Raw genomic sequence first — 230686 nt, forward strand, 5'->3', positions numbered from 1 at the left:
AATGTTGAAACATTTCCAATAGCGTCCGGGACAAAGTGGCAAATCAGAGAGAGTTTCATGCGCGCGATCCCTCACGTCTCGAGAACACTCGCGGCGATGCTTTTCCTGGCGACGGCTTCGATCGCTGACGCCGCCGATGGCGGCGAGTGGACGGTCAGCAGATACTCCGGCGAGGTCTGGCTCACCGGCAGCAGCGTGCAGCAAGCATCGATCAAGCAGGAAGACGTGTTGAAGCCGGGCGATACGGTTCGCACCGGCCGCACCGGTCGCGTCCTGTTGAAGCGCGGCGAGGAAATGATCATGCTTGCACCGAATTCCGTGGTCAGCGTCCCCGCCCGGAAGAAGGAAGGGCTGTCGACCACGATCGTGCAACAGGCGGGTTCGATCCTGCTCGACGTCGAAAAACGTAACGTCAAGCATTTCGAGGTCGAAACGCCCTACCTCGCCGCCGTGGTGAAGGGCACGCAATTCCGTGTCACCGTGAACGCCGGCAAGACCACCGTCGACGTGATCCGCGGTCAGGTCGAAGTCGCCGATTTCAAGTCGGGTCAGATCGCGCAAGTGATGGCCGGGCAGCACGCGACCGCGTTCGCGAACGGCAAGACCGGGCTGTCGCTGGGCGGGGCCGGCGTCCTTGCTCCGATCGAGCAAGGCAAGCCGCGCGCACCTTCGATCGAGCGCGTGCCGGTGCCGCGCAACGGTCTCTCCGCGCCACGCCATGCGGCCAACGGACAAGACAAGCATGCGAGCGCCCATCCCGCCAAACATGGCGTCACTCGCATCTCCTCGTCGATCGGCGAAGTCCGGGTGAACTTCCATCGCGTCACCAACGGTCTCGCCCATGGCGGTTCGGCTTCGGTCGGCGCGGCGCGGGGCGCCTCCGAACCCAATACGGTCTGGAGTTCATCAACTCCCGGCACGGACACGGCCGCCGCCAACAATGGTCAGGGAGATAATGGCAACGGATCCGCCGCCAGTGCCGCCGGTCGAGCAAATGCAAGCGCGGTAGCGGCTGTCGCCGGGGGCAACAGCAATAGCGGCAATGGCAACAGCGGCAATGGTAACGGCAACGGCAATAGCAATGGCAATGGCGGCAGCGAAAATGCCGGCAACGGAGCCAACGGCAGTGGCCGTGGCAACAGTGGACACGGAAGAGGCCGCTAACCGCACGATCAACTGCAAGAGAACTGAACGACCAGTCAAACCCGAAAACACCAGAATGGTGACCAAGTGAAACGATATCGGCCGCATATTTTCGTGACGATTGCGCTGGCAATCGTCCTGGCGGGCGGCTGGCACAGCTCGCTTCGCAACACCCTGGCCGACCTGCGGTTCGCCTGGCAGTCGCGACAGGTCAGCGGCGACATCGTGGTGATCGCGATCGACGCATCGTCGATCGACAGGATCGGCGTCTGGCCGTGGCCGCGCCTGCTCCACGCCGAATTGATCCGGCAGCTTCAGAAGGCGGACGTCCAGGACATCGCACTCGATGTCGACTTCTCGACACCTTCGGATGCGTCCTCGGACCGAAGCTTTGCCGAAGCCCTCGAGGGCGCCGGCGGATCGGTGGTGCTGCCCGCCTTCCAGCAGCCCCGCACCGACAGGACGACGCTTCACATCAATCGCCCGCTGCAGCAATTCGCCGAACATTCGTGGTCGGCGATCGTCAATGTCGAGGTCGGGCCCGATGGCCTCGTCCGGCGTTATCCGTTCGGTGAGAAGCTGGACGGCAAGTTCGTGCCGTCGATGGCTGCCGTGCTCGCCGGCCAGTACGCCGAAAAGCGCACACCCTTTTTGATCGACTTCAGCATCCGAACGGCCGGAATCACCAAAGTGTCCTTTGCCGATGTTCTGAGCGGTGACCCGGCAACACTGCAAAAACTCAGGGGCAAGAAGGTCGTCATCGGCGGCACGGCGCTCGAACTTGGTGACCGCTTCAGCGTGCCGAACGGTGTGATCCTGTCCGGCCCGGTGCTGCAGACGCTAGCTGCGGAGTCGCTGCTGCAGAACCGCGCGCTGCAATGGACCTCGGGCGTCTTCACCGCGGCCGGCCTGGCGTTGCTCGCCTTGCTGACGCTGTTCTCGTGGCGCCGCCTCTCCGCCGGCAAGCGGGTCGCGCTGCTCGGCGCGACGGCGTTCACGCTCGAGGCAGGCGCGTTTGCCCTGCAGGCGGCGTTCCCGCTCATTCTGGATACCTCGCTGTTTCACATCGCCATCATCGTCTACGTCGCGGCCATCGCCCTCGACGAAATCGACATCCGGGATCTGCTCGGCCGGGTCGCCGAGAGCCGCTTTCAGCGCGTGGCGATGTCGCTCGGCGACGGCCTGATCTGTACGGACTCCAACTATTCGATCACGGTGTGGAACCCGGGCGCGACCGCGATCTTCGGCTATCTGCCCGAAGAGATGATCGGTCGGCCGTTCGACGAGATTTGCGCACGTGACGAAGCCCTCGCCACATCCGCCTTCTCCATCAAGAACGCGGCACATCTGGCTGCCGGATCAGTGGTCGAGTTTGACGGACGCCGCAGCAATGGCGAGGTGTTTCCGGTCGAGGCTTCCTTCTCCGGCTGGCAAGGCACCGACGGGCTTCAGTTTGGCGCGATCCTGCGCGACATCTCGGTACGCAAGCGCGAAGCCGAGAGAGTCAGATACCTGGCGGAACACGACACGCTGACGGGGCTCATCAACCGCAACACGCTTCACACCCAGCTCGAGGCCAAAATTTCCGCGGCCGAGACGGACGGCCGCAAGGTGGCACTGCTGGTGATCGGCATCGACGGCTTCCAGCAGATCAACGACATGCTCGGCCACACCTGTGGCGATCTCGTGCTTCGCGCCATTTCGCAGCGACTGACGGCGGCTATTCCGCCGGCGGGTCTGGTCGCCCGCTTGAGCGGAGACGAATTCGCCATCGCCGTTCCGACCAGCGACATCGGAGAAAACCTCAGCCGCTTCGCCGAACAGATCGGCGACGGCTTCGACGCGCCGCTGCTGGCCGGAAACCGCCACCTCCGCGTCAAGGTCAGCATTGGAGCTGCCGTTTGTCCGGGCGATGGGCGAACGGCGGGCGAACTCCTCAGCAACGCCCATCTGGCGTTGAGCCGCGCCAAGGCGACGAACCGCGGCGGCCACGTGGTGTTCGAAGACTCGATCCGCCGCGAACTGGAGACGCGCCTGACGCTGGAAGCGGAGCTGGCGCTGGCTGCGGAGCGCAATCAGTTCGAATTGTTCTACCAACCACAATTTCATCTGGCCGACGGCCGATTGATCGGCGCCGAAGCCCTGATCCGCTGGCGTCATCCCGTGCGGGGCCTGGTTTCGCCGGGCGAGTTCATGCCGGTCGTCAATACCTCTCCGATTTCCGAGCCGATCGCCGAATGGGTTCTCCGAACCGCCTGCACCCAGGGAGCCGCCTGGGAACGCGCGGGACACAAACTCCGCATCGGCGTCAACCTTTCGCCGTCGCAGTTGGAGTCCGGTGACCTCGCGGTCTCGGTCGCGCAGGTGCTCGCCAGCACCGGCTTGGGTCCAACCAGCCTCGAGCTCGAAGTCACCGAAGACATTCTGCTCCACGATGAGCAGGGCGCGCTGAATACGTTCCTCGAGATTCAGGAGCTTGGCGTTCGCCTCGTATTCGACGATTTCGGCACCGGCTTTGCCAGTTTGAGCTATCTGAAGAAGTTCCCGCTCGACGGGCTGAAGATCGACCGCTCTTTCGTATTGGGCTTGCTGACCAATCCCGACGACGCGGCGATCGTTAGCTCGACCATTGGACTGAGCAAGCAACTCGGCCTGTCTGTCATCGCCGAAGGCGTCGAGGACCGCGCCACGGCCGACTTCCTGGTCAGGATGGGCTGCGAAGAGGGACAGGGTTACTTCTTCGGCAAGCCCATGCCAGCTCGGGATTTTGAAGCCAAATTCCTGACCGCTCCCGCAGCCGCCGAGGTGGCCTGACGGCCCGCCGGTCAGATCAGGCTGAACGATCGGTTAACGCGACACCTCAAATGCGAGCGTCGCAGCAACGCTATTTTCCACCTCTTTCCACTAGCGTCGCCCCATGAACGCGATGAGCCGCCGGCGCCCTCAAGGTGTCGCCGGCATAAACATCGCGAACGGGGATTCGGGGAAGTGGCCGATATTACCGATACATCGACGGTGCGCCGTGCACCGAGCAAGGACGCGAATGCGCCAGCCATCGGCGAGGCGCTAACGCCGCTTACCGGCATCTCCGCGCCCCAATGGCGGGCGCTCACCGAGGGCGCCGCCGAGCCGAACGGTTATTACTTGCCCGAATGGGAACTGGCGGTGAATGCTTCGGCGCGGGGTCGCTCGAATGCCGCCGCGCTCGGCGCGTGGCACGATGCATCCACCTTGATCGGCCTTGTGCCCGTGATCTCGATGTGGCGCGCCTACAAGATCCCGCTGCCCGCTCTGGTCAGCGCCGATCCCTACGGCACGCTTCGCACGCCGCTGCTCGACGCTGATATGGCGGAGGAAGCCGTTACAAGCATCCTGCGCCGGGCCAGGCGTGCCGGCGCGCATGCGCTGATTTTCCGCGCCACCTCGCTCGATGGCGCAGCCATGAAGGCCTTCACCAAGGTGCTGCATCGCGGCGGCATCCAGCCGCTGGTGCTGCAATCGCATGTCCGCGCCTGCCTCGATGCCACGGCCGACGCCGATACCGTGCTGCGCGACGCGCTCGGCGCAAAGAAACTGAAAGAACTGCGCCGCCAGCGCAATCGCCTCGCCGAACACGGCGCCGTCCATTTCGACGTCGCGCGGACGCCCGGCGAGATCGCTGCCGCCGTCGAAACCTTCCTGGTACTGGAAGCCAGCGGCTGGAAGGGCCAGCGTGGCACGGCTCTCGGCCAGCACGAGGGCGATGCGGCGTTCGTCCGCCGCGCCACTTCGGCGCTGGCAGAGACCGGCCAATGCGAGATCGTGACCTTGCGCGCCGGCGAAACACCGGTGGCGACAGCGATCGTGCTACGCCATCAGGATCGCGCCTTCTACTTCAAGCTCGGCGTCGACGAGCGCTTTGCGAAGTTTTCGCCGGGCGTGCAACTGACGCTGGAGCTGACGCAGCATCTTTGCGCCGATCCAGCCATTGCCATGGTGGATTCCACCGCAAATCCCGACCATCCCATGATCAACCCGATCTGGCGCGGCCGCCTTGCGATCGGCGACGTGTTGATTCCGCTGCGGCGGAACGATCCTGTGGTGGCGTTGATTCGCGCCGCGCTCCCCTTGCGGTCGGCAATCCGCGAGCCGGCGCGGCGTCTCGTCCATTTCGTCAGAAAAGTCGGGAGAAATCCTAAATGAATACGCTCACCGCCATAGCGCCCGTCATTACGGCCGACCATGACGCGCTCCGCCGCGACTTTCCGCTAAAGCCGTTCGCGATCCGCCACAAGCTCGCCGGCCATCCGCTGCTGACGCTGCCACGCATCGCGCAATTGGCTTCCGAATTGCCACGCGACCTGATCGAATATAATTCCGGCAAGGTCGCGATCAGCCAGGATCCAGACGCGATTCCCTCAGTCGACCTCGACCCCGTCGAAGTCGTGAAGAGCATTGAGACCGCCGGCGCCTGGATGGTGCTCAAGCGCATCGAGAATTCGCCGGAATATCGGGCGTTGCTGGAGGATACGCTGTTGTCGGTTGCCCGTGCCCGCGGCTTCAACAGTTTGGCTGACGCCGGCTTCGAGCAGGTCGAAGGTTTCCTGTTCGTGTCCTCGCCGAACTCGACGACGCCATTTCATCTCGACAGCGAAGACAATTTCTTCGTGCACATCCACGGCGAAAAATTCTTCACGATCTTCGACAATGCCGACCGTTCGATCGTCTCCGACGACGAGATCGAGCGCTCGATGACCAAGCATCGCAACCTGAAATATGACGAGAGCATTGCGCCGTTGGGCAAGGAATTCCACCTGTTCGCGGGCGACGGCTGCTATGTGCCGTATCAATGGCCGCACTGGGTGCGCACCGCAGGCTCGTTCTCGATCTCGATGGCGATCACCTGGAAGACGCGCGAAGTGCGGCGGATGAACGATCTGCACTTTTTCAATTCGATGCTGCGCAGCATCGGCCTGCCGCAGCAGCCGCCGGGCAAACAGCCGCTGCTCGACGCGCTCAAGCTGGCGTTCTATCGCACCGTGACGACCGCGATAAAGCCGCTGCGTGCCTCGATGGCGATGCGCCGCGTGCTGCGGCGGATCGCGCTGGGGAAACGCGCGAACTATTATTTGAAGGGGGCGTAACCAGCCTCACTGCAGCGGCGAATGCGGCGCCGGCAGCATGATGGTCGAGTGCATCTCGTCGAGATATCCGGGACCCTTCCCGAGAAATTCCTGCCAGGCCGGATCCTTCATCGCGTTCCCGCGCACTTCGGCGCGGGCGTTCAGGCTGGGATAGGCCCAGATGTGGCAGGCTTCGTTCGGCTGGCCCGCTTCGGTAGTCCAGAGGCCGACGATCTTTGAATATTTTTCGCGCTCTGGCAGCACGGCGGTGAACGCATCGAGCCATTGCTTGAGGCCGCCCGCCGGCTTGGCGCGGTAGTTGCGGAGTTCGTAGACATTGCCCGTCGATGCCGGGGCAACCGGAGGCCTCACCGCGTTCATCAGGCGAACGTCCTGGCGGACCAGCAACGGGCGGATCAGCGGCACATATTCGCCGGTCCAGCGCGGGTTTTTCGTAAGCTCGGCGCGCAACCGGGCGCGCTCGTCAAGACTGTTGTAGCTCCACATGTGCAGAACCTGATTAAGCGGGCCGATCTCGGTCGACCAGTAGCCTTCGAGCTTGCCGTAATCGTCTTTGCGGATCTCGCGCGATATCGTACTCGCGGCCTTGATCATGTCGCCGAGCGTGCCGGGTCTTAAAGTGTAGGTGCGCAGTTCGTAGATCATGACGTCTCCCCAGGTTTGTTGTTGGTTTTGTAGGGACAGCGCCCATCAAACGCTACTGCGCTCGCGGAGAGAGGCCCCTCACTCCGACCCTCTCCCCGCAAGAGCGGGGCGAAGAGAAGAAAGCCGGTATCTACTCCGCCGCCTGCGCGTTGATTTCGCCGGACACCTGACGGATGGCGCGGGCGAGCTGCTCGGCGGGCTGCGCGCCTGATACTGCGTATTTCTGCGCGAACACGAACGTCGGCACGCCGGAGATACCCTTGTCGGAGGCCTCCTGCGCTTGCCCCGAGATCAGCGCGACGTCCTCATCGGTGGCAAGCCGCTTGCGCGCGTCGTCGGCGTCGAGCCCGACATCGGCCGCGGCCTGCACCAGCACGTTGATATCGGTCAGATCGCCGCCATCGCGAAAGTACAATTCCATCAGGCGCTGCTTCATCTCGGCAGCCTTGTCCTGCACTCCCGCCCAGTGGATCAGGCGATGGCAGTCGATGGTATTGGGCTGGCGCTTTACCAGTTCGGGCCGGTACGTCAGCCCCTCCTCGCCCGCAGCCGCCACGACGCGACCAGCGATACCCTTGTAGGCCTCGACCGAACCGAATTTTGCGGTCAGATATTCGTCGCGGCTGATGCCCTCGCGCGGCACCCAGGAATTGAGGAAGAACGGCCGCCAGCGCACTTCGACGGGAACATCCGGCACCAGCGCCAAGGCGTTCTCGATCCGGCGTTTGCCGATGTAGCACCAGGGGCAGACCACGTCGGAGACGATGTCGATCTTGAGAGGCTTGAGGGTGCTCATCGGGACGTCCTCGCTGATTGATGTCCCGGAAGGTAGTCCGATCGGACGACGAGACAAGGGCGATCCCCGCATGTCTCGTATCACTTCACCTCCGCTGTTATTGTGCCGAACGGCCGGCTCCGTACACCGACCTTGACCCGCAGAGCCCTGCAATGACCGCCATTTTCAGGCCGGAAGGCCCCTGTTTCGCGCCGCCGAACATGCCGGCGGGCGGTAGGTCACCGATATGCTGCAGGGCAGCGCGACCACGGCGCTGCTGACAGTGCAAGACGGCGACTCTCAGGTCAAACCGGCCGCTATCTGCCGCATCCGATCGGCGGTCAGATCGTCGGCGGGGAAGAAAGTTTCCAGCGCCAGTTCCTGCAACGTGATGTCGACCGGCGTGCCGAACACCATGGTGGTGGAGATGAAACTCAGCACGTCGCCATTGTGGCGCAGCTTGAAGGGGATCGCGACATTGTCGGCCGAGATCGGCCCCGAGCGCGCCGGCATCCGATAGGCTTTCAGCTCCTGATACAGTTTGAGCAGTTCGGGATCAGCCGTTGCTTCGCACTGGCGATGCAGCCGCTCCAGAAGATGCGCGCTCCATTCGGCAAGATTGACCGTGCGCGGCGCGAGCCCCTCGGGATGAAAGGCGAGCCGCAGAATGTTGAAGGGGTGCCCGAGCAGATGCGGCGGCAAACCTTCGAGCAACGGCGCCACCATGCGGTTGGCCGTCACCAGATTCCAGTGTCGGTCATAGGCCAGCGCCGGATTGGGCTCATGCGCCTTCAGCACCAGATCGATCGCCTGCCGGGCTGACTTCAGCGCCGGATCATCCAGCGAGCGTTGCGGAAAGGCCGGGGCAAAACCCGCCGCGACCAGGAGCACGTTGCGTTCACGCAAGGGGACCTCAATCGCTCGGCAAGCTTGAGCACCATTTCCCGCGACGGCGCGGCGCGGCCGGTTTCGACAAAACTGAGGTGACGCGCGGATATTTCGGCATCGCTCGCCAGATCGAGCTGGCTCAGATGGCGCCGTTGGCGCCATTCGCGCAGGTGATCGTCGATATGAGGGGCTTTCGTTGGTTCGGCTCGCGCCGTGGCAGCATGTGCGTTCATGGTGGAAAACCTACCATGCGAATTTCGTCCATTCCATTACGTCCGAGGTAATGGATCTTGGCGCCTAACCACTTGAACTAGCGGGAATTTCTTTTCCAGATTCCGTTCGATACCAACAAAAATACCAACATCTCGAACTCAACCACCGACATAAAGAATGTTGGCAAGCCTTGCTCCCCAAGCTTTATCCAGTCCTGAGTTCGGAAGTGATCCAGCAGGTGCGCGAGAAGTTCGTCTGCCGGGCCTGCTAAGCTATCACCGACCGCCGGGCCCTCGCATCCGATTGCACGAGGACGTGCGGGGCCGAAGCTGTTCGCCCATATGAGTGCTGAGGCCGGCGTGAAGGCGGTGCGGAGTAAGTCGCCGCCTACCAGGTAAAATGCTTTGCCGAAGCGTATCCTCCGCTTCGGACTTTCCCAGACGACGATGGAATGTGGCTCCTTGCGAGAAGTTCGATCATTCCGGGCTTGGCGCGCGAAGCCACGTTTCTCGTCGCGCTTCCGTACAGGTCAAAAGTGGGCTCGCGCGCATGGGCCTCTGGGCTGCAGCTGGTCCACTCGGACCGCGGCACACCAATTTCGAAGACGGTTCGATCTGCGCCTCTCACCGGCCGACGGGGTATGGTTTGACGGCGGCGATCTCAGGACGCTGCTGGATCTCTACAGCATCTGGACGCTGCGCGACCTGTACCTTGAAGTTTTTGGCCAATGGCCGGGAAAGCAATATGCTCCTGTCGGCGCCGATCCTCGGATACAAGCCTACTACAGGTGGATCGAGTGCAATGACGATGAGCTGTGCGGTTGGGGCTCGGAAACTCGGAAGACGCGGACTGTTGCAAGTCGTCGGACTTGCAATGGAATTTCAGCCAACTCGGGTCGATCTTCCTGGACCAAGTGCCAGGCGGATTTTCGAGATCGCAAGCCGCCTCTCTCCGTCGTGGAGTTCGTCGAAAGCCGATCTCGGCTTCCCCGAATTAAGAGACGACGTCCGTCATAACGCATCCCTAAGTCCCGCTTGGGAACGAAACACCGTTGAAACCCAGACTTATGGCAGTTCGGAATACTTGCCTCGTTTAGGAGCGCGGAACTCGGGACACGCATAGGATTCGTCCTGAGCAGGAGTCATATGGATGCTGCTGTTTAAGCAGCGGCCGCCCGGCGATCCGAACGCTGCAGGGTTGGGAGATCTCGGTGCTGCAGGAAGCCGGCGTAATCCGCCGCAGCGGCGATCCGCACGCCCGGAAACGCGCTTAGAGGATGGCGTTCAAGAGGTGCGGCATCTCGATGTGAAGAGCGCGGTGCGTAACGCCCGCAGGGACGACTTCGAGAGTGCCAACACCTTCGTCCCGGCAGGGACGCTTGTTCCGCCGAAGGCGGATCTGTGTTGGTTTAAGACTGGTTCATGCAGTGCGCATCTCTGCCTGGAACTCGGTGCCATCGGTCCAGATGGCATGAAGGATGACAGCCATTTTGCAAGCGACCGCAACCTTCGCCTTTTTGGCGCCGATGCGTTTGGCCAGCTTGCTGCCCCAGCGCTTGAGCGCAGAGCCTCGCCTGACAACGGTCAGGACGACGTTCGCGGCCTCGAACAAATAAGTTCGAACCTGGTGGTTGCCGCGCTTGGAGATGCGCCCAGTGCGATCGATCTCACCGAAGGCGCCAACGCCGGCGGAATGTCTGAAGCGAGTGGGGTCATCGATGGTCACGACGAACGACAGGGCAGTCCGGGCACCGATACCGGGAACGGTCATCATCCGCCGAACAGTTTGGTTGCCTTTGCTACCGTCAGGCGCTATCGATCGAGTTTTTCAATTTGCGCGGTCAAGCAGGACCGGGCAAGGAGCAGCGGCGCGAAAATATCTTGTAAATCCGGTGCTTCAACGAGTACGGCGTTGACTTTGCGAGCCAGGTTGGTCGAACCGGCCTTGCCGAGCACTATTCCGAGCCCTTACACAGGCCGCGCATTTGGTTATCGGGATCTCGCCGCAGATTCACCGGCTTGGTTCGAGCCGCCAGCATCGAACGGGTTTTCCAGTTCTCCGCCCCCTTCACGGCAGCTTCCCGGTACCATCCCATGCGGGCCATTTCGGCTAGCCCTTTGGCATCATTTGGATCCGACTTGTTGATGCGCATCGATAACGCTGCTGCGTTGGCATGACGCGCATCAAGGCAAATAACCGGAAAACCCAGCGCCCTGAGTTAATGGCATGGACCACGCCCGCTCTCAGAGGCAACGTGCTACCCCGCGGGCAGCAGCAGGAGCGCAAGCCATGTCGAATACGAACATTATCACAATCGGTATCGATCTCGGGAAGAACACATTCCATGTCGTTGGTCTCGATGCCACCGGCGCAATCACGTTACGCAAGAAGCGATCTAGAAATCAGCTTGACCAGTCGCTGAGCAATGTTCCGCGTTGCCTAATCGGAATGGAGGCGTGTGCAGGAGCACATCATCTGGGGCGCAAGCTCGAGAAATTAGGCCATCAAGTACGGCTCTTGCCGGCACAGTACGTCAAACCATACCTCAAGGGTCACAAGAATGACTTTCGGGATGCTGAAGCGATCGCCGAGGCTGCTCAGCGGCCGACAATGCGGTTCGTCCCAGTGAAGTCGGCCGAACAACTTGATTTACAGGCACTCCACAGAGTTCGCAGTCGATTGGTGACACAGAGAACAGCGGTCATCAATCAAATTCGGGGCTTTTTGCTTGAGCGAGGCCTACCAGTGCGGCAGGGAGCGGCAGCACTCCGATTGGCACTCCCCCAAATCCTCTCGATGCCTTCGGAAAGCCTGTCACCTCAGGTGGTTCGGCTCATCCAGGACTTGGCCGAGGACTGGCGCTATCTCGACCGTCGCGTCGCGTTAGTCACCAAGGAGATCAATGAGATCGCGGAGCAAGATGCGCATTGTCGCCGCCTGATGAGTGCGCCGGGCGTCGGGCCAATCATCTCAAGCGCGATGATCGCCGCGATCGGAACTGGTGATGCGTTCCAGAAGGGCCGCGACTTTGCGGCATGGCTTGGCCTCGTACCAAAGCAAATCTCGACCGGTGATCGAACCATTTTCGGTCGCATATCAAGACGCGGCAACCGTTATCTACGAACACTGTTCATTCAGGGAGCCAGAGCCGTATTACTGAGGCGCCAAACCTGGGCCAGGCACGGCTTCGGAGCCTGGCTGGAGGCAGCATCGAAGCGGCTCCACTCGAATGTACTGGTTGTTGCCTTGGCCGCAAAACTCGCGCGGATGGCCTGGAGCATGCTCGCAAAAGGCCGTGACTACGAAGCGAGTTTCCTGGGCCACGCTGCATAGCACGCCCGACCCGGGAAGGAAGGAAGATCCAAGATCCGATCGGAATAGCACACTATCCCGCCGAGGTTTGCGAGACGGAAAGAACGAATGGAGAAACGGTTCCACCGACACTTCTGAAGCCTGGTTCGACTCCATGGCCCTCCTTGAGGCCGGCGAGTTATTGAGGACAGAAGTGGCGCGGATATCCATAATGGCTCGGGGCGACAGCCTCAAATCGAAGCCGGATAGATTGGCGCAAACCACTTCATCCCTTTGTCGATCCCTCTTGCAACGCGGGCGTGGTCCATAGATGGTGCCAAAGCCAATTGGATAGCGAGCCCGTTTCAAAAACGATCCGCTCAGCATTGCCAGCATGCCGCCGCAAGAGTTTAGCGATAGCCTCCGGATTGGTGGGCGCGCAACCTTCGAATGTCACGCCGCCGGTCTGGTCCAAAACGCAAATGCTGGTTTCTTGAGATGTCCAAACCAACGTATTGCTTCATAGAGCCGCTCCCTTTCGATAATCTGCTGAGTAGATCCTACCGAACCTCGTGCCTTCGACAAGCCGTCAGCCGCGATTACGCGATGTGAAGAACTGTCCAGCCATTGAGCGGTAGTCGATTTTTTGGGAGCGGAGCGAGGTTTGAGATTGCAAGCTTTTTGGGTTTGAAGGCCGGAAAGCTTGCAATTTCATTTCAGTCCCAGTCGATCTTGCCACCGAGCCGTACCAGCTCGTGCTTCAGGTTGATGATCTGGTCGTGCCTGGCGCGAAACAGATCGCCTTCCCGTCGTCTCCGGCTTCTTCGGTCGCATCGTCCCCTCCGGTGCGACCACAGAAGCACGACCGGCGATTCGAGCCGCTATGGTACCAGAAGCGCCTTGAAGTGGACCTGCTAAAGCATCCCGTCCTTCTGCGGGCTGATCCGACGGCGGTTTGGCGCTTTGTTCAGTAGGCCGGCAAGCCGCAGACCTTCCAGGATGCCTTCCAGCCGCTGTACACGGATCATCGAAGCAACCATGGAAACGGCGTCCTGCTGTTGGATCGTGAAGTGCACATCCGGAAATTCCTCAGACATCGCCTCCAAGAATGTCTGCGGGTTGGTAACGTGATCTCGGAGCGCATGCGCCGCTTCCTCCGCGAGGTAGGTCGCAAGATCGCCGTCGACGGACCCGACGAAATTGAAGTCATAGCGGGTACGGTCCTTGATAGATTGCCGAATCAGCTCGCTTTGGTGTTTTGCTTCAACGAAGAGCATGAAGACCGCATCAGGCAGGTTGTCGCGCGGCACGTTCTTCAAATCAGCGATTCGGGCGTAAATGTCCTTCCCTGCTGGCTCGTTCCGCTCAGATCGGTTTTGAACCTCCTGGGTCTCACGCTTGCGCAGCATTTTCTTCTTTCCGAACATCGCACATCCTCCGAGCCGCGATATAATTCGGTTCTCGCAAAAGATCAAAACGGCGTCTGGCGATCGGTAGGCGCATTTAAAGCGAATGTGACGGCTGGAAGAAAGACAACGCGCTGTTAGCTCCGCATGAAGATCTTGTGCGACAACGCCCGAGTCAAAGCAAACTCGCAGCGCATCCGCTCTCCTCCGCGATCGGGGCGCGCGGACTACGAATCCAAACCATGCACCGACCTGAATCACAAGATCAACTGCAAAGGCCGTCTGGTAAGCGACTTTCGGGTAGCGGCCCTGGTGAGGGATCCAGGGCTGAACCGCAAGCCCGTCACATACTTGCATCACAAACGCCCAACCGAGATGAAAGACAATGAGCGCCGCATTGGGCGCGTTCGCAGGATTAGCACCAGCTGAGAGAGAAAGAAACGCGATAGCGAGAAGCCAAAAGAGCGCTCCCGGAAGTTCTCCGATTTCAGATCGATCACCGCAGCAGGTCGGTCGCCATCATCGACACGGGCGGAACTGGGTCAATCGACTCTCTCATCTGTGCAGATAGCGACACTCGCTTCAATCGTCCAGAAGATTGAGGAACTCTTCGACCTTCCAAAGCGGTCCTCCCTCGCGTCGGTTGCTGATGTAGCCGACAGCCGATCACCAGCGAACTCGCCGGCTAAGGGGCGACGCCGAATGTCTTCCATTACATTCGTTTCTCCCGCCCCGCCCCAAGAAACTGAGCGGCCTTGGACCTCGTTGGGAGCTGTCGCACTCCGAGCAATCACCAGCCCCCGTGCTCGGTTTGCGGGGGGGGGGCCGCCGGTCTCCGCCCATTTCGGCGGTCTCACGAGCCTGTCCCGTACTGGCGTGCTGCAGCCGCGGCACAGACGTCCTGTGATCCCGTTGCCACACTCTCTCTGTTCCGTCGTCGGAACAGCATTTTTGATTCACTTCCTCGTCCCGACGATGCAAGTCTCTGAAGCCCGGGGTGGGAGTACTTCATAAGCATTTCATTTTAAGCCCGGACATGGGCCGCTCGATTACTTCGGGCGGCCCTTTTTATGGCCGCGAGCTCGCCGTCAACGCCCCCGGGCATGGCAACGCTAACACTTGCCAATCTCAAATAATTTCCCTGGTGCACCGCTCACTCCGCAACTCCGCTCGTCGTGCTCGTTGGCCTTAGGTCGCGTCAGGTGGGCCGCCTGAAATCACCATGGGCGGTTCCCATCTTGCACAACGGGGGCTGCTGTGCTGTCTCGGCCGGCGGCCCCACCCCCGAAGGCGTGTAGCCGGTTACTGTGCCGGTCTTGTTCTGTGCCGAGGGCTTTCTCGGCCCGCTACTTGCACGGGTATATGACGTTGCCATCGTTAAGAGATGAACTGCAGCGGTTCCTAATTCCTTCATTTGTTCATCCGCGACGTAGACGCCAGCGGCACGATGGTAAGGGACCGCAACCGTTGCGCAGGCATCAGCAACGAAATCGGCAATTTTGTCATCGCCACCCAAGCGGGGAGCTTTACTTCGATGACGCTCAGTTACACCGGCGACCCGACGGTTTTTCGCATCAATCAACACGAGAGTGGATACATACTCTGTCAGCAGTTCTCGGCGGACTGATCGATGTCGGACTTACAATTATGATGTTTATGAACACGACGTCCTGCCGTGGCGCGGTCTGGAAAACTTGGTGCCTACGCCTGACGGGACTTCCGGATGGGATGCCTCCCATACCTTTGTCTTGTTCGGTGAGAGCAAAGAAGCGCAATTGGGTGCATCGCTGAAAAGCCGAGCCCGACGTGGATCAAACTCGGAAATCCGGAGGTATACAACTGGGAGATCTGCTTTGCCCGCGATTGTGGTGCAATGCTCGTTTCTATCTTTGGGACAAGCTTGGCTTTTGAGATTCTCCTGCCCACCACCGCTTGCAGTCGATCGAGAGGCTGGCACTTCCGATCGGAACTTCCATCACAAAATTTCGCGAATATCGAGCATTTTGGCGCGCCCCCTGGGGAAGCGAGACAAGACCGTGAATTCAATGCTTTACAGAAATGTTTGCGTGAGAAGTGCATTGCTTTTCAAGGCGTTTCAGAATGTCGGCATCCCGACCCAGTACAAGGGGCGATCGCGGCATCAAGCTCACCGCCATTGCGGCTCCTTGAGCGTTTGCTGCCACGTAATCAGAACGTCCATCCCCGAACCTGAATGGTTTTGGCGAAGTTGGCGAAGAACTCGTCGGCTAATTTCTTGGCCGCGCCGTTTACCAGCCCCTGGCCAAGCTGTGCCAATTTGCCGCCGATCTGGGCCGCCACATGGTAGCTCAACAGCGTGCCTCCGTCCGTTTCGGCCAGGTTGACCTTTGCCCCACCCTTTGCGAAGCCAGCGACGCCGCCCTCTCCTTCCCCCGAGATCTTGTAGCCGATCGAGGGATTGAGGTCCGCTCAGCGTGACCTTGCCTTTGAACCGTGCCGATACCGGTCCAACCTTCATCCCTGGTGACCGCACGAAATCCGTGGTCATCGGTCTTCTCGAGCTCTTCGCAGCCCGGAATGCACGCCTTGAGCACGGCCTGGTCGTTAATTTTGGTCCACACGGCTTCGCGGGGCGCAGCGAGTTGAATTTTGCCGTCATCCTCATCGCCATAGGATTCTAACCTCGTGTCGGGTCTTGGCCGGTTCCTTCTTGAACTCGATCTGCATCGAGCGGGCGATCTGAATCCGCTGCGCCTGCGGCTGTCCGGCGCCGTCGATGGATTCGGTCAGATATCCCCCGGCGTTGCGAGCGTCATGTTCTCGACGAGCCGGAGGATCCGGATCCTGTGCTCGGTGGGGATCGGCCCTCCGAAGGACGGCCTGCCGCAGGTCGTCGTTGGTCGTGATCAGCTCCGCGATTGCGATGCGCCCCTTGTAGCCTGACCCGTGATACTGGACGTCGCCGACGGGCTCCTGACCTGGTCAACTGCAAAACTGAGAGGGGTCAGCGCGGCAAACCGAGTTAATTGCTGGCGGGCTGCGTTGTTATTGGGATGCAGCGGGCGGGAGCAAGTTGGACAGAGCAGGCGGCTCAGGCGCTGCGAGAGCACGCCTCGAATAGCGGAGGACAGCAGAAAAGGTTCAAGATTTTGTATTACTCATGCATGAGACTTTCCCGCCGGGAACAGGATGGGGCTGCGCCCCTTCTGCGCAAGATTATCTACATTGACATTGGATGCGTTCTACGCGTCGGTGAAGCAGCGGACCAATCCTGACCTGCCCGGCAAGCCGGTAGCCGTGGGAGGATCAAAGGAGCGAGGCGTGGTAGCCTCCGCCAGCTACGAGGCACGCAAGTTCGGGATCAGGTCGGCGATGCCATCGGACAGCCAAGCGCAATGCCCTGACCTGATGTTCGTTAAGCCTCGCTTCGACGTTTACAACGATATCTCTCGTCAGATCCGACGATCTTCGCCGACCACACGGAAATCATCGAGCCGCGCTCGACGAGGTCTATGTTGGCGTCACCGAGAACATCCAGAGTAATCTCCGTTTCGGATTCAACGACCCCGAAGCTGAAGACGAGGATCAGTTGTCTCTCATTTTGAGATGAATAGCAGTGACCGCGATTACTCGTTCAGAAGGTCGAGGAACTCTTCGACCTTCCTAAGCGGTCCCTCGCGTCCGTTGCTGATGTAGACGACCCGATCGCCATCGCGTTGCAGGGATCGCCCCTTGGATTTCCGAAGTCGTCCCGGCAGGAATGTCGCGGCTACGGCATCCCGGCCGACATCAAGTCTTATGATTCCTCTTCGCCTGCAGTCGATCCTGAGCCTTGCTGCGGCAAAGAAATCGCGGGCCGCCGGAGGCAATCTGCCGAAGCGACGAGAGGTCTCCCCCTCGAGATCGTCCAGCTCATCTTCGCTTCGGCATCTGGCGACGCGGCCGTAGATTTCCAGCCGAACCGCCTCCGATTGCACGTAGCCTGCGGGCAACATGTCCCCTACTGGCAGATTCAGGTCAGGCACCCACAGGTCGGCTGTTCTGTCGTCGGCTTTCTCCGAGGCCAACTTCAGAAGGTGGCTGTAGAGCACCGGCCCGAACACCTGCACATGGCCCGACTGCCGCTCTGAAAGCACATCCCCCGCTCCCCTGAGGTCCAGATCCCGCGCACTGATCGCGAAACCCGCGCCGGGTCTGCTGAACGCCTCCAGAACAGCCAACCGCTTCTCGGATCGCTCCGAGCCCGAATCGGTCAGCAAATGCGCAAATGCCCGTATCCCGCTGCGGCCCACCCTTCCTCTGAGCTGATGAAGTTGCGCAAGACCGAACTTTTCGGGCCAACAGACCACGATCGTGTTTGCACGTGGGATATCGAGACCGCTCTCCACGATGTTGGTCGCCAGCAGCACGTCCGCCGCGCCTTCGACGAAGCTCATCATTCGGTCATCTATGTCGTCGGCGGGCAATTTGCCATGCAGACAGACGATGCGGAGATCCGGGGCCACCGATTGAACGCGCGCCAGCATCGGATCAAGATCCTGAATTCGCGGACAGATCAAAAAGCTTTGCCCGTGCCGCCTTTGCTCGCGCAGCAATGCGGAGGCAATAGCGGCATCCGAAAGAGGAGCGACCTTTGTGACGACCGGGAGTCGATGAATGGGCGGAGAGGCAATGACGCTAAGATCCCTGAAGCCGGCAAGACCGCCTGCGAGAGTCCGCGGAATCGGCGTGGCGCTCATCCAAAGGGCATGAATACTCTTGGCCAGCCCGGAAAGTCTCGCCTTCTCCGCCGCCCCAAAATGCTGTTCCTCATCGATAACGACAAGGCCGAGGCGGGCGAACTTCACGTCCTTCGAGGCGAGGGCCTGCGTTCCGATCACGACCTTCAATTTGCCGCTCTTCAGCCCCTCCTTCACCTCTCTTGTCTCGGCGCCCGAACCGGTTCGCGACAAACTCCCCACTTCGATGCCAAACGGAGCGAAGCGTTTGCGGAAAGTCGCGACATGCTGTCTCGCCAGGACGGTCGTCGGCACCGCTATCGCCACCTGCTTCCCTGACAATACGACGGCGGCCGTAGCTCGCAACGCCACCTCGGTTTTGCCGAATCCGACGTCGCCGCAAATGATCCTGTCCATTGGGTGGCCGGACGCAAGATCGTCCAAAACGTCCCGAATGGCTTTCGCTTGGTCGACTGTCGTGAAATACGGAAAACGCGCGACGAACCTCTCATAGATGGGACCAGGAGGTACGAGTTTCGGAGCCCGCCGGCGGCGCCGCTGGCTGATGTGTTTGGCGAGCTGCTTGCCGGCGATTTGAATTTCGTGCTCCGCCTCAGTACGCCGGCTCCACCATGTACTTCCATCCGCTTTGTCGAGGGTGAGTTCGCCGCGCTCCGACGCATATGGCCAGATCAAGGCCAGGTCAGAGGGCGGAACGAGCACTGCATCGTCTCCCGCAAATACGAGCCTGATCATTTCGCGCGACGACCCGCCCCCCGTTGCCACGGTCTGCAAGCCGTCGAGCAAGGCCAGCCCTCGCTGCAAATGAACAACCGCTGTCCCTTGCTCCGGCACATCTGCGTGGTCGAAAACCGCACTCCAACTTCTAGCCATCGGCTGCGGATGATGAGCCCTGCTGCCGAGCACATCGGAAGCCGTCACAACGACAAGAGGTTTCCGGCCAGGCACGACAAAACCCCTATCGAAGTCGGCCAGAAGCGCCGCCTCACGGTTGCGTCCGGCCGTCGCCTCGTTCCAATCCGCAAAGCGCTCCATCTTGAGCCCGCTCATCCGCTCGATCACGCGCAGGTCGTCCTCCTGTGCTGCGATGAAAACCAGTCGCGAACCAGCCCGTCGCGTCTCGTCCACGAATGCGCGGAGCGCCTTTCTGGGTGATGCGACCTGCGAAAAGTCCGGTGTGGGAACGAAAGATGCCTTTTGCGACAGCACGTTCATACGCCTGGTCGCCTGCTTCCATTCGCGTCTCCCGAGGTATTCTCGGTCTCTGTCCGTGCGACCCGCCGCCTCCTCGATCGTGCTGAGCCAGTTGTCAGCGTGCGCTGAAACGCCGGCATCCGCGATCCACTTGGATCGACCACAATAGTCGAATAGGGTCGAGCGCCTTCCGCGTATGTTCCCGAACGCCAGCCGCTCCGACATCGGGTCGATGAGAAGCTCTTTCGTCTCAAAAACGATGTCATGTTCTATCGGGTCGAACGCCACGATCCGACGTATCACCCCGCCGGAATGCTCTACTCTGAACGGACCGAGCGCGCCGGCGGGAAAAATCTCGAATGTCTTCCCGTGAAACAGCACGCCGCCGGGATAGTCCGCCTCGTCATCGAGGTCGTATCCGAGGGCCTCAAGCCGCGCCCGGAGATCTTGTTCAGAGAACGCGGCGCTCACTTTCAAACGGAGGATTACGCGGGACCAACTCGCCGGCATGGGCAGGCGCTCCATCACGGCCTCTGCCGTGGACACGAGCAGAATCGGCTTCTCAGGCTTGGCAAGGCGCCGCAAGACCGAAGTTCGTCTGCCTGCGATTTCGTGCGACGGCTCGAGCTGATCCAACGGCAGCGTATTGAGTCTTGGAAAAACAAGCACATCGCACGAAGCATCAAGGGCATGAATGATGGCACCCAGCCGCTCGGCTCTATTCTCGTGTTCAGCAAGAAAGACGACGCCATTGCGGCCAGACTTCCTCCACTGTAGGAGCAGGTGGAGGGCCACCATGCCTAGGGGCGATGAAGAAGAGATTGCGGTCCGCGATGAAGAATTCTTTCGCTTCGTTGCCCTGCTGGCAACCTGCGCCTTTTAGAACGGCCCACGTTAAACCCGTCGTTGATTCGCGACCAGCTCACGCTGATAGCGAGTGTTGCTTCGAACAGGCCCGCTCTGATGTGGGAGCTACGACCCGAGGCTGAGTACATAAGCGAATTTCGGCGCGGAGGCACGTTCCAATCTAATCATCCCGTGAAACATCGCTTGGGAGCGGAGGGCGTCTCGATCGTCCCCTCCTCTCCGCCCGACAGATCGTGGTCTTCAACATCGGGGTGTTTCGGTTCGCCTTTCCGGCCCATCATCGACATGGCAGGTTCACCAGTAGTACTTTGCCCTCATCCATGATCTGGCGCACGTGGAGATCACGTTCTGGAGCGGTCAGAAGCTATTGAGTACGGGATCTGAAAGGAAAGAGAAGCGTTCGAACTTTTAGAAAGAAGGTCCGGACAGTTTCATTCTTCAGTTGTCAGCGGCGCACGCTGCTAGCGTACACCGGTACAAATATCCGTCCGCGGAGCTACGCAGCGATCCGTTGGGAAATGTCGTAAACGGCGAGGCCGCCAGCTTTATATCCCTAACGGCGTTCGCTTTGTACGCATCCGGCGCAGGCCGCGGGCCCGATTGGATTATTCTGATGGCGAGCGCTTAAGCAACTCCGGATTTTCTTTCATAAATTTGGATGAGCTCGATGAGGCGTTCGATGCTGAAGTCGGTGAACGCCTGGACACCTTCTTCGCCAAGGCCATAGACGCATATGGCTCCGCCTTGAACTCCACTTCGTTGGCGACGTCTCGCAGCCAATCTTGGTCTTCAGATGTCCCTCGCGACGTTTGTGACGGTGGTGACGTGACCCGAGACCCTTTTCGGCGGCCAAGGCAGCCAATGAGAAACCGTTCGAGCATCACTCATTTCGAATGCGCAAGCGCTTCGGGGGCGTGAAGTATCGATATTTGCCGGTAAGCGTCCCATTGACGAACTGGAGGCCGTGATCGCCATATATCATATCCTCACGTACGTAGCCGTCCGCTATGGCCTCTTGATTGTTGCCGCCAACTGTCTTCCGGGTCGTCGTCACGCCATGGCTGGCTGGCGGCGAGCCGAGCATTTCAATTATGGCATCGCGTGGTGTGCCCAGTTTCAAAGTATCAAACTGTTTGGCAGGAATCATCCCGGCGGCCTGGATGGGCTCAGCTCTCATTCGCGGGAGATCTTCAGATCCAATTGGCTTACGAACCACAACTTTCTCGATGCAGTGTGAATGGATTGGAATGCCAGGGTGCGAGTCCCATTTAATGTAATGATCGGAGCGCAAGATGTCCCAGCCGGCTTCTGTATAGATGGCCTCCAGCTCTCCGCGCGAGAACGACTTCTTGTGACCAGATGCCAACCCCTCCTTAGGAATAGGATGGTCTGGTCGATCGATCGTGTTGGTGAAGCAATGAAATCCTCCAGGCCGCGTCCGATCGATTAAGGTCGTGACGAGCGGTTTCCAGACGGTCCGTTCCGTGAAATGCAATACGGAATGCGCTATAAAGACGTCGAGGTAAGCAGGCGGCTGGAAGTCTTCAACACGAGCCAAACCGCTCGTTATATTCACGCCAAGATCGCCTGCCAGCCGGTTCAGCTTGGAGATGGCGGCTTCGGACATGTCAGTTGCGATCACCTGATGATCAAAATGGGCCAAATAGAGGGCATTGCGCCCCTCGCCGCAACCCAGCTCGACAACCACGCTCTTCGCGCGGAGAGCTGGTGCTATCTCGAGGATTTCGGGGCTGGGACCACCCATACACGATACGTTGGGGTCGGCGTAGCCCGAGATCCCACCATAAGGGTGAATGCTTCACCACCTCTTGCATACTGCACCTCACGCTGCCTGATATTGCTCTTCGAGGGCCACCATCGTGCCCGTGTAAAATATTCGCGCTATAATGCTCGAATATTTGAATCCCGCGTGAGTCAGTTGATAAGTATCACCGTCTGCCAAGTCGACGAGTTGCAGACATTCGAGCGCCTTGAGCTCTTCGCTGAAATCGGCCGCCAGTTCGCGTCCGAATACTGAAGCGTAATCCTTTCTGCTCAGTGCGGACAACGTGAGGCCAAGCAGGACGTAGCGACGCGCGAGATCTTCCGGCGTCAGTTCGATTCCGTGCGATGCTATTGCATCAGGATCGAAGGGGCGAGCCGAGAAAGCGTTGATGATGGGCGAAGCCGCACTCCAGTCGATGTTGTCCGTGCCATAGTGATATCGCCCGAAATAACTTCTGGCGCCAACTCCCAACCCTAGCAGGGGCGTTCCCTTGAAATCCGAGGCCTCCTGCCGGTAGGCTCGGCCGCCAGCGATCTTGGTAAAACGCGTGAAGGATTCTGACGGTAGCCTTTGGACGCCATCAGAGCAACGTTCTGGTCGTAGACCTCATACTTTTCCGCTTCAGAGAAGAATAATTCAGGATTGTGCGCTTTCGAGGTCATGATGTTTGTCATCCGACGAACAACAACGGGGTAAAGGGAGAGTGTCTGCGGCTCATAGTCGAGCGCGCGGCCAAGCGAGAAGATCCAGGAGTCACGGGTTTGACCACGCAGGCCGTAGATCAGATCAAGATTGACGTGGGAAAAACGTTCCATCAGCGCTTTGATTCCGCTTCTGCAGTCTCGACCGAATATGGTCTACCAGAGTGCGCAAGCTCGCCGGGTACCATGCTTTGGATGCCCATGCTCATTCGGTTGACGCCAAGAGCCTTCAAGCAATCCAGAAGGTTGTTTTCGAAAGTGTCTGGCGCGCTCTCGACCGTAATCTCACATTTCCGGCTTCGTTTTGGAAATGCAGCGTCGAGGGCGGCGAAAAGCTCGCCGAATTGATGCTGAGTCAGCAGGGTCGGCGTGCCGCCGCCGAAATAGATACTTACAACCTCTCGATCTCCGAAGTATTCTCCATATCGCGCGATGTGCTCTGCCAGTCGAACAACATAAGACTCCCCTCCGCCGGTTTTTGGCGCATTGTAAGAAAGAGCGTGCAGTAAGTGCAGCGATAGCGGCAGAACGGGATATGGACATAGATGTTGATTTGCTTAGCACGGCTAGCCTGCTCAACGACATCAGTTACGCGGAGTGGCTGCGGAAAAGCCCGATACGCTCGCTTGGAAGGATAACCATAGACGTAGGTTGGCAGCTCCTTTTTCGCCATAGTTGTTCGAAGAAATTCCAGACAATCCATGACCTAACCCGTTGATTGCCAAAGCCGGTGAATGCCTGAACGCCGTCGTTCGCCGAGCCACAAGTTCATGCCTTGTGGTGATCAGCAGTTTCGATAGAAGCTAGTCCGCAGAAAGCACGGCGTTTTCGTCACTTATGTTCTTCAGGTCTAGCCGTGCGGCTTATGTGTAAGAAACCAACCGCCCTCAAATATAGCTACAGCGGCTACCACCCCCGAGAATTCCGCTAAGTGCTCCTATGAACAGCCAAGCCAGCCTCCCAAACTTGCAGATGTTTCTTCAGCAGTTAATTCGGTCACACCGTAATCGGTCTTCATTTTTGCTCCTTCTCAATGAGAGGATTAACCAGTGATGCCGGTCGGCAGCTCCTGCCGCCGGGCAACGAGAGACACTCAAGATTCGTGCCAACTGCGGGGGAAGAGCCTCCGAAAGGCGTCCTACATTTTAATCAACAACTTAACTGCCAGCACGGCAGCCCGGCGGTCGAATATCATGTGTCGCAGACGCGACAAACCGGGCAACTGAGAGCAACGCAAGTCACGTCGCAAGAGCTGCAACCGGAAGTCGGGCTCGCGTTATCAGTTGATTGTAGGCGAAGTCTTCCCGTGAGAACGTCCCATCGGCGCGGGCCGACTTGTCGAACACCGGAATGTGCGGCTCAATCGCCCGCTCGTTGACTAGCCATCCCAGCATCTCCGCCGAGCCATAGGCACTATCGGCGGCTAGGCGCTCAGGACAGAGCTCAAGGCGCTCTTCGGTGCGCTCAATCATTGGTGAGCGTCATCCAGGGACCACGCGCTGAGGGCTGATTTGGTGGGTTAGGAAGATCTCGTGGACTGAATCATCACGAGGTCTCGCCATGTTTAAGGATAGTCGTAAGGATAGCGATACGGATAGGCATACGCCTATCCTCAAGGATCTTCTGACACGCTGCAGCGTGTCGAGATCATCACTGGGGCCGGCCGGCGACGGCGCTGGTCGGCCGATGCGAAGGCGGCGATTGTCGCGGAGAGTTTTGCGCTGGGTGCAAGCGTGTCCGCGGTGGCACGGCGACACGACATCAGGCCAAGTCTGTTGTTTCTCTGGCGTCGCCAGGCCACGCGGGCGCAGGTCGCGGAGCGCGGGGACAGAGGCATGCCACCTGGCTTTGTGCCGGTCGCGATCACCGGCTGCGGGGGCCAATTGCCGAGTGAAGAGCAGGCGGCGATCGAGATCGAGGTCGGCGCGGTTCGCATCCATGTCAGGGGAACAGTCGACCGGCGGGCGCTGTGCGAGGTGCTGGCGGCAGTCGGGACGGTTGGCCGATGATCGGGCTCCGACCTGGGTTGTCGATCTGGATCGCGACGCAGCCGATCGATTTCCGTCGGGGGATGGACTCGCTGGCGATGCTGGTGAGCGAGGCGTTTGGGGCCAATCCGTACGACGGCGGACTTTATGTCTTCCGGTCCAAGCGCCGAGATCGCGTGAAGATCCTGACCTGGGACGGAAGCGGCCTTGTCCTTTACTACAAAAGAATCGAGGGGCAGTTCACCTGGCCGCCGATCAAGGAAGGCGTCATGCCGCTATCTCATGCTCAACTCTCGGTGCTGCTCGATGGCTCAGACTGGAAGCGTGTGCCGATGCGGGTTGTGGATCAGCCAGCGCGAGCTGGTTGATCCGTATCAAGAGTAGCTCGTCACTCATGCGGAGTTGTTGTAAAATCACTCTGCATGAGTGATTTGCCTTCCGATCCAGCATTGCTCCGACAAACCGTGATGGCGCTGTCGTCAAGGCTTGCGGCGTTGTCGGCGGAATGCAGCACGCTTTCGGCCGAGCGTGATGCGGCGATCGCCCAACGCGACGCTGCGGTTCAGGAGAACGACAAGCTCCTGATGATCCTGTCCCAGTTCAAGCGCACGATCTTCGGTCCCCGCTCCGAGACACTGGATCCCGGACAGCTGCCTCTCTTCACCATCACGGCACAGGCGGCTCGTGCCGCGGCCAACGACGACGTAACCGGAGGCAGGCTGCCTGATGGAGCGGAGGGCCGTGGAAAGCGACCGGCGCGACGCAACCGGGGGAAGCTTCCGGAGCATTTGCCGCGCATCGATGTCGTAATCGATATCGAGAGCCACATCTGCCCTTGCTGCGGCGAGCGGCTGCACAAGATCGGGGAGACCGTCAAGGAAGCCTTCGACGTCATTCCGATGCAGTACCGGGTCAAGCGCATTGTGCGTCCGCGGTATGGCTGCCGGGGATGCCGCCAGGGTGTGATGCAGGCACCTGCGCCGGCCCAGGCGATCGATGGCGGGATGGTGACGGAAGCCTTGCTGGCCCACATCGCGGTGATGAAATACGGCTACCAGTTGCCGCTGTATCGGCAGGAACAGATGTTCGCCGCGCAAGGCATCACGCTCGATCGGCAGACGCTGGCCTCGTGGATGGGCCGCGCCGCCTGGTGGCTGAAGCCGCTTCACACGCTGTTGCGCCGCGCAGTGATGTCCTACCCGCGGCTGTTTGCCGACGAGACGCCGCTGCCAGTTCTCGATCCCGGCCGTGGCAGAACCAAAGTCTGCCAGTTCTGGGCGATCGCCACCGACGACCGCCCGTGGGGCGGCCCGGCGCCGCCGGCGGTGGTCTACATGTTTGCCGAGGATCGCAAGGCGATCCGCGCCAAGCAGCTGTTCGGGGACTACCACGGCATCCTGCAGGTCGACGGCTATGCCGCCTACAAGGGCCTGATCAAGAACGGCGGCCATCTGGTGCAGTTGGCGTTCTGCTTCGCGCATGCGCGGCGGAAGTTCTGGGACGTTCACGTCGCGACCAAGTCGCCGATTGCCGCGGAAGCGCTGCAACGGATCGCGATGTTCTACGCCATCGAGGATCGCATCCGCGGTCTGCCGGCGGCGCATCGGGCTGCAGTGCGGCAGACCGACACCAGGCCGTTGATCGAGGACTTCAAGCCCTGGCTCGAGGCGCGACTGCTAGAAGTCTCGAAGAAGTCCGGTCTAGGCAAAGCCATCCGCTACACCCTCAACCATTGGGACGGCCTGACGCGCTTCGTCGATGATGGGCGCATCGAGATCGACAGCAATACGGTCGAACGCAGCATCAAGCCGATCGGGGTAGGAAAGAAAAACTATCTGTTCGCAGGCAGTGAGGGCGGCGCCGAAACCTGGGCCACTCTAGCATCGCTCATCAACTCGGCAAAGCTTCACGACATCGACCCGCGGCACTATCTGACCGATGTTCTCGAGCGCATCGTCTCCGGACGTACCAAGATCAATCAGCTGAACACGCTGCTGCCGTGGAATTGGAAAGCCGAGCGCGACGGTTCGGAGGCAATGCTCGCCGCTTGATCAGTTCGACGGCAAGGCGTCGGGAACTTCCTGCGCATCGCTGGCGTCGTCGTAGATCTCTTCGCGGATCACGCGCAGCGTCACCTCGTGCAGATACACTTGCAGCGCACCCTCCAGCTCGGTGAACTCCGGCAGCAGCACTTTGTCGACGAAGCCCCGTGACGCACGGACCATCACCGTGTTGCGTCGCTGCCGGCGATAACGAAACGGCCGCAGCCCATATCGGCGGCAAAGCGCCAGAAAAAGGTGCCGAGACCACTGGTCGGGAAGTGAGAATTGCTGTTCGATCGGTGGATCGTGGCGAGCGAGTTCCTCGACCCGGGCCCGCACCCGCTGCAGCGCGGCTTCCGCCGCAAGGCGCTCACCAGCAGTTCCGGCCCCCACGAACAACGCCTCGATCTTCCGAAGCTTCTCGCGCAGCTGCGACTCGCTGTTCATTCTGATCCCATTGCCCGCTCCGAACCGGGATCACCCCATCACCGCGCCCCGGCGGCGTCAATCATCCCGACCGCGCTATCCAGAGCATTCCGCGCAAGTCAAGCCCGGGCACCGGTGATCCTATCGTGACGCTCACGGAAAAGCGCAGGGTAGTCAGCCCGCGACCACCCCAGGCTGGCTCGCTGCTCATCCCACCATCGCGATCGTCGCCCGTGATCGCGGAGGATATGGCGAAGCCGCGGCGAAGGCCGTGCCGCACGCGGTACGGGTCGCAGATCGTTGGCATCTGATGGAGAATGCCAGTCTGGCCTTCCTCGATGCCGTCCGCAAATAGATGCGCCAGATCCGCAGCGCAATCGGGGCGACGACAACCGATCCCAAGCTGCTAACAGCCGTCGGGCCCTCTTCCAAGTATGAGGGCAATTTGCGCCGCGAGCCGACCAACGCCATCCTGGCTCTGAATGACACCGACCAGCTCCGACGGAGCAATCGCTGCCGGCGTGTCACTGGAGAGAAAGAATGGTAGCTTGACAACAACCCGCAATTAAAGGGCCGATTGACAGTGCACTGACCGAATCGCCGGCCCCAGGCGCGAGATCTCCACGCGCCTGGCGCGCAGCCGCGTCTTCAGGCCTAACTGCGGCCATTTGGGGAACGATGATACCGGACAGCTTGATGACGGCTGTGAGAACATCGGAAGACGTTGGCTCCGAAATCGCCCGTCGGGCTCCTTCGCGGTCTACGAAAACAGCCTTAGTCCGGCATCCGCTCCACATTGTGAGCCACCATGATGCTCTGCGAGGCGCTGATTTCGCATTCTGGTCGGGTCGGCGAGAAGCCGCTCCAACCAGCTGGGCGCGCACGGTCAGTCGAAGCCGGCATCAGCCCCTCAGTCGGTTTTGCAGTGCCCGCCGATCGACGACGAGATTGTCAAGGTTCAGGTCTACCTGCCGTCTTACCGCCAATCGCCCAACCAGCGCCCGGGTGCCATCCACTACGAAGACGCCGCAATCATAACCGTTATTCTGCTGGCGCATGCTAGCGGCGTGCAGGTTGGCGCCCAGCCGTTCTGCGAGCCGTTGTGCAGGCCGATCATTGAATCCCCGGGCGGAGTCGTAGTGATAGGCAACCGGCCTCTCCCGATCGCGGCGATCGATCAGCAGCAGCGACCAATGGTCGCCGCGGCGAGCGCGGTCCGTAGGGCTGGCATCGCTAACTGGCAAGAACAGGAAATCGGCTATATCGTTACCATTCCGATCATCGACAAGGCGATGGAACGCGCGTAGCGCGTCGCTATCGGCGCCATGGCTCAGCTGAAAGGCGATCAGGGGATCCACGAACCGCGTCCGGGTGGCGAGATTCGGATCACTCCGCCCCAGCTCCTGCGCCAGGAGCTCGTAATCCCGCTGGATATGCTCGTCACCCAGCCATTGCTCGGCGTCGAGCACCCGTCCGCTGCGGTCGCGGGAAGAAGAGGCCCCCGTAGCCAACGCGCCGATCTGAGCATCCGGAGCCGAGGATGGACGAGGATGATGGATAAATTGAGAATCGAGGCGCCCTCGCGGTCCCAACATGATCGAGTAGGTCTCACCGTTGATAGAGACCGGCTGTGGAACGATGCGCAAATTCGGCAACAGCATTCTGTTGTCCAGCACATCAACCAGGAAATCCGGGACGGGCTGGGTACCATGCTGCCAATCCCTACCGACGAGATGTCCGATATCCTCTAGTTCCTGAGGTGCGCCTGATGGCCCGATGAAGAACGGCGATCTGACGCCGGAGCTAGGCGCCAGCGCAGACTGAGCATCGTCACGCATCTCCTGCGGCGTGGACGGCAGATCAACCAGAGAATCAAGACCGCGGTAGATCTCTGACGACCGAGCTGGCGCGGCATCCGGAATTGGCCGGATGCTCGCCCCATAGTCGGACGGCAACGACAGCCACTCACTTGGACCAAAGTCAGGCGGCGTCGGCAAATCACCGAGGCTGAATTCGGACGGGGACAGCCCTCGCGGCGACCAAGCTGGCGCGAGCGGCAGCCACTCGCTCGGGTCGAAGTCGGACGGCACTCGCGGCCACGATAAGCTCGACCCCGCAAGCGGCGATTCCTGCCTCGGCCGCTCAGGGAAGGCCACTCCCAGCGCTCTGTTTGCTTCGACGAGCCGTAGGTACGGCCCAAGCTGGCTGAGTAGCCTGTTCAAACTCAGGCGGATGTTCCGTTTGGCTTGAGTGAATTCCCGGTAATCTACGTTCAACGACCGTTGCTGCTGATCATTGCCGTTGATTCGACTCACTATGCTCTCTTTACCCGTAGTTCGGAGCCAATCACTGAAGCTACGTTGCGCCGAAGCAGTATTCCGCACATATTTCTTTTTCGATTGGGAAGCCGGGTCGGATCCGAGCTTGCTTAGCTGTTCCTTGGCCAAGCCATCGATGATGCTGGCGTCGTCGGCATAAGGATGAAGCCGGCGAGGATGAAGCCCGTGCTGGAGCTCGCCGCGTAGGTACTCCCGAAGGTCGTTGATCCCCAAGCTGATTTTCGGATAGCCAATGTCTCGCTTGAACTCCGAGATATCTTTCTCCAATTGTTTCTCCTGCTCCTCACCGCCGTTGAGTCGACTCTCTATGCTCTCCCTGCCCTCTCTTTTCAGCCAGTCACTAAGCCTGCGCTGACTGCTGGCGACGTTGAGGATAGTCGCCCTCTCTTTGGCAGTCGATTCAGGTCCAAGCCTGCCCAAGGCTACGTCAGTGGCGCCGTCGATGATGCCGGCGTCGCTCTCATAAGCACTCAAAATACGGCGCCCCATGACGCGTGGCCCCGGTCCGAGTGTTTCGAACCCTCCCCCGTCAGGCTGAAGCCTTCGGAGATGATTCAGGGCAACGAAGAGGCGGCCCCTGTGATCATTCTCCTCGCCGTAGGCCATGATGTCCTCGGCTAATTCGTCAGTTCGAAACCGAGAAGTCAGGGATGGCTTCTGTTTGGCTGTGAGCCACTCAGCAAAGTGCGTAAGAACATCCGTATGCCTTCCGAAGGTTCTGTCGGGAACATTATGTGCCCGGGCTGCTGCCGCGTACTGGCGAATGAGTAGCGCGTCTCCGGTAAGGGGCGGCGGAGAAGGAGGAGAACCGCCGGCGCGGGACTTCCGAAGCGCTTCCAATGCGGCATGCACTCGCTTTATGCCCCCCGCATTCACAAATTCATTCGCATGGGCCTTCAACTGAATAGGGTTTTCAAGCAGGCTAGCCAGTGTCAAGTTGTTGGACTTTAAAAACTCGCAGAACCGGCCCAGATGTTGCACCATCTTCTGAATGCTACTGGGAGCATAACTGCCTGCAGCCCGTCGCGCGAACTCGGAAATGAGGGGCGCGTCCTCTTCGGATGCGCGGCTGCGCTTGTAGCAATCGATACGAAGCTCTGAATAGACCACATCCGACGCCGGGCCGCCGAACGACTTTTCACCGCGACTTCCTCCGAAGACTTTGCCGAGCCCTGATTTAACCCGAGAAAACAGTCCTCCGCTCTTATCCCTTGTCCGCGCGACGGGCTCCGGTTCCGATGGTGCTGTATAGGGCGCGCTGCTGAATAGCCTGTCACGCACGTCAGACTGCGATGTGCCAGCAGCTGAGCCACCAAGGTGAGCGCGAGGCATATCTACGCTGTAGCGCGTGTTGTTGAACGAGTTACCCCGAAGGTTGGACTGCGGCGGCACCCGCATCGAACCGCTAACGTCAGTGCGCTGGATACTGTCATGCGCCTTTGCGGGTCGGGTGTCGGGCGAACTCAGCTCAGCTGAGCTCTCATCAGGGGAGCCGAGTTGCAGCTCGCCCAACTGCTGCTCAAAGCCAGCTTGGCCCGAAGGCTCATTATCCGGCTCTTGCCGCGCACGCTGCAGCTCCTGCTGGTCAGCGTACCAATGCGTCCAATAGTTCGGACCGTTATAGCTCGGTTCCATACTACTCTCCCTAGATGAGATGACTCTTCATAGCTGCCCCAGAGCCAAACTCGGGTGCACTGACCACAAAGACTCCAGCTTCAGAAAGCCGATTGCCGAGACCGGCAACCAGAACAACAAGAGGACTGTCGTCGCGCGCCGCTCCGAGTTCGCGCATTACTCACACCAGCGCCAGCCTTAGCTGCCGCAGACGAACCCGCTGGCCTCCTCGGCAGCAGATGGCCGCGCGCGCCAACGACGATCCCTTCATAAAAAGGCCTGGATTCACGTCGCGGCTTGCACTCAGCCTCAACTGATATTGGTTGCACTCAGAGGCTGGCCAGTACAGCCGCCAAGAATGCGCTAAGCCCTGCGCTCCATATCGCCCGAAAGCATGACGTCAGGAAACGGGGATCCTGGATCGGAAATATGTTTCCCCATTTCAAAGTTCTTCTCGTCCTGCCCTTCTCCAGCAGATCGGAATCCGTTCTTATAGAAAAAGACGGAGGCCCCGTCGTCTATAGAAATGAGGGATAGACTGGAAAGGCCCACTGACTCTCTAATCCAATCGGCGATGTCGACCAGAGCCGTCCGTATCCCTTTGTACCTGGATCGGCCGCAACTCTTTATGTCGGTAATTCGCAAAGTGTCGCGCCTCGGCAACACAGTCATCATTCCGATCTCATCGCGTTGACCAGCATCAGAAAACAAAGAGACACGTTGACCACCGCCGCTATTGCTGATTGCGCTGTACAAGTTGATTATCCCTCCCCGCCTCCTGTCAACAGCGACAGAGGCTGGTGAGTAGGCTGCTAAAGCTCCCGAAAAGCGGTCGTATCCGCGCCAGCAGCGCCGGCCAGCGCATCGCGCTGCTGGGCCAGACTCTGCTCGTCGGAGGGAACGTGGTTATAACTGATTCTCATGGTAACAGGTTTTTATTCGGACAACCTTTCGAAAACCTGACGGAGCTATCGCCAATTTTTGGTGACGGCCGGGCCGGTCAGGCGGCGGCGGTTATGGGCTGACGGTCGGTCGGCTTGGCGATGACCTCAATCCCGTTGTTGAATGTCACACCAAGAACGAGTTTTGGCAACTGGTTGTGGCCGTCGAGGCGACGCCAGCTTTTTCTGCGCGCCCTCGAGCAATTTGAAGACCATCGCGAGCGCGGTCCTGTTCGACAGACAGCCCTTCGATCGGATGGTGCGGTGACGCACGGTAGCGAAGGTGCTTTCAATGGGATTGGTCGTCCGCAGGTGTTTCCAGTGCTCGGCCGGGAAGTCGTAGAACGCCAGTAGGGTGTCCCGATCCTTGCTCAGGCAGTCGGCCGCCTTGTCGTATTTGGGCGTGTAGCTCTCGATGAAGGCGTCGAACGCCAGTTCGGCGGCGGCCTTGGTTTCGGCCATCCAGATCTCCTGCAACGCGCGTTTGGCTTTCGGCTGCAGGCTCTTCGGCAACTTGGCGAGCACGTTCGCAGTCTTGTGCACCCAGCAACGCTGCTCGCGCGTTTTCGGCCAGACCTCGCCGGCGGCCTTCCAGAACCCGAGCGCACCATCGGCGATGCTAAGCTGCGGTGGCACGTCGAGCCCGCGCCGCTTCAGGTCGAGCAGCAGGTCGCGCCAGTCGTGCGCGCTCTCGCGGGCGCCATCGGTGAAGCCGACCAGTTCCTTGCGGCCCTCCGGCGTCGCGCCGATCAGCACCAGGATGCACTGCTTTTCGTCTTCGAGGCGTGCCTGGAGATGGATGCCATCGGCCCAGATGTAGACGTAGCGCTTCGCCGACAGATCGCGCTTCTGCCACGCGGTGTGCTCGTCGAGCCAGCCGTCCTTCAGGCGGCCGATGGCGGATGCCGACAACCCGGCAGCATCCTTGCCGAGCAGCGCTGCCAGCGCCTCGGAGAAGTCGCCGGACGAGATCCCCTTCAGGTAAAGGATCGGCAGCAGCGTCTCGATCGATTTCGACCGGCGCATGTAGGGCGGCAGGATCGACGGAGAGAACCGGATGCGGTCGGGGTCGGCGGCGTCCGCCTCGCGATCGCGTATACGCGGCTGGCGGACGGCGACCGGACCGATCCCGGTCATCACCTCGCGTTCCGGCAGGTGACCATGGCGTACGACGCGCTGGTGGCCGTCCGCGGTCTTCAAATCGGCATGCTTGCCGAGAAAGTCTGCGACCTCGGCCTCTACCGCCTGGGCCAACAGGGCGCGCGATCCATTACGCAAGATTTCGGTGAGTTGGTCGTCGACGTTTCCTGGCTGAATCAGCTTGATGATGTTATCTTTGGACACGGCATATCGCTCCTTCGGTGGAGAAGTGGAGGCGTCAAGCACCCCCACGATATGCCGCCTTTCCGATTCCCGGCCGTCACCAACTTTGGGCCATAGCTCAACCTGACGGGACCGACGGGTGTTTCCGGAGCGCCCAGGGCGTCATGCGACGTCCGTCCCTTTGTCGAAGCAAACCAGTATTCAGCCTCTAAATGATTGCGGATGCCCTTACCGACAATCACCATCCGTTCGATCTGCTCTGGTAGTGCGGCAAGCACGTAAACACATTTGTGATCGTGTGGGGGTTACGATTTCACGAGCGCACCTGGCTGGACGCTTGGGTCTTCGTTCAGATAAAAGCGGCCTTCTGGTGCCTTAACCATTGCGGTCCCGATTTCACATTCGGCACCCGTGGTCGAGTTGGCGCGTCCAAGATCAATTCTCTAACGAGAACGAAACAAGGCGCCGCCGAAGCGGGCCTTAGGCTCGGGAGGAATTCAGCGCGCAAGTCATTTCATGCAGTGGCTCGCGATCTTGGACAGCAGTGCATCCTAGTTTGACGGCTTGCGCGATCTCGCGGATCATGATGGGAGAGTCGACCGTGAAGATTCCTTTTTCAGGTCGGATTGAGCAGCGGGCGGGCGAAGATTGCGGCCAGGATTTTGTGCAACAAACGCCTGAGCCAGCGGAGGAGACGGCGGAAGTTGTAGCCGACGGCGGCAAGCACGGCGTTGTTGGCATCGCCGTGCTTGAACCAGAGATAGTTGCGTTCCATGCGGTGCTCGGCCTTGAGATGGCCGATGACAGGCTCGATGGCGGATCTGCGGCGCATGGTGCGCTTGATCGACGGCGTGACACCTCGCTTCTGCCCCGAGATGAAGACCCTGAACTTGTAATCCGGCGGCGCGTTGTGGCCGCGGTATCCCTTGTCGAGGAGGAGCCGCTCGATGATGTTGCCGACGAGCTTTTCCATGTCTGGGATGACGGTTTGCAGCGTGTGGCCGTCATAGGGATTGCCGGGCAGCGCCTTCACATGGGTGACGAACTGGCCGCCCCGGGCGTGGCTGAGCGTGGTTGCGACGGAGACCTTGACGCCGAACTCGTAAGGGCGATGGGCCTTGCCCTTGCCGATGCATTCGACTTCCGGCGCATGCAGCGAATAGACCTTCGGCCCGCGCTGGCGCTGCTGCTGCTCGTGGACGCGGCGCGCCAGCAATAACAGCTTCGAAAATCTCCCCTCGAGCGCGGCGTCGCCCGCGATCTTGCGGCTGACGTCGCGCATGACCCGGCCGAGATAGGTGCGCAACGTCTTCAGCGCCCGCCTGGCGCGCTTGAACTGCTTGGCATGGGCGTAGCGCTGATGTTTTATCAGGGCGAACTTGCCCACCCTCGCATAGGACTGGCGTAAACCCACCCCGGTGAGCTGCGCCAGCCGCACCAGCTTCTCGCGCGCCCGGTTCAGAAGCTTGGCATCGGTCGGAAACATCACGTTCTTGGGCTGCACCGTCGTGTCGACGATCACCCGGGAGAACTCGGACGGTTTGATCGCCTTGGTCCTGACGGCAACCGACAGGCTCTCCTGCAGCAGGGCCTGAAGCCGCTCCTCCCCCATCCGGTTGCGCCAGCGCGTCAACGACGAGCGATCGAACACCAGCCGGTGCTGGAAGAACTCCTCGCCGCAGAAGAACTGGTAATAGGGGTTCTCCACCCAGCGCTCGCACAGCACCTCGTCGGACAGGTCATAGGTGTGCTTGAGGATCGCGAGCCCCGCCATCAAGCGCGTCGGCAGCGGCGGCTGGCCAGGGCCGTCCGTGTAGACCGCTCCGAACGCCTGCTCCAGGAAGCCCCAATCCACCATGCGCGCCAGCGTCACCAGCGAATGCTTCATGTCGATGATCTGATCGAGCCGGGAGCGAAACAGATCCTGCTCGCCGGTCTCGCGCCGCTCTCGTGGCCGCATCCAAACCTCCGCTCACCCACTCTGACGAGCAGAGAATCACGACCGCCGATTCGACGGAATCCCTCATTCGATTTTGCAAGGAAATCGGCCCCGCCATCGCGATTGCCGGCAAAATCAATCGCCGGCATTCCTCGAATTAGCCCGTAACTTCAGGCTGTTCGCGTTACTTCACGGACGACTAAACAGGACAATTTGCGGGGATCCTCGGAATACGGGAACCGATCTAACCCATCTATTCGGTTGTCCGCTTCAGATAGTGCAATTCGAAAAAAACTCGCCGGAGAGGCCCCCCGGCGAGTCGTCCCTGTCGGGTGCTTGTGACTGGGGCTTACGCCTTCATCGCGCTCTTCACGGCTTCCGGCGTGATCGGCAATGCGCGGACGCGGGCGCCGGAGGCATTGAAGATGGCGTTGCCGAGCGCGGGCGCCACAACCGTCACCGCCGGCTCGCCGACGCCGGTCGGCTTGTCGCCATTGGCGATGACGTTGACGGCGACTTCCGGCGTCTGGCTCATCCGCAGCGGCGTGTAAGTATCGAAATTGGTCTGTTCGATAGCGCCGTCCTTCAGCGTCGCCTTTTCATACATGGCGAGCGAAAGGCCCCACAGCGCCGCGCCCTCGACCTGGGCGCGGATGTTGTCGGGATGCACCTGCATGCCCACGTCGGTGGCCACCGTCAGTTTCTTGACCTTGACCTCGCCGGATGGAGCGACCGCGACATGGGCGACGCAGGCGGTCCAGCTTGCGGTGGCGCGCTCCTGCGAGGAGACGCAGGCGATACCCATGCCCTCGCCCTTCGGCAGCTTGGTGGTGCCGTAGCCGGCCATGCCCATGGCCGCCAACAGGGTGTTGCGCAGCCGCTGCGCGCCGCCGTCATTCTTGCCTTTGCCGTCCAGCAGCGCAATGCGATACTGGGCGGGATCCTGGCCGGCCGCGTGCGCGAGCTCGTCGATCATGCTTTCGACCGCCCAGAAGGTCCAGCCCGGCGCCACCGAGCGCAGCGGACCGGACGGCGTGGCGGTATGCGCCAGCTCGTTCTTGATCGCGCGGACATTGTGATTGGGCACGGAATAGAAGAAGTCCGCGCCATTCACGGTGAACGAGTCGAGCGGTCCCTTCTTGTCGACCGAAGGCGTCAGGAAATCCGGGATTCCCCAGCGCGCAGTCGGCCAGGCCGAGACCACATCGTGATTGAGCGCGATCAGCTTGCCGTCAGCGTCCAACCCGGCTTTCACCTTCTGGTAGGTCAGCGGGCGCGAATAGTCCATGGTCATGTCGTTTTCGCGCGAGTAGATGACCTTGACCGGCTTGCCGACAGCCTTCGCCGCCTGCACCGCCGGCACCATCATGTCGGCATCGAGCCGCCGGCCGAAGCCGCCGCCGAGCCACATCTGGTGCATCACGACGAACTTCGGATCGATCCCGGCCGCCGCGGCCGCGATCGCCCCGGTGCGCGTCGCAAACTGGTTGCCGGAATAGATGTGCAGGATGTCGCCCTTGAACTCGGCGGTCGCGTTCATTGGCTCGAGCGGCGCGTGGATGTTGATGCTGGTGGTGTATTCGGCCTCCAGCACCTTGGCCGCGGTCCCGAACGCCGCCGCCGTATCGCCGTCCTTGACGAAGAACTGCCCGGAATCGTCGAGCGCCTGCAGCCGCTTGGCCTCGTCGAGCAACGACTGGCTTGTCAGCTTGGCGTTCGGCCCATTGTCATAAGTGATCTTCAGCGCGTCCGCCGCCTTGCGGGCGTTGGCATAGGTATTGGCCACCGCCACCACCCAGCCGGTCGTGCTGCCGGTCTTGTCGTCGAGCGTCACCGCCTTGATGAAGCCCGGCACCTTCCTTGCAGCGGAATCGTCGACCGACTTCACGGTCGCGCCATAGCGTATCGGCGGAGTAACGATCTTGCCATAGACCATGCCCGGCAGCATGACGTCGATGCCATATTTGGCCGTGCCGTTGACCTTCGGAGGAATGTCGAGCTGCGGCACCGACACGCCGATCATGGTGTACTGATCGGGCGTCTTCAGCTTGATCGCCTTGAGCTCATCCGGCGTGAAGGTCTTGGTGATCTTGCCGCTCTTGACGATCTCGGCAAAGCTCATCGACTTCTTCGACTTCGGATGCAAGACAGTGGAGCTACGCACGACCAGTTCACCGGCCGGCACGCCCATGATGCCGCTTGCTGCTTCCGTCAGTGCGATCCGCCCCGCGGCGCCCGCGCGGCTCATCGCATCGAAATTCATCATCGTGCTCCAGCTTCCGCCCGTGATCTGCGCCCCCAGCACCGGGTCGTTGAACTTCGGATCGTTGGACGCAAGTTGCACCCGCATGTCCTTCCAGTTCGAGCCGAGCTCTTCGGCAACGATCTGTGCCATGGTGGATGCGATGTGCTGGCCCATGTCGGCCTTGCCGCAGGTGACGGTCACGATGCCGTCGGGCGCGATCGAATACCAGACCGACGGTTCGAAATTGGAGGGCGCGGCAAGCGCCCCATCAATGCCGGGAACCGCGGCATAGCCGAGCACGAGGCCGGTGGCGGCCGAGCCGACCAGGAACGAGCGGCGGCTGAGATCGGTGGGTGCGCGCTCGATGACGTTCACGTGCTTATTCATGTGGCCCTCCGTTCGGTACGGGAGTTGGAGGCGGTACGCATTTCGGATGCGGCGCGCATGATCGCCTTCTGAATGCGCGAATAGGTCATGCAACGGCACAGATTGCCGTCCATATGCGCGATCACTTCATCCTTGGTGGGATTGGAATTCTTGGAAAGCAGCGCGGCTGCCTGCATGATCTGGCCGGACTGGCAGTAGCCGCACTGCGGCACCTGTTCGGCGATCCACGCCTTCTGCAAGGGATGATCGCCCTTGGCGGAAAGCCCTTCGATGGTGGTGATCTTCTTGCCGACAGCGTCGCTGACCACGGTCTGGCAGAAGCGAACGGCTTCGCCGTTGAGGTGAACCGTGCAGGCGCCGCAGAGACCTGCGCCGCAGCCGAACTTCGTACCGGTCATCTGCAATTGCTCGCGGATCACCCAGAGCAGCGGCGTATCGTGTGCCGCATCCACGGAGAGATCTCTGCCGTTGATGTTTAACTTTGCCATTTGCCAAAAACCTTCTTACGGGACGAATTCGAGGCGATTGAACTGATTGCATTCCGGTGAAAACGAGTGGCAGCATCGCAAAGCTGCGCTAACTCCCACAGTTACGGCACCCGCCCGCCGCTGACCTGCACCGGGCCGATCGGGCAACAAGCGAAATACCTCAAACGAAGCCTACCGTCCGGGATACCGACCGCGCTGGCACAGGCGTACATGTTGATTTCCATGCCGACCGGCAGTTCTACGATCTTCGGCGCGTTCCACTTCATCTCTTGTTTCCTGGAGAGGCTGAGCTTGGCCTGCGCATCGAGCACACGCCCTCTTGCATCCTCGGCAACTCTCCAAGCCCGATGACGCAAGTTGAAGAAGTGGAAACCACAAGGTACCGGCTCGGCAGAGAAGCCCTATTGCATCTCCCGGGTAATCCGAACATACGTCCAATCAACGAAGTCCCTCAGGTCTCGGCCGGCTCGTCTGAACAAGTTGCGCTCGACGGTGAGCAACCGGTCCGGCAGTGACTTTCTGCATGTGTCGCGGATGAAAACACCGCCGACCGGTTGCTTGTCGGCTTGCGCCTTCCCTTCGGTACATGTCCACCCTTCGCCGCCGTAACGAGACCTGACCTGCGCAGCGAGTAGAAAGGCCTTCTTCCGAGCATACAGTCTTGCATTCGGATCGGTTTCGATATCGAGGCCCGATACGATGCCCTTGCCGTCAATGAAGACGGTCAAAAGCACCGGATGACCCGCAATTAGCGTGCCTTCTCGGCTTGTCTCAGGATCGAACTCGAAGTGAATTGCACGCAACCCATCGCGCTCGGCCGGGCACTCATCCCACGCGGACCAAGCTGGCAGCTTGGCCTTTGGATCCCTGGCGCAGTACAGATTCGCGTAGCCGGCGTCCGATACTATATGGACGGGCCTGCCAACGGTGATATCGCGAACATCATATTCGGGCTCGACCTGCGCGACAGCGGCTTGCATCCCAACGGCAAGAAAGACCCCAACCGACATCACGGCGCGACGTGCCGATTTCATTTCGAGCCCTCAGTCCCCGTCTTGCTGGATGATTCCGCACCCGCCTTGTAGATGTCACATACGCGCGACGTGTTGCCAAAGAAGGTCGTACATTGAGCGTAGGTCGGCTCGCCCGCGCCCTTGACGTGGGCGATCACATAGTCAGCAACCGCTGCGATATCGTTCGGTCGCAGAAACGTGCCGCCCTCGGGCGGCATGCGTTCACCGACATCCTGCCGGGTCATATCGTAGCAGCTGGTTGTGTCATAGGCGCCTCGCACGAAGAACGGCATGCCCGTCCCGGGCCGGCCGCAAGCCACGGTCTCGATGATCTGCTCCTTGGTCAGCTCGGTCTTGCGCAGCGACAGCGCATCACCGCCGTAGCCGCCGCCGCCATCGCCGTGCCATTTGTGGCAGCCCACGCAATTGGCCCTGCTGAATACGGCCTTGCCGGCATTGGTCGGGTCCGACACTGCTGCTTGCGCCGCCTGACCATAGGCCAGGCCTGACATCGAAAGATTCAGCGCGACGACGCTCACGAGCAGGATACTCGTCGCCGCCGGGGATGCGTTGAAAGCCATCATGTTGAAAGCCATCATAGCGTCTCTTTTCGAAAAGGTTGGAGGGTCCGGATTAACGGACCCTCCTTTGCGAGCAGGTCAGAGCGCGAACACGTAGAGCATCGACCCCGGCTGAATCTTCTTCAGCTCGCGCGTCGAATCGATGAACCATTTGTCCCAGGCGCCGCCCAGGCCGACCAGGATCGCGACATACTGCTTGCCTTCCACGGTGAAGGTCATGGGCGGCGCGTTAACGCCGCCGCCGGTACTAAACTCCCAAAGCTTCTGCAGCGACTTGGCGTCAAGGGCCATCACTTCGCCGGACGGCTGACCGGTGAAGACGAGGTCGGAGTGGCCAACATGCCACCCAGATTGGGGAACGGCGTTTCCATTTTTTGGGCGATCTTGCCGGTCGTCACATCGATCGCGGTCACGCTGCCGGTGATCTTGAACGGTTGGCTCGTGCCGCCGCCGGTCCAGAACTCACGCGGCTTCAGTTTCTCCGGCGTCATCACCTCGACCTTGACGCGATTGCAGCTCTCGATCACTGGGATGTACCAAAGCTTCAGGTCGGGATTATAGGCCGTCGGCGGCCAGTTCTTGCCGCCCATGTTGCCGGGGCAGATGTCGGTTTCCATGTTGGTGCGGCTCGGCGTCACCGATGCGATGTAGGTCTGCACGGGCTTGTTCGGATCGTACTCGATCGGCTTGCCGGTCTCCGGGTCGAGCCCCTTGGTCCATGTGACTTTCTTCACGAACGGCAGGCCCCAGACGAACTTGCCTGTGGTGCGATCGATCGCATAGGCGAAGCCGTTGCGGTCCGCTTCGAGCGCGAGCTTCTGCGGACCACTGGGCCCGGGGACATCCACCAGCACGTTTTCCGCCACGCTGTCGTAATCGTAGGGATCGTTTGGCGTGTGCTGATAGTGCCACTTGATCTTGCCGGTTGTGGCGTCAAGGGCCAGCGAACTGTCGGTGTAAAGGTTGTCGCCCGGCCGATAGGCGTTATCCCAGTCCGGTCCGGGATTGCCGATGCCCCAGATGATGGTGTCGGTTGCGGGATCGTAGGTGCCGGTTACCCAGGTCGAACCGCCGCCGGCGGCAGCCGCGTTGTTGCTGTCTTTCCAGGTTTCGCTGCCGGGCTCGCCCTTGCCCGGGATTGTGTGGGTGCGCCAGACCTCCTTCTGGGTCGAGAGGTCGGTGGCGGCAAGCCAGCCACGGATGCCGTACTCCGCGCCGGCAACTCCGGTGATCGCCATGTTCTTGACGATCAACGGCGCGCCGGTGATCGTCTCGCCCTTGTCCGGATCGGCGACAGTACGCTGCCATGCGACCTGGCCGGTTTCCTTGTTGATGGCGATCAGCCGGCCATCGAGCGTATGGGAAATGACTTGATCACCCCACAATGCGACGCCGCGGTTGTCGACGCCGCAGCATGCTACGGCACCAGCCCAGTCACGGTCCGTCTTGGGATCCATCTTCCAGACCAGCACGCCGCGGCCGCCATGCGTATCGATCTTGTAGACCGAACCCCATCCATCGGTAACGTAGAGAAAGCCGTTCTCGGCAATCGGCGTGCCTTCCAGCCCGCCATGGCTCCAGATGCCGCCGCCTTCGATGCCGCCGAGGTGCATGGTCCAGGCGACCTTCAGGTTCTTCACGTTATCGCGGTTGATCTCCTTTAGAGTAGAGAACCGGTGAGCCGAATAATTCTGATGATGATGAAGCCAATTGCCCGGCTCCTTGCCGACATTGAGCAGCCGTTCCTGAGTGACCTCATCCGCGGCACAGACCTGCGCTGCAGCCAGCATGCTACCCGCGGCGATTGCAACCGCAACCAGCCGCGCTCGCGTCGATATTCTTGCGTGATCTGACAATCGCTCCATGAGTAGTGCCCTCCGTTGATATACTATGGTTGATCGAACGTCCGGCACGCGTCCGGGCATTCGGCTGAGAAGCCTTATCCAGCGGGCTCAACGGTCCACTGAGATCAGGGCGTTCGTGAAACCTGCACCTCCGTTTCTTTTGTTCCGGCTTTCTGGAAAACGACGGCGCATGTGAACGTCTCGCCGTCGACAAGTTTGTGGCGAGTCTGTAGCAGCATGACGTGGTATCCATCCTGCCTGAGCTCGAGCGTCCCGTTCTCCGGAATCGGAATTGACTTAATCGCACGCATGGCGGGCGCCCCTTCGCCGCGATCAACAGTGTGCTTTTCCGAAAAATTCGCGAATGGACAGCGGACGCGCAAGATAGCGTCAGCTTCGGCTGCATCGTTCTTGATTGTCAGCAAAAGCGGCAGATCGATACCGATCTGATCGGATGCGGAAACCCGGGCATTCGTCACCTTCAGCGCGTCGGTTGCGGCGGCGAATCCGGGCATCAGCGTCAGCCCAAGTCCGACAATCAAAAGTCGGATCGCAAAGAGCCGCAATCCGCCACCACCGCGCCCAATCCGCCTGCCGCGATCGATGTCGGTGCGGCCGCGAAGTTCGTAGCGATCGTCGTCCATGAGAAACGGAACCGCCAGCGGGCCGACATTATGCAGGTTGGCAAAGAGCTGCAGTGGAATGACCAGCAGTAGCGCGCCAGTCGACCCGACGGCACGCGCGCTCGCAATTGCAATGGAGATCGCAACCGGCGCACCGAGCCCAAGAAGGACGTTGCCAACATGAAGACCCCACACGATCGTGCCTCCCCAACTGTTAGATGCGGCTCGATATTCCGACGCACCGACGGGTGTCTCTACTTACCGGGCGACAGGCGCGACACAACCATCTGCACCAGCGCATGCAAAATGAGCAGTGCACCGCCGACCGGAACGGCAAGATTAGGGTAGACCATCGAGGTCGGCACTGACCACGCGTTCTCCGTCCTAATTAGCGAGAGCACTTCGCCGCCATAGAAGGCGAAGACAATGCCAGCCCGATCATCGCGAGGTCGGTAATGTCCTGCACCGCGCCATGTGTAATCACGGGCAGACGGTCCGCTGGAGCCTTGACCTCAGGATGGACCCAAAGCTTCACGCCAAATGTTTCACGCTGCCGCTCCCCTTCGCGCTTTTTTTGATATACGACGATAGACTTCAATTGAGCGAAAGTATTGGCGAACAGAGCGCAACGCGTTAGGACGCATTTCCGAATTCCTTGTACTTTTTAACGTGACATCGGCATCTGGATAGCGCGCCGATCATCGCCGCGACGCACAATCACTTCTGCGGTGACAAGTGCGCACCCCTTCGAGCCTCCCCTCTGCACGCGATTGCCGAAAAATCCAAGCATTCGCACAAACTGTCCTAACGCCGGCACAGGGTCGCTTCTAACATTTGGAAGAGTAAGCCCACACGTCCACGGCAGCCGAAGCTTACTTCCAGGCTCGCAGATGTCGGGACGATCAGGAAGCGGCAGCTCTAAAGATCAGATCCAACATCATGGCCAAGCGACCTATCATGAACTGTTATGTGATCGGCGATAGCGCCGACGTCGCGAAGACCGTGACCGAATATGACGTATATGCATTCGCAGACATTGTTGGCGACTTCTGCGGCGTACACCTCACTGAGGAGTACGCCAAGAATACGCGCTTCAAGAAGCGGATCGCGCAGGGAACGGTCTCGGTCGGCCTTCCCTCCATATATGATAGCAAAGGCTCCGGAAGCGCAGTGCCTACCGATATGGCGTCACCTTCGATGCCCCGGGCTATTTCGGGGACACCGTCACCGCAAAGCTGGTGGTGCGTGAGAATGATGAGGAGCGCGACACCTGCATATTTACTACGAGGTCACGAATCAGAGAGCGGCACTACCGCGGCCTCGGGCAACAACTACCTGAAGGTCCTTTGATGCAAACAGCTGACCGCGACAGCCTGGTGCTGATGGAGCAGCTCGGCGCCGTTCGCGTGCTCACCATCAATCGCGCCGACAAGATGAACGCGTTCACGCCGGCGCTGATGCACGAGCTGGACCACATGCTTGACGATGCTGCGCGGGATAGCGCGACCCGTGTCGTCATGATCACGGGGGCAGGTCAAAAGGCCTTTGTGGCTGGCAATGACATCGATGGCCTTATCGAGATGAATGGTGTCGAGGCCTATCGCGACATGCAAAGTGGTCAGCGCGTCCTGTTCAGGCTATATGAATTCGCAAAGCCGACTATCGCCACGGTGAATGGCTATGCATTGGGCGGCGGCTTCGAGCTCGCGCTGGCGTGCGACTTCATCGTCGCGTCCGATACGGCGCGGTTTGGCTTTCCGGAGATTACACTCAATACCATCCCTGGTTGGGGCGGAACGCAGCTCGCGGTCAGAAAGATGGGGTTGGCGCGCGCCAAGGAAATGGTGTTGACCGGGCGCCACTATACGACCGCGGAATGCCGGGAGTTTGGGTTCATTCATGTTTTCGCTTCCGCGCCAGAGCTGAAGTCGGCGGCGCTGGCCTTTGCCGAACAGTTGGCGACGCACGATTCGTTCGCCATGGAAATGGCCAAGCGCAGCGTCAACCGCGCCGCCGAGATCCCGCTGAATGCGGGACTGGATCTGGAGGCCGCGAACTACGCCGTCAACTTCGGCACCACTGCCGCCCGCACGGGTTTGCGCGCCTTTGCCGCGCGCCGCAAGCCCAAAAAAGCGCTCACCGACAATTCGACTTCCGAGAAATCCAAGTGATCCCATGAGCATGCCCCATTCGCTGAACGATCAGCACGCGATGATCCGCAATTCCGTTCGGCGTTTCGCGGAAAGCCAGATCGCGCCCTGGTCCCAGCAGTTGTGGAAAGAAGAAGTATTTTTGTACGAAATAAGGCTTGCAGGCTCGGCCTTGCCGGCCTGCCCTACCCTGCGTGTATGGCGGTGGCGGCGGCGAATGGCTGTCCTTCATTATCGTGCTCGAGGAGCTATCGCGTGTCGATTGCGGTCGCCAATTCGCCGCTGATGGCAAATTTCGATGCCAAGGTGCTGAAAATCGTGGAAGGCACATCCGAAATGCAGCGCACGATCATCTCGCGCGAACTACTCGCGCGAATGAAAGCAAAGCGTGAGCGCTGACGTTTGAGAACAACTGCTGGGTCCAGCCATGAGGTTTCCATGCTCGAGGGCATTAAGGTTTTGAGTTTCACGCACTTTCTGCAGGGGCCTGCGGCCGTGCAGATGCTGGCTGACGCCGGGGCGGACGTAATCAAGATCGAGCCTCCTGGAGGCGCATTTGAGCGCGGCTGGTCCGGATTCGATGGCTTCAAGGAAGGCGTGAGCATTTTCTTTCTGCTCGGCAACCGCAATCAGCGGAGCCTCTCGCTAGATCTTCGCAATGAAAAGGCGAAAGAGATCGTGTTGCACATGGTGCGCGAAGCCGACGTGCTGGTTGAAAACTACCGCCCGGGCGTCCTGGAGCGGCTTGGCTTCGGCTATGAAGACATGAAGGCCGTCAACCCCCGCCTCGTATACTGCTCCTGCTCGGGTTATGGATCGTCCGGCCCCTACTTGAAACGGCCTGGCCAGGACATGTTGCTGCAGGCGATGAGCGGCATGACCATGCTCTCGGGCGGGGCCGACGCGCCGCCGACCCCGGTTGGCTCCGCAATTGTCGATCAGCACGCCGCCGTGCTTGCAGCGTTCGGCGTCGTTTCGGCGCTGCTTTCGCGTCAGCGCACCGGACGCGGCGCGCTGGTGGAGAGCAACCTTCTCAATGCAGCCCTCGATCTGCAGATTGAGCCGTTTACCTATTACCTCAACAAGGGCCGGCTCTGGGCGCGCACGGACCCGCCGCTGGGCAGCCGCTTCCACCCCGCTCCGTACGGGATCTATCGCACCGCGGACGGCTGGATCGCGATCTCGCTAACCCCTATATCGCAGATGGCAGCGGCGCTCGACTATCCGAAGCTAGCAGCTTTCAACGACCCTAAGGATCCGATGCGTCGGCGCGACGAGATCCATCACATCGTCTATGAGCGCGTGCAGAGCCGTAAGACGGCGGAGTGGATGGAGATCTTCGATGCGCACAACATCTGGTACGCGCCGGTGAATGACTATGAGGAGGTCGAAACCGATCCGCAGGTCGCACATAACAACATGATCATGACGATCGAGCACCCTCAAGCGGGCGAGGTGCGGCTCTTGGCGCATCCGGTCCGCTACGATGGCGAAGCGCCACCGCTACGTCGATTGCCACCGCGGCAAGGCGAACATACCAGGGAAATCTTGGCCGAGCTTGGCTATGCAGCGGACGAAATCGACGCATTGTCTGACGACGGGATAGCCATTACCAACAAGGCCGCCTCGTGATCATCGCAACCAAGCCGGAAAGCTGGCGGCTACGAGCTTCAGCAAGTTCGAGATTGGCCGAACGCATGCGGTGACCCGCACTTTCACCAAAACGGAAGTGGACGCTTTCGGCTATCTCTCAGCGGATCCTGATCCTGGATACGATGGTCCGCAAACAGACGGGAGAGGCAGTCCTCAGCGGACTTTCGGCTTACAAGTATCTGCGTTTCAGACAGGGCCTTCGTTCCACTGCAGCAGAAATTCGCCAGACGGCGAATCCTCAAGAAAACGGGGCTGGCATATTAACGCGACTGATGCTATAAAAATGACTGAAATCGTTTTCAGAACTCAACGATTACCAACCATGGCGTCCTCAGAGCCGATGGATGACGTAGAAGGATCACCGGCGAGACTGGGCCGACGACCGGCGGCAGTCCGCTCCTTCTTTTCACGAGGCGAGCCAGCGCACCGGAAACCGTGTTGTTCACTGCCGGTCGTGAAGATAGAGCACTACGATTACGGCTCCCAGATCAAGTCGCTCAACATCCATTTTGCACCGCTGGAGAAGATGAAATCGACGCTGCCCTACCCGCATCGGCACGACTTCTATCATATCGTCTGGGTGACCCGCGGCACCGGCTGCCACATCATCGACTCCGTCAAATATGAAGTCCGGCCGAACAGCCTGTTCTTCATGGCCCCAGGGCAGATCCATGATTTCACGCTCTCGGAAGACGCGATCGGGCACACCATCAGCTTCAGCCCGGAATTCTTCGCTTTCAGAGTCCACAACCGGCATTCGCTCACCGACATTCCGATCTACAGTTTCGAAAATCTCAACAATGCGCTTTATTTGGACGATATGCAGGCCGAGAGCCTCCGCCAAATCACGGACGCCATGATCGAAGAATACACGGCGGAGAAGACCGGGCATGAGGATGTGATCTGGTCCTATTTGCGGATCTTCCTCATGAAGACGTCGCGTATAGCCGTACCTTCCGCCATCGCCGACCTGTCGTCCCGAAACCTGCTCCTGTCACGCCGCTTTAAGAGCGCGCTGGAGAAGAATTTCGGCACCATCAACGAGACGGCGGAATATGCCAGGCTTCTGAAGGTAACCGAGCGCGCGCTCAACGAAGCCACTCGCCAAGCGCTTGGTTCAACTGCGGCCCAGCTCATTCGCGAGCGGATCATGTTAGAGGCCAAGCGGCTGCTGCTGCACTCCGATATCAGCGTGGCCGAGATCGCCGATCGTCTCGGCTTTGAGGACCCCGCCTATTTCAGCCGCTGTTTCAAGAAGCACACCACCCGATCGCCGATCGAATTCCGCCAAAGCCTCGCCAAGCTAAACCTCTGATCCGATCGCCGAGCAACCAAAATGGCTGCCCTCCAACCCCATTTGGCGGTCCGCCACGAAGATCTCACCTAACCTATGTTTTCTCGGAAAGAAGCATGCCCGACACCACCAACAATTCGATCGAGCTCACTGCCGCACAGCGGCGACTGTTCACCGAGGTCCTGGACGTCATGGCTCGCAAAGTGGCCGAAGACGAGCCGACATTGGGCGTCGAATTTCCGCATGTCACGGCACCGGACGGCTCCTGGATTAAGCTGCCGGCTTCGCTGTCTGCTGGCTATAAGGGCGAAGCCTGGAGCCACGGCAACTGGCTGTGCGGCTTCTGGGTGGGCCTGTTGTTGACCTGCTATGTGCATACCAAGGAGACGAAATACCTGATCTGGGCGCGCGAACGCATGCGGCTAGTGGCTCAGCGCGCGGACGACCCCAACACCCACGATATCGGCTTCATATTTGACAGCAGCGCTATCCCCGCGCACGTGATCACTGGCGATCGCTGGTATGCGGATCTCGCGATGAGGGCGGCTGACAAGCTTCGGGCACGGATTATCACCACGCGAAGCGGCGCGTATCTCGCCTCCTGGGGTCCGCTGGACGACCCCCGCGGGCAATGCAGTTCAGCGATCGACACCATGGCTAATCTCTCGCTGCTGTATTGGGCAACCAATTATAGTGGCGATCGCAGCTATCGCCTGGCCGCCGAAGCGCATGCCGACATGACTGCAAAGGCTTTCATTCGCCCCGATCATTCCACCTATCATGCGGTGGAGTATGACGTGGTGAGCGGCGCGCGGAAGCGCGGCTATACGTTCCAGGGAGCGGGCAACGAATCCGCCTGGACCCGCGGTCAGGGCTGGGCCATCTACGGCTATGTCAACTCCGCGCGAGAGACCGGGCATCGCCGATATCTGGACCTCGCGGAACAACTTGCAAATTACCATATGAAGCGGCTCGCTGGACGTCAGGTCCCGCCGTGGGACTTCGATGCGGCGGAGGCCGACGCCGACATTAAGGACACGGCAGCAGCGGCCGTGATCTCATCCGCGTTGCTCGAACTGGGGCGGCTGCATCCCGATAGCACCGCAGCTTCAGCGTGGACTGACCAGGGATTGGCGATGCTGGAAGCGCTGTGCCGCGATGAGTTCGCGCGAGAGGGGTCGCATCGCGGCTTATTAAAGAATTCCTGCTACTCGAAGCCGCACAATGAGGGGGTGCGCAGCGCGACCATGTTCGGCGACTTCTTCTTCACCGAGGCGCTGTGCCGCGTCATGCTGCCCGGTCAGTTCCGACCTCTGATGGCGGTGCCGACACTCGCGTGAGGTGAACTGGCGTTGCAGACCTGATCTGCACGGCACGCGCGACTTCCGGGATCTCAAACCCGCGCGCAATCCATCGACGACACTTTCTGGATGATTCGCAAAATTCAGCCGTCGTTCCACAATTCACGCTTCTCATAACAGCCTACACGACCTGAGCTCGGCCGCCGAGTGGATTCTCCAGCGGGACCTTGAACCGCTGGCCGCCCTACGCCTCGCTGGTCACCAGCATGCAATAGAAGCCATTGGTAAAGTGAAGCCAGCTTTGACTCTGTCCAAAACGACCATACTTTCAACGCGCTTTATGTCTGGGTTTTCGTGTACGAGACACCGAGTGAAGTGCTCGTACTCTTCCATGTTATTTGCTGTTACGAGGAGAACGAAGTCGGTCTGTCCGGTAACGTAGAATCCGCTCATCACCTCAGGCATCTTGCGGATTGCCCGCTTGAAGCGATCGATTATGTCGCTCCGATCACGCTCAAACGAAATGAGAACCAGCAGGGTCACGTTTCGTCCGACTGCCTTTGGGGAGACGATTGAAACGTCTCCTTCTATGATGCGCTCCGATCGTAGGCGTTTCAGTCGACGCTGAACTCCGGATGCAGACAAACCGACCTTCGCACCAAGTTCTTCACTGCTCAAACGATTGTTGCGCTGCACGAGGTCAAGAAGACGAGCATCGATTTTGTCGAGTTGCATGGCTGCGACCATGTTTAAGAGATCGAAATTCGGGAAACCTGATGAGCAGTTCGCGATCGGACGAGGTAGCAGAGTAAACGTCGAAAGCGCCTATGCGCTCTCGGTGCGGCATCAGATTACAGATGTCTCCGAGCAGCCAAATTTTTCATCAATGCGGTTAAGCCGAAATTCCAGTGCTCGCATTCGTCGCTCGGACGCATCCGGTTGACGAGCGTTCCGAGCTTTGCCGATTTGATGGTGACGATATCGTCGCGCTTGTGGGTAAAGCCTTGGCCAGGAATATCGCGGTCCTTTACCGGCGCGAACATCGTGCCAAGGAACAACACGAAACCGTCAGGGTACTGATGCGCGGGCCCGAGGGTCTGGGCAACCAGATCCTCAGGGTCTCTGCTGATCTTGCCTATCGATGAATGCGCATCGAGAATGAACCCATCGTTGCCAGTGACGTTCATTGCAATGTCCATCTTGCGGATATCGTCGAGCGAAAAGGTCCGGTCGAACAGCCGCAGCAGCGGTCCAATTGCGCAGGATGCATTGTTGTCCTTGGCCTTGGACAGCAACAGCGCCGAACGCCCCTCGAAATCGCGCAAGTTGACGTCATTGCCAAGTGCAGCGCCGACAATCTTGCCTCGGCTGGAGACCGCGAGAACGACCTCCGGTTCCGGGTTATTCCAGGCCGATTTGGGATGAAGCCCAGCGTCCATTCCCGTTCCGACTGAGGACAGCACCGGCGCCTTGGTGAAAACCTCAGCATCAGGCCCGATTCCGACCTCAAGATACTGGCTCCAGGCCTGCTGTTCGATCAGTACCTCCTTCAAGCGCATCGCCTGTGGTGAGCTTGGCTTGAGTTTGGAAAGATCATCGCCGACCAGGCGGACCATCTCAGCGCGAATTTCCGCGGCCGCCGAGAGATTGCCGACCGCCCGCTCCTCGATCACCCGCTCCAGCATTGAGACTGCGAAAGTCACGCCGGCGGCCTTCAACACCTGAAGATCGATCGGCGGCAGAAGCCAAGGCTTGCCTAGGTCGCGGCTATCCGGAGGCGTGTTGCTTAGGATGCTATCGAGATCAGAGATCCGAGTGACGGGGACCTCGCGAATCGCGCCAACCGGATCAACCTCCTCGGCCAGCATGCTCACGGTCGGAAACCGCGCGGTTAAGTCGTAGACGCCGTCCTCCCAGACAGCCGCCACCGCAGGCCCGCCCGCAGAAGGCAGCCAGACCCGGCCGACCAGTGTCCCGGCGGTGCCGTCATCTGGCAGAACTGATGCAGCGTTCAGCGGTATCATGTGCAATCCTCAGGATTTCGCTCGACCTGCGTTGGCACGTGTCAGCGTCCCCACAGCCCGGCCCATGCCATGGTAGGGTAGCATCAGCATCAACAGGCCCGCGCCGCGCTCGGTCGCATAGCGCGCCCGCTCCTTCGCGATCCCGGTCCTGAAATGGCTGCGTGTCACCATCACCGGCTTGCGGCCGGCGACGTGCGGCAGGCAGAGATCGACCACCGTGTCGCGCTCCTTGTTCGACAACAGGTACTGCTCGGAATAATTGGCCAGAATGCAGATGCCGTCGATATCCCGGTCGATCATGCATTCACGCACACGCTTCTGGGCTTCGAGGTCGAGGTCACGGTTTTCCGTGAACGGGGTGGGAGCGACCGGGAACAGGCCGCTGTAGACCCGAGACTCTGCTCTTGTCATGACATACTTCCCACTTATCGGGAGAGGTGAGTTCGATCGAAATGTCTAGATCTTTTCAGCGTCGATCAAACCATCGAGGACGTTCAGCGACTCCAGCAGATAATAGGAGCCGAAGATCGTCTCAGCATTGGTCGCGGAGTCCCGCGCGCGGGCATCGCGTCGTTTGTTGAAGCAGGCGCCGACCAGCATGCCCTGGGGACGGTCCTCCCCTGCCCCGACTGGCGTAAGATAGCCGTCGATCAGAGCCCTAGCTGTGCGCTCGCCTGCGTCTTGATATTTCGCGCGGAGATCGGCGGACGGCGCAAGTCGCCCCAGCTTGAGCAGTGCCGAGCAAACGATTGCAGTGGCCGCCGTATCGGTCTCCGAATTGGGGATCGCAGGATCATCGAAATCCCAGAACGCCACGAGGTTGGGAGGCACATGCGACAACCACCAGTCGGCGCCCGCGATCAACTGGTCCATCCAACGCTTTTCCTGCGGAAGATGGGCAAGCGCGACTGCGGCATAGACGAGGCCCCAGGCCTGTGCCCTCCCCCAAACGCTGCTGTCGCTAAACCCCTTGTGAGTAAATCGTCGGACGACCTCGCCGTTCGCCGGATTGAGCTCGCTCGACTGTACGATCGAGCCATCGCGCCGCATGTGAATATCGAGCACCCGCGTCGTATGTCGCGCAGCAACGTCGGCAAATGAAGCTTCCCCTGTCTTGTCCGCTGCCCAGAACAGGAGCGGAACCGCCTGCAGGGAATCGATACTGCTGAAGGAATTGCCTACGTCGTCCGACTCCTCGGCGTCACCACCGAGCGGAATGAGGTCCAGCCTCGGGTCATATTGGCCCTTCAGCGATTGGGCAGCATCCAGCGCCAATGTCGCGGCATCCTTGTCCGCGCACAGGAGGTCGCCAAGTGCAACGCCGTAGTAGAACCCAAAGCCCTTGAACGCAGTTTGCAGATTCGCCCGCGGCTTGAGCCGGCTGCTCCACAGCCCGGCAGCATCCAGATATTTCGAGCTCCCCGTTCGTCGCGCAAACCACCACAACATGCCCGGCCACGCGCCGCCGGTCCAGTCGCCGTCGACAGTCGTCGTCCACTTTCCCGTCGCGGCCTCGGCCCAGTGCGGGAACTCCGATTGCAGGCTCTCGAGCGTCTGATCGACTCGGCAGCGCATCCGTTCGATTGCCTCTTCCCATCGCGGCGTGGCTGTGCTCACCATTTCCTCCAGTTGCCTTTTCCGGCCGCCTCTTCTCTCTACATAAATGCGCGATCGCCTTCGTTATCGCCTAGAACGTAGGCCGCTTCGTCGCGTTGCGCGTCCATTTGAGGTGATGCTTGCCTACGGCGACGAGTTCGCCATGCTGGTTGGTGACGTCCACATTGGCAAGCGTGCGGCGGCGCTCCTGGTCGATTTTGCTGATGGTATAGGTCACTGTCACCGTATCGTTGATGTAGACGGGCTTCAGAAACCGCACGCCATCGTAGCCGAGCGATACGGGCGTCGTATCGATGCCCTTTCGCAGGCTTTCTTCAATCATTCGGGTCGAGGCCGTTGAAATGAATCCGACCATCAGCGCGCCATGGGCAATGCGCTTGCCGTAAATCGAATGGCTCATGAATTCGTCGTCGACGTGATTTTGCGAAAGATCACCGGTCAGACCCGCAAAGAGATAGATATCGGACTCTCCGACAGTCTTCGAAAATCGAACGCTATCGCCGACGTTCGCCTGCATCACAGTCATTGTTCTTGCCTTTCCGCTGTTCGTTATTCAAAGTGCATGACGCGTACAGACGACTATCTAATCGCCATTTCCGTTTTGTCATCGAAGAATTGCAGCGCCTTGGCATCCACCCACATCTGCACGCTGGCATGAGGGCTGACCTCCGTCTCTGGCGAAATACGCGATACCATTATCGTGCTGTCCGCAACGTTGAGCGCGATCACCTGTTCCGAACCAAGTTGCTCGGTGACGGTGACGACGCCGCTGAAGGATGAGCCCGCATTGTCTGAAGGAATGCCAAGACGTATATGCTCGGGCCGGATACCTAGAGTCGCCGTCTTGGCGCCATGCTTGCGCAGGACCGCCGCCTGTTCGAGCGGCAACTCGACCTTGAAATCCTTCGCCTGCGCCGACATGACGCCGAGTTCTTCGACAAGGTCGACTTTCATAAAGTTCATTGCAGGCGCCCCGATGAAGCTCGCGACGAACCGGTTGGCCGGTCGATTGTAGATCTGCAGCGAGTGCCGATCTGCTGAATCCAGCCGTCCTTCATGACCACAACCCGGTCACCAAGCGTCATCGCCTCAACCTGATCATGGGTGACATAGACCGATGTGGTAGGCACGCGCTCGCGCAGCGCCTTAATCTCGATCCGCATCTGCGCACGCAGCTTAGCATCGAGGTTCGAGAGGGGTTCGTCGAACAGGAAGACTTGTGGCCGCCGTACGATACACCGTCCAAGAGCCACACGCTGCTGCTGGCCGCCGGAGAGTTGAAACGGCTTGCGTGCCAGGAGCGGCTCCAGACCGAGCATTTGCGTCGCGCGGGTGACTTCGCTCGTAATTTCCGTTTCCGGGACTTTCCGGTTTCGCAACCCGAATGCCAGATTGTCGAACACCGTCATGTGCTGATAGAGCGCATAGTTCTGAAATACCATCGCGATGTCACGATCCTTTGGCGGCACATCATTGACTACTTTGTCTCCGATCCGGATAGTCCCGGCGCTGATGTTCTCGAGACCGGCGATCATGCGAAGCGTCGTCGACTTGCCACATCCAGATGGACCGACTAGCACCACGAATTCACCGGCAGCGATATTGAGGTTGACCTCGTGCACAACCTTAATCGTGCCGTACATCTTTACGACGTCCTGTAGAGTGACCTCTGCCATAAACCTTCCTCTTGAGTCGCTCCGGTTACATGCGCAGCCCGCGAATGACGTATTTCTGACCAAAGATGGTCACCAGCAGCGCCGGCATCATCGCAAGCACGGCTGTTGCGCTCATCAAATTCCATTCCGTTCCGGTCTCGGTGACGAATTGCGCCATAGTCGACGTGATCAGGGGCGTGCGCTTGCCTGATAGGATCAGGGCGAACAAAAACTCATTCCACGTCGAGAGCCAGCAAAGGATCGCAAGCGCAGCTATCCCCGGCATCGCGGCGGGGAGCGCGACTCGATAGAACGCACCCCATCGGGTGCAGCCGTCGATCAGGGCCGCATATTCCATCGACGGGTTGATGCCATCGAAAAAACCCTTCATCAGCCATGAGAAGAAGCAGACGTGCACCGCGATGTGCGGCAGTAACAGACCGATATACGTGTCGTAGATCCCAAGGCGGGTATTGACCAGATAAAGCGGCAGCACCCAAGAGATGTAGGGAACGGTACGGAAGATGTAGATGGTGGCGAACCAGCTGCGCTGGATCCAGCCGCCGAAGCGCGACAGCATGTAACCGCTGCCGACCGTGATGCCCAGCGACAGGATGGTGGCCAACGTCGAAAGCACGAAGCTGTTCCACATCGCTTCCACCACCTGCGACTGATGCAGCACCTCGACGAAGTTGTTGAACGTGAAATTTGTGCCGCGCCAGATGTAGAATACGCCAGACGCGGGACGGATCGACGTCACGCCGAGTATCGCAATCGGCCCGACGAACACAACGAATATCGCGGCGATGCTGATCGCGAAGATAGCACGCCGCAGCGCGTGAAGGGCGAGCGCAATCATCGCGACACCTCCATGCTCCGGTTGACGAGCCTGTAGAGGCCAACCCCAACAAACAGCATGATGAGCGCGCCGATCCCGGCAGCGGCCGCGGCGCGACCGATGTCCAAATCCACGAAAGCGAGGACATAGGCGTAGACGCTGAACACTTCCGTTGATCGGGCAGGCCCGCCGCCCGTCAGGATCCAGACCTGGTCGAAGGTGCGGAACGCGTCAATTGCGCGGATCAGGACACAGACGATGATCACTGGACGCAACATTGGGAGCGTAACGCGCCTGAAGATGCACCACGGCGTTGCGGCATCGATCCGCGCGGCCTCGAAGGGTTCGGGCGCCAGTCCCTGCATGGCGGCCAGCAGGATGATGGTGAACCACGGTGTCCAGATCCATATGTCTGTGATGATGACCAGCGCAAAGCTCGGCCAGCGATCGGAGAGCCAGGCGACATCGGGAAGGCCCAGGTATGAGAGGAAAATAGTAATTACACCAAACTGATCGTTGAAAGACCACCTCATCATGGTCGCAGTGATAACAGGCGCAATCGTCAGCGGCAGTAGGATGATGGTCCGCATAATTGCCCGACCAAAGAACGGACGGTTGAGCAATGATGCCAGTGCTAAGCCGAGTGCAAGGGATACGCCGACCGAGAGGATCATCAGGACAAACGTATTGGGTAGAACCATCTTCAAGAATACAGGGTCGGTGAAGACGGCGATGTACTGCTTCGGTCCGACCCAGGTCCTTTGCGGGTTAACAAGCGACCATTCGCGGAAGCTTGCATTCATTCCGATCAAGATCGGAATGATCTCGAAACAAACGAGAACGATCCCAGCCGGCGCGATGAGAAAAAGCATGAAGCGCTCTTTCTCATCGAATCCAAATTTCTTGGGACGAGCGGTCATCAATCGTTGGCCGTAGCGCCGGCATGGATGGCATCGGAGCCGGCCTTAAGGGTAGCAGCAATGTCCTCGCGCTTGCCCTTCATCGCGCGGATCAGCGTGTCCGAATAGACCTTATGCACAGTCGCCCAGTTGCGGAAATAGTAGGCAGCATGGACATGGTCAGGCTTGAACAGGATTGTGTGGAGCCTGCGCCAGGTCGCGTCGTTCTTTTCGAGCGTTGGCCAGACGTCGGTGTTTGGCGGCGGGGCTCCGGTCTGCTTCCACTGCTCGATCTGACCGTCGGAATCCCCGAGCATCGCGCCAAGCAGCTTTTTGGCCGCCGTCTTGCGATCATTCGGAAGAGTCTTTGGGATTGACCAGCCCCACACGTCTATCCAGGTGTGGACGCCATTGCTCATAGGGCCGACTGGAAATGGCGCAATGCTGACCTTTCCTGCGACCGATGACCTCTCGGAGTTATTGAAGGTGCCGAGGAAAGTAGTATCGGCCACAGTAAAGGCGGCGTCACCGGCCTGGAAAATCGCATTTGCCTCATCGCGCGAATAGGTCGTCATGCCGGGCGGGCTTATCTTCTTGCTATTGAGAGCATCCCACCAAAACTCCGCGGTCTGCACCTGGCAAGGAGAGTAGATCATTGGCTTCCAACCGTTTGCCGCAAGCTTCTTGTTGTCGCGCTCATGGGCGGGTGCATAGACGTCGCAACCATTGTTCCAAAGCGTCCACCAGAAGCTGAAGAAAGTGTTGGTGTAACTCATGCCGCCGACATAACCCCACTTCACCTTCTTTTCGGACTGCAGGGTCTGACTGATCTTGACGAGATCCTCCCATGTCTTGGGCAGCTCCGCCTCGGGAACGAGGTCGGTGCGATAGAACAGAATTCCGGCCGTGGTCGTCATCGACACCGCCGTCGTCTTTCCGTCGGCAGTATGGAACGGCTCAAGCTGCCCCACCTCGACCTTGCGGGCATTGAGAACGTCGTCGAGCGGTTCAAGATATTGGGCGAGATCCTGTCCCCAGTCGTCATTATTCCAGATGATGTCGCATTGGTCGCTCGCCCCGGAGGTCAGCATCTGGGTGATCTTCGGCAAATAGACGGCATAGGAAGTTACCGTCTTATTCAGCTTGACACCTTGCTTGACTGCCCATTTCTCCAGGATCGCGACGTTTGCGACTTGCACCGGATGATTGATGTAACAGATGCTCAGCGCTGTTTCCGCTTGCGCCGCTGTCGAAGCGCAAAATGCACTAAAGGCGCCGACAAGAAGCGCGCGCGCGAGCTTATTTTCCATTCGCATGGTTTTCCTCCTCCAGGCAAAGCGTGCTTCTGCAGAAGCTTGTTCTTGTTCACTTGAGGGATGTCACAGAGCCGACGGCGCCCTGTTGTAGAGAACTAACGTCGGTTGAACGAAAGTATTGGCGAACAGAGCGCAACGAGTTAGGACGGCTTTCCGAATTTCTTGTACTTTCTTGCGCTACATCGGCGTCTGGATAGCGCGATCCGTTCGCTGCGACGCACAATCGCCTCTCGCGGTGACAAGTGAACGCATTTCTGCGAGCCCCTGCGCGCGGTTGCCGAAGGTACAAGTGTTCGCAGAGCAGTACTAAAGTTGGCGCGGCGTCGCTCTATCTTTGGAAGAATAGTGCGGACATCCCTGACCGAAGTCTGCAGATGACAAGGCCACCAGGAAACCCGCAGCTCGAAAATCGAATCCAACATCATTGCTAAACGAGCTAAACCACATCGGCGATGCCGCCAATGTCGCAAACGCCGTGACTAATATGATGTATATGCATTCGCCGGCATCGTTGGTGACATCCATCTCAACCGGGAAAAGGCGAAGACCACGCGCCCTCAAAAGCTATCGTGTAGGAAAGCGCCGTCGGTCGCCTTTCTGCCCACCGTGAAACGATCCATCGCAGCAAAGGCACGCGTTGCTCATCATCAATCGTCTTGACAAGCTGACGCGTTCACACCGGCGCTGATGCGCTAGCTGGACGATGCCTCGAACGGCATTGAGGGTAATCTCCGGAAAAGCCGGACCGCGCCATCTGGGAGACCACCATGACGTCCCAACTTGAGCAAGGCCTGCAGACGATTGCAGTGGCTGCCATACCTGTTTCCCTACCGGGGATCGCCGGATCTTGGAAATCCAGATCGCCACCACGCGAGCGCCGGCCATGCGACAGCCAAAGTCGGCCCCCGCGATCAACTGCTGCTCCAGCGCGTTTTTTTCTGATGATGGGTGCGCGCAACGGCGGCATAGAGCAGACCGAAAAGCCTGCGCGCGCTCGCAGGCCGCCGCTGTCGCTAAAGCCCTTGTGAGGCTGTCACTGAGCCAACGGCGCCTTTATCGTAGAGATCCTTCAATTGCCGGGCGCCGTAGCCGAGCTCTTTAAGGATTTCTTCCGTCTGCGCCCCGAGCTTCTGCGGCGGCAAACGTACTTCCGGCACCTTGCCGTCATAAACCACGGGATGGCTGACGAGGGTAATCGGCGTCCCCGTCGCCCCTTTCACGACCTGGAAGCTCTTGTTGTGAATTACTTGCGGGTCGACGACGACGTCGGAATAGTCGTTGATGCGGGCGTGCCAGATTCCGCCGGCCTCAAGCAGCGCAAGGCATTCCGATGTCGTGCGCTTGGCGATGTTGGCCGCAATTGCTGCCGATGCGTGATCGCGCCGCCGATAAGCTTCGGTGTCGGGAACGCGCTGATCGGGGGGAATAGAAAGCACATCTGCCAGCGCTTCCAGCGATCCGAGCGAGATCGCGATGTGCCCGTCACCGGTAGCATAGATGCCGTAAGGTGCGCCATAATACCATCCTGCGATTGGACCCGGCTGGCGCACGTCGTTGGGTCTTTGCCCATTGAGATAGCAGGTGAAGGACTCCATTTGGAGGTCGAGCGCTGCAGAGAGCAGGCTGACATCGACCCGACACCCCTGTCCCGTGCGCGCTTTTCTCACCAATGCGGCCAGGATGCCAGCCGCAAAGAGAACAGCGCCGTGATGATCAACTGCCGAAACACCCACGGCGCGAGGGCCGTGCTCGCGGCTTCCCGTGATGGTCGCAAGGCCCGCCAAAGCTTGAACCAAGAGGTCCTGGCCGGGTCGGTTGACGTACGGCCCGTCCCGGCCATATCCGGATGCTGCGGCATAGATGATGTCGGACTTGATGTTCCTGGCGTCCTCATATCCAAGCCCAAGCTTGTCGAGCACGCCAGGTCGGAAGTTCTCAGTGACGACGTCCGAAGTTGCGATCAGTTTTTTCGCAACGACAACCGCATCCGGCTTTTTGAGATCGAGCGTCAGGCTCCGCTTGTTGCGATTGCCGGTCAGAAGCAGCATGGATTGACCGTCCACCTGCTTGTCCGCCCCACCCCATTTCCGCTGGAAGGCGCCGTCCGGCGGCTCCACAGCGATCACGTCCGCGCCAAGGTCCGCGAGAAATTGCACACCCATAGGGCCCATCAGGAAGTGGTTGAAGCTGAGGACCCGAACGCCCTTGAGAAGATCGACCATAACTGTTCTTGCTTGACTCTCTTTAATTACATCGCGCCAATGCCGGGGACATTCTGCCCTCTCCGATTTTATGAAATCGTTTTCAGATTTAGCACCCCGATCGGCGGCGTCAAGCCGGTTAAGCGCCGCACATTCCGCGCATGGCCGCCGGCGCGCTCTGCTTGATGTGGCTTGGACGCGCACATATTGTTCAATGAGAACCACGGATCTGCTGCGCACTCGCTTGAGATAGCAATTCCTCCAGGTGGTTCACCTCGAACGGATGTTAACAGCCCGTTATGGGCCAATCCGAGCAAATCAGATGGACAAGAGATCGATCGCCGATCCCAGAGGCCGGTCGCAGCCCAGGGTGAAGATCGAGGACGTCGCGAGAGAGGCGAACGTATCTCCGGCGACCGTGTCGCGGGTTCTAAATCATCCAGAAATTGTCAGGCCGGAACTGCGCGACAAAGTGATGCGCCACATCGCCAATCTCTCCTATACGCCGGACAGCGCGGCCCGGGCACTGAAATCGGGACGCATGCGGACGATCGGCGCGATTGTTCCGACACTAGCCCTTGGCATCTTTGCCGAAGGCGTGGAGGCCCTGCAGAACCGCCTAAGCGAAAGCGGCTATACATTATTCATTGCCAATTCGCAGTATAATCAACGCCGCGAGTTGCAGGAGATGCAGAACCTCATCGAGCGTGGCATCGACGGCATTGTGCTGGTGGGCGGCTCGCATGGTCGAGAATTGAGAGCTCTGGTAGAGCAAACTGGTGTCCCCGTCATAACAACTTACGTTTCTAAGGCAGGCGGCGGCATCCCCGCCATTGGCATCGACAACGAACGTGCCACGCGCGAAATAACTGAATTTCTTCTCAGCCTCGGACACGTTCGCTTCGGTGCAATTGCCAACATTTCGCCGTCGAATGACCGCTCGCGCGCGCGACTCGATGGCATTCAGCGCGCTCTCGCCGAAGCCGGTATCCGGCTCCAGCCAACTCAAGTCATCAGGGCCGACTACTCGCTCGCGCAAGGACGAAGCGCGCTTCGCCAACTGCTGACCGACCATCCGGACACGACCGCCGTGATCTGCACGACCGACACGCTGGCCATCGGAGCGATGTCCGAAGCCCGCAAGATGGGTTTGAGCGTGCCGCAGGCGCTTTCAATTACCGGCTTTGACGACGTGGAACTGTCGTCACAGGTGGATCCGCCGCTTACGACAATCAGTATTCCCGCTGCTGAAATCGGCCGCGGCGCAGCCGACTATCTCATCAATGCGATCGCGGGAAGGCCCGTCCCCAAGAGCGTCCTGTTGCCCTACCGGCTGGTAATGCGCTCGTCCACGGCCTCACCACGAACAGCCAAACGCCTGCCGAGGCGGCCACGGTGACGCCTCGCAAACTGGCACGCAGGACGGCTGTTCGCGAAAACGGTTTCAGTGTATATGACGCCGATCCGAAACTTGCAAAGGGTGCTACGTTGAACGCCGAGCCTGACCTCATTCTTTGCTCATCTCCTTTGCCCCATGTGGTTCTCTTGGCGTTGAATAGGGCCTCCAAACGAAACGCGCTGAGCAATGATTTGATCGCGGAGCTCGGGGCCTGCTTTCGCAAGGCCGCACTCGATGACGACGTCCGTTGCGTCGTCCTTACTGGCAGCGATGCATCCTTTTCCGCCGGCGCCGATATCAAGGAAATGCGGCAACGAGGGTTCGAAGCCATCGACAATTACGCGCGACGTTCTGCATGGCGGGACGTTGCCAATTTCCCTAAGCCACTTGTTGCCGCGGTTGAGGGGATTTGTTTTGGCGGCGGTCACGAGCTCGCGCTGCTGGCCGACATCGTGATCGCCGGTGAAGGCGCCAGATTCGGGCAACCGGAGATCAATATTGGGATATTGCCAGGCGATGGAGCAACCCAGCGATTGACTCGCGTGGCCGGCAAATCGCTTGCGATGCTCATGATCCTGACCGGAGACCCTATCCCTGCGCGCGCAGCCCTTCAGGCTGGGATTGTTGCCGAGGTCACGGCAGACGGCAAGGCGCAGAGCCGCGCCCTCGAAATTGCCGAAATTATTGCGCACAAGCCGCCGCGTTCCGCGGAACTGGCTAAAGCGGCTGTACTCGCCGCCTACCAAACGCCGCTTGATGTCGGTCTAGAGTTTGAACGACAATCCGTCAGAAACGCATTCACGACGTCTGATCAGCAAGAGGGAATGAACGCCTTTTTTGAGAAGCGGTCGCCGAGCTATCGGGGGACTTAGAAGACACTAGATCATCCAAGCTCTACGCCGGCGGAAGCAACAATTGGACTCTCGTATTTCGAAATCGTGCTCCGGAGAACTTCCATCAACTCGCCGAACCACCGCGGAATGTCGTTGCACACCTCAAAGCCGGCGAATGACCGCGGAGGACATCCCACTTCGCTCGGCCAGCTGACCGACCAGTTCAGAATGCCCCCGGACGGCCCGCAGTTGCGTGCTGATGATCCCTGATGGACCATTGTGCCGGCCAGGAAGTTTGCCTTTGTGAACATCCCTCCGAATTCCCAGCATTCCCGAACGCTACCGCTCAGATTCCTGAGCGGCGCCGCCCTGCACCGGTACCGGCGGTAAGGGCCGTCTGGCTGTCGCAACCGATGTTCAAGGACGGTAAGCCCGCTCCGCCCCGACCGCATATTCTACGAGAGCTGTATCACGGTCTTCTTAGTGGAGTGATCCATGCATTCTTCTACAAAAGACTATTGTTCTTCGGGTAGAGACGCGGGTTTTGTACCAAGACACTCGGTTAATACCGACTCCTCAGTGTGGCGGTTGTGACATCGCGGTCGATGCCGAGCACCTCAACGGCACCATTTATCTGCAGCTCCGGTGCTCCTCCCCTACGATCGCATTGCTTCGAAACCGGAGCGGATGTTGCGCCCACCGGAAAGCGTTAGGTCGACCCAGCACCCCATCGTGGGATAAGCCGCGGAGCTTTCATGGTCAGGTGCATGTCCTTCTGATCGCGTGATCCGCACTCACGCGGACCGCATACGGTGCACCGGGCCGATGATCTTGTAACCAATCACCGCGACATCGCGGCGATCGTGGACGATTTTCGCCTTGCTGCCGCTGCCGCTTCCGGACGTTCAATTCGTGACACCTATTTGGCAAAGCGTGTCGCGCCTCAGCTAACGTGTCGTAGATCCAACAGTTCGGACCGCGGCCGAATGATCAAAACGCTCGCATTCCAACACTCGCAGCGAATATGCCCGCACGAGCACGCCGCCTAAGACACTGGCACGAGCCTTGCTAAAACGCGAGCAGAACGACGTGCTTCGCGCCGCGCCGGCGGAATACATCTGCCTTAGGGGTCGGACTCGGGACGCGGAGTCTTGGTTGAACACGACACACGCAGTGTCGAATGAACTGTCGTCTTTTGAGGGATAAATAGCATGTCCGGTGTGGCTGGCGCCTTTCTGTTGCCTTCAAGTCACTCCCAGCACACGCTTTATGATCGGCTCAAGCATATGGTTCCGAAACTTGGACTTCGTGGGCAGGCGGGTTTCGGTCTTGCCGCTTACATGCATGGAAAGCGAGTTCAATATATAAGATCGTCTCAGTCGCCAAGCGAATTAGTAAACTTTGAACATAATGAACAGTATGCGAATTTCAGGCCTCACGCAGCGATTGCACACATTAGTAGGAGGGAACAGCACGAGAGCGACGTGCAGCCCGTTAACAACGATAAAGCCGGTTTCCGCCATTTGGCTATTTCGCTAGACGGGGCCTTGGTCAACGCTGATGAACTTAGAGAAGAGTTGCTCGCCCAAGGGCATCGCTTTGACAGCGAAACGGATGCCGAGCTCTTGCTCAAACTGATTGAGCGCACTTGTGAAAGTGATTATTGGCGACATGGTCTGCCGGTGAATTACGAAAGACTGTTTCGGGAGATCGATAACCGTATCGATGGCGCCGTCAGCGCACTCTTGTTGGATGGTGAAGGGAATCTCATTGCTTTTCGCAACCGATATGGTCTGCGCCCCCTAGAATTCATGCAAACAGATGACGGCATTTTGCTTTTTGCTTCGGAAAACTGTGCTTTTGTCGGACTCCAAGGCAAGGCAGAAGAGATTTTACCAGGCCATATCAAGTACGTGAACGGAAAAACGGGAGTATGTCTTGATCGCTCTCTGTGCGATGCTGGACATAACACCAGGCTGTGCGCCTATGAAACGCTTTACCTGGGAAGCCCCAACACGTCGAAACGCCAATCTCATCTCGAAACCCGTTACAATATCGGGGTTGCTCTTGGTAAAATTATTGCGCCAAGACTGGCAGCAGAAGTGGGGTCCGCCCCTGTTATAGTTTCTTCTATGCCGCAAACCGGAGGGCCGTATGCTGATGGTCTGTTTGCATCACTGGCCGAAGGCGGCGCCATCGTCCAACGTCACGAACTCATCGCAACACAATTTTCTCAGCGGACGCTTATAGGTATCGTTAGCGAGCGCAAATCTCTTATTGCCCAAAAATATCGTGTCGCAGAGAAAGACGTTACCGACAGCACCATAATCATGGCCGATGAAGCCCTCATTCGCGGCGATACAAGTCGGGCTGTCACGAATATGCTCCTTGCCGCCGGAGCCAAGGCTGTGCATTGGGCAATCGGTTCACCGCCTATAGTGGCCCCAAATTACTACGGCATGGGTATCGACACCATGGATGAGTTGGCGTTCTGGCAAACGTGGAAGACCCTCCCACCCCAACAGCGCAAGCAAAGCCTGCGTTTTCATAACATCGAACCGCAAATGCTCAGGGTCATCGAAAGCACAATTGCCGTATCCATCAATGCTGCGGCTATCACTTATCTACCCTTCCAAGTTCTCGTATCCTTGCTTCCGCAGGGGCATGATGGAATAGATTTGTCGCCGTTTACGTTTGAGATGCCAACCCCAGCGGGGCAAAAGCGCGCGAATAAGAATTTGAACAAGTTAATCGCCGATCTTCCCTTCCCGGAGTCAGCCGTTGCCTGAGGTTATCATGAAACCCACTCTAGTATTTGATTGGAACGGCACGCTGCTCGACGACGCCGATGCGTTGCTGAAAACGATCAATGCCATTCTAGGGCGCTTCGGTCGCCCTGATATCGATATGCCAACTTTTCGGGAACAGTGCGAGCTCCCGCTTTCTGTCCTTTACCGCAGTGTCGGAATGTCGGAAGGTGAAGCCGCAATCGTGGATAGCGATGGCAGCGCCATTTTTCACGACACCTACGAACCGCTGGCGAGCAAGGCCGATCTGCGCAAAGGCGCGCGCTGCATTCTAGAAGCGGCACGTCAACAGGCGGTCTCAACGATCGTTCTCAGCAGCTATATAGTCGACCCTCTTCGTTCCCAAATCCGCAGGCTTGGACTCGACGATTGCATCAACGAGGTTCTAGCCTTCGAAAGCCGCGCCACTCAATTCAAAAGCATGAGCAAAGGCGAACGGCTTCGCCTGTATATGCAAGCAAATAATCTGAAGCCCGAGTCAACCTTTATCATCGGCGACATGCCGGTTGAAACGGACATTGCACGCGACCTCGGGCTTATCAGCATATCCATTACCGGCGGATTTGTTTCCGAGTCGCGTTTGCAGGCTGCACAGCCGGATTACATCATTCATGACCATCATGAGCTGCTGCCAATTTTGCAAAGGCACGGCTTTTTTTCGAAACGCATAGGACCATGACTGAAACTCCGCTAACAACCGCCCTCCTACGGCGGCGGGACAAAGGATCGGCCTTCGGCGCAGGACGCATGGGAACTGACATGGATTCGACGTGGCAGCCTACCGCTTCCGAATGGCCGGTGGCTCCTCACCCTTGAGAGAGTCGATCATCGCGCTCTTCCGCGTCATGAACCGCTGCGTCGGCAACCCACCTCCGATGCCCTGTTTGCGGACTACCCCGCACCGGTGATCCGCAACGCCAGCGACGGTCGCGAGATGACGCTGATGCGCTGGGGCATGCCGCCTCCGCCGCGGACCGGCGGGCCGCCCGTGACCAACATCCGCAACGCTTCCTCGCAGCACTGGCGCGGCAGGCTGAAGTCTGAAAACCGCTGCCTGGTGCCGTTCAATAGCTTTGCTGAACCGGAGCCGAACCCGGAGACCAAAAAGAAGGACGTCGTCTGATTCGCGATCAATGACGACCGGCCGCTTGACCCGCTTTGCCGGGATATGGACCGAGTTCAAAAGCGATCTCGGCACGACCGAAGCCGATTTCCGGGCCTCATCTGGTCTCCGGATTTCTTACGAGTGACCGAACGCAATCGTCGATCCTATCCACCCAAAGGCAATGCCGGTCATCTTGACGACTGACGAAGAGCGCGACATTGGATGCACGCCACGTGGGATGAAGCCAGGGCGCTCCAGCGGCCCCCCTGCCTGACGACGCTCTGAAGATCGTCATGCGCGGCGTAGGCAAGGAAGACAAGGTCGTTGCATGATTAAGAAGGGTCTCTTCCATCTTTGGGGTCAGTTATCAGATGAACCAGAAATCGCTCGCGTGGAGCTGATCCACGGTCGTATTCTTGATCTCAATCGTGTTGTTGGCGTCGACCGTAATCACGACGCTCGTGCCAACCTCGGCCATATGCGATTGCAGCACGGTGAAGTCGGCAAACACCGTCTTGTCGATTTGAATGAGGTCCTGGACAGCATCGGTATTCTCAAAGTCGGCGACCGTGTCCTTGCCGAAGCCGGCAGCAAAAACGAATGTGTCATTGCCGGACCCGCCGGCCAGATAATCGCTTCCGCCGCCGCCGATCAGCCGGTCGTTGCCGCTGCCGCCATACAGGAACTCGTTGCCCGTACCGCCCTGCAAGCTGTCGTTGCCATCGTCTCCGAACATCTGGGTTGCCGCGGGGCCGCCTTTCAGCTGATCGTCGCCGCCGTTGCCGTGCATCGTATCCGGTCCGCCGCCGCCGGAGAGATAATCGTTTCCTTCACCGCCATTCATGACATTGGCTGCCCAGCTGCCGTAGAGCTGGTCTTTGCCGGCGCCGCCGTCGAGCAGGGCGCCGGTGTCGCCGGTGCCGGCCTTGATGATGTCGTTGCCGTCATCGCCGTAAAGTTGATCCGTCGCGGTGGTGATGCCGGAGCCGCTGTTGATCGTGTCGGCGTCCGCTCCGCCGTGAATCACATCCGCGCCCGGACCACCGTTGATGGTGTCATTGCCCGCACCGCCCTGGATCATGTCCGTCCCGGCGCCGCCGTTGATCACATCCTTGCCGGCTCCCCCGTCAAGGTTGTCATTGTCCGTCGATGAGCCGAAGAACAGGTCCTGGTGCGCGGTCATGTCATAGTGGATGGACTTGTTCTGATAGAGATTCCAAGTTCCCGGCGAGCTCGGATTGACGGCGTCGGCGGCGGAAAGATGCTCGCCGTTGACCGTAATGTCCTTGATGTAAAGATTGCGGTCCCCATTGGCGTTGGCGACATCGTTGACGAAAGCAAGATCGAGACTGGAGACTGTCACCGGATTGGCGAATGTGAATGTGAAGGTCCGGAAATCAGATGCGTCGGTCGCGCCGTGGAATTCGACCGTGTTGCCGACCTGCTGCCCATTGATCAGAAGCTGCATCTTGGCGCCGACGCCGTCGACGACGGAGCCATAACCCGTCACGGTGATAGTGGTCTCCGCGAGTTTCGGAATCGTATCGGGGCCGCCGATAATGCTGTCGTCGCCGCCGCCCGACTTGATCGTGTCGTTGCCGACCCCACCCGACAGCACGTCATTGCCGCCGCCTACATCCATCAGATCGGCAGAGGGAGAACCCGTCAGATTCTGGCCGGGCGGCTGGTGCTGTCCTCCGTACCATTCAGTGATCAGCTCCTGCGCCGGCTTGCCTTGCGGCGAGTAGCCGATCGGCGAGTATTTGTTGTTCGTGTCCCAGTTCCAGATCGACGCACCCCTGAACCAGCTTCCGCCTTCCGAGCCCCACACCTGAAAGAAGGCGTTGAAAGCGTCATACTGCTCCTGGACGTCCTGCGTCGTGCCTTCGGCCCAGCCGCCTGGGCGGATGTTGGTTCCGTCGACGCTGCGATAGCCGGTTTCGGTGAAGAACACCTGCTTGTCGTACTGCAGGGCAAGCGAGTGGAAGAAATCGACCGGCGACATGTGGTTCATCACCTTCGCCCAGTAGTCGTCCGTGGACATGCTGTTCCACGCATTGACCATCTCCTCGACGGTCGGCTCAGTCGTCGTCGTGAGCGGCGGATAGGCGTTGATGCCGATGACGTCGATCTTGTCCCAAAAGCTCACATTGATGGCTTCGTCGGTTGCGGCTGCATAGGTGATCTCGCCGTGGAACACAGCGCGGACGGAATCAATGAGATCGACCCAGTAGCTCCGATATTGCGGGCCGGAGAGCTTGCCCAGCTCATTGCCGATCACAAGCATGCTGACGTCTGCTTGTTCGGCGAGCTCCGCCATGTGAACTATTTGCTTTTTATAGGAAAGGAAAAAGGAGGCGGGATCGCTCGGATTAAGTACGTACGCAAGACCGCCATCTAGGGCGGAGACCATGGGCTTCAGCGTGACCGAGAGACCAAGCGCCTTCGCATTTGCCGCCGCCTGAAGAATGTTGGCATCGCTCTCCGTCTTATTCGGATCCGCAACGACATCATTCGATGTCCTCGTCTGCATAAAGAGCCGAGGCGCGAGCTCGATCGAGTTTGCGTTGGTGCCCGCGATCGCCTGCATGGCGGCGAGCGCGGAACTGGTGACGAATGCACCATTGTAGTTGGAGAGGAATCCAGAATCCCTGAACAGGAAACACGCCCGCCATCGTACAGCTCCTCTTTCTTTCTTCCAGTTTCTCTTGCTGCCTGGTGGCTCGGTTGCTTGCGCAGAGGGACCGGTCTGCGTGTTCAGCGTATTCAACGCAGCAGAGCATTCCACTCGCGCGCAGCGATGCAGCACGCCGCAGATACGCGTTCAACGTGGGCGTGTTGTGACAGAATTAAGTTGATCTTACGATTGCTGCTGTTCGTCGTTTCAATGTGAAGTGGATTCCACTAAAACTCGAAATGGGCTTACTCAAAAATTCGACCCCTTCACGCCACACCAATGTTTATGCCCCCGGCGCAGTGGTTAGCGCGTCCGACGGGGGTTATCCAGTCGTCCGTGAAGTAACGCGAACAGCCTGAAGTTACGGGCTAATTCGAGGAATGCCGGCGATTGATTTTGCCGGCAATCGCGATGGCGGGGCCGATTTCCTTGCAAAATCGAATGAGGGATTGAACGAAGCCGCTACCGCGGCGTGAACGGCGAGGTGGCGTAGAGCGCCTCCTGCCTGAGAGGATGTGGGTGTTGCAGCCCACCCTCTCAGACAGGAGTATTGAGATGGCCGATTTGAGCCCTCTTCGCCGCCGCATGATCGAGGACATGACCGTCCGCAATCTGTCGCCGGCGACGCAGCGATCCTACATCAGCGCGGTTTCGAAGTTCAGCCGTTATTTCGGCAAATCGCCGGATCGGTTGGAACTGGAAGACGTTCGCGCCTTTCAAGTGCATCTGGTCTCGACCGGCATATCATGGCCGGCGCTGAACCAAATCGTCTGTGCGCTGCGGTTTTTCTACGGCGTTACTCTTGGCGAGGCGCTGATCCCGGAACGCATTCCCTATGCGCGAGAACCGCGCAAGCTGCCGGTCGTGCTCAGCGCCGACGAAGTGGTTCAGTTTCTTGAAGCGGTATCGAGCCTGAAGAGCCGCGCCGCACTGACCACCGCCTATGCGGCCGGGCTGAGGGCCTCGGAGGTCGCGGGACTGCGGATCGAAGACATCGACAGTGCTCGCGGTGTCATCCAGGTGCGCCACGGCAAGGGGGCGAAGGATCGCAACGTGATGCTGTCGCCCCAACTACTCGGCATCCTGCGCACCTACTGGCGGCTCGCCCGGCCGCGGGTTTATCTGTTCCCGGGACGCGACGAAGACCATCCGATCGATCAGACCGTGTTGCATGCCGCCTGCCGGTCGGCGGTGAAGGCTGCGGGCCTGACCAAGCGCGTCACGCTGCACACGCTGCGCCACAGCTTCGCGACACATCTTCTGGAGAACGGAACCGACATCCGGATCATCCAGGTTCTGCTCGGGCACAATAACCTGTCGTCGACGGCGCGCTACACGCAGGTCGCCACCGATACGATCCGGGCGACGCAGAGCCCGCTCGACCGCCTGTCGCTGGAGGTGACGCCACCGGTATGACGACGCGTCCGGGGATGCGGGTTATGGCCCGCCCCGACGTCCGTCCGCACAGACCCGCCATCGAGATTGCCGATATCTTGCGCCGGCATGGCGACGCCTATCGCCGTTTGCATGCCGGTCATCTCGGTCGGGTCGAGCGGCGCGTGATGAGTGCGATCGTTGCGTGCCGAACCGAGGCGCTCGGCGGTCACATGGAGGCTTGCGACGACTGCGGCATGACACGCATCGCTTATAATTCCTGCCGGAATCGGCATTGTCCGAAGTGTCAGGGGCGAGCCCGAGCCGCGTGGCTTGCCGCGCGAGAAGCCGACCTGCTGCCGGTTCCCTATTTCCACGTCGTCTTTACGCTTCCTGCACCGATCGCAGCGATCGCTTTCCAGAACAAGGCCGTCGTCTATGCCATCCTGTTTAAGGCCGCCGCTGAGGCGATGACGACGCTTGCTGCCAATCCGCGAAGGCTCGGTGCAGAGATCGGCGGCGTCGCGGTCCTGCATACCTGGGGACAGGCGCTGACGCATCATCCTCACATTCACTGTGTCGTGCCGGGCGGCGGCCTCTCGCCCGATGGCGCGCGCTGGATCGCCAGCCGACCAAACTTCTTCCTGGCCGTCAAACCGCTCGCCCGGCTGTTCAGACGCCTGTTCCTCGAACGTCTGACCGCCGCCTTCGACGCCGGCACCCTGAACTTCTTCGGCGATCTCGCATCCCTGGCCGAGCCTGCTGCCTTCGCAGCTCACCTCCTCGCTATGCGGCGCATCAGCTGGGTCGTCTATGCCAAGCGGCCGTTCGGCGGCCCCGCGCAGGTGCTGGCCTATCTCGGCCGCTATACCCATCGCGTTGCAATCGCCAACAGCCGGCTCGTAGCCCTCGACGAGGATCACGTCGCCTTTACCTGGAAGGACTACCGCCAGAACGGCGCGACAAGGATCATGAAGCTCAAGGCCGACGAGTTCATCCGCCGCTTCCTTCTTCACACGCTGCCCGATGGCTTCCATCGCATCCGCCACTTCGGCTTCATGGCCAACCGCCATCGCGCTGCCAAGCTCGCCCTTTGCCGCGAACTTCTCGATCGCGAGCGAACAGCCCCAAACGATGGCCAGCCGCCGCCTGTGGATTCGGAAGCTCAAACCTGGGCCGAGGTTCCTGCCTGTGCCGATTGTGGTGGCGTCATGCGCATCATTGAGCGCTTTCGACACAGCTTCAGCCGCTCCAGCCCTCGAACACCACCGTTCCGATGCGACACATCGTGAGCCAAGTCATGCCGTGCACGACGATCATCATTCGTCATTCCGCTCCCAGCGTCTCGATCATCGCGGACGATGTCGAATCCGTGCTGTCACACTGCGCGACAACAACCGTCCGATGCAACAAAAAGTCTATCGTGATCTCCGGCGAAGCGCGTTTGGTCTCAACTCTTCCCCGATGCGCACATCTCGTGTCTCTGCCTCACGCGCCGAGCCAGCAGATCGGGCCTTGCGATCTCAAACAATCCCCATAGCGTAAAATCGCGCATAGCCTCCCGCGCCTTCGTTCAATCCGGCTTCAATGAGGTCGCGTCATAAGCGCCTGCCGCGCCCTCGCGTGAGCGCGACCTCACAGAACCCTCCAGATTCCGTCGAATCGGCGGTCGTGATTCTCTGCTCGTCAGAGTGGGTGAGCGGAGGTTTGGATGCGGCCACGAGAGCGGCGCGAGACCGGCGAGCAGGATCTGTTTCGCTCCCGGCTCGATCAGATCATCGACATGAAGCATTCGCTGGTGACGCTGGCGCGCATGGTGGATTGGGGCTTCCTGGAGCAGGCGTTCGGAGCGGTCTACACGGACGGCCCTGGCCAGCCGCCGCTGCCGACGCGCTTGATGGCGGGGCTCGCGATCCTCAAGCACACCTATGACCTGTCCGACGAGGTGCTGTGCGAGCGCTGGGTGGAGAACCCCTATTACCAGTTCTTCTGCGGCGAGGAGTTCTTCCAGCACCGGCTGGTGTTCGATCGCTCGTCGTTGACGCGCTGGCGCAACCGGATGGGGGAGGAGCGGCTTCAGGCCCTGCTGCAGGAGAGCCTGTCGGTTGCCGTCAGGACCAAGGCGATCAAACCGTCCGAGTTCTCCCGGGTGATCGTCGACACGACGGTGCAGCCCAAGAACGTGATGTTTCCGACCGATGCCAAGCTTCTGAACCGGGCGCGCGAGAAGCTGGTGCGGCTGGCGCAGCTCACCGGGGTGGGTTTACGCCAGTCCTATGCGAGGGTGGGCAAGTTCGCCCTGATAAAACATCAGCGCTACGCCCATGCCAAGCAGTTCAAGCGCGCCAGGCGGGCGCTGAAGACGTTGCGCACCTATCTCGGCCGGGTCATGCGCGACGTCAGCCGCAAGATCGCGGGCGACGCCGCGCTCGAGGGGAGATTTTCGAAGCTGTTATTGCTGGCGCGCCGCGTCCACGAGCAGCAGCAGCGCCAGCGCGGGCCGAAGGTCTATTCGCTGCATGCGCCGGAAGTCGAATGCATCGGCAAGGGCAAGGCCCATCGCCCTTACGAGTTCGGCGTCAAGGTCTCCGTCGCAACCACGCTCAGCCACGCCCGGGGCGGCCAGTTCGTCACCCATGTGAAGGCGCTGCCCGGCAATCCCTATGACGGCCACACGCTGCAAACCGTCATCCCAGACATGGAAAAGCTCGTCGGCAACATCATCGAGCGGCTCCTCCTCGACAAGGGATACCGCGGCCACAACGCGCCGCCGGATTACAAGTTCAGGGTCTTCATCTCGGGGCAGAAGCGAGGTGTCACGCCGTCGATCAAGCGCACCATGCGCCGCAGATCCGCCATCGAGCCTGTCATCGGCCATCTCAAGGCCGAGCACCGCATGGAACGCAACTATCTCTGGTTCAAGCACGGCGATGCCAACAACGCCGTGCTTGCCGCCGTCGGCTACAACTTCCGCCGTCTCCTCCGCTGGCTCAGGCGTTTGTTGCACAAAATCCTGGCCGCAATCTTCGCCCGCCCGCTGCTCAATCCGACCTGAAAAAGGAATCTTCACGGTCGACTATCCATATTGAGCTACCGGGAGTTGACCCACTTCGTTCGGTCGATAACGACCGGCAAATCGTTTTAGACTGATTTCGAAATCCTGAACTCGCAGGCAAGGAGCACGCGCGATTACCCGAACGCAATCTTGATTCTAATTAACGGGACATCAATTTGCGACCGATGTAACGCAAACTGCCATGTCGTACGACACTTTCGAGGGATAGCTGCGATCAATGGTCATTTTTGCGCGAAAGATGCGAAACATGAGCGAGATTCTCCGCCAAGCGACGCAAGACAATCGTTATTCGATCATTCGTTCCTGGAGCTCTGGTTCAGAGGCCCATGGGGCGTGACTTGGCCGTGTGTAAAGTTCGCGCGGGCTTTTTTTGCATTCAGCAAAAGCGCGGCGTTCATACATGTAAAGCGTAAGAGAGCTAGCAAGAGGCGGCCAAGCGAATTGATCGTTCGCCGTCGGCTGAACTGCAATGCGGTCAGGCAAAGTACTTCGTGCTGAGCCGCTTCGGTGGCCGCGCAGCGTGCTCCTCCGCGTTTGGGCGCGCAGCCAGCCTCCCCGCTGGCGCCAAAGCACTCGAAGTGGCCACACTCGAATTGTAGATCTCCCGGCCCGACAAAAATATGAAACGTGGCGAAGTCGTCAGCGTTCGGTATGCGTCGGGGAATTCCTCTCGTGCCCTCTCCAGCGGCATAGGTTGTCGATACGATTGAAAAGCGCGCCCAGTTGGGCTTCCATCCACCGACATGACGCTGGGGCTGGAAATGCGCCCTGCGATCGCATCTGAGGCGTGCCGCGGTAGAAATACCTAGCCATGTCCCACTCCTATGCCGTTTCGCCGATTGAGATAGGTTTGACCTCGCGATTGTACCTGCCGACACCCCAAACAGTCGGGCTCGTGAAACAGGGTTATGCTTAGCCTGCATAGTAACGAGATATCGATATTGATTAATGCAACGCGTCCGGCGTAGGCGAATAAATTCTGCGGTCCCGCGCTTTTTTCGACCGATTTCACCACACCGAATTGTCCACTTTTGCTCGCGGCAACCCAGCCCCCGGTTTTCGATTGCAGTGACGCCAAGGTGATCCGGAAGTCCGCCGAGTGCCCGAACGATCTGAGCGCGCTGTGGGTTCGCGCGGACAGCATTGTCCGTATTCTTAATCTGCGCTAGGGGAAACGAACCAAGGATGAACTGCTGACATATGATGCCTCAGGATATGCCTCGTCTAGCAAGAGCGGTCGACAGTGGCTCTGCTGAGAGTCAGGAGGTGGTCCGGCGATTCATGTGGGAAATAAGATCGATCAATTTATGTCTGGAGGAACTTCGCCAATTCCGGGCCGATGTACTTGGCATTACTGGGCCACAGTGGATGATCTTGATGGCCTTGACGGAGTTGGACAGAGAAAACGGTGTTCCGGTCAACGTGGTATCGAAATTTATGCACGTCGACCCTTCATTCGTCACGACCCAATCAAAGCTGCTGGAGAAGAAGGGCTTCCTGCGGCGTAGGACCTCCACAAGCGATGCCCGGGTCGTCCAGATGTCACTGACGGACAAGACTTACAAGCATCTCGCTAGCGTCGCTGCACAACAGGAAGTCCTCGATGAATTTGTTTTTGGTGATTTCGGTCTTCACGAACTGAGTGAGTTCGCTAATAGGCTCACTGCACTCAGGCATCGTCTAGAGAAAGCTCGCTTGAAAGTCGCTCTGGAGTCCTAAGGACCAAAACGCATAATCCTTATGGCGTATCTGAACGAATTCCGACCTCGGCCTGCCGGATAGCTCGCGTCGCCTCGACATCGACCATGAGTGCGGAATCTCGGCATTCGAGCATCGCGAGCGCGAGTTTCTCAAACGGGATCGCGACGAGCGGATAAGACAGCTACTGCGCAGCATGCCAAAGAGCGAGAAGCGTCAATAGCACGGCCGTAATCAGTCGACCGTGAAGATTCCTTTTTCAGGTCGGATTGAGCAGCGGGCGGGCGAAGATTGCGGCCAGGATTTTGTGCAACAAACGCCTGAGCCAGCGGAGGAGACGGCGGAAGTTGTAGCCGACGGCGGCAAGCACGGCGTTGTTGGCATCGCCGTGCTTGAACCAGAGATAGTTGCGTTCCATGCGGTGCTCGGCCTTGAGATGGCCGATGACAGGCTCGATGGCGGATCTGCGGCGCATGGTGCGCTTGATCGACGGCGTGACACCTCGCTTCTGCCCCGAGATGAAGACCCTGAACTTGTAATCCGGCGGCGCGTTGTGGCCGCGGTATCCCTTGTCGAGGAGGAGCCGCTCGATGATGTTGCCGACGAGCTTTTCCATGTCTGGGATGACGGTTTGCAGCGTGTGGCCGTCATAGGGATTGCCGGGCAGCGCCTTCACATGGGTGACGAACTGGCCGCCCCGGGCGTGGCTGAGCGTGGTTGCGACGGAGACCTTGACGCCGAACTCGTAAGGGCGATGGGCCTTGCCCTTGCCGATGCATTCGACTTCCGGCGCATGCAGCGAATAGACCTTCGGCCCGCGCTGGCGCTGCTGCTGCTCGTGGACGCGGCGCGCCAGCAATAACAGCTTCGAAAATCTCCCCTCGAGCGCGGCGTCGCCCGCGATCTTGCGGCTGACGTCGCGCATGACCCGGCCGAGATAGGTGCGCAACGTCTTCAGCGCCCGCCTGGCGCGCTTGAACTGCTTGGCATGGGCGTAGCGCTGATGTTTTATCAGGGCGAACTTGCCCACCCTCGCATAGGACTGGCGTAAACCCACCCCGGTGAGCTGCGCCAGCCGCACCAGCTTCTCGCGCGCCCGGTTCAGAAGCTTGGCATCGGTCGGAAACATCACGTTCTTGGGCTGCACCGTCGTGTCGACGATCACCCGGGAGAACTCGGACGGTTTGATCGCCTTGGTCCTGACGGCAACCGACAGGCTCTCCTGCAGCAGGGCCTGAAGCCGCTCCTCCCCCATCCGGTTGCGCCAGCGCGTCAACGACGAGCGATCGAACACCAGCCGGTGCTGGAAGAACTCCTCGCCGCAGAAGAACTGGTAATAGGGGTTCTCCACCCAGCGCTCGCACAGCACCTCGTCGGACAGGTCATAGGTGTGCTTGAGGATCGCGAGCCCCGCCATCAAGCGCGTCGGCAGCGGCGGCTGGCCAGGGCCGTCCGTGTAGACCGCTCCGAACGCCTGCTCCAGGAAGCCCCAATCCACCATGCGCGCCAGCGTCACCAGCGAATGCTTCATGTCGATGATCTGATCGAGCCGGGAGCGAAACAGATCCTGCTCGCCGGTCTCGCGCCGCTCTCGTGGCCGCATCCAAACCTCCGCTCACCCACTCTGACGAGCAGAGAATCACGACCGCCGATTCGACGGAATCCCTCATTCGATTTTGCAAGGAAATCGGCCCCGCCATCGCGATTGCCGGCAAAATCAATCGCCGGCATTCCTCGAATTAGCCCGTAACTTCAGGCTGTTCGCGTTACTTCACGGACGACTAATCAATAGTCAGAGACAAGCGCTAAATTTTACCAACTATTCCGTGATGGGACATCAAAAGGTAACTTTAGGCCGTCCTACAGCGCCCTTTTTGTTGGACCTCGATTAATGACCTGCCTAAGCAGATCGACTCCTAGGTAAGCTTGACCTGGAGGCCCGCGGCACGTCCTGATCGCGGACCTCAATTGCCATCCGAGCCCTTTGGGGCTGTCGCTCGGGCTGGCTCGGCTTCTTGTATCTGCACATCGAACCAGCCAAGGTCCCTTAGCTCGCGCGCTTTCTTTTCGGCTCCGTCCCGACTATCTCGCTTCAATACAATGCGGCTTGCACCATCGCGGGCAAAGATCAAATAGGCCATTCTTCAGTTCATATTTGGTCTGAGTCCGAGCGAAAAGAGGTTGCAGGCATTTTCGCGCTGCGACCTTCGGGCTTAACTATAAAAACGCTCGATCCGCCTGCCCGATATTTCGGATACTGATCTCTGCAATAAGGACTGTGGAGTCATATTTTGCTGTTCCTAATGAGGAACAGAACGGTTGTGCAGCACCGAGACACGATTAATGCAGAGCCCGTTTACCGTGTAAAGTGGCGTTCGGGAATGGTCATCGATCAGATGACATTTAACAAGATCATTCCGGCAACTGTACCGATGCGTGCGAGGTCGGCCCAATGGCGAGCCCTTGTAACGTGCGGCCGATCGCCAGAGCCGACCGTTGCGACGATATTGTAGGGTACTGCAAGTGCGTAGCCGACACAAAGGCCGCTACACTACGATCGCCCTTGATCAGTGCCAGGAAGAAAATTGACGTGAGCACGTTGACCGCAATTCCGCCGGCCACCGCTCAATTCCAGAACGCCTGCCGCAGCGGCAAGTCCCCTTTCCAAAGGCGACGCAGGACGTTCATGTGGACCAATCCGGTATGGGACGGCAATGCCTCGAAGCCGAAAACGGCTGACGGTGTATCTGCGCATGTTAATGCGACCGGGCAGACAACACTGCCACCGGCAACGCGTCTGCAAGATGCACTGAACGCCTGGGCGATTTTGCTAACCGCCTGCTCTTTTGCTGAGGGACTCAGAAAGGGCATAAGCGCCTGAAAGAAGCTTGTAACAGCCACATGCCTTTTGCTCGAGACCCTTGCGTTCATGGATCTGCAAGACGCCACGCATCTTGCAAATTAACCTTTGTTCTTCAGATCGGATTAGCGTCTCGGTTACACCCGCGCGGCGCAACCCCAACGCGAACGAAAGGTAGTCATGGGTAATTGGAAGCACGTGAGTGCCCAGAGCATCACTCGCCAAACAGAGCCAGCTCGCGAGCCGCTGTTCGCGATCGTGCCGAACCCCGCACAATCCCGTCTGAGCGCAATGCAAGGTCAGCGCTTGAACGTACCGAAAAAGCTGTTCTCGGATTTCAGGACGCTCCTTCGTCACCCGACGCAAATCCTCGACACGGATCCTGTGCGCACTTCCGGGAAAGAGCACAACAGATTGGTGCGTCGAAATATGCCCTACCACTAAGAGCGAAGCGCCGACCGCTCCCCAATGTCCTATCACCGCCGATTCAAGGATGCTTTCCGCCGCGACAATTCTCAGCGAGACGAGGCCCGCCTCGATAAAATAGACGTAATCAAGATGCTTTTTCGGCTCCTGCAGGATCATGCGTTCTTTCAGCACGATCGGCTCAAGGAACGCGCCTATTGCCGCGAGGTCTTGCAGAGAAAGACTGGCGAGGATCGCATTTTTCACAAAGGAGCGCGTACGAGGACGCATCTTAACAGGCCGGTCGAGCATCGGCTGTTTGCCGGAGACCTTCGTGAGTGCTGCATCTCTTGAGCCGTCAAGCGCTTCGCGGACGGTGGACACATGGTCGGTCATAATGCGGCCCCCTCTCCCGACATGCGGCGGTCACCTCGCTGACACGTAACGAAAAATTGATTTGGGACTGTAAGGAAACTTTCATCCTGATTAATGCAATGAGCCTGGCGTTGAAGCTCAAATTCCGCGTTCGAGCGCCCTTCCTCGACGGATTCAATACCTCCCCTGTCGAACTGCTTCTCAAGTGCGGTGTCCGCCAGGGCGCCTCAGCCCGCCAACGCGAGCGTTGCGCGGAGCCTCCGCTCGATAGATTCCACGAGCGGTTGGCTTTTCCGTTGCCGAACGATACGGCGCCGCGGGGCTACAGCAACGGATGTCCTTCTCGATGACATAGAACTCGGCGATGTGCTTGAGCGCCTCGCCCGCAATGGGCCGAAGGACCAGGAGTGGCAAGTTCGCACAAGTTACGCCGCGCGCCGATCGGCAGAATTGAGAGCAAAGGCTGAGGTCGATGAAACAGCGTCGGCCAGCATGATCAAATTGAACCGAAGATTGAGTCCGACCATCATTGGTGAAGCGCACGCCACCATCAACTCGTCGTTGGGCCGATGCCCTTCGTCCTCTAAGCTGGGTGACACCTGCCCGTCAGTTCGTCGTCAGCTTGCCTGAGTATCATTCGCAGCGGGGCGTAAGCAGCCCGAACTCACTGCGACGAAACGTACCCCGAAGGGACCCGCGAATCGTCATGTAGACTCGAATCAGTGGCTTATCCACACACGCTACCTGAGGTGACGAGCTGAGTCAGTCGGTGGACAGCGACAGCTTTACCCGCCGTTATCAACCGTATTCTATGGCGGTAGCTCCAGACCGATCGCGTAAAAAGCGAATAACTAGCGATTTCATAGTGCACTCCTTCCATCCAGACGACGATGATCGGAACAAATGTGGAGAGTGAGCTTCCTATGGCTCCGTAATGAAACAGGACGGCCGAGATCGACATCTCGCAAACTCCGCCGGTAACAAATGGCTCGTCCGTTGAAGCTTGTTGGCCTGGCTGTATTGGCAGTGGCGACTTCACGTGTGCTGTTACACGCAACCCAACGCGTTCCAGCCGCTTGAATTCACCAAAAAAGGCGCCAAAACGCGGAAATTAACCGTAGATGCGCAGCTCATTGCATTAATCAGGATCTAGATATTCGTTAAATTCAGCGATCCTCGCGAAGCGCTCAGCGAGCTGCTTCGCCAAGAACGTGCACATCAGACTTGGCATCGCTGCACCTCACCTGCGGGCATGGTGGAAGCGGCGAAGACGCATGGTGAAACGGTGAAGACAATGTAGGGAGGCTATCTACGGAATGCCCGGCTAGAGGCGAACATCGCAAAGCTTCCATTTTGGCTCGATTGAGAGCCTATGATCTGTGGTGGCCCCGAGATAGCGCGCGAGGCTTGCATCTACGATGCTACCTCGGTGACATGGATTCCACTGTCGGCCTGATCTTCCGGTCACCCCCAAACACACCTGAAAATTCGCGATGAAGCCACGGTGCGCGGCTTCGCCAAAGGATGACGCTGTTGACAAGTTTTCAAGGGTTGGTTGTTCCACACTGTGCCACATCTATGAGCGGTTCGATTGATGATAGCTTAAGTGAGATGAAATCAGTGCGGAACGACATTTGGCGTTGTCGTAAGTTGCTTCAAAACGAGTTGCCTGATGAGCAGCGAAAAATCATCGAGCAACGCCTGGTTGAACAGTGTTCTGCTTTCGATCAGCTCTTGGCGACCACATTTCCCTTCACGTTGAGGCTCAGGTCAACTTCAGTGCCTGTGCCGCTCAACACCTAACCAAACTTAACCAGCATGAGCTCCTATCCTCCCTATCCTTCGGCTCCCCTGCGATCCAGCCCACTGAGTTGATCAATGGAAGTGAAATGGTGGCAAATGCGATGCAAGATACTAGGCAGGGTGTTGATTCCTATCATTGCATCGAGGTGATGGCCCCGGGGCGCCGGCGGCGACGACGATGGATAGGCGAGGAGAAGGCCCGCATCGTGGAGCAACGTTTTCAGAAGGGTGTGAACTTTGTACGCGGTCTTTGGCGCAATCGCGTTGCCTGCGGAAGGCCGCGATCGGCCGCCAGCTGAGCAAATCCGTCAGCAAGTCAGAGCGGAGAGGCCGCAATCTCCGGATGCAAAACAAAAAGCAGAGCCAGCTTGAAATTTCAGCATAGGCGCTTCTTTAAAGCGAACGATCTTTGCCGAAGGTGGGAGCAGCAGGTGATCGCAGTAACGCCTCATACCATTCACACCTCGACGTTAAGGTTCAATGCCCGATCTTACTCCGGCAGGATGATCGGCTCCTGGCAGAGCAGAGTCATCACCCAGCGGCCAGGACGGTGCGATCGCCCACGCGGTCATTTGTTGAAATCATCGCATGCATTTGGGATATTTTGGACGATTTTCGGGATGAAATTCACCTCAAGGCCGGGGAGCCGATTATGCGATACGATCGGATAGACGCCCGCATCCTCGAGATCGTGCAAAAGAATAACCGCCTAACTTCCGAGGTGATCGGCGCAATGGCAGGGCTTTCTGCTACCGCGTGTCAACGCCGACTGAAGAGGCTCCGTTCGGAAGGCATTATAGAGGCCGATGTTTCAATCGTTTCGCCGAAAGCGGTGGGCAGACCCATTCAAATGCTGGTGCTGGTGACCCTGGAGCGAGAGCGTTCAGATATAATCGATAGATTCAAGAAGGCCATCAGATCGTCAGTTGAGGTCGTCAACGGCTTCTACGTCACCGGCGACGCGGACTTTGTCCTGTACGTCACCGCGCCCACCATGGAAGATTATGAGGAGTTCACTCGGCGATTCTTTTATGTGAACCCGGACATCAAGAGCTTCAAAACAATGGTCGTATTGGATCGCGTAAAGGCGGGCTTTGCTGTTCCAGTTGAGACACCATCCGAGAATTGATTACACGTTGGTGCCGGCGTTTCACCCCGCGGATCGACGCGTTTTGCGCCTTTCGTCACTTACCGGACATAGAACCGCCGATGAATTCGCTCGGCTTTTCCATATTGATGAAGAAGGCTTTGAAACGCTTCCGTTCTCCCTTTCGGTACGACAGCAAGCGATAGGTGTCTCACGCAGCACAATGCTGACGGCCGATTGCCCGCTTCGAACCAGCCTGAGCATCAGAACTGAAATACATGCTGCCGATACAACGTCGCCAAGGGTAACTCCGCCGTCGAGCCGGGCACGCCGGATGGCAGCACCCCTCCTCTAATCGATTGGCGCGTTTGCTTCCGGACGGAAGCGTGCGCAGGCCGCAAACCGTCGCCCACCAATTGATCATCTCTGGCCTGGCTGTTGCTTGAAGCTCGCCTGCGTCGCTCTCACGAGATCGATGTTGCGCATCCCGCAGTTGCATAGGGGTTCGATGTTGGCCCTAATGGCCATCGCTATTGCGACCGTGGGCATCATCGCTCGAAACCCGGATAACGGCAGCTAGTTGTGACCTGCCAGGCGATACTTGGTTTCCTGATTGAGAACCCACATGATTGACCGGCATCTCAGGTCGCATTCGATCAGAAAGGGCTCGTTGGAGGACCTTGTCTAGTCGGATCAGGGGAACCAGGCGCTACGGAGTCACACATATCAAGCTTCTTATCGGAATCAACGCCCGGCCTCACTTGCTTACTAGAACAGAAGACTATTCTTCAATTGCAAGGCAAACTCGATGAGGTCTCCTGTGGCCTTCCGGCATCTTAGGAGCCGAGATTGCATCACGCGCCTCGAAATCGCACGGCTAGTGCTAGAATTCCTCCGACAAATGGGCGATAGATTCCTTTTATGGTTCGACTGCCAAAACTAGTAGGCTTTTCTGGGTTGACAATCTCGGCCTCGAAGACCCCGCACTGGTCATTCGTTCTGACACTGACATCTTGAAAATCCAAGAATTCGCCAGTTGCCGGCGCATATGATTTGTATACGGCTTCCTTTATTGCGAACAACAATTTCGGGCCGAAGCGACTGCTGGACCACTCCTTGCGCTCGATTTCCTCGCAGGTGCATACGAACGGCAAAAGGTCCGGTTCGAGCGGTTGTTGATCTTCAATGTCCAATCCCAGAGCGAGCACATTCTTGGAAATTCCGACAACAGCTCCGCAATCAGATGAAGAGTGTGAAATGCTCCCGACGACTCCCGAAGGCCAAAGAGGAGCCCGATCTACTCTCGACAAAATCGGAACAGGAGCGAAACCCAATTTACGCAGTGCCTCATGAGCGTGATGCCGTCCCCAGGCGAACTCACGCCGACGACGAAGCGATACGTTCCCCAACATGACGTCTTCAGCCGGAAATGGGAGGGGAAACGGGTCATATATTGATCCGCCAGAAAAGCTGATGTCGTGTGCCAAAGCTGCGGCGATAGCAGCCCCTAACGTCGTGAGCGTTTTCATAGATTGGGCGAACCTTTGTTCTGGAAAAGTGTGAAGCTGCAAATCTGCACTTGCTTTACGATAGCTAACCTGAGACCGCAGGCCACTCAAGGCCCGCAGCGTCAGAGACGAAATCATGCTCTGCGACGCTCAATATTTCGACGGCAGGATCGGACCGATCGAGCGCGCATCGGACGAGCTCTGCGCTGAGGCGACCCGCTTTCGAGATCGATAGCCCTCGCGCCACACCTGGCTGGCCGAATTGCATCACCATTGTCGGGGCTGTCGCAGAGTGCTCAGAGTGGACGGGTACGGCTTTGAACAAACGGTGAGGCAGAGATCGGAGGCGGGTTGATACTCTGCTTGTGGACCTCGAGCAGAATTATGTAGTCTACGTGTAATCTAACGTGTGGGGCGACCCTCCATTATGACGTCGAACCCACGAGGGCGACTTTGTGCTGCGCGCACGTGCAACGAGCTCCATTCCGTTCGCTCACTGCATTTGATCCGTGCCGCGACCGATGAACTCGAGCACCGACTGCGCCTTGTGGATCTCACGTGCGAGGCAATTGAAGATCCGGGTCGCAGATTCAAGTGTGACGACAAGTCCAACCCTCTCGCATGATAGCTCAAAATGGTGCGCAACCTGTTCGTTGGTGGGCGCAATGCCACTTTGCAGCGAGCTCATGGCTAATGATGCGAGCATGTGCTCGACCACGTCTTTTTCGGCCTGAGTCAAGAAATGCTTCCTTCTGAATGTTGGCTCGCCTGTTATCGACGTTGTGGTCGCCGTCGAAGGTCCGGCCAAAGCCGCTCCGCTTCCGCGCCTGTGTTGCCACGACGGTCACATCATTCGGGCTAAGGAAACTTGGGCGAGACAGCTTCCGTCGACTTCCAGACTCTACTTCTGGGCTGCGGTAAGCAGAACAAGACTCAAAGACGACCCTGCGCACACGATCTCGGAGGTTCGAAACGTCTGCCGGATCCGCAGCCTCACCGATTGGGCCGCTTCGGCTTGACACGAACTCGAAAACGGCGGCGTCGACCTCTGCACGCATGGCGGGGGTCCGCAATTACACGAACATGGTGATCATGCCGGCGCAACCGCCGGCCCCCGGTGAGCAGCGGACTGAGATTTTCCCAACGTGCCCCACGAAACGAGGAGAAAGCAGCAACCATCATAGTAGTTCAGCTCCTTCGCAGCGATACCGCACTTCCTAGGAACACGGCGCCCTCGCCACCTGCATGCCAAGATCGGCTAAGAAGACCGCAACGTACCACGCGGCCCAGCCATTGCGGCGCACGCCTCACCTACATGGGTGACTCTGCCTACGGGTGGCCGGCCGTCCCAAGCGCTTGCACGGACTGATCTACCTCCCACGTCGCACCACTACGAGCCCTCTTACGAGCCCTCTTGGATTTGTAGATCTTTCCTTGACTCCGATTTGTTTCGACCTGCCATCACGCGAAGTGACTCAGCCTCTCGAAACGCACACCGAATGAAAGCGTCACGAGGATGCTCGCGAAGACACGAATCTCTTAATGCGAACGTTGCGTGGCACTCAAATTTGAGTTGCTGATGATGGATTTTGTCAGCATTTTTTCAAGCCTGCAACCTGACGCAACGTGAGATTCAAGCTGTTTTTGTTGGGCTTGCGGCTTTTCGGGATTTGGGTACTTGCGAGTTCTTATCGAAGAGCTGATCGCAGGCGAGTGAGGGTTCATCACCGGAACCGTGGCGTCCATCTCTCGATCAGGTCTGTTCATCCTCTTCGTCGTGATCCTGCTCGCCGACCGAGCTGCAGGTAAGTACGGTCAGCGTCCGCCCATATTGACCGAGGCCGACTACCTCTTCGGCGGCCTTGTACACGCGCTCACAGCCCTTCTACAGGCTCGTGTTCCTAAGCAAGACATCACCCTCGACTCCGTGGGGGTACTGGGTCACGACTTCGAACAAAGGTAACAAGTCAAGGATGGCTTGCAGGGACTGCTGCCCTTCATGGAGCTCCTGGTCGCTGTATTCCGTGTAGACGAAGCGCGTGTTGCTTAAGGTATGTCTGCCGCCAGCGATCACATCGGACTCGGCTCCCTGCACGTCCATCCAGATGAAATCGATGTGTTTTAAGTTCGCCTCGCTGCACCAGTCATCCAACTGTCGAGTTTCAACTGAGATAGGATGATCAAACCGAACCAGTCATGTTCCACGAGATGATTCTTGGGTCGGCGTATTGAGCCAGAGAGATCCCATTCCTTCGCATCTGCATTTCCATTGCTTGGATGGAAATCGATCATGCCATTTCGGTCACTGATCGCGATCTCAAATAGCTTCACCTTGTTGAGGTAAGATCCATGTTTTTCTTAAAGCGAGCAGCCGCTCGGGGATCTGGCTCAAAGCAGTAGAGCTGAGCCTGCGGGCAGAGCTCGAGTTTCGCGTATCGGTTCCGTCGTTGCAGCCGATGTCCAAGATAACGCGATCCGGCTTTTGAAGAAGAGAAACAATCTGCTGATGTACTGTTAAGGAAGATGTGGGTTCCATAGAAATATGCGGTCTCTTAGAGAAGGCCTGCTGAAGCCTAGACAGCAGTCCTGTGGAGAACTTCTGGAGAGCGCTCGGCAGCTGCCTACTTACATGGCCTCGCGGAGGTCCGTTGAACTTTGACGCACGCCCTCCCTGCGCAATGTATATCAATGTATATATAGTGCATGCGCCGGCGTGACGATAAAGGGATGGATTATGCGCGCCTCTCGATCAATACGTGGCTTTTTAGGATGCGGTCGCCGGCGTATCTCGGGCTCTTCAACAGGCGCGTCGTACCATGTCATTGCTGCCGAAATGCAAAGTAGCTCGTCACAATCGCGCCACAGCTCAAGCAAAGGGCGGCTCCAGCATTCATTGCCCGGGCCGATGCTGACTTTGCGGCCTAACCGCCTGATTTGAATCGGCTTTCAGTTAGACTTCGCAAATGACAGCCTTCCCTTGCGCGTAACCGGAGAGAGAATGGCGGCTCAGGATTCACAGCGGCGCGTGGCGCTGATCACGGGCGTCACCGGCCAGGACGGTGCCTATCTGGCCGAATATCTGCTTGGCCTCGGCTATGAGGTCCACGGCATCAAGCGGCGGTCGTCCTCGTTCAACACGGCGCGGATCGATCACCTCTACCAGGACCCGCATGCCCGCAACGTGCCGTTCCTGCTGCAGTACGGTGACATGACCGACTCGACCAACCTGATCCGGCTGATGCAGCAGATCAGGCCGACCGAGATCTACAACCTCGCTGCCCAGAGCCATGTCGGCGTCAGCTTCGAAAGCCCGGAATACACCGCCAACGCCGACGCGGTCGGCGTTCTGCGCCTGCTCGAGGCGATCCGCATTCTCGGCATGGAAAAGGAGACGCGCTTCTACCAGGCCTCTACGTCGGAATTGTACGGCCTGGTCCAGGAGATCCCGCAGAAGGAGACCACGCCGTTCTACCCTCGCTCGCCTTACGGCGTCGCCAAGCTGTACGGCTACTGGATCACAGTCAACTACCGCGAGGCCTACGGCATGTTTGCCAGTAACGGCATCCTGTTCAACCATGAGAGCCCGATCCGCGGCGAGACCTTTGTCACCCGCAAGATCACGCGCGGCGTTGCCCGCCTCGAGGTGGGGCTGGAGGACACGCTCTATCTCGGCAATCTCGAGGCCAAGCGCGACTGGGGGCATGCGAAGGACTATATCGAGGGCATGCACCTGATCCTGCAGGCGGATCAGCCTGACGATTTCGTGCTCGCCACCGGCGAGACGCGCTCGGTGCGCGAACTGATCGAAGTCGCCTTTGCCGAAGTCGGCCGCAGCATCGAATGGCACGGCAAGGGCGTCGAGGAGACCGGTGTCGACAAGAAGTCCGGCAAGACCGTGGTGCGCATCGATCCGGAGTATTTCCGGCCCACGGAGGTCGACCTTCTGATTGGCGACGCCAGCAAGGCGCGGGAGAAACTGGGCTGGAAGCCCAAGACGCCCTTTGCCCAGCTGGTCAAGGAGATGGTCGCGAGCGACCTCGAAGACGCGCGACGGGAGGCGGCTCATGGTAAGCATTCCCTTTGAGCTGAAGGGCAAGACCGTCTACGTCGCCGGCCATCGCGGCATGGTCGGTTCCGCACTGGCGCGCCGGCTGGGGCGTGAAGATGTCGAACTGCTGACAACGACCCGCAATGAGGTCGATCTGCGTGATCAGGGGGCGGTCAACCAATGGTTCGCCGCCAGACGTCCGCAGGTGGTGTTTCTCGCTGCCGCCAAGGTCGGCGGCATCGTCGCCAACAACACGCTTCGCGCCGAATTCCTCTACGACAATCTGGCGATCGCGACCAACGTGATCCATGCGGCGCATGTCAACGGAGCCGAGAAGCTGATGTTCCTCGGCTCCTCCTGCATCTACCCCAAGCTGGCGCCGCAGCCGCTGCGCGAGGATTCCATGTTGACCGGCCCACTGGAGCCGACCAACGAGCCCTATGCGATTGCGAAGATCGCCGGGATCAAGATGGTGGAGGCCTATCGGAGCCAGTATGGCGCCGACTTCATCAATGTGATGCCGACCAATCTCTATGGCCCCGGAGACAATTATCGTCCCGAATATAGCCACGTCGTGGCTGCGTTGATCCGCCGTTTCCATGAGGCGAAGGCATCCGGCGCCAGCGAGGTCGTGGTCTGGGGCACCGGCACGCCACGGCGCGAATTCCTCTATGTCGACGACCTCGCGGACGCCTGCATCCATTTGATGAAGACCTATTCGGATGACGAACTAGTCAATATCGGCACCGGCGAGGACACCACGATTGCCGAATTCGCCCGTGTCGCGGCCGCAACTGTCGGCTATACCGGCGAGATCAGCTTTGACACCTCGCGCCCCGACGGCACGCCGCGCAAGCTGCTCGATGTCTGCCATCTCACCGCGCTCGGCTGGCGAGCCCGCACCTCGCTGAGGGAGGGCATTGCGTTGGCGTACCGGGCATATCTAAACGAGAACCACAGGTCGCGGCAGAGTAGTCCTCCGCGTGCCGAACAAGCGAGCGTGATCCGGGACCCATAAGCAATCGGCCTGTGAAGACTCTCCTAGCGCTTGAGCGGGAATCGATCGTTCGGGCAGAAGGGGTTTGAGATGCACGCTTTTTTCAAGCTGTAGGGCTCGAAGGATTGCAAATTCGACGACGAGAAGCAGGCCAAACAAGGTGCTTTTCTTGTCATCGTCCCTCATATTCAGCCCAACAATCGGAGGTTTCGTAGGCTCGAACGGATAATATTTGATGAAGGTTGTGCTTCAATCTTTCCAAGATCAAAACGGCAATGTTCTCTGCCGTAGGATTCTCCAATCCCTCGACTTCGTTTAGGCATCAATGATCAAGTGCACTGATGATCTAGGTCAGAAAAGTTTACGACGAATCCGGTGACAGGATTGGACTGCACCCCTCAAGTGAGACACGATAATCTCGGTGACAGGCATTCCGAGGATGACCTGTGGCAGCAAGAGGGAAGAACCGTCAGTTTCCGACGGCGTACAAACTGAAGGCGATCAAGCGTGTCGAGCAAGGCGAAGCCGTTCTGCCTGTGGCTCGCGAGCTTGGGATATCCCGCAAGATCCTGCACGACTGGATCAAGGCTTGGAAGGCGCATGGGCCGGAGGGATTGAACCGCAAGCCGGGACCGAAGCCTGGCCCCCGGAAGCTAAAAGCTCCAGCAACCTATGACGACAAGCGGTCTGCACTGGCGCGAGCGAATGCCCGCATCGCCGAACTCGAACGGCTGGTCGGCCGCCAACAGATGGATCTCGATTTTTTTCGGCAGGCCTTGCGCGCATTGGAGCGTCCGGTAGCGCAAGGCAAACCCGCATCCGCATCATCGAAGTCATCCAAGCCATGACATCGGAGGCAACGGATTCCAACGCCGACGTGCAACGGCTCTGCAGCTTGGCCGGGCTGCCGCGCGCGACCTATTACCGGCATCTCAACAGACGCAGTCGTGAGACGGCCGACTGCGAGTTGCGCGACCAGCTCCAACGCATTTGCCTAAAGCATCCGTTCTACGGCTACCGGCGCGTGACAGCGACCATCCAACGCAAAGGCATGATCGTAAATGCCAAGAAAGTGCTCAGGCTCATGCGCGAGGACAATCTTCTCGCACAGCGCAAGGCGCCATTCCTGAAGCCACCTGCACAGCGACCAAGGGACATCGTCGTGGTGCCCAATCTCGTGCGCGGCCTGGTACCGTCCGCTCCTGATCAGATCTGGGTCGCGGACATCACCTACGTCCATCTCGCCAAGACCTTCGCCTATCTCGCGGTCATCCTCGACGCCTTCTCGCGCAAGGCGGTTGGTTGGGCCTTCGAGAACACGCTCGATGCCTCACTCGCGATCGCGGCATTGGACAGGGCAATCGAAGCCCGCAAGCCGCAGCGCGGCAGCCTGATCCACCACTCCGATCGCGGCGTGCAGGGCGGATTCAATCGGTCCTTGCAACACTTTGTGTATCGCTCATTCGTAGCAATTCGTCGAGAGTTTCCGCGGGTGTTTTCCAGCCAAGGGTTTTGCGAGGCCTGGTATTGAGTGCAAGAGCAACGGCCTCAAGGTCATCGGCGTTGTGCATGCTGAGGTCGGTGCCTTTTGGAAAGTATTGGCGTAGCAACCCATTGGTGTTCTCGTTGCTGCCGCGCTGCCATGGGCTATGAGGGTCGCAGAAGTAGACCTGCACGCCGGCGTCGATCTTCAGATGTGCGTGCTGAGCCAGCTCAGCTCCTTGATCCCAAGTCAGCGATCGACGCAGTTGCTCTGGCAAGGTGATGATCTTGCGGGTGATCGCGTCGCGCACTGCCACGGCCCCATGACCGGCGAGTGCCGGTCCATTCTTCACGCGAGCTTCGAGGCCATGACCAGTCATGCGCGGCAGGTGCAGCAGCATGGTGAAGCGCGTCGTACGCTCCACCAAGGTCCCGATCGCGGAACTTCCGACGCCCAAGATGAGGTCTCCCTCCCAGTGGCCAGGCACGGCTCGATCTGCCGCCTCCGCCGGACGTTGGCTGATCATGATCTCGGGAGAGATGAAGTTTCTGCCTTGCCTGCGTGCACGCGCCCTTGGCATCCGCAGCGCCCGCCCGGTACGCAAGCAGGCCGTCAGTTCGCGGCGCAAAGCTCCTCGACCTTGCACATACAGTGCCTGATAGATCGCCTCGTGACTGATGCGCATCGTCTCATCCTCGGGGAAGTCGAACCGAAGGCGGCGAGCAATTTGTTCCGGGCTCCATGCCGTTGCCCAGCGTCTGTTCTGTCGATGTACAGCCCGACGCCCCTTCCACACTACCTTGGGGCCGACGAGGGGCGCCCCGTCCGCAGACGCGATCATACCGGCAAGCCTGTCTTGCACATAATCTCGGAGTAACGGATTAACTGCCAACTTCGCTGGCTTTGGCCGCCGGGCCGACCGATCAGCGTGCCATTGTGCCGTGGTCGCTCGATAATCTAGAGCGCCGCCGCGGGTCGCCGCATTGCGTCGGAGCTCACGAGAGATCGTGCAGGGAGGGCGATCAAGCTGACGCGCGATAGCTCGCACTCCCTGACCTTGCGCGCGCAAAATGGCGATCTCCTCCCGTTCGGCGAACGAAAGGTAGCGCCCTGATGGAGGTTTTGACGACCGCGAGAAATGTGTTGGTGGCACGCCGCCCGCCCTCCGGAACCAGCGTACTCCGACCGCCGGCGACACCCTGGCGTCTACCGCAGCATCCTCGCTCGAGCGCCCGGAGGCAATCGCGATCCAGAACTGTCTACAATTCTCTCGCCGCGCCCCTGAAGGGCGGCCTGGCGATCTCAACGCTGCTCGCACACACCGATCCGAACGCCTGAATCTCTTCATCGCAACCTCTTTTGCTAGAGTGTTGCGAGGACCGATTGAATCCGCCCAATACGCCTCGATCGCCTATCGCCAAATATTGGCGGATCGTGACATCACGATCAGCATGAGCAGGCCGGGCAACCCGTTCGACAACGCCAAGGCTGAGAGCTTCATGAAGACGCTCAAGGCCGAAGAGGTAAACGGCAAGGCGTTCTCCGACATCAGAGACGCGCGCCGCCGGATCGATAGCTTCATCGCGGACGTCTACAACAAGGAACGCCTGCACTCGGCGCTCGGCTATCAATCACCCCTTGAGTTCGAAGCCGCGTTCGCGCAAAACAAGGCACGATAACCCGTCGTGGCAACCGCACTGTCACCGAGATTATCGTGTCTCACTTGAGGGGTGCAGTCCAGGATCAGAGCCGGCTCCGCAAATTTGAACAGGTCGATAAGTGGAGTTTCTGCCTGACAGCGGGCACGCTGGTGCCTGCGAATCAGGAGTGACGATGAGCAGACGAGCACGCCGGAACCACACACCGGCCTTCAAGGCGAAGGTGGCGCTTGCCGCCGTCAAGGGCGACCGGACGATAGCTCAGCTTGCCGAGCAGTTCGACGTCCACCCCAATCAGATTACGGCGTGGAAGGCGCAGCTGGAGGGCGGCGCTTCCGGAGTTTTTGGATCTGGCAGCGCTGCGCCGGCCACGCCTGCGATCGATGTGAAGTCGCTGCATGCCAAGATCGGGGAGTTGACGCTGGAGAACGATTTTTTAGAAGGAGCGCTCACCAAGGCGGGATTGCTGAGCGCAAAGCGATGATCGACCGCGAGCATGATCTGTCGATCACCAGGCAGGCGGAAGTTTTGCAGATCAGCCGCGGCAGCGTTTATTACCTGCCGCGGCCGGTGCCGGACGCCGATCTCGCGATCATGCGGCGTCTCGACCGGCTGCATCTGGAGTTTCCCTTCGCCGGTTCGCGAATGCTGAGAGGCCTGCTGGCTGCCGAGGGGTGCAAGATCGGCCGCCGGCATGTCAAGACGCTGATGCGGCGGATGGGGATAGAGGCGCTCTATCGCCGTCCGCGCACCACCAGACCCGAGCCCGGCCACAAGATCCATCCATACCTGCTGCGCGGCATGGAGATCACGCGACCGAACCAGGTCTGGGCGATGGACATCACCTACATCCCGATGGCGAGTGGCTTCGTCTATCTCGCCGTGGTGCTGGACTGGGCAACACGTCGTGTTCTGTCGTGGCGGCTGTCGATCACCATGGAAGCGACCTTCTGCGTCGAGACGCTGGAGGATGCCTTGGCTCGTCACGGCAAGCCGGACATCTTCAACACCGATCAGGGCTCGCAGTTCACCGGACAGGCTTTTACCGGCGTGCTCGCCGACAACGGCATCGCGATCAGCATGGACGGCAAGGGCGCATGGCGGGACAACGTGTTTGTCGAACGGCTCTGGCGCAGCATCAAATACGAGGAGGTGTACCTGCGGGCCTATGACAGCGTCAGCGAGGCGCGCAGCTCGATCGGCCGATATCTCGACTTCTATAACAGCAGGCGTCCCCATTCGAGTCTTGACGGCAGCACGCCGGATCACGCCTACTTCACCCCGCTGCCACTCCGCATGGCAGCCTAACCCCGGCAGAGGCTCCACCTATCGACGCGGAAACTCTGTTCAGACGACCGGGACCAGCTCTATCCCTGGTCCATCGAGTTGCACCTCGACCCTATAGGAATGGCCGTGCACGCGGCTGCACCTATGTGTGGGCGGCACGTTCGGGAGCCGGTGAGCCGTTTCAAAGGCTTGGGATATCTTCATCGGATGCGCAGATGCTTATAGGATTTCAATGCTCAGCCCAGTTCGGATAACTGAGTAGTACCCATGATTTCGCGTATGAATTGGGGCATCCATCAGCTAAAGGGGCAATTGGATTCAGGGGGTGAGGCATTCGGCATCTACCCCGATCAACGTAGTCACCCAGAAAACTTAGACGCATAGCTTTGGGTTCGACTCCGCGTTCCCAGCTTCGCAGAGAAATCACTTGTAGGATTGGCGCGGCCAGCACACAAGCTTCTTAGGACTGTGAGCGATGCGTGGCCGATTTCCTCGGCCGTTGCCGGCCACTGAGGGCACCCGCCCATGAACTCGGCCAGATCCCATCGCGGCCCTCGCGTCAGTCGACCTTGGCCGACTTGGCGAAGGACTCGCGTGAAGCCATCGGAATGGCGCCTCCGCGGGTCGGGTCCGCGAAGGTGCCACCGGCCGAGGCGTAGTCCTTACCTGTACAACGCTCAAGGACGATGCCAATCGCCTCGACATTCGGGATGTCCGACTCGTGCAGCTCGGGCATCGAGGACTTGCGGGCAAGTGCCGCCTCTACGTAGGGAGCCAGCTCCTCTTCTTTACGTCGGACGCGCTCGTCTTCCCGCTCTTTCAGAGCAGGCATGACCTCTTTGGCGAACAGCTCAAGTGCCTCACAGATATGCTCGTGCTTATTCATGCCGCACTGCTGGATAAAGATCATCTGGTCGATACCGACATCAGCATACCCCATGAGATGCTCGCGAACACTCCTGGGCTGTCCGATGCTGCCTGAGCCTGGCGTCTCCTTCATCTCGTCCTTGATCGCTTGGAAGCGCCGCCACAAATTCGTGCGCCCAGGACGGTGTTCGCCATATACCGCATAATGCGCGATCGAATAACCGAAGAACTTGAAACCATCGAGTCCTCGACGCATCGCTTCTTCGGCGTTCTCATGAACCATCATACCGTTGAGAGTGGCGATATTGGCGTTTACCGAATGCCCAATGGGCACGCACTCATTGGACTTGATGATCTGATAATACTCGTCGCGCCACACTTTCGCTTGCGACGCCTCCACAAATCCAAAAACCAGCGCCCCTACCCCGTAACGCGCGGCACGCAAAATACTGTCGCGCCGTGAACACGCCATCCAGATCGGTGGGTGCGGCTTCTGGACCGGCTTTGGCACGATGTTACGGGTCGGCATTGTGAAGAATTGCCCGTCGTATCCGGGATACGGCTGCATCGTCATCATATTGGCGGTCTGCTCGACCCCTTCCCGCCACATGGCACTTTTCTGCTCGGGCTCGATCCCAAAGCCATGCATCTCGATCAGCGACGCGGATTCTCCGGTCCCCCACTCGGCGCGCCCCCCAGAGATCAAATCGAGCGTCGCCAGACGCTCCGCCACCCGTGCCGGATGGTTGTAATTCGGGGAGGACAGGCAAATGCCGTGACCAATGCGAATAGTCTTTGTACGCTGGGATACAGCCCCCAGAAAGACCTCGGGTGCGGATGAGTGGGAGTACTCCTCGAGGAAATGATGCTCAACCTCCCACATGTGATCGAATCGGAGCCGATCGGCCAGTTCGATCTGCTCCAGCGCATCACTGAACAATTTTCGCTCGCTGCCGTCCTCCCAAGGACGCGGCAACTGGTGTTCATAAAACAGTCCAAGCTTCATCCTTTTTCTCCTGGGGCACGATGGTCACAGAGCAGCTTCAGACATGGTGCCCAGCCCAGTGCCGCAGGGTGGTTCTGCGCCGCGGCCAGCAAATGTACTTCGTTCTCTCGGTTCAAAGCTCTTGCGCGCCAATCGAGCTCTCTGTCTTAACTCCAGCCGCCGATCTGCTGGAACGGCTCGCCGCCCCCTCCACGAAGGTAGTGCACAGCGCCTCATTCGCGACCAATTCCGAAGCCACTGAAGGGCAGGCGCTCCCAGCTCGCCGCGACCGAGGCGCGATCGGGATGTGCCTCTCTGCCGACGATCAGACGCGATAGGACCAATGCCGCTGCTGGCCTAATGACAGCGGCACCACGACGGATGTGGCTTCAATCGGCGGTACAGCACTCAACAGTGCAGCAGTGATGGCATTGATTTGGATCAACTGAGCAAGTCTCATCTAAACTCCCGGGCCGGTGCCTGCGATACCGCCATTGTCGTAACGGATTCTTCACCGTCTCCCAGCAATCGGCGTGCCACAAGACCTTTTGTGCGAGGCTGCTTGAAGAAGAAACACCATGTGCTTCGCGTCACGCCGGCGGGCTACTAGCTGCGCAGTGTCGGGCCTGGAAATTACGTCTTCAACCGGACACGGCTGACCACGACAACACGTGCGTTAAACGACGACCCTGGGTCTCGTGCCGAACTCGAACGCCTGCTCGGGGATCATCTTGCCTCTGGCGACTTCACGGCCAGGGCGCTCGGCATCGCAGCATAATCTGGTATCTGGCAATTTGCGGCGGGGGCATCCAGTGGTGCTGGCGTTGGCCGTACAGGCTGCCGCATCACCGATGCCTGCCGGTTGCCGTCTCCAAGTTTGTTGGCGGAAACGCACTCTGAGCGAGCCCTGCACGTCGGGTCCGACGACGATGTCATGGGGCGCGGTCGCCGAGTGAGATTCCGACCTGACGGCGTTCGCATGTTGAGGACCGCGGTCATCGTCGCGCTCTGGGCATCCGCGCTGATGAAGAGAGCCGAAGGTGAGCCGTAAGCGGCCGGCCAGTCCTGCTGATCAAAGTGGGAGAGCCGGTCGCCGGGGCGAAGGACGTCACCCGCGATTGCGATCGTGGCTTGGCGAGAGGCCGCCTCTTCCGGCCACTTGCTGAAACCGTTCACCAGCGATGCTAGACTTTGGCTGTTCAACTCCTGAAGCGCTCCGCTTTCATCGCCCGAACATTCGGCTATTCTGATCGTTGCATTACGGTATTCGGCCATCGTTGAAGTGTCGACCGAATGATGATGCGAAGAACGAAAGGGCCCTGAGCCCGACTTCCTTAATCAGAGGGTTATCAAGCCGCGACATACATGCAGCTATGCGCTCGCACGCTTCGATACCTGCCTGACCTCAGGCCTGCTGGCTCACCGCGTTGCATGTCGTGGCGCACCCCCACGATATCCCGGCGCGGATGTCTTCTTCGAAGCATGGCACGAATCTCAGTTAGTATCTGCGGCGGCCTTTTACACGAACGTTGCCTGGTCCACGCCGGCACCCCGGCCGGACACGACTGCCTATGCAGCGGGAGCGCGTCTCTTCGCGAGCTTCTGGTAGCTTGATCGCAGCGCGGGCGGTGCGCGACCTACGCAATTGCAACTTACATCACCAAGCATTCAGCATTCGTATCATCCGACACTCCCCAGGCCACATGCGACTTTGCCAGCTTTCAGTATCATTCCAATAACCGGCGAGAGCGCTTCCCATCCTTGTACAAGATGTACCCGAATGATCGGTCATCATCCGCAAGCGAGAAGGTCGACCTCGCAAGGCATGCCGCTCGAAATGATTTATCAAATGAGACATAGACGCCTGCGTGGTAGCCTTGGTCATCGTTCTTCCAAGCCTACAACCTGACGCTACGTGAGATTCAAGCTGTTTGATGCTCATCTATATACGGCGATGTACCGCTGATGGTGGTCGCGGTGATCATCGCCGCAGTCGCTTTTTCCGAGAACGGCTCGTTCGCATGTTCACAAACCTTACGTGGAACACCGCACACAGCAACTAGTCGTCCGTATCCCAACGTCACTGATGACCTCGCATCAAGAAATCCCCACCAATCGCGTTGGTGACGCGTCAAAGATTCCACTATCCCTTGTTTCTGCCATCTTCGCATCCAAAGCAGAGATTTGCTGATTGCACACGTCGCGGTCGGCGGTAGCGAGTGCTTTAAGGGGATTCCGTGACAAAGCCAGTTGTGATTGTGGTGGGTGCGGACAAGGGTGGGGTTGGCAAGACGACCGTATCCCGAACGCTTCTGGACTATTTCAATACCAATAACGTGCAGACACGCGCATTCGATACTGAGTCGCCGCGAGGAACGTTGAAGCGCTTCCACCCCGAGATGACCGAGATCGTCGACATGACCGCGACTGCGGATCAGATGAAGATCTTCGACACACTTAACTCAGGGTTATCCGTCACGGTGATCGACGCCCGCGCAGGCTTGCTGTCTCCGGCGCTGGCATCCTTGCGCGACATCGGCTTTTTGGATGCCGCGCGGTCCGGCCAGATCACCTTTGCCGTATTCCACATCTTGGGATCATCCATCGCTTCCCGGGACGAGATCGCCGAGACCGCCAGTTTCATGACTGGTGCAACGTATTTTCTGGTCAAGAACTTCATGAACGACACTCAATTCTTCCAGTGGGACGAGTCGACCTACAACTCCTATTTCCACCGCATCAAGAACGCGACCGAGCTGACGATCCCTAAGCTCAATGAGATGGCCTATGAGCAGGTCGAAGTTGCTTCCGTCCCGTTCGTCAACTTCGTAGCCAACAAGGGTCGGCACGCCGATGCCGCGAACCACTCCTTCGTGCTGCGCGGCTATTTTCGGCACTGGCTTGCGAATGTCTGGCGCGAATATGATCGCATTAACTTGACCGACTTGGCCGGCGCCAAGTCAGTGACCCGCGGCGGCGAAAAATAGTCGCTCGTTCGGCGATTGAACGTCTGCACCACGTACGAAATTCGCTTGATATTACTGGCAATGTTAGCCACGCCCATTTACATCATCTGCTCTCCTAGCCCGCAGGTCGGCAAGACCCTCGTCTCTCGCCTCATGAGCGAGTTCTTGCTGCTGAAGAACGGTACTGCGCTCTCGTTCGACATCAACCTGAAGGAGCCGTCACTGGTCGATTACCTTCCCTAACATTACTGAGACGGCGGATGTGATCGACACCTACGGCAAGATGCAGCTGATGGACCGGCTTATCCTGCATGACCGGGTGGCCAAGGTAATCGACCTCGGCTTCCATTCCTTTGATGAATTCTTCAAGATGTGCGAGGAGATCGGCTTCATCAAGGAGGCGCTCCGCCGCCGTGTCGCCCCCGTCATCCTATTCGTCGCCGGCACCGACCGCGCCTCCTCGCGTAGCTATGAGATGCTGCGGTGGCGGATTCCGCCGTGGGCGCTAATCACCGTCTACAATGAATCATGCTGCGCGGCGAGTTACTTGAAGCCATGGATGGCGCGCGTGTACTCCGCTTTTCGGCGCTACTGAGCTTTTCGTTCACCGGATATCTGCGCAAAGAGAAGGATACCTCCACCGAGTTGCATCAGTAGATCCGGCGGAACTACATCATGCTCCGCGATCTCGAATTGATGGCGATGCCACAGCCGTCGTCTTGAGTCGGGCTCCACAGGTGGAGAATTCCCGCGATACAAGAATTCCTCAAGTCTGATCGTCTTGCTTTCAGACGTAATGTCCGAGCGCTTGGCAAGGCTGTTTGCCCGCTTCGTGTCGGGACGGCATCGTGCGTGGCTTGGCCCAAAAATCACGTGGCGAGTACGCGGCAGATTTCTGGAGAAATCAACGCGGTCGCCATTAGCTCATTTGTGACCTTCTGAGACTCGTCAGCTTCTCATCAGGTAACTCTCCTAGCATGAGAACCTCGATATCTAGACGGCGACGTCATCAGGAAATGAACACCCGATTGCTTGATCTCGGAGTCGGAGGGGCGTGGCGGCGGTCTCGGTCGCGGCAAACGATTGTTGATTGTCAGTTGTCTTCAGGCTTCGACAGTCGGAATCTCGGCCGAAGGCTCCACCGCTTTCACTCGATCACCCTACCGTGCGCCAGATACGAGCTTTGCATGTGAGGTGCCATGGAGCGAACGAATAACAATTTTAAGCTGTTTGATTTTGATGTGGAAGGGTTCGCACAAGCGTACTATCAACAGTCGCGCGCGGGGCAGCAATCGGGCAACACGAGGGAGCAAGCTAGCTTTGAGCAGCAGATGAACGAGTTACAACTCAACTCGTCTGATGAGAGCTCCGCAACGTCTAGTTCGCCTGATGAGAGTCCCGCAAAGGGCGATGGAGGAATCCGGCGCACTGACTTCGGCGGTTCGGTGCGGATGCCGCCACACTCCCGGCTGAGGGACACCTCGTTCAGCAGCACGCGCCACAGCGTAGACATCCCCCGAGCTCACTTTCGAGATTCGGCCCAAGTACCGCCGCAGTCCAATTTGCGGGATGATTTGTTCAGCAGTGCGCGCTACACTTTGCCATCTGAGGAGCAGCCCGCGATTCAGACGAAGAACAGCAAGAATAGCGGCCTGTGGTCACGTATCAAGTCAGGCGTCGGAAAGGCGTTTGGGACGAGTCGCAGCGAAAAGCCGTCCGGCTCCACGGCTCAGCAAGAGGTCTTTTCAACGAAGTTTCGGGTGGATTACGCCAAGCAGCCCGGCCGAACACGCGGGGTCCCTGAGGAGGACGAGGAGCTGTTTGAGGATTTCAAGAGCAAAGCCAAGGTCACCCGGGACGACGGCACCGGCAAAGTACTGGGCGACGGCACCATCAAAAATGCGATAGCCGATCTGCGGCATTTGAGTGGCCGACTTAGCCAGAACGGGAGGCCATCACTCGCGGATCGAATTGGTAACCCCGAGTTGGTGGCTGGGTTGGATGACGATGTGGAAACCTATGCGAAGGATCGCAGCAGGCGCATCAAAGCGGCATTGAAAAAGCTCCGGGACGTCGGCGCCGGAAAGGCCTTGTCAGCCGATATCCGGCGCTTGGCTCCTTATCCGGCAGACGCAACCCTCATCGACATGTGGGCCGCGGCGGAAAAGGCGACACGCAGGATTGAGCCGGAGACTGTCGATAGACAGGCTCGCCGCCTTTCCAGGTTGAGTGATTGGCTGCAAACGCGCGAAAAAGGGGCCATGGCTGGCCGACTGAATGACGATGGGCTGGCCCAAGATGTTGAGGAGTATAGGAACCAAACCGCGGACACCAAAATTAACGCCGATTTGCTCAGGCTTCGGCGCTACCAGCAAGTCCTCGAGGCGAACAGAGCGCTGGGGCTGTCTCCTCCTGGAGCGCGCGTCCGCTCGCCGGGGAAGGCGCTCGGCAGCCCGGGTCGCCGCAGGAGCTTCCCGCAACGCCAGCTACCCCGAGCGAGGGAGCTTGGGATTGGTTTAGGAATCAGATGCAGGAACCCGCGTCGTCCACATTCACACCGCAACATGGCCCGCAGCCGAGCTCGCTTCAGGAGCTTCCGGCAACGCCAGCCACCCCGAGCGCGGGAGCTTGGGACTGGTTTAGGGAGCAGATGCAAGAACCCGCGTCATCCTCGTTCACACCGCACCGCGGCCCGCAACCGCGCTCGCTTCAGGAGCTTCCGGCAACGCCAGCCACCCCGAGCGCGGGCGCTTGGGATTGGTTTAGAGAGCAGATGCAAGAACCCGCGTCATCCTCGTTCACACCGCACCGCGGCCCGCAACCGCGCTCGCTTCAGGAGCTTCCGGCAACGCCAGCCACCCCGAGCGCGGGCGCTTGGGATTGGTTTAGAGAGCAGATGCAAGAACCCGCGTCACTATCATCTGCGAGGCGTCCCTCGTCAGACGTCTACGGCGGTCTTGAGCCGCTGGTTAATTTGAATCCGCCCACACCGTATGAATTGCGTGACGACGCTCACTCTGTGCCGGCGCCTGACCTCGCCAGACCGCCGTCGTTCGCTGGGCCATCAGGGGCCCCTCAGGAGCGGCTGGATATCGGATCTATCGTCGGCGAGGGCTGGCACCACGGCTCCCAACCGGCCTCGGACGTCCTGATCGATGTACTGAGTAACATCAATCTCATGCCGAACCAGTTCGGCCCAAGCCAGTTCGCGATCAACGGTGAGCATTACTCGGCCACGTTTGGGCCGGGAGAGCACAGGGACGTTCGTCTCATCCATCATCCTCGCGCGAGGCCGATGAATGAAGCTGGGCCATCGCGGCAGCCCATAGCTGATCTTGGGTTTCTTATCCGCGGGGGATGGCAGCACCGCGAACGCTGGCTTCCGCCCTACCTTGTCCGTGCACTAGAGGGGGAGCACCTCATGCCGGAAGCCGGGCGCCCGACGTATATCAACATCCGCGGCGTGCCTTACAGGGCCGAGTTGCTGGAAACGGACGGCGGCTCACGCGTTCGTGTTTATCCTGAAGCTGGTTGAAGAACGCGCTTGGGCTGCAATCTCGGGTCGACGGGGCGGCGCATGGGGGAAGTTTTACCGCACACCCAGCGGCATAGGCTTGCTCGCACCAGGGGCACCCACGGGAAATGCGCTGCGCAATACGAGCGTTTGGATAAAAGGAAATGGCGATCGCGAAATTCAACTTACTTATTGCCGAGGTCCGCGCGGCACTCGAGCGGCTGATCGATGTCTGGCAGACCTTTGACTTGCCCACCGCCACGGCGACAAGGTCCGGCTTGGCCTCAACCTGATTGAGCGCCCGCGCCGCCGTGAGCTCGACACCGGATGCTGCCGGTGAGCAAGGATACGCTCCTTCGCGTGGTCCGACGCCGTAGCCGTCCGCCGGCTGACCCGCTCAGGGTCATCGGCATTGGTGATTGGGCCTGGCGGCGCAATCACCGATACGCCAGCATCATCTGCAATCTGGAAAGGCGCCGAATCGTCATGCTGCTGCAGGACCGAGAGCCCGCGACCGCCCAAGCCTGGCTCGCTGCTCGTCCCACGATCGCGATCGGCGCGCGCGACCGCGGTGGAGGATATGGCGAAGCCGCGGCAAAGGCCCTGCCGCACGCGATACAGGTCGCGGATCGTTGGCATCTGATGGAGAACGCCAGTCGGGCCTTCCTCGATGCCGTCCGCAAATCGATGCGCCAGATCCGCAGCGCAATCGGGGCGACCACGATTGATCCCAAGCTGCTCACCGCCGCCGAGCGCCTCCAGTATGAGGGCTATCTCCGGCGCGAAGAGACCAACGCGGCCATCCTGGCCCTGTCGAAGAGCGGCACACCGGTCAAACAGATCGTGCGCCAGACCGGCCATAGCAGGAAGCTGGTGCGACAGGTGATCCGTGGCGAGCACCACGATGTCTTCCGGACCCGGCAGAATTCGCTCGATCAGCATCTGCCATGGCTCGACGATCAGTGGGCGTCCGGCTGTCGAAACGGGGCTGAACTCTGGCGCCGCTTGCAGGCGCGGGGCTTCCGAGGCTCCCTTCGTGTCGTCGGCGAATGGACGACCGCAAACGGCGGGCCGAAAAGGCAGATGTCGAAAACCTTCCGGATCCCATCAGCCAGAGCGATCGCTCGTCTGATGACGGTCGGACGGGATACGCTGTCGAAGGCAGAGACCGTAACTGTCGCCGCCATCGAAGCTGGCGTTCCCACCCTGGTCGAGGCTCGAGAGATCATCGCTCAATTCCACGGGCATGATCCGGCGAAGAGCCGCTGCCGAGCTGTCCCCCTGGATCGATCGTGCTCGCGCCAGCCTTGTCGCATCGTTCGCCCGCGGCGTGACGAACGATGAAGCGGCGGTTCGCGCGGCGATCACTTCGCCCTGGTCCAACGGACAGACCGAGGGCGCCTCAAACTCGTCAGACGGCAAATGTACGGCCGCGGCAAAATCGATTTGCTTCAGGCTAGGCTGATGGGCGCTCAATGAATGAGCTGCACCAAAAGTGCGTCAGAGCCAATATTGCAAACGATGACGTAATTGCGGTCGGCGCCCGCGGCTCGAAAGGTCCGCTATGTTCAAGCCTTCCGCAATCTCGCGAATCGGAGGGGACTATGAAGCAATATGTTGGGCTGGACGTCTCGCAAAAAGAAACGTCAGTATGCGTGGTCAACGAAGTGGGTCAGGTCTTGTTCGAGGGAAAGGCCAAGTCCGACCCGGGGGCGCTGACGGCACTGCTTCGCAGGCGAGCGCCACAGGCGGAGCGCATCGGATTCGAGACCGGGGCGATGGCGAGTTGGCTCTGGCATGAACTTCGTAGGGTTGATCTTCCGGTGGTCTGCATCGACGCGCGTCATGCCCACGCGGCTTTGTCCGTACGCATGAACAAGAGCGATCAGAATGATGCTCGAGGTTTGGCCGAACTGGTGCGGGTCGGCTGGTATCGAGAAGTCAAAGTCAAGAGCGAGGAAAGTCAGAAGATACGCGCGATACTCGTCGCGAGATCTCGGCTCGTGGCCATTCGTCGAGATATCGAGAACCAGGTCCGCAGTCTAATCAAAGAATACGGCCTGCTCTTCCCACGTGCGATCGGACGGCAGTTTCGCAATCAGGTCTGCGAGCTATTGGGCGAGGATCATCAGCTCCGCGGTGTGATCGCGCCGCTTCTGTCGATCCATGAACAGATCTGCAAGCAGCAAAGCAAGTTCGACGACGAAATCCGCCAATTGGCGAAGTCAGATGAGACGACGCGCCGCCTAATGACGGTTCCTGGTGTCGGCGTGGTGACCGCCTTGACCTTCCGCCATACGATCGACGACCCATCGCGCTTCCGATCGGCATCAAGTGTCGGCGCCTATCTGGGTCTTACGCCTCGACGCAACCAGTCTGGCGAAACTGACATCAATGGCAAGATATCACGATGGGGCGACCGTCTTCTTCGAACTTACCTGTACGAGGCGGCGACCGTCCTGCTTTATCGAACGAAGAAATGGTCCTCTCTCAAGGCTTGGGGCATGAAGCTCGCCAAGCGAATTGGCATGCGAAAGGCAAAGGTCGCCATCGCGCGCAAAATCGCCATCGTTCTTCACTGTATCTGGGTCGATGGCACATCCTTCGACTGGGGCCAGGCAAAGGAAGCCTGATCCGTTTTTGTAAACTTCCTGGTCCGGTCTGCCGGACTGGCGATGTCCCGCTGGGACGGTGTTGTGGCGACCTCGTTCATTCGGCTGGTGGCGGCTTGACTGTACTCCGCTGCAGACGTTGAGGCGTCCGACCCGGACATCATCATGAGGCGCTGCGCGACCTCGGAAAGGACCATGACCCCAGCGAAGACATCAACAAGCGGGGCAATCTAATGCCATGGCCGGCAGGGCAAGTATCAGCCGCGCCCGCGCCGTCTCCGCAATCCGGACCAGCTCCGACGGCGCGAGCACTACCACCGTGCCGTGGGCGAGTTCAGAAATGTAAGCTTGACAACAAACTGCAATTAAAGGGCCGAATGACAGGCGGCAGCGAAGGTAAAAGCCCATGCGACGCGATCACGGCCACGGAAGCTGGTCTTCTCCTGCCCGGCGACTGTCTTGATCCAGCCGAATGCCTCCTCGATGCGCTTGCGGATGCGCTGGCTGATGGCATATCCGCCGTGCCGGTTTGTTCGCCCCTCGATCGCGGAACTGCGGCCGCTCGTGTTCTGCGCAACATGCGGCGGCACGTTCATCGACCGCAGCTCGTTAACGAAGTCTTCTGCATCGTAGGTTTTGTCCGCGTCAAGCGTGATCGCTGTCAGCCGGTCGGCATGCGGCTCGATCATGTGCAGCGCGGCCACCCGTTCGGCATGCCCGTCGGCCTGCGTCAGGCAGGCGTCGACCAGCAGACCGTGGCGGTTCTCCATCAGCCCATGGCCGATGAAGCACAGCTTCGTCTCCTTGCCTTTACCCTTGCGGTAGAGCCTGGCATCGGGATCGGTGTCGAAGCACGGGTGTCGTTCGAGCGTTTCTGGCCATGGAAGTCCGCGTCGGCCGTTCCGATTGGTGATCGGACATCGCCTGCTTGCCCCGCGCAATTCCGCGATACAAGCGCATGCATCAAGTTTTCGAGCCAATGCATGCCAGCCTCCATAGTCGCGAGTTGAACTTGGCAGAGTTGACAGCGATCTTGAAGGCGCGCATTACCTTGCGGCGATTTGTTGGCTGCCCGCACCCCTCCACGCCGGCTGTTGTTTGGTAACGTGTGAGAAGAGCCGACGCTGTCCCTACCGCGCCCGCGCTGCCAGAGAAGTCAGTGGCGACGTGACTCGGCGCTGGGGCGTGCCGCAAGCGCTGTCCCTACCGCGCGCCGCCAACTCCCACAGCCGGCCACCGCCTCAGCTTGCTACGCTGACCTGCCGCCCTGGGAGGGCAGCCAGAGCTTGCCGCCGGATTGTATCACCCGAAAGACGCGCGACGCACCTACCAGGATTGGTTGGTCACCATGCCGCCCATGTCTGAACGACTGCTGTTGGTTTACGAATCAAATGGCAAGCCCGCATCAGGCGGCCTTTTGGTGACTGATCCGGCCAGTAATGTCCGATCAATGCCGCGGTGTCGCTCGATCAACCGCCTTCCACAAGGTCGGCCAATTCGAGCCGCAGCATCTCGTCATCCTCAATCGCTCGCGCCGGTCAGGCGATTATCGGCGATAACACAGCTGTCGTGGGGCATTGCCAACGCCACGGCCAGATTTACTGCGCGAGCAAGCGGATTCGGAGTCGCCGACTTGCTGCAGAGGACGGCCAAAGGCCGCCCCCTAATCCTGGAGATCGCCACCCGTACAGGACGGGGCGCATCCACATCAGCCCCTCAGTCGGTTCTGCAGTGCCTGCCGATCGACGACGAGGTTGTCGAGGTTCAGGTCTGCCTGCTGTCTTTCCGCCAATCGCCTAACCAGCGCCCGCGTACCGTCCACCACGAAGACGCCGCAATCATAGCCGTTCCTCTGCTGGCTTATGGGGGCGTCTTGCAGGTTGGCTCCCACCCGTGCTGCGAGCATTGCTGCAGGTCTGTCATTGTGTCCCCGGGCGGAGTCGTAGTGGTAGGCAACCGGCCTTTCGCGATCGCGGCGGTCCACCAGCAGCAACGACCAATGGGTGCCGCGGCGATTGATGTCCGTAGCGCTGGCATCGTTCACCGGCAAGAACAGGAAGTCGGCTGTATCGTTACCATTCCGATCATCGACAATGCGATGGAATGCGCGTAGCGCGTCGATCTCGGTACCCTGGCCCACCCGAAAGGCCATGAGAGGATCCACGAACCGAGTCCGGGCGGCGAGATTTGGATTGCTCCCCCGCAACTCCTGCGCCAGGAGTTCGTAGTCCCGCTGGATATGCTCGTCACCCAGCCATTCCCTGGCTCCGAGCACCCGTCCGCTGCGGTCGCCGGAAGAGGCACTCGTAGCCGGAGCGCCGATCCGGGCATCAGGAACCGAGGATGGGCCAGGATGATGGATAAGCTGAGCGTCGCTGCGTCCTCGCGGCCCTAACGTGATCGAGTAGGTCTCACCGTTGATAGAGACCGGCTGCGGAACCATTCGCGAACTCGGCATCAGCATTTTGTTGTCGAGTACATCGAGCAGGAAATCCGGGACAGGCTGGGAGCCATGCTGCCAATCGTCGCCGACGAGATGTCCAATATCCTCTAGCTCTTGAGACACGCCTGATGGCGCGATGAAGAACGGGGGTCTGCCGGCAGGGCTAAGCACCGGCGCTGACTGAGCATCGTCACGCATCTCCTGCGGTGTGGGAAACATGCTCGCGTCAAAGTCGGATGGCACGCGCGGCGACCAGGTTGAGCTCGACCCAGCCGGGCCTTGCGGCGTCGGCCACTCACTTGGGTCGAAGTCGGACGGCACTCGCGGCGACCAGGTTGAGCTCGACCCAGCCGGGCCTTGCGGCGTCGGCCACTCACTCGGGTCGAAGTCGGACGGCACTCGCGGCGACCAGGTTGAGCTCGACCCAGCCGGGCCTTGCGGCGTCGGCCACTCACTCGGGTCGAAGTCGGACGGCACTCGTGGCGACCACGATAAGCTCGACCCGGCAAGCGGCGATTCCTGACTCGGCCGCTCAGGGAAGGCCACACCCAGCGCTCTGTTTGCTTCGACGAGCCGTAGGTACGGCCCAAGCTGGTTGAGTAGCTTGTTCAAACTCAGGCCGATGTTCCGTTTGGCTTGGGTGAATTCCCGGTAATCTACGTTCAACGACCGTTGCTGCTGATCATTGCCGTTGATTCGACTCACTATGCTCTCTCTACCCGTGGTTCGGAGCCAATCACTGAAGCTACGTTGCGCCGAAGCAGTATTCCGCACATCTTTCTTTTTCGATTGGGAAGCCGGGTCGGATCCGAGCTTGCTTAGCTGTTCCTTGGCCAGGCCATCGATGATGCTGGCGTCGTCGTCATAAGGATGAAGCCGGCGAGGATGAAGAGGATGAAGCCCGTGCTGGAGCTCGCCGCGTAGGTACCCCCGAAGGTTGTTGATCCCCAAGCGGATTGCCGGATAGCCAATGTCTCGCTTGAACTCCGAGATATCTTTCTGCAATTGTTTCTCCTGCTCCTCACTGCCGTTGAGTCGACTCTCTATGCTCTCCCTGCCCTCTCTTTTCAGCCAGTCACTAAGCCTGCGCTGATTACTAGCGACGTTGAGGATAGGCGCCCTCTCTTTGGCAGTCGATTCAGGTCCAAGCCTGCCCAAGGCTACGTCAGTGGCGCCGTCGATGATGCCGGCGTCGCTCTCATAAGCACTCAAAGTACGGCGCCCCATGACGCGTGGCCCCGGTCCGAGTGTTTCGAACCCTCCCCCGTCAGGCTGAAGCCTTCGGAGATGATTCAGGGCCGTAAAGAGGCGGCCCTTGTGGTCATTCTCCTCGCCGTAGGCCATGATGTCCTCGGCTAATTCGTCAGTTCGAAACCGAGAAGTCAGGGATGGCTTCTGTTTGGCTGTGAGCCACTCAGCAAAGTGCGTAAGAACATCCGTATGAGCTCTGAAGGTATTGCCGGGAACATTATGTGCCCGGGCTGCTGCCGCGTACTGGCGAATGAGTAGCGCGTCTCCGGTAAGGGGCGGCGGAGAAGGAGGAGGAGACAACAACTCGCCGGCGCGGGACTTCCGAAGCGCTTCCAATGCGGCATGCACTCGCTTTATGCCCCCCGCATTCACAAATTCATTCGCATGGGCCTTCAACTGAATAGGGTTTTCAAGCAGGCTAGCCAGTGTCAAGTTGTTGGACTTTAAAAAGTCGCAGAACCGGCCCAGATGTTGCGCCATCTTCTCAATGCTACTGGGAGCATAACTGCCTGCAGCCCGTCGCGCGAACTCGGAAATGAGGGCCGCGTCCTCTTCGGATGCGCGGCTGCGCTTGTAGCAATCGATACGAAGCTCTGAATAGACCACATCCGAAGCCGGGCCACCGATCGACTTTTCATCGCGACTTCCTCCGAAGACTTTGCCGAGCCCTGATTTAACGCGAGAAAACAGTCCTCCGCTCTTCTTATCCCTTGTCCGCGCGACGGGCTCCGGTTCCAATGGTGCTGTATAGCGCGTGCCACTCAATAGCCTGTCACGCAAGTCAGACTGCGATGCCCCAGCAGGTGAGCCACCAAGGTGAGCGCGAGGCAGATCTACGCTGTAGCGCGTGCTGTTGATCGAGTTGCCCAGAGGATTGGACTGCGGCGGCATCCGCATCGAACCGCCAACGTCAGTGCGCTGGATACTGTCATGCGCCTTTGCGGGTCGAGTGTCGGGCGAACTCAGCTCAGCCGAGCTCTCATCAGAGGAACTGAGTTGCAGGTCGCTCAGCTGCTGCTCAAAGCCAGCTTGATCCGCAGGCATGTGGTCCGACTCTTGCCTCGTCCGCTGCTGCTCTTGCAGGGCAGCGTACTGATGTATCCAAGCGTCCGTATTGAACCATCCGTTATAGTTGTGCTCCACATCACTCTCCCTATATGAGGTAAATCTTCATAGCTGACCCGGAGCTAAGCTGGACTCAGAGGATCCAGCTTGAGAAAGCCGATCGCTGAGGTCGACAACAAAGCCACAGAACGACAGTCGTACCCCTTCTCCCAGTTCGCTCATTACCTGCACCCTCCTTTTGAAAGAGCGGTGCGGCACGTCGGGATTGAACTTGGCCCGAGTAGACGCAAGACGTCCGCTTTCATCTCGAACAAGCCGTCCTACTCCGGCTTCAATTTGGAATTTGGGCGCACGTTCGGTCTAAGGTTACAACCTCACGCCACGTACGGTTCAAGCCCTGACGGCTCTGGCGAGGCTGCTTGAGGTTGTGCAGGTGTCGAGAAAGCGGGTTCGCCTTGCGCTTGGCGATCTCCTTCCGCTTCAGGCGCAGCAACCGCGTGAGGCTGCCCCTCACCTGCATCAAGGAAGTATTTGGCAGTCGCCGTGTGGTTCGAGCGGCTGGTTGAGGACTTGCGCCGCGCCGGCAAAACCATCGTGGTCATCTCTCACCGACTCAGCACTATCTGTGGTTGCCGGCAGGATCGTCGTCTTAGACAAGGGGCGGATGATTGCGGAGGGCAGGCATACTGATCTGCTATGTGAAGGCGCTTACAAGGCGTGTGGTTCATCGTGCTGATCCTGGGTTGAACACGGCTTTGACAGGCGGGGGAGTGGCCTGTCACATCTGCCCTTTTGGCCAGCGAAGTGAGATCGAATTCATGCCTTTGCCCGAATCTTGCGAACCCGGTGTGTGCAAGGGGAGCTGACCATGGGACCGGTACTCAACGATGGTGTGTTCTACTTCGGCGTCATCGACGCCCGCGTGATATCGGCGGCCTGTTCGTTGCGGTGCTGATCCTGTTCGGCAAGGATTGGACTGGTATCTTCAGGCGCGTCGGTCCGGCGCTCGGGACGGTTATCGGCAGCAACATCGCAGCGATCCCCGGGGCGACCAAATGGCTGATGGGCTGACCATGGGTAAGCGCTGGAATGCATGGAATGTCGAGTTCGTGCGGCGATCTTCGGACATGCGCTAGGTCAAGGGCGCAACTGTGTCAACCCGGTCGATACAGTGGAAGGGCTCGATGCGCTCGGTCATGTGACAAGCGAACTGCTTGCGCATCAAAGTGCAGGGGATCCGGATCGACCGGGCGACGCTGGGCAACTGGTCCGGTCGCGCCTGCTTCCATCTCCAGCCTGTCGGCGATCACATGCCGCCGCCATCTGGCGATGGCAGATCGCCTGTTCATGGATGAAACCACGGCGCCGATGCTCGATCGCGACGCGGCCAGACCAAGAAAGGCTTCTTCTGGGCGATCGCTCCGACGACCGCGGCCATAGCGGCCCAAGTCCGCCGATCGTGCTGTTCCGAATGCGTCCGGACGCAGCGGCGCTTTCGCCGAGCAGTTCCTGGGCGCTTTTAACGGGCGCTTCCTGCAATGTGACGGGTACAAGGGCTACGATCGGCTCGCCGAGCTCGCTCGCCCGCAAGGGCCGTGGACGCTCGTGCATTGCTGAAGCCATCTGCGCCGGCGCTTCGTCAAGCTGGCGCGCAACAGCAAATCGGCGATCGCCGAGGCCGCGGTGCGGCAGATCGCACAGCTTTACGCCATCGAAGCCACGGTCCGCGGTCTATCCCCGGACATCCGGCTGGCCGCACGCAAGGAGCATTCGCTACCCATCGTCGCCGCGTTGAAGCCATGGTTCGAGAAACAGCTGTCGATGATCTCGAGCGGCTCGATGCTCGCCGAGGACATCCGCTACGCACTCAATCATTGGCCGGGACTGACGCGCTTCCTCGATGACGGGCGTCTCGAGCTCGACACCAATCCGGCCGAAAACGCGATCCGGCCGATCTGCTTGACCAGAAAAAACGCGCTCTTCGCCGGTCATGACGTTGGCGCGTCATACTACTCATCTGGTGATGCCCTTATAAAGGAAGGAGATTTTGCTGCGGATATCGAGATATCGGACGACGCGATCGTCTGGCATCGGCTTCGCGGCACACAGCGCCTCGCTGCAGGTCGGCGATCCGGATAATCCAGGGCGCCCCGCCGCACAGCTGCCGGGCCGGAAGGGCGCCACTGCTGACCATCCGATAGGCGGTCGTGCGGCTCACCTTCAGAATGTCGGCGGCTTCATCCAACGTCACTTCGGCGCGCTCGGCTCGTTCACATTTGCGGTAGACAGGAATGCCGTTGGTTTTCCGGAGACTGCAAACGTGGGATCGTGTCCAACTCGCACCATGTGCAGTCAGCTTGCCGGACCGATTGAGGATCGCAGCGATTGCCGTGTCCGATAATTGCCTCGCCAATGCGCGAACGAGATCGAGGACAGCGGCTTCGACCGTCCAGCGGGTCTGTCCGATTTTGTTCTTTTTGACCGTCAACTGGGTGTGGTCGCCGCCTTGCGAGTGAATGATGAGCGCCAATTGTATCGCCCACGACATCGACGATGATTTCTTTGACAAATAGTCTGATGATCTTCTTGCGTGTCTCGATGGACGCCACGGGACTGTTCCACGCCTTGGTCAAATCCTGGCCGAGAGTCATCAGCCTCGCGCGATCCGCGGCGGAAAGACTGGAGCATGCTGCGTCTGTTTGAGGGTCTCGAGCTGGGCCTCCTCCGCCACCGGATCGGCCGAGATCATCATCGACAAGCTGGACGTCTTCCCAGCCAAGCTCCCGCGCGCGTTCGACCAAGCCATACTGGCGTCGTTGGCTCTCGAGATTGTTGACGACCTGATACGCTGTGGATTGGCGGATGTACACGAAAGCGGCACGGGCCAGGTGCGCGAGCGTGATCTTACTCATTGCCTGCTCCATTTTTGCCGTTGGCCTGAGGCTCGTTGGCGGCTTCGCCGCAGCTTCCGTTAGCAATACTCGCAGAAGCGCCACCGCCTTCTGGCGTTCGGCGCCACTCCTATCGCCGGGCCGGGTCACGGGAAGGAACAGATCCATTTGCGCACGACACTGCTTTCTCATTGTCGAATCCTCCGGGGAAGGAATTGCGAGATGTCTCAAACCCGTAAGGGGTCGAACCGCTCGACTTCAGCAGCCCTCCCCGAGCAGACCGATAGCCCGCCAGCGGCGTGCGTCGATGGGGAGACCTAGAGGCTGCCCGAACGCACTCCGCATCACTGCGATGCGCATGGCTTCCGAATGTATAAATTTTACCGTCAGGGGAGCTTGGCTGCTCGCTCCAAGAGATATGGGCATTGATGGACCGGGAAACTTGCTTTTTGACTTATTGCCCAGGTTTGGAGCGAATTGAACTGAATTCGCGGGTGCCAGGTTGTTGCTGAGATCGTAGTCGCAACATCACGATGCCAAGTAATTCAGTCTTCATCTTGCAATTGACGTCTTGGAATGATCAGCCGTACGGAACCTGTCGCCCATCATGACAGGCGCCGGTCTTCCGTCCAGATGACAACGAATGGTGAGTCTCGGCGCCAGCGAAGGCCCTCTGGTTCCCGTAAGATGCTTTGCTGCTTTGATGCGTCGCGGTGCTTTTTATCCAATTTCCCATGGTGGCTGCCTCAGCAAGCCTGCGATTTTTTTAAATAATTATGCACGAGCTCTCGAAGGGACTTGAATCGCACGTAGCGTCAGACTGTAGGGTTTCAGACATCAGTCGCGACAATGCGTCGCGTGCAACACTTTCTGACAGGTAGCAAGAATTGCGAATGTCTCTAACCCGTAGGGCCACACCGCTCGACCCCGTCACGCTTCTCGGTCAGTCCACTCGAAAGCCTGTTGGCAACGTAGCCTACGCGCCGGACGGGGTACCCGCGCCGGCCAAGTTGAGGCGGCAACAGCACGAGGAGCTCAAGAGCAGTACTCGCTGTCGTCGCGTACCCGTTGTCGGAGGGGAAATGAAGTTGAGTCCAAGTTCGGTATCCGCCGCCGTTCTTCCCGAGAGGTGGAATGCAGGCGGCGGAACCACCCGAACCACATGCCTGATAACGCCGCTGCGGGGACGGACTCGCCATTCTTCGGTGTGCCAGATGGGCCGCAGCCAAGCGGGCGCGTTGGATCTGTCTAAATGCAGGGTTTTCTCGCGCTCCCGATGCACGTCACCGCCCACCGAGCCAATCTTTTCATAGCCCGCGGCGCATTGGTTGTTTCGTCCCACGTTAGCGGCATCTAGAGCATCGGCCCGCTGCGGGGGTGCGATCTGTCTTCACGCGTTCAAGGTTGCATTTGCTATGACCAAACGACCTCACAGGTCGATGGCATAGCAAGACTCACCGCAGAGTCAGGGCAACATGGGGAGCTTCCAAATGTCTCGTATCAGTTCGGATGCCAATCCAGCCATTCTCTCTTGTGCTTTGGTTTCGATTGCGCGTGCTGGCAATGCGCTCGCCGAGCCGATGACCGGAAGCACTGCCGAGATTGGCGCGAAGATGCACGAGGGTCCTGCCACAGCGCTCAATGCTCTGACTGATTCTGGTCTGGTTCCCGACATCAAGACCACGTTGACTGTCAAGGACGCATGCGATCCACAGCAAACGGCCGAAATTGCTAATCGACAGGCAATGGGCGGAGCGATGTTGGCCGTTGGCAACATTGCTCTTCTTAGTCGGTACCGTCTCCCGACGTTTACGTTGAAGCTGGAGAACTCAATTTCGCCCGACTTCATGGTCGACGGTGATCTGCTTGGTAGTTTTGGCATGAAGAGGCAATGAAATGCGAACGCTACTGGTTGATCATGATGCGGACCTTGCGCGCGCTGTGCAAGAAGCGCTCTCGGATTGCGGTTTCGCCGTTGATGTGGCGGGCACGCTGGATGAGGCGGCGACCGCTCTCGACTACGCCAAGTACGACATTCTCCTGCTCGAGTTGGCCCTACCGGATGGAAACGGCCTGGACTGGCTGAAGCGGTTGAGACGCGACGGACATTTGATGCCTGCCATGGTGATGAGCAGCCGCAATGATCTCGGTAGGCGGATCGCCATTTTCAATGGTGGTGCAGACGATTTTCTGCCCAAGCCCGTGTCTACTGATGAACTCATCGCTCGGATGCGAGCCATTCTGAGGCGATCAACGCAAATGACAGCCCCCGTCGTTGTGTTTGGTAATCTAAAATTCGATCCGATCGCCCGGCAAGTTTCAGTTGGTGGTCGGCCGCTAAAGATTGCACGCCGCGAAGTGTGCATTCTTGAGCATCTGCTCAGCCGCGCAGGTCGCGCCGTGCCACGCGCGTCGCTGGAGGATAGCCTCTATGCGTTTGACAACGAGGTCTCTACCAATGCACTTGAAGTCGCAATCTATCGCTTGCGCGGTCATTTGAACCAGTCTGGTGCGACGCTACGGATCACAACTGCACGCGGCGTCGGCTATATCCTTGAATTGAACAGCGCGGCATCGGCCGCGTAGTCGATCGAACTTGAAAGCAAAGACTACCTTGAAGATCGCTCTTGATAATGAGGGTGGCAGCGATCGACGCTCGATCGTCGCTAGCGCCCTGTGGTCTGCCGTTTGTCCTTCTCTTTCCCACCTCCTGTGCGCGGTCGCTTTGCTATCGCCACTAACTTCCGCAGCTCAGACGACGCGGGACGCTAGAGGGGGGCCGCCGCGCGCGGCTCCTAGCAGCATCAAGGGGACGCTGGTCCTTTCCTCCTCGCTCGGCAAGACAATTCATCTGCCCGGGCCGGCGGCGAGCATCTTTGTTGCCGACCCGACAATCGCGGATTATCAAGCGCCATCGAACACGACCATCTTCGTCTTTAGCAAGAAGTCCGGACGGACCAGCCTGTTCGCTTTGAACGACAATGGGGAAGCTCTCGCCGAGTTTCGAGTTATCGTCACGCAATCGATCGAGGATCTGCGTGCCATGCTGAAGGCCCAGGTCGGCGACTATCCGATCCAAGTCAGCTATACCCCCCGCGGCGCGATCCTTAACGGTACGGCTCCCAATGCCGATGTCGTCGCCACTGCCGTGAGGGTCACAGAGCAGTTTCTCGGTCCGGGTGCGCTGGTCTTCAATAAAATTCAGGTCGCCGGGTCGTTACAGGTCAATCTGAGCGTTCGCGTAGCGGAGGTCTCACGCAGCGCCATGAAGGAGCTCGGCATCAATCTCTCTGCTTTGGGTCAGAATGGCACTTTTTTCTTTAGCAGCGGCAAAGGTACTGGTTCCGGCACGGCTAGCGGCGGCGGCAAGGCAGGTATCGGCTTCAGCGCCGGTAGTATCAACGTCGGCGCTGTTCTCGACGCGCTCGCCAGCGAGCACCTCGCTTCCGTACTGGCTGAACCGAATCTCACCGCAATGTCCGGTGAGTCCGCGAGCTTCCTGGCGGGCGGCGAATTTCCAATTCCGGTCATGCAGGACAACCGACAGGTTTCGATCCAATTTCGTCACTATGGAGTGAGCCTCGACTTCGTCCCGACTGTTCTTAACAACAATCAAATCAATGTCCGCGTGAAACCTGAGGTCAGCGAGATTTCGAAAGAAGGTGAGGTCAAAGTGAACGGAATGGCCGTGCCCGCCCTTTCTACGAGGCGTGCGGAGACGGTTATCGAGCTTGGGAGCGGACAAAGCTTTGCAATAGGCGGGCTAATCAGGCGTAACTTCAGCACGGATATCAGTACTTTTCCTTGGTTAGGCGACCTGCCCATTCTCGGTGCGCTGTTTCGCTCTTCGTCCTTTCAAAAGCAGGAGACGGAGCTCGTTATTGTTGTCACGCCTTACATCGTGCGGCCAGCATCGAACCCGAACCGGATGAGCGCCCCCGCCGACCGCGTCGGACCGCCCTCAGATATGGGGCGCACCTTGACGAATACGTTGGCAAGTCCGCCGCGAGGCCGCGACGCTCCGCGCACCAGTGTACCAGGCGCGACAGGCGGCGCCGGCTTTATTATCGAATGAGGATCGTCGAATGACTTTACGAGCCCTGCCCCATCTGTTGGTTCTGATGGCGAGCCTAGGCGGCTGCACAAGCACTGCGCTGATCAACACTGGGCCGGCTGAACAAGCAATCATGGTGCAGCAGCAGAACAGTGTCTTGGTGCTGAAGAGCCTTCGTGGCCTCGAGCGGTATCGACTGAGGGATTTCATTGCCGGCGCCAGTCGCGGTCGGTTTGATGCGCTCCATCTCGATATCACCGGCTCGCCCCGGCTCGCCGCGCAGGTAGCCAGCGAGGCCCGCGCAATGGGCGTCGCGCCTTACAACGTCCGCCTGTTCGGCTCTCGCATCGACCGGCCTGTCGGCTTCGCGGTACGAATCGAGGCAATTGTCTATGAAGCACGTCCTCCCGTATGTCCGTCCCTTTCGATCATTGGTCCTTCGATTAACGATAATTCGTTCGACCAGACGCTAGGCTGCTCAATCCGCAACAATCTGGGAGTCATGGTCAACGATCCGGGCGACCTGCTGGACAATAGAGCTGTCATGGCAACAAAAGGCGATCGTGCCGCCATTCCTGTTGCCACATATGGGTCCATGGGGCGACGCAACAAGAGCGACTTGGAAGATGGAATTGGCAACAGGTCCTCGCCAGAAGCCGGGTCAACGGCGACGAGGGATATACAGTCGCCTCGATAGCGCGCCGGATGGCGCAATATTGCTGCCATAAGCAATGTCTAGACCAGCCCGGCGGAATAGAGTGCTCTCGCAACCCCTTCAAAGTACTCCCCAGGAACGACGTTGCCCAGCCTGGCATTCCGGATGAGCTGTCGCGCCAGGGCTGGATCCTGGACAATGCTGAGGCGCAGCGACTGCGCCTCAACAAGCAGTCGTGAGGCAAGTTCGCCCTCACCACGGCAAACCACGATCGGCACGCCGGTCTCGCCACGAATGTAGCGAAGCCCAATCAAGATCGCTTGTCCTGTCACTATCAATGTAGCGCGATGCACGCCAAGCGGAGGCTCGTTCGCCGTCTCCTGACGAAGGCGACGGTGTTCTCGTTTGACCTGCGGATTGCCCTGCTGTTCTTTGGTCTCGCGCTTGGCCTCGGTCTCCGTCATGCGCATGTCCTGTAAAAACAACCAGCGCTGGATAAGAAGATCGGCCAATCCGGCGATCAGAAAAGCACCGGCAGCAATTTCGGTCAGCAATTTGATCTCAGTGAACACGAAGTTGAGACACCCCCTACCGCAGGTTGGCAAGTATACCAGCGCCTTCCAACTTGCGATAACCGTGAGTAGCAAGCTTGCGCCGAGAACGCACACCTTAAGAAGCGACTTCGAGAGTTCAATGAGCGACCGCTTAGACGCAATCCGCTTGAGCCCCTTCATGGGATCCAAGTTCTCGAATTTCGGCTTTAAGGGCTCGAAAGAGACGTTTAATCCACCATTGGCCAGGACCCCCCGCTAGAATACCAGCGGCAACACCGGCCGCGAGGAATGGACCAACGGCCGCAAGAAACAGTTCGATCAAGCCGCCCAGCGCCTGCTGGACCGCGCTTGTGAACGGCTGCCCCTGCAGTTTGTCGATTAGCCGTATCGTCTCATACCACTTGGTCTCAATGAGGCCGGCTCTTAACCAGAGGCAGCCGAAACCGGCGCAAACACTGACTGCGCTGACCAAATCGGTGCTGCGCGGACTCTGCCCTTTGTTGCGCGCATCTTTTAGCTTCTTGGGAGTGGGAGGGAGCTTCTTCTCTTCGCTCGAGCCACTCATTTAAGGAGGTTCTTGAACAACTCGAGCACGGTGTTGGACTGACTGATTTCCGATCCCATATATTCGACGAGGAACGTGGCGTAACTTACCATAATTATCCCATACGCCAGATTCTTCATGGTGGGAGAGACATCGTTCAGTTTGAGTTGCGGCGCAAACCGCCCGAGTATCATGACCGATACATCGAGTAGCAGCAGGAATGCCAACACGGGGCCAGAGACCAGTAGCGCCGTATACATGATGTGATCGAGAAGCCCCAGAAATGCCATCGCGCCTTGCACGGTCAAGCTAGGCATCAGCCGATACACGGGCCAGATCAAATAGCTGCCATAAAGGCCCCTAATCATATTCTCCAATCCCCCGGCTAGAACGAAAATCGCAATCGCAGTGGTACCGAGTAAAACCGCTGTCGCCGAAGCCTGGCCGCGCGTGGCTGGATCATCGGAAGCAACAGGGTTCGTAATCCCCCGTTGGGTATCGATGATCTCACCCACTGCCTGGATGCTCCATAACGGAATACTGAGCAAAAAGCCGATGAGCAGGCCGACGAACACCTCCTTCAAACCGAGCAGCGTGACACTGATCAGTCGTGAGCCCTCATCCAGCGACTGCAATCCGTGCCTGATCTGCAACAGGCATGGCAGTCCCATCGCAAAGGTCACGCAGCCGCGAATCAGCCCGCTAATGCGCGGCAGCGTAAATACGGGAAGGACCAACATAATGCCAAGGGCGCGGGCTGCCGCGAGCCCGGCTGCAAGCACGAGTTCGAGCGCCGCCTGGATCAGAGTTTGCGTCTCGGTGAGTGAGGGGACGTTCATCTAACGTCGGCTAATACTTGCTGTGAGTGCGGGAAAGTCGGTAAATACCTGCTCTGCTTCCTTGATCAGCGCGGCGCTGAGCACTGGAGAGAACAAAGCGATCACCGCGACAACGACAAGAAGCTTCACAGTCAGTGGCAAAGTTTGATCCTGAAGCTGCGTTGCCGCCTGGATGATGCCGACGACCAAGCCGACAACGACCGCCGCGATAAGCGGTGGCAGAACCCAGATCATGAAGAGCACAAGTGACCGGCTCATATGAGTGAGAATGCTCGCCTCATCCATGCTCAGCCTCCCGGCGTTGTGTAGCTGAGCACCAGCCCGTGCATGAGCCGCGACCAGCCGTCGATTGAGACGAATAGAAACAGCTTAAACGGCACGGATATCACCGTTGGCGAAACCATCGACATACCCATAGCCATCAAGATGGTCGTTACAATCAGATCGATGGTGATAAAGGGCAGATAGAGAAGAAAACCAATTTCGAAGCCACGCTTGAGTTCTGAAATTAGGAAAGATGGCACCAGAATGACCAGGTCATCGGCGCTCACGTTGCCGCGCATGTCCTCGGGCCAGACCTGTTCGGTTGAAGCCAAGAAGAAACGGCGCTGCTCGTCAGCGGTGAACTTCTTCAGATGCCCGCGCAGCGGCTCCTGCGCCTCCTTTGCGGCGCTCAGCCAATCATCGACCGTTTGGTAGCGGAGTTGTGGCGCAGAAAGGCGATTATAGGTCTGTTCAATCACTGGCGCGCTAATGAAAACTGTCAGGATCAGCGCCGCGCCATATAGAACGAGGTTTGGTGGGATAGATTGAGTTCCGAGCGCGTTGCGAACGAGGAAGAGCACGACGGACACCTTTATGAACGCTGTGCTTGTTACGACTAGGAACGCCAGCAGGCCAAGGCCGGCTGTGAGCGCAAGGAGTCCAAGGATTCCCGGTTGAATGTCAGTCATTGACGGCCAGCCTGCCCCGCAACCTGACGCCAAGCTCCCCGCCGATGCTTACGATGTCCCCGCGGCCTATGCGACGGCCGTTAGCAAGGATATCAACCGGTCCGTCGAGCGGTCGGCCAAGTTCGAACACATGTCCCTCGCTGATATCCCTCAAGGCTCCGAGTGCGACAGTCCAGCGGCCGCATTCGAAAACAAGAGTAATCTCGATGTTGTCGAGATCACTTTCAGAGGGCGGCCGGGGTTTTTCGGATTGAGTCATCAAATGTGCACACTCCAGGGGATGTGGTTGGAGGCGGAATGCCCCTCGCACGATCAAGCGATCCTCTGCAACATGTGCCGGAGCCCATAAGGTTCCCGCGTTGAGGATGGCTTGGCCACGGGCCAAGGGTATTACGTCCGGCAATAGAGCGTCTCCTGCATTTGCTTTCCCTAGCAGCGCAACCGTCGCACGGAGCGAACCGATCTCTCCCTTAACGATGACAGGCAATTCTGGGGGAAGCTGGCGTGCCTCTCGCGGCAGCTGCCTGAGCAGTCCGCCTAACGCCCGAAACGCGGGTGGAACTGAACCATCGAGAGGTGAGAACAGGAACAGGCGCGCTTTTCCCTTGAATGGGCGGTAGGTGATTTCGAGCTCCAGATAAGGACCCCGAGCCATTGCTTCGCTCAAACAGATCAGCTGCAACTTCTGTTGTGTCAGACCCTCTAGTTGATCGAGCAACGGATCGAGTGCAAATTCGACGAGGAGCGAACGAGTGGGCTCGGCAGGTAGGCCAAGCTCACTTTGCACCGTCGCGATCAGCCCATCTACAACCGGACGGGCCAACGATAAGATAATTGTTTCATGTCCGATGGCCCAAGCGCAGTCGAGCATCGATACGGCACACGGCTCCGGCTCCCAGACAAGCCGTTCCATCCGTACGGATAGCGGCTTATCGCGGAGACGGCTTTGCAGAGGCTTGCGGGCAGCAGCGATCTCGTTGAGCCAAGAGACGACCGCAGGGGACAGGGTTAGCGCCGGTTTAAATCCCGATTGTTCACCCGTAGCCATGGTCACAGGCGCGTCCACAAGACAAGGCGCTTTCGCTCGCATAGAAGAAGCCATCAGATTCAGTCGCTAGCCGTGTGAGTACGCGAACCACTGCGATACCGAAGCAAAACCTCATCATCGGCCTCCATCTCGGCTTCCGCCTCTGAATGGGCATCACTCGCGCGCTGAACGTCGCCTTCAATTTTCTGCCATTTGTGACTTGCCGCCGAGCACTTTGTCAAAGTGGTCCGCGCCTCGAAGACCGCCGTCTCGGCCCGCTCTTGAGCGGCGCGCGCTTCCTCAAGCGTCCGGCGTGCTCCTGCGATCTCAGTTTTGAGCCGTCCAATGACGATGTGACAGCGACGATCGAGCTCTTCGACAGAGAGCGAATCAAAAGATGCCAGTTCTCGGTAAAGCTCCGCTTCTAGCGCCGCTTGGTTTTTCTCGGCCGTTGCAAGATCCCGGACAGCTTGTTCCACCGCTTGAAGCGCGCCGCGGCGCTTGGCCTCCATGTTGTACACCTCACGAAGGGCGCTCCGCTGTCTCATGTCCTTCACTAGCCGCAATTTCGAGGCATGGACGCGATTCACGCGGTCAGACGCGACATCCATGTGACCGTCTCCTCAAAGCTTGACGCCTCGTCTCCGCCCTGACGCAGGAATTTCCGCAACTCCTCGATCGAATTGATTGCCCGGTCTGTCAGAGGATCACTGCCTTGTTTATATTCGCCAACCTTCACCAAGAACTCGGCCTCGGCGTAGCGGGAGAGCAGATCACGGAAGAAGGAAGCCGCCTTTCGATGCGACACAGAGACGACCGCATTCATCACGCGGCTGCGGCTTGACAATACGTCAATAGCTGGAAAATGCTCGCGCGCAGCCAAAAGGCGTGAGAGAACAACGTGGCCATCAAGAATGCCTCGTGATTCTTCGGCGATTGGATCACCCGAGCCGTCGCCTTCGACAAGCACAGTATAGAAGGCCGTGATCGAGCCGCGCTCGCCCATGCCGGCACGCTCCAACAGGCCAGGAAGCATCGCAAAAACCGATGGCGGAAAGCCGCGTCGCGTCGGCGGCTCTCCTGCCGCAAGGCCAATTTCGCGCATGGCGCGGCTAAAGCGCGTCAATGAGTCCATCATCAGGACGACGCGAAGTCCTTCATCACGAAAATATTCGGCGAGTGCCGTCGCCATGTGAGCGCATTGCGCTCGTTCCATTGCCGAGCGGTCGGAGGTCTCAACGACAACGACGGTGCGGCGAAGCGCTACCTCACCAAGGTGCTGCTCGATGAATTCCCGGACTTCACGACCGCGCTCACCGATCAACGCGACTATGGTGGCGTCGGCAGCCGCGCCTTTTTACGATCTGCGACAGGAGCGTCGACTTACCGCACCCTGGGTCTCCGTAGATGCCGATCCGCTGCCCCTCGCCACATGTTAGAAGCCCATCCAAGACACGGACGCCGAGTGGGAATGTTCGCTCGATACCGCGCCTTGTCATGGGGTTGGGAGCCTTGCCGCGCAGCGGACGAGTTTGAGCGGCGCTGATTGGACCCTTTCCGTCGATCGGACGGCCGAAGCTGTCGATGACCCGGCCAAGCAAATCGGGGCCGACCGGAACTTCATGCATTCGTCCGGTCGCGACCACTTCTGCTCGGCTGGATAAGCCCGCCATGTCACCAATGGGAGTGAGCAATACCCCATCTTGCGATAGGCCGATCACCTCGGCCTCGAGCGACCATCCGGTGCGGGGATCCTGCAACAGGCAAAGCTCCCCTATACGCGCCTCTGGCAAGACGGCATGGAGCAAGGTGCCGACCGCCCGTGTGATCCGCCCTCGTACAGCACGCGTGTCGATATGCTTTGCTGTAGATTTCAGAGACGATAGCGCGGCGTGCAGATTCCTCTCTCCCGCCGCATCGGTGGCTGATGTGGTCATGGCCCGTCTTCCTTTGATGGCAAACCCAGGCCAAGGCGTAGAGCCCGCAGCTGCGCGGCAACTCCAATGTCTACATTGCCAAATTCGCTCCACAACACGCACTGCTCTGTCGTTAGAGCCGGATCCGGAGCAACCCGCACTTTCGGCCGGCCCTCCTGTCCATCGCACGTAGCGAACTCGCGCGCTAGCGCATCGGCTTTCAGAGGAGAGACATGAAGGCAAATTTCCGCGCTACCATATTTTTTCTCGATCGCGTTACGAACGGTCCTCACCAACATCTCGCCTGGATCAAACCCGCCCAGCAGATCGCTCACGATCTCCATGACGAGCTGCGGCAACTCCTGCTCCAGAATGGCTTTTCGCTGCGCAAGTGCGGAAGCAGCCTGCGCAATCAGCCGAGACATTTCCTCGGCGCCGCTCTTGAAGCCATCCGCACGGCCGCGCGCCCGCTCCCGCTTATAAGCTGTCCGTCCCCAGCCGCGAACGTGTTGCAGATGCCGCTCGGCAGCCGCGCGCGCTTCTACGGCATCGCACCAGATCCCGATCTCGGCCGCCGATATGAGAGGCCCGAGCGGCCGTATCTCGGGGGCCACCGGCAGCGCTGGGTCATCAGCTGTCATGCCGTGGCGTCTCCCTCGACAAATGGGTTATCACCAAGGAAAGCACTGGGCCCGCGGCATTGCGGTGTTCGGCCGCTGGATTCTCGGCAGCAGTGCCCATGGGCAAGCGTAACAGCACGCGCGTGCGATCAAGTGCCGAGGCTTCGTCGAGCCAAGCACCTAGGCAGGCATGGCCATCGTGTTCAATCTGTTGCGAAAGTTGCTCCGGATCAGCGGTAGCGGTGATTGCGACCGCGCTGGCCAAGTTCCGGATACCGAAAGCGTGCGCTTCTGCCCCGATACGCCCGAGCAGCATCGCGAGATGCTGCTTTGAGACGAGCTTTAGGAGCGAGCGAGCATGCCAGATACTGCCGGCAAGCAAAGCAGCCCTATTCGGATCATGGCCGAGCAGAAGATCAGTTCCCCAGTTACGGCCATTGGAGTCCATTTCATTACCAAGCAGCATTTCAGCAAGTCTTACCTGCAGCCTTGAGCTCTTCTGTAGCCGGACCAAAGTCGAAGCCGACAGCCGCCCGTCAAGACGGGCAGCAAATCGGGTCAGATGGGTCGAGGCAGCAAGCTCGCGCAGCCCCTCAGAAGTCGATTTGGACCACGTATGAGAACCGGAGGATGGCAGCGGTATGGGCATCTGCGCACTCCTATGCCTTTTCGGAGGTGATCTTTTTACCGGGAGGCGGAATAGCGGGCGTGTTCGAACGGTTGCCAAGTCTGGATCGCGCGCGCGACGGCTGGGCGCGCTGATGCATACGAGAGCCCAGGAATATGTAGCACAGAAGGCCAATCGCAGCGCCGCCCCCTCCGATACCGGCCGCAAGTAGCGGGTCTGAAATGGATTTGGTCGACTGAGCGGACGCAGCTCGCGGGGCAGGCTGCTCAAGCGGAGCCCGCTCAACCGGCACAAAGACCACCGCCACCTTGTCATAGGATAGGCCCTCGATGCTGTTGGCGACCAGCATCTTGATCTGCGGTAGCAGGAGCGAGAGCTTTGCATTGGAGTTATGTCGAATGAACACCGACGCTGAGGACGGCATCGTGTCCTGGCGCAATAGATCATTTTTTGGCAAAACAACGTGGACACGCGCGGATATGACGCCGTCGATATCGCTAATCGTGCGCGACAATTCTTCGCTCAGGGCATAAACGTAGCGGGCGCGCTCCTCGATCGGCGAGGCAACCAGGCCCGATCCTTTGAACACCTCGCCGAGGTTCTTGAAAGGGTGGCGCGGCAACCCTTCGAGATTTAGCAGCTCAATCGAAAAGGCTAGCTGCTTCTCTTCGACCTGGATCGTGCTGGTCCCGTCCTTGGCAGTAACACGGACCGCATCGACGCCCTTGCTAAGCAGGAGAGCAAGCATCTCATTGGCCTCGCGCTCCTGCACTTTGGTGTAGAGATCGGCCTTACAGCCAATCAAGGGGAGGAGAAGCGATAGCACGGCAAAAACACGCAACCACTGACCGGATAGGCGGGCATGGCCGTTTTGTCCATAGATGAAAGCAGACCTCAACGAACTCAGCCCGCCGATAGCAATTTGTTCAAAGATGAGCTGACGGCGCTGGTGCTCTTGGACACAAGCGAAACCTCGACGACACCCTTGTAAACGTCCCGCAGACCCGCAACCATCGCGTCGAAGTCGAGCACGCCTTCCGGCTTGCCCGCAGGGCTTGCCCCGACTAGCTGCGACCGCGAAAGCGGCTGAGCGGCCGGCCCAGGTTGAACGGTCTTCGAAATGGCGGTCACACCGCCGCTCGTTGCAGAAGGAACGGGATTGCTCCGATACATCGAAGAGAGAGCCTGGAGCACGCGCTCGCCAGGCGGGCTCGCCTGCACTGCTGCACGCTGAACCTCTGACACCGCAGGAACGGACGCTGCTCTATCGGTAACTGAGGAGGCAGCGTCTGATGTCGAAGCGACATGCAGAAGAGTCTGCTGAAACTGGCTCTGCTGGCCGATGGCTGCCGGCTGGCAGAGCCCGGACAGACCGTCGGCAGGGTTCAGAGAGATTGGCGTGGCGCCTAGCATGATCGAAGGTGTCATTGGTTTGGGGTGCGATGAGACACGCCCTTGTTGAGAATTGATGATCAATACCGTAAAGAGGCCAGCTGACCGCAAGCTGACGAACACGCGAGCCATAAGGCCATTTTAAAGATCACGCTTGGCTTCCAATTTGGGCGAAGTCTTAATACTTGTTCTCCGGCCGAAGGGACTTGGGAATGCTAAGCCGACGCACGATCCTGAACATTTTGAACCGCGTTGCGGGCGCAGGAGTTTTCCTTTGCTCCGGGGTACTCACGGCGTTTGGGGCTCCGCTCTCGCTGCCTTCGGCACCTTATAGCTACACGGTTCTGGATCAGGACCTGTCTGCCGCACTGCTGGAATTCGGTAACAACCTCAATATCAGAGTGAACGTCAGCGCGGAGGTGAAGGGTCGGATTCGCGGGCGCATGCCAGATCTGCCACCGCGCCAGTTCCTGGACCGTTTGACCAATCTCTACAATCTTCAATGGTACTACGATGGGCTCGTGCTGTATGTATCTGCTGCAAATGAGGCGCAAAGTCGTCTGCTTGTGTTGAAGCCGATCAGCTTCGATGCATTCAAAGCGGCCCTCGATGCACTCAACATCTCCGACGAGCGCTATCTTGTGAGAACGGCACCAGGAGATGGCCTCGTCTTGGTTTCAGGTCCACCACGCTTCATCGCGCTCTTGGACCAAACGCTCAACGGCCTTGTAGCGGAGGCGCAGGCGCGGCCGCACGCTGCGGTCGAAAAGCAGTCTCGGGAATCGGTGCTGAAGTTATTTCGTGGCTCCTCAACCACGGTCGTTCGCGATGGACGACCGGAAGCCCCCTATTCTTCCGACGCGCCGCGTCAGGACAGCATCGTGCGCGAGCCTGCGCCGGGCCAGAAATGAAATTTAGAATGCGCGGCAGCTTTCGGCGGAAGTCAATGCCGTCTCCATTGGCTCATTTTGAATCCTTCTGATGCTCGTCAGCTTCTCGAAAGCTCATCCTCCTAGCATCAGAGCGCGGATGTCTCGACGGCGATGCCGTCTATCCACCGTCATGCAACGTCGGGGCACCCGATGCTCGGAATAAACCGCAAACCTGGTTGGCGCCATTGTTGCCGGCAGATTGGAGGCTGCAGCTCAAGGCGAGAGTTCTCAGTGGTTCTCCGTAGTCGCGATGCAAGTGGCCTTCTTCAAAGAATGGCTCGAGCCGCTCCATGTGAAGGAGGAACAGGATGGATTTCAACTCAATCGACCCACTGAACACGGACCCACAGCCCGCCTTACCGCCACCGCCCGCGGATCCAACGGGCTTTGAGCACCAGCTGAGCGAGTTGCAAGATAGTCCCCCGCCATATGCTGCGTGGTCGCCAGTGCCGCAGGGGGAAGCCTATTCGCCATATTGGAGGCGAGCATCCCTATTCGTCACATTTGAGTTGGGACGATGATCTGCGTACGCCGGCTGCGGCCCCCTGGGCCATTACCGGCCGGACGATTGCTCCATCGCTGGCGGAAGCCCCAGATTTCGATCAGGACCTGATTTGGCAGAATGTCGAACCCGGTCCAATGCAAGCCGAGCCATCCTTGGCCGCCGGCGAACGGGCCCAGCTCGCAGCAGCCGCCTGCTCAGTCGCTGGCGGAAGCCCCCGATAAGGACCCGGTTTGGGAGGAGCTCGAACCCAGGCTGCTACAGGCCGAGCCATCGCATGCCGCGCCATCACAAGCCGGGCCATCGTCGTCCACGGGGGATGCGCCACTGGAACGCGGAAGCTTCGTCATGGAAAACGGACGTCGCGCCAGCGAGTACTGGGTCTTCTGTCCCCAAACGGCCTCGAACGCCCAGCTCAACATGCTAAGAACCGTCGGACTCATGCCGAGCAAGGACTCACCGACAACTTTCTCTATCCTAGCTGTGCCCCACACAGCCGAATGGCGAGAAGAGGATTTTGTTCGCCTCAACCCGTCGCTTGACCCTAGCCTCTGGCCTGGATACTCGGGTGAGGATTCCCCCACCGGGTAGGCGTTTCCACAGCCCAGCTTGCGGCAGAGCCATGCCCCTCCCCGCTAAAACAGACCTTTGGGATGCCGCCGGTGGCAGGAGCACTTGGCAGCGTCCCTTCTGTGCCGGCGTCGATTATCTTGGCTAGGCTATGTTGGCCTCGCGCCAAGATGATTGTACGCGGTCAATTAATTATGTGTCATGGTAAGAGATCTGGTCAGGCAGTCGGCGCGGACAGGACATCCTGGCTGAGACGACGCAGATATCCCCGCAAGCTTCCGGTTCCCAACCGGCAGAGGTTTTTGAAAACACCTCCTGCGGACGTTTCCGTCGCATTGACGGCATCGCTTGCCGCGACCGCAGCTGTCGCGGCCGCAAAAAAGAAGTTCAGAGCGCATGTCACCTCACGAACACAAAGTTAATTGGGTGTTGCCGGCGTTGCGGCGGATGGCGCGGCGCCTGGCTGTACTGCCGCTGGCGGCGGCGTCGTGGCTGATGGCGCGGTGGTCGACCGGGCTGCGGCCTGCGGGGAACGGCCGACGATGACGGTGAGCAGGCCCTGGCCCCACAGCCGCTGCGCCGCCTTCCTGGCATCCTCCAGCGTCACCGCATCGACGAGGGCGCTACGCTTCTCGATATAGTCGATCGGCAGCTTGTCGATCTGGTATTGCAGCAGCGCCTGCGCGAGTTTTGACGATGTATCCAGCGCCAGCATCTGCGAGCCCTTCAGGTACGACTTGGCCTCGTCGAGCTCCTGCTGGGTCGGGCCTTCCTCGGCCATGCGGCGGACCTGCTTGTCGATCTCCTCCACCGTCTCGCCGGCGCGATCGGCGCGGGTGCCGGTATTGCCGACGAACAGCGCGGAATGATCCATCCACAAGAGCGTCTCACGGACGGAATAGGCGAGCCCGCGCTTCTCGCGGACTTCGCGGAACAGCCGCGACGACAGACCGGCGCCGCCGAGGATCTGGTTGACGACATAGGCCGCCATGAAATCCGGCCCGCTGCGGCGGACGCCGGGACCACCGAAGGTCACGACGGTCTGCGGCACGTCGAGCGGAACGTAGACGCGCTGCGGCGGCTTTGCCGCAACCACATCGGGGACCTCTGTCAACTGCGCCTTGGCCGGCAGGCTGCCAAAGGTCTTGTCGAGCAATTTTCCGAGGCTCTCTGGATCGACGTCGCCGACCACCGCGATCTTGAGCGTGTCCTTGGCGATCACGCGGCGGACATAGTCCTTCAGATCGGCGACGTCGATCTTCGGCACGCTCTCGACCGTGCCTCCGGCCTGGCGGCCATAAGGATGATCGTTGAAGGCGACTTCGAAGAACTTGCGATCGGCGAGCGTTGAAGGATTGGTGGAGTCACGCCGAAGCTTCGCGAGCACCGCGGTACGGATCCGTTCGACATCGGCCGCATCGAAACGCGGCGAGGTCAGCGCCATTCGCAGTAGGTCGAAGGCCTCGTCCCTGTTGTCCTTGAGCATGCGCAAGGAGCCGCGAAACTGATCGCGGGACGAGTCAAAGCTCAGCTCAATGGCGCGGCGGTCGAGCCGCTCGTGAAAGCTCTTGGAATCGAGATCGCCGGAGCCTTCGTCGAGCAGGCTGGCGACCAGGTGACCGACGCCGGGCTTCTCAGCCGGATCCTGGCTGGCGCCGCCGCCGAAGGCATATTCCATCGCGATCAGCGGGACGGTGGCCTCCTGCACGAACCAGGCTTCGATGCCGCCGGGCGAGATCAGGCGCTGGATCTTGGTAGCGGCAAATGATGGTGCAGAGCCGAGCGTCGCGATCGCGAGCGAGGCCCCACCGAGGACGGCACGCCGAGTGAGAGAATAGGTCACGAGCGCTTCTCCTTACGTTTGGGCGCGGATTCCTTGATCAGATAGCCGGTCACCGAGCGTTTCTTGTCGAGCCATGCTTGCGCGGCCTCGCGCACCTGCTCGGCGGTGACGGCCCGGATGCGGTCCGGCCAGCTTCGGATATCGTCGATGCTGAGCCCGGTGGTGAGCGCGGCGCCATACCAGAGCGCAAGCGTCGCCTGGTCATCCTGGGCGTAGATCGCTTGCGCAATCAATTGGGTCTTGACGCGCTCGAGATCCTCGGCGCGCGCGGGATTTTGCGCGAGGTCGGCGATCACCTTGTCGATCGCGTCCTCGATCTGGGCGAATTCGACGCCAGGTTTCGGCGTGGCCGAAATCATGAATTGCGAGGCATCAAGCGAGGTGCCCTGGTAGCTCGCGCTCGTGCTAATGGCGAGCTGCTTGTCGATCACCAGCACACGGTAGAGATAGGAGTTGATCCCGCCGCCCATCAATCGCGCGAGCACGTCAAGCGCAGGGCTCTCGCCGGCGGCCACAGTGGTAGCCGACGGCACGAGATAGGAGCGGCGCCAGGTGGCCTGCTCGACGCGGGGATCGGAGAGCGTCACGGTGCGGGGTGCCGCGGGCGTCGGCTCCTGTGGCCGCACGCGCTTCGCGGGGATCGCGGGCTGTGCAGGAATGTCGCCAAAATTCTTCTCCACCATCGGGCGGATTTCCTTGGGATCGACGTCGCCGGCGATGATCAGGATCGCGTTATTCGGCGCGTAGAAGCGCTTGTAGAACGCGAGCGCGTCCTCGCGGTCGAGCTTTTCGATCTCCTGCCGCCAGCCGATAATGGGGCGGCCGTAGGGGTGGTTGAGGTAAAGCGCCGCCATCATCTGCTCGGTGAGCCGCGCATCGGGATCGTTGGCGACGCTCATGTTGAATTCTTCGAGCACAACATTGCGTTCGGACAGCACGTTCTCATCTTGGAGAACGAGACCGGTCATGCGGTCGGCCTCAAATTCCATCATCTTCGTCAGCTGCTCGCGCGGCACGCGTTGGTAATAGCCGGTGTAGTCGGGCGAGGTGAAGGCATTCTCGTTGCCGCCGACGCGCAGCACGGTCTGGGAGAATTCGCCGGGCGGATGCTTCGCTGTGCCCTTGAACATCAAGTGCTCGAAGAAATGCGCAAGCCCCGATTTGCCCGGCGTCTCATCGGCGGAGCCGACCTTATACCAAATCATCTGGGTCACGACCGGGGTACGATGATCGGGGATCACCACCACCTGCAAGCCGTTCGCAAGCGTGAAGCTTGCTGGTCGTTCCGAGGTGACTGTGATCTGGGTAAGCATGCTCTTGTTTTCAGCAACGTCCCGGAGGCTAGGATTGCTGCTATTATCCCTTTTGTATTCGACTTTGTATTCGACCGCCAGCGCGGTGGGCGTCGTCAAGGCCATTGCAACAATGGCCGTGCCTAGCACCTTGGTTGTCACGGAACTCCAATTCTTCATGCCATCGCCTTTTGGTCACATCGAGATTCACATTCTGCAACGGACGATCCCGACAAAGCAGAGAGCCGCACGCCGTTGGCAAACAATGGAGCAAAAGCCGTGCCAATCGCCTAATGCTTCCGCGCACCGCTGCGCGGGCAGCTGGACGCAAAACGAAGCGCCGCGCGTGCTTTCTCTTCCGAAAGCCAAAGCCGCACTTGTTTGCTATCCGCCAACATGTTGCGAACACGACATTGCACACGAAAACGCACGACAACTCGCCGCCTCGCGCTTCCTAAATCCTGCGACGCCACATACTGGCGCCTTGATCTCGCGCCAGAGGCACCGCTCCGCCGTTTCGTGGCCGCGCCGGCGCCCGCCAGGAAACATACAAAGCTTGTCGCGGCGCCGCCGCACCAGGAGTACCCGGCCGCGCTTCGACGCGACGAGCTTTGACGATCTTGCCATTTCTTCGATCCGCTGACCCTAGTGGTTCATCATAGTGATTTTGACGTTTTGATACCGAGCCATTCGAGGATGGGCAAGTTTTCCGGTGGCAAGAGAATCTCGATGCTTCTGGGGACGCCGGGTTGACGTCGGATGAAGCCGTTCCGTTCGAGGGTGACGATCATCTGGTGGACAGTCGGCGGGCTGACGCGGAAATGGCGCTGGATGTCGGCTTCGGCGGGCGGCTGTCCGAACATGTACGAATAGGTATGGATGAAAGCGAGGTAGTGCCCCTGCTTCTCGGTGAAACGCGCGCCTGATTTTTGACTCATCGTTGGATTCGTCCCGGCCTCCGACAAGGAGGCAAAGCATGAATGTACGTTATCGGGTCGAATTGAGCCAAGCCGAGCGCGATGAACTGACGGCGATGCTCGGCGGCGGCAAGCACGCCGCCCGCAAGCTCAAGCGGGCGCAGATTTTGCTGGCGGCCGATAGGGGCCGCCGCGACGAGGAGATTGCCCGGACCGTGAGTGTCAGCCTCTCCACCGTCGGCCGGACCAAGCGCCGCTTCGTGGAAGGCAATCTGGAGCGGGCCTTGAGCGAGGAGCCGCGTCCGGGCGCGGAACGCAAGCTGACGGGCAAGGAAGAGGCCCTGCTGGTCGCGACCGCATGCGCCAAGCCGCCCGCCGGCCGCAAACGCTGGACGCTGACGCTGCTGGCCGACACGATGGTCAAGCTCACCGATCACGACAGCCTGTCGGGCGAGACCGTGCGTCGCCGGCTGGCCGAGAACGACCTCAAGCCATGGCGCAGGGACATGTGGTGCATTCCCCATGTCGACGGCGAATACGTCGCCCGCATGGAGGACGTGCTCGATCTCTATTCCGAGGCGCCGGATCCCGAGCGGCCGCTGGTCTGCATCGACGAGACCCCCGTCCAGCTCATCGGCGAGGTGCGTCAGCCGATCCCGGCCAGGCCCGGACAGCGCGAGCGCTACGATTACGAGTACCGCCGCAACGGCACCGTCAATCTCTTCGTCACCTTCGATCCGCATCGCGGCTGGCGCAACGTCAAGATAACAGACCGCCGCGCCGCCGTGGACTACGCCCACTGCATGCGTGAACTCGTCGACGTCCATTATCCCGATGCCGCCTGTATCCGTGTCGTGCAGGACAATCTGTCGATCCACACCGCCGGCGCGCTGTATCAAGCATTTGCGCCCGCCGAGGCCCGTCGCATCCTGCGTCGCCTCGAATTCCACTACACCCCGAAACACGCCAGTTGGCTCAACATGGTCGAGTGCGAGATCAGCGTGCTGCAGCGCCAGTGTCTCGGCCGCCGCATCGACGACCCCAAACGGCTCCGAAAAGAGATCGCAGCATGGCAACGGCAGCGAAACAAAGCACGAGACCGCATCAAATGGATGTTCACAACCGACAAAGCCCGCGCCAAACTCGGCCGCGCATATCCAGCCACCGCCAAAGAGTCAAAATTACTGTGATGAATCACTAGCGAATACGCGACAAGAAGATCATGTAGAAGATTTCAGGCCCGGCGAATTGATGCACCGCTTGTCCTGCTCCTCGCACCGCACCTTGAGTTCAATCAGCTCGCCCTCCAGCACCGGCCGCTGCGCCGTTCAAGTGCTACTTCAGCGACCTGCCAGTTCAGGTGCTCGCATCGCATCGAGGATTTCACGTTCGGCCTCCTCGGCATCACAAACCTATTGGCTGTCCCGGCAATGATGACGAGCGCGCAATTCATTCTTTGCTCGACCGTGCTCCACCAGTTCACGCAGCGTGTCGGCCTCCATCGTCTTCTTCCCCCACAACTTACGTAGGTCCTTGCGCGCCTCAGCCAAGTCGGACGCCCCTCCTGGCGGCCACTGCCGAGAGCTGCCGTCCTGAAGGAGCTCTTCTAATGAAACAGGCTTTTCGGATTGCCGGCGTGCTAGCGTCCACCGAGACCGTCTTGCCCCACCTCAAAACTCTTCTCCGGCCAGCACTAGGTGGTGTGGACTCTAAGGATTCCCTTTTAGGAGCAAATCAGATTCAAGCCTGCTTTTGGGAGGCAGTCTTGGGTGTGATGGACCGGTTGATTTTGAGCGATGCGGCGTGGGAGCGGATGGCGCCGCTGATCATAGGCCGGCCTGACCAGAAGGGTTCGACCGGACGCGACAACCGGATGTTCGTGGAAGGTGTGCTTTGGATCGTGCGTACGGGCTCTCCCTGGCGTGATCTTCCGGAGGCGTTTGGGGACTGGAACAGCGTGTTCCGGCGCTTCAGTCGATGGAGCATCAAGGGTGTTTGGTGGCGGATCTTCGAGGCGATGTCCGATGATCCGGACTTCGAGTATCTGATCGTCGATTCCACCATCGTCCGAGCCCACCAGCACGCTGCCGGGGCGAAAAAAGGGGGTCTGAAGATCAGGCGCTCGGCCGCTCGCGCGGTGGCCTGAGCACCAAGATACATCTGGCCGTTCGCGGCTTGGGATGTCCCGTGCGCTTCACGCTTACCGCAGGTCAGAAGGGCGATGCACCGCAGGCCGCCGCATTGCTCGAGGGATTGCCCGCCGAGGTCGTCATGGCCGATACGGCCTATGACGCCGATCACTTGCGCCAGGCCATCGCTGCCAAGGGGGCGCTCGCCGTCATCCCGAACAACCCGTCACGCGCGCTCAAATATCCGCTCGACAAGCATCTCTATGCCCAGCGCCATCTCGTGGAATGCTGCTTCTCCAAGCTCAAGCAATTCCGCCGCGTCGCAACCCGCTTCGAAAAAACCGCCCGAAATTACCGCGCCGTCGTCACTCTCGCAGCCATCATCTTATGGATGCGATAAGTGTCCACACCACCTAGCTCTTCTTTGGCAGACCCCGACGCCGCACCTGACGGACGGAAGCATCGATGCGGTCTCCAATGGCTCATCATGAAACGCACTGAGCCTCGTCAGCTTCTCGAAAGCTAACGTTGCTAGGATGAGAGAGTGGTTATCTACAGGCGGAGTTACGAACATGAACGCAGGTGCACCCGATATCGGAGCAACGGGAAGCAATAACGGTGCTAATTTTGACGGAACCGAAGGGGCCGATGACGCCAACTCGCAGGCCGCGCAACAACGCAAAGCTTTCGAAACAACTCTTGGCATGATCGCAATGCGAATGGTCAGCGATGCGCAGGCCGATCTAGACTCTGCCATGGACGACACAGAAGAAGATGTTTGAATCCGCCCCGTCGATCTGAAACAACGAGCGGCAAACGGCACATCCAAACAGCGGTGAGAAGAGAGGAAGGAGAGGAGGATCCGCACCACAATAGTGCCTGATCGTTCTGATCGGTCGCGGCAAGCTTGGCGTGACAGTCCTTAGGGTTCTTGTCGCTCCGGGCCACTCCGGTCATCCGCATCTCGGTAGCCCAAGACGTCTGGTTCACATACCTAACGGACGCGCCTCGCTTCAGGCAATCGCGCATTTACAAACTTGCAGGTCATAAAGTGGCTTATACGGGTGAGAGACCGAACAGGATCTTCCTGTTCTCGCACGCTGCGTAGCGGCTGGGACGTGCCTAACGACTCGGCGCGTCGCTTTTGGCGTAAACCCGATAGATCGCGCATTCCTGCCGCCTGGCGTTCGCCGCCATAGTGCATCCGGCCGCCGAGGCGTGTCCCTCTTGTCAATCAATCGACCTTGCAATGGAACTACCGGTAGAAGCCTGTGCATCGTCGACTTGAGGTTGGACCAGCTCTCGCTGGTTGAGACGCCCCCACTCGTCCAGTCGTGCCTTCGTTGCAGCTGTTACCGGCAGAGATATGACAGCCAGATCATCGATAGCGTGAGAGCGCGGAATACGCATGAGTATCCCGAAGCGAGGCGCTTCCCTGCGCACTCGCGCTGAGGAGCATGGGAGAGCGGGCGACAGCGCCCGCTCCCGTTATTTTGAACTGTGCTCAGATCGGCCTTACCCGGCAGCCTGCTCATTGGCGTCAATGCTCGCCTGGTTGACCCGCCATCCGGACCTATCGACCCACCCTTGACCTTGCTCATATATCGTCTGTGCACCATCCGCCGTCAGCTGATCGAGGGTTCGGCCAGCATTGGACTGCGTCACCTTCAGATTGTTGGCACCGTCCTTCTTGTCACCGAGTCCCTCGACAACCATAGCGTTGTCGCCATTCGTGATGGTGAGCTTGGACGAAATGGTCTTTCCCTTGCCGTAGTCGACCGTATCCACGGTGATCTTCGTGCCATCATCGAGTTGCAGGGTCATGCCTTTCTTGAAATCAAAGTCGTCCTTGCCGTCTCCATTAGCATCCACATGAGGATCGCCATGAATCTTCGAGACATGGCCGGTTTCTTTGTTGCGAACGGTCCAGGTGCCGTCCTTCTCGTCGGCCGTGATTGTATACTTGTCGCCAAGGTGTATCGTTGCCTTGCCGTTATGGACCTCATGCGACCACACCGGATTAGTTTTAGGTGGCGGGCTCTGGTTCACCGCAACTGGGGTCATCGACGCAGGCGGGGGAGGAGGAACGAAAACTGGAGTGTAGTAGTACAATGGAGTAGCGAGCGGCGGAGGAGTGTACTGGGACTGGAAGCCGACGCCCGGGGCGCGCCCCTCTTCACCAGCATCGATACTCGCCTGGTCCACCTCACGCCCGGCGCCGTCGACCCAACCCTGACCTTGCTCATGGATCGTTTGTGAACCATCGGCTGTCAGCGCATCGAGAGTGAGGCCAGCATTAGACTGCGTCACCTTCAGATTGTTGGCACCATCCTTGTCGTCACCGAGTCCCTCGACAACCATTGCGTTGCTGCCATTCGTGATGGTGAGCTTCGATGAAATGCTCTTGCCGTTGCCGTAGTCGGCCGTATCCACAGTGATCTTCGTACCATCATCGAGTTTCAGGGTCATGCCCTTCTTGAAATCGAAATCGTCCTTCCCATCCCCATCAGCATCGAAGTGAGGATCGCCGTGGACCTTCGTGACATGGCCTGTCTCGTTGTTGCGGACAGTCCAGGTGCCGTTCTTCTCGTCCGCCGTGATTGTATACTTATCGCCAAGGTGGATCGTGGCCTTGCCGTCATGGACCTCATGCGTCCACACCGGATCAATTGAGGACGACGAGCTTTGGTTCTGCGCGACCAGCGCGAACGAGGGAGGCGGCGGCAGGGCGAGAACGGTTGGAGCAACGTAGGCCGGACTGAGTACGGCGGAAGCGACGACGGCCGGACTATTTACCGGCAGGTACTGGTAGGCCCCAAACGGGACGCCGGCAGCGCCGGCGTACTGCCCCATCACCACGTTGAACATTGGAGCGGCGGGCACGCCTTCAGGCACTAGCCCTACCGCCGGATTGAAGCCGCCCACCACGGGAAGATACGCCATTTTCATTCACTCCTATTGCATTGAAGGAAGCGACAGACTGCGAGGACCACCCGCACAATCAACTTGGCACGTTGCGCCGAGGCCATTCAAAAACCAATCCCACGTCATGACCAGCAGCAGGCGCCCTCGCGTTTCTTGTTGCGGGTGACAACAGCCTTGATCGGCGGACCACTTCTCTTACCCCTTGCCTTCGGCAATGCGGGCCTCTCACGTCGAGCGTATCCAAGTCGCAGGAAGTTTATCCTGAGTACCTGTCGAAAAGCTGACGATAAGATAATCGTCCACCAGCACATCAGCTTTCGGATCATCTGAATGTTGAGAGCATGTGATCGCGACGAATCGCATGGGCGTCGGAACAACGACATCTTGGGACGCGCGGCCGGCGAGCGTCCACGCTCTCTAAAGAACGTCGGCCGAGCGTCTCGCGTGAATGCTCCAGGCGGCCTTTCGGTGCCTTAGAGAACCGACACATTTTCCGTGAGAGAAAAAGTTGGGCCACCACGACTCATTCCGCGGCCTTTCTGAGACTCGTCAGCTTCTCGAAAGGTAATCCTCTTAGGATGAGAGCGCTGATCTCTAGGCGACGAGTCGTCTATTGATCTTAGTGGAGATGAACACAGGAGAATGCGATGATTGGAGAAATGATCGGAAGCGCGGCTGGTGGATGGCTCGGTGGACCGCCGGGAGCCGCAATTGGTTCCGCTGTCGGTGGAGTACTCGACCAAGCCTTCGAGAAGGTTATTCACAGCTTGGAGCCTGAGAAGGCTGATGCTGACAAGGTCGCCAAGGACAATGGCCCTGCCGCAGGAAGCACCCCCCAGTGTAACCACGGCAAAGGCGAATTGACTCTCTTGAATGGCGCACCAGGCGCGCATGTAATGATTTCATTTCCTGCCGTCGTCACGCCAGCTGGTTAGGCGTGAGGCAGGTCATCAGTGGCAGTAACTTCCAAACAGAAAGGTGAGTCGATATGGTTTATCGCGTTGGTGGGTCCCCCGCTGCGACTGAAGTCGCGAGGAATCAGCAAACCGGTGCTACCGGGGCTGGCGATTTCGCGGCGCAGCTCGCCGAGCTCGAGCGTGTTAGCAAAGAAGCTCAGGCCAATAGCATCGTGATGCGCAGAATTACGACCGAGCTCTCGTCCGAAAAGAAGGTTGCCGACGAGCGCGTAAGTTAGCGCTGCAAGAGGGGGCTCACGGCCGCTCATTTCGCGTGCTGGATGCTCCCTACAGCCTGACGAATTCGGAACCAGCCGTACGGCAACGCCGTACGGCTTCTCGTTGCTCAGGAGACTCTCCGTGAACGAACCGGCCTCCGTTCATTTCGAAGTGCTATCAGGGCTCTATTCCGGGGTGACCGGTGAAGCGCCCGTCGGAACGAGCCTTATCGGAGGTGGCCTCGATGCCGATATCGTCTTCGTCGAACAGGGGCTCGAGCCCAATCACTTCCGTCTCACCCCCCTGCACGATTCGATGGAGATCGAGGCTCTAGCAGCCGGAGTCAGCATAGAAGGAAACGGAGATATTGCCGTAGGCAAGCCGGTTGTTATTTCTCTTCCTGCCGTCGTTCATGCGGGCACGATGTCCATTCGCTGCACACAGGATTCGGAGCAAGGATCAATCGGCCTGTCGCGTGTCTCGATAATAGCAGCCGCCTTGGTCTTGCTGAGCTCTGTCGGGATCGCCACTCTTGCAGTCAGCTTCCTCTTTGACGGCAGTGCCGGTGCACTGAGCCCCGATGCGCCCCCTGTCGCCGCACTTCCACCCAAGCTGACGCTCAACGGTCCTGATGATCGCCCCCTCCATGCGGCCGCCGAACAGCTGCAAGAGGAGGTCAACAAAGCGGGACTTCTCAATATCAAGATCGGTCCTGGGCCAGGTGTGGTCAGCGCTGAGGGCACCGTGACGCCTGCGTCAGTCAGTAGATGGCAGAAGGTTCAGCAATGGTTCGATCAGCACACGAACGGATCGCTGACACTCGTAAATGGAGTGATCGTGAAGGAGGATAAGCCGCCCTCCTCAATTGCTGTCCAGGCGGTGTGGCGCGGAGCCCACCCCTATCTTCTTATTGGTGGCCAAAAGTACTTCGTGGGCGCGCTGTTGAACGATGGATGGACGGTCGATCGAATCGAGGCGGGACGCGTACTGCTCAGCCGGAATGGACGGCTTGCTGCTCTTCCCTATTAGAGCTCCACCGCCGCAGGAAAGGAGAACGTCATGACCAAGCTGCCCCAGCATCCTGTCGGACTTGGCACCTCTTCGCAAAGGCTCAACACGCACGACCATGAGCCAGCGAACAAGCCGGCCCTCCCTCAAGTCCATAATTTAGAGATCCATGGCACCGATGGCGGTGGCGAGAAGAGGCACGGGTCGGTTTGGCCGGATACCGAGGCGCCGGATCTGCCAATCGAGGCCGCGCTTGAGGTAAACGATATCGATGCCGTCTCGCGCGTCAGTCTCAACGAGAGGCGCGTACGGATAGCTGAGATCGATCCCCGTGCAGCACTCGCTTCACTTTATGGCCGCAATCTCGCAACTGGCCTGCTCTCCTTCGTGACACCACGCCTGCGTGACCCGGACGTGCTGCGAGCAGAGAAGCATGGTGTTCTTCTCGAGCGCTTGGCCGATAGGCTATGCGCCGGACCGGAGGATTCGGCGGCGCGTGAAGGGACCGACGCCCTGCAGCAGGAGCTCCGGCGGCTCATCCTGCTTCGGCAGAACCAGAACAGCTTGATTGGGGGCTAGCATGATCGAACCGGGCGGAGCGCAGTTCGCCAGTCCACCGCCGCCGGCCGATGCTTCCAAAACCGGCGATGTCTTGCCAATCTCAGGGCAGGAGCGTGATTTGGTCTGCGCAATATCCTTCGTCCACCTTGCGTGTGGACAGAGCGCACAAGCTCTCGCTCTGTTGCGGCTCATTGCCCATGATGATCCGCAAGACGTCGACCTGCTTCGCATTCTTACCTATGCTCTCATCTCGGAGGGCTTTGGCAATGAAGCACTTGCCGTGCTGGATAGACTAGACACGCTTGATGACGAGCCCTCTTCCCGTCTGCCTTTGACGCTTCTCCGCAGTCACGCGCTACGACGGGCCGGCCGTATGGACGAGGCGCGGGCAGTCTTCCAAGACTATGTGTCCCTGCGTGGCAGGACAGCCCCAACGGAACAACAATAAGAATCGTCTCCATGGCAAACCTCCTTCGTAAGCTTATCGTGCGCGCGCCATTCCACCCGGATTTCATGGTAGCGTTCATGCTGCTTCTGGCAATCGCAATGATGATCATGCCGATGCCGATCGTCGTGGTCGACATGCTGATCGGCTTCAATCTGGGTTTTGCCGTATTGCTGCTGATGGTTGCACTGTATCTCAGTACGCCACTGGATTTCTCGTCCTTGCCCGGCGTTATCCTGATCTCTACCGTTTTTCGTCTGGCGCTGACCATCGCGACCACGCGGCTGATTCTCGCTGAAGGAGACGCCGGCAGCATCATTCACACCTTCGGTGAGTTCGTGATATCAGGGAACATCGCGGTCGGCATTGTTATATTTTTGATCGTGACCATGGTGCAGTTCATGGTTCTCGCGAAGGGAGCCGAGCGCGTTGCTGAAGTGTCGGCACGATTCACGCTCGACGCTCTGCCGGGCAAGCAGATGGCTATCGACGCGGAGCTACGCAACGGTCATATCGATCAGCACGAGGCACGCAGCCGGCGAGCATCACTGGAGCGAGAAAGCCAACTTCACGGCGCGATGGATGGCGCCATGAAGTTCGTGAAAGGGGATGCCATTGCCGGACTCATAGTCATCTGCATCAACATGCTGGGAGGAATCAGCATCGGACTGCTCTCCAAGGGCATGTCCGTCGATGAGGCGTTGCACCAATATACGCTGCTCACCATCGGCGATGCGTTGATTTCTCAGATTCCGGCGCTCCTGCTGTCGGTTACGGCCGCAACCATCGTCACACGTGTGAATGGGCCTTCCAAGCTCAAGCTTGGTGCCGATATCATCAACCAACTCACGGCCAGTACCCAGGCATTACGGCTAGCGGCCGGCGTCTTACTTCTCATGGGGCTGATACCAGGTTTCCCTTTGCCCCCGTTTCTCATGCTGGCCGCACTTTTTGCCGGGACGAGCTATGTCAAAGGCGGTGTGCAAGGCGCGAACACGGGCTCCAAGACGAGCGCTAACGTTAGTACTCCGACTTCAAATCCAGCGCAGGCTCAACGGCAAACCATACCTGCGGAGGCGCTTCCGGTCGCGGTATTCTTTGCACCTAACCTGGTAAACGCGGTTGACAGAGAGGAAGTTGAGCAGCACATCGCTCGCATTTCGGCACTGGTCTCAGCCGATCTTGGCATCACGATTCCCCGCATTCCAGTCCAGGTCGATCAACGTTTGGCCCAATCCGAGTTTAGGCTAGATGTGGAAGGGGTACCGGTTGAACGGGATCGGGTGGATCCGACGCAGCTCGCGCTCACCGACGACCGAGCGAACATTGAACTGAGCGGCATCCCGTATCGGCAAGATCCAGACTCCGACCGGATCTGGATCGAACAGAGCCATGCACCGGCTCTCAAAGCGGCCGGGATCGGACATCACCGTCCGAGCGAAATCATAGCCCTGCGCGTCAGTTCCGTACTGACGCGATATGCGCAGCGCTTGGTAGGCATTCAAGAGACGCGACAATTGCTCGCCCGGATGGAGCAGGAATATGCCGACCTGGTGAAGGAAGTGCTACGCACGACTCCAGTTCCCCGAATCGCCGATGTCCTGCGTCGCCTGCTCGACGAGGGAATCCCGATCTGTAACACCCGGCTGGTCTTGGAAGCGTTCGCCGAATGGAGCGAACGCGAGCAAAACGCCGTCCTGCTCACCGAATATGTCCGCTCCGGCCTACGACGGCAAATCTGCTATCGCCATGCCAACGCTCACCGTGTTCTGCCCGCCTTTATCGTCGAACGTGAAAGTGAGGATGTGATCCGCAGTGCGGTCCGAGAGACCACCGTCGGGCCGTACCTCGCGCTGGAGGACCGGCATAGCGAGATGTTGCTGTCGCAACTGCGCCAGATCCATTCAGGCATGCCACCAGGTCAGAGCCAGCCCGTCATCCTGAGTTCGCTGGATATCAGGCGCTTCGTCCGCGGCTTTCTCACCCGCAACGGGTTCGATCTTCCTGTTCTGTCTTATCAGGATCTCGCCTCCGATTTCACGGTCCAGCCGGTGGGATCGCTCAAGCTTACAGGTCCCAAGGAAAAAGCTCCGCCAGGAGAACAACGCAACCTGCTTGCCACAAACGGCTCACAAAGTGCAGCAGTCGGTCGTGAGAGGATGGCATGAATTCACCTACAACAACATTCGCTGCTCGATTGTATGCGTTCCATCCGCCCTCGGGCTTTACTCTCCTCGCTTTATTCGCCACTCTTGTGCTTGGTGGTTGCGCCAGCTTGGATCAGCAAGCTATCTCAGCTCAAGAGACGCCGCGGCCAGAGTTGCTGGGCGCCAAGGACATCGATTCTGCTATGCGCGAGCGCATTGCACACGCCCTCCTCCGGGCTTCCGACGAGGAGAGTTTGCGTGAGGCTCTGAAGCAAAAGCCAGACAATGTCGATGCGGCAATCTCGCTTACGCAGGCCCTTCTGGCACAGAAACGCGCGGGCGAAGCACTTGAGGTAGCCGACAAGATCTTGCTTACAGTTCCTGGTGATTTGCGTGCCCTGAACGCAAAAGGGGTGGTCCTCGACGCCGAGGGGCGTCATGATGAGGCACAAGCGCTATATCGCGAGGCTCTCGCAGCGGCCCCAGGCAATCAGATGTTGCGCAACAATCTCGGCCTATCGCTCGCACTTGCTGGGAATGCCGATACTGGAAACGCCAGCCTGCAACCGCTTTCGCACGAGCCGGGTGCGCTGGCCCGTTCGCCATAGCGAGGCCTTCGCGTAGAGCGCCGGATCGTACACGCTTAACGCCTGCGCGTCAGCTCGTCGTCAGCTAGGCAGACTATCAAGTTCGCGGTGCCTGACGAGTCTGAACTCAGTGGGTGAATACTTCACCGATAGGAAACCCAATCACCATGTATGGCCGAATCAATAGCTCACCCGGTGCTTCCGACAACTGATGAAATGAGACAATCCGCCACCAACCACACGCAATCTGATGCAGACAGCCAACGCTTTGCGGACATGTTTGCTGGGATGCACATAGCAGCACCGAGCGCTAGCTCGTCTTCGGGAGCAACACCCTCGTACTCCCTCGTTCGGCGACCTCCTGTGGTGGAGATCACAAGGTCTTCATTCGAGGAGAACGTGAGGGACTTTTATAGCGATGAAATCGAGCATATCGCCGCGAAACCACAGCAATACTCGCTTCCCGTATCCTCGAAAGCCGAACGCACGGCACAAGTTGCTTATGACCACGGCAGGAAATCTGGTTCGGAAAACGCACGCTATTTCAGCTATCAGCTAGGCAACAAGAGTGTTGGACTTCTGCGAACGGAAGGCGGAGCTAGCATGAGTTATGTGTTCAAAGAGGAAAAGGCACGCGCGCGCTGGCGGGAACAGTTTCCCGGACGGACCGAACTCACATCCACTGTGGATTTTCGGGTTACTCATCCCCTGGTCGAGAACGCAGGCGATATTCTGTTGGAACATCAGCTTCGGCTCGACGGCGAACGGCCTTTGCTCCTCTCTCATGCTGTCAACGACGACGCGAAAGCCGCGCAGCGGCGTTGGGTTTTGTTGAGGTGAGTGACTCGATGGTGCTTGACCCTACCCGGCATTCCGACAAGTGGACGAAGAATGATGACGGCGAATGGCAGCGGAAAAACAAGCCTCAATTGTATCTTTCTAAAGCTGAACCCAGTGAAGGTAGTGAAACCAGGGGGCCCAGCGTGCCCCAGATACCATGCCGGATTGGGACGACGATGACTTTATGTAGACTGGTCCGAAGAAGATCGATCATGCGAAGCGAGACCGGATTTGCAGTGGGTTACCCTTCTTTGGTGTCCGTCGCCATGCAGCACTTCAGGATGCTGAAGAAATTTCATCGCCTACACGGGCCTCACGCGCGGTAAGTGCTGGTTGGACAAAGAGCGCGCCGGCTATTCTCATCGAGAGCCGGCAAATCGAGGCTATGGTCCAGCTTGCGAAATCGTCTCGGGGCAGCTCACCACAGGTTCGGTGAGTGCCCGCTCGCTGATGCGCCCAGAGGGTGTCAAAAGAATGTGTAAGCAGGTTTCTGTGAGTTTACCTTACCGAGGAGACTCACATGAGGACCGAGACGACGATTACACCCTGAACTATTGGATCGGTGGGACCGCTGGTGACGCGGGTCGGCGTCACCATGGGGCGACGAGATTTCAGGTCGGCCTGCACCGGTCACGACGTCGCTCTCGGGTTTGCGCTCCCGGTCCTTATGCGAGCGCTTGTTGAACTTGTGCTCGCCGATATAGGTCGTGCGGGTCAGGATGCTGTGGATTTGAGCCAAACCCCAGCGCCCGCCATCGCGGGTGAAGGTTCGGCGTTCATTGAGATAGCAGGTAATGGACTTCACGCCCATCGGGCCGGATACGCCGTCCCCCTCCAGAAACAGACGATAGATCATTCGCACCGTGTCGGCGTGCAGTCGGTCGATCTCCAGTTTCTTCTTGGTCTTGGCGCCACGCTGCTCGGTCGCGACGATGCGATAGCCGATTGGCGGTAGGGCGCCATTCCAGAAGCCCCGCCGTGCATTCTCGCTCATCGCGCGCAGCACGTGCTTGGCGTTCTCCTTGGATTGATATTCATCGAACAGCGCCATGATCTGGCGCATCATGACGTGCATCAGGTCATCGCCCATCTCCTGCGTGATGGAGACGAGCTTGACGCCGTTCTTCGCCAGCTTGCGGACATAGAACTCAAGCTCGAAATGGTCGCGGAAGAAACGGCTGAACGAATGAACCACGACGATGTCGAAGGGTGCGGGTTTGCATGTGCCTCGATCATGCGCTGAAACTCAGGGCGGCGGTCGTTGGTCGCGGAGGCTCCCGGCTCCACATAGGTCTCGACGATCGCATAGCCGCGCGCCGAGCAATAAGCCTCACCTTGCCGCTTTTGATCAGGAATGGAGACATCATGCTCGGCCTCCCGCGCCGTCGAGACGCGCAGATAGAGGGCGGCGCGCGCCCCTTTCGAACATTGGGGCACGGTCATGGCGGGCGTCTCCTTGTCAGATCATCGGCATGGCCCGAATAGGTCCTCGAAGAGATCGGCGAACCACGCCTCGAATACGTCCACCTCGGCGTCCGTGACCGCGACGCGGTCGGGCCAATCGACTGTGACGGTCCAGTCAGCAAGATCATGCTTTGGCGGCCTGCCGGCACGCGGCCACGGCTCGATGCTGGCATAGTCGAAAAGATCATCCGGCAGGATGCCGGGACGCGACGGTCTTTGCTGGGTTTGGCGCGCGCTCGGGACATCCCGCCAGGATCGCGCGATCTGTCGAAAGCAAGAAGTAGCCTACTTTTACGCCACGATACCTAAGCTGCGCGATAAGCCGCGCAGCTTGAAAATACTTGCGTGGTGCGGGACCAGAGCTATTCATCGCAATTCATCGTCGACTACGCGGCGCGTTTCAGCGGACGAGCGCGTTCGATCCGCTGACGCTCCTTGGGGCTGTTCATCGCTTCCCAGAGATCGCTGCGCCGCTGCACGTTGAGCCAGAAGTCCGGGCTGTTGCCGAACACGCGGGCGAGGATCAGCGCGGTCGCCGCCGTCACGTTCCTGCGGTTGTTGCACAACTCGTTGACGTGCTTGCGCTGAACGCCCATCGCCTCGGCAAGCGCGCCCTGGGTCAAGCCCATCGGCTCCATGAACTCCTCTGTCAGTATCTCGGCGACCGTGGCCGGCTTGCGCTTCGTCGTCAGCATGGTTTGCCTCGCTCTCATCGGTAGCTGTGATCATCGAGATAGACGCCCGCCGCTTCGCCTCGCTTGCCGTCCCAGCGGAAGATCAACCGCCATTGCTGGTTGACGCGGATCGAATGGAACCCCGCCAGATTGCCGCGCAGCTTCTCGAAGTGATTGCTGGGCGGCACGCGTAAGTCCTGATCGGTCGTCGCATCGTCGACATCTGAAGCTTGCGGAATAACCGGGCTTCAAGATCGGGCGGGACGTTCCGCGAGCGGACATCATCCACAAAGAAGGCGCGTAGCCATTCATCCCGAAAGCCAACGATCATTCCAAGGCCAACATAGAGCCTATGTACCACCCTATGGGTCAAATTACAAGCCGCAACCTACCACTGCGAACCCCCTTCCACCTCGGGCATTGGAGCGCTCGCGCCCTCAATTAGCCTTACTTGCTTGGAGAGCCCAAGCCCGGGGCGGCGACGGCTGGTCCAGGCCGTCAGCCGCGCGCAGAGGAGGCGCGACAGCGGCAGCCTTGAAGAGTCGTCGCTGATCCGGCCCACTCGCGCCAAGCACGCAAGGCTTTCCGCTGCTTCACAAGCCCAACCCGTGTTTGCGTCCGAAGCTCCACTCGATGCCGCCGCTGTCGCGCATCACACCGCTGATGCTGGCCGATGCGCTTGTCGAGCACAGGCTGCTGCCAGGGGACGAACTGGAAGCCGAGGCCGTCGTCGGTCATGGCAAAGCGCCCGCTGGCGAGCGTGGCGATGCCCGCAAGCTTGCCGGCGACGAACTCACCCGGCTTGCTCGGTGTGTAACTGACGCGATCATCGGAGGAGCCGCCGCTGGCCTTCATCAAAAGTGGCATCGGCTCGAACGTTCGCCGCGGGCAGTGTTCGAGCGCGTCCAGTTCTGCGTCATGACGTGAGCTTTCGAGGCATTCGATGTCCGGCGAGGATCTTCGCCGGACCAACGTCGTGGGGGCCGTTCAGCATGTGCTGCTACGTCAAGACAGCCGGCTCATCATGCGCTTAACGCCAAATGCGTTCTTCGCGGACCATTACCGGACTGGATATGTTCCATCCAAACAATAGATTTTACCAATTTTGCCGCAATCCCCATAGTCAGACGCTGGCTAACTCAAGCATCAATCAGGAAAATGCGTGTGAAATGACATGTTGGTTTCAACACAGTTGCTGGATGATAGGCAAGCGCGACCGGATGATTGCCCAGCTGCGTCCTGGTGTGCGCCGTACTGGATTGGGACTGACGAGGTGCTCATGAGGTCTGCGAAAGCTGGACTGGAGGCTCTTCAATGGTCGGTAGACCCGCGGAGGCAGAGCTTTCCCGTAGTTCTTCGAGGCTGGTCTCGTTTGACAACATCGGCACGGGCACCCGATCGTGCATTCTCAGTCGGTAGGTGACTCATGAGTTCGGACAGCAAGCATCAATCGCTAGAGCAGGAACTAGCCGCCGACGATCCGTGGAGGCTCGACGGTAATCCATTCGAACGCGAGCGTCACTCGCAAATGCTCCGGCTATCGCTTTCGCAAGGCGTGATTTCGCACGCCCTCGAGGTCGGGTGCGCGGCCGGCGCGTTTACGGAAATACTAGCACCTCATTGCAAACGGCTCACAGTCATCGACGTTATGCCGCAAGCGATTCGTCGAGCTAGCCTACGGACGAAACGGTGGTCGCACATAACCTGGATGGCTTCGGACGTTCAGCAGTTTTCGACCGCCGAGCGGTTTGATTTGATCGTACTGGCCGAAGTCCTCTACTACCTTGGAGGCGTGGCCGAGATGCGTGCGACTATCCGCAAGTTGGTGCAGATGCTGGCGCCAGATGGCCAGCTGGTTTTTGGCTCAGCCCGAGATACCAACTGCAGGCGTTGGGGCCATGCCGCTGGAGCTGAGACTTGCATGCTCATGTTGAAGGAATCGTTGGTCGAAGTCGAGCGAGTGAGTTGCCAAGGTCAGTCGGCTAACGAAGACTGCTTGATCTCCTGCTTTCGGAAGCCGAATTGATGCCGGCTCAAGAGGGTGTCAGAAAGAATGTGTAAGCAGGCTTCTGTGAGTTTACCTTACCGAGGAGACTCACATGACGACCGAGACGACGTTTACACCTGAACTACTGGATCAACTGCTTGCTAACTATGAGAAGCCAGAAGACCTCACAGGTACGGACGGGCTTTTCAAGCAGCTGAAGAAGGCGCTGATTGAGCGGGCGCTTGGCGCGGAGCTGAGCGATCATCTTGGCTACGAGAAGGGGGACCCGGCCGGCCGCGGCAGCGGCAATAGCCGCAACGGGACCAGCGCGAAGACGATCCTGACCGAGGACGGCGAGATCGACATGGCTTTGCCACGCGACCGGGCCGGCAGGTTCGAGCCGCTATTGATCGCCAAGGGCCAGACCGGTTCGATCGACGACAAAATCCTGAGCCTCTACGCGCGCGTTAGCTTGCGCAAGATCATCACGACCCGCGGCAGTTTCCCAACGACGACGACGCGTTGAAGCTGCTTTATCTCGCACAAGAACGCCGGATTGAGGTGGCGGCGAGGTGTCGAGTGGACTGCCGCCATGGGCCAGTTCGCCATTCACTTCGGCTCGCGTTTTCCGGGATCAGCGCGATGACCACAATGTCCGCCTTATCCGGCGGCCCGAGTTTGGCCGATCAGCAAGCTCTGAAAAAGGCGGGCCTGCGGCCCCGCCTGCGACGGCTGCGGCTTTGACAGAGCTTGCTGCCCGGCCACTGTTAGCCACCATAGGATCAAATGACAATGTCCGGCTAATGCCAGAAACGACTGCAATCCAGCTACAGAGGCCTCTTACACAAATATCTGAACATTCTCTGCGCGCCCTTGTTCCTGCTTCCTTAAGCCCTTGAACGAGCTGCTCTCCGCCCATCATTCTCGACCCCTGGTTACTTCGGAGCGGCGGTGCGCGATCAGATATCAACCAGCTCCGTCTCAAGCTCAGACCGCCACGAGGCGTGGCTGATCTATGCACGAATCCCTAAGACGATCCGCCCTGTAGATTCCTGCCACCCTTCTTACCGACACCCGCGTAAAGAACATATGTATCCTCAATCGTGTAGTCAGCGCCCGCGAGGCAGCCACGCGCTAGCTCATTGACCGTATGCCGGATTGATCTTGTGTCACGGTACTCAGTGTTGAGGCACGCTGCGATGAGTATACTCTCTGCTTTGAGAGGCGCTACCCTGCTCAGGCGCGCCTCATTGATGCAGTGCAACGGCATCGGCAGACCTCCTCGCCAGTCCAGAGGACTCGAACCCGTTTCCCCGTTCTTGCAAGTTGAAACTATGACAGGAGCGCATCTTATGCGGCGCGATCTGCTGTTTTCAGGCGGTCGACTACTGCGGGTCCTACTCGATCGTATCTCCTGAGGCTGCGGGTCGAGTTTGTGTGCGCCACCCAACCACTTCTTGGTGCGGTTCGACATGCTTCTCATTTTTCGCTCGAAAGCGATCTGGTTCACCTTCCACGATAGACGTTGCGATTTGCACCGACCGAGCCCGCCGCCTCAGATGAAGCAAAAGCAGTACGCCGCCAAAAAGGCTCGTCATTATAACGGCCGTCATCAAAAGGCACGCCACACAGCACAATGCGGCTATATCCAAGGCCGATCGCAACCAGAACGGCACCCAATCCAGACGTGCCGTGTCCTCCGTAGGGCCAGACATGCTCGCTATAACCCGCTGCTCTTCTCGATGCGTGATAAGGCTAATCGTTCACCGCCTATTGACGGATCGGCACCCTAAGGATGCGAGCTGACGCCAAGCTGATGAGTTTCCCCACGGCAACGATATCGTCTGGCGGGAGTCCCAGCCCTTGTCGATCAGCCGAAGGGATCTGAAAACTCCCCGAACAAACATCAACAAGCATCTTAGATGTAATGAAGAGAGTTGTTCGTCTATCGCAGTTGTCGTTCCTACCGGAATAGATGCGGCGGCGCTCCTGTTGGGGCCCTCAAATCGTTGTAGGAATACGGGTCTCATGATAGCCCCCCAATCTGTGCAAGCAACATTGCCGTTTCAGATGGATCAAGCCCGACGACGCCTACGAAACTAGCCGGTGGCATTGGAATGTCCCGACGAGTCGGCTTCCAGAGATGCAGGCAATACCGGCTGTTATTCACGTATTGCGAATGAGGAGGATGCAGCTGCATCACGCACTCCTCTTCATCCCAAAACAGGTCTTTGACGAAGCACATCTCTTCCCAGTTCGGACAACGTCGCGGCGTAGAGACGGAGACATGCTCCCAACCTGGGCGAACAAGTCCGACTATCCTGAGCTTGCAGCCACAAGGCCCCTGAACAAAAAAGAGGCCGCTAGGACCTGACTCCGGCGCGCTGGCGAATTGGCCATATCGTACGCGGCCGGCCTCGAGCTTTTTCTAGAGCTTGTGCTCTCACGTCGCCTCCTTTGCCTCGCTTGATTTTCGAACAAACTGCTGAGCAAACCGTAGTGTAGATCATCTCTCTTCTTCCGCTTCCAATGCCGGCAAGCACATGCAACCGGGCGGCTTGCTTCTCCTTGAACCGGTAAAGAACCTCCATCGAGAGGCCGGTACAAACTTTCGCCATCTCCTTCACCTTTACTGAGAAGAACGCGTACGTTTCCTCACGGATATGGTCACAAAGGTGCTTTTCAGCTTGCGAGTTTGGTTCAGAGCACCAGATCTTCTTTTTTACCTCACCACATCAACGCACCGCCGGAAACAGCTGCTCTTCCAGTTCAGTCACGGCCGGCCGACGGAATGAGCTCCCTTGAATGCCGGGATCATAAGGCGACCGTTTCCGAGCTTGATCCCGCCGTCGAAGGCGCAGCGGTGCCCGTTGAACCTGGTGAACGGTCTCGGCAAGTGGCCGGACGAGCCAGGCTTCTCCCAAGCCTCAGTCGCAATCGCTCGTGATGTTCTTCGAGCCGACGAGCTCGCTGCTTACACTTACCAAGCGCTAAACAGCTGGTGAAGGGATCCAGCGAGCGGCCGCGCCAACGCACAGTCGGGTCGGCTGTAACATGTAACGGCAGTTGAAGGCCACCCCTTGCGCTTCCGCAGGATGCTCACCTCAGACGCTTTATCGACGAACAGACCAATGTTCAAATTGCCCTTTGATACAGTTCTGAATGCCACTCGTGATGAGATCGCAGTGCGCATCATTGAAACGCTGCGCAAGCTTGGCTTGGCTTGGCTTGGCGCTGCGCTCAATCGCGCCGTCTTCCAACATACTCAAGGACTGCTGCAACGATACTGAATTGGGAGCGATCGAAGCAGCCCTTGACTGAGGATAAGCGGTCCGCTGAACAAGAATGTGCAGGCAGAGTATCGCGAAATGGCGTCCCAGCGAGCAGTAAGATCAGCAATTGAGGGCAAGACATTTCGCTATCCGTGAATGACGTCTGGATGAGGCGCGGAAAGCGGAGCTGCGAGCAGCAGCTGAGCCCCTCCTCGGCTCGACGACCAAGTGAGGCAATTGGCGGTATTGATCCACGAACAGCGCGATCTGGTTTGCATCACGCGCGGGTGTTTTTCATCGATCTAGGCCCAGACTGGTTTCATCGCTTGCTCCTCCCCTAGCGCGCCGGATTAATGTCGTTGAAGCCGCAGATCGCAGGCGGCAGCGACATTCGGCTTGGCCGTTGGCGGTCATGAGGAGGCACACCTCAATTGATCGTCCGGCGAAGCGCCCTGCAAGAGTCGCCATCGATGGTGGAGCGTTCAAATCCCAGAGAGTTGCCAATGAGGCAAAAAGTAGCTCAGAGCAGCTGACTAGGGCTTCCAAAGAAGCTGCTCTGCCGGCAAATTCGAGAACCGCCGCCGCTTCCAATTTATTCCGCTCGCGCGCCGCATCGAGAGCACACCCGCGCGTGGCGGGCGCTCCCGTTGCAGCGCCCCTTCCCGGTGCATGCCGCTACGAGAAGTCGGCCACTTTCAGGCCAAGCCGCACCCGGCGCGACTTCTGCTAGCCAGTCCCCGGGCCTAAATTGAGCCGGTCGAAGTACCAAGAAGGATCGTCCCCCGACGAATCCGTTTCGATGTATTCTTCGCCCGAATATTTCTCGACACTTCCTTCGTTTTCGTCATCGCTACTCTCGACTTTGGAGAGATATAGCCGAGGCTTGTCCGCCCGCTGCCATTTTCCCTCATCGTTCAGCGTCCACTTGTCGGGATGCTGCCTAGGGTCAAGCACATATTCATTGTCCCCCACGTGAACAAAACCCATCTGCTCTAGACGGGGCTTCACCTCATCCGTGGCAGGACGCGACATGACCAACGCCCGCTTGCCGTCAAGCCGAAGTTGATGTTCCAGCAGAACATCGCCTGCGTTCTCGACGAGCGGATGAGTAACCCGGAGACCGACAACGGACGAGACGTGTTTTCGCCCAGGAAAGTGCCGCTCCCACGCCTCCCCTCCCATGCGACGTCGACCTTCGGTCTTTAGAAGCCCGACACTCTTGTCACCCAATTGATAGCTGAAATATCGCGCATAGTCCGAATCCTCTACGGTGGATCCGGCTCTGGCGACCATCGCTGTGCGCTCAGCCTTTTCGGAAACGAAATCCGAGTATTCTTGCGGATTATCGGCTATGTGCTTGATGTCCTTACCGTAAAAATTTCTCAGTTCTTCCCTGAATGACTCCCTGTCAATCTCATCGATGGGAGGTTCGGAAATGAGGGAGTACGGCCGTGCCGCCCCCGAGGACGAACCAGGCGCCGTAAGCGTTTCCGTAAACCTACGGCCATCTGCTGATAGCTCCGATTCATCGGCCTGGCTCGCGCTTGGAACTTGGCTGGAAGAACCAGTGATTCTGCTACTATACATGCGGTTCGCTCTCCCTATCGCAACGTACTGGCCTACTCGAAGACCTGTGGACAATGATAGGCGCGCGAGCTGACAATAAGCTGACGCACAGAGGGGGCGCATCACCCTAGCCCCACCGTGCCACACCAAGGCAAGGAGCGGCTGGCCTTTCCAGAGCTACGCTCATGCGCCAGAAGTCAGGGTCCTTCCCTCCGCCGGCGTTACCCGGTTTCAACGGTACCGCAACCCTGTCCGACTCCGCCGCGGACCGCCGCCAATTGCGACGTTGAAGACGTACGGCCCACTGGATTGCTCAACCGCCCACGGCGGCCTTTGTCGCAAGGCTTCAACCCGCCCGATTGCTCAGACAAGCCGCTTGCCAGCTACCAGATCAAACCGACTACTGTCTGGGTGGTACCTTCCTCCACTGGTGATCCGCGCCGTTGGGGCGCACTGAGAATGAGGGAAGTACTTTTAGCGCCAGTGACGGACGTCATTCTTCAGTCAATTCGACGGCGAGCCGGTGGTGAAAGGCCGGCGCTGAATGTAGCCGCTGGATTGAACCCACAATGCGAAAGCATTGTTGCCGTCTTGGCGGCACGAGGAAAACCGGCATCATTTGTCATCTATCTTGTCGTACCAGTCGTGTCCGGTTGCGGACGTTGATGTGGAGAAACCGACTACTGCACCTAAATTATTCCGCGGGTGCCGCTTCGGGCACGTGCTTTTTCTCCTTCAAGCGACGCGCAGAGCACTTTCGCGTTCGGCACGCCGATTGCTGAGATGAAGATGCCGCAGTTAAAAGGCGGCGCGCTGGTCACCGACCCAGGAATTCACAATGAGACTTGCTCGATTGATCTTGATCAATGCGGCGTTGAGGCTAGTCGTAACTGTACAAGCGGCAGACATTAATGTGGCCCTCGCCGCCAACTTAACCGCACCGACCAAGGAGATAGCCTCGACCGTCAAGCGGACGGCTGGTCACGGGGCAGCTATGAGATCGGGCGCGAATGGACAATGTTACAACCACGCCACGAAAGGTGCGCAATTTCAGATCTCGGCCGACACGCGATCAACGGAGCTGGTCGTGGATGAAACCGTACTACCGGAAGGCCGCTTCATCGACACGATCGAAAACCTCCTACTTTGGAAGAGTGCGAATTTCGTGAACGGGGCGGAGACGTCCAAGAGGATGGCCTTGGCAGAATTATCGATCTGCCCCGCCGAGACACTTTTTAAGGTAGGCGTGATCGAGTCAGTGAGTTCGCCCGGCGTTCATGAGGCCATGCAGCCGAAGGACATCGAGGGCGCGACAGTCACGCGGGCGGATCAATACGAGATCGGCTATGACGAGCTCGCCTTCACGAGATTTCAATTGATTGGTGATGAGGCCTCGCGCTGGCTGATGCCGCAGGAGCTCCATGGTCCGATTGAGCAAGGTGCCGCGCCGTTGAAGGGCAGCGCCGACCGCTAAGCAACGCTGGGGTTCATCGATCTCCGAAAGGCCTGAGGCTCACGTGATCATTGAGCGCTATGGTTAGGCGCTCGAGAGCCAGACCTGGACCGCAGGTCGGCTGGGATCTGGTAGTCGGCAAGGCTGACGATCTGGCTCGCCAGCCTCACGACCGTGATCCTATCGGCATCGGGATGGCGACGTTCACTTGACTTGATGATCTTCGATTTGCTGGGACCCTAATCGACTAGCGCAGCGCAAGCATGGGATACGGATGACGCACTGGGGCAAACCAAAACCGCGCGTGATTGAAGGCGGTCAGGCCGATCGCCCATTGCATGCTGATGCTTCGCAGCCGCGGATAGTGTGGAACTTCTGGCCGCTTGCGGCGGTCCTCCTCAACGCGCTCCTGTGGGTCGGCATCTGCGGGGTCATCTACGCGTTCTCATGAGCAAGACGGCGTGGCCAAAGCAGCCAAGTTAGCGCCACAAGGATGGGCGCGTTGGCAAGCGCCATCTGGCATACACGCCTGAGGTCATCGACTGACCTCTCCCAGCGGGTCGCGAATATTGGAGGCACGTGCGTACGCACGCCAGTTGGATTAGCCCAACTTAATCGGTCATCAACGCCAGACGCCGCAATACGCTTCGCCATTGCGTCCTACGGACCTAATCAGCCGCAATTCCAGATCGGCCCGATCGGCGTCCGCGTCCAGCACGGGCCAAAGCTGCCGCCATTGTAGCGGCCGCCGTAAAAGCCGGGCCGGCCGAAATAGTGCCAGGCGCCATCATACCCGTAGTAACGGGGGACCGGGTCAATGTACCAACGGCGCCGGTCGCGGCGTGCCAATCGCCGCATCGCGTCTTTCTGGGCGTAAAGTGGAAGGCTGTCGTTCAGCGGCTGCTGGTAACCTGGCAGGAAGCCATAGCCGGGCCAGCGCGGAGCCGGCCGCTTTTGAAGCGGTGCGGCCAGAGCGGCGACTGATAACAGCGATAGGACGATAGCAGTGAAGAGACACACAAGGCGGGACATGCGAACACCATAGACAGTCGATCGTCGAGAGGCCATTCAAATCTAGGTGCAAAGCTCACGCGCCTATGCAGCTCCGGCATTCTCTATCGCCGTACGCTGGACGATCTAACCGGCCCCTTCTTCCACAGCCGATATCCGCCCTCGAACGCGTTGGTGTTGACGCCGCGGCGGACCTTGCGCGGCAGCTTGTCGATCTTGCCGGCGTTGTCGCCGCCCAGCATGATGTAATCCGGCTCCAGCGCAACGAGCAGACGCTTGATGACGTTGCGCGTTGCCATTTCTTCCTGCCAACGCGCTTGAGGGCTGCGGCGCCGACGTATTGCTCGAACGTCTTGCAGTACGGCAGATGCGCCAGTTCCATCGGTTCCAGAATGCCGTCCACGATCATCGCGGAGCCAAGACCCGTTCCCAGGCCAAGGAACAGCATCCGGCCGCCCTGGTAGCTGCCGATCGCCTGTATCAGCGCGTCGTTGACGACCTTGGTCGGGCGGACGAAGGCCTTTTCAAAATTGAAACCCGCCCACCCCTGACCGAGAGGCTCCGAAAAGGGCCGGTTGTTATTGACCACAGGTCCGGATACCCAACCGCGATGATGTCATAGGACCAGTCCTTCGTCAGCGCCTTGATCTTCCTTACCATTACTTTCGCCGATAGCTGGGGACCGGACGCAAACGCGTGCCTGGTTCGCTCCGTGCTGGTCATGACCTTCACGCGCGAACCACCGATGTCGATCACGAGGACCGTATGCCGTGTCGCCCGCTTGGCCGTTTTCTTCGCCATGAATTCGCGCCCTGCTCGGTCGGATGATCATAACGCCAGCCGATACGCACCTGAACCAGACAGACACGCAGCACCACAGCTTTGTTCTCCATCCGACTCTATTTTGTTCGCAAGGAACGAATCGGAATCGCGCAAATCAGCGCGGGCGAATTCTTAACAACGCGTTTGCTTCGTGCTTGCACGCGGATGCAGCCGAGCAAGCAGCCGCATGAAACGAAGCAAGCATAGCCCGGATCAGCAGGGCGCTATCCGAGCCTGCTTGGTCGATCGATCTTACCCTAACCCCCCGCCCTCCGGCTTGATCCCCGCCTTCATGATCGGCAAGAGGCGCGCTCCTCGCTGTCGCGAAAGGCCGATATCTCCTGCGGCGTGGTCGGGTGGCGGCCCCTATGCGATATGCGGGGCTGCTACGGCTCTTGCGTCAGATCTTCAGTATACGTGCTGAATATGCTGGCGAGCCGTGCATTTCCCAAGCGTAACACAGCCTGAAGTGGCCACTATGTAATTCCATCCCCAAGATCAGCCACAAAATCGATTACAATGTAACGCATCGGAAGGATCGCCATGAACGGAAATCCATGTTCCGGGGTTTGGTGCTGGGAAACCTTTTGCAGCCTCCGTTCAGGACCGCGCGTAGAAGCGCGGCCGTTTCGATATCGAACATAGGAGATTCCCTATCCGGTAGTAGGAACAACAGACAGGCTAATCGAGATGTTCGGAATTCGCACACTCTATTTGAGCCCTGCAACTCAGTCCTAACAATGCAACTTAGGCGCGTTGGCGAACGCGCTCTCCAAACAGTGGTGGCCCTGCCAGAACCACAGAAAGCGCTTTTGATGTTGCACAAGCGGCAATGCACAGTGCCCCACCTCGCACAACGCGAGTGAAACGGCACCGTTGTGTCGGTCATCGCACAAACGGCTGCATCCGACTTAACATCGATGAATGCGGTCGAGCGTCGATCTCCTATGCTGAAACAGCACCGGCCCGACGCACACTGCCGGGTATGAGGTGTGTCGGGCCGGTTGGGGCATGGCGCGGCACCTGGCCGTGTCCAACCCAGATAAACCCGTGCAAATGATATGCCACACGAAAAGGCGCCGATGATCGGCGTCGAAATCGCCAATGTCCGGCTACACGGATTTTCATTTGCGGGCGGGCGCGCGTACGTATGGACAATCGCCTCCGGGCTTAGTTTGCGTTACGCCATCAAGATCGATTTGATCGGTGGCCGGACGATTGCCGAATTTCGACGTCGGGGAGACTTCGTTTACGCGGCCTGTGGCCAGAGGGACGCCGATATCCGAACGGATTAGATTTACTGCGTCAACAATCATGACGGCGCATGAGCTTCCATTTCGATTGCGCAGCACGGACATCTACGTAGCGTCTTAAGCAAGTATTTTGCTCGTCGTCCCACCGCATCAGTTTCGCCGGCCGTCCATTCCCCGACCATTTCTTCGGGCGGCAGCGGTCCCTGCCGGGCGGCCACACGGAGTGCTCGGCAAGATGCCCGTTTCTTGAAGGCTCGTTCGAAACTCTTCCGCTTACGCTCATATGAGAGTCCTAACTGCACCCTCTCGGTCATATCGGCCTCCTTTGCATTCACGCATTATTGCCGTTCGTACTTTCGACGCTGCCACCCGCTGGATCAAACAGTGCAGAGGGTGTCACAAATGGTGAAGCCACTTCGCAAACCTTACGTACGAGGTTGTGAGGTTGGATTATCCTTCAACGACTTGCGCGCGGTTGCGACACGTGTAGTTGTTGCGAACCGAATATGTCCAGAATCCGCCAGGCTGTTTGCGAACACGACATCGGGCAAGTTGGCGCTTGCGTGGCCTGCGGTTGTTGTGGAGGAGAACAGCGTATGAAGTCAGTGGCAGACGCCTGTCGATCCTGTTGTCCTTGCTTTCGGCTGTAAGCGTGAGCACGATCGCCAAGGCCGATGGGCCCTCGCCGAAATACGCCGAGGTGCTCAGTGCCCTGCAGGCCGGCAAGAATGTGAAGCTCAGACTGGACCTGAACCGCTGTACCACCGTCGATGGCGGCAAGCCCGGGCCGGCCACACAGGCCGGGTTGGTTATAAGTGCCTTCAGGGTGACCGCCCAGAACGGCATCAGCTTTGCCAATGCGCATCAAACCGTGGATTGACGGAATACATTCCGCCACAGCTCAGCCGCGAAGGCAAGCTTACGGTGCGGGCCTCCAAGCTGACCGCCGGGGCGACCGAAGTCGTGAATCAGGGCGAATTCATCTGCGAACTGCCGGACGGCGCGAAGTTCGTTTGGGACACTGCGCAGGGCCACGGTGCGGCTTCGCTACCCTGATCCTTTCGAGTGGAGATCTATCGAGCCATAACACGGCAGCCGAGATCGTGATGACGGCCAGGTCGTTTCTGGCCGTCTTTTCGTAGCCGGTCGCCACGCGGCGAAATTGCTTCGGTTTACCGAAGCAGCATTCGATGAGGTGATGCTGACCTGCCAGGGCTGTTGAAGAACTCAGCCCCGTTCGCAAACGAAGCTTGAATCGTCGCCATTGTGTATGAAGAATTGGCCGACGAGCCTGCCCGCAGTGCCGATCATAACCGATCCGCGACCGCAGGCGGGGTCATTCTCGTCGTGTCCTTCCCATGAGAAACTTTGAGCAGGCCGAACCGTCTTGCGCGCTGTAGCGGACGTCGAGAAGGTGCTTCAGCGCACCGAAGGCGATTTCACAATCGGACTTACCCTTGAGGGTGAGATGCGCCTCTTCGACAAGATCGAGGAAGTCGCTGTCCCAGTTGTCCATTTCGGTGATGCGCCAGCGGCAATGGCCTGGGCGAAGCCGGGCACCTTGGCCATCAGCCGGCCCCGGCAGCCGCACCAGATGAAGTCCTCTGCATCGCAGGCAGGCGGTTACGCCTGCATGGTCCGTCAAATTTGAGTATGACTACCTGCATTTTGGCGGGCCGAGTGTCGCGACCGCTCCGACCGTGCAGTTTCCACCGCTTGCAATTCTTCCGGCGAACACAACCAGCCTATCGAGCAACTATCACATTGGAAAGGTCGGGTTGAACTACCACTTTGGCGCCGACCCGCGGGCGGCGCAATGGTCTGACGCGCCGCTGTATGCAAAAGAACCCACCAGCGTGCCGCCCATTGCGTACACGGCCGATTGGTCATTCGAAGGCGGATCGCGGCTCTGGCTCAGCCGGGGAAGATTCCAATGGGACCATAGCGCTGTGCCTCATATACCTGGAGATCCTAGCATTCTTATCTCGAGGCTCACTTATCACGGACTGGACGGACTTTCCGGAGAACTATTTGGCCGTCTTGACAGCCCGTGGGGAATATTCCTGAAGGGCAATATTGGCCTCGGGCGCTTCAACAAAGGAACAAAGGAAACATAAACAATGAAGATTGGGGCATCGAACGCTCGTTGCCCTATATCAACAACGTATCAGGCCAGGCCAACGGAAGGTTCACATACTACACGGCCGACGCCGGTTACGATTTGCTGCGCGGCACCAACTATAAGGTCGGCGCATTCATCGGCTGGCCTTATTACGGCCAGAGCTCCGACTCGACGGGATGCGTGCAAATCGCCAACCCCATGTATATATGCCGGCGCCGGCTGACAGAATCATTGGCAGCCAGCATACTAACTGGGATGCATTTCATGTCGGTCTAAGCGCCGAAACCATGCTCACGGAGCGTTGGCGCTTAAGCACCGACGCCGCTTACCTGCCGTGGACCAATTACAGGGGTCGTGACAACCATCTCTTGCGCCATATGACCCACTTCACTGATCAACGCGGGAATGGTGGCGGGGGGTACATCTCTCGCCTCGAGGGCGTCCGCAGGTTGGTCGCACAAGTCATCGATGGTGTCGAGTTGCGTTCTCGCAAGGGGATCCTTGCTCCCCGGTTTTGTTTACGACAAGGTCATCCGGGATTGTCGCATTCTTCTGGGCGGCGTGCCCTTTCATGCTTCAGGAAACGACTCGACGTGGCTTGCGGACTTCCGCGCGAAGATCGAGGCGCTGCCCATATCTTACGTGATGAAGCCCAAGCTTATTGAAGCAGCCATCGAAGCAATGATCAGGTTCGTCCAGCCGGCCTACGTCGATTTGATTGCGGCGGCGGGCCGGCTCGAGGCCTCGTCCAGCACGGACGATGGCGCCTGGAAGCCCCCAACGGGGTTGAGTTCTACGCGCAGGCGCTCAGGCACATGACCACGACGGAGCTGTCGGCGACACAAATCCACGAGTACGGGCTGGAGGAGGTCGCCCGGATCCACGGAGAGATGGAAAGATTAAAGAACTCGCTTGGCTTTGGTGGCGACCTCGCCGCTTTTTTTCGAGCACATCAAAACAAGCCCCAAACTTGTCTATCCCGATACTGAGGAGGGACGGAGCACCTACCTCCGCGAAGCCTCCCGCGTTATGGATGCGATGTACCGCAATCTCGGCATTCTTTTGGCAGGCTTCCCAAGGTTGGGTGCGTATCGCGATCCGATGTCCGTGAGCATCCACAAAAACATCTGGCCCGGTTCAGTGGAATCCTCCGGGCGGACTGCTACAACGGCTTCGAGCCGCTGTTCGATCCGAAGAAGAAAGCGCTGCCGATCATGCCGGCATTTTGCCTCGCGCATGCGAGGCGAAAGTTCTTCGAGCTGGCCGACATCGCAAAAAATGCCCGGGAGGGCAAGAAGGGTAAGCCGATCTCCCCGATAGCGCTGGAGGCGGTCAGACGCCTCGATGCACTCTTCGTCATCGAGCGCGAGATCAACGGCTTGACCGCCGCCGAGCGGCTTAGCGTGCGACAGCAAAAGAGCAAGCCGCTGTTCGATGCGATGCACGAATGGATGACCACCGAACGCGCCACACTCTCGCGCTCCTCCGCGGTTCGCGAGCCGATCGACTACATGCTCAAGCGCTGGGCCGACTTCGCCCGCTTCCTTGATGATGGCAGAATCTGCCTGACCAACAACGCTGCGGAAAGAGCGCTGCGCGGTATCGCTCTCGGAAGACGCAATTGGACCTTTGCCGGTTCTCAGCGCGGACAGACCGCGCCGCTGTCATGCTGACGCTTCTCACCACCGCACGCCTCAACGATGTCGACCCGCAAGCCTGGCTCGCCGATGTTCTGGCCCGTATCGCCGATCTGCCTGCCTCGCGCCTGCACGAGCTGCTTCCTTGGGAATGGAAAAGGCTACGCGCGGTCGAAAAAACCTCTGATCAGCGGTCCGTTGCAACCTGAACGTCTCAACCGGCTAGCGACCATCATAACCCAGACCGTCTATGCGCGCGCGTAATCGTTGCGCGGCAGTCGTCGGATGCGTAACGACTAACTGAAGTGACGGGCTCTCGCGAGGCCGCCCCTTGATGTAGGCAGGTCGGACGTCGGCCAAATAACGGCTATATGACAGCTTGTCCTTAACGCGCACCGAATGTCACCTCACGAACACAAAGGTCAATTGGGTGTTGCCGGCGTTGCGGCGGATGGCGCGGCAGCCGGCTGTGCTGTGGACGGCGGCGTTGCGGCCGATGGCGCGGTGGTCGACCGGGCTGCGGCCAGTGGGGAGCGGCCGACGATGACGGTGAGCAGACCCTGGCCCCACAGCCGCTGCGCCGCCTTCCTGGCATCCTCCAGCGTCACCGCATCGACGAGCGCGCAGTGCTTCTCGATATAGTCGATCGGCAGCTTGTCGATCTGGTATTGCAGCAGCGCCTGCGCAAGCTTTGACGAGGTATCGAGCGCCAGCATCTGCGAGCCCTTCAGGTACGACTTGGCATTATCGAGTTCCTGTTGGGTCGGGCCTTCCTCAGCCATGCGACGGACCTGCTTTTCGATCTCTTCCACCGTCTCGCCGGCGCGATCGGCGCGGGTGCCGGTATTGCCGACGAACAGCGCGGAATGATCCATCCACAAGAGCGTCTCACGGACGGAATAGGCGAGCCCACGCTTCTCGCGGATTTCGCGGAACAGCCGCGACGACAGACCGGCGCCGCCGAGGATCTGGTTGACGACATAGGCCGCCATGAAATCCGGCCCGCTGCGGCGGACGCCGGGACCACCGAAGGTCACGACGCTCTGCGGCACGTCGAGCGGAACGTAGACGCGCTGCGGCGGCTTTGCCGCAACCACATCGGGGACCTCTGTCAACTGCGCCTTGGCCGGCAGGCTGCCAAAGGTCTTGTCGAGCAATTTTCCGAGGCTCTCTGGATCGACGTCGCCGACCACCGCGATCTTGAGCGTGTCCTTGGCGATCACGCGGCGGACATAGTCCTTCAGATCGGCGACGTCGATCTTCGGCACGCTCTCGACCGTGCCTCCGGCCTGGCGGCCATAAGGATGATCGTTGAAGGCGACTTCGAAGAACTTGCGATCGGCGAGCGTTGAAGGATTGGTGGAGTCACGCCGAAGCTTCGCGAGCACCGCGGTACGGATCCGTTCGACATCGGCCGCATCGAAACGCGGCGAGGTCAGCGCCATTCGCAAAAGGTCGAAGGCCTCGTCCCTGTTGTCCTTGAGCATGCGCAAGGAGCCGCGAAACTGATCGCGGGACGAGTCAAAGCTCAGCTCAATGGCGCGGCGATCGAGCCGCTCGTGAAAGCTCTTGGAATCGAGATCGTCGGAGCCTTCGGCGAGCAGGCTGGCGACCAGGTGACCGACGCCGGGCTTCTCAGCCGGATCCTGGCTGGCGCCGCCGCCGAAGGCATATTTCATCGCGATCAGCGGGACGGTGGCCTCCTGCACGAACCAGGCTTCGATGCCGCCGGGCGAGATCAGGCGCTGGATCTTGGTAGCGGCAAATGATGGTGCAGAGCCGAGCGTCGCGATCGCGAGCGAGGCCCCACCGAGGACGGCACGCCGAGTGAGAGAATAGGTCACGAGCGCTTCTCCTTACGTTTGGGCGCTGATTCCTTGATCAGATAGCCGGTCACCGAGCGTTTCTTGTCGAGCCATGCTTGCGCGGCCTCGCGCACCTGCTCGGCGGTGACGGCCCGGATGCGGTCCGGCCGGCTTCGGATATCGTCGATGCTGAGCCCGGTGGTGAGCACGGCGCCATACCAGCCCGCAAGCGCCTCTTGGTCATCCTGGGCGTAGATCGCTTGCGCAATCAATTGGGTCTTGACGCGCTCGAGATCCTCGGCGCGCGCGGGATTTTGCGCGAGGTCGGCGATCACCTTGTCGATCGCGTCCTCGATCTTGGCGAATTCGACGCCAGGTTTCGGCGTGGCCGAAATCATGAATTGCGAGGCATCAAGCGAGGTGCCCTGGTAGCTCGCGCCCGTGCTGATGGCGAGCTGCTTGTCGGTCACCAGCACACGGTAGAGATAGGAGTTGATCCCGCCGCCCATCAACTGCGCGAGCACCTCGAGCGCAGGGCTCTCGCCTGCGGCCGCAGTGGTAGCCGACGGCACCAGGTAATAGCGGCGCAAGGACGGCTGCTCGACGCGGGGATCGGAGAGCGTCACGGTGCGGGGTGCCGCGGGCGTCGGCTCCTGTGGCCGCACGCGCTTCGCGGGGATCGCGGGCTGTGCAGGAATGTCGCCAAAATTCTTTTCCACCATCGGGCGGATTTCCTTGGGATCGACGTCGCCGGCGATGATCAGGATCGCGTTATTCGGCGCGTAGAAGCGCTTGTAGAACGCGAGCGCGTCCTCGCGGTCGAGCTTCTCGATCTCCTGGCGAAAGCCAAGATTAGGGCGGCCGTAGGGGTGGTTGAGGTAAAGCGCCGCCCTGATCTGCTCGGTGAGCCGCCTATCGGGATTGTTGGCGACGCGCATGTTGAATTCCTCGAGCACCACGTCGCGCTCGGACAGCACGTTCTCATCTTTGAGAATGAGGCCGGTCATCCGGTCGGCCTCAAATTCCATCATCTTGCCGAGCTGCTCGCGCGGCACGCGTTGGTAATAGCCGGTGTAGTCGGGCGAGGTGAAGGCGTTCTGATTGCCGCCGACGCGCAGAACGGTCTGGGAGAATTCGCCGGGCGGATGCTTGGCTGTGCCCTTGAACATCAGGTGTTCGAAGAAATGCGCAAGCCCCGACTTGGCCGGCGTGTCGTCGGCGGAGCCGACCTTATACCAAATCATATGGGTCACGACCGGGGTGCGATGATCGGGGATCACCACTACCTGCAGGCCGTTCGCAAGCGTGAAGCTTGCTGGTCGTTCCGAGGTGACTGTGATCTGGGCAAGCACGCTCCTGTTTTCAGGAACGTCCCGGAGGCTAGGATTGCTGCTATTATCCCTTTTGTATTCGACCGCCAGCGCGGTGGGCGTCGTCAAGGCCATTGCAACAGTGGCCGTGCCTAGCAGCTTGGTTGTCACGGAACTCCAATTCTTCATGGCATCGCCTTTGGTCACATCGAGATACACATTCTGCAACGGCCGATCCCGACAAAGCAGAGAGCCGCACACCGTTGGCAAACAAGGGAGCAAAAGCCGGGCCAATCGCCTAATGCTCCCGCGCACGGACCGCTGCGCGGGAGCTGGACGCAAAACGAAGCGCCGCGCGTTCTTTCTCTCCGAAAGCCAAAGCCGCACTTGTTTGGTATCTGCCAACATGTTGCGAACACGACATTGCACACGAAAACGCACGACAATTCGCCGCCTCGCGCTTGCCTAAATCCTGCGACGCCACATACTGGCGCCTTGATCTCGCGCCAGAGGCACTGCTCCGCCGTTTCGCGGCCGCGCCGGCGCCCGCCAGGAAACATCCAAAGCTTGTCGCGGCGCGGCCGCACCAGGAGTACCCGGCCGCTTCGACGCCTGCCACCAACACGGCCAAGCGATCATCGTTTCGATCGATCAATATGCCGAGAAAGCGTTTGGCAAGCGAGACTATTTCCTAAATAGGCCTCCCGGTTTCAGGGGCCGGAGCGACCAAATCCCGAGGTCGGCGTCATCTGGGTCTATGGCGCCGGCGAACAAACGGCGTCATGGCCTTTACCGATTTCGGAATCGAAAATCTGATCGAGCTCGTCCGGATGCACAAAGAAAATCCGACTTGGCTCAAGCGCTGGCCGCCCGACTAGAGCCTGTCCTCAATTGAGCCAGATGATAGCAGCGGCCAAGTGGATCGCAGCGAGGAAATTTCTGGCTGTCTTGTCGTAGCGTGTGGCAATTGCCCGGTACTGCTTGAGCTTGCAGAAGAAGTTCTCCATCAGGTGGCGCGCCTTGTACATCTCCCGATCGAAGGTGCGCTGGACCTTTCGATTGCTCTTGGGTGGGATCACGAACTGTTTTCCTGCCGCAAGCAGAGGTTCGATCACGCGCTGGTCGGCATCGAAGGCTTTGTCCGCCAGCAGGGTTTCGGCCTGCATGTGAGGCAGCAACTCATCGGCTCCTTCCAAATCATGGGCTTGGCCCGCAGTCAGGAAAAACGCGGTGGGATTGCCCAGTGCGTCGACCATGGCGTGGATTTTGGTGCTCAATCCGCCCTTGCTGCGCCCGATCGCCTGGTCTTGGCCGTCTTTTTTTGGGCCCCGGCACTGTGCTGGTGCGCGCGCACAATGCTGCTGTCGATCATGGCGTACTCATTGTCCGCATCGGCGGCCAGAACCTCGAATACCTTCTTCCACACCCCGCTCTCCGCCCAGCGGGAAAATCGCGTGTGAATCTTTATCGGATCGCCGAAGCGTTCCGGCAGGTCCCGCCAGGGAATGCCTGCGCGATATCGGTACAGTACCGCCTCGACAAACAGCCGGTTATTCTTGGCGGTGACACCGACATGCCCCTCACGGCCGGGCAGAAGGTCCTTGATACGCTCCCATTGGTCATCGCGAAGGGCATAGCGGCGCATTCAGTCAACTCCGAATCAAGTTGACCTCCCATGAATCACTTGGTGAACGCCTTGGGAATCTGGAGGGTTCTGTGAGGTCGCGCTCACGCGAGGGCGCGGCAGGCGCTTATGACGCGACCTCATTGAAGCCGGATTGAACGAAGGCGCGGGAGGCTATGCGCGATTTTACGCTATGGGGATTGTTTGAGATCGCAAGGCCCGATCTGCTGGCTCGGCGCGTGAGGCAGAGACACGAGATGTGCGCATCGGGGAAGAGTTGAGACCAGACGCGCTTCGCCGGAGATCACGATAGACTTTTTGTTGCATCGGACGGTTGTTGTCGCGCAGTGTGACAGCACGGATTCGACATCGTCCGCGATGATCGAGACGCTGGGAGCGGAATGACGAATGATGATCGTCGTGCACGGCATGACTTGGCTCACGATGTGTCGCATCGGAACGGTGGTGTTCGAGGGCTGGAGCGGCTGAAGCTGTGTCGAAAGCGCTCAATGATGCGCATGACGCCACCACAATCGGCACAGGCAGGAACCTCGGCCCAGGTTTGAGCTTCCGAATCCACAGGCGGCGGCTGGCCATCGTTTGGGGCTGTTCGCTCGCGATCGAGAAGTTCGCGGCAAAGGGCGAGCTTGGCAGCGCGATGGCGGTTGGCCATGAAGCCGAAGTGGCGGATGCGATGGAAGCCATCGGGCAGCGTGTGAAGAAGGAAGCGGCGGATGAACTCGTCGGCCTTGAGCTTCATGATCCTTGTCGCGCCGTTCTGGCGGTAGTCCTTCCAGGTAAAGGCGACGTGATCCTCGTCGAGGGCTACGAGCCGGCTGTTGGCGATTGCAACGCGATGGGTATAGCGGCCGAGATAGGCCAGCACCTGCGCGGGGCCGCCGAACGGCCGCTTGGCATAGACGACCCAGCTGATGCGCCGCATAGCGAGGAGGTGAGCTGCGAAGGCAGCAGGCTCGGCCAGGGATGCGAGATCGCCGAAGAAGTTCAGGGTGCCGGCGTCGAAGGCGGCGGTCAGACGTTCGAGGAACAGGCGTCTGAACAGCCGGGCGAGCGGTTTGACGGCCAGGAAGAAGTTTGGTCGGCTGGCGATCCAGCGCGCGCCATCGGGCGAGAGGCCGCCGCCCGGCACGACACAGTGAATGTGAGGATGATGCGTCAGCGCCTGTCCCCAGGTATGCAGGACCGCGACGCCGCCGATCTCTGCACCGAGCCGTCGCGGATTGGCAGCAAGCGTCGTCATCGCCTCAGCGGCGGCCTTAAACAGGATGGCATAGACGACGGCCTTGTTCTGGAAAGCGATCGCTGCGATCGGTGCAGGAAGCGTAAAGACGACGTGGAAATAGGGAACCGGCAGCAGGTCGGCTTCTCGCGCGGCAAGCCACGCGGCTCGGGCTCGCCCCTGACACTTCGGACAATGCCGATTCCGGCAGGAATTATAAGCGATGCGTGTCATGCTGCAGTCGTCGCAAGCCTCCATGTGACCGCCGAGCGCCTCGGTTCGGCACACAACGATCGCACTCATCACGCGCCGCTCGACCCGACCGAGATGACCGGCATGCAAACGGCGATAGGCGTCGCCATGCCGGCGCAAGATATCGGCAATCTCGATGGCGGGTCCGTGCGGACGGACGTCGGGGCGGGCCATAACCCGCATCCCGGACGCGTCGTCATCCCGGTGGCGTCACCTCCAGCGACAGGCGGTCGAGCGGGCTCTGCGTCGCCCGGATCGTATGGGTGGCGACCTGCGTGTAGCGCGCCGTCGACGACAGGTTATTGTGCCCGAGCAGCCACGCGCCATAATGCGCTCCTTCTATGTCATTGAAACTTAAAGCTCTGCTGGGTGAGACCTGATGTTAGCGGGCGCCGCGAGGCGTTCTGCTCTCGGTACGCGGCCACGTCTGCGGCCTTGATCGCCCAGGGCGCGCCTCTGCAAAGCTGACGCCCTTTGATGCTGCCGTGTCGGATCATGCGTAGCGCCGTCATGACGCTCACTTCCATGATTTGTGCCGCCGCCTCAAGCGTTATCTCGCCCCGCTCGGCCCACTCGCCCTCGCGATAGACGGCGATGCCGTGGTGGCTGCGGAACGAGCAAACGCGCGCCTTGGTCCAGCCATTGCCACGCCCAGTTGACTTGCCGGCGCGATTGAGAAGCCGCGCGATTTGCTTGTCGGGTATCAGGCGCGCCAACTCGCGGATCAACGACAATGTATCATCGGGCACTGTCCAGCGATGCTTGCCGGCGCCATTCATCTTCAGCTTCAGCGCGGTGTGGTCGTCGCCCTGCCAATGCAACACCATCTCGATGAAGCCATCTTCGACTCTCACGACGATCTCGTGCAGTGCCGCACGCAAGATCCTCTTGCGTGTCGCGGCTGTCGCAGCCGGGTGCAACCAGGCGAGCTCAAGATCGGCGCCGAGTTGCATCAAGTGCCGCCGCTCGTTCTCTCCCAGGGGCGCTGGCTTCCTCGCATCAATTGCCGCGATCTCGCCTTCGATCCGGTGTACCGCCTGCAGCGCTCCGTTCCAACGGCGCTCCAGCTCGCCGGCCACCAAACGATTGTCGGGATCGACCGCGTCATATTGCCGGCGGGCATGAGCTGCCGAAAAGCGCGCCTGTTGCAGCGCCAGCTCCAGTTGTCTCTGGGCGGCTGATGTCTCGCTCGTCTGAGCGTCAAGCGCCTTCACTGCGGCATCGATGCCGAGCGGCTTCAAGACCCGGAGAACCTCCGTGCCGACAGCATGATCGGCGCGCAAGCCACCGAATGAGATGCATCGCTCCGTGCCGTGGTTCACGAGAGCGCCCTGGCAATAATAGCGCCCCGCCTTGCCCCCGTAGGCCACATACAGCTTGCGGCCGCAATGGCCACAGCGCAGGAGCCCTGCGAGAAGCAACTCCCCGCGCCGTACCGCTCCTCTGACCGCGGCGCTGCCCTTACCGGTCGCATTGTCAGCAATCACCTGCTGGTTCCTCTCGAACTCGCTCCAGGAGATATAGCCCTCGTGCTGATCCGTGAGCAGCACGTCCCATTCGGCCAATGGGCGCCGCAGGCCGCGCTTGACGCGCTTGCGGCCGTTCTCGACGCTGACCTTGCTCACCGTGCGCCCAAAAGCATAGGCGCCAGCATAGACGGGGTTGGTCAGGACATTGTGCACGGTGTTGTAGAGCGGCAGCCTCCAAACAATGCCGTGCCCGTCCGCCGCGCTATGGCTTGCAACAGGCAATGCAATGCCCTCGTCGCGCAGCCACACATGCACCTGTCGCACGCTTTGCAGCTCGGCGAACTTGGCAAAGACCAGCCTGATGGCGTCCTGCACCCGCTGATCCGGTCCTTCTCGATCCGGTCACGCCCGATCCGCACATAGCCGGCCGCGACGCCGAGGAATAGCGCGCCGCGGCGCGCCTTCTGCTTCAGCGCCTCGTGTGAACGCTGGCGAAAGAGCGACAGTTCGAGCTCGCTCATGGTGCCCTTCATGCCGAGCAACAGGCGATCATTGGGGTGCCGCGGATCATAGATTCCATCCTCGTCTACGATGATGGTCCCGACAAGTCCGCAGAACTCGATCAGCGTGTGCCAGTCGCGGCCGTTGCGGGCCAGCCGAGAAGCCTCGATCGCCAACACGGCACCGACCCGGCCCTCGCAGATCGCGGCCAGCAGCCGCTCAAAGCCCGGCCGATTGATGCCACCTCCTGAGCGGCCGAGATCATCGTCGATGACCTCGACAGTGGTCCAGCCGAGCTGCTGGGCCCGATCGGCAAGCCCGTACTGACGGCGGCGGCTCTCGGGATTGTGCAGCAGCTGATCGGCCGTCGACTGGCGGATGTAGACAAAAGCGCCGCGGCCCAGGTGGTCAGCCGTGATCTTGGTCATCGCCGATCTCCCCGCTTGCCAGCGCCATCGCGATCTCCAGCAGCAGGGCTTCGACCAGCGTTGCCAACTGCTCCTTCTGTGCGGGGACCGGCAAGACGCCCGGTTCGACCTCTTCGAACAGGTCCGGCTGAATGTTTGCGCCCTTGTGCTTCATTGTTGGCGTCCTCCCTCCGTGAGTCGGATTGGAGAAAGCCTAGAAGCGCATCGATCTCGGCGCGCAGAGATCGCAGAATATCCAGGGAAAACCGCGGCTCGGCACGAAGCTGGTGACGCGCCGCTGACTCGTGTGTCATCCACGCGGGTATGCAGGCGACCGACCCGTCAGGCTGCGGAATGACGACCGACTCCGCCCCACGGTGGGCGTATCTCCTGACAATCAGCACCGTCTCGCCACACCGTGGATGGAACGGATAGTAGATCCGCCCCTCGATCGGCGGTTGGTGGGCAGTATGTCTCTGCTTCGAGCAGAACCTGGATGATCCGGATGTCGGTTCCGTTCTCCAGAAGATGTGTCGCGAAGCTGTGGCGCAGCGTGTGCAGCGTGACGCGCTTGGTCAGGCCCGCAGCCTTCACCGCCGACCGGCAGGCGGCATGCAACACGGTCTGATCGATTGGATGGTCTTCGTCGCGTCCCGGGAACAGATAAACCCGCGGCCGGGCGAGCCGCCAGTAGGTGCGCAGGATGCCGAGTAGTTGGGGCGACAGCATCACGTTGCGATCCTTCGCCCCCTTGCCGTGGCGCACCTGGATGACACCGCGAGCACTGTCGATGTCTTCGATCCGCAGTCCCGCGACCTCCGAGGCCCTGAGCCCGGCCGCATAGGCGGTGGTCAGTGCGGCGCGGCTCTTCAGGCTGGACACTGCTTCGAGGAACTGGACCACTTCGTCGGCGCTGAGAACGACCGGCAGCTTGCGCGGTTCTCGCGCATAGGGAATGCGTTCCGGGATCAGCGCCTCGCCGAGAGTAACGCCGTAGAAAAACCGCAGCGCACAGACGATTTGGTTCAGCGCCGGCCATGATATGCCGGTCGAGACCAGATGCACTTGAAAGGCGCGAACGTCTTCCAGTTCCAACCGATCCGGCGATTTGCCGAAATAACGGCTGAACTTCGAAACCGCGCTGATGTAGGATCGCTGCGTCGCCGGCGACAGATTGCGGACTGTCATGTCCTCGATCATGCGGCGGCGAAGAGGGCTCAAATCGGCCATCTCAATACTCCTGTCTGAGAGGGTGGGCTGCAACACCCACATCCTCTCAGGCAGGAGGCGCTCTACGCCACCTCGCCGTTCACGCCGCGGTAGCGGCTTCGTTCAATCCGCTATTTGAGGACAGGCCCTAATACAATCAGCCTGCGGCCTACGCCGGATGCGTACGGATTTTGTCGAGTGAAGCATCAGGGCTCTGCGTCGCCATCCTCTTTAAGCGTCGGCCACTCCTCTGCGCGTCGGGCTAGCTTCTCATATTCCTCGGCGATCTTAAGGAGCCTATCTCTGGACTTGCCTTCAGCGAACGACACCGCTTTGGTCCGCGTCGCTTCCGCACGGCCTCGCCAGAATTTGGGATCGTAGAACGGATCTATCGGTTTCATGCAAATGAGCATGCAGTTCGTACATTAAGAAAATGCGACATAGCCCCTCCAACATTACGTGGGCCGCCCTCCCCGCAAAATTCACAAATTCGGCCCAATTGCCTATATCTCGGAAGGAGCGAAGCCGCGGGGCGCGATTCGCTTGAGAAAGCCGAAGCGGGTGCACACGCATTGAGCGGTTGATAGAGTTGCTTTGCCCATGCCTCGTACACACCCGGTGGCAGCCGGATCCAGCACGATACCATCCCCAGCCGCCACGACCTCCTTCGAAAGCGCACTCGGTCAAGTTTCTGCCAGGACGAAGGTTTAGACGCGCAGCATCTAAAGCGCCCGCCATCTCGGGCTTGAAAGCTCTTCCCTCTTCGAACTGCTACCACGTCGCGCGATTTGCGCTGACTGGGATCGCAAACCAATCCAATGTTTCGATCTCTCCGACATGCCGGCTTGGAGGGATCAGCCGTGCTGGAGCTGTCACTTCTAACACGTGCACGGCTGCCCTCGGCCTAGATGGGAATGAAACTGAGATTTTCCGCGCCAGTGAAGGCCTCTCACTCTGATTCGCGCCAGATGGCTCGTGGGGGCCCACGAGTTTGGACATATCCACACGAGCAATCCTCGAAGGGGCTTGAATCGTACGCAGCGTTAGATTGTACGATCTTAAAAGCAGGTGGCGCCCCTAAGGCCATCTAAAACGCCTCCCGCCAGGTGATGAGAATTGCGAATGTCCCAAACTCTTAAGCTCACGCCGCAAGGGCGCCGTCACGATCCTCGAGCACTCCCCCGAAAGCGAAGTGATCTATGGAGCGCATGGCGAACTGGCCAAGTTGCAGCCGGAACAGGACGAGCATTTGGCACAATCTCGATCTCCGATGTCACGCGTGCCGCTCCTCGCAAGAGGTGGAATGCAGGTCGCGAGAGCGCACCATGTGGGTGATGGCCCCAGCTGTTACAGACCGATAATGGTTCGCACTCCCCAACCAGGTGCAGCTTCGGGGGCGTGTTGGACGTAGCTGAATGCCGGAATTGCTCCCGGGGTATACCTTACCGCTATCGTAACTTCTTTCGTCTAGCCGGGCCGCAATCGTTGTTTCGCCCTGCTTGGCGGCTCTGGGTATCGGCCGACTGGCGGGTTGTTAGCCGCCACCTCGCGCTCGGAAAATTACGGTATCTCACGACTAAGCGACCGAGGCACCGCTGCGATGGGTGTACAGATACGCAAAGTGCGCTTCCGCGGCCGTCAATGCTTTGAATGGTTCCGGCCTGTTTCCCGGTAGACAGGTCATATTGCGCTTCGCGCAGGACGAACAATACCGCAGGATGTGTCGACTTGAAGAGGATGTCGTGAATCAAAAGCAGCGAACGCATGGGTCTTGGTTCTTCAAAGCACACCGCTCTGCAACAGCACTTGCTGTTGCTGTTGTGACGACAACAGCTCTATGCACCGAACAGGCGGGTGCGCGAGATCGGCCGGCGACACCGGAGGAGCGAGAGGCTTGCACTCCGGACGTGTTTCGCTTTTGTGGCAGCCACATACCTGATGCAGGCGCCATTACTGCCTGTCTCAGAGCCAAGTTCACAAACCTGAGTGACCAATGTCGCTACGTGATATCAGTTCGAGACTCTGCCAAAGGAAAGGAAGGCTCGAAATGAGCCAGCGTCAATAGGCCGGCGCCTTCGATTGCCCGCGTTCAAGACTAGTCCCCGGCTGAATTCCAGGACGGCAACGCTGGACGGGGACAGATGAAAGCGCGCGGGCAATTGAGGCAGCACCAACCGCTTGCGACTGACGGCACTCCCGGCATCGCGCACGAATAGGCGAAATGCGTGAATTACCCTTCCACACCATTCTGATCGCCAACAGAGGCGAGATTGCCGTACAGATCATCAAGACCTTGCGAAGGCTGGGGCTTCGCTCTGCAATTGTCTACCACGATGCCGATGCGGGGACGCCGGCTGTCTCCATGGCTGACACGGCGATTGCCATCAGCGGTCACACGCCGATAGCGGCCTATCTCGATATCGCGCAAATCATCGCTGCTGCCCACAAGGCGAGCGCCGCCGCCCTTCATCCGGGTTATGGATTTCTCTCCGAGAATGCTGAGTTCGCCAGGGCCGTGATAAAGGCGGGCATTGCGTTCATCGGGCCCGCCCCCGAAAGCATAGAACTGATGGGCGATAAAATCCGGGCCCACAACTTCGTTCAGCGGAACGGTTTTCCGGTCGCACCTTCGGCGATCGAAGAAGATGATCCAGCGACATTCACATTCAGGGCGCGAGCTGTTGGAGTTCCTTTGCTGGTGAAACCATCGGCGGGCGGTGGCGGCAAGGGCATGCGGATCGTACGCGACCTCGCTACCCTGGAGGACGCGATTGCGCAGGCGCGCAGTGAGGCGCAGACGTACTTCGGCGATGGCCGGCTTTACGTCGAACGATATGTCGAAAACCCGCGGCACATCGAAGTACAGGTGCTCGGCGACTCCTTCGGAAACGTGGTCCATCTCTTTGAGCGGGAGTGCTCGGTGCAGCGCCGGTTCCAGAAGATCATCGAGGAGTCGCCGTCGCCCGCGCTGTCGCCAGAGTTGCGCAAGCGGGTCTGCGAAACCGCCGCCAGCATCGCGCGCGCCGCCAACTATCGAAACGCAGGCACTGTCGAATTCATCTTTGACGGCGGAGAGTTCTACTTTCTTGAGATGAATACGCGACTGCAAGTCGAGCATACTGTGACCGAGATGATCACCGGCATCGATCTTGTTGCTCAACAGATCTATGTCGCCGCGGGCCGCGAACTTGGATTTTCGCAGTCCGATATCGTCTCGAGAGGACACGCGATCGAGGCTAGACTGTATGCGGAAGCCCCGGAACGTGGATATGTTCCGACGACTGGTAAGGTACTTGTTCTTGAGTACCCGGACGGCGACGGCGTACGGATCGACAGCGGCATCTTGCAAGGCCAGCAGATCACGACAGCGTTCGATCCCATGCTCGCAAAGATCATCGCGCATTCGCCGACGCGCATTGAGGCTGCGCTGAAGGCCCATCGCGCGATGCGGGAGCTGGTGCTTCTCGGCTGCGAGACAAATGCAAACTTTCTCACACGTATCCTCCGTGAGGAGGCATTTCTGAGCGGACACATCCATACGGGATATCTTGAGGAAAATCCGCACATCGCATCGGGCGAGCCGGCGTCCGACTTATCTGCCTTCCTCGCCACAGCCGCCCTCCTGACGAGACCTATCCGCAGATCGGCAGATGCCGTGCCCGAGCTTCACGCAGCGCTGGGCAGCTGGAGAAACTGACGTGAAACACTCTTTTGAAGTTGATGGCATAGATTATCAGTTATCGCTTTCACGCTGTCAGCAGGGCTATCACCTTCGCTTGCGTAATGAAGTGATTGCCCCAATCGCGTTCTCCCAGCAAGGCGACGGTTGCGGCGTCCTTACCATCGCTGGCGAAAGCGAACCGGTTAGGTTCGCCATCGACGGCGAGGTTATTCACGTGCACATCCGCGGCAGGACGCGCATTTTGCACTACCGCGACCCGTTGAGAACGCTCGCTTGCGCGAACAATGAGGCAGATCATCTCCTGGCCCGCGCGCCAATGCCGGGTCTCGTCGTTACGACCAGCGTTTCGCCTGGTCAACCCGTTTCCGCAGGCACGGCGCTGATGAAAATCGAGAGCATGAAGTTGGAAACCATCATACGCTCTCCACGGGACGGCGTGATCGACCAAATTCACTTCAACGAAGGCGAGAGCTTCGAGCGAGGCGCAGTGCTGGTTACGCTCTCAGAGGAAGGGCGTTGAGATGCAGCGGATCGCTTCTGCAGCGGATGTCAAATCCCACGAATTCCGCCTCAACGAACTCCACAATAGACGACTTGCGGCTGAATTGAAGGAACGACAACGTGTCGTCCGCTTCAACCGTCCTGAACGAGACCTTGAGCGCATGCGTCGGCAAAACAAGTTGTTTGTACGTGATCGGATCGAGGCTTTGCTCGATCCAGAAACTCCGTTCCTCGAGCTTTCGACGCTAGCCGCTAACAAGGCTTACGACGGCGAGGTGCCTGGCGCTGCGCAGGTCGTCGGCATCGGCATCGTAGCGGGTCGCGAGGTCATTGTTCACGCGGATGACGCCAGCGTGAAGGGCGGCGCATGGTACCCGTTGTCTGTCAAGAAGATCGTGCGGGCCTTGGACATAGCGATCGAGAACCGTCTGCCAGTGGTTCATCTGTGCGACTGTGCTGGTAGTTTCCTGCCTTTGCAGGCGGAGTTCTTCGCGGATCGATACTACGCGGGTCAGATCTTCCGCAATCAGTCCATTCTCTCGAAGATGGGAGTGCCGCAAGTCGCCATCGCAATGGGTCATTGCACCGCGGGAGGGGCGTACGTCCCGGCGCTTAGCGACTACAACATCATCGTGGAGGGAACGGGCGCGATTTTTTCTAGGAGGCCCCCCGGTCGTGAAAGCGGCCACGGGCGAGACGGTATCCGCCGAAGAGCTTGGTGGCGCTCATATGCATACCAGCGTGTCTGGGACGAGTGATTATTTCGCAAGCTCCGAGATGCACGCGATTGCCATCGCACAGGACATCGTCGCTCGCTTCAATCGTCCCACGAAAGCCTCGATGGATCGAGTCTCTCCGGAGCCACCGGCGTACGACGCGTCCGAACTCTACGGCATCATTCCCAGGGATCCTCGAGTGCAGTTCGACATGCGGGAGATCATCGCCCGTCTGGTGGATGGCAGCCGGTTCCACGAATACCAACCTCGCTATGGCGAGTCTCTGGTGTGCGGCTTCGCGCGGCTTTATGGATATCAGATCGGGGTTATTGCAAACAATGGTGTGCTGTTCAGCGACAGTGCGCTGAAGGGCGCTCACTTTATCCAACTGTGCGACAAGAATCGGACACCCCTGCTCTTCCTGCAGAATATCACGGGTTTCATGGTCGGCCGCGAATACGAACGGCGTGGCATCACCAAGGATGGCGCGAAGCTGATCATGGCCGTCTCTGGAGCGTCGGTGCCTAAATTCACGGTCGTTTGTAACGGCTCCTACGGAGCGGGGACATTCGCTATGGCGGGACGGGCTTTCGATCCACGGTTTATGTTCACCTGGCCGCAGTCTCAGATTTCTGCGATGGGTGCAGAGCAAGCAGCAGGCGTGCTCACCCATGTCAAGGCAAGACAATTAACCCGTGAGGGTGGACGCCTGTCTGAGCAGGAGTTGGCAGCTATTCGAGAGCCGATTCTGGAAGAGTATCGGGAACGATCGAGCGCCTATTATGCAACCTCCGAAATCTGGGACGACGGCATTCTTGATCCTGTCGACACCAGAAATGCGCTCGCAGTCGTCCTGAGCGCCTCGCTCAATACACCTATTGAGGCGCCACATTACGGCGTCTTCAGAATGTAGCGATCGGATCGGAGGTCGCCTTGGCGGGATCATCGAGCTAGCGCAGCGCGATCCAGCCGCAAATGAAATGGAAGTCGGCGCGATAATCGCAAAGCGCCAGGCGCCGATTATGCCCGTCCTTCGATCTGGCTGGCTTTCAAATCGGCGGCCGGGTCTACCTCCACACCCCACGGAACGGAAGACAAGTGAAACGCATCACCTTCGCCGCGGCGCTGCTCGGCGCTGACGAGCGCGGCGCACGCTGGCCCCGAGCTCGAAGCCAGCGCCGGCTTCCTTGCCGGCATCCGCTCGATCAACGTCACCATGCATCGCGTCCGCCCGCACAGATTAGGCGCCGCAAGCCGAAAGAAATGTCCAGCCTCGGCGCGCCGTCGCACATCGACGCGGATCACAACGACTGCGGTGCGGTCGGAGCGGTGCGTGCGTCCCCTTAACGGGTCGCACAAGACCGGAGAGATCATCGCGAGCAGGATTGCGGCGACGAAGACCAGGGCGAGCGCGAAAGCGTTTCACCGAAACGACCAGAGCAAGGTACAGAGGACAGTCAGAAGCAGAGCAGAGTAATCCGCGCATCCCCGATGATCGGCGCCGTAACAGATCGCTGGGCGTCATCGGAATGTCCGTGTGCCCCCTGATCGATTCCTGACCGCACCACCACGATTCCGGTCCGTCGTCCCGTACTGCAGAACAAACACCGTCCCGTTGAAGCGAGGGATTGAATGCCACCCAGAAGCCGCCGTTTCATTGATGACAAAGCCCATCACCGCCTTGGATGACGCAGCTCGAACGCTAGCATTGGTGAAGGATCGCTGGCTTGCTGCTGGCGAATACCGGCGAGGTATCGATGGCGCTCTTCACGGTTTTATTCGCAATCGTGGCGGCGTTGTTGTCAGTTCATCTGAGGACAGGCGGATCCGGTTTCAATGTGCCCCATCGTCGACACTCTCGAAGCTGCTAGAGGAGATTGGCTTCAAACCAGTTTCGGTGGGGACCAGTGAGCCGCTGAAGTTTGGCAACCTCACGCAGCACGTCGAACGGTTTCAGAAATGGTCTGTGCCAGTACGACGTCATCACGCAAATGATGATCTATGAGTATCCGATGCCGATATGTCGTTGAACGAACGCGATGTGCTGTCGCAAACACGCAACCGGGCTATCGCCTTAGGCCGGATTCGCTCTTCGCGCGCCCGACGCGATGTTTTCGTCGCCCCCGAACGGATCCAGGAGTACACCTAGTGGACAATGCCAAACAAACAAATAGCGCTTGAAGAACACTCGGGTCGCGAGCAGTGGTAAAAGATGGAAAATGGCATCACGGCCCGAACCGCGAAGATACTCAGCGCCCCCTTCACAACGGCGGACTTCGCAGCTTTGTCAAAAAGGCAGCCCTCGATTCGGTCCCGGTTGCGTTTGCGCTCTGATATGATCAACTGTGGAGCTGCGCTTGCAGTCTTGGCGTTCCTTGAAGGTATATCAACCAGAGCCACAATCGATCTGAGCCTTATCGGCGCCCTCGCCTCAGCAACGCTGTCCTTTGCGTTGGGGGCCGCGCTCGCAATGTTCGCCTGCGCCGCAGCGGAAAGGGCGGTTTCGAGGCTCAGTACTTGTGAGCCACCAAGGATCCCAAAGGCACGCCGCTTGCGCGCTGCAAAGACCGCGCGCGTTTGCCACGTCTTTTCGCTTTCTTCCGCGCTGGCCTCGCTAGCTTTATTCGCTTCTGGAATGTCCGAGACGAGCTCCACACTCCCGATGCTTCTGCAGAGGTAAGCTGCCCAAACGCCCGTTCGAGTTGGCTAGAATCGAGCCCGCGAGCTGAGAACCGCCAGGAGCCCCCGCCCATGCAGTGTCCGAAATGCAACTCCGATAACTGGTGCGAAATTGCGTCGCATGATCCCTGGAGCGGTCGACCGATGATCCTGCAATGTCTGCGGCGAATATACTGAGCACAAGCTCGCTGAGCGCGAGGAGGCGTACGGCGCCCTGACTGGCGAACACCAACCGACCCGCCGGCTTATGCAGGCAAGATCCTGGATGCCATTGAGAATGCTGGTCTAACGATCGCCCGCACCTGAAAAAGAATGGGAGGCCCGCGCATGGACCCTGCCATTCCTTGCCCCGCCCACCCTGTATCCCCGGCTCCGGAAAACGCGGGACTGTGAGGCGGTGCCTGATCGTCATGCGGGGCTTCACGCCGTTATGGCCAATCTGAAGCGGCAGGTCGAGCGAGTGGCATCGAGCCGGCACGATGTGCGTTTAGCTAACTATTTCGGTACCGCAACCTCTTGCGCCGCAGTACGGCGAGCACTCGAGGAGGCCACAATCAAGAATAGTGCATAAGCTCGGGATTCTGAATCGCATCTATTCCACATTGGACGACGACATGCTCTATCCGCCGCTTCGTGCAATCACGTGGACGCGGCTAGGAGTTGCGCCGGGATCTGCAATGTCGCGATGTCGGCTCCGCTCACCTCACCGCGCGCGTCGCTTGGGTGCAATAAACGTCGGCATTGCAGAACAAGTCGGCTGAGGACGTATCGGGCTGCCGTTTTTCAATTCTTCTTTGCGCCCATAGGGATCTTGAGCACGTCTGTCTGGAAACGCCCGCAGTGAGTGTTCTCACATCAGTCAGACTGCGCTGGGAAGGGGTTTTCCACGATGGCGGCGGCCTGCAGTTGGCCGCTTGTTTCCTCGTACCTCAGGAAGCGGCACAATGGAATACTGGAATAATGTTCAGCCAAGCCACTGAAGGGGTTGAACCTTACGCTGCGTCAGGTTGTAGGCTTGGAAACCAATTATGACCAAACCTACACCACGCAAGCAATGGTTATCGGCTAACGCGGCAGCGGGGTTGCCGTGCACATGATTTCAAGCTTGGAACTGACGCCTATTCGAATTGACTTCCCACTGATGAAGCCGGAAAGCTGCGAGATCGTGCCGTTTGTCGAGTTCGCATCGGACGAGAGAAGAGCCAAAAGAGAGTCTTCAAGCATGTTGTGCGACAAGCGGCCTCCCGCCCTCGTCACCAAGCTGGACCATCGGGATCGGCTCATCGATCAACGAGGTCGCCTTCGCCCACGCAACCGCTGCCACTAGCAACAGCTAGCACGTTCGAAAGCACGATGAACGCCTTCAACTCGATTATTGGCAAAGTCGCCGACGGCGCCACGCTGAGCCGCGAGGAAGCGGCATCCGCTTTCGACAGCATGATGTCAGGCGAAGCCACACCCGCGCAGGTGGGTGGACTTCTCATGGCGCTGCGGGTACGCGGCGAGACGGTGGAAGAGATTACCGGCGCCGCTTCCGCGATGCGGAGTAAGATGCCGCGAGTCAGTGCGCCGCACGATCCCGTCGACATTGCCGGCACTGGCGGCGACGCTTCGGGCTCGGTAAACGTGTCGACCTGCGCCGCTTTCATCGTCGCTGGTGCTGGCGTGAGGGTTGCCAAACATGGCAATCGCGCACTGTCCTCGCGCTCGGGCGCTGCCGACGTCGTGGCGTCGCTCGGCGTAAGGATCGACATCACCCCTGAAGACGTCACTCGCTGCGTGCACGAAGCCGGCATCGGCTTCATGTTTGCGCCGGTCCATCATCCCGCCATGCAGCACGTTCACCCGACCCGGATTGAGCTCGCTACCCGCACCATCTTCAATCTACTCGGACCGCTGTGCAATCCGGCCGGCGTCAAGCGACAGATAGTCGGAGTGTTTTCGCGGCAGTGGGTGCTGCCCTTGGCGCAGGTGTTGAAGAATCTTGGCGCTGAGTCAGTGTGGGTGGTGCACGGCTCGGACGGACTCGATGAGATCACCCTGACCGGCCCGACCTTTGTTGCCTCGATTGAGACCAGCGAGATCCGCACCTTCGAAGTGACCCCTGAACAGGCCGGCCTCCCCCGCTGCGGCAGCGTGGGGCTGAAGGGCGGCGATGCCGATGCCAATGCAGTCGCGCTGCAAAGCGTGCTCGACGGCGCCCCAAGCCCGTATCGCGATATCGCGCTTCTCAATGCGGCCGCGGCATTGATCGTGGCCGGCCGTGCCAAAACCTTGAAGGAAGGCGTCGCCCTTGGGCAGAAATCGCTTGATAGCGGTGCCGCGGCGGCGCGATTGAAACATCTAGTCGCAATCTCTAACGCCTGACAGCCGAGCTGACCGATGTCCGACATTTTGACCAAGATCGGGGCCTACAAGCGCGAAGAGATCGCAGCCGCCAAGCGCGCCTTGCCGCTTTCAGAGGTCGAAGCGCTCGCGCGGCGGGCCCCGCCCCCGCGGGGTTTCTCGCCGCCATCTGCAACAAGCACGCAGCAGATGAGTATGCGCTGATCGCCGAGATCAAGAAGGCCTCTCCCTCCAAAGGCCTTATCCGGGGCGACTTCGATCCGCCCTCGCTTGCCAGGGCCTATGAAGCGGGCGGCGCGGCCTGCCTGTCGGTGCTGACGGATACGCCCTTCTTTCAGGGGCACCCTGATTTCATGATGGCAGCGCGAGCGGCAACATATCTGCCGGTGCTGTGCAAGGACTTCATGTTCGACACCTATCAGGTGGTACAAGCGCGCGCTCAGGGGGCCGACTGCATCCTGATCATCATGGCGGCGCTCGACGACGAAACCGCTCGCGAGATCGAGGCTGCGGCCCTAGCCCATGGCATGGATGTGCTGATCGAGATCCATGACCGCGACGGACTCGATCGGGCGCTAAAACTCCGCTCGCCGATGATCGGCATCAACAACCGCAACCTGCGCACCTTCGAGACCACGCTTACGACCAGCGAGGCGCTGGCGCCGCTCATACCGAAGAATCGCCTGATCGTCGGCGAAAGCGGTATCTGCGCCCCGGGGGATGTTCTGCGTCTTTCGCGGCTTTGCATTTCGACCTTCCTGGTCGGAGAAAGTCTGATGCGGCAGGCTGACGTGACGGCGGCGACCCGCGCGCTGCTCTCGCGCGAGGCGGCGGTTTCGACCGGAGTGCAGTGATGGCCCGCAAAGCCTCCAAGCCGAGCTCGCTTCGCTCCGAATACGGCTCGCCGCAAACGATAGTGAGGTGTCGCCGCTGTTGGCGACGGCTAGTCAGCATCCAGAAGGTCCGCGCAACTCAATCAGCACCGAGCCGGTGGGTCTCCCCTGCATTTGACGACGGCCGAGAAGTGCGGCCGGTGATGGTGCGGCGAAATGCACCGTTTGCACGAAATAGCGGTGCATTAGCCTGAGACGGTAAGAGCAAAGTCATGGAAAGTTTTCACAACTCGAGGCGGATGAGGGCAGTCTATGCTCGGAGCAGAGCGCTTATCAGGCTGCAGGATGCGTACCGTATCAATCTTGCTGAGCTAATCGAGGCTAGGGCGGCGCCTGAAAGATCGACGGTCACTCAGATTGCGAGAGCCGGTGCGAAGCGCACCACCGAGATCGTCGAAAAGACAGGCGACTCGGGGACTCGCGCTTCGCGGTACCGCGAAGGAGACAAACAATGATGTCTTGGCGGACGACCACGGTACTCGGATCGATCGCAACGATCGAACTCATGTTTCGTAAGTTTCGTGAGGTGATCGATACAGACGACTCGATCTCGCCCGAGCTGCGGCTTTCGTTGCACGCGACGCTGGATGAGCGTCTTCTCTTCGGGAAAGAGCGCCTTTTCAACAGTATCGGAAAACAAAGCGGCGCGGCGGCCATGCCCATATCACCACCGAGGAATGATTCGCAGTGAATGACGCCACGCGCAGACAGATCACGGACCGCCAGCCCTTCGGACGTACGGGCCGCCTTCGCTGTCGCTACGCGACGAGGACGCGGAACGTATTCGATCTGACGCAAAGGCACGCTGAACGCTATCATCCAAGCGGAGCCACCGATTGTGTTCAGTTCATCGCCAGATCATGCTGTGGAGCAGTCAGATTATCGGTGCGATCAAACCCGCACTGCGCGGAAGCAAGTTCGAGAGTCGCGACCAACGCAATATCCGCATAGTTCAAAAGTTCGAGGTCAAACGCCACTCCGGAGCTGGGCTATGAGCTGCCAATCGCCTCCCCGGATCAGCGATAATCAGTCCATCGAGGCGATCGAGTTTCGCCAAGCCATGCGAAATCTGGCGAGCGGCGTCTCCATTGTAGCGACCGGAACGGCCGTCCAACGGCGAGGGTAACGGTCAGTTCTATTACCTCGATCTGCATGGAGCCGCCCTGCTTGCTGGCCGACATTAATGCCAGTTCCGAAACTCACGACGCGATACTCGCCAACGGCACTTTCGGCGTGAGTCTTCTCGGCGGCAATCAGCAGGACCTCGCACTGCGTTTCGCCGGCCGGCATGGCGCAAACGCTGTCCACCGTTTCGATACAGCGCCATGGGATCAGGGCGTTCTTGACGTACCGGTTCTGCAAAGCGCAGTTTGTGTGCTCGAATGCGTTGCATCACCACCAACTCGTCGGCACCCATGGGATCTGTATCGGCCGGATTGTCGCGACGCGATCAGCTCAAGGCAATCCACTCATCAACTTCCGTGGCGAACTTCGAACGTTACTGTACGGCTGAGTGCAGGTTTTCACCGCAATGTCGCTATTCGTAACGACACCCTACGGCTAAGGCTATGTTGAGAGCCACAATGAAGGAGCCGAGTTATGATGATAGAATACTTGCCCGAGAGGGGAGTGCAAATGGCGGAGCCCTTCGATTTTTGCGGGTTTAAGCTCGTCTTGAAGGGCCCGTATGCCGCTAAGCCTTCAGACTTGAAAGGGATCACGCTCGTTGACCACGACAATGCGCTGATGCCTATTTAGTGCCTATCCTGCCTGGCTGCCCCAAGGACAACAAAACCTGGGAAGCAGCCTACGCCAAGATGGTCGCAATCGCGCGCGAGCGCGGCTGGATTGACGCTAAAGCAAATGCAATTCGCGCACCCATCGAAAGAAGGTTCTGATCAGAAAGATCCGAGGCAGCTCGCATCCTGAGTTAGTGCCCTGCATGCAAGTGACACTCGTCCCTAATCTGTCTCGATCGCGACTCCTTTGGCAGCTCGGCTTCTTACCCAGAGGCGAACAGCATAATGGCGGCGAGAAGATCAGCCCTGAATGGGAACCCGACACGCATCAGCTGCGCCGCTCACTAAGACGGCGCCTTAAGGCCTTGGCGCTGGCAACGCTAGCCCGGCTCGGCCCAGATCCTATGAGGAACTGGCGGTGCTTTTTCAGTTTTCGTATCATCGCTGCTCCCGGAGGCTTAGGAGTTTGAACATATTCACACGACGGCCGCCCAAAAGGACTTGAATCGCACGTGGCGTCAAATTGTACGATCTCAAAGTACGTGGCGCCGGCTTCCGGCCGCGCCGCGCTCAATCCGAGCAGCGTGTTTTGTTCTGTCCGCACAGATCCCTGGGAGCTGGTATGGCGACAAGATCGCGCATAAAGGTCGATTGGGCTGTAGAAGCTCTCACGGAGCTGTGGCGGCAAATTTCGCTCGCCACGATCGGCGCGACATCGCAAGAGATTGCCCGGCATCTCGGAGCGGCATGTGAAAAAGACCTGACGGCTCCAGGAGGATCTTGCTAGTCAATCACACTGAAGGCCAATGCCGGGCCATTGTCGGCCTCAAAGATGGAGATGCCGGAGCCGCCTATATGTGTGGCGAGCCTGTATTGAGAAGATCGCCCAGGAAACTCTCGTCATGGTGCGCTTACCACCATTGTCTGATGCACGCAGCCCCTGTCGAGCAAAACTGAAGTACGTGAGCAAGAGCTACACTTTGAGTCTCCGGATTACATCCACCCTACCTGAGCCTCACGAGATCGTCACAAGCTGAACTCTTTTGCGGGTACCTGACGGAAGGCCCCTCATCTCAGACAATAACGCCGTAATCGACACCTTCCGAGCGACGTAGAGGAGCTCTCATTGGCCGCTTCGGGAGGCAAGTACTGTGCAAGCCAAGGAAAACGGAAGACTGATGGTTGATCTCTGCACGCTGATTGAGCGCAACGCGGCGTTCACTCCCGACAAGCCCGCGATCCATTTCGAGGGCGAGACCTTAAGCTACGCGATCTTCAATCAACGGATCGAGCAGGTCGCGCGCGCCCTAAAAAGCCAGCTCGGTGTCGAGAGAGGCGATCGCGTCGCGATCCTCAGCCTTAACCGGCCTGACCATCTGGTGCTGCTCTATGCCTGCGCGCGGCTCGGCGCAATGCTCGTGCCACTGAACTGGAGGCTTGCGGTCGCCGAGCAGCTCTTCATCCTGTCCGACGCCGCCGCCAAGGTGCTGGTGATCGAACACGCCTTCGAGGCACTCCTGCCGGCGCTGGCGGAGCAACTGCCGGATATCTTTGTCGTCGGCTTGGATTTTGCGCCCCTCGGCGGAAGCAAATGGGATGGCCTGCTAGACCGAGGGCGGGGCGATGGTCGCAATCCGTACACGGACCTGTCCTGCCCGCTTCTGATCGTCTATACCTCGGGCACCACAGGGCGGCCGAAAGGGGCTGTGCTGCGCCAAGAAGCCTTGCTGTGGAATGGGGTTATGAGTCAGCACATGCATGGCCTCACCTCGGCTGACCATGTCTTGACAGTGTTGCCGCTGTTCCACGTGGGTGGCCTCAATATCCAGACGACGCCAGCGTTGCATCACGGCGCGACGGTTACGATCCACACGCGGTTTACGCCAGAGGCGACGCTCGCTGCGTTCGAGCGCGAACGGCCAACTCTGGCCGTCCTGGTGCCTGCCACGATTCAAGGCCTGACCGAGCATCCCCAGTGGTCGACCACCGACCTAAGCTCACTCAGAGCAATTTCCACCGGCTCAACCATGGTGCCGCAGCACCTGATCGAACGCTTTGTCGCACGCAGCGTACCAGTGCTGCAGGTGTATGGCTCCACGGAGACCTGCCCAATTGCTGTCTATACGAGACTCGGCGGTGATCTCTCGCGTGAGGGTACGACTGGCTTGCCCGGCCTTTTCTGCGAAGCGGCAATCATCGATAATGGGGGCAACAAGCTGCCGCCAGGCACCCTGGGCGAGATCGCAGTGCGCGGGCCTAATGTTTTCTGCGAATATTGGGGCAATCAAGAAGCAACGCGCGAGGCGCTGCATAACGGCTGGTATCACACTGGCGATATCGGCCGCCGCGATGCTGATGGGTATTTTTGGGTCCATGATCGCAAGAAGAATCTGATCATTTCCGGCGGGGAAAACGTTTATCCGGCAGAAGTCGAGCGTGTGCTTATGGAGCATCCCGATGTCGCAGAATGCGCTGTCGTCGGTCGGCCCGATTCGCGCTGGGATGAAGTACCAGTCGCCTATGTGATCAGGCGGTCGGGCGTGCGGATTGAAGCGGAAGCACTGACCGCGCATATGCAATCGCAGCTCGCCCGTTTCAAAGTGCCGCGCGAAATCATTTTCACGGAAGAATTGCCGCGAACGGGGTTGGGCAAGATCCAGCATTTTATGCTGAAAGAGCTCGATGCGCGATCAAGTCGGTAAGGAGGCACCAAATGAATATCGCGGATTGGGCGCTGGCAATATTTCTCTTGCCGCCTGCACGCGATCTTATGTCTCTAGCTCACTGAAGTCGTTTCGAACAACTGTACTACATGAATACGCTGCCGCACGTTCATCGTAGTGCCGGACTGCGCTTCCGTCCCGATATATGCCAAGTACTACGGAGCTCGTTGATGCCGCGGATCCTAATTATGAACGCCGGTACCGCCCAAATGTCGGGTGCCGATCTGACGGCAATCCAACTTTCGCTTGCCGCCAAGTCAGCCTGGCGCTCCGTATGGTTTGCACAAGCGGGCGACCTAATTGTCTCTCCGGTAGCGATCCCAACTGATCTGCTACACTACGTTGGCGCGACGCTAAGGTTCGACCCATCGACCGTCTTGGTGCTCGTGCCAGAAAACGCGCACGAGACCCGGGTCCTTAGTGATTTCACTCTGCAGTCCAATACAATTGTTGAACAAATCCGACGCCACATTTGTGAGAAAACACATTGGAAACTCTGTGCTTGCTACTCTACTGAAGGCGTTGCGCGCTTAGCGGCGATGCTCGGCATACAGCAGAAAGGGAACGACTTCGCTCTGCAGCGAGGCCCTGATCTATTGAACCGCAAGAGCCACTTCCGTCAATTGGCAACAAGTGTCACGCTTCCGTTGCCCAGTGGATGCATAGCAACAAGCTCAGAAGAATTGTTCAGAGCGGTCAACTCCCTAAGGCTTGAAACCGGCAGCGTCATTGTAAAATTAGACAATGGAGCCGGCGGGGTTGGAAATATCATATTAACCGGCAAGGAGAGCGCTCCACTACCTGGGGCAAGGGAGACCCGGCGGGTTCTTTGGCCGTCGTTTGATCCTGATGCACTTTGGTCTGAGATGACAACCCCATCGTGTAAAACAGTGGTCGTAGAATCATACCACTTGGCCCGTTCTCTGTTCTACCTTGAGTTTGAAATCGAGGAAAATGGTTCAATCGCATACGTCAACAGTGGAAACATACGTCTGCATCGAAGCGAAGATCGGGCCGAACGAGCTCTCGTCTGGATTGGTCTAGAGCTTCCAAGCGACCTGAGCAATGAGCAGTACTCGACCGCTTACGCGCACGCCTATCGATTTGTGGAGCTTGCGCGGACTTTGGGTTACCGCGGAATGATCAACATAGATGCCATTTTCTCGACCGACGGGCGGCTGCTGTTTAATGAAGCGAACGGTCGGTGGGGCGGGGGCTCGGTACTGCACAGCATTGCTGACCGGTTGCTAGGAGCCGACTATTCCCATTCCTACGTGATTTCATCTGTGCGGAACGTCCGACTAAACTCCCTCCAAACGGCACTTGATTGTTTTGTCGATGAAGGATTGCTATTTGATCGCATACACAAGGAAGGCGTTATTCCGCTTGCCGCCGACCAAGAGGCAGGCACGGTGGAGTGTCTCGTGATCGCGCGCGACAGGCTGGTGGGCCGGAATTTCGAGCATCGATTATTGACGATGCTCTGATTTGGATCACTGCCCCATGTTCCACTCTTCAGGATGCCATTTGTTTCAGCTTGAACAACATCCCTATTCCCAACCATGTGCTGAAGCCAAAACGCGCCCTAAGGAGATGGCGAAGCACTCTCTTCCAGGTTGACTGGCGCAGCACTGTCGATTCTTCCGTTCCAAACCCAAGTTGTTCGGCGCACCAATCTTGTCAGGTTTCCTATACCACAACCGTGCAAACGGTTTAGTTCTGGGCGGACGCGCGGAGTGCCGGAGCGATGCAGATCGGCACCCAAATCTGCAGTCATTGGCTACATTCTTTAGTTGATTAAAGTAGTTAGGCAGATCGGCTGGACGTACAATACCTTGTCCGGGATATGAGCCTCGCAGTTTGACCATCATTGCGCCAGTGGTTAGCGTTCCCCTCTCCTCTTCACGCAGCAAAACTCGCTCTAGTCTGATAACTTACCATCCAACATCACTGTACAGACGATAGCGACGGGCGAGGAAGACAGCAAAGTATCTTCGTGCGTCGAGTCCGGCATTCGTCTAGTTAGAGAATGCCGGCATGCATCCATAGACCTCATTCGCACGCCATTATAATCCATTCTATCTAGCTTAGCTACTTTCCGGCGCAAAAATCGGCGGCCTTGTGCGGCTGCCAGAATCGCTCGCTGTGGCGAAAACTGCAAGGTCGGACGGCTTGGCGTTGACTTGAAGCGGCAGCATTGATTCATTCTTATGAATGATTCGTAATCGAGCCCACAAACGCGTGAGAAGCTTGTCGGGAAGCTGCCGGTCACCGGTGAGCTGCTGCGCGGCTCGCTGCTGAAGCGCACGGTTCGTCACAAGAGCGGCTGCCCGAAATGCGCGCGCGGCGAAGGGCACCAGGTGCATGTCCTGACCGTGAGCTATGCGGGTGGACGCGTGCGCCAGTTCAGCGTGCGGCGCGAGCGCGTTGCCGAAGTGCGCCGTTGGCTGGACAACTACCAGAAGCTGAAAGACGCGATCGAGGCGATCTGCGAGCTCAATCACCACCTGCTGCGCCCTGATGCGGCGCTGCCGCGGGGGAGGAAGAAACGTGATTGAGATGCGCAGAGCGCAACTGAGCTTCGGCGACGGCTTGATCGCCGGGGAAGTGAGCGATCTTCGCGAAGGCTGGATGGCCCATGCTGACCGGGTTCTGGCGGATGAACAGATCGTCGGTGCGGTGTACGAGGCGCTGGCGAGACGACATCCCAAGAGTCGTGGTCGGCTGGGCGCGCCGGCCGAGATGGTGTTGCGATTGTTGATCCTCAAGCACGTTCGCAACTGGAGCTATCATGTGCCGGAACGCGAAGTGCGCGTCAATCTGGTGTATCGCGACTTCACCCGGGTGGGCGGCGGCAAGACGCCGGACGCCAAGACGATGGGACGCTGGGGCCTGGCTGTGGATCCGGAAACAATCAGGCAGATCCACGACCGGATCGTGCAAATCGCGCAGCAACGAGGGGGACGCAGGGACGCAGAATGCGCGTGGATACGACGGTGGTGGAGACCAACATCCATTACCCGACCGACAGCACGTTGCTGGGCGACGGGGTAAGGGTGTTGATCCGCACCATGAAGAAGGTCACCAAGATCGTCGGCACGGCCGGAACCAAACTGCGCGACCGAACGCGAAGCGTAAAACTGCGCCTGCTCGATATCGCGCGAACCGCACGTGCCAAAGGACCGCTCAATCACGAGAAGCTCAAGCAAGGCTACCGGCGGCTGTTGAACTCGACGAGCCGTGTGGTGGGGCAAGCGAAGCGCTTCTCCCATGAGATCGCCGCCGGCGTGAAGCGGGCCAAGGGCATCTTGAAGCGGCTGGCGCTGCAAGGCTTGCGGCAGGAGCTGGAAACGATGATGTCGCTCGGTGCGACGAACGCATCTTCTGCGGCAACACGCGGGCGGAGGACAAGCTCTTCAGCGTGTTCGAGCCCTCGACGGAGATCATTCGCAAGGGCAAGGCCGGCACGCCCAACGAGTTCGGCAAGTGAGCTGGTCCCGGTTGTCTGAACAGAATCTCCGCGTCGATAAGTGGAGCCTCTGCCGGGGTTAGGCCGCCGCGCGGAGCGGAGGACGATCGAAGTAGGCTTGATCCGGGGTGCGGTCGTCAAGGCTCGAATGCGGACGGCGGCCGTTGTACAACGAGGTTTGAGAACGCCCACAGGACCGTTCTTCGCGAGGTTCTTTATCGATATCATCCTTGGTTTGGTTGCCGAGTTTGCGTTCATGGGGCCGTCGACAAGGCTGGCGATGTCGCCTTCCGCTGCACGCTGGATGGATCGCAAGCAGATCGTTGGCTGGAGGTTCCAGCATGGATGTTCGACCGGACGGCATGCCCTGAGGCGGAGCTTTTGGCAGCTCGGCCATTTGTCAGCATAACCGCACTTGCAGCGCTTTCTGCGCTTCTCGATCTGGCGTTGATGGATCGAGCGCCATCAGCTGCCCTGCTTTCTAGCGCATCCAGAGCCTCTCACGACCAGAATCGGGGAGCGACTCATGTCACGCGAGACGGCAATGCCAGGGAGCGGATACCGACACAATCGACAACCGCGGTCGCAGCCGCAGATGGATCTGTTCGGGAGCGGCCTGTCGAACGGCGCCCTCGGCGCGCCAGCATGGTCGGAACTGCCGGCGGAAGCGCGGGCGGCGCTGACCAGTCTGATGACGCAGTTGATTCTCGGCCATGCTGCGACGACAGCGACGCCGCGCGCGAAGGAGGTCGGCCATGATCTCTGACAAGATCAGGCCTCATCATCTCGAGCGCAAGGCGATTCTTTACGTGCGTCAGTCCTCGGCGCATCAGGTGTTGCACAATCGCGAGAGCAGCGCGTTGCAATACGCCATGCGGGACCGGCTGACGGCGCTCGGGTGGTCAGAGATCGACGTGATTGATGATGATCTCGGTCGTTCGGCCGCCGGCGGGGTCCAACGCGCCGGCTTCGAGCGGATGGTAGCGGAGGTTTGCCTCGGTAAGGTTGGTGCGGTTTGCGCCCGCGAGGTCTCGCGCTTCGCTCGCAACAGCCGAGATTGGCAGCAACTCATCGAGATGTGCCGCGTGGTCGATACCGTTCTGGTCGATCAGGAGACCATCTATGCGCCAAGGCACGGCAACGATCGCCTGTTGCTCGGGCTCAAGGGCAGCCTCAACGAGTACGAACTGGATCTGTTGCGCCAGCGCTCGCTCTCGGCCCGCTACGAGAAGGCGCGCCGGGGCGAGTTGGTGGTGGCGGCGCCGGTCGGGTTCGTGAAGTCCGGCGACCATTATGAGAAAGATCCGGATCGGCGGGTCCAGGAAGCGATCAAGCTGGTGTTCGACAAGGTCGAGGAACTGGGCAGCGCGCGACAGGCGCTCTGCTGGCTCCACGAGTACAATCTCGATCTGCCGGTAAAGCAGACCAATGGCGACACGGCCTGGCGGCGACCAAGCTACTCCGCCATCCACCGGATCATTGAGAACCCGGTCTACGGCGGCGCCTATGCCTATGGTAAGACGGCTGTCGCGACGGGATACGGTGCCGAGGGCGTGAGCGTGAAGATCCGCCGCAAGGCGCGGAACGAATGGTTGGCGCTGAAGCCCAACACCCACGATGGGTACGTGAGCTGGGAGAGGTTCGAGGCAATCCGCACCATGGTCAGCAACAACGTTCCCACCAGTCGGTATCACGGCGCGCCCAAGCATGGTGACGCGCTGCTGGCCGGTCTGATCCGCTGCAGGCGCTGCGGTCGCAAGCTCACACTCCGGTACTCCGGCATGAAGCGCCATATTCCGCGCTACAGCTGCAGCCGCGCCTGGATGGACAATGGCGGCCCTCATTGCATCGGCTTCGGCGGACTGCGCGTTGATGATGCCATCGAGGAAGCACTGCTCGGCGTCGTCGGTCCGGGCGCTATCGCCGCGGCGACCGCTGCCGCCAAGGAAGCCAGGGAACGGCGCGATCAGGTGCGCGATGCTCTCAGTCGCGACCTCGAAGCGGCGCGCTATGCCGTCGACCGGGCCTTCCGGCAATACGATGCCGCTGATCCCGCGAACCGGCTGGTGGCGGGCGAGCTTGAAGCGCGCTGGAACAGGGCGCTCGCCCACGTGGCGGAGGTCGAGGGCAAGATCGCCATGCATGATGCGGCGATGCCCGCCCCCATTGCCGATCCAGCTTCGCTTGGCGTTCTGGCCTCGAACCTCAAAACGGTCTGGGATGCGCCGACGACGGATGCGCGCCTCAAGAAGCGGATTGCGCGCACCGTCATCCATGAGGTCGTGGCCGATATCGACGATGCGGCCTCCGAGATCGTCCTCATCGTCCACTGGGTCGGCGGCGTTCACAGCGAGATACGCCTGCCCAAGCGCCGGCGCGGGCAGCGCAACAGCACCTCCGCCAACATCGTCGAAGCTGTGCGCCAACTGGTGCTGATCGCCAGCGACGATCTGATCGCCGGCCTGCTCAACCGCAACAGCCTCAAGACCGGTAACGGCAATCGCTGGACGCGCGAGCGTGTCACCTCGATGCGCTCGAACTATCGCATCCCGGTGTTCAAGCCCGCCGAGGACGGGATCGAGCCCTGGCTAAACCTCAGCAACGCGGCAAAGCTCCTCAAGATTGCGCCCAAGACGCTCCGGCTCGCCGCCGAAGCCGGCGAAATCGCAGCCATCCATCCGCTATCGGACGGCCCGTGGATTTTTGCTCGCGCCTTGCTGATAACAGCTGCCGCTCAATCTATCGCCGAACGAGCGCGACAGAACCCAAGATACCCCACGGGATCACATCCCAATCAGCAAAGTCTCTTCTCTTCAACAACATAGACAGATGGGTGTTCTGATGCGCGGTTGTAAAAGTCGAGATACCGACCAATCGAGCTTCGCGCCTCACCAACGGTTTCGTAGGCTCGCAGATAGACCTCCTCGTATTTGACGCTTTTCCACAGTCTCTCAACGAACACGTTGTCGCGCCAAGCCCCTTTGCCATCCATGCTGATGGCGATGCCGTTGTCGGCGAGGACGCCGGTGAAGGCCGCACCGGTGAACTGCGAGCCTTGGTCGGTGTTGAAGATGTCCGGCCTGTCGTGACGCGCGAGAGCATCTTCCAACGTCTCGACGCAGAAGGCCGCCTCCATCGTGATCGACAGCCGCCACGACAGGACACGGCGTGTCGCCCAGTCCAGCACCACGGCGAGATAGACGAAGCCCTGCGCCATTGGAATGTAGGTGATGTCCATGGCCCAGACCTGGTTCGGCCGCGTGATCTCCATGCCGCGCAGCAGATACGGATGGATCTTGTGACCGGGCTCGGGCTTGGTGGTCCGGGGACGGCGATAGAGCGCCTCTATCCCCATCCGCCGCATGAGCGTCCTGACATGCCGGCGGCCGATCTTGCACCCCTGCAAAGCCAGCAGGCCTCGCAACATACGCGAACCGGCGAAGGGATACTCCAGGTGCAGCCGATCGAGACGCCGCATGATCGCGAGATCGGAATCCGGGACCGGGCGCGGCAGGTAATAGACGCTGCCACGACTGATCTGCAAAACCTCTGCCTGCCTGGTGATCGACAGATCGTGCTCACGGTCGATCATCGCTTTGCGCTCAGCAATCCCGCCTTGGTGAGCGCTCCTTCTAAAAAATCGTTCTCCAGCGTCAGCTCCCCGATCTTGGCGTGCAGCGACTTCACGTCGATCGCAGGCGCGGACGGCGCCGTGTTCCCCGATCCGAAAACTCCGGAAGCACCGCCCTCCAACTGGGCCTTCCAGGCCGTAATCTGATTGGGGTGGACATCAAAGTGCTCGGCCAGTTGGGCTATCGTCCGGTCACCCTTGACGGCGGCGAGCGCCACCTTCGCCTTGAAGGCCGGGGTGTGGTTCCGGCGCGGTCGTCTGCTCATGGTCTCTCCTGATTCGCAGGCTCAGCGTGCCCGCTGTCAGGCAGAAACTCCACTTATCGTCCTGTTCAAATTTGCGGAGCCGGCTCTAAGATGGTCAAGCTGCAGGAGCCGAAAACCAGATCGTGATCGACTACGAAGTCTACGATCGGCGGCCGAGCGATTCGGACCTGTTGGTTCCGGCCATCGAAATCCACCAAGCCAAGCTCGGTCGCACGCCACGTCTGGTCGCAGCAGACGCCGGGTTCTATTCCGCCAGGAATGAAGCCGCGGCGAAGGCGAGCGGCGTCAACGCGTCTGCATCCCCAAATCGCTCCATCCATAGCGTCGCGCGCAAGCGCGAGCAGAAGAAGCGTTGGTTCCGCAACGGCCAGAAATGGCGGACCGGATGCGAGGGGCGCATCAGCGTGGCCAAACGGCGGCACCGGCTCGATCGCTGCCGCTACAAAGGCAGCACTGGAATGAAGCGCTGGGTCGGGCTCGGCGTTGTCGCCGATAACCTCATGAGCATCGGTCGCGTGATGGAAGAGCAGTCACTCCAAAGGTAGTCCACTTCCAGCGCCAATCTTGCCCTCTCATCGCCCCGCGGCCCCGCGGGGCTTCTCGTTGTCTGCGTAGTTGACCCCGCCCTTCAGAGCCGCAATTTTTGCGCCGGAAAGTAGCTAGCCGACCTCATGCGCGAGCGGCAGGGTTTTCGATTATCCTGCGGTTCGCACCGCCGTATTTTGAACAAAAGTAGACGAGTGACCGACGCTCCCCGGCGTGCACCTGCCTTACCTCATGCCGGAACCTACATGTGGTGATCAGTACGGTTCCTAAAGGTGGCCGAAACATTTGGAGTTTACGGTTGGTTGGATATACGACGAACTCACCGCCCTCAAAATCTGTCGCTAGCTGAACAATCACAGAGTACTCGAAGTCGGGGTCGCTCTCAGCATCCAAATGGATGCCAACGAAGGACCCAGGCGGCATGCGATGCATTTGGCATCGGCGAATGACGTATTCTGATGACGCTCCGAAGATCTTCCTGAGCGCGGAGACCCGCTCTGTCCTTTCAAGTAGTTCGATGATCTGCGCTGAAGCTGTACCATTCACGTTGCTAGGATTACGGCCGGCGTGATCCAGGCGCACTCGTCTTACAAAAACATTGTGAGAATCGTCGGCATCTCCCTTCCGAACCTCTTCTTCGGGAATATCGGACTGCAACTGATCGATCCTCGTCAACTCATCTTTGGTGAACAGCGCCTCGGGGGCAATCAGGACCGTACCTTTATCTGCCAGCTCTGAGCGGTACTTCGCGAGGGCATCTTCTGAAAGCAGACCAAGTTTATCACTCATTGTTCGCGCCTTTCGGATTCACTCAAATTCGACTCTTCTAATCCGCCTGCAACGAGCGGATCGCCAGATCCCAATTCTCGCCGTCGAAATCATCTATTCTTATGCTTTCGATCGTCGTTTTATCTAGGCATCGAACATTTACGCTGAATCCTGACGGATTCGATCGCGGCCGATAAAATGGCTTTACGCCGCAAACCCGACAAAACGTATGCCGAGCGATGTTCTTATTGAACTGATACGTAGTGAGGCGTTCTTCGCCGCATTCAATCCTAAGCTTGTCGTCAGCAACGAGCATGTGCAAAAATCCGGACATTTGGCAGATTGAGCAATTGCACTTCACTGCAGAAATCTCTGCTGGCGCTCGTACGTAGAACTTGACAGCCCCACAGTGACAGCGGCCACTGTGTTCAACCTCCGGCCGACCATCTCCGTCAAGCGAATCAATTCCGACTAGATTGCGGCACCACTCTAAGCTGAGACCATACGCGCGGTCGAATTCATCCAAGAAACGGCTATTGCAGTCGGCAGGGACCAGTTCGCTAATGAGCCTGCTTGTCATCTCTCCGTGATATTTCTCCGCAGGATCCTCGCCGCCGACATGGACCTGGAAATACTCAAGATCATCAGTGCGAGCATCAAAGGTTCTGACTAAAGTAATCCAAAGCGCCTGGATCATTTCCGCAGCATGTAGCTCAAAGGCAACCATGTAGGCGCAGCGCACTATGGGGTCTCTCGACGACAAGCCATGATATAGCGCACGCAGGTACCGGCTCGTTGTGGTACTGTAGTTAGGCTGTATTGCTCGGCCAAGTAGGCGCGACGCATCTGTTCTAAAGAGCTTTGAGTGGAAGTTTTCTGTGTCCAGAATACTGGGTAGCGCAGCGTTGCCGCCTTGGAGAACCCGACTGTGACCTCCCGTTTCATCCCAGCAGATAAAATTTGCGACCACACTGGTCAGCTCAACGTCCCTCGGGAGGTCTCGATTGCGACGTATTGCGTCGAATATGAGATCCTTTTGTGATCCCGCCTGCAGGTGCGGGAACGCTTGTGACATCGCTAAGTATTCAGGTAGTAGCCTGGCAACCTGATCTTTGGACATCTCCGCAGCGAACGGATGGGGGACAAGCAGAGCCCGGGCTCGCCGAGCCAAGTGCTCGCCAACTGGTATCTCTGAAGGTTGATGCAGTTTAGAGGGAGAAGCTTGGGATAACGTCATTCGAACCCGGGTATGCAGAGAGAGAGAGAGAGAGAGAGAGAGGGAGAGAGGGAGAGAGAGGGAGGGAGAGAGAGATTTTCTTGGCCTAGACCTAGGACCGCCAACCGATACCAATTCCCCCGGATCGGGAGACGAGTTCATTTCCTGCAAAAAGGCATCACTTCGTCTTGAAGGCTCTCGATCTTGTCGATCCATCTAGTATCCTCCGGCTTCGGGTAGACCTTGGTGCGATAGTGCTTTGCTCAACTTATTTGAGCACGGATGTGTGGATTTTCTTGCGCCAAATGATTCCGTCGCCTCGCAGGCGTGCTCATTGGTTTCTCGATTGTGAGCTGTAGTTCCTACCGGGGTCGGTTCGCTTGCGCGAGATCAAAGCCAATTCCACGATGTTCGTAGTCGGCGCGATCTGCTCACGCACGGCCTCTGCGGCCGCGGGCTCGGGCGGCGACGCGTCCGCCTGCTGCATCTCGGGTCCCGGTATCATGTCCATTGGCGCCGCCACGGCGTCCTTGCCACCGCGGCTCTCCTGCTCGGCCCTGGCCAGCACGGCATCCATTTCCAAGAGGCTGAGGCGCCGTTTGGCGGTCGCGGTCTTGCGGCGGATCTCGATGGTTTTCGCCAGCCAGATCGTCCACGTCACCAGCGAGGCGAAGGCTAAGCCCACCATGACCGCCTGCACCACGATGCCCGCATTCACGAACATGTTCCAGGGCGACAGGTTGCGCGGCAGCAGCGCGACATCGGTGGTGGCGAGCGCCGCACTCGGCAACGCAGCCACGCCGGCCGCGCCACACCAACGGATCATAACGTTCAGCATCGTTCTCTGCATGATCGTCTCCCAGGCTGACAATGCGGATCGGTTACACCGCGCGGGCGGGCGCGATCCTTTCCGCAAGCGCATGAAAGCGCTGCAACTGGTCGCTTCGCAGCGCGCGCGTTTCGTCACGGCCGACGAACACCTTGAACATGATGCCGCCGTCCACATTGATGAATGCGATGAAGGCCGACGACTTGCTCATGAAGGGCCGCTCGACGAAGGCAATCGCCGCGCAGCGCTCGTGCCGGAGATGGCCGTGAAGCCCCTTCGGCTGCATCAGGTTGAAATAGCCGCGGCCGATCTCGCCCGCAGGGATGGCGCCGGAGAATTCGAAGATCGCGTCGTCAGTGTGGACGATCAGCGTCACCTCGCCCCATTGCGCGATGTCGTTCATCGCGGCGGCGAATTCACCGCCGGGGCCGAGGCGCACCATCGATTCAGGCATAGCCTCCAGGACTGCGCGCGGGCTCACTTTCCGCTCCCGCGCCACGTCTTCGATCACTGCTCCTGGATTGTCAGCCATATATGCCTTGAGTTCGGCAAGCTCCGTGCTCAACATGACAGCCCTCCCCGTCACGCAGCGGCGCTGGATTTGCGCTCGCTCAGAATCACTTCGAAACCTTCGAACTTGGGGTGGCCGAGGTAGAGGCTTTCGCCGGTCATGTTGTCGGCGCGGGCGTGGGCGCGGCGAAATTCTTCCGATTTGGTCCAGGCTTCGAATGCCGCCTTGTCGATCCAGACCGTGTGCGACGAGTACAGCGTGTGATCCTCGGCGACGGTCCCCTTCAGCAGGTGAAACTCGACGAAACCGGCCATGTTGCTGAGATAGGATTCGCGCGTGCGCCACACCGTCTCGAAGGCCGCCTCAGAGCCAATCTTCACCTGGAACCGATTCATCGCGATAAACAATTGAAATCTCCTTGCTGGGTTGCTGGGGTGCGCCTGGCGTACCGTTTGAGTTGGTTAGAAACATGGATGCACCGAAGCCGCGCTGGAGCATCAGCGCGGCCCGATGCAACTTGTTTGGTTTGTCAGCTCATCGAACTAAGCTCCGCCAAAGTGAATTTTCAATCCGGCCTTGTCGACTCTGCCCGGTCCTGGGCTCGACCACAGCACATCGTTTGCGTCAGGCAGCTGTTACAAGCCCGCCGCTCCTGCGTGTAGCGCAGCCCCTGCAAGCGCTGAGCGGCCCACCCGATAGACTTGTATATCTGAGCCAGCTTCAGGTGCTCTCGTCGGGCATTGCTGTCAGGCGCGATCTGAGCGAGTGATCGGCATTTGTCCAATGCGCCGGTGGTACGACACGCGGGGGCTTGCTTGCACACCGGCCCTTCCCGTCAAAAAAGCCGCGCTTGCCTGCGATCACCCCGGAGCAAGGCCGGGATTTCCATTTCAGCCTCCTGCCAGCGCCAACAGCCGTGCGAGGTAGGTCGGTGGGGTCACCTTCATTTCTCTCTCCATGTTGTCGTTCGGTCCGTGTCCGGTTGGAGACGCCAAGTCGGAAACCTGACAAGTGGCACTCTCATTCCAGCGCCCCGTCGTCCGGACGCAGGTGCTTTTGCTCACGTCAAGCAAGGCTCGCACCAATTCTCGCGACCGGCACCCCGATTGCTGTGATGACATGGGCCACGCGCCAAATCCGCGGCATCATCAACAAGGCCAACGGAGACACACAAAACCATCTCGCCGCCAGCGCCTTCGGCGCCACGGTCCTCGTCGCCTTCGCGCCGATCCACCAATGCCCGTCGCAAAATCAATCGGCCCGTGAGTCAAGCGACGATGAATTGCCCGATCACACGCTCCAGCAATTCAGCAGAACAGCCAAACAGCTCCGGAATAAGGACATTGACCATTTCTGGCGAACACTTGGGTTAAACATGTTTTTAGCTTCACCAGCCGAAACGGCGCAACGGAGGGAGCGGGATTGGAGTGCGCCGGCCAGATGGATCGAACCAATGAAGGTCCTTGTTAGGCGCCATAGCAGCTGCCCAATCGTCACCGAAACTTGAATAGCTCGCCATAGCCGCCGTGTCGCTGGGCTCCATTCGATGTCGCGGGCGGCTCGCCGATGAGCCAGCAGGCCGCATTCGATGCGACCGTCAACGGTAGTCTCGGCATGGTGTTCGACTCGTAGTGGCGCGGCAACAGTTTTCAGTATGAGCGACTAACTGCAGTAACGGGCTCTCGTCGGGCCGGCCCCTTGATGTAGGCAGGTGGGACGTCGGCCAAATAACGGGCTATAGAACAGCTAGTCCTTTACGCGCATCGAATGCTCGAAGTTCACATTTCTGGCTCCTATGTTTCGCTTGAGCTAGTGCTGATTCAGCGCCAGGCGCGCGGTAAGCGGAAGCCATCGCCGAAGAGTCCGGTCCATGACCACACATCGCCAAAGGATTTTGAGTCCGACTTCTCCTCCCCCGCCTTTGGCCTGCCACCGATGCGCGCGAAGTTCAGGATCGCCTTCGAGACGAGCTGCGGATGGGTGAGGAGAAAGTTGTCCGGCTGGGTGTGCATCAGCGCCGGCATATCCTTGTACTTTTTCAGATCCTCATACGACTCGTTCAGCATCTTCTTGTATAGTGAAAAACTATTCGACGTGCTGCGACCGCCGCGCGACTTCACACGGAAGATCGCTTCCGCGGCAATTCGTCCAGAGATCATCGCAACGTTCAGATGCCCGCGATGGCTGGTATTGTTGAGCTCGGCGGCATCCCCGACCACCACCCAGCCCTTGCCGTAGAGCTGGGGTATGGTGTTGTAGCCCCGTTTCGCGATGAGGTGCGCGGAATATTCCTTGAGCTCTGAGCCGTGGATTAGCGGCACCACCGACGGATGACGCTTGAAGCGATTGAGTAGCCCGTAAGGCGTTTCGCCCGCTCGCTGGAGATCGGAGACGAGGCAGCCGATGCCGAGTGAGATGCACTCCCTATTCGCATAGATGAAACCCATGCCGGTCATGCCGCGCGAGATGGTGCCGGCGGCCTCGATCACGACCCCTTCGTCGCGCTTGAGATTGAAACGGGCTTCGATGGTCTCGCGCGGCAAAAGGTGCATTTCCTTGACCTGCAGAGCAACCCGATCGGGCGTCGGCCGCTCGCGCAAGCCCGCACACGTCCCGAGCAAGCCATTGACGCCCTCGGCGAGCACCACTACATCGGCGTGGATTATGCCGTCCTGGCGGTCGGTACGCACACCAATGACACGGCCGCGGCGGTTCTGCGCCAGCCCCGTAACTGTAGTCTGGTACAAGACGGTGGCGCCCGGCCTCCCTCACCTTCCGGGAGAACCATTTATCGAATAGGGCGCGGATAACGATATACCGGTTCGGTCGCTCGTCGTTGCAGTCGTTGAAACGGTAGCGCAGCCCGATAAGGGAGCGCCTATCCATTAACCAAAAGCGCTGCTCGACAAGGCGGCGCTCGAGCGGCGCGTCCTCGCGGAAATCGGGGGTCAGCTGTTCCACGATGTCCGCATCGAGGATGGCAGTCTGCACGTTCTTTGATCCGGAATATTCGCCGCGCTCGAGCTGCAGCACCTTCATGCCACGCTTAGCCATGGTCAGCGCCGCCGCGTTGCCGGCCATTCCGGCGCCAACCACGATGGCATCGAAACTCTCTTCGATCACGGGGCCTCTCCTTTGTTCAGTGGCGCATGATCTCAAAATGTACGCTCGCCTGCTACGCGGTAGCGTGAATGCGGCGACCGCCGGAGGCGGAGAGATCAAGGCCCAAGATCGTGGCTCCCAACAGCAGGATCTCCGGCTTGTGGGTGTTGACAAGATCGGTCAACGCCATGCTGTAGGACTGGTTGCGGTAATCTGCGAGCATGTTGTCGGCGACGAGATGGACAAGGTCCTCGGCGTAGGAGAAGAATTCGACCGCGGCGCTGCGTGTCGCCTCGCCGTCCGGACCGATCTCGACCGCCGCGCGAACAACCTCCAGTTTCTCGGCAAGCTTGCTGCTCTCCCCCATCAGCTTCCAGGAGATTGGATGCACCTGCCCGCGCTCCTGTTCGATGAAGACCAGACATGCTTGTCAGCGTTGAATGCCCCGGCAGCGCCTTCTTGGCGGCGCGCCGTTGCGCAGGCAACGCGGGAGCTCTTATCACGTCGCTCATCGCCAAGACCCTTCAGATCAGGCATCGCGGGCTAGCGCCGCAAGGTCGGTTTCAAGCTTGGGCTGGTGCTTGAAGATGGCGTCGATCAATGCTTGCGCCGGCTGCTCGGCGGCCTCTACCAGCACCGCCTTCTCAGCGCGCGCGGACGGCGCGAAGACACGCTTGACGATGGTCGGCGAGCCCTTGAGACCGCATTTGGAGATGTCCTCGACACCGGCCTCCTGCGCACTCCATTTCACGATCGGCGTCCGGGCGGCACGCAATGCATCGGCCATGGCGCCGCGGCGAATCTGGTTGGTTGCCTCCAGCATGGTGATGAGACACGGCAGGCTGGTGCGAAGGACCTGGACGCCACCTTCGGAGCGCCGTTCCGTTTCAATTGTGCGTGCGGTGAGATCCAGGGCCCTGATCTTTGCGACGTAGGTAAGCTGCAGCACACCGAGCCGCTTCGCGACGCCGGGCCCAACCTGCGCGGTGTCGCCGTCGATGGTCTGCTTACCGGTGAAGATGAGGTCCGGCGGGCCATATTCCTTGCCGACTTTGCGGATGGCGGTCGCCAGCGCGTAAGTCGTTGCCAGCGTATCGGCGCCCGCAAAGCAGCGGTCGGTGAGCAGTACGGCGCGATCGGCGCCAAAGGTCAGCGCTTTGCGTAATGAGTCCTCGGCTGATGACGGCCCCATTGTAAGGACGGTGATCTCGCCGCCGAACTTATCGCGCAGCTCCAACGCGGCCTCGAGCGCGAAGAGGTCGTATGGGTTAATGATGGTCGGCACGCCCTGACGCATGATCGTGTTGGTCACGGGGTGCACGCGGATCTGCGCGGAGTCGGGAACCTGCTTGATGCAGACGACGTTGTGCATGTGCTTCTCCAGACGTTGCAACGGCTGGCGAAGAGAACAGCAAGTGTCGTACCATTGCGCGAATTTCAAAATCAGGCAGCAATACAATGGCCTTTGGGAAGCGTCATGTCACTGTAGCCTGACGTTCGCCGGCGGAATTGCGACATTCGTCGTGACTACGACAGCCCGGTTCGCGCGGCCTGATTTGTCGTTAATCTGGATCAAGGAGAGCGGCTCAAAACGGGACGCGCTTTGCTCGAGTCGATCCATACGCGATCCCGAGTCTCCGCAGCGGCCGCTGCGCTCACGGAGAGCGTAAGCGCTGAGCCGACTTGCACTGGACGATGCTTCGCATCGCCAGGGGCAAGACCAGCGCCGCAATAAGCTTGCGGCGCCTGCGACCGCCTGGCACACGGCGGTCCCTTCGCGCGCAGGGCCGCATCGCGCAGCGGTCGCTGCATATGACGCCGGGCAAATTGAACGAGGTCGAACACCCGATGGTCTCGCTGACTATATCCGGCGTGAGCTAATGGTCGATGGCGACACGGCCAACGAATTCGCGATGACAGCGCCGCGTTCGCACGACCGTTGCGGGCATGGGACCGCCGGTGGTCGCGCGGGCTGATCTCGAGGATGACAAAATCGGGCCGACGCGGGGGTCGCATCCGATCGTGATCGGGTCCAAGTCCGCGCCAAACCAACCAAGCCTCTATGTCTGTTTCTCCAGCTATTCGCCCCAACGGCGATGGTCACGGCCCCGACATACCCCAAGTCCGACACTCCTTTCACAAGCGCTTGATCTCGATGCCATATTTCCTCAGGGCGTAGCCAATCTGGCGCGGCGTAAGTCCAAGCAGGCGCGCCGCCTTTGCCTGCACCCAGCCGGATCTTTCCATGGCCGCGATGACACGCTCGCGATCTGTCATCTTAGCACCACCTACGAGGGCTGCGCCGACTGGCGCTAGCGGAGCCAGCTCGCTGCCGAAAGGCGGGAGCGATGTAGCAGCCTCGGCCGGCGATGTGGCCGGCTTGGCGGGCACTGGTACGATCGGCCGCGGCTGCAGCGCTATCTCGTCCGATCCGCTCTTCCACAGCATCGCGGAAAGGCACTGGCCGTGGCAGCAGGCAAAGTCGTCTCTCACGATCGATGGCCCCGGTGCCAGAGTCGCGGTCCGCTGCACGCAATTCTCAAGCTCGCGGACATTTCCGGGAAAACCGCAGTTCATCAGTACTTCAATCGCACTCGTATCGAAGGTGAGCGTACGGCCGTTCTCGCTGTTGAAATTCCTGAGAAACTTGGTGGCGAGGAGCGGGATATCACCGCGCCTTTCGCGCAACGGCGGCAGCAGCAAGGGAACCACGTTGATGCGATAATAGAGGTCGGCGCGGAACTCGTTCCTTGCCACCGCCTCTTCCAGGTTCTTATTCGTCGCGGCAATCACGCGAACATCGACCTTAATGGTCTGGTTGCCGCCGACGCGCTCGAATTCCTGCTCCTGCAGCACGCGCAGTAGCTTTGCCTGGAACGAGGCCGAGATCTCGCCGATCTCGTCCAGAAATAGCGTCCCCTTGTCGGCGAGCTCGAAGCGACCCTTGCGCGTACTGAACGCGCCGGTAAAGGCACCCTTCTCATGACCGAACAATTCGGATTCCAGTACCGTCTCAGTCAGCGCCGCGCAATTGAGTTTTATGAAGGGCCGCTTGGCGCGCGCCGACTGCTCGTGAATGGCCTTGGCGACCAGCTCCTTTCCGGTACCGGACTCGCCGCGCAACAGCATCGTGCTGTTTGATTTGGCTACGACCGCGATCTTCTCGAGCAGCTTGCGCAACGCCGGGCTGTCGCCAATAATCCCCTCGACATGAACCTTCTTGCGCTCCCGCGCAGGCTGCTTGAGCTCGGACAATTCCTTTTGCAGCCGGTCCTTCTCCCCCATCAATCGCTCGCGGTCACACGCGAACAGGCGATGCAGCTTCACTGTCTGCCCCACTAGGTTGGCAATCATTGTGAGCAGCCGCACGTCGTAATCGAGCCGAACGCTCGACGCGTTGTCCAGGATGCGGTCGATCGTCAGCGTGCCCACGACATTCGAATCGATGCGAATGGGAACGCCGATGAACGACACTCGCATGTCGTCGGAGGCCCCGAGCACCTCCTTGTCCGCAGCACTAAAGGCCGGATGCACTGCTACGTTTTCGGCGACGAGCGGCTTGTCCGACGCCACGATCTCGTCGATTGCCTTCTGCGGCAGGCGCATCCGGTAGCGCTCGTCGCTGCCTTCGCTCCAGCCGGCGCCCACGGTAATGTCCGGCACGCCATCATCGTGGAACAGAGAGACGAAGCCGTGCCGCATCTGCACAAACGATTGCAGAAGATCGACGACGTTGGCCAGCGTGACTTCCAGCCGGCAGGGGGCGGTGAGTACTTTTGATATTTCGAAGATCCCGATAATCGCGCTCTCGTACAACGGCACATCAGGGACCGCGTCGTCCGTCTCGGAGTTTGAGTTAGGCCTTTCGCGTACGGAAGGGATATGCAGCATGACGACGTCTCCGTTGTTATGACCATCCTCCCTGTCCTCCTGTTCAGATTTGCGAATATTGTGTTGCATGTCATCCTCGATCTCGCCGCCATTTTAGGATGAAGCAAAAGATAACTTCTATTATGGCACGATGGTAAAACTTACAGCGCGTTGAGCGCGGCATGACGGTAAACTTACAGTGCTTTGACTTGCTTACTATTCTCTGCTCTTCCGCACCTGTCGTTCGCATTCCGTGGGAACACGAATTCCATTGATGTAGATCAAATCAGCTGCGATTTGTTTGTTGCAGGTGCAGTCTATCACACGTGTTGGCCACCATTGATCGGCACCTCGGTGCCTGTGACATAACTTGCCGCATCCGAGCAAAGGAAGAAGATGACCTTCGCGACTTCTTCGGGTGTGCCCACTCGGCGCAGCGGAATATTTGGTACAAGGAGCGCTTCCGTGTTCGGCGACAAAATGTCTGTCTTGATCTCGCCGGGCGCAATCGCATTCACGCGAATGCCATACGGTGCATAGTCGTACGCCATCTCGCGCGTGAGACACGCGAGCGCAGCTTTTGATGTCGCATAGGCAGAGCCGGCAAACGGGTGCACCCGCGAGCCTGCGATTGAGGTCACGTTGACAATTGATCCGGTTGCTGCTTTCAGCTCGTCAAACAGGCCTTGCGCGAGCAGGATCGGCGCCACCAGATTGAGGTGGAACACCCTCATCCAGGTCTCGACTGACGTCGTCAACGCCGTCAGTCGTGCGCCATTCGGCGTCTTCGGTGAAATGCCGGCATTGTTGATCAATGCGTGCAATGGCGCGCCCGCGAGGCGCTCCTTGACCTCGGCGATGGCGCGCGCCAGCATCCGATGGTTGCTGAGGTCGACTTGGACATGGTTGTCGGCCCCTGACTCCCACGGGCAGCGCCCGCCATCGAACGGTTGGCGCGCGCAAGAAATGATGCGCCAGCCCGCTTCCGAAAACAGCTTTCCGGTGGCATGACCAATGCCGCGCGACGCGCCGGTTAGCACCAACGTCTTCTGTTCTCCCTGCTGGATGCGGACTCTATCGGTGTGAAACGGACAGCCCACGTCGATCGCGGACGGTGGACCGGCGACCGCTTCGTCGTTTCTCAGATCGAGACTCAAACGCGCCTCCTATTCCCTTGCCCTCGCCCGTGAACGCGGTGCAGGATTTGGGCCAGTGCGATGCAGAGGAACGCTCGCACGTTTTTGCGGCCCAATGTCGCGTTCGCAACAGCTTGTCGGGTTCCACACATCATGCGCGTTTGCTTTCGGAACAGTAGCAAACGCTGGTGCACAAGCCGATTTTCGAGTCTCGCATAACGTGCGCGGCACCCCCCATTTGGCTCCGCTCTTGCTCCATGGCCCTAATGCGCGCTGGTTTATCGAAAAATATTGTCAATGCGGTCGGGCCAGGTCCGTCAGCTAAATTGCTGCGCATATCAGAACCGCCGGCGAATTCGCTTAGTTCGCTCTCACACCGTTCGATGCGGAATGAGATATTGCTGTTGAGCAATCCGCCCCTCCTCTACCGGCCACGTCATTCCAATTCATCATTTCGTGATCGAACTGGGTCTCACGACAGGTGGCAGCAAGCTCTCCCCTGCAGGCGTTTCTCGGCGGCCTATCGCCATCGCAGTCTTCATTGAGCGTGGCGATATTGGGGCTCGCGGTCGGCTAGCTCGGCTTGCTGCTGCGGCGGCGGAGCTGCCAGGCAGGCATAGTTTCTCATCTCGATCGCGCAATCGACCGCGGCGACGGCCGAAACAGCGATTGACAGCCCTCGCATGAACGGCCGCTTCACAGCTCGAGGCCGCGATCCGCGAGCACCTTGTGCATTACCGCGCTCTTGATCTCGCGGGCGATCTCGTTGCGGATCTCGGCTCCGAGCACCCGCTCGGCATCGGCATCGTCTGTCAGGCCATCCTCGGCGAGCCGTCTATTCAGGCGGCTGTCGAACTCCTCTCCCATCGCATCGATGAGCCGCTCCTGCATCACTGCATGGTCACCGGGGGCGACGCGTCTCACCACGCTCTCCCAAGGTTGCCAGCGCCTTGCCAGATAGTCTCCGAATCCCGTCGCCTCCTGGTCCCGCACCGATGTCGCGGCCATGGCAACGTCGTCTTCTGTCACGTGAGAGATGTTCAAGAAGCGCATGTCTGGGGCGACGTGCCGCAGCTCCAGGGGTCGCGCAGCTGAGTCTGGTAGGCAAGATAGACCTCGATCTCGTCGATGTCGGCGTCCGGGTCGGCACGGCGGAGCGAGTTGACCGTCTCGCGCGCGATCCCGTCCAGCGCCTCCAAGCGGAACATCACACGGCCGTGTTGGAGCAATTCGTCGAGCCGCCCGTCATAGGCTCCGTCCTCGACATCAGCGTTCAGGCGTGCGGTCTGCATGCCGTTCCAGGCCAAAGTGATGCGATCCTCGCAGCTGTCGCTCGCTCTAAAGCCTGCTCGAAATAGTGCTCGCGCAATCGCGGCCTGGCCGCCGCTTGCCGCAGATCCTCGGCCACCGCCTGCCGGAACGCCTCGTTGCCATAGTTCACCGTGCCACGGAGCCTGTCGAGGAAGCGTGCGTAGTCCTGGGCACCTGGCTCTTCGGCGAAGCGCTGCCAGGCGGCCACCGTCCCAGTATCGCCCTCGAGCCAGTGCGCGACAACCTCGTGCAGAGGCCGCGGCTCGACCTCCTCCGCTTCCTCGGCCATAGACAAAAAGATCTGCGGGCCGGCATAGTCCCCGGCATGCATGGCTGTCGCCAGGTTGGTCAGTACCCCCTCGGGCAGCGGATTATTCTCCAGATCAACGCTGGACTCACGGCCCAGCTGCGTCAGCAGGGTCTCTGGCACGCTGGTCAGCTGGTTGTTGCTGGCGCCGAGCCATAGGAGCTCGGCGGGGACCATCTCGGGCAGGCTCGTCAGCTGGTTATGGGTAACGCTGAGCCATTCGAGCTCGGCCGGGAGGGGCTCGGGCAGATTGGCCAGCTGATTGTAGTCGACGTTCAGGCGCTGGAGCCCGGCTGGAAGGTCGGGCAGACTGGTCAGCTGATTGTTGTCGACGTTCAGGCGCCGGAGCCCGGGCGGCAGGTCTGCGGGCAGGCTGGTCAGCCCGTTGCTGATGGCGTAGAGCCGCCGGAGCCCGGCTGGAAGGTCGGGCAAGCTGGTCAGCCGATTGTTGCTGGCGTACAGCCGCTGGAGATCCGCTGGAAGGTCGGGCAGGCTGGTCAGCTGATTGTTGTCGACGTTCAGGCGCCGGAGCTCGGGCGGGAGGGGAGTGGACAAGGCGGTCAGGGACAGGGACGACAGATCCAGCGGCTCATCGACATCGCCCGCCTCCCGCCAAGCCCTCATTCGACTTACTGCCTCTTGCCGATCCTCGTCTTCGCCCTGCCCCTCTTCGGCAGTCCGGCCCACCAGGACCTGGTACTGCGACGAGGCGGGGTCGGCGGCGGACGCCTCCGCCTCCGTCAAGGCTTCGACCCACTGCGCCGCGGCCGGGGACCCTGGTTCGGAGGTTTCGGATTCGGAAGTCTCGGAAGGAGTGCCAGCGCCAAGCTGGGCCCGTTCTGCATTCATCGATGCCGTCTCTTCGGTAGCCAAGTGAAGGGAATGCGCCGGAGCGGTGCTTCTCGAAGTCGGTAGCTCTCACCATGGATGGTGATCACCGACCGGCGAAGCAGGCGATCACGGAGCGCGGTTAACACGCTGCGCCATTCGCCCACAGGGCAGTTGCAGCAAGACTAGCCCGTCCGGACGGAATCTACGGTTAACGAAAGGGTTTAGGGTTGTTTCGTTAAAGCAATACATCCCGTTCTCCTCTGCAGCAGATCAAGCGGACCTCTCAGTCCAGATAGACAGTATCTCAATGCTATAAGACTTAGCTGTCCATAAACTGACGAGTCTCGGAAGAGTCATAATGCGCCGATGGAAGCCCATCGACGTCTCTTGAAGCTGCAGCGTCAGTGGGGTCCACTGAAGAAAAACTGGCGACGGTCTGGCGTTCGGGACGCCTTTCGCGTAAAATGCGTGTCTGGTCTACAGCCTGCTCCGCAGACAGCTCGTCTTCAGTGGCGCCAATTTCCAGCTCTTCGAAGGTCAGCGCGCCAACTGGGTCGATCAGCCGCGATGATCGCTCCGATCCATGGCCGTAGATCTGGCGCTGGAGCTTGGCGATCCTAAGCTTCTGCTGGGCGATCAGCTGACCTTGCCCCAAGTTTTATCCAATCCTGAGTTCGCTCTGGTTATTGGATTTGCCCGGTCGGGCGGTGGGAGCGACGGGAGCTGGCGCGGAGCCTTCGGCATAGCGCAGCGCCAGATCCCGGCGCGGATGGCGGGTGAAGGCGAACTCGGACGGGGTCTTCCATCCGAGCCGCGAGTACGGTCGTGTGTTGTTGTAATCGGCTCGCCAACATCCGAGTGCGACGCGGGCTTGGGCCAGTGACGTGAACAGGGTCTCGTTCAACAACTCATCCCGCAACCGACCGTTGATGGGGAAGACGGCCCCGCTCCCTCGGCGCCGGCGATATACTGGCGATGTATGGACCCGCCAACAGGAGCTAATCCCTATGGAAGTCGCGACAATTGGATTGGACATTTCGAAGCACGTATTTCACATCCATGCAGTTGATGGCCAAGGCCAAGTGACCAATCGCCAGCGCCTACGGCGAGGCGAGATCATGTCGTTCTTCTCCTCGCTTGCACCGTGCCTGGTCGGCATCGAGGCCTGCGCCACCGCTCACCACTGGGCGCGCGAGATTCGGCGGTTCGGACACGATGTGAGATTGATTCCGCCAGCCTATGTAAAACCCTACGTGCGGCGAGGAGCCAAGAACGACGCCGCTGACGCGGCCGCGATCTGCGAAGCGGTTACCCGTCCCAATATGCGGTTCGTTCCAATCAAGAGCGTCGAGAACCAAGGCTTCTTGATGCTTCATCGAGCGAGAGGCTTGCTGGTCCGCCAGAGAACCATGACGTCTTGCGCTATCCGAGCTCACTTTGCCGAGTTCGGAATCATTGTCGGACAGGGCCGGCAAAGGGTGGATGGTCTGGTGGACTTGTTGAATGACGAGAAACTGACGCTCCCCGCCCATGCCCGCATGGCACTGGCTGTCCTTGTGAACCAATTGCAGGAATTGGACCGGCAGGTCGAGGCTATCGAAGGGGAGCTGGCTGACATTCAGAGAGAAAATCCGATGGCGAAGTTGCTTTCCTCGATTCCCGGCGTTGGTCCCATAACGGCCACGGCCCTTGCCGCGACTGTGCCGGACCCGACCATGTTCCGCTCGGGGCGAGAGTTCGCGGCCTGGCTGGGCCTGACGCCCAAGCAGAATTCCACCGGCGGGAAGGACCGGCTCGGCCGCATAACGAAACAGGGCGATTCCGATCTCAGGCACTTGCTTGTCATCGGAGCACGGAACGTCGTTCGATATCCGAAGGCACGCTCACGGGTCGGAGGCGGCTGGATCGAAGCTCTACTTGAGCGACGTCGGCCCATGGTCGTCGCGATCGCCGTTGCCAACAAGTTAGCTAGGATCGTCTGGGCGATGATGACGACCGGGGAATTCTATCGGCCTAAGCTCGCGGCCTGAGCTGCCGCGTATCCTGGCCACCTTAAGATGTGAGGGCAAATGACAGCATGATGGAAACCGGCGGAGCTGGGGATCGAGCAAGCCCGAAGAGCTTTAAGCGCAACAAGCGCGACCCGTTGATGAGGCCTCGATCCGCGATCTCCATCAGGGCCAGCGACCATGGTATCGGTCGCACTAACAGGCCGTATACATGAACGCACCCGACCGTCATCCAAAGTGCTGCTAAAATCCCTTGCATCCGCGGGGCCGTCTATACATGAAGCTCTCGATGAAGGCGTTCTGCATGGGTTTGCCCGGCGCGAATGCCATGCGACGCGGCTCTGGTCGGCCCATGCGAGAATGGCTTTGCTGGTGAGTTCGCTGCCGTTGTCACTGACCACCATTCTGGGCTTGCCACGCTCGATCATCAGCCGGTCCAGTTCCCGCGCCACCCGGATGCCAGAGAGCGAGGTGTGGGCCACCAGCGCCAGACACTCGCGGGTACAATCATCCACGACGGCCAGGATGCGGAAGCGGCGGCCGTCGGTGAGTTGGTCCGACACAAAGTCGAGCGACCAGCGGGCGTTCGGCGTCATCGGGACCAGCATCGGCGCCCTGGTCCCGATTGCCCGCTTGCGACTGCCGCGGCGGCGTACCGTCAGCTTCTCTTCCCGATAGAGTCGGAGGAGCTTCTTGTGATTGATCAGATAGCCCTCCCGCTTGAGCAGAACATGCAGCCGCCGATAGCCGAAGCGGCGGCGCTCCTGGGCAATCGTCCTCATGCGCTGGCGAAGATCGGCTTCGTCGGCCCCTGTCCGATATCTCATGGTCATACGGCAGCAGCCGATGGCTTTACACGCCCGCCGTTCGCTCATCCCGAATGCCTCTCGCAGATGGACGACAGCCTTCCACTTCTCCGCGGGCGTCACCACGTCTTTCCCAACAGGTCCTTCAGCGCCGTGTTGTCCAGCATGGCGTCGGCCAGGAGCCGCTTTAGCTTGGTGTTCTCGTGCTCCAACGCCCTCAGCCGCTTGGCCTCCGAGACGTCCATCCCGCCGAACCTGGCCTTCCATTTGTAGATGCTGGCGTCGCTGACGCCGTGATTCCGGCACAGATCGGCCACAGAAACCCCGGCCTCGTGCCTCCTTCAAGATCCCGATGATCTGCTTTTCCGTAAAACGATTGCGCTTCACGCTCTCGTCCTCGTCTTGGGCCAGAGCGAGCTTCAAACTGGATTAAGCCCGTGGGCAAGGTCAGGGCATCCCGCTGGTGCCAGAAAGCTGGCCGCCCGCCAGCCTATCTGATCTCTCCGATCTCGTGCTCAGCCTGCCTCCCGACATCGCATCTTCTCTCGCTGATCTCGTTCTGGGCCTACCTGCGCTCGCCGCGCACCGCGGTCGGCGGCAGACGCAGGTGGTGCGGTACGAACATTTGGTGGCGCGCCCCGACGAGGAAATCCGGCGCGTGATCGCTCGCCTCGGCTACGATCCAATGGGCATTGCATCGGCGATATGGAGCAGCCGGAATATCTTCGGTCCAGTCGCTTCGGGGATCGAAAAATCCTCGAGAGAAAGGCAGTCGATGACCGCTCAGTCTACACTTGGCAAACTGAACTGCGCATTCAAGGGATGCAAGCACTAACGGATGCACTCGGCGCCGGGCTTTTGATTGACCTCGGTTATGAGCAGGAACTTCGGCACGTTCAGCAAGCCGGGATCGTGGATAGAGGTCGGGCCGTAACCGAACAATATCGTCAGGTATTTCAAACCTGGTGGGATTTGCGCCGCGCGTAGCGAGGAGCCCATGCGGCATCTGGCGGAAACGAGTGCGCCAAACAGTATTGTCTGGCAAGCTGAAGAGAACTCCTCCTCGGCTTTCAACCCCTCCATGGTTCGGAACGGCAACATCTAGCCGAGCCCAACATGGACGAGAATTTGCGCCTGGCGAATTCGATAGCGGCTCAGTTGGAACAGGCGCTCACGTTGTCGGAGACCGATCGAGCTGCTGGATTGAATGCCATTCGTGATAGCGAAGCGGCCATCGAGACGTTGCGGGCGGCAAACGTACGGCTTTATCCGCTGGGAAGATCAGCGGGCGGAAGGCATATTCAGCTACGAGCGGTTTGGAGCAGCGCGTTCCCTTGCGGGCGATCCGCGAACTGATCGAGGCAGCGCTGAAGGACGTGTCGCGACTTCCGGAGCCTTTACGCCGGGAAGCCGTTGGTCGATCCCGCCTGAGCGGCTCCTTGCGGGCTCTGCTGCTGGAAGCGTTCTACACGGTGCGATCTGAGCGGCAGTTGATCGAGCAGCTCCACCACAATCTTTTGTTCCGCTAATTTGTCGGACTGTCGATCGATGGTTCGGTATGGGATGCTACCGTGTTCTACAAGAACCGTGATCGGCTGCTCGATGGCGATAGTGCGACGACGTTCTTTGTCGCAGTTTCTGAACCTTACGAAAAACGACATCCGACAGGACGAACGGCGATGCTGCGCAAATGCGAAGCGCGCGCCGATATGATCGACGAGGGTCGGGTTGCAAGTTTCATAAAGCCAGGAGATGTTCGGAGGATTCATCAGTCAAGATCAAACGACTCGGATCGTTCAAATCGAACTCAATAACGCGTGGCGCGAAGAGGCGGGCATAGCGGGTGAAGGCGCTAGTCGGCGGAAAGCGAATCACGGTATCGCATCGCCCGAGGAGATACATCTCGATAAGGGCGGAGATCCCGCCGTCGACTCCCAGTGCTGCACCATGTAATGGCCCGGCCTGATCCGCCTGGAAGCGTTTTGGGATCGTGAAAAGATCGGGAAACACACCCGACAGCTTGTCAAGCACCTGCGCGCTGTCCGTACACAACAATACCCTCACAGGTCCTGGATGTGGTAACGCTTTGGCCGTATCAATGGCAGTGCATACCTGCCGCAAGGCGAGCTCCGCATCGGCCCAGTAGGGCGTGTGCCCCATTATATCTTCGCCGTTGCCGTGCCGAACATGAACCCCGATTATATTGCGCCCTTCAAAGTGCTCTTGATATAGGGCGTCAATCCGAGCTTGAATTTCGGGCCTTGGTTTGATGCTCCGGAATATTTGTCGTTCGGCATTCTGATCGCAACGCCACATCAAACAAGCATCACACACCACGGTGTTGGCTTCACTATCTTGTTCGGCTTGGAAAAGCTCACTCAGCTCATCACGTTCTCGGAAAATCTGTTCATCTGGGCGGTAAACGCAGTCGATCGATGGCTTATTCCACCATGACGGGAAGAAAGGACCCGGGAATGAGAGCTGGTTGATCTCGTCATCGCAGATGACCCGTACGCCCGCGATGTCTTGAATTGGTTCGAAGAACACCGGAAAGGCGTTCGTGAAAGGTTGATTGAGATAACAGGAGCCACGCCAATCAATGGCTAGAGTCCGCCCCGTCCGCTGCGCATAGCGCCAGGCTGACGCCAGGGACCACAGGCAATCACCGAAACCAGTACGTCGTCGAGAAACAACGAACCGGCCGTTCATCGAGCCGCCAACAAACATTTGTGTTTTCCTCGCTAAGGGAATACCGCCTGGATAAGGACGCTACGGAAACTCTACGTATGGCCTCGCCCGATGCTGTCGTCAGCGATCGTGATGCTAGCCAACTTGGCTGGTAGAACTTCATATGCCGCTACCATGGAGGAGCCGCGCGAAAATGTTGCCGTCGACATGCTTGATTTTAGTCGTATCCGCCTTGTTGCAACAGCTCCTCGAAGCCCTTTCTGGCATGTACCATGTCGAATAGAATTTCTGCTGCTGGGGCGCTTGCCGTCCTGAGCTGCCGCTATGGCGCAGCGCCCAAGACTACAAGCATGAGCCCAGCTACCGGGTATGCCGCCCTCAGGGCCCAGCTGCCCCCGCATTTGGAGACATGCACACGGCCATATTCGTGGTGCTGTTATGCTTTCTCCAGCATTTGATCGCAGTCTTGATGCGCGCGAGCAGCATGTGAAGGATGCAGCCGAAGGCGACGGAGCTCCCATAATCCCCGCAGTTCCTTCACGACAGCTTCACGCCTAGCCCGATCGAAAGTAATTGTATCCAGGAGATCCCCGAGCACGGCTTCGCCCTCGATCTGCATCAGTAGATCGAACGCATCCTGTGAAATACGCACACTGTCACCGCTGGAGTGCGCCGTACGGATTTCGCACACCGTCTCCTGGCGATCTCGCGCTATGTAAGCGCGAACCCGATAGAGGCGTGCATAAGGCGGCAATGAAACCGCGAGCGCAGTCCAATCCTCCAACGTTGCCGCCCTCTTCTTGACGAGGAACGGCCCGACCACAAGTCCATCCAGCTCTGTCGTCAGAAATGTGGTAATCGCGTCTGCAACCGACTCCACGATCGGCTCGGCATTGTTGTTAAAGGACGTATTGAGCAGAACTGGAATGCCCGTCCGCTTTTTGAACGAATTAATAACCTCCCAGTAGGCGGGATTTGTCTTGCGCGATACTGTTTGCAGTCGCGCAGTGCCGTCGACGTGCGTTATGGCGCCGAGCATGCTTTGCTTGGAATCGCGCACGCGAACTACAAAATTCATAAAGGGAAATTCGCGCGTACCGTCGGCCAGGTCGAAAAATTCGCTCGCATCCTCCTCAAGCACTGATGGCGCGAACGGTCGATAGCCTTCACGCTTTTTTACCATCGCATTGATCCGGTCCTTGTTTGCTGCAGGCCGAGGATCGGCAAGAATGCTCCGATTGCCAAGCGCACGTGGCCCGAACTCCGAACGACCCTGCACCCAGCCGATCACGGCGCCATTAGCCATCCAGTCGGCTGCGCTACCTGACACGTCGTCACTGCGTTCGACGTCAAGGTGTCCACCCCATGCATCCAGTTCCTGCTGCACGGCGCTCTCGCTCCCAAGATCAGGCCCCCAATAGACCTCCTGCATCCGCTCACGTGGTGCGGGCCGGCCCAGCTCGTTAGACATCATTAGCGCAGCGCCTAGTGCGCAGCCAGCGTCATGCGCCGCGGGTTGCACGAAGATGTCTTCGAAGAGCCCCGAATACAGCAGCTTACCGTTCATGGTGCAGTTGTGGGCTACCCCTCCAGCCAGGCACAACCGCTTCATGCCGGTAGCCTCGCGATGATGCCGGAGAATGTGAAACACGATCCGCTCCAAGGCTTCCTGCAATGAAGCACTCACATCTCGATGCTGCTGCGTGAATGGCATTCCCTTTCGCCGGACCTGGATGCTCCGGCGCAGCGTCGGACCGATTCGGTCGACGTAGACGCGGTAGCCACCGTTGTCTAAGAGTTCGTAGAACTGCGCGAAGAGCTCGCGATGGGGAGTCGGATCCCCGTAGGGGCAAGCCCCATGACCTTGTATTCATCGAATAAGCCGTAGCCGAGATACCGGATCGTCTCGAGATAAAATAGCCCTAGAGAATTATTCTCCGGGAAGGTTGCGAGCTGGGTAACATCGGTTCCAGACCCCAGAGCTAAGAGGCCGGAGAGAAAATCACCACCGCCATCTATCGCGAGGATTAGACTTTGCTCGAAGCCCGACATCGCAAAGGCGCTTACGGCGTGCGCCTGATGGTGACTTACGAAAGAGACACGCGACGGATCGACCTCGGTACCAAACTCCTGCGCTAGTAAGCTACGCATCAACAGTTTGGCATCCAAAGGAATGGAGACGTCCGGCCGGGACCCGAACAGGCTTTCGAGCATAGTGTTGCAATAGGCCTCGGTCGCGTAGAACGCGATACGATCGATATCGCTGAGCTGGATCCCTGCGGCTGCAAGGCAGTATTGTATCGAACGGCTTGGGAATTTGTTGGAGTGCTTGATACGATTGAGGCGCTCCTCTTCAACGGCCGCTATCACGCGTCCGTCCCGGACGAGCACCGCAGCGCCATCGTGCAGGAATGTGTTCGAAAGCTCACGTGTATCTTCATAGACTTTGTCTAGCCCACCGCTCACTCCTAGACAGAACATCTCATTCTCCATTTATCGTGACACGAAGCCCAATTGACTGCCGAATTCGCGGTACAGCATCGTGTCTCTCCATCGCTTCTGCGGAATCTCGGGTTAACGCATCAAGCGCCGGCGAAGCAGCGCGATCGAGAGGAAGAACGGCAGCACCGCGTACATGCAAAGCGCACCGATATGTAGGCCGATGCCGCCGGCCGGCAGCCCAAGCATCACTGGGCGGATGAGGTCGACCGAATGTGCCAGCGGCAATAAGCCCGCCACGCGCTGAAATGCGCTGGGCATCTGGCTCACCGGAAAGACTGCGCCGCATAGGAACACCATGGGTGTGACGACGAGCGTCTGGTAAAACACGAAGTAATCGTAGCTGGGCGCAAGCGATACGACGACCATCGCTAGGCTCGCGAAGACGAAGCCAGTGATTGCGATTGCTGGTATCGAATAGACGATGGATGCCCACGCTGCGTAGCCCAGGCTCGCGGCAATAACTGCAATTGCCGTTCCGGCCAGAACGGCTTTGGTGGCTGCCCATGCCAATTCACCGAGAACGACGTCGCCGAGCGTAAGCTGTGTGCACAGGATTGCTTCCCACGTGCGCTGAGCACGCATGCGGGCGAACGCCGCATACATTGTTTCGAAGGTGGCGGCGGTCATGGCGCTAGTCGCGACCATTCCACCAGCCAGAAACGCGATGTATGAAGTGCCGTCAATGAGCCCAACAATTACTCCAAGGCCAAAGCCGAGGCCAAACAGATTGGTCATGGGATCGGCGAGATTCCCGAGAACCGATGCAAGCGCCACTTTCCTCCACGCCAGAAAATTGCGACGCCATACAGCGACCCAGTTGTACGCGTTGGCGGGCATGACGGCAGCGTAACCTTCACGCATCGTTCATCTCTCCATTTCCCGCCCGGTCAGCCGCAAAAAGACATCCTCGAGATTCGCAGGACGCTGTAGAAGGCGTAGACCTGCGCGCCCGCGCAGCTGCACGAGCACCTGCTCTGGATCCGGCGCATAGCAAAAAAGCGTCTCACCGCTCACTTCGATATGCCGCGCATACGGCCTGATCAGAGAAGATAGCTCGTTCGGATTGCCGCCATAGATCTCGATTACTTGGCAGCCGATCTGCTCATCGATCAACGCGCGAGGCTCGCCTTCTGCGATCTTGCGTCCTGCCTCAAGCACGCACAGCCGATCGCACAACCGCTCGGCCTCTTCCATAAAGTGGGTGGTCAAGAGAATCGTTTTGCCTCGCGCCAGCAGCAATCGCAGGCGTTCCCAGATTAGGTGGCGCGCGTGAGGATCTAGACCGGTGGTCGGCTCGTCCATTACCAGCAGATGTGGGTCGTTGATCAGCGCACGCGCCAGCGTCAGCCGCCGCTTCATGCCGCCGGATAGTTCGGCGACGCGAGCATCCGCCTTGCTCTCCAGGCGAGCGAACTCGAGCAGTGCTGGCACAACTGCTTCGACCTCACGTGCAGTCATGTTGAAGTAGCGCCCAAATACCAGCAGGTTCTCGCGGACGGTGAATTCGAGTTCGAGGTTATCGAACTGCGGCACCACGCCGATGCGCGCGCGTGCCAGGCGAGCACGCGCCGGTACGGGCTCGCCGAGCACGGTCATCTTGCCCGTGTCTGGCGCTACCATGCCGAGAACCATACGCGCAATCGTGCTTTTTCCCGCCCCGTTTGGTCCAAGGAGGCCAAAGCACTCTCCCGACGCGACAGCAAAGGACAGCCCGTCGACGACGATCTTGTCGCCATACGACTTCCTTACGCAGGTAAGGTCGATTGCTACGGTGGACATATGTTCATTTTAGACTGAAAGAAGGCGTTCGGCCGGCGATCGCTCACTTACGATGGTTTTGGTCCACAGCAGGCCATCGCACCATATGTGTCCAACGCGTCCCCACTGGCAGGCTGCTGCAGCATCCGGAAAAAACCCACGTCCATGGTGGTTGGCACTCGTATTGCAAAGCAGCGGAATGCCAGTGAGTTCTTCATATTCGACGAGGAGCTCTGCGATTTTGTGCGGAGAGGTTCTGGGAACGGTCTGCAATCGCGCAGATCCGTCGAGATGTATAATAGCGGGGACTTTGTCCCACCATTCTGCCCGTGTCTGGTGATCGAAAAGCATGTAAGGATCCGGCGTTCCGGGACTGAAAATTTCCGGCGCACGATCCTCCAGGCATATCGGCGCGACTGGCCGAAAGAGTTCGCGGAGCTTAATTTCGTTGAGATGATCCTTCATTGCCGGCGAAGTCGCGGCGGCCAGAATGCTTCTGCCACCCAATGCTCGTGGTCCAAGCTCCGCGCGACCGGCGAGGAAAACCACGGGCTTGTTGCTCGCGAGGATGGTCGCAAGTTCACGCATACTGCATGGCGCAGCGTTCCATTCGGACGACACATCGCTGCGTATCAGGGTCGGGCCACTGTAGACCGACCATTGCAGCGGCACGAAGCCCTTGTCCGCCGCCATTGCGGAGCAAGCGGCACCGATTGCCGAGCCGCTGTCATTCGGAAAGGGCGGAACCCAGACATCATCGAACAGGCCCGTCGCACGTAGTGCACTGTTCCATTTGATATTAAGACCGCAGCCACCGGCTATGCACAAATTGCGTGGTCCCGGAGAACACGAATGCCGCTCCAAAGCAATGGCCATTTGGCGGATAAGGAGACGCTCGAGGAAACAATGAAACGATGCAAGTACATCTTCGGGCAGCTTGTCCTTCAATCGGAGCGCGCTCGCGTCGAAGAAGTCGTGCATATCCTCAAGTGAGGCCTCCTCGCTATTGACCTCCGCACGGTGACGACGAGCATGCTCAGTGTCGGCCGCAAAGCGCTCCTCGTACAGCTCCTGAAACACCGCCACGATGTCTTCATTAACAGACCCGAGCGCGATATAGGCCATCAGTTTGCCGGCAACACCTAGATCCCAGCTGGTACGGCTCGCCTGCCTATAAGGTCCGAAGTGATGGCCCGCGACAGCATAAGCATGGCCTATGATCGGAAACAGGCATTCGATGAACCGCGCGCCGCGGGGTTCTACGTAGTAGAGACGTGGAAAGATGCAGCCGTCCCATACCAGGCAGAAAGCGGGTTGTCCGGCTTTGGCAAAAGGGCTCGTGCAGTATGCGGAGGCCACATGGCCTGTGACGTGCGGATAGCTTTTATAAGGAAAGACCCTGCCGTCGAGCATCAGGTTAAAGCCGTCGCGCGAAGTGAGAAGGCCGCGGGCATTCCGTTCAACATACGGCGCCCCTTTGAGAGTGATAGGTGCCACCCCGCTGAGGACCTGGAATTGCGACTCGACATCCCCGTCCCAACCGTCGATGACGAACTGATCAACATCCTGCGGATTCAGCCCATGCTCCGCCAAAGCGACAACAACTGCGTCAAGATTGTCGATGGTTTGATACCGCGGATTGTTGTCCCGTTTCTCCTGCTCGACGCAAAAGACCAGCCGTCCATCCTCCACAAGAGCGATCGCCCCGTCATGCGTCAGCTTGATGCCGCAGATGCGCATAGTATCTCCATCTCAAGGTCGGCAATTGGATTTAATCGAAACTCGAACCGGATTCCGAAAGTAGACGAGCAAGCAGTCTTCGTTAGCCGACTCACCCTGGCACTGTACGCACTCGACCTCGATCAACGTTTCATTGAGCATGGTGATGACCGCCTCGGCACCAGCAGGGTGCCCCCAACGAGTGCAGGCGGCATCACGCGCCGATCCAAAGACCAGATGCCCACCTGGCGCAAGCATCTGCACCAGATTGCGGATGGCCGCGCGGATCTCAGTTATGTCTTCGAGATAATAGAGAACTTCCGCCACGACGATCAGATCGAACAGCTCTGGGGTCGAGAACTGTTGAATGTCGGAAGCTATCCACGTGATGTGCGACCACCTCTTCGTCCGTTGGCACGCTCGACCGATCGCTCGCGGCATAACATCGACCACTGTGAGCCGTTTGCAGTGGGGTGCAAGCTTTTTCTGTGAATGCGCCGGCTGCGCACCCGACTTCGAGAGCATGTGTAACAACCCCTTGTGAAAGCGACAGCCGGAGCATTTGCGTGTGACGCTCCCGCTCGAACGGATTGCCGTCGAGCCGCCACGGATCGTCGGTCGCCAATTCGAGATCTAACGATTGATATTTCATTTTCCGGCTCACGATTTGTGCACCCACGTAACGTTCAAGGTCACTCGCCGCTGCAGATACTGTTCGACGTCACGAACCTCGAAGAACGGCGCGAATGATCCGTCGGACGAATTGACCCAGCAATGACCGAACCTCGTTTAGCGTCGGCGGCTCTTGGTCCAGCGATCGGGTTTGGGATGACGACCTGTCTTTCACTCTCGTTTGGTAACTTTGCAGACTCGCGTGACAGCCAATCGCTGTTGCTCAATGTACACAATGCATAAGCTTTAACGGGCAGTAAGAGAAAGATGTTGATGAGTGTGTGCAGAGAAAATCCGAGAAATCGAAGTTCGCGAGCACGAAATGCTGCGACGCTGCAGCGAACCACGGTCATTGATGCGATAATCAGTCCTGTCCACCACGGTACTGTGGCTGTGAGTGCGAGCTGCGCGAGCGCCGCTATCGATGACAGGGCGAGAAGTAGCGGGCCGAGATTCTGTCCGACTACATCTAGCGTGAGATAGCGATCGAGTTCGGGCAACAGGCGCAGCGCAAGGAAGGTGTCACGGAAAGTGCTCCGCGCCCAACGGAGTTGTTGGCGCAAATATGGCCCTAGCCTATCCGGAACCACTGTTGCCGCGACGGCGTCGGGAACGTACTCCGTTTGAAAACCTGCTTTCAACATGAGGATCGTGAGGTGGCGATCCTCACCGAAGTCGCTTGGCTTTCCCCGAAAAAACTGCGTCTCGTACTGATCTAGCACCAAAAGGAGCGCGGAACGGCGGTACATGGCACATGGGCCGCAGCAGCACATAACGGCGCCGAAGCGAGCCTGTGCCGCGCGCTCCTCGTTGCAAGCCAACCAGTACTCCATGTCGATCAGCCGGGTTAACCAGGTGTCGTTTCGGTTGCTCGCCGTCAACTGACCCATGGCCGCCCCGATCGCTGGATCTTGCATCTTTCGTGCAAGTTTCGTGACTACATCGGCGGCGAGTATCGTGTCTGAATCGACGTTGAGCACCAAATCTCCAGACGACCCGCGTATCGCGGCGATCTGCGCCTTCCGTTTTCCGACATTCTTGCCCAGCAGAATAAAACTGAACCTCGGGTCGTCAGCGTAGGCGTCGTGAACGGGTGCTACAGCGTCGAGATTTCCGGAACCGTCGTCAACCACACAGACCTGCAGTTTCCCGGCGTAGTCTTGGCTTGCAATGGATCTCAGACACGCCGATAGGGTGCGCGGGTCCTCGTTGAAGCAGGGGACGATGACATCCACGCTCGGCAAAGCGCCGGAGACGGCCACGTCGTCCGAGGCCGATGATACGTTTGTCGGCAGAGCATAAAGCACCTGCGCGCTTCGATAGAAAGTCGAGAGCAGCGCATACAACGAGATAGCGACTGTGCTGGTCGTGGCAAGAAGATTCATTGGTGTGTCTATTTGTTCAGTGAGGTTGAGGAAGCGAGCGGATTGAGAACCCGCGGCCATGCAATGCTGGAATCAGGCGCGAAAGCGCCAAGACGGTCTGGTCGCGCACACGAGCATGAGTGGCCCGTCCCAACTCCTCGGGAGGACATCCATCGTGTAAGAGCACGATTGCACCCGGCCGGACAGAGGCCAGCACAGCGTCGACAATCGCGTTAACACCGGGACGAGACCAGTCTCGCGGATCTACCGACCAGTGCAGGGCGGCCAGTCCAGCCCTCGCCGACGTAGTGAGCACTTCTTCGCTCCACATACCATAAGGTGCCCGCATATGCCGCAGAGCGGCCTGGGGGCAGGCCATTTTGATGACCCTGCTCGCGGTTAGTATTTCATACTGCACTTCCGTGAGTTCGCATCTGGACAGGTCCGGATGCGTCATCGTGTGGTTTGCGACCTCGTGCCCTTCTGCGATCATTCGTCGGATTAGTTTCGGCTGGTCCGCCGCGTACGCGCCGATGACGAAGAACGTTGCGGGCACTCGGTGTTGCGCGAGCACATCCAGGACATCCGGCGTGCAGAGTGGATCGGGACCGTCGTCAAACGTCAGATAGACGCCGCGACTTTCCGTGCGGTCAGCGTACTCGCTGCGCGCTTCGCATAAGCGGTCGAGGTATGTCACAGCTCTGGCCCGTTCCGATCAATCACCGTACCAGTCGGCCACTCGCTGATCGGCCGTCCAATCGGCAGAACCAGGACAAGCACGTCCTCGACGCGCGTGGGCGATAACTTCAGATACACATCCGGAAGGGTGGACCGCACGCTAACCCCAGAGATAATGGTCGCCAGTCCGCGGCGGGCCAGCAACCTTGTAAGGTGTTCCTTCAGCGCATGCCGAACCGTACCGAAACCGAATGGAACGCCAAGCTTCTGCAGTACTGGATACATCACGCGCATTGAGTGGGTGATTCCGAGTCCTTCAAGATCCGGACGTACCCCGTACAATCCTAGCTCGGCCACTAGTAGATCGACGTCTCCGACCTTGATGAAGCGGCGTAGCGCGCCGATATGAGCCGCTACGCCGCGTGCGTCGTAGCCGATAGCACGGAGCTCAGGTCTCGCGCCGGCCCAACTTCGATGGCCTTCGAAAGGTTTGGCATTGAATGCACCGGTGGGACCATAGGTCTTTCGGAAGAAGTCGGAGAGTTCGATATGGTCGGCGAGGCGCAGTTCATTTTCCCAGACCACCCTCCACCGCACCGGAGAGCGCATGGAGATACCTGCCGTAGAGCTCGATACGACAATATTCATGATTGCCTCCCATGCACCGTCTGGCATTTGACGATGGACTTGGTGCACGCGAGCAGTTCGCTATCGATGAATGGCTCCACCGGGGAATGGGAAACGCTGGTCTGGCATAGCTCGAGCCCGGCCACTCCGGGCCACCGAACATCCGCTATCAAGCAGGACGTGCTGAGAGGACGGCGGGATTTCAATAACTCATCTGCGCACTGGAACGGGTCGGGATTGTCGCCTGTCAAACAGAGTACGCCTGTCAGCGCTTCACGGACCGATGCATCGTTATCCACGACGGAGATTACGTCGAGCGCATGTGCCATTCGCACCAGATCTAACTCCTGCATTTTCCGCACGATTTGACTGCTATGGACACGGGATACATTTGGCCGGGTCGCAAAGGCATTTGGCGCCTGCAATCGGCAGCTCCTGATTGGTTGCGACGTTAGAGCGAAGTGGAGGGCTGGATCAATTCTACGGAGGTAAACGCCCAATATAGAAACGCTTCGAGAAGCTATACGAACGTTTACCGGTAGTGAGCGCCGACGCGACCTGCGGCATACCTGTAGCGTCGAGACACTGCGATGCAGTTTGTACAGCCCGTTGACAAATCTGGCTCCAATGGGCATGCGCTTCGATCGGCGCTCGGGGTGCAGCTGAGACTTTTTCGCGGAGCCAGGGCAAAGACTGGTAAGCATTCCTGATATGCCTGAATTTTTTGTTTGTCCCGACCGACGGCTTTGCTATCCGCCATTCGGTACAATTGGTAAAATCGATTGTTTTTATTGAACTCATCCACAGGATGGATAACTCCACGCTATGCGCTTCAAAGGCCTTGATCTAAATCTTCTCGTCGCGCTCGATGCTCTGATGACCGAGCGTAATCTCACCGCGGCGGCACGCATCATCAACCTGAGCCAGCCGGCTATGAGTGCGGCAGTCGCCCGGCTACGCGCCTATTTCCGCGATGAACTATTTACGATGAGGGGCCGGGAGCTTGTCCCAACACCACGAGCGGAACGGCTCGCCGCGCCGATCTCGCGAGACTCTGGTGCACATTCAGCGCTCCATTATTTCCCACGACACGTTCAACCCAGCCAAATCGGATCGCCGCTTCAGGATTCTCCTTTCCGATTTCATGACAGTCATTTTTTTTCGAAAGATCGTCGACCGTGTCGCGCAGGAAGCTCCCGCCGTCCGGTTCGAATTTCTGCCTTTTGTCGATGAGCCCGAAGAGCTTCTGCGGCGCGGCGAAGTCGACTTTCTTGTCATGCCGGAATTGTTCATGTCGAGCGCGCATCCTAAAGCGACACTGTTCGAGGAGACACTCGTGTGCGTAGGCTGCCGCACGAACAAGCAGCTGTCACGACAGCTCTCGTTCGACAAATACATATCAATGGGACATGTTGCAGCGAAGTTCGGGCGGGCGCTGAGGCCCAATATTGAGGAATGGTTCTTGCTTGAGCACGGTCTTAAGAGGCGCATCGAGGTCGTTGTGCAGGGCTTTACCATGATCCCGCCGATGCTAGCGGAGACTGAGCGTATAGCGACGATGCCCTCAAGGTTGGCCCAGCATTTTGCAAAGACGATGCAGCTGCTGATCGTCGAAACTCCACTTCCACTTCCCGCATTCACCGAGGCCATCCAATGGCCTGCCCTCCACAATACTGATCCGGCAAGCATTTGGATGCGGCGGATGATATTGCAGGAGGCATCCCGCATGGCTTCTCCGCGCGAGACCCCCAGAAATCGCAGGCGCTGCTAGGTTTTTACTCAAGGCGTCTTAACACCTGCTCTCGACATCAATCCAGATGCTTCAGGATGTGGTCGCTCGGGCCGATCTCGTTGTGCCGCAATGTCTCAGAGGCCCGCACTGCAAGAGGCACGTACGCCATATTCTACATGCAGAAGAACCCCTGCAACTCGATGTCAGCCGCAGCACGCCCGAATGGCGCACTTGATTTGCCGCTTGATCAAGTAGCGATTTGATCTTGCTTCTCGCGCCCGCCACCTGGCAGGCCCGCCGCAAGATGTTCTTGGAACTAGGCAGAGAGCGCAGCGGAATGGCTTTCCGCGATCGCGGCGGGTTGCACTTGGCACCGGTGTCGGCGACGCGGCTCAGATAATGCGAGAGGTGCATTTTGTCGGATGAAATGAGTTCAGCTACACAAATGAAATTGCTTGAATCGCATATTGCGTCAGGTTGTAGGCTTACAAACGACGACGAAAGCTAAGCCACGCGGGGCGTCGATAGCGCATTTGCGGCGCTATTGGCGTAATGGTGCGCAACTGCGCCCTACTCTCAACGGTTCATAGTGATCGATGTGGTGCTGCGAGCGATTGCTGAGCGCACCAAAGGCCCTACTTCAAGACCGCGGGCGACTTCCACGCTCGCTCGCATGCTCCGTTGCGCAACTAACATGCTTGCGACCGAGTCCGAGAGCCTTCTTTGCGATCGCGCGGTATCCCCGAAGGAGCCTAGCTCGGGCGGGGGCGACTGGGACCTTCATAGAAGTAACTGTTGCTCAATGTTTACAACGCAAAGCCTTTCAACGGGAGAAGATATGCCTTTTAAGGGCCTTGATCTAAATCTTCTTGTTGCGCTCGATGCTCTGATGACCGAGCGTAATCTCACCGCGGCGGCACGCAGCATCAAGCTGAGCCAGCCAGCCATGAGCGCCGCCGTCGCCCGGCTACGCGCCTATTTCCGCGACGAACTATTTACGATGAGAGGTCGGGAACTTGTCCCAACACCGCGTGCCGAAGGGCTCGCCGCCCCTATTCGCAAGGCTCTGCTGCACATCCAGCTCTCCATCATATCCCAGGATGTGTTCAACAAAATCGGATCGCCGCTTCCGGATCCTCCTGTCTGATTTTATGACAATCGTATTGTTTCGAAAGGTCGTGGACCGTGTCGCACGGGAAGCTCCCGCCGTCAGTTTCGAATTGCTGCCACTCGCCGATGCGACCGATGAGCTTCTCCGGCGCGGTGAAGTCGATTTTCTTATCTTGCCGGAATTGTTCATGTCGAGCGCACACCCTAAAGCGACATTGTTCGAGGAGAGACTCGTGTGCGTCGGATGCCGCACGAACAAGCAGCTACCACCGCAGCTTACATTCGAGAGATACATGTCCATGGGACACGTTGCGGTCAAGTTCGGGCTTACGCGAAAGCCCTCCATTGAGGAATGGTTCTTACTCAAGCACGGTCTCAAGAGACGCATCGAGGTCGTCGTGCAGAGCTTTAGCATGATCCCGCCGGTACTATTGGACACTGGCCGCATAGGTATGATGCCCTCAAGGCAGGTTAAGCATTTCGCAAAAACGATGCCCCTGAGGATCGTCGAACTTACGCGGTCACTTCCCGCGTTTACCGAGGCCGTCCAATGGACCGCTTTTCACAATAGTGATCCGGCAAGCATCTGGATGCGAGAAATATTGTTGGAAGATGCGTCCCGCATGAGTCCTCCGCCTGAGACCACGAAAGATCCAGGCGCCCCTAAATTCACTTAAAGCGTCTTCTCACCTCCTCTTCGCATCAATCCGGTTACCCCCAATCCGTCGTGAGAACCGACCCTCATTCATCGTAAGCGCGGATTCGCAAAAGCGTCCTACGTCCGTTATATCTGCACCCATATTTCAGCTGTCTCTCGCGAGTCTAATATTAGGCTCCTCCCGGCTTGACGCCATTCTCGCTCGAGCTCGATAGCGACAATTTGCGGCGTTGAAGATTAGTGGCCCGTTGCAAATGGCTATCGAACCCGCCACACCAGCAACGGTCTCAAGCCAGCGGTTGGGCTCGCTCGAGAGGATAGCGATCCAGTCGACAGCAGACGCGGAGCGCGACATGTAAACGACCTACGCGATCAACGACATTTCCTACACATCGTCGGCGGCAGTTCTGGCACGAAGTCAGCTCCGATATCTTCTTCTTGCTCGACCTTCGTCTCTTCGGAGCTCATGACTTTCAAAGGGCGCCTGGCCCTCGGACCGTCCCCTCCCCACCTCAAGCAGCGCATCATCTGCAAATCGAAGTGGTTGCAGGACTGATCTGCGAAGGCAAGCCACGCGCTCCTAGCAACCCAAATTGCGCAACGAACTCTCAAGCGCGCTGATAACAGCAGAACTCGACATTTGCCTGGAGGGTGGGACTAGCGAATCGGCCCAGATGCCCTCAGCGCACTGGCATCGACTAATTTGGAAGGCATTGCCGTCTGCGTGTCTGTCATTTTGTATACCAGGCGCGGGCGAGCGAGCATGTCGGACAGCCCGATCACCTACCCCTTCGCGCCAAGTCTCATCTACCGTGGTGCGATCCGTTGTGAACGGGATCAAAGAGCGGCCACCACTTTGCGATAGATATCGAGGCAGCGGGACCCAAGCTGAGAAAATGCTGGGCTATGGTTGTTGGATCAGCATTGGCTGCCGATCGTTGCTCGTATCGGCTCGGCGCTTTCTTGCAGCCATGGCTCAGAATAGCGGCGCACCGAATGTGAGAATCCTCTTCTTCGCCCCGCCAGTTCGGCTGCACATAGGCACTGCGGTGCTCGCAGTTCCGAGAAAAGCTAGTCGATATCGCCTGCGCGGCCTTGAGACGAAGCAAAGCGCGACTGTGTTGCGCAACAGCATCACTTCAACGTATACCGCACCTTCGTCGCTGTACGCCGGCGTTCTGTCTTCTTTTGGCCAAACGTCTTAGCCACGTGCGGCCGCCCTAGCGTTAATCACGGAGCCGAACGTTGCAGCAACACAGTGGTGTCTACGATCCGGAAGACCTCTCGGTCTTGGGAAGGCTTTTTGATGAAGCAGTCGCGGCGTTACCGGCTTCGATGCGAACTCCTGAAAATCGAACGGCAATCGCCACGCTTGTTCTCGAACGTGCAGCAGCCGGTGAGGCCCACTTGGCGTCCCTGATGAACTTGATGGGCGCCATTGCTTCTGCCGCTTGATCAGGCGACTCTCTGAGCACAGCAACCTTGCTGGCGCCAGAAGAGCCGCCTAGCTGGCGCCTGAAACGAAGCCGTTTTCAGGTAGACCGTTGAAATAGCTTGAATCTCACGCGACGTCAGGTTGTAGGCTTGAAATTAGAGAACCATGACAAAACCTACACCACGAAGGCGTCGATGGCGCATTGGCGAGCTTGCAGAGGCGACCGGGGTAACGGTACGCACTCTGCATCATTATGAGCACACCGGCTTATTACGTGCGTCGGAGCGCACCGACGGCGGTCACCGCATGTACGACCACGAAGGCCTCAAACGGGTACATCAAATCCGAGCGCTACGTGAGCTTGACTTCTCGCTTGACGAGATCCGTAGAGCGATAGAGGGCAGAATCTCGCTTACTGACCTATTGCGCAATCATTTGGGGAGAATTGAACTTCAAGTCGCGCGTGCAACCTTGTTGCGAGATCGTGTGCGCAACATCACGACGGATAGTGAATTGCACGTCAGTGTAGATGAGCTACCTGCCACTCTGGATGCAATGTCGCGGGTTGAGGAAGAACGCCCTCAGCCGCTCCCATGCACATGCGTCATGGACTCAGATCGAGAGGAGCAGTGGCGGAAGATCCGCGACGAGCTGCGCGATTGTGTGGATCGGGGCGAGCATCCCTGCAGCGACCGGGCAAATGCTGTGGCGCTTAAAGCGCGCTTGCTGATCACAGAAATCGCAGGAGCTGATTCGAGCGTTTCAATGATACTGAAAGTTCTTGCGCGATTGAGCGCGCCACGCAGTATGGCTGGCTGGGATCCCTGCCTAATGCAATATCTCGACCTCGCACTTGCCGCCTTGAACGGATGAACTGCGCTGAACCTGCCGCGCATAATGCGTGCACACCTGCTGTGTTATCCATCTAGATGAGAATGATATGAGTTTTTTAGCGCTAGGGACGCGCCGGTTGTGGTTTGCGTCAGATGGCTAAGGACTCGTGGCGCTCTTCTCTAAGTTTTGCAGCGCCGCTCCTTCATCGAGACATGACTTTGGACACATTTATGAGACGAGCCACCGAAGGGCTTGAATCGTACGTGGCGTCAGATTGTACGATCTAATGTAGGTGGCCACGGTCCCTGGCAATACGACCTAGGGACAACTCCGCCTAGCCGGGAGGATCGCATGGCCTGCAGTACGTTCAGAGTTTCTGGGCAAGAGCTTCGGCATTCGGGACGCAGTGGATGATCTTGGTGGCCTTGCAAGTGCTTGATCAGAGCGAGCCGTGCCGGTCGGGGTGATCGCGGGTGTGCTGGATGCTGACGCAGCGTTCGTTACGACGTAGTCGCGCTTCTCGCAAGGAGAGGCTTTGTCCGACCAACCGAACAAGACGGATTTATCTATCTCTCACTCACGGATAAGGATCGCAAACTTCGCGGATCTCGCTTCGCTGCAACCCAATTCGACTCGACATCATGTCGTTGGCACGTCGGTTGCTGCTCCGAAGGTTAAGTTAAGGATTACGAATGTCTCAAGCTGTTAGGCTCACGCCCCACGAGACGGTCAGAAGGCTCGAGCACTTCCGCAAGGAGCTGATTGTCAAAGTGCTCTATACGCCGGATGGGGTGCCGCCGCCGCCATACTTGCAGCTAAAACAGGACGACCAACTAGAGATCAGGGCGGGATGTATTCACGTCGCCGTTGCCGGACAGGAACGGGAGCTCGGTCCGAGTTCGGTATGTGACGTCTCAGGCGCCGGTCCTCACAAAGTATGGAATACGGGCGACGAACCCGCAGACTCCATATACGTAACGCCGCCGCGGGGATGGACATGCGAACCGTTTGCTGTGTTCGATCGACTGCAGCGTCAGGAGCGCGTCGGACGTGATGAAATGCCGAGATTGCCAGCGTTCGGCGTGTATCTCACTGCTTATCGCCACATCTTTCCTATAGCGGGACCGCAACGGTTGTTTCGCTCTGCCACGGCAGGTCCGGAGGCATCGGCCAGCCGCGGCTTACGCGCTGCCTTGAGGCATCCAAAGCTGGCGTTATCTCGTAACCAAGCGATGCCCTCGCATGGGCAGGAACGGCAAGCTGTTAGCAAACTCAAGCGAACATCCGGAGCTCTAAGTGCCAATTTTTCAGATCACTGCAGCTGCAAGTGCAGCATTCCTCTCTTTTGCTTTGGCTTCGACCGCGCCAGCTGCCGACGTTAATATCGCCGTGGTCGGCCCGATGACCGGAAGCACTGCTGCGCTTGGCGTACAGATGCGCGACGGTGCTACTGCGGCTGTCGATGCGTTAAATGCCTCGGGCCTACTTCCCGGTATCAAGGTCATATTGAGCGTCGCCGATGACGCGTGCGATCCCAAGCAGGCCGTCGCAGTTGCCAATCGGCTGACGATGGATCAAGTCAAGTTGGTCGTTGGCCACTTTTGTTCGTCTTCCTCTATCCCCGCTTCCGACGTTTACGCCGAAGCGGCACTTATTCAGATTTCACCTGGCTCAACGAATCCTCAGCTAACAGAGCGCGGTCTCAAGACGGTGTTTCGGATCTGCGGCCGCGACGACCAACAAGGACTCGTGGCGGCCGAATACATCTTGCGACATTATCCGAACAAGAAGATTGCCGTCCTTGACGACAAGAGTACCGCCGGCAAGGGCATTGCCGACGTCGTTGAGTCACGCCTTCAGGAAGCGGGCGAAAAGGTCATTCGGCAAAGCTATGTGGCCGGCGAAAAGGACTACACGGCCCTGGTCTCAAGAATGAAAAGAGACGGAATCCAGATCGCCTATATCGGCGGCTATTACAACGAGATCGGCTTGATTGTGCGTCAAGCCGCAGAAGCAGGCGCAGGTCTCACCGTCATGGCGAACGATCCGTTGATGACCAGCGACTTTTCGGCGATCGCGGGCGAAGCAGCAAACGGCACACTGTTCACCTTCATGCCCGACTCCACCAAGAATGCTCAAGCCGCGGACGCCGTAGCTAGGCTCAAGTCTTCCAACCTATCAGCGGGAGGCTACACGCTCTACGCCTATGCCGCCGTCCAGGCATGGGCGGACGCGGTAAAGCGGGCCGGTACCTTCGACGGTCCGCGAGTAGCAGCTGCGCTTCGTTCGCAGCCAACCCAAACAGTAATCGGGCCGGTCCGGTTCGATACCAAAGGAGACAATGCAGCTCCCGGCTTCGTCGTATACCGGTGGCATAACAACATTGTCGAGACCGTCGAGTAGAACTCATCGTTGTGACCGCACACGATCCTAGATATTCAGCGAAGTAATGGAAATGATGAAACGCAATTTCGGATATGACGTGCTACTCGGGTCGGTTCTCGCGCTCGCAGTACTGCTCGTGGAGCTATCCTATGACGCCGATGCGCCAACGGAAGAGTTTATGCCCAACGGCACAGCTCGGCCGATGTCGCTGCGTTACCTTTGCTTAGCTCTTTGCCGAACTTCCACTGTGCGATCTGAGAACGACTCGTTCCGGGACCAATATTTGGTACCTGGACCAACGCAGAGTGATATTGCCGCCAACTTAGAAATGACGGCAATGCCAATCCGTGACCGAGGCGGCTGATTGCTGCACTTTGGATGCCGGCCGTCCTCGCTGTCGCAACAAACACTCAAACTCTGTCCTCAGGCCGTCTACCGGACTGACTGACCGGCATGCTGACAACTGCAAGCGCCCTCGGTGGTTCAACGGGAGAAACCTATGTCCGATGCCAAATTGCAAAATGTGTCTCTTCTCTTTCGCAGGCAGCGAAACAGTTAGATGCTCTGCCGTCCGGCCGGCCTGCGCCGGCCGCTAATTACGTCAAACTAAACAGGAATGAGAACCCATTTCCGTTGCCAACAATCGTATGGCAAAGTGCAATTGCGGCGCTTGAGCGGCAGTATCTGTATCCAGAAGATGACAACATTAGCCTGAGGGAAGCAGCCGCTAATATCTACGGCGTCGCGATCGATCATGTGATTGCCGGCAATGGATCATCTGAGCTTCTCGGGCTCATCTACAGAGCATTTCTCGCCCCGGGCGACAGCGGCGCAATGCTGTCGCCAGGTTTTTCATTCAATCGCAAACTTGCTATGTTACAGGGTGCTCAACTGCTTGAAATCAGATGTAACGAACCTCAGTCGTTGCCGATAGAGCAATTGCTCTTTGGGCCAGCAAAAGATGCCAAGTTCATTCTGTTGGCGAATCCGAACAATCCGACCGGAACGTTCATCCCTATAGCCGATATCGAACGCCTCCTGGCACAATCGGACCGCCTCGTCGTGTTGGACGAAGCGCATGTCGATTTTGCGCCTGATAATGGCCTGCGGCTCCTCAGCCGTTATCCGAATCTTCTGCTCTTAAGAACACTTTCGAAAAGCTATGCCGCCGCTGGCATTCGCGTCGGCTTCGGGTTCGGCCACCCGCAGCTTATTGGAAGGCTTCGTAACATCCAGAACGTCTTCAACATGAATGTAATCGGGCACGCGGTCGGCATCAGCATTCTTGCGCATCGCGCCGTCTATGAAGAGAACCATAGGCACATCAGGCATGAAACACAGCGGGTTGCGACCGCACTGTCGCAACTTGGATTTTCTCTAACGCCCTCCCACGCAAACTTCTTGCTAGCGCGTGTGCCTGCGGGACACGACGGTGAATGGTGGCAGGCCGACTCGGCTTCTTTGCATATCACGTGGCAGAACACCACTGTACGCCGCATGGGAGAGTCCATCGCCAAATTTGTTCTTGTCGAGCGTCGCACAGCGCACACGGCAACTTCGTATCGGGCCATTGGTGATGCTGCTTAACCTCTATCATCCCCTGCGTGCATTTGAAGAGATCTGTACGCTCGATCACTTGAGCGGTGGCCGGCTTGAGGTGGGTATCGGACGCGGCTCTCTTCCGCTTGAATTGGGCTACTACGGCATCAGCGCTGACGCGGCGCCAAGCCGTTATGAAGAAGCAAGCGAAATCCTTATCAGCGCTATGAAAGGCGGCATGCTATCCTATCAAGGCCAACATTTTGAGCTAAACAGCGTTCCGTTGACGGTAAAAACTTATCAGCGTCCAAGGCCCCCGACATGGATTGCGACAAATCGACCCGAGTCCGCAGCTTGGGCAGCTGCCAATGGCGCAAATCTCGCGTGCGTAGGCCCCTCC

The 230686-nt window shown here is 59.1% G+C and carries 169 protein-coding genes and 44 pseudogenes (1 of these 213 only partly in view); 95 read left to right on the forward strand and 118 right to left on the reverse strand.

What is annotated here, in order from left to right:
* Window positions 1-57 precede the first annotated feature (57 nt).
* The 4 genes from ACFXS9_RS18915 to ACFXS9_RS18930 all read left to right on the forward strand — a co-directional run bounded on the left by ACFXS9_RS18915 (window position 58) and on the right by ACFXS9_RS18930 (window position 6266).
* The gene (locus ACFXS9_RS18915) at window positions 58-1164 is read left to right on the forward strand and encodes a FecR domain-containing protein (protein WP_392691044.1); all 1107 of its coding nucleotides are present in this window, start codon (window positions 58-60) and stop codon (window positions 1162-1164) included.
* A gap of 66 nt (window positions 1165-1230) precedes the next feature.
* Window positions 1231-3957 (forward strand): EAL domain-containing protein, encoded by a 2727-nt coding sequence (locus tag ACFXS9_RS18920; protein WP_392691047.1) that lies wholly within the window; start codon window positions 1231-1233, stop codon window positions 3955-3957.
* A gap of 174 nt (window positions 3958-4131) precedes the next feature.
* Window positions 4132-5325 carry a GNAT family N-acetyltransferase gene (locus tag ACFXS9_RS18925; RefSeq protein WP_392691050.1) on the forward strand — a complete coding sequence of 398 codons (1194 nt, stop codon included), beginning with the start codon at window positions 4132-4134 and terminating at the stop codon, window positions 5323-5325.
* Window positions 5322-6266 carry a cupin-like domain-containing protein gene (locus ACFXS9_RS18930; RefSeq protein ID WP_392691052.1) on the forward strand — a complete coding sequence of 315 codons (945 nt, stop codon included), beginning with the start codon at window positions 5322-5324 and terminating at the stop codon, window positions 6264-6266. The genes ACFXS9_RS18925 and ACFXS9_RS18930 overlap by 4 nt, the downstream gene beginning before the upstream one ends.
* A gap of 6 nt (window positions 6267-6272) precedes the next feature.
* Here ACFXS9_RS18930 and ACFXS9_RS18935 read toward each other — a convergent pair whose 3' ends face one another.
* The 6 genes and pseudogenes from ACFXS9_RS18935 to ACFXS9_RS18960 all read right to left on the reverse strand — a co-directional run bounded on the left by ACFXS9_RS18935 (window position 6273) and on the right by ACFXS9_RS18960 (window position 10939).
* Entirely contained in the window at window positions 6273-6911 is a 639-nt protein-coding gene (locus ACFXS9_RS18935; RefSeq protein ID WP_392691055.1) for an NIPSNAP family protein, read from the reverse strand.
* A gap of 130 nt (window positions 6912-7041) precedes the next feature.
* Complete coding sequence (locus ACFXS9_RS18940; protein ID WP_392691058.1) at window positions 7042-7707, reverse strand: DsbA family oxidoreductase; 666 nt, start codon at window positions 7705-7707, stop codon at window positions 7042-7044.
* A gap of 279 nt (window positions 7708-7986) precedes the next feature.
* Window positions 7987-8807: pseudogene (locus ACFXS9_RS18945) on the reverse strand (helix-turn-helix domain-containing protein).
* Between the two features lie 1399 nt (window positions 8808-10206).
* Window positions 10207-10560 carry a transposase gene (locus ACFXS9_RS18950; protein ID WP_392691061.1) on the reverse strand — a complete coding sequence of 118 codons (354 nt, stop codon included), beginning with the start codon at window positions 10558-10560 and terminating at the stop codon, window positions 10207-10209.
* A 38-nt stretch (window positions 10561-10598) separates the two neighbouring features.
* Window positions 10599-10742, reverse strand: coding sequence for a hypothetical protein (locus tag ACFXS9_RS18955; RefSeq protein ID WP_245309466.1), 144 nt, complete (start codon window positions 10740-10742; stop codon window positions 10599-10601).
* Window positions 10742-10939: a hypothetical protein gene (locus tag ACFXS9_RS18960; RefSeq protein ID WP_392691063.1), complete on the reverse strand. Its 198-nt coding sequence runs from the start codon at window positions 10937-10939 to the stop codon at window positions 10742-10744. The genes ACFXS9_RS18955 and ACFXS9_RS18960 overlap by 1 nt, the downstream gene beginning before the upstream one ends.
* Before the next feature lie 137 nt (window positions 10940-11076).
* Between ACFXS9_RS18960 and ACFXS9_RS18965 the strand changes: the two genes are divergently transcribed.
* Window positions 11077-12120, forward strand: coding sequence for an IS110 family transposase (locus ACFXS9_RS18965; RefSeq protein ID WP_392691066.1), 1044 nt, complete (start codon window positions 11077-11079; stop codon window positions 12118-12120).
* A gap of 872 nt (window positions 12121-12992) precedes the next feature.
* Here ACFXS9_RS18965 and ACFXS9_RS18970 read toward each other — a convergent pair.
* On the reverse strand, window positions 12993-13505 hold the full coding sequence (locus ACFXS9_RS18970; RefSeq protein WP_392691069.1) for a hypothetical protein: 513 nt from the start codon (window positions 13503-13505) through the stop codon (window positions 12993-12995).
* Window positions 13506-14898: 1393 nt separating this feature from the next.
* Between ACFXS9_RS18970 and ACFXS9_RS18975 the strand changes: the two genes are divergently transcribed.
* On the forward strand, window positions 14899-15111 hold the full coding sequence (locus ACFXS9_RS18975) for a hypothetical protein (RefSeq protein ID WP_392691071.1): 213 nt from the start codon (window positions 14899-14901) through the stop codon (window positions 15109-15111).
* A 560-nt stretch (window positions 15112-15671) separates the two neighbouring features.
* On the opposite strand, the pseudogene ACFXS9_RS18980 reads toward ACFXS9_RS18975, so the two are convergent.
* A pseudogene (locus tag ACFXS9_RS18980) lies at window positions 15672-16111 on the reverse strand (CoxG family protein).
* Between the two features lie 37 nt (window positions 16112-16148).
* Between ACFXS9_RS18980 and ACFXS9_RS18985 the strand changes: the two are divergent.
* Together ACFXS9_RS18985 and ACFXS9_RS18990 are read left to right on the forward strand one after the other, a co-directional pair.
* Window positions 16149-16406, forward strand: coding sequence for a hypothetical protein (locus ACFXS9_RS18985; protein WP_057846790.1), 258 nt, complete (start codon window positions 16149-16151; stop codon window positions 16404-16406).
* 221 nt (window positions 16407-16627) lie between these two features.
* Window positions 16628-17001 (forward strand): annotated as a pseudogene (locus ACFXS9_RS18990) (DNA polymerase IV); the annotation flags it as partial.
* A gap of 88 nt (window positions 17002-17089) precedes the next feature.
* Here ACFXS9_RS18990 and ACFXS9_RS18995 read toward each other — a convergent pair.
* From ACFXS9_RS18995 to ACFXS9_RS19020, 6 genes and pseudogenes are all read right to left on the reverse strand, one after another.
* Window positions 17090-20194, reverse strand: a complete 3105-nt coding sequence (locus ACFXS9_RS18995; protein ID WP_392691074.1) for a DEAD/DEAH box helicase — start codon at window positions 20192-20194, stop codon at window positions 17090-17092.
* A gap of 949 nt (window positions 20195-21143) precedes the next feature.
* Window positions 21144-22028, reverse strand: a complete 885-nt coding sequence (locus ACFXS9_RS19000) for a class I SAM-dependent methyltransferase (RefSeq protein ID WP_057842133.1) — start codon at window positions 22026-22028, stop codon at window positions 21144-21146.
* A gap of 78 nt (window positions 22029-22106) precedes the next feature.
* Window positions 22107-22520, reverse strand: coding sequence for a hypothetical protein (locus tag ACFXS9_RS19005; protein WP_392691077.1), 414 nt, complete (start codon window positions 22518-22520; stop codon window positions 22107-22109).
* A 2-nt stretch (window positions 22521-22522) separates the two neighbouring features.
* Window positions 22523-22864, reverse strand: coding sequence for a hypothetical protein (locus ACFXS9_RS19010; RefSeq protein ID WP_392691080.1), 342 nt, complete (start codon window positions 22862-22864; stop codon window positions 22523-22525).
* Window positions 22864-23277, reverse strand: coding sequence for a radical SAM protein (locus ACFXS9_RS19015; protein ID WP_392699853.1), 414 nt, complete (start codon window positions 23275-23277; stop codon window positions 22864-22866). The genes ACFXS9_RS19010 and ACFXS9_RS19015 overlap by 1 nt, the downstream gene beginning before the upstream one ends.
* Before the next feature lie 759 nt (window positions 23278-24036).
* A pseudogene (locus ACFXS9_RS19020) lies at window positions 24037-24195 on the reverse strand (IS5/IS1182 family transposase); the annotation flags it as partial.
* 204 nt (window positions 24196-24399) lie between these two features.
* Between ACFXS9_RS19020 and tnpA the strand changes: the two are divergent.
* From tnpA to tnpC (ACFXS9_RS19035), 3 genes are all read left to right on the forward strand, one after another.
* Window positions 24400-24759, forward strand: coding sequence for an IS66-like element accessory protein TnpA (tnpA, locus tag ACFXS9_RS19025; RefSeq protein WP_392699855.1), 360 nt, complete (start codon window positions 24400-24402; stop codon window positions 24757-24759).
* Window positions 24756-25106: an IS66 family insertion sequence element accessory protein TnpB gene (tnpB, locus tag ACFXS9_RS19030; RefSeq protein ID WP_038952245.1), complete on the forward strand. Its 351-nt coding sequence runs from the start codon at window positions 24756-24758 to the stop codon at window positions 25104-25106. Before tnpA ends, tnpB begins: the two co-directional genes overlap by 4 nt.
* Before the next feature lie 99 nt (window positions 25107-25205).
* A complete protein-coding gene (gene tnpC, locus ACFXS9_RS19035) occupies window positions 25206-26789 on the forward strand; it encodes an IS66 family transposase (protein ID WP_392699857.1) in 1584 nt (527 codons plus the stop codon).
* Here the strand turns inward: tnpC (ACFXS9_RS19035) and ACFXS9_RS19040 are convergent, their stop codons facing one another.
* The 14 genes and pseudogenes from ACFXS9_RS19040 to ACFXS9_RS19105 all read right to left on the reverse strand — a co-directional run bounded on the left by ACFXS9_RS19040 (window position 26790) and on the right by ACFXS9_RS19105 (window position 43141).
* On the reverse strand, window positions 26790-27227 hold the full coding sequence (locus tag ACFXS9_RS19040; protein WP_057841653.1) for a hypothetical protein: 438 nt from the start codon (window positions 27225-27227) through the stop codon (window positions 26790-26792). It lies immediately after the preceding gene.
* Window positions 27228-28108: 881 nt separating this feature from the next.
* Window positions 28109-31180 carry a Ulp1 family isopeptidase gene (locus ACFXS9_RS19045; protein WP_392691084.1) on the reverse strand — a complete coding sequence of 1024 codons (3072 nt, stop codon included), beginning with the start codon at window positions 31178-31180 and terminating at the stop codon, window positions 28109-28111.
* A gap of 342 nt (window positions 31181-31522) precedes the next feature.
* Complete coding sequence (locus ACFXS9_RS19050) at window positions 31523-31915, reverse strand: hypothetical protein (protein WP_392691086.1); 393 nt, start codon at window positions 31913-31915, stop codon at window positions 31523-31525.
* Between the two features lie 244 nt (window positions 31916-32159).
* Window positions 32160-33444, reverse strand: a pseudogene (locus tag ACFXS9_RS19055) (IS256 family transposase).
* A gap of 595 nt (window positions 33445-34039) precedes the next feature.
* Window positions 34040-35383 (reverse strand): IS5 family transposase, encoded by a 1344-nt coding sequence (locus tag ACFXS9_RS19060; protein ID WP_392691089.1) that lies wholly within the window; start codon window positions 35381-35383, stop codon window positions 34040-34042.
* Between the two features lie 328 nt (window positions 35384-35711).
* A complete protein-coding gene (locus ACFXS9_RS19065) occupies window positions 35712-37994 on the reverse strand; it encodes a molybdopterin cofactor-binding domain-containing protein (RefSeq protein ID WP_392691092.1) in 2283 nt (760 codons plus the stop codon).
* A complete protein-coding gene (locus ACFXS9_RS19070; protein WP_392691095.1) occupies window positions 37991-38482 on the reverse strand; it encodes a (2Fe-2S)-binding protein in 492 nt (163 codons plus the stop codon). The genes ACFXS9_RS19065 and ACFXS9_RS19070 overlap by 4 nt, the downstream gene beginning before the upstream one ends.
* A gap of 194 nt (window positions 38483-38676) precedes the next feature.
* Window positions 38677-38748, reverse strand: a pseudogene (gene pqqA, locus ACFXS9_RS19075) (pyrroloquinoline quinone precursor peptide PqqA); the annotation flags it as partial.
* 135 nt (window positions 38749-38883) lie between these two features.
* Entirely contained in the window at window positions 38884-39516 is a 633-nt protein-coding gene (locus ACFXS9_RS19080) for a hypothetical protein (protein ID WP_392691098.1), read from the reverse strand.
* On the reverse strand, window positions 39513-40007 hold the full coding sequence (locus tag ACFXS9_RS19085; RefSeq protein WP_028349867.1) for a c-type cytochrome: 495 nt from the start codon (window positions 40005-40007) through the stop codon (window positions 39513-39515). The genes ACFXS9_RS19080 and ACFXS9_RS19085 overlap by 4 nt, the downstream gene beginning before the upstream one ends.
* A 147-nt stretch (window positions 40008-40154) precedes the next feature.
* A complete protein-coding gene (locus ACFXS9_RS19090; protein ID WP_392691100.1) occupies window positions 40155-40367 on the reverse strand; it encodes a hypothetical protein in 213 nt (70 codons plus the stop codon).
* Window positions 40367-41941, reverse strand: coding sequence for a PQQ-binding-like beta-propeller repeat protein (locus ACFXS9_RS19095; RefSeq protein ID WP_392691103.1), 1575 nt, complete (start codon window positions 41939-41941; stop codon window positions 40367-40369). Before ACFXS9_RS19095 ends, ACFXS9_RS19090 begins: the two co-directional genes overlap by 1 nt.
* Window positions 41942-42045: 104 nt before the next feature.
* Window positions 42046-42564, reverse strand: coding sequence for a copper chaperone PCu(A)C (locus ACFXS9_RS19100; protein ID WP_392691105.1), 519 nt, complete (start codon window positions 42562-42564; stop codon window positions 42046-42048).
* Between the two features lie 367 nt (window positions 42565-42931).
* Complete coding sequence (locus ACFXS9_RS19105; protein WP_392691108.1) at window positions 42932-43141, reverse strand: hypothetical protein; 210 nt, start codon at window positions 43139-43141, stop codon at window positions 42932-42934.
* Window positions 43142-43482: 341 nt separating this feature from the next.
* Here ACFXS9_RS19105 and ACFXS9_RS19110 point away from each other — a divergent pair, with 341 nt between their 5' ends.
* The 6 genes from ACFXS9_RS19110 to ACFXS9_RS19135 all read left to right on the forward strand — a co-directional run bounded on the left by ACFXS9_RS19110 (window position 43483) and on the right by ACFXS9_RS19135 (window position 48980).
* Window positions 43483-43893, forward strand: coding sequence for a MaoC/PaaZ C-terminal domain-containing protein (locus ACFXS9_RS19110; RefSeq protein ID WP_392691111.1), 411 nt, complete (start codon window positions 43483-43485; stop codon window positions 43891-43893).
* The gene (locus ACFXS9_RS19115; protein ID WP_392691114.1) at window positions 43893-44714 is read left to right on the forward strand and encodes an enoyl-CoA hydratase/isomerase family protein; all 822 of its coding nucleotides are present in this window, start codon (window positions 43893-43895) and stop codon (window positions 44712-44714) included. Before ACFXS9_RS19110 ends, ACFXS9_RS19115 begins: the two co-directional genes overlap by 1 nt.
* 234 nt (window positions 44715-44948) lie before the next feature.
* Window positions 44949-45092 carry a hypothetical protein gene (locus ACFXS9_RS19120; RefSeq protein WP_171713142.1) on the forward strand — a complete coding sequence of 48 codons (144 nt, stop codon included), beginning with the start codon at window positions 44949-44951 and terminating at the stop codon, window positions 45090-45092.
* A gap of 39 nt (window positions 45093-45131) precedes the next feature.
* On the forward strand, window positions 45132-46325 hold the full coding sequence (locus tag ACFXS9_RS19125; protein WP_392691117.1) for a CaiB/BaiF CoA transferase family protein: 1194 nt from the start codon (window positions 45132-45134) through the stop codon (window positions 46323-46325).
* Between the two features lie 70 nt (window positions 46326-46395).
* Window positions 46396-47661 (forward strand): helix-turn-helix domain-containing protein, encoded by a 1266-nt coding sequence (locus ACFXS9_RS19130; protein ID WP_392691119.1) that lies wholly within the window; start codon window positions 46396-46398, stop codon window positions 47659-47661.
* Window positions 47662-47756: 95 nt separating this feature from the next.
* Window positions 47757-48980: a glycosyl hydrolase gene (locus tag ACFXS9_RS19135; RefSeq protein WP_392691122.1), complete on the forward strand. Its 1224-nt coding sequence runs from the start codon at window positions 47757-47759 to the stop codon at window positions 48978-48980.
* 219 nt (window positions 48981-49199) lie between these two features.
* Here the strand turns inward: ACFXS9_RS19135 and ACFXS9_RS19140 are convergent, their stop codons facing one another.
* From ACFXS9_RS19140 to ACFXS9_RS19185, 10 genes and pseudogenes are all read right to left on the reverse strand, one after another.
* Window positions 49200-49676 carry an Lrp/AsnC family transcriptional regulator gene (locus ACFXS9_RS19140; protein ID WP_392691125.1) on the reverse strand — a complete coding sequence of 159 codons (477 nt, stop codon included), beginning with the start codon at window positions 49674-49676 and terminating at the stop codon, window positions 49200-49202.
* Between the two features lie 116 nt (window positions 49677-49792).
* Window positions 49793-50965, reverse strand: a complete 1173-nt coding sequence (locus ACFXS9_RS19145) for a fumarylacetoacetate hydrolase family protein (protein WP_392691127.1) — start codon at window positions 50963-50965, stop codon at window positions 49793-49795.
* A gap of 9 nt (window positions 50966-50974) precedes the next feature.
* Window positions 50975-51376, reverse strand: a complete 402-nt coding sequence (locus ACFXS9_RS19150; protein ID WP_392691130.1) for a dihydrodipicolinate synthase family protein — start codon at window positions 51374-51376, stop codon at window positions 50975-50977.
* 45 nt (window positions 51377-51421) lie between these two features.
* The gene (locus ACFXS9_RS19155; protein WP_392691132.1) at window positions 51422-52582 is read right to left on the reverse strand and encodes a hypothetical protein; all 1161 of its coding nucleotides are present in this window, start codon (window positions 52580-52582) and stop codon (window positions 51422-51424) included.
* A 70-nt stretch (window positions 52583-52652) separates the two neighbouring features.
* The gene (locus ACFXS9_RS19160) at window positions 52653-53108 is read right to left on the reverse strand and encodes a MaoC family dehydratase (RefSeq protein WP_392691135.1); all 456 of its coding nucleotides are present in this window, start codon (window positions 53106-53108) and stop codon (window positions 52653-52655) included.
* 53 nt (window positions 53109-53161) lie between these two features.
* Window positions 53162-54258, reverse strand: a pseudogene (locus ACFXS9_RS19165) (ABC transporter ATP-binding protein).
* Between the two features lie 25 nt (window positions 54259-54283).
* Complete coding sequence (locus ACFXS9_RS19170; protein WP_392691137.1) at window positions 54284-55096, reverse strand: carbohydrate ABC transporter permease; 813 nt, start codon at window positions 55094-55096, stop codon at window positions 54284-54286.
* Window positions 55093-55995, reverse strand: coding sequence for a carbohydrate ABC transporter permease (locus ACFXS9_RS19175; RefSeq protein WP_392691139.1), 903 nt, complete (start codon window positions 55993-55995; stop codon window positions 55093-55095). The genes ACFXS9_RS19170 and ACFXS9_RS19175 overlap by 4 nt, the downstream gene beginning before the upstream one ends.
* Entirely contained in the window at window positions 55995-57290 is a 1296-nt protein-coding gene (locus tag ACFXS9_RS19180; RefSeq protein WP_392691142.1) for an extracellular solute-binding protein, read from the reverse strand. The genes ACFXS9_RS19175 and ACFXS9_RS19180 overlap by 1 nt, the downstream gene beginning before the upstream one ends.
* Before the next feature lie 1013 nt (window positions 57291-58303).
* A complete protein-coding gene (locus ACFXS9_RS19185) occupies window positions 58304-59512 on the reverse strand; it encodes a CaiB/BaiF CoA transferase family protein (protein ID WP_392691145.1) in 1209 nt (402 codons plus the stop codon).
* A 301-nt stretch (window positions 59513-59813) separates the two neighbouring features.
* Here ACFXS9_RS19185 and ACFXS9_RS19190 point away from each other — a divergent pair, with 301 nt between their 5' ends.
* The 5 genes and pseudogenes from ACFXS9_RS19190 (at window position 59814) to ACFXS9_RS19210 (ending at window position 65967) form a co-directional block, all read left to right on the forward strand.
* Entirely contained in the window at window positions 59814-60890 is a 1077-nt protein-coding gene (locus ACFXS9_RS19190; protein ID WP_392691147.1) for a LacI family DNA-binding transcriptional regulator, read from the forward strand.
* Window positions 60891-60979: 89 nt separating this feature from the next.
* Window positions 60980-61762 carry an enoyl-CoA hydratase-related protein gene (locus ACFXS9_RS19195; protein WP_392691149.1) on the forward strand — a complete coding sequence of 261 codons (783 nt, stop codon included), beginning with the start codon at window positions 60980-60982 and terminating at the stop codon, window positions 61760-61762.
* 1172 nt (window positions 61763-62934) lie between these two features.
* The gene (locus ACFXS9_RS19200) at window positions 62935-64512 is read left to right on the forward strand and encodes a hypothetical protein (RefSeq protein ID WP_392691152.1); all 1578 of its coding nucleotides are present in this window, start codon (window positions 62935-62937) and stop codon (window positions 64510-64512) included.
* The gene (locus ACFXS9_RS19205) at window positions 64505-65209 is read left to right on the forward strand and encodes an HAD family hydrolase (protein WP_392691155.1); all 705 of its coding nucleotides are present in this window, start codon (window positions 64505-64507) and stop codon (window positions 65207-65209) included. The genes ACFXS9_RS19200 and ACFXS9_RS19205 overlap by 8 nt, the downstream gene beginning before the upstream one ends.
* A 112-nt stretch (window positions 65210-65321) precedes the next feature.
* Window positions 65322-65967, forward strand: a pseudogene (locus ACFXS9_RS19210) (SOS response-associated peptidase family protein).
* Window positions 65968-66002: 35 nt separating this feature from the next.
* Here ACFXS9_RS19210 and ACFXS9_RS19215 read toward each other — a convergent pair.
* Window positions 66003-68405: a glycoside hydrolase family 113 gene (locus ACFXS9_RS19215; protein ID WP_392691158.1), complete on the reverse strand. Its 2403-nt coding sequence runs from the start codon at window positions 68403-68405 to the stop codon at window positions 66003-66005.
* A 462-nt stretch (window positions 68406-68867) separates the two neighbouring features.
* Here ACFXS9_RS19215 and ACFXS9_RS19220 point away from each other — a divergent pair, with 462 nt between their 5' ends.
* The 4 genes from ACFXS9_RS19220 to ACFXS9_RS19235 all read left to right on the forward strand — a co-directional run bounded on the left by ACFXS9_RS19220 (window position 68868) and on the right by ACFXS9_RS19235 (window position 74481).
* On the forward strand, window positions 68868-69728 hold the full coding sequence (locus ACFXS9_RS19220) for a tyrosine-type recombinase/integrase (protein WP_392685345.1): 861 nt from the start codon (window positions 68868-68870) through the stop codon (window positions 69726-69728).
* A gap of 23 nt (window positions 69729-69751) precedes the next feature.
* Window positions 69752-70978, forward strand: a complete 1227-nt coding sequence (locus ACFXS9_RS19225; protein ID WP_392685342.1) for an IS91 family transposase — start codon at window positions 69752-69754, stop codon at window positions 70976-70978.
* Window positions 70979-71397: 419 nt separating this feature from the next.
* Window positions 71398-72741, forward strand: coding sequence for an IS5 family transposase (locus ACFXS9_RS19230; RefSeq protein ID WP_392691089.1), 1344 nt, complete (start codon window positions 71398-71400; stop codon window positions 72739-72741).
* A gap of 1302 nt (window positions 72742-74043) precedes the next feature.
* Entirely contained in the window at window positions 74044-74481 is a 438-nt protein-coding gene (locus ACFXS9_RS19235) for a MarR family winged helix-turn-helix transcriptional regulator (protein WP_392699859.1), read from the forward strand.
* Between the two features lie 238 nt (window positions 74482-74719).
* Here the strand turns inward: ACFXS9_RS19235 and ACFXS9_RS19240 are convergent, their stop codons facing one another.
* The 3 genes from ACFXS9_RS19240 to ACFXS9_RS19250 all read right to left on the reverse strand — a co-directional run bounded on the left by ACFXS9_RS19240 (window position 74720) and on the right by ACFXS9_RS19250 (window position 78121).
* Window positions 74720-76063 carry an IS5 family transposase gene (locus ACFXS9_RS19240; RefSeq protein ID WP_392691089.1) on the reverse strand — a complete coding sequence of 448 codons (1344 nt, stop codon included), beginning with the start codon at window positions 76061-76063 and terminating at the stop codon, window positions 74720-74722.
* 361 nt (window positions 76064-76424) lie between these two features.
* On the reverse strand, window positions 76425-76601 hold the full coding sequence (locus ACFXS9_RS19245) for a hypothetical protein (RefSeq protein WP_392691161.1): 177 nt from the start codon (window positions 76599-76601) through the stop codon (window positions 76425-76427).
* Window positions 76602-77290: 689 nt separating this feature from the next.
* Window positions 77291-78121 carry a Crp/Fnr family transcriptional regulator gene (locus tag ACFXS9_RS19250; RefSeq protein ID WP_392691164.1) on the reverse strand — a complete coding sequence of 277 codons (831 nt, stop codon included), beginning with the start codon at window positions 78119-78121 and terminating at the stop codon, window positions 77291-77293.
* A 2434-nt stretch (window positions 78122-80555) separates the two neighbouring features.
* Here ACFXS9_RS19250 and ACFXS9_RS19255 point away from each other — a divergent pair.
* Window positions 80556-81032, forward strand: coding sequence for an Lrp/AsnC family transcriptional regulator (locus ACFXS9_RS19255; protein WP_065745659.1), 477 nt, complete (start codon window positions 80556-80558; stop codon window positions 81030-81032).
* An 812-nt stretch (window positions 81033-81844) separates the two neighbouring features.
* Here ACFXS9_RS19255 and ACFXS9_RS19260 read toward each other — a convergent pair.
* The 3 genes from ACFXS9_RS19260 to ACFXS9_RS19270 all read right to left on the reverse strand — a co-directional run bounded on the left by ACFXS9_RS19260 (window position 81845) and on the right by ACFXS9_RS19270 (window position 84692).
* Entirely contained in the window at window positions 81845-82519 is a 675-nt protein-coding gene (locus ACFXS9_RS19260; RefSeq protein ID WP_392691167.1) for a 4'-phosphopantetheinyl transferase, read from the reverse strand.
* A gap of 472 nt (window positions 82520-82991) precedes the next feature.
* Window positions 82992-83237 carry a hypothetical protein gene (locus ACFXS9_RS19265; protein WP_225670016.1) on the reverse strand — a complete coding sequence of 82 codons (246 nt, stop codon included), beginning with the start codon at window positions 83235-83237 and terminating at the stop codon, window positions 82992-82994.
* 1146 nt (window positions 83238-84383) lie between these two features.
* Window positions 84384-84692 (reverse strand): FkbM family methyltransferase, encoded by a 309-nt coding sequence (locus ACFXS9_RS19270; protein ID WP_392699861.1) that lies wholly within the window; start codon window positions 84690-84692, stop codon window positions 84384-84386.
* 804 nt (window positions 84693-85496) lie between these two features.
* Here ACFXS9_RS19270 and gmd point away from each other — a divergent pair.
* Both gmd and ACFXS9_RS19280 read left to right on the forward strand, forming a co-directional pair.
* The gene (gene gmd, locus ACFXS9_RS19275) at window positions 85497-86582 is read left to right on the forward strand and encodes a GDP-mannose 4,6-dehydratase (protein WP_392691170.1); all 1086 of its coding nucleotides are present in this window, start codon (window positions 85497-85499) and stop codon (window positions 86580-86582) included.
* Window positions 86563-87564: a GDP-L-fucose synthase family protein gene (locus tag ACFXS9_RS19280; protein WP_392691173.1), complete on the forward strand. Its 1002-nt coding sequence runs from the start codon at window positions 86563-86565 to the stop codon at window positions 87562-87564. The genes gmd and ACFXS9_RS19280 overlap by 20 nt, the downstream gene beginning before the upstream one ends.
* Before the next feature lie 151 nt (window positions 87565-87715).
* On the opposite strand, the gene ACFXS9_RS19285 is transcribed toward ACFXS9_RS19280, so the two are convergent.
* The gene (locus ACFXS9_RS19285; RefSeq protein ID WP_392691175.1) at window positions 87716-87844 is read right to left on the reverse strand and encodes a 6-pyruvoyl tetrahydropterin synthase family protein; all 129 of its coding nucleotides are present in this window, start codon (window positions 87842-87844) and stop codon (window positions 87716-87718) included.
* A gap of 145 nt (window positions 87845-87989) precedes the next feature.
* Between ACFXS9_RS19285 and ACFXS9_RS19290 the strand changes: the two genes are divergently transcribed.
* Together ACFXS9_RS19290 and ACFXS9_RS19295 are read left to right on the forward strand one after the other, a co-directional pair.
* Entirely contained in the window at window positions 87990-88391 is a 402-nt protein-coding gene (locus ACFXS9_RS19290) for a transposase (RefSeq protein ID WP_392691178.1), read from the forward strand.
* Window positions 88388-89074, forward strand: coding sequence for an IS3 family transposase (locus tag ACFXS9_RS19295; protein ID WP_392691181.1), 687 nt, complete (start codon window positions 88388-88390; stop codon window positions 89072-89074). Before ACFXS9_RS19290 ends, ACFXS9_RS19295 begins: the two co-directional genes overlap by 4 nt.
* Here the strand turns inward: ACFXS9_RS19295 and ACFXS9_RS19300 are convergent.
* Window positions 88971-90374: an IS30 family transposase gene (locus ACFXS9_RS19300; protein ID WP_392691184.1), complete on the reverse strand. Its 1404-nt coding sequence runs from the start codon at window positions 90372-90374 to the stop codon at window positions 88971-88973. The two genes, ACFXS9_RS19295 and ACFXS9_RS19300, sit on opposite strands and share 104 nt — an antisense overlap.
* Window positions 90375-90393: 19 nt before the next feature.
* Between ACFXS9_RS19300 and ACFXS9_RS19305 the strand changes: the two genes are divergently transcribed.
* Window positions 90394-90705: a transposase gene (locus ACFXS9_RS19305; protein WP_392691187.1), complete on the forward strand. Its 312-nt coding sequence runs from the start codon at window positions 90394-90396 to the stop codon at window positions 90703-90705.
* A 154-nt stretch (window positions 90706-90859) separates the two neighbouring features.
* A protein-coding gene (locus ACFXS9_RS19310; RefSeq protein WP_392685372.1) for an IS3 family transposase occupies window positions 90860-91992 on the forward strand; the annotation gives its coding sequence in 2 pieces (ribosomal slippage) (window positions 90860-91115 and window positions 91115-91992; 1134 coding nt in all).
* 66 nt (window positions 91993-92058) lie between these two features.
* Here ACFXS9_RS19310 and ACFXS9_RS19315 read toward each other — a convergent pair.
* The 3 genes and pseudogenes from ACFXS9_RS19315 to ACFXS9_RS19325 form a co-directional block, all read right to left on the reverse strand.
* A pseudogene (locus ACFXS9_RS19315) lies at window positions 92059-92175 on the reverse strand (6-pyruvoyl tetrahydropterin synthase family protein); the annotation flags it as partial.
* A gap of 355 nt (window positions 92176-92530) precedes the next feature.
* Window positions 92531-93844 carry an LLM class flavin-dependent oxidoreductase gene (locus tag ACFXS9_RS19320; protein ID WP_063800216.1) on the reverse strand — a complete coding sequence of 438 codons (1314 nt, stop codon included), beginning with the start codon at window positions 93842-93844 and terminating at the stop codon, window positions 92531-92533.
* Between the two features lie 304 nt (window positions 93845-94148).
* Window positions 94149-94283 (reverse strand): hypothetical protein, encoded by a 135-nt coding sequence (locus tag ACFXS9_RS19325; protein ID WP_274542316.1) that lies wholly within the window; start codon window positions 94281-94283, stop codon window positions 94149-94151.
* 1777 nt (window positions 94284-96060) lie between these two features.
* On the opposite strand from ACFXS9_RS19325, the gene ACFXS9_RS19330 reads away from it, so the two are divergent.
* Together ACFXS9_RS19330 and ACFXS9_RS19335 are read left to right on the forward strand one after the other, a co-directional pair.
* Window positions 96061-96810: a hypothetical protein gene (locus tag ACFXS9_RS19330; RefSeq protein WP_392691192.1), complete on the forward strand. Its 750-nt coding sequence runs from the start codon at window positions 96061-96063 to the stop codon at window positions 96808-96810.
* A gap of 60 nt (window positions 96811-96870) precedes the next feature.
* Window positions 96871-97512: pseudogene (locus tag ACFXS9_RS19335) on the forward strand (hypothetical protein).
* Between the two features lie 1022 nt (window positions 97513-98534).
* Here the strand turns inward: ACFXS9_RS19335 and ACFXS9_RS19340 are convergent.
* A complete protein-coding gene (locus tag ACFXS9_RS19340; protein ID WP_392691195.1) occupies window positions 98535-98711 on the reverse strand; it encodes a hypothetical protein in 177 nt (58 codons plus the stop codon).
* Between the two features lie 1756 nt (window positions 98712-100467).
* On the opposite strand from ACFXS9_RS19340, the gene ACFXS9_RS19345 reads away from it, so the two are divergent.
* The 3 genes and pseudogenes from ACFXS9_RS19345 (at window position 100468) to ACFXS9_RS19355 (ending at window position 102936) form a co-directional block, all read left to right on the forward strand.
* Window positions 100468-100596: a hypothetical protein gene (locus ACFXS9_RS19345; RefSeq protein ID WP_283807557.1), complete on the forward strand. Its 129-nt coding sequence runs from the start codon at window positions 100468-100470 to the stop codon at window positions 100594-100596.
* Between the two features lie 22 nt (window positions 100597-100618).
* Window positions 100619-101782 (forward strand): annotated as a pseudogene (locus tag ACFXS9_RS19350) (ISL3 family transposase); the annotation flags it as partial.
* Between the two features lie 125 nt (window positions 101783-101907).
* Entirely contained in the window at window positions 101908-102936 is a 1029-nt protein-coding gene (locus ACFXS9_RS19355) for an IS110 family transposase (protein ID WP_392699863.1), read from the forward strand.
* 344 nt (window positions 102937-103280) lie between these two features.
* Here the strand turns inward: ACFXS9_RS19355 and ACFXS9_RS19360 are convergent.
* Window positions 103281-103813, reverse strand: a pseudogene (locus tag ACFXS9_RS19360) (transposase); the annotation flags it as partial.
* A gap of 810 nt (window positions 103814-104623) precedes the next feature.
* Window positions 104624-107752 carry a Ulp1 family isopeptidase gene (locus ACFXS9_RS19365; RefSeq protein WP_392691199.1) on the reverse strand — a complete coding sequence of 1043 codons (3129 nt, stop codon included), beginning with the start codon at window positions 107750-107752 and terminating at the stop codon, window positions 104624-104626.
* A gap of 477 nt (window positions 107753-108229) precedes the next feature.
* On the opposite strand from ACFXS9_RS19365, the pseudogene ACFXS9_RS19370 reads away from it, so the two are divergent.
* From ACFXS9_RS19370 to ACFXS9_RS19380, 3 genes and pseudogenes are all read left to right on the forward strand, one after another.
* Window positions 108230-108410: pseudogene (locus ACFXS9_RS19370) on the forward strand (hypothetical protein); the annotation flags it as partial.
* A 212-nt stretch (window positions 108411-108622) separates the two neighbouring features.
* A complete protein-coding gene (locus ACFXS9_RS19375) occupies window positions 108623-108745 on the forward strand; it encodes a hypothetical protein (RefSeq protein WP_392691202.1) in 123 nt (40 codons plus the stop codon).
* A 462-nt stretch (window positions 108746-109207) separates the two neighbouring features.
* Window positions 109208-109813: pseudogene (locus tag ACFXS9_RS19380) on the forward strand (transposase).
* Here ACFXS9_RS19380 and ACFXS9_RS19385 read toward each other — a convergent pair.
* Window positions 109704-110060: a helix-turn-helix domain-containing protein gene (locus ACFXS9_RS19385; protein ID WP_392699865.1), complete on the reverse strand. Its 357-nt coding sequence runs from the start codon at window positions 110058-110060 to the stop codon at window positions 109704-109706. The pseudogene ACFXS9_RS19380 and the gene ACFXS9_RS19385 sit on opposite strands and share 110 nt — an antisense overlap.
* Window positions 109945-110757, reverse strand: coding sequence for a hypothetical protein (locus ACFXS9_RS19390; RefSeq protein ID WP_392691205.1), 813 nt, complete (start codon window positions 110755-110757; stop codon window positions 109945-109947). Before ACFXS9_RS19390 ends, ACFXS9_RS19385 begins: the two co-directional genes overlap by 116 nt.
* 1298 nt (window positions 110758-112055) lie before the next feature.
* On the opposite strand from ACFXS9_RS19390, the gene ACFXS9_RS19395 reads away from it, so the two are divergent.
* The 4 genes from ACFXS9_RS19395 (at window position 112056) to ACFXS9_RS19410 (ending at window position 115316) form a co-directional block, all read left to right on the forward strand.
* Window positions 112056-112460, forward strand: coding sequence for a hypothetical protein (locus ACFXS9_RS19395; protein ID WP_392691208.1), 405 nt, complete (start codon window positions 112056-112058; stop codon window positions 112458-112460).
* A gap of 1 nt (window position 112461) precedes the next feature.
* Window positions 112462-113151, forward strand: coding sequence for a response regulator (locus ACFXS9_RS19400; RefSeq protein ID WP_392691211.1), 690 nt, complete (start codon window positions 112462-112464; stop codon window positions 113149-113151).
* A gap of 73 nt (window positions 113152-113224) precedes the next feature.
* A complete protein-coding gene (locus tag ACFXS9_RS19405; RefSeq protein WP_392699867.1) occupies window positions 113225-114640 on the forward strand; it encodes a type II and III secretion system protein family protein in 1416 nt (471 codons plus the stop codon).
* 10 nt (window positions 114641-114650) lie between these two features.
* Window positions 114651-115316 carry a CpaD family pilus assembly lipoprotein gene (locus ACFXS9_RS19410; RefSeq protein WP_392691214.1) on the forward strand — a complete coding sequence of 222 codons (666 nt, stop codon included), beginning with the start codon at window positions 114651-114653 and terminating at the stop codon, window positions 115314-115316.
* 38 nt (window positions 115317-115354) lie between these two features.
* Here ACFXS9_RS19410 and ACFXS9_RS19415 read toward each other — a convergent pair.
* From ACFXS9_RS19415 to ACFXS9_RS19465, 11 genes and pseudogenes are all read right to left on the reverse strand, one after another.
* Window positions 115355-116393 (reverse strand): annotated as a pseudogene (locus ACFXS9_RS19415) (EscU/YscU/HrcU family type III secretion system export apparatus switch protein).
* On the reverse strand, window positions 116390-117211 hold the full coding sequence (gene sctT / locus ACFXS9_RS19420) for a type III secretion system export apparatus subunit SctT (protein ID WP_392691217.1): 822 nt from the start codon (window positions 117209-117211) through the stop codon (window positions 116390-116392). The pseudogene ACFXS9_RS19415 and the gene sctT overlap by 4 nt, the downstream one beginning before the upstream one ends.
* A complete protein-coding gene (locus ACFXS9_RS19425) occupies window positions 117212-117496 on the reverse strand; it encodes an EscS/YscS/HrcS family type III secretion system export apparatus protein (RefSeq protein ID WP_057847258.1) in 285 nt (94 codons plus the stop codon).
* A 2-nt stretch (window positions 117497-117498) separates the two neighbouring features.
* Window positions 117499-118164 (reverse strand): type III secretion system export apparatus subunit SctR, encoded by a 666-nt coding sequence (sctR, locus tag ACFXS9_RS19430; RefSeq protein ID WP_108523099.1) that lies wholly within the window; start codon window positions 118162-118164, stop codon window positions 117499-117501.
* Window positions 118157-119212, reverse strand: coding sequence for a type III secretion system cytoplasmic ring protein SctQ (sctQ, locus tag ACFXS9_RS19435; protein WP_392691222.1), 1056 nt, complete (start codon window positions 119210-119212; stop codon window positions 118157-118159). Before sctQ ends, sctR begins: the two co-directional genes overlap by 8 nt.
* 59 nt (window positions 119213-119271) lie before the next feature.
* On the reverse strand, window positions 119272-119802 hold the full coding sequence (locus ACFXS9_RS19440; protein WP_392691225.1) for a hypothetical protein: 531 nt from the start codon (window positions 119800-119802) through the stop codon (window positions 119272-119274).
* Window positions 119778-121128: pseudogene (gene sctN / locus ACFXS9_RS19445) on the reverse strand (type III secretion system ATPase SctN). The gene ACFXS9_RS19440 and the pseudogene sctN overlap by 25 nt, the downstream one beginning before the upstream one ends.
* Window positions 121125-121748 carry a type III secretion system stator protein SctL gene (sctL, locus tag ACFXS9_RS19450; RefSeq protein ID WP_392691228.1) on the reverse strand — a complete coding sequence of 208 codons (624 nt, stop codon included), beginning with the start codon at window positions 121746-121748 and terminating at the stop codon, window positions 121125-121127. The pseudogene sctN and the gene sctL overlap by 4 nt, the downstream one beginning before the upstream one ends.
* The gene (locus ACFXS9_RS19455) at window positions 121738-122376 is read right to left on the reverse strand and encodes a nodulation protein NolU (protein WP_392691231.1); all 639 of its coding nucleotides are present in this window, start codon (window positions 122374-122376) and stop codon (window positions 121738-121740) included. Before ACFXS9_RS19455 ends, sctL begins: the two co-directional genes overlap by 11 nt.
* 10 nt (window positions 122377-122386) lie before the next feature.
* Complete coding sequence (gene sctJ / locus ACFXS9_RS19460; RefSeq protein ID WP_392699869.1) at window positions 122387-123262, reverse strand: type III secretion system inner membrane ring lipoprotein SctJ; 876 nt, start codon at window positions 123260-123262, stop codon at window positions 122387-122389.
* Window positions 123259-123879, reverse strand: coding sequence for a nodulation protein NolB (locus ACFXS9_RS19465; RefSeq protein WP_392691234.1), 621 nt, complete (start codon window positions 123877-123879; stop codon window positions 123259-123261). The genes sctJ and ACFXS9_RS19465 overlap by 4 nt, the downstream gene beginning before the upstream one ends.
* An 80-nt stretch (window positions 123880-123959) precedes the next feature.
* Here ACFXS9_RS19465 and ACFXS9_RS19470 point away from each other — a divergent pair, with 80 nt between their 5' ends.
* Complete coding sequence (locus ACFXS9_RS19470) at window positions 123960-124658, forward strand: secretin N-terminal domain-containing protein (RefSeq protein WP_392691237.1); 699 nt, start codon at window positions 123960-123962, stop codon at window positions 124656-124658.
* A gap of 1511 nt (window positions 124659-126169) precedes the next feature.
* On the opposite strand, the gene ACFXS9_RS19475 is transcribed toward ACFXS9_RS19470, so the two are convergent.
* From ACFXS9_RS19475 to ACFXS9_RS19490, 4 genes and pseudogenes are all read right to left on the reverse strand, one after another.
* A complete protein-coding gene (locus ACFXS9_RS19475; RefSeq protein WP_392691240.1) occupies window positions 126170-127594 on the reverse strand; it encodes a M16 family metallopeptidase in 1425 nt (474 codons plus the stop codon).
* Window positions 127591-128907, reverse strand: coding sequence for a M16 family metallopeptidase (locus ACFXS9_RS19480; protein ID WP_392699871.1), 1317 nt, complete (start codon window positions 128905-128907; stop codon window positions 127591-127593). The genes ACFXS9_RS19475 and ACFXS9_RS19480 overlap by 4 nt, the downstream gene beginning before the upstream one ends.
* Window positions 128908-129369: 462 nt before the next feature.
* Window positions 129370-129513 (reverse strand): annotated as a pseudogene (locus ACFXS9_RS19485) (NUDIX domain-containing protein); the annotation flags it as partial.
* 29 nt (window positions 129514-129542) lie between these two features.
* Complete coding sequence (locus ACFXS9_RS19490; protein ID WP_057850890.1) at window positions 129543-129824, reverse strand: LexA family transcriptional regulator; 282 nt, start codon at window positions 129822-129824, stop codon at window positions 129543-129545.
* Window positions 129825-129862: 38 nt separating this feature from the next.
* Between ACFXS9_RS19490 and ACFXS9_RS19495 the strand changes: the two genes are divergently transcribed.
* The 3 genes and pseudogenes from ACFXS9_RS19495 (at window position 129863) to ACFXS9_RS19505 (ending at window position 132714) form a co-directional block, all read left to right on the forward strand.
* A complete protein-coding gene (locus ACFXS9_RS19495) occupies window positions 129863-130993 on the forward strand; it encodes an IS630 family transposase (RefSeq protein WP_392691243.1) in 1131 nt (376 codons plus the stop codon).
* Window positions 130994-131616: 623 nt separating this feature from the next.
* Window positions 131617-132332, forward strand: a pseudogene (locus tag ACFXS9_RS19500) (IS5 family transposase).
* Window positions 132333-132504: 172 nt separating this feature from the next.
* Complete coding sequence (locus ACFXS9_RS19505; protein ID WP_057847598.1) at window positions 132505-132714, forward strand: hypothetical protein; 210 nt, start codon at window positions 132505-132507, stop codon at window positions 132712-132714.
* Between the two features lie 733 nt (window positions 132715-133447).
* Here the strand turns inward: ACFXS9_RS19505 and ACFXS9_RS19510 are convergent.
* Complete coding sequence (locus ACFXS9_RS19510; RefSeq protein WP_392691246.1) at window positions 133448-134875, reverse strand: DUF1521 domain-containing protein; 1428 nt, start codon at window positions 134873-134875, stop codon at window positions 133448-133450.
* Between the two features lie 629 nt (window positions 134876-135504).
* Here ACFXS9_RS19510 and ACFXS9_RS19515 point away from each other — a divergent pair.
* The 8 genes from ACFXS9_RS19515 to ACFXS9_RS19550 all read left to right on the forward strand — a co-directional run bounded on the left by ACFXS9_RS19515 (window position 135505) and on the right by ACFXS9_RS19550 (window position 141620).
* Window positions 135505-135792, forward strand: a complete 288-nt coding sequence (locus ACFXS9_RS19515) for a hypothetical protein (RefSeq protein ID WP_082637868.1) — start codon at window positions 135505-135507, stop codon at window positions 135790-135792.
* Between the two features lie 53 nt (window positions 135793-135845).
* A complete protein-coding gene (locus ACFXS9_RS19520; protein WP_392691249.1) occupies window positions 135846-136052 on the forward strand; it encodes a hypothetical protein in 207 nt (68 codons plus the stop codon).
* 121 nt (window positions 136053-136173) lie between these two features.
* Window positions 136174-137061 carry a hypothetical protein gene (locus ACFXS9_RS19525; RefSeq protein ID WP_392691252.1) on the forward strand — a complete coding sequence of 296 codons (888 nt, stop codon included), beginning with the start codon at window positions 136174-136176 and terminating at the stop codon, window positions 137059-137061.
* A gap of 30 nt (window positions 137062-137091) precedes the next feature.
* Window positions 137092-137619 carry a hypothetical protein gene (locus ACFXS9_RS19530; RefSeq protein ID WP_057847594.1) on the forward strand — a complete coding sequence of 176 codons (528 nt, stop codon included), beginning with the start codon at window positions 137092-137094 and terminating at the stop codon, window positions 137617-137619.
* A gap of 1 nt (window position 137620) precedes the next feature.
* Window positions 137621-138049 carry a histidine kinase gene (locus ACFXS9_RS19535; RefSeq protein WP_392691255.1) on the forward strand — a complete coding sequence of 143 codons (429 nt, stop codon included), beginning with the start codon at window positions 137621-137623 and terminating at the stop codon, window positions 138047-138049.
* Window positions 138050-138060: 11 nt separating this feature from the next.
* Entirely contained in the window at window positions 138061-140214 is a 2154-nt protein-coding gene (gene sctV, locus ACFXS9_RS19540; RefSeq protein ID WP_392691258.1) for a type III secretion system export apparatus subunit SctV, read from the forward strand.
* Entirely contained in the window at window positions 140211-140801 is a 591-nt protein-coding gene (locus ACFXS9_RS19545) for a tetratricopeptide repeat protein (RefSeq protein WP_392691261.1), read from the forward strand. Before sctV ends, ACFXS9_RS19545 begins: the two co-directional genes overlap by 4 nt.
* Before the next feature lie 342 nt (window positions 140802-141143).
* Window positions 141144-141620, forward strand: coding sequence for a hypothetical protein (locus ACFXS9_RS19550; protein WP_392691264.1), 477 nt, complete (start codon window positions 141144-141146; stop codon window positions 141618-141620).
* 561 nt (window positions 141621-142181) lie between these two features.
* On the opposite strand, the pseudogene ACFXS9_RS19555 reads toward ACFXS9_RS19550, so the two are convergent.
* The 4 genes and pseudogenes from ACFXS9_RS19555 to ACFXS9_RS19570 form a co-directional block, all read right to left on the reverse strand.
* Window positions 142182-143063: pseudogene (locus ACFXS9_RS19555) on the reverse strand (recombinase family protein); the annotation flags it as partial.
* Window positions 143064-143470: 407 nt separating this feature from the next.
* Window positions 143471-143779, reverse strand: coding sequence for a HigA family addiction module antitoxin (locus ACFXS9_RS19560; RefSeq protein WP_057847589.1), 309 nt, complete (start codon window positions 143777-143779; stop codon window positions 143471-143473).
* Window positions 143780-143793: 14 nt separating this feature from the next.
* Window positions 143794-144089: pseudogene (locus ACFXS9_RS19565) on the reverse strand (type II toxin-antitoxin system RelE/ParE family toxin).
* Between the two features lie 262 nt (window positions 144090-144351).
* Window positions 144352-144574: pseudogene (locus ACFXS9_RS19570) on the reverse strand (DUF3363 domain-containing protein); the annotation flags it as partial.
* Between the two features lie 610 nt (window positions 144575-145184).
* On the opposite strand from ACFXS9_RS19570, the gene nodS (ACFXS9_RS19575) reads away from it, so the two are divergent.
* The 3 genes from nodS (ACFXS9_RS19575) to ACFXS9_RS19585 all read left to right on the forward strand — a co-directional run bounded on the left by nodS (ACFXS9_RS19575) (window position 145185) and on the right by ACFXS9_RS19585 (window position 149035).
* The gene (gene nodS / locus ACFXS9_RS19575) at window positions 145185-145784 is read left to right on the forward strand and encodes a nodulation methyltransferase NodS (RefSeq protein ID WP_057850273.1); all 600 of its coding nucleotides are present in this window, start codon (window positions 145185-145187) and stop codon (window positions 145782-145784) included.
* A gap of 73 nt (window positions 145785-145857) precedes the next feature.
* Window positions 145858-146271 carry a transposase gene (locus ACFXS9_RS19580; RefSeq protein ID WP_392691268.1) on the forward strand — a complete coding sequence of 138 codons (414 nt, stop codon included), beginning with the start codon at window positions 145858-145860 and terminating at the stop codon, window positions 146269-146271.
* 2605 nt (window positions 146272-148876) lie between these two features.
* On the forward strand, window positions 148877-149035 hold the full coding sequence (locus tag ACFXS9_RS19585) for a hypothetical protein (protein ID WP_392691271.1): 159 nt from the start codon (window positions 148877-148879) through the stop codon (window positions 149033-149035).
* A gap of 708 nt (window positions 149036-149743) precedes the next feature.
* Here ACFXS9_RS19585 and ACFXS9_RS19590 read toward each other — a convergent pair.
* Window positions 149744-150604, reverse strand: a complete 861-nt coding sequence (locus ACFXS9_RS19590; protein WP_392691274.1) for a host specificity protein — start codon at window positions 150602-150604, stop codon at window positions 149744-149746.
* Window positions 150605-151421: 817 nt separating this feature from the next.
* On the opposite strand from ACFXS9_RS19590, the gene ACFXS9_RS19595 reads away from it, so the two are divergent.
* On the forward strand, window positions 151422-152057 hold the full coding sequence (locus ACFXS9_RS19595; RefSeq protein ID WP_392691277.1) for a molybdate ABC transporter substrate-binding protein: 636 nt from the start codon (window positions 151422-151424) through the stop codon (window positions 152055-152057).
* A 253-nt stretch (window positions 152058-152310) separates the two neighbouring features.
* Complete coding sequence (locus tag ACFXS9_RS19600; protein ID WP_156433478.1) at window positions 152311-152487, forward strand: hypothetical protein; 177 nt, start codon at window positions 152311-152313, stop codon at window positions 152485-152487.
* Between the two features lie 221 nt (window positions 152488-152708).
* Here the strand turns inward: ACFXS9_RS19600 and ACFXS9_RS19605 are convergent, their stop codons facing one another.
* Both ACFXS9_RS19605 and ACFXS9_RS19610 read right to left on the reverse strand, forming a co-directional pair.
* Window positions 152709-153068 (reverse strand): hypothetical protein, encoded by a 360-nt coding sequence (locus ACFXS9_RS19605; RefSeq protein ID WP_392691280.1) that lies wholly within the window; start codon window positions 153066-153068, stop codon window positions 152709-152711.
* An 83-nt stretch (window positions 153069-153151) separates the two neighbouring features.
* Window positions 153152-153848, reverse strand: a pseudogene (locus ACFXS9_RS19610) (ROK family protein).
* Window positions 153849-154951: 1103 nt separating this feature from the next.
* Between ACFXS9_RS19610 and ACFXS9_RS19615 the strand changes: the two are divergent.
* From ACFXS9_RS19615 to ACFXS9_RS19625, 3 genes are all read left to right on the forward strand, one after another.
* Complete coding sequence (locus ACFXS9_RS19615) at window positions 154952-155164, forward strand: hypothetical protein (protein WP_392691283.1); 213 nt, start codon at window positions 154952-154954, stop codon at window positions 155162-155164.
* Between the two features lie 610 nt (window positions 155165-155774).
* On the forward strand, window positions 155775-156002 hold the full coding sequence (locus ACFXS9_RS19620; RefSeq protein ID WP_392691286.1) for a VirK family protein: 228 nt from the start codon (window positions 155775-155777) through the stop codon (window positions 156000-156002).
* The gene (locus tag ACFXS9_RS19625) at window positions 155999-156178 is read left to right on the forward strand and encodes a hypothetical protein (RefSeq protein WP_392700337.1); all 180 of its coding nucleotides are present in this window, start codon (window positions 155999-156001) and stop codon (window positions 156176-156178) included. Before ACFXS9_RS19620 ends, ACFXS9_RS19625 begins: the two co-directional genes overlap by 4 nt.
* A gap of 22 nt (window positions 156179-156200) precedes the next feature.
* Here ACFXS9_RS19625 and ACFXS9_RS19630 read toward each other — a convergent pair.
* Both ACFXS9_RS19630 and ACFXS9_RS19635 read right to left on the reverse strand, forming a co-directional pair.
* Window positions 156201-156335 (reverse strand): annotated as a pseudogene (locus ACFXS9_RS19630) (IS5/IS1182 family transposase); the annotation flags it as partial.
* A gap of 14 nt (window positions 156336-156349) precedes the next feature.
* Window positions 156350-156691, reverse strand: a pseudogene (locus ACFXS9_RS19635) (hypothetical protein).
* Window positions 156692-157172: 481 nt separating this feature from the next.
* On the opposite strand from ACFXS9_RS19635, the gene ACFXS9_RS19640 reads away from it, so the two are divergent.
* The 4 genes and pseudogenes from ACFXS9_RS19640 to tnpC (ACFXS9_RS19655) all read left to right on the forward strand — a co-directional run.
* The gene (locus ACFXS9_RS19640) at window positions 157173-157520 is read left to right on the forward strand and encodes a hypothetical protein (RefSeq protein WP_392691289.1); all 348 of its coding nucleotides are present in this window, start codon (window positions 157173-157175) and stop codon (window positions 157518-157520) included.
* A 225-nt stretch (window positions 157521-157745) separates the two neighbouring features.
* The gene (locus tag ACFXS9_RS19645; protein WP_392691291.1) at window positions 157746-158063 is read left to right on the forward strand and encodes a hypothetical protein; all 318 of its coding nucleotides are present in this window, start codon (window positions 157746-157748) and stop codon (window positions 158061-158063) included.
* Window positions 158060-158233, forward strand: a complete 174-nt coding sequence (locus ACFXS9_RS19650; RefSeq protein ID WP_392691294.1) for a DUF885 family protein — start codon at window positions 158060-158062, stop codon at window positions 158231-158233. The genes ACFXS9_RS19645 and ACFXS9_RS19650 overlap by 4 nt, the downstream gene beginning before the upstream one ends.
* A 120-nt stretch (window positions 158234-158353) precedes the next feature.
* A pseudogene (tnpC, locus tag ACFXS9_RS19655) lies at window positions 158354-159090 on the forward strand (IS66 family transposase); the annotation flags it as partial.
* 213 nt (window positions 159091-159303) lie between these two features.
* Here tnpC (ACFXS9_RS19655) and ACFXS9_RS19660 read toward each other — a convergent pair.
* The 10 genes and pseudogenes from ACFXS9_RS19660 to ACFXS9_RS19705 all read right to left on the reverse strand — a co-directional run bounded on the left by ACFXS9_RS19660 (window position 159304) and on the right by ACFXS9_RS19705 (window position 168719).
* Window positions 159304-160725 carry a M16 family metallopeptidase gene (locus tag ACFXS9_RS19660; protein WP_392691297.1) on the reverse strand — a complete coding sequence of 474 codons (1422 nt, stop codon included), beginning with the start codon at window positions 160723-160725 and terminating at the stop codon, window positions 159304-159306.
* A complete protein-coding gene (locus ACFXS9_RS19665) occupies window positions 160722-162185 on the reverse strand; it encodes a M16 family metallopeptidase (RefSeq protein WP_392691300.1) in 1464 nt (487 codons plus the stop codon). The genes ACFXS9_RS19660 and ACFXS9_RS19665 overlap by 4 nt, the downstream gene beginning before the upstream one ends.
* Before the next feature lie 305 nt (window positions 162186-162490).
* A pseudogene (locus tag ACFXS9_RS19670) lies at window positions 162491-162586 on the reverse strand (NUDIX hydrolase); the annotation flags it as partial.
* 297 nt (window positions 162587-162883) lie between these two features.
* Window positions 162884-163641 (reverse strand): IS5 family transposase gene (locus ACFXS9_RS19675; RefSeq protein ID WP_392691302.1). Its coding sequence is split into 2 segments (ribosomal slippage): window positions 162884-163311 and window positions 163311-163641, totalling 759 coding nucleotides; the frame shifts between segments, so codons are not numbered across the junction.
* A gap of 418 nt (window positions 163642-164059) precedes the next feature.
* Window positions 164060-165286 (reverse strand): IS91 family transposase, encoded by a 1227-nt coding sequence (locus ACFXS9_RS19680; RefSeq protein ID WP_392691305.1) that lies wholly within the window; start codon window positions 165284-165286, stop codon window positions 164060-164062.
* 22 nt (window positions 165287-165308) lie between these two features.
* A pseudogene (locus ACFXS9_RS19685) lies at window positions 165309-165428 on the reverse strand (integrase); the annotation flags it as partial.
* A gap of 28 nt (window positions 165429-165456) precedes the next feature.
* Complete coding sequence (locus ACFXS9_RS19690) at window positions 165457-166896, reverse strand: recombinase family protein (protein ID WP_392699873.1); 1440 nt, start codon at window positions 166894-166896, stop codon at window positions 165457-165459.
* Window positions 166779-167510, reverse strand: coding sequence for a recombinase family protein (locus tag ACFXS9_RS19695; RefSeq protein ID WP_392691308.1), 732 nt, complete (start codon window positions 167508-167510; stop codon window positions 166779-166781). The genes ACFXS9_RS19690 and ACFXS9_RS19695 overlap by 118 nt, the downstream gene beginning before the upstream one ends.
* Window positions 167491-167664 carry a hypothetical protein gene (locus ACFXS9_RS19700; RefSeq protein ID WP_247834210.1) on the reverse strand — a complete coding sequence of 58 codons (174 nt, stop codon included), beginning with the start codon at window positions 167662-167664 and terminating at the stop codon, window positions 167491-167493. Before ACFXS9_RS19700 ends, ACFXS9_RS19695 begins: the two co-directional genes overlap by 20 nt.
* Before the next feature lie 167 nt (window positions 167665-167831).
* A complete protein-coding gene (locus ACFXS9_RS19705) occupies window positions 167832-168719 on the reverse strand; it encodes a site-specific integrase (protein ID WP_392691312.1) in 888 nt (295 codons plus the stop codon).
* 2200 nt (window positions 168720-170919) lie between these two features.
* Here ACFXS9_RS19705 and ACFXS9_RS19710 point away from each other — a divergent pair.
* From ACFXS9_RS19710 to ACFXS9_RS19720, 3 genes and pseudogenes are all read left to right on the forward strand, one after another.
* Window positions 170920-172395, forward strand: coding sequence for an acetyl/propionyl/methylcrotonyl-CoA carboxylase subunit alpha (locus ACFXS9_RS19710; RefSeq protein WP_392691314.1), 1476 nt, complete (start codon window positions 170920-170922; stop codon window positions 172393-172395).
* A 1-nt stretch (window position 172396) separates the two neighbouring features.
* Window positions 172397-172900, forward strand: coding sequence for a biotin/lipoyl-containing protein (locus ACFXS9_RS19715; RefSeq protein ID WP_057847577.1), 504 nt, complete (start codon window positions 172397-172399; stop codon window positions 172898-172900).
* 1 nt (window position 172901) lies between these two features.
* Window positions 172902-174510 (forward strand): annotated as a pseudogene (locus tag ACFXS9_RS19720) (acyl-CoA carboxylase subunit beta).
* A gap of 107 nt (window positions 174511-174617) precedes the next feature.
* Here ACFXS9_RS19720 and ACFXS9_RS19725 read toward each other — a convergent pair.
* On the reverse strand, window positions 174618-174815 hold the full coding sequence (locus ACFXS9_RS19725) for a hypothetical protein (protein WP_392691317.1): 198 nt from the start codon (window positions 174813-174815) through the stop codon (window positions 174618-174620).
* A 442-nt stretch (window positions 174816-175257) separates the two neighbouring features.
* Between ACFXS9_RS19725 and ACFXS9_RS19730 the strand changes: the two genes are divergently transcribed.
* Entirely contained in the window at window positions 175258-175602 is a 345-nt protein-coding gene (locus tag ACFXS9_RS19730; RefSeq protein ID WP_392691320.1) for a hypothetical protein, read from the forward strand.
* Between the two features lie 140 nt (window positions 175603-175742).
* Here the strand turns inward: ACFXS9_RS19730 and ACFXS9_RS19735 are convergent, their stop codons facing one another.
* Window positions 175743-176252 carry a hypothetical protein gene (locus ACFXS9_RS19735; RefSeq protein ID WP_392691323.1) on the reverse strand — a complete coding sequence of 170 codons (510 nt, stop codon included), beginning with the start codon at window positions 176250-176252 and terminating at the stop codon, window positions 175743-175745.
* A 1377-nt stretch (window positions 176253-177629) separates the two neighbouring features.
* Between ACFXS9_RS19735 and trpD the strand changes: the two genes are divergently transcribed.
* From trpD to ACFXS9_RS19765, 6 genes and pseudogenes are all read left to right on the forward strand, one after another.
* Entirely contained in the window at window positions 177630-178643 is a 1014-nt protein-coding gene (trpD, locus tag ACFXS9_RS19740) for an anthranilate phosphoribosyltransferase (protein WP_392691325.1), read from the forward strand.
* Window positions 178644-178658: 15 nt separating this feature from the next.
* Window positions 178659-179476 (forward strand): annotated as a pseudogene (gene trpC, locus ACFXS9_RS19745) (indole-3-glycerol phosphate synthase TrpC).
* A gap of 490 nt (window positions 179477-179966) precedes the next feature.
* A complete protein-coding gene (locus ACFXS9_RS19750) occupies window positions 179967-180206 on the forward strand; it encodes a hypothetical protein (RefSeq protein ID WP_392691328.1) in 240 nt (79 codons plus the stop codon).
* A 461-nt stretch (window positions 180207-180667) separates the two neighbouring features.
* Complete coding sequence (locus tag ACFXS9_RS19755; protein ID WP_392691331.1) at window positions 180668-181090, forward strand: flavin reductase family protein; 423 nt, start codon at window positions 180668-180670, stop codon at window positions 181088-181090.
* Window positions 181091-182432: 1342 nt separating this feature from the next.
* Window positions 182433-183956, forward strand: a complete 1524-nt coding sequence (locus tag ACFXS9_RS19760) for a class I adenylate-forming enzyme family protein (RefSeq protein WP_392699875.1) — start codon at window positions 182433-182435, stop codon at window positions 183954-183956.
* Window positions 183957-184165: 209 nt separating this feature from the next.
* A complete protein-coding gene (locus ACFXS9_RS19765) occupies window positions 184166-185464 on the forward strand; it encodes a hypothetical protein (protein ID WP_392691334.1) in 1299 nt (432 codons plus the stop codon).
* 600 nt (window positions 185465-186064) lie between these two features.
* On the opposite strand, the gene ACFXS9_RS19770 is transcribed toward ACFXS9_RS19765, so the two are convergent.
* Window positions 186065-186334, reverse strand: coding sequence for a hypothetical protein (locus ACFXS9_RS19770; protein WP_392691337.1), 270 nt, complete (start codon window positions 186332-186334; stop codon window positions 186065-186067).
* Here ACFXS9_RS19770 and ACFXS9_RS19775 point away from each other — a divergent pair.
* From ACFXS9_RS19775 to ACFXS9_RS19790, 4 genes and pseudogenes are all read left to right on the forward strand, one after another.
* The gene (locus ACFXS9_RS19775; protein WP_392699876.1) at window positions 186272-186535 is read left to right on the forward strand and encodes a DUF6788 family protein; all 264 of its coding nucleotides are present in this window, start codon (window positions 186272-186274) and stop codon (window positions 186533-186535) included. The genes ACFXS9_RS19770 and ACFXS9_RS19775 overlap by 63 nt on opposite strands.
* Before the next feature lies 1 nt (window position 186536).
* Window positions 186537-187464, forward strand: a pseudogene (locus ACFXS9_RS19780) (transposase); the annotation flags it as partial.
* A 577-nt stretch (window positions 187465-188041) separates the two neighbouring features.
* Window positions 188042-188212 (forward strand): hypothetical protein, encoded by a 171-nt coding sequence (locus ACFXS9_RS19785; protein WP_392689527.1) that lies wholly within the window; start codon window positions 188042-188044, stop codon window positions 188210-188212.
* Window positions 188202-190271: a recombinase family protein gene (locus ACFXS9_RS19790; protein WP_392691340.1), complete on the forward strand. Its 2070-nt coding sequence runs from the start codon at window positions 188202-188204 to the stop codon at window positions 190269-190271. Before ACFXS9_RS19785 ends, ACFXS9_RS19790 begins: the two co-directional genes overlap by 11 nt.
* On the opposite strand, the gene ACFXS9_RS19795 is transcribed toward ACFXS9_RS19790, so the two are convergent.
* Window positions 190241-191343, reverse strand: a protein-coding gene (locus tag ACFXS9_RS19795; protein ID WP_392691343.1) for an IS3 family transposase whose coding sequence is annotated in 2 segments (ribosomal slippage) — window positions 190241-191088 and window positions 191088-191343 — 1104 coding nt in all. Because the reading frame shifts where the segments join, the coding sequence is not laid out codon by codon here. The two genes, ACFXS9_RS19790 and ACFXS9_RS19795, sit on opposite strands and share 31 nt — an antisense overlap.
* 87 nt (window positions 191344-191430) lie before the next feature.
* On the opposite strand from ACFXS9_RS19795, the pseudogene ACFXS9_RS19800 reads away from it, so the two are divergent.
* Window positions 191431-191888: pseudogene (locus tag ACFXS9_RS19800) on the forward strand (transposase); the annotation flags it as partial.
* Window positions 191889-192012: 124 nt separating this feature from the next.
* Here the strand turns inward: ACFXS9_RS19800 and ACFXS9_RS19805 are convergent.
* The 5 genes from ACFXS9_RS19805 to ACFXS9_RS19825 all read right to left on the reverse strand — a co-directional run bounded on the left by ACFXS9_RS19805 (window position 192013) and on the right by ACFXS9_RS19825 (window position 195620).
* On the reverse strand, window positions 192013-192678 hold the full coding sequence (locus ACFXS9_RS19805; RefSeq protein ID WP_392691345.1) for a 2OG-Fe(II) oxygenase: 666 nt from the start codon (window positions 192676-192678) through the stop codon (window positions 192013-192015).
* Window positions 192679-192715: 37 nt separating this feature from the next.
* Window positions 192716-193399, reverse strand: a complete 684-nt coding sequence (locus ACFXS9_RS19810) for a GFA family protein (protein ID WP_392691347.1) — start codon at window positions 193397-193399, stop codon at window positions 192716-192718.
* Window positions 193400-194204: 805 nt separating this feature from the next.
* Window positions 194205-194744 carry a hypothetical protein gene (locus tag ACFXS9_RS19815; RefSeq protein ID WP_392691349.1) on the reverse strand — a complete coding sequence of 180 codons (540 nt, stop codon included), beginning with the start codon at window positions 194742-194744 and terminating at the stop codon, window positions 194205-194207.
* A gap of 10 nt (window positions 194745-194754) precedes the next feature.
* The gene (hutX, locus tag ACFXS9_RS19820; protein ID WP_392691352.1) at window positions 194755-195270 is read right to left on the reverse strand and encodes a heme utilization cystosolic carrier protein HutX; all 516 of its coding nucleotides are present in this window, start codon (window positions 195268-195270) and stop codon (window positions 194755-194757) included.
* 14 nt (window positions 195271-195284) lie between these two features.
* Complete coding sequence (locus tag ACFXS9_RS19825) at window positions 195285-195620, reverse strand: antibiotic biosynthesis monooxygenase family protein (RefSeq protein ID WP_392691355.1); 336 nt, start codon at window positions 195618-195620, stop codon at window positions 195285-195287.
* A gap of 707 nt (window positions 195621-196327) precedes the next feature.
* Here ACFXS9_RS19825 and ACFXS9_RS19830 point away from each other — a divergent pair.
* A complete protein-coding gene (locus ACFXS9_RS19830) occupies window positions 196328-196720 on the forward strand; it encodes a hypothetical protein (RefSeq protein WP_392691358.1) in 393 nt (130 codons plus the stop codon).
* A 313-nt stretch (window positions 196721-197033) separates the two neighbouring features.
* On the opposite strand, the pseudogene ACFXS9_RS19835 reads toward ACFXS9_RS19830, so the two are convergent.
* The 8 genes and pseudogenes from ACFXS9_RS19835 to ACFXS9_RS19870 form a co-directional block, all read right to left on the reverse strand.
* Window positions 197034-198336, reverse strand: a pseudogene (locus tag ACFXS9_RS19835) (FAD-dependent oxidoreductase).
* An 82-nt stretch (window positions 198337-198418) separates the two neighbouring features.
* Window positions 198419-198827 (reverse strand): annotated as a pseudogene (locus ACFXS9_RS19840) (electron transfer flavoprotein subunit alpha); the annotation flags it as partial.
* A 17-nt stretch (window positions 198828-198844) separates the two neighbouring features.
* Window positions 198845-199687: an electron transfer flavoprotein subunit beta/FixA family protein gene (locus tag ACFXS9_RS19845; RefSeq protein ID WP_392691361.1), complete on the reverse strand. Its 843-nt coding sequence runs from the start codon at window positions 199685-199687 to the stop codon at window positions 198845-198847.
* Window positions 199688-200451: 764 nt separating this feature from the next.
* Window positions 200452-202206: a nif-specific transcriptional activator NifA gene (nifA, locus tag ACFXS9_RS19850; protein WP_392691363.1), complete on the reverse strand. Its 1755-nt coding sequence runs from the start codon at window positions 202204-202206 to the stop codon at window positions 200452-200454.
* Between the two features lie 299 nt (window positions 202207-202505).
* The gene (locus ACFXS9_RS19855; RefSeq protein ID WP_392691365.1) at window positions 202506-203342 is read right to left on the reverse strand and encodes an SDR family NAD(P)-dependent oxidoreductase; all 837 of its coding nucleotides are present in this window, start codon (window positions 203340-203342) and stop codon (window positions 202506-202508) included.
* A gap of 675 nt (window positions 203343-204017) precedes the next feature.
* A pseudogene (locus tag ACFXS9_RS19860) lies at window positions 204018-205788 on the reverse strand (NEL-type E3 ubiquitin ligase domain-containing protein).
* A 415-nt stretch (window positions 205789-206203) separates the two neighbouring features.
* A pseudogene (locus ACFXS9_RS19865) lies at window positions 206204-206410 on the reverse strand (IS66 family transposase); the annotation flags it as partial.
* A gap of 18 nt (window positions 206411-206428) precedes the next feature.
* Window positions 206429-206698: pseudogene (locus ACFXS9_RS19870) on the reverse strand (transposase); the annotation flags it as partial.
* Window positions 206699-206777: 79 nt separating this feature from the next.
* On the opposite strand from ACFXS9_RS19870, the gene ACFXS9_RS19875 reads away from it, so the two are divergent.
* The gene (locus ACFXS9_RS19875; protein ID WP_392691367.1) at window positions 206778-207800 is read left to right on the forward strand and encodes an IS110 family transposase; all 1023 of its coding nucleotides are present in this window, start codon (window positions 206778-206780) and stop codon (window positions 207798-207800) included.
* Window positions 207801-208058: 258 nt separating this feature from the next.
* Here the strand turns inward: ACFXS9_RS19875 and ACFXS9_RS19880 are convergent.
* Window positions 208059-208972, reverse strand: a pseudogene (locus tag ACFXS9_RS19880) (IS3 family transposase); the annotation flags it as partial.
* A 76-nt stretch (window positions 208973-209048) separates the two neighbouring features.
* Here ACFXS9_RS19880 and ACFXS9_RS19885 point away from each other — a divergent pair.
* On the forward strand, window positions 209049-209420 hold the full coding sequence (locus tag ACFXS9_RS19885; RefSeq protein ID WP_392691370.1) for a hypothetical protein: 372 nt from the start codon (window positions 209049-209051) through the stop codon (window positions 209418-209420).
* On the opposite strand, the gene ACFXS9_RS19890 is transcribed toward ACFXS9_RS19885, so the two are convergent.
* Window positions 209417-209686, reverse strand: a complete 270-nt coding sequence (locus ACFXS9_RS19890) for a hypothetical protein (RefSeq protein ID WP_392691372.1) — start codon at window positions 209684-209686, stop codon at window positions 209417-209419. The two genes, ACFXS9_RS19885 and ACFXS9_RS19890, sit on opposite strands and share 4 nt — an antisense overlap.
* Window positions 209687-210018: 332 nt before the next feature.
* Between ACFXS9_RS19890 and ACFXS9_RS19895 the strand changes: the two are divergent.
* Window positions 210019-210222 (forward strand): annotated as a pseudogene (locus tag ACFXS9_RS19895) (transposase); the annotation flags it as partial.
* A 100-nt stretch (window positions 210223-210322) separates the two neighbouring features.
* Here the strand turns inward: ACFXS9_RS19895 and ACFXS9_RS19900 are convergent.
* The 9 genes and pseudogenes from ACFXS9_RS19900 to ACFXS9_RS19940 form a co-directional block, all read right to left on the reverse strand.
* A complete protein-coding gene (locus ACFXS9_RS19900; RefSeq protein WP_057847908.1) occupies window positions 210323-211312 on the reverse strand; it encodes a nodulation protein NodZ in 990 nt (329 codons plus the stop codon).
* Between the two features lie 397 nt (window positions 211313-211709).
* Window positions 211710-213754, reverse strand: a pseudogene (locus ACFXS9_RS19905) (carbamoyltransferase).
* A gap of 93 nt (window positions 213755-213847) precedes the next feature.
* On the reverse strand, window positions 213848-214636 hold the full coding sequence (locus tag ACFXS9_RS19910; RefSeq protein ID WP_057847907.1) for an ABC transporter permease: 789 nt from the start codon (window positions 214634-214636) through the stop codon (window positions 213848-213850).
* Between the two features lie 3 nt (window positions 214637-214639).
* Complete coding sequence (gene nodI / locus ACFXS9_RS19915; RefSeq protein ID WP_392691376.1) at window positions 214640-215554, reverse strand: nodulation factor ABC transporter ATP-binding protein NodI; 915 nt, start codon at window positions 215552-215554, stop codon at window positions 214640-214642.
* Window positions 215555-215563: 9 nt separating this feature from the next.
* The gene (gene nodU, locus ACFXS9_RS19920) at window positions 215564-217273 is read right to left on the reverse strand and encodes a nodulation protein NodU (protein ID WP_392691379.1); all 1710 of its coding nucleotides are present in this window, start codon (window positions 217271-217273) and stop codon (window positions 215564-215566) included.
* A 12-nt stretch (window positions 217274-217285) separates the two neighbouring features.
* Window positions 217286-217904 (reverse strand): annotated as a pseudogene (gene nodS, locus ACFXS9_RS19925) (nodulation methyltransferase NodS).
* A 40-nt stretch (window positions 217905-217944) separates the two neighbouring features.
* Window positions 217945-219309 (reverse strand): chitooligosaccharide synthase NodC, encoded by a 1365-nt coding sequence (nodC, locus tag ACFXS9_RS19930; RefSeq protein ID WP_392691382.1) that lies wholly within the window; start codon window positions 219307-219309, stop codon window positions 217945-217947.
* 16 nt (window positions 219310-219325) lie between these two features.
* Window positions 219326-219985, reverse strand: coding sequence for a chitooligosaccharide deacetylase NodB (gene nodB, locus ACFXS9_RS19935; protein WP_392691385.1), 660 nt, complete (start codon window positions 219983-219985; stop codon window positions 219326-219328).
* Window positions 219982-220614: a NodA family N-acyltransferase gene (locus ACFXS9_RS19940; protein WP_392691388.1), complete on the reverse strand. Its 633-nt coding sequence runs from the start codon at window positions 220612-220614 to the stop codon at window positions 219982-219984. The genes nodB and ACFXS9_RS19940 overlap by 4 nt, the downstream gene beginning before the upstream one ends.
* A gap of 804 nt (window positions 220615-221418) precedes the next feature.
* On the opposite strand from ACFXS9_RS19940, the pseudogene ACFXS9_RS19945 reads away from it, so the two are divergent.
* The 7 genes and pseudogenes from ACFXS9_RS19945 to ACFXS9_RS19975 all read left to right on the forward strand — a co-directional run.
* Window positions 221419-222364: pseudogene (locus ACFXS9_RS19945) on the forward strand (LysR family transcriptional regulator).
* Window positions 222365-223163: 799 nt separating this feature from the next.
* A pseudogene (locus ACFXS9_RS19950) lies at window positions 223164-224112 on the forward strand (LysR family transcriptional regulator).
* Window positions 224113-225338: 1226 nt separating this feature from the next.
* A complete protein-coding gene (locus ACFXS9_RS19955) occupies window positions 225339-225548 on the forward strand; it encodes a hypothetical protein (protein WP_082637899.1) in 210 nt (69 codons plus the stop codon).
* Between the two features lie 145 nt (window positions 225549-225693).
* Window positions 225694-226401 carry a MerR family transcriptional regulator gene (locus ACFXS9_RS19960; protein WP_392691391.1) on the forward strand — a complete coding sequence of 236 codons (708 nt, stop codon included), beginning with the start codon at window positions 225694-225696 and terminating at the stop codon, window positions 226399-226401.
* 1257 nt (window positions 226402-227658) lie between these two features.
* A complete protein-coding gene (locus ACFXS9_RS19965) occupies window positions 227659-228765 on the forward strand; it encodes a branched-chain amino acid ABC transporter substrate-binding protein (RefSeq protein WP_392691394.1) in 1107 nt (368 codons plus the stop codon).
* Window positions 228766-229246: 481 nt separating this feature from the next.
* Window positions 229247-230196, forward strand: a pseudogene (locus tag ACFXS9_RS19970) (pyridoxal phosphate-dependent aminotransferase); the annotation flags it as partial.
* Window positions 230184-230686 (forward strand): annotated as a pseudogene (locus tag ACFXS9_RS19975) (LLM class flavin-dependent oxidoreductase); it runs 426 nt beyond the window's last position. The pseudogenes ACFXS9_RS19970 and ACFXS9_RS19975, both read left to right, overlap by 13 nt.

Source organism: Bradyrhizobium sp. RDI18 (genome assembly GCF_043203335.1).
In the GTDB taxonomy this organism is placed as follows: Bacteria; Pseudomonadota; Alphaproteobacteria; order Rhizobiales; family Xanthobacteraceae; genus Bradyrhizobium; species Bradyrhizobium retamae.

What these genes read in the sequence shown, in the direction of transcription:
- ACFXS9_RS18915 (WP_392691044.1), top strand. Translation starts at nt 58, where the DNA reads ATGCGCGCGATCCCTCACGTCTCGAGAACACTCGCGGCGATGCTTTTC.
- ACFXS9_RS18930 (WP_392691052.1), top strand. Translation starts at nt 5,322, where the DNA reads ATGAATACGCTCACCGCCATAGCGCCCGTCATTACGGCCGACCATGAC.
- ACFXS9_RS18935 (WP_392691055.1), bottom strand. Translation starts at nt 6,911, where the DNA reads ATGATCTACGAACTGCGCACCTACACTTTAAGACCCGGCACGCTCGGC.
- ACFXS9_RS18940 (WP_392691058.1), bottom strand. Translation starts at nt 7,707, where the DNA reads ATGAGCACCCTCAAGCCTCTCAAGATCGACATCGTCTCCGACGTGGTC.
- ACFXS9_RS18950 (WP_392691061.1), bottom strand. Translation starts at nt 10,560, where the DNA reads ATGATGACCGTTCCCGGTATCGGTGCCCGGACTGCCCTGTCGTTCGTC.
- ACFXS9_RS18960 (WP_392691063.1), bottom strand. Translation starts at nt 10,939, where the DNA reads ATGCGCATCAACAAGTCGGATCCAAATGATGCCAAAGGGCTAGCCGAA.
- ACFXS9_RS18965 (WP_392691066.1), top strand. Translation starts at nt 11,077, where the DNA reads ATGTCGAATACGAACATTATCACAATCGGTATCGATCTCGGGAAGAAC.
- ACFXS9_RS18970 (WP_392691069.1), bottom strand. Translation starts at nt 13,505, where the DNA reads ATGTTCGGAAAGAAGAAAATGCTGCGCAAGCGTGAGACCCAGGAGGTT.
- ACFXS9_RS18995 (WP_392691074.1), bottom strand. Translation starts at nt 20,194, where the DNA reads ATGGTGGCCCTCCACCTGCTCCTACAGTGGAGGAAGTCTGGCCGCAAT.
- ACFXS9_RS19000 (WP_057842133.1), bottom strand. Translation starts at nt 22,028, where the DNA reads ATGGGTGGTCCCAGCCCCGAAATCCTCGAGATAGCACCAGCTCTCCGC.
- ACFXS9_RS19010 (WP_392691080.1), bottom strand. Translation starts at nt 22,864, where the DNA reads ATGGAACGTTTTTCCCACGTCAATCTTGATCTGATCTACGGCCTGCGT.
- tnpB (WP_038952245.1), top strand. Translation starts at nt 24,756, where the DNA reads ATGATCGGGCTCCGACCTGGGTTGTCGATCTGGATCGCGACGCAGCCG.
- tnpC (WP_392699857.1), top strand. Translation starts at nt 25,206, where the DNA reads ATGGCGCTGTCGTCAAGGCTTGCGGCGTTGTCGGCGGAATGCAGCACG.
- ACFXS9_RS19040 (WP_057841653.1), bottom strand. Translation starts at nt 27,227, where the DNA reads ATGAACAGCGAGTCGCAGCTGCGCGAGAAGCTTCGGAAGATCGAGGCG.
- ACFXS9_RS19045 (WP_392691084.1), bottom strand. Translation starts at nt 31,180, where the DNA reads ATGGAACCGAGCTATAACGGTCCGAACTATTGGACGCATTGGTACGCT.
- ACFXS9_RS19060 (WP_392691089.1), bottom strand. Translation starts at nt 35,383, where the DNA reads ATGCGGCCACGAGAGCGGCGCGAGACCGGCGAGCAGGATCTGTTTCGC.
- ACFXS9_RS19065 (WP_392691092.1), bottom strand. Translation starts at nt 37,994, where the DNA reads ATGAATAAGCACGTGAACGTCATCGAGCGCGCACCCACCGATCTCAGC.
- ACFXS9_RS19070 (WP_392691095.1), bottom strand. Translation starts at nt 38,482, where the DNA reads ATGGCAAAGTTAAACATCAACGGCAGAGATCTCTCCGTGGATGCGGCA.
- ACFXS9_RS19080 (WP_392691098.1), bottom strand. Translation starts at nt 39,516, where the DNA reads ATGAAATCGGCACGTCGCGCCGTGATGTCGGTTGGGGTCTTTCTTGCC.
- ACFXS9_RS19085 (WP_028349867.1), bottom strand. Translation starts at nt 40,007, where the DNA reads ATGTCAGGCCTGGCCTATGGTCAGGCGGCGCAAGCAGCAGTGTCGGAC.
- ACFXS9_RS19090 (WP_392691100.1), bottom strand. Translation starts at nt 40,367, where the DNA reads ATGGCCCTTGACGCCAAGTCGCTGCAGAAGCTTTGGGAGTTTAGTACC.
- ACFXS9_RS19095 (WP_392691103.1), bottom strand. Translation starts at nt 41,941, where the DNA reads ATGGAGCGATTGTCAGATCACGCAAGAATATCGACGCGAGCGCGGCTG.
- ACFXS9_RS19100 (WP_392691105.1), bottom strand. Translation starts at nt 42,564, where the DNA reads ATGGACGACGATCGCTACGAACTTCGCGGCCGCACCGACATCGATCGC.
- ACFXS9_RS19110 (WP_392691111.1), top strand. Translation starts at nt 43,483, where the DNA reads ATGGCCAAGCGACCTATCATGAACTGTTATGTGATCGGCGATAGCGCC.
- ACFXS9_RS19115 (WP_392691114.1), top strand. Translation starts at nt 43,893, where the DNA reads ATGCAAACAGCTGACCGCGACAGCCTGGTGCTGATGGAGCAGCTCGGC.
- ACFXS9_RS19125 (WP_392691117.1), top strand. Translation starts at nt 45,132, where the DNA reads ATGCTCGAGGGCATTAAGGTTTTGAGTTTCACGCACTTTCTGCAGGGG.
- ACFXS9_RS19135 (WP_392691122.1), top strand. Translation starts at nt 47,757, where the DNA reads ATGCCCGACACCACCAACAATTCGATCGAGCTCACTGCCGCACAGCGG.
- ACFXS9_RS19140 (WP_392691125.1), bottom strand. Translation starts at nt 49,676, where the DNA reads ATGCAACTCGACAAAATCGATGCTCGTCTTCTTGACCTCGTGCAGCGC.
- ACFXS9_RS19145 (WP_392691127.1), bottom strand. Translation starts at nt 50,965, where the DNA reads ATGATACCGCTGAACGCTGCATCAGTTCTGCCAGATGACGGCACCGCC.
- ACFXS9_RS19150 (WP_392691130.1), bottom strand. Translation starts at nt 51,376, where the DNA reads ATGACAAGAGCAGAGTCTCGGGTCTACAGCGGCCTGTTCCCGGTCGCT.
- ACFXS9_RS19160 (WP_392691135.1), bottom strand. Translation starts at nt 53,108, where the DNA reads ATGACTGTGATGCAGGCGAACGTCGGCGATAGCGTTCGATTTTCGAAG.
- ACFXS9_RS19170 (WP_392691137.1), bottom strand. Translation starts at nt 55,096, where the DNA reads ATGATTGCGCTCGCCCTTCACGCGCTGCGGCGTGCTATCTTCGCGATC.
- ACFXS9_RS19175 (WP_392691139.1), bottom strand. Translation starts at nt 55,995, where the DNA reads ATGACCGCTCGTCCCAAGAAATTTGGATTCGATGAGAAAGAGCGCTTC.
- ACFXS9_RS19180 (WP_392691142.1), bottom strand. Translation starts at nt 57,290, where the DNA reads ATGCGAATGGAAAATAAGCTCGCGCGCGCGCTTCTTGTCGGCGCCTTT.
- ACFXS9_RS19185 (WP_392691145.1), bottom strand. Translation starts at nt 59,512, where the DNA reads ATGGTCGATCTTCTCAAGGGCGTTCGGGTCCTCAGCTTCAACCACTTC.
- ACFXS9_RS19190 (WP_392691147.1), top strand. Translation starts at nt 59,814, where the DNA reads ATGGACAAGAGATCGATCGCCGATCCCAGAGGCCGGTCGCAGCCCAGG.
- ACFXS9_RS19200 (WP_392691152.1), top strand. Translation starts at nt 62,935, where the DNA reads ATGTCCGGTGTGGCTGGCGCCTTTCTGTTGCCTTCAAGTCACTCCCAG.
- ACFXS9_RS19220 (WP_392685345.1), top strand. Translation starts at nt 68,868, where the DNA reads ATGGCCGATTTGAGCCCTCTTCGCCGCCGCATGATCGAGGACATGACC.
- ACFXS9_RS19225 (WP_392685342.1), top strand. Translation starts at nt 69,752, where the DNA reads ATGGCCCGCCCCGACGTCCGTCCGCACAGACCCGCCATCGAGATTGCC.
- ACFXS9_RS19230 (WP_392691089.1), top strand. Translation starts at nt 71,398, where the DNA reads ATGCGGCCACGAGAGCGGCGCGAGACCGGCGAGCAGGATCTGTTTCGC.
- ACFXS9_RS19235 (WP_392699859.1), top strand. Translation starts at nt 74,044, where the DNA reads ATGTGGGAAATAAGATCGATCAATTTATGTCTGGAGGAACTTCGCCAA.
- ACFXS9_RS19240 (WP_392691089.1), bottom strand. Translation starts at nt 76,063, where the DNA reads ATGCGGCCACGAGAGCGGCGCGAGACCGGCGAGCAGGATCTGTTTCGC.
- ACFXS9_RS19245 (WP_392691161.1), bottom strand. Translation starts at nt 76,601, where the DNA reads ATGGCCTATTTGATCTTTGCCCGCGATGGTGCAAGCCGCATTGTATTG.
- ACFXS9_RS19250 (WP_392691164.1), bottom strand. Translation starts at nt 78,121, where the DNA reads ATGACCGACCATGTGTCCACCGTCCGCGAAGCGCTTGACGGCTCAAGA.
- ACFXS9_RS19255 (WP_065745659.1), top strand. Translation starts at nt 80,556, where the DNA reads ATGCGATACGATCGGATAGACGCCCGCATCCTCGAGATCGTGCAAAAG.
- ACFXS9_RS19260 (WP_392691167.1), bottom strand. Translation starts at nt 82,519, where the DNA reads ATGAAAACGCTCACGACGTTAGGGGCTGCTATCGCCGCAGCTTTGGCA.
- gmd (WP_392691170.1), top strand. Translation starts at nt 85,497, where the DNA reads ATGGCGGCTCAGGATTCACAGCGGCGCGTGGCGCTGATCACGGGCGTC.
- ACFXS9_RS19280 (WP_392691173.1), top strand. Translation starts at nt 86,563, where the DNA reads ATGGTAAGCATTCCCTTTGAGCTGAAGGGCAAGACCGTCTACGTCGCC.
- ACFXS9_RS19295 (WP_392691181.1), top strand. Translation starts at nt 88,388, where the DNA reads ATGACATCGGAGGCAACGGATTCCAACGCCGACGTGCAACGGCTCTGC.
- ACFXS9_RS19300 (WP_392691184.1), bottom strand. Translation starts at nt 90,374, where the DNA reads ATGAAGAGATTCAGGCGTTCGGATCGGTGTGTGCGAGCAGCGTTGAGA.
- ACFXS9_RS19320 (WP_063800216.1), bottom strand. Translation starts at nt 93,844, where the DNA reads ATGAAGCTTGGACTGTTTTATGAACACCAGTTGCCGCGTCCTTGGGAG.
- ACFXS9_RS19325 (WP_274542316.1), bottom strand. Translation starts at nt 94,283, where the DNA reads ATGAGACTTGCTCAGTTGATCCAAATCAATGCCATCACTGCTGCACTG.
- ACFXS9_RS19340 (WP_392691195.1), bottom strand. Translation starts at nt 98,711, where the DNA reads ATGCCGCAGATCGGCTATCGCATTTTTGATGGTGCCGTCGCCCAGTAC.
- ACFXS9_RS19345 (WP_283807557.1), top strand. Translation starts at nt 100,468, where the DNA reads ATGGCGATCGCGAAATTCAACTTACTTATTGCCGAGGTCCGCGCGGCA.
- ACFXS9_RS19355 (WP_392699863.1), top strand. Translation starts at nt 101,908, where the DNA reads ATGAAGCAATATGTTGGGCTGGACGTCTCGCAAAAAGAAACGTCAGTA.
- ACFXS9_RS19390 (WP_392691205.1), bottom strand. Translation starts at nt 110,757, where the DNA reads ATGAGAAAGCAGTGTCGTGCGCAAATGGATCTGTTCCTTCCCGTGACC.
- ACFXS9_RS19395 (WP_392691208.1), top strand. Translation starts at nt 112,056, where the DNA reads ATGTCTCGTATCAGTTCGGATGCCAATCCAGCCATTCTCTCTTGTGCT.
- ACFXS9_RS19400 (WP_392691211.1), top strand. Translation starts at nt 112,462, where the DNA reads ATGCGAACGCTACTGGTTGATCATGATGCGGACCTTGCGCGCGCTGTG.
- ACFXS9_RS19410 (WP_392691214.1), top strand. Translation starts at nt 114,651, where the DNA reads ATGACTTTACGAGCCCTGCCCCATCTGTTGGTTCTGATGGCGAGCCTA.
- sctT (WP_392691217.1), bottom strand. Translation starts at nt 117,211, where the DNA reads ATGAACGTCCCCTCACTCACCGAGACGCAAACTCTGATCCAGGCGGCG.
- ACFXS9_RS19425 (WP_057847258.1), bottom strand. Translation starts at nt 117,496, where the DNA reads ATGGATGAGGCGAGCATTCTCACTCATATGAGCCGGTCACTTGTGCTC.
- sctR (WP_108523099.1), bottom strand. Translation starts at nt 118,164, where the DNA reads ATGACTGACATTCAACCGGGAATCCTTGGACTCCTTGCGCTCACAGCC.
- sctQ (WP_392691222.1), bottom strand. Translation starts at nt 119,212, where the DNA reads ATGGCTACGGGTGAACAATCGGGATTTAAACCGGCGCTAACCCTGTCC.
- ACFXS9_RS19440 (WP_392691225.1), bottom strand. Translation starts at nt 119,802, where the DNA reads ATGGATGTCGCGTCTGACCGCGTGAATCGCGTCCATGCCTCGAAATTG.
- sctL (WP_392691228.1), bottom strand. Translation starts at nt 121,748, where the DNA reads ATGACAGCTGATGACCCAGCGCTGCCGGTGGCCCCCGAGATACGGCCG.
- ACFXS9_RS19455 (WP_392691231.1), bottom strand. Translation starts at nt 122,376, where the DNA reads ATGCCCATACCGCTGCCATCCTCCGGTTCTCATACGTGGTCCAAATCG.
- ACFXS9_RS19465 (WP_392691234.1), bottom strand. Translation starts at nt 123,879, where the DNA reads ATGGCTCGCGTGTTCGTCAGCTTGCGGTCAGCTGGCCTCTTTACGGTA.
- ACFXS9_RS19470 (WP_392691237.1), top strand. Translation starts at nt 123,960, where the DNA reads ATGCTAAGCCGACGCACGATCCTGAACATTTTGAACCGCGTTGCGGGC.
- ACFXS9_RS19480 (WP_392699871.1), bottom strand. Translation starts at nt 128,907, where the DNA reads ATGCTTACCCAGATCACAGTCACCTCGGAACGACCAGCAAGCTTCACG.
- ACFXS9_RS19490 (WP_057850890.1), bottom strand. Translation starts at nt 129,824, where the DNA reads ATGAGTCAAAAATCAGGCGCGCGTTTCACCGAGAAGCAGGGGCACTAC.
- ACFXS9_RS19495 (WP_392691243.1), top strand. Translation starts at nt 129,863, where the DNA reads ATGAATGTACGTTATCGGGTCGAATTGAGCCAAGCCGAGCGCGATGAA.
- ACFXS9_RS19505 (WP_057847598.1), top strand. Translation starts at nt 132,505, where the DNA reads ATGAACGCAGGTGCACCCGATATCGGAGCAACGGGAAGCAATAACGGT.
- ACFXS9_RS19510 (WP_392691246.1), bottom strand. Translation starts at nt 134,875, where the DNA reads ATGGCGTATCTTCCCGTGGTGGGCGGCTTCAATCCGGCGGTAGGGCTA.
- ACFXS9_RS19515 (WP_082637868.1), top strand. Translation starts at nt 135,505, where the DNA reads ATGATTGGAGAAATGATCGGAAGCGCGGCTGGTGGATGGCTCGGTGGA.
- ACFXS9_RS19520 (WP_392691249.1), top strand. Translation starts at nt 135,846, where the DNA reads ATGGTTTATCGCGTTGGTGGGTCCCCCGCTGCGACTGAAGTCGCGAGG.
- ACFXS9_RS19530 (WP_057847594.1), top strand. Translation starts at nt 137,092, where the DNA reads ATGACCAAGCTGCCCCAGCATCCTGTCGGACTTGGCACCTCTTCGCAA.
- ACFXS9_RS19535 (WP_392691255.1), top strand. Translation starts at nt 137,621, where the DNA reads ATGATCGAACCGGGCGGAGCGCAGTTCGCCAGTCCACCGCCGCCGGCC.
- sctV (WP_392691258.1), top strand. Translation starts at nt 138,061, where the DNA reads ATGGCAAACCTCCTTCGTAAGCTTATCGTGCGCGCGCCATTCCACCCG.
- ACFXS9_RS19545 (WP_392691261.1), top strand. Translation starts at nt 140,211, where the DNA reads ATGAATTCACCTACAACAACATTCGCTGCTCGATTGTATGCGTTCCAT.
- ACFXS9_RS19560 (WP_057847589.1), bottom strand. Translation starts at nt 143,779, where the DNA reads ATGCTGACGACGAAGCGCAAGCCGGCCACGGTCGCCGAGATACTGACA.
- nodS (WP_057850273.1), top strand. Translation starts at nt 145,185, where the DNA reads ATGAGTTCGGACAGCAAGCATCAATCGCTAGAGCAGGAACTAGCCGCC.
- ACFXS9_RS19580 (WP_392691268.1), top strand. Translation starts at nt 145,858, where the DNA reads ATGACGACCGAGACGACGTTTACACCTGAACTACTGGATCAACTGCTT.
- ACFXS9_RS19585 (WP_392691271.1), top strand. Translation starts at nt 148,877, where the DNA reads ATGTTCAAATTGCCCTTTGATACAGTTCTGAATGCCACTCGTGATGAG.
- ACFXS9_RS19590 (WP_392691274.1), bottom strand. Translation starts at nt 150,604, where the DNA reads ATGTATAGTAGCAGAATCACTGGTTCTTCCAGCCAAGTTCCAAGCGCG.
- ACFXS9_RS19595 (WP_392691277.1), top strand. Translation starts at nt 151,422, where the DNA reads ATGAGACTTGCTCGATTGATCTTGATCAATGCGGCGTTGAGGCTAGTC.
- ACFXS9_RS19600 (WP_156433478.1), top strand. Translation starts at nt 152,311, where the DNA reads ATGACGCACTGGGGCAAACCAAAACCGCGCGTGATTGAAGGCGGTCAG.
- ACFXS9_RS19605 (WP_392691280.1), bottom strand. Translation starts at nt 153,068, where the DNA reads ATGTCCCGCCTTGTGTGTCTCTTCACTGCTATCGTCCTATCGCTGTTA.
- ACFXS9_RS19615 (WP_392691283.1), top strand. Translation starts at nt 154,952, where the DNA reads ATGATCGGCGTCGAAATCGCCAATGTCCGGCTACACGGATTTTCATTT.
- ACFXS9_RS19650 (WP_392691294.1), top strand. Translation starts at nt 158,060, where the DNA reads ATGACCACGACGGAGCTGTCGGCGACACAAATCCACGAGTACGGGCTG.
- ACFXS9_RS19665 (WP_392691300.1), bottom strand. Translation starts at nt 162,185, where the DNA reads ATGAAGAATTGGAGTTCCGTGACAACCAAGCTGCTAGGCACGGCCACT.
- ACFXS9_RS19680 (WP_392691305.1), bottom strand. Translation starts at nt 165,286, where the DNA reads ATGGCCCGCCCCGACGTCCGTCCGCACGGACCCGCCATCGAGATTGCC.
- ACFXS9_RS19695 (WP_392691308.1), bottom strand. Translation starts at nt 167,510, where the DNA reads ATGACCAAGATCACGGCTGACCACCTGGGCCGCGGCGCTTTTGTCTAC.
- ACFXS9_RS19700 (WP_247834210.1), bottom strand. Translation starts at nt 167,664, where the DNA reads ATGAAGCACAAGGGCGCAAACATTCAGCCGGACCTGTTCGAAGAGGTC.
- ACFXS9_RS19705 (WP_392691312.1), bottom strand. Translation starts at nt 168,719, where the DNA reads ATGGCCGATTTGAGCCCTCTTCGCCGCCGCATGATCGAGGACATGACA.
- ACFXS9_RS19710 (WP_392691314.1), top strand. Translation starts at nt 170,920, where the DNA reads ATGCGTGAATTACCCTTCCACACCATTCTGATCGCCAACAGAGGCGAG.
- ACFXS9_RS19725 (WP_392691317.1), bottom strand. Translation starts at nt 174,815, where the DNA reads ATGGTGACGTTGATCGAGCGGATGCCGGCAAGGAAGCCGGCGCTGGCT.
- ACFXS9_RS19730 (WP_392691320.1), top strand. Translation starts at nt 175,258, where the DNA reads ATGACAAAGCCCATCACCGCCTTGGATGACGCAGCTCGAACGCTAGCA.
- trpD (WP_392691325.1), top strand. Translation starts at nt 177,630, where the DNA reads ATGAACGCCTTCAACTCGATTATTGGCAAAGTCGCCGACGGCGCCACG.
- ACFXS9_RS19750 (WP_392691328.1), top strand. Translation starts at nt 179,967, where the DNA reads ATGATGTCTTGGCGGACGACCACGGTACTCGGATCGATCGCAACGATC.
- ACFXS9_RS19755 (WP_392691331.1), top strand. Translation starts at nt 180,668, where the DNA reads ATGGAGCCGCCCTGCTTGCTGGCCGACATTAATGCCAGTTCCGAAACT.
- ACFXS9_RS19760 (WP_392699875.1), top strand. Translation starts at nt 182,433, where the DNA reads ATGGTTGATCTCTGCACGCTGATTGAGCGCAACGCGGCGTTCACTCCC.
- ACFXS9_RS19765 (WP_392691334.1), top strand. Translation starts at nt 184,166, where the DNA reads ATGAACGCCGGTACCGCCCAAATGTCGGGTGCCGATCTGACGGCAATC.
- ACFXS9_RS19785 (WP_392689527.1), top strand. Translation starts at nt 188,042, where the DNA reads ATGGATCTGTTCGGGAGCGGCCTGTCGAACGGCGCCCTCGGCGCGCCA.
- ACFXS9_RS19790 (WP_392691340.1), top strand. Translation starts at nt 188,202, where the DNA reads ATGATCTCTGACAAGATCAGGCCTCATCATCTCGAGCGCAAGGCGATT.
- ACFXS9_RS19805 (WP_392691345.1), bottom strand. Translation starts at nt 192,678, where the DNA reads ATGAGTGATAAACTTGGTCTGCTTTCAGAAGATGCCCTCGCGAAGTAC.
- hutX (WP_392691352.1), bottom strand. Translation starts at nt 195,270, where the DNA reads ATGTTGAGCACGGAGCTTGCCGAACTCAAGGCATATATGGCTGACAAT.
- ACFXS9_RS19830 (WP_392691358.1), top strand. Translation starts at nt 196,328, where the DNA reads ATGACATGGGCCACGCGCCAAATCCGCGGCATCATCAACAAGGCCAAC.
- ACFXS9_RS19845 (WP_392691361.1), bottom strand. Translation starts at nt 199,687, where the DNA reads ATGCACAACGTCGTCTGCATCAAGCAGGTTCCCGACTCCGCGCAGATC.
- nifA (WP_392691363.1), bottom strand. Translation starts at nt 202,206, where the DNA reads ATGCTGCATATCCCTTCCGTACGCGAAAGGCCTAACTCAAACTCCGAG.
- ACFXS9_RS19875 (WP_392691367.1), top strand. Translation starts at nt 206,778, where the DNA reads ATGGAAGTCGCGACAATTGGATTGGACATTTCGAAGCACGTATTTCAC.
- ACFXS9_RS19890 (WP_392691372.1), bottom strand. Translation starts at nt 209,686, where the DNA reads ATGTTGCCGTTCCGAACCATGGAGGGGTTGAAAGCCGAGGAGGAGTTC.
- ACFXS9_RS19900 (WP_057847908.1), bottom strand. Translation starts at nt 211,312, where the DNA reads ATGTTTGTTGGCGGCTCGATGAACGGCCGGTTCGTTGTTTCTCGACGA.
- ACFXS9_RS19910 (WP_057847907.1), bottom strand. Translation starts at nt 214,636, where the DNA reads ATGCGTGAAGGTTACGCTGCCGTCATGCCCGCCAACGCGTACAACTGG.
- nodI (WP_392691376.1), bottom strand. Translation starts at nt 215,554, where the DNA reads ATGTCCACCGTAGCAATCGACCTTACCTGCGTAAGGAAGTCGTATGGC.
- nodU (WP_392691379.1), bottom strand. Translation starts at nt 217,273, where the DNA reads ATGCGCATCTGCGGCATCAAGCTGACGCATGACGGGGCGATCGCTCTT.
- nodC (WP_392691382.1), bottom strand. Translation starts at nt 219,309, where the DNA reads ATGAATCTTCTTGCCACGACCAGCACAGTCGCTATCTCGTTGTATGCG.
- ACFXS9_RS19940 (WP_392691388.1), bottom strand. Translation starts at nt 220,614, where the DNA reads ATGAATATTGTCGTATCGAGCTCTACGGCAGGTATCTCCATGCGCTCT.
- ACFXS9_RS19960 (WP_392691391.1), top strand. Translation starts at nt 225,694, where the DNA reads ATGACAAAACCTACACCACGAAGGCGTCGATGGCGCATTGGCGAGCTT.